Annotated in this window: 216 protein-coding genes, 2 tRNA genes and 20 pseudogenes (2 of these 238 cut by a window edge); 120 read left to right on the plus strand and 118 right to left on the minus strand. The window is 72.7% G+C overall.

All coding sequences use genetic code 11. The annotated features are described in order from the left end of the window. Both KPF47_RS36875 and KPF47_RS36880 read right to left on the minus strand, forming a co-directional pair. A protein-coding gene (locus KPF47_RS36875; RefSeq protein ID WP_224392995.1) for a carbohydrate ABC transporter permease crosses the window boundary here: on the minus strand, positions 1-216 show its beginning. It extends 681 nt beyond the left edge of the window; the window shows 216 of its 897 coding nt (coding positions 1-216); the start codon lies at positions 214-216; its stop codon lies beyond the left edge, outside the window. After that, on the minus strand, positions 213-1532 hold the full coding sequence (locus KPF47_RS36880; protein WP_224392996.1) for an extracellular solute-binding protein: 1320 nt from the start codon (positions 1530-1532) through the stop codon (positions 213-215). The genes KPF47_RS36875 and KPF47_RS36880 overlap by 4 nt, the downstream gene beginning before the upstream one ends. 137 nt (positions 1533-1669) lie before the next feature. Here KPF47_RS36880 and KPF47_RS36885 point away from each other — a divergent pair, with 137 nt between their 5' ends. Beyond that, positions 1670-2683 carry a LacI family DNA-binding transcriptional regulator gene (locus KPF47_RS36885; protein ID WP_224392997.1) on the plus strand — a complete coding sequence of 338 codons (1014 nt, stop codon included), beginning with the start codon at positions 1670-1672 and terminating at the stop codon, positions 2681-2683. 20 nt (positions 2684-2703) lie between these two features. Here KPF47_RS36885 and KPF47_RS36890 read toward each other — a convergent pair whose 3' ends face one another. Next, positions 2704-3819, minus strand: coding sequence for an ROK family transcriptional regulator (locus tag KPF47_RS36890; RefSeq protein WP_224392998.1), 1116 nt, complete (start codon positions 3817-3819; stop codon positions 2704-2706). Positions 3820-3936: 117 nt separating this feature from the next. On the opposite strand from KPF47_RS36890, the gene KPF47_RS36895 reads away from it, so the two are divergent. From KPF47_RS36895 to KPF47_RS36910, 4 genes and pseudogenes are all read left to right on the plus strand, one after another. Further along, on the plus strand, positions 3937-5031 hold the full coding sequence (locus KPF47_RS36895) for an ABC transporter ATP-binding protein (protein WP_224392999.1): 1095 nt from the start codon (positions 3937-3939) through the stop codon (positions 5029-5031). Next, positions 5028-6404 (plus strand): annotated as a pseudogene (locus tag KPF47_RS36900) (GH1 family beta-glucosidase); the annotation flags it as partial. The gene KPF47_RS36895 and the pseudogene KPF47_RS36900, both read left to right, overlap by 4 nt. 69 nt (positions 6405-6473) lie before the next feature. Beyond that, positions 6474-7643 (plus strand): xylose isomerase, encoded by a 1170-nt coding sequence (gene xylA / locus KPF47_RS36905; RefSeq protein WP_224393186.1) that lies wholly within the window; start codon positions 6474-6476, stop codon positions 7641-7643. Positions 7644-7647: 4 nt separating this feature from the next. Next, on the plus strand, positions 7648-8820 hold the full coding sequence (locus tag KPF47_RS36910) for an ROK family protein (protein ID WP_224393000.1): 1173 nt from the start codon (positions 7648-7650) through the stop codon (positions 8818-8820). Positions 8821-8827: 7 nt separating this feature from the next. On the opposite strand, the gene KPF47_RS36915 is transcribed toward KPF47_RS36910, so the two are convergent. Then, positions 8828-11395: a carboxylate--amine ligase/circularly permuted type 2 ATP-grasp protein gene (locus KPF47_RS36915; RefSeq protein ID WP_308015593.1), complete on the minus strand. Its 2568-nt coding sequence runs from the start codon at positions 11393-11395 to the stop codon at positions 8828-8830. A gap of 80 nt (positions 11396-11475) precedes the next feature. On the opposite strand from KPF47_RS36915, the gene KPF47_RS36920 reads away from it, so the two are divergent. Genes KPF47_RS36920 through KPF47_RS39620 form a run of 3 tightly spaced genes read left to right on the plus strand, consistent with a single transcriptional unit; the run spans position 11476 to position 12572 of the window. After that, positions 11476-11928 (plus strand): IS5 family transposase, encoded by a 453-nt coding sequence (locus KPF47_RS36920; RefSeq protein WP_224390964.1) that lies wholly within the window; start codon positions 11476-11478, stop codon positions 11926-11928. Continuing rightward, positions 11879-12112, plus strand: a complete 234-nt coding sequence (locus KPF47_RS36925; RefSeq protein ID WP_224393002.1) for a hypothetical protein — start codon at positions 11879-11881, stop codon at positions 12110-12112. The genes KPF47_RS36920 and KPF47_RS36925 overlap by 50 nt, the downstream gene beginning before the upstream one ends. A 31-nt stretch (positions 12113-12143) precedes the next feature. Then, positions 12144-12572, plus strand: coding sequence for a transposase (locus KPF47_RS39620; RefSeq protein WP_374108957.1), 429 nt, complete (start codon positions 12144-12146; stop codon positions 12570-12572). 200 nt (positions 12573-12772) lie between these two features. Here the strand turns inward: KPF47_RS39620 and KPF47_RS36935 are convergent, their stop codons facing one another. Further along, entirely contained in the window at positions 12773-13837 is a 1065-nt protein-coding gene (locus KPF47_RS36935; RefSeq protein ID WP_255658826.1) for an IS630 family transposase, read from the minus strand. Positions 13838-13897: 60 nt separating this feature from the next. After that, on the minus strand, positions 13898-14962 hold the full coding sequence (locus tag KPF47_RS36940; RefSeq protein ID WP_255661677.1) for an IS630 family transposase: 1065 nt from the start codon (positions 14960-14962) through the stop codon (positions 13898-13900). Between the two features lie 219 nt (positions 14963-15181). Here KPF47_RS36940 and KPF47_RS36945 point away from each other — a divergent pair. The 4 genes and pseudogenes from KPF47_RS36945 to KPF47_RS36960 form a co-directional block, all read left to right on the plus strand. After that, positions 15182-15820 (plus strand): annotated as a pseudogene (locus KPF47_RS36945) (MFS transporter); the annotation flags it as partial. Positions 15821-15956: 136 nt separating this feature from the next. Next, on the plus strand, positions 15957-16493 hold the full coding sequence (locus KPF47_RS36950; RefSeq protein WP_308015606.1) for an MFS transporter: 537 nt from the start codon (positions 15957-15959) through the stop codon (positions 16491-16493). Between the two features lie 89 nt (positions 16494-16582). After that, a complete protein-coding gene (locus KPF47_RS36955; RefSeq protein ID WP_224386690.1) occupies positions 16583-17815 on the plus strand; it encodes an IS110 family transposase in 1233 nt (410 codons plus the stop codon). A gap of 65 nt (positions 17816-17880) precedes the next feature. Then, positions 17881-18117, plus strand: coding sequence for a hypothetical protein (locus KPF47_RS36960; RefSeq protein WP_224393004.1), 237 nt, complete (start codon positions 17881-17883; stop codon positions 18115-18117). A gap of 184 nt (positions 18118-18301) precedes the next feature. On the opposite strand, the gene KPF47_RS36965 is transcribed toward KPF47_RS36960, so the two are convergent. Both KPF47_RS36965 and KPF47_RS36970 read right to left on the minus strand, forming a co-directional pair. Next, the gene (locus KPF47_RS36965; protein WP_224393005.1) at positions 18302-19141 is read right to left on the minus strand and encodes an MBL fold metallo-hydrolase; all 840 of its coding nucleotides are present in this window, start codon (positions 19139-19141) and stop codon (positions 18302-18304) included. A gap of 16 nt (positions 19142-19157) precedes the next feature. Next, a complete protein-coding gene (locus KPF47_RS36970; RefSeq protein ID WP_224393006.1) occupies positions 19158-19832 on the minus strand; it encodes a DUF429 domain-containing protein in 675 nt (224 codons plus the stop codon). 18 nt (positions 19833-19850) lie between these two features. On the opposite strand from KPF47_RS36970, the gene KPF47_RS36975 reads away from it, so the two are divergent. The 4 genes from KPF47_RS36975 to KPF47_RS36990 all read left to right on the plus strand — a co-directional run bounded on the left by KPF47_RS36975 (position 19851) and on the right by KPF47_RS36990 (position 22206). After that, complete coding sequence (locus KPF47_RS36975) at positions 19851-20321, plus strand: ribose-5-phosphate isomerase (protein ID WP_224393007.1); 471 nt, start codon at positions 19851-19853, stop codon at positions 20319-20321. A 60-nt stretch (positions 20322-20381) separates the two neighbouring features. Then, positions 20382-21197 carry an Fpg/Nei family DNA glycosylase gene (locus tag KPF47_RS36980; RefSeq protein ID WP_224393008.1) on the plus strand — a complete coding sequence of 272 codons (816 nt, stop codon included), beginning with the start codon at positions 20382-20384 and terminating at the stop codon, positions 21195-21197. A gap of 49 nt (positions 21198-21246) precedes the next feature. Further along, positions 21247-21987: an HAD-IIA family hydrolase gene (locus KPF47_RS36985; protein ID WP_224393188.1), complete on the plus strand. Its 741-nt coding sequence runs from the start codon at positions 21247-21249 to the stop codon at positions 21985-21987. Between the two features lie 81 nt (positions 21988-22068). Continuing rightward, the gene (locus KPF47_RS36990; protein WP_224393009.1) at positions 22069-22206 is read left to right on the plus strand and encodes a hypothetical protein; all 138 of its coding nucleotides are present in this window, start codon (positions 22069-22071) and stop codon (positions 22204-22206) included. 9 nt (positions 22207-22215) lie between these two features. Here the strand turns inward: KPF47_RS36990 and KPF47_RS36995 are convergent, their stop codons facing one another. The 3 genes from KPF47_RS36995 to KPF47_RS37005 are packed head-to-tail and all read right to left on the minus strand — an operon-like array spanning position 22216 to position 25693. Then, complete coding sequence (locus KPF47_RS36995) at positions 22216-22869, minus strand: RraA family protein (RefSeq protein ID WP_224393010.1); 654 nt, start codon at positions 22867-22869, stop codon at positions 22216-22218. A gap of 5 nt (positions 22870-22874) precedes the next feature. After that, positions 22875-24374, minus strand: a complete 1500-nt coding sequence (locus KPF47_RS37000; RefSeq protein WP_224393011.1) for an AMP-binding protein — start codon at positions 24372-24374, stop codon at positions 22875-22877. Continuing rightward, a complete protein-coding gene (locus KPF47_RS37005; RefSeq protein WP_224393012.1) occupies positions 24371-25693 on the minus strand; it encodes an MFS transporter in 1323 nt (440 codons plus the stop codon). The genes KPF47_RS37000 and KPF47_RS37005 overlap by 4 nt, the downstream gene beginning before the upstream one ends. 145 nt (positions 25694-25838) lie before the next feature. Here KPF47_RS37005 and KPF47_RS37010 point away from each other — a divergent pair, with 145 nt between their 5' ends. Both KPF47_RS37010 and KPF47_RS37015 read left to right on the plus strand, forming a co-directional pair. Beyond that, positions 25839-26744, plus strand: coding sequence for a LysR family transcriptional regulator (locus KPF47_RS37010; RefSeq protein WP_224393013.1), 906 nt, complete (start codon positions 25839-25841; stop codon positions 26742-26744). A 491-nt stretch (positions 26745-27235) separates the two neighbouring features. After that, a complete protein-coding gene (locus KPF47_RS37015) occupies positions 27236-27523 on the plus strand; it encodes a hypothetical protein (RefSeq protein WP_224393014.1) in 288 nt (95 codons plus the stop codon). Positions 27524-27617: 94 nt separating this feature from the next. On the opposite strand, the gene KPF47_RS37020 is transcribed toward KPF47_RS37015, so the two are convergent. Continuing rightward, complete coding sequence (locus KPF47_RS37020) at positions 27618-28904, minus strand: NAD(P)/FAD-dependent oxidoreductase (protein WP_224393015.1); 1287 nt, start codon at positions 28902-28904, stop codon at positions 27618-27620. A 380-nt stretch (positions 28905-29284) separates the two neighbouring features. On the opposite strand from KPF47_RS37020, the gene KPF47_RS37025 reads away from it, so the two are divergent. Continuing rightward, positions 29285-30142 (plus strand): universal stress protein, encoded by an 858-nt coding sequence (locus tag KPF47_RS37025; protein WP_224393016.1) that lies wholly within the window; start codon positions 29285-29287, stop codon positions 30140-30142. Here the strand turns inward: KPF47_RS37025 and KPF47_RS37030 are convergent. Then, positions 30132-30695 (minus strand): DsbA family protein, encoded by a 564-nt coding sequence (locus KPF47_RS37030; protein WP_308015607.1) that lies wholly within the window; start codon positions 30693-30695, stop codon positions 30132-30134. The two genes, KPF47_RS37025 and KPF47_RS37030, sit on opposite strands and share 11 nt — an antisense overlap. 3 nt (positions 30696-30698) lie before the next feature. Here KPF47_RS37030 and nhaA point away from each other — a divergent pair, with 3 nt between their 5' ends. Next, positions 30699-32039, plus strand: a complete 1341-nt coding sequence (gene nhaA / locus KPF47_RS37035) for a Na+/H+ antiporter NhaA (RefSeq protein ID WP_224393017.1) — start codon at positions 30699-30701, stop codon at positions 32037-32039. A gap of 74 nt (positions 32040-32113) precedes the next feature. Next, positions 32114-32563 carry a hypothetical protein gene (locus KPF47_RS37040; protein ID WP_224393018.1) on the plus strand — a complete coding sequence of 150 codons (450 nt, stop codon included), beginning with the start codon at positions 32114-32116 and terminating at the stop codon, positions 32561-32563. On the opposite strand, the gene KPF47_RS37045 is transcribed toward KPF47_RS37040, so the two are convergent. Continuing rightward, on the minus strand, positions 32512-33576 hold the full coding sequence (locus KPF47_RS37045; RefSeq protein ID WP_224393019.1) for a substrate-binding domain-containing protein: 1065 nt from the start codon (positions 33574-33576) through the stop codon (positions 32512-32514). The two genes, KPF47_RS37040 and KPF47_RS37045, sit on opposite strands and share 52 nt — an antisense overlap. Before the next feature lie 298 nt (positions 33577-33874). Here KPF47_RS37045 and KPF47_RS37050 point away from each other — a divergent pair, with 298 nt between their 5' ends. Both KPF47_RS37050 and KPF47_RS37055 read left to right on the plus strand, forming a co-directional pair. Beyond that, on the plus strand, positions 33875-34264 hold the full coding sequence (locus KPF47_RS37050) for a DUF4870 domain-containing protein (protein WP_224393020.1): 390 nt from the start codon (positions 33875-33877) through the stop codon (positions 34262-34264). 150 nt (positions 34265-34414) lie between these two features. Beyond that, a complete protein-coding gene (locus KPF47_RS37055; RefSeq protein ID WP_224393021.1) occupies positions 34415-35200 on the plus strand; it encodes a hypothetical protein in 786 nt (261 codons plus the stop codon). Between the two features lie 147 nt (positions 35201-35347). Here KPF47_RS37055 and KPF47_RS37060 read toward each other — a convergent pair. Next, positions 35348-35424: transfer RNA gene (locus tag KPF47_RS37060), tRNA-Pro, on the minus strand. A gap of 142 nt (positions 35425-35566) precedes the next feature. On the opposite strand from KPF47_RS37060, the gene KPF47_RS37065 reads away from it, so the two are divergent. From KPF47_RS37065 to KPF47_RS37085, 5 genes are all read left to right on the plus strand, one after another. After that, positions 35567-42580, plus strand: coding sequence for a glutamate synthase-related protein (locus KPF47_RS37065; protein ID WP_224393022.1), 7014 nt, complete (start codon positions 35567-35569; stop codon positions 42578-42580). Positions 42581-42595: 15 nt separating this feature from the next. Continuing rightward, positions 42596-43474, plus strand: a complete 879-nt coding sequence (locus KPF47_RS37070; RefSeq protein ID WP_224393023.1) for a hypothetical protein — start codon at positions 42596-42598, stop codon at positions 43472-43474. Between the two features lie 73 nt (positions 43475-43547). Beyond that, a complete protein-coding gene (locus KPF47_RS37075) occupies positions 43548-44246 on the plus strand; it encodes a CHRD domain-containing protein (protein WP_224393024.1) in 699 nt (232 codons plus the stop codon). Positions 44247-44250: 4 nt separating this feature from the next. Beyond that, complete coding sequence (locus KPF47_RS37080; protein ID WP_224393025.1) at positions 44251-44832, plus strand: sortase domain-bontaining protein; 582 nt, start codon at positions 44251-44253, stop codon at positions 44830-44832. Between the two features lie 66 nt (positions 44833-44898). Next, the gene (locus tag KPF47_RS37085) at positions 44899-46065 is read left to right on the plus strand and encodes an FtsW/RodA/SpoVE family cell cycle protein (RefSeq protein ID WP_224393026.1); all 1167 of its coding nucleotides are present in this window, start codon (positions 44899-44901) and stop codon (positions 46063-46065) included. On the opposite strand, the gene KPF47_RS37090 is transcribed toward KPF47_RS37085, so the two are convergent. Beyond that, positions 46058-46726 carry an anti-sigma factor gene (locus KPF47_RS37090; protein ID WP_224393027.1) on the minus strand — a complete coding sequence of 223 codons (669 nt, stop codon included), beginning with the start codon at positions 46724-46726 and terminating at the stop codon, positions 46058-46060. The genes KPF47_RS37085 and KPF47_RS37090 overlap by 8 nt on opposite strands. Then, on the minus strand, positions 46723-47289 hold the full coding sequence (locus tag KPF47_RS37095; protein WP_224393028.1) for a sigma-70 family RNA polymerase sigma factor: 567 nt from the start codon (positions 47287-47289) through the stop codon (positions 46723-46725). Before KPF47_RS37095 ends, KPF47_RS37090 begins: the two co-directional genes overlap by 4 nt. Before the next feature lie 119 nt (positions 47290-47408). Here KPF47_RS37095 and KPF47_RS37100 point away from each other — a divergent pair. Further along, positions 47409-47479: transfer RNA gene (locus KPF47_RS37100), tRNA-Gly, on the plus strand. Between the two features lie 512 nt (positions 47480-47991). Here KPF47_RS37100 and KPF47_RS37105 read toward each other — a convergent pair. From KPF47_RS37105 to KPF47_RS37145, 9 genes and pseudogenes are all read right to left on the minus strand, one after another. After that, positions 47992-49149, minus strand: a complete 1158-nt coding sequence (locus KPF47_RS37105; protein WP_224393029.1) for a site-specific integrase — start codon at positions 49147-49149, stop codon at positions 47992-47994. Then, a complete protein-coding gene (locus tag KPF47_RS37110) occupies positions 49149-49361 on the minus strand; it encodes a helix-turn-helix domain-containing protein (protein WP_224393030.1) in 213 nt (70 codons plus the stop codon). Before KPF47_RS37110 ends, KPF47_RS37105 begins: the two co-directional genes overlap by 1 nt. A gap of 15 nt (positions 49362-49376) precedes the next feature. Then, positions 49377-51053, minus strand: coding sequence for a replication initiator (locus KPF47_RS37115; RefSeq protein ID WP_224393031.1), 1677 nt, complete (start codon positions 51051-51053; stop codon positions 49377-49379). Next, positions 51050-51286 (minus strand): annotated as a pseudogene (locus KPF47_RS37120) (cell division protein FtsK); the annotation flags it as partial. The gene KPF47_RS37115 and the pseudogene KPF47_RS37120, both read right to left, overlap by 4 nt. A gap of 146 nt (positions 51287-51432) precedes the next feature. Beyond that, positions 51433-52275, minus strand: coding sequence for an IS5 family transposase (locus tag KPF47_RS37125; RefSeq protein WP_224386276.1), 843 nt, complete (start codon positions 52273-52275; stop codon positions 51433-51435). A gap of 112 nt (positions 52276-52387) precedes the next feature. Then, a complete protein-coding gene (locus KPF47_RS37130) occupies positions 52388-53746 on the minus strand; it encodes an FtsK/SpoIIIE domain-containing protein (RefSeq protein WP_224393032.1) in 1359 nt (452 codons plus the stop codon). Positions 53747-53936: 190 nt separating this feature from the next. After that, positions 53937-54287: a WhiB family transcriptional regulator gene (locus tag KPF47_RS37135; protein WP_374108949.1), complete on the minus strand. Its 351-nt coding sequence runs from the start codon at positions 54285-54287 to the stop codon at positions 53937-53939. Continuing rightward, positions 54288-55352, minus strand: coding sequence for an IS630 family transposase (locus KPF47_RS37140; protein ID WP_255659991.1), 1065 nt, complete (start codon positions 55350-55352; stop codon positions 54288-54290). Positions 55353-55552: 200 nt separating this feature from the next. Then, positions 55553-55975 (minus strand): plasmid replication, integration and excision activator, encoded by a 423-nt coding sequence (locus tag KPF47_RS37145; RefSeq protein ID WP_224393033.1) that lies wholly within the window; start codon positions 55973-55975, stop codon positions 55553-55555. A 231-nt stretch (positions 55976-56206) separates the two neighbouring features. On the opposite strand from KPF47_RS37145, the gene KPF47_RS37150 reads away from it, so the two are divergent. Continuing rightward, positions 56207-57049 (plus strand): AAA family ATPase, encoded by an 843-nt coding sequence (locus tag KPF47_RS37150; protein ID WP_224393034.1) that lies wholly within the window; start codon positions 56207-56209, stop codon positions 57047-57049. A 985-nt stretch (positions 57050-58034) separates the two neighbouring features. Here KPF47_RS37150 and KPF47_RS37155 read toward each other — a convergent pair. The 5 genes and pseudogenes from KPF47_RS37155 to KPF47_RS37175 all read right to left on the minus strand — a co-directional run. Next, on the minus strand, positions 58035-58352 hold the full coding sequence (locus tag KPF47_RS37155) for a hypothetical protein (RefSeq protein WP_224393035.1): 318 nt from the start codon (positions 58350-58352) through the stop codon (positions 58035-58037). 1663 nt (positions 58353-60015) lie between these two features. Next, positions 60016-61173 (minus strand): site-specific integrase, encoded by a 1158-nt coding sequence (locus tag KPF47_RS37160; RefSeq protein ID WP_224393029.1) that lies wholly within the window; start codon positions 61171-61173, stop codon positions 60016-60018. After that, positions 61173-61385, minus strand: a complete 213-nt coding sequence (locus tag KPF47_RS37165; protein WP_224393030.1) for a helix-turn-helix domain-containing protein — start codon at positions 61383-61385, stop codon at positions 61173-61175. Before KPF47_RS37165 ends, KPF47_RS37160 begins: the two co-directional genes overlap by 1 nt. Positions 61386-61400: 15 nt before the next feature. After that, on the minus strand, positions 61401-63077 hold the full coding sequence (locus KPF47_RS37170; RefSeq protein WP_224393031.1) for a replication initiator: 1677 nt from the start codon (positions 63075-63077) through the stop codon (positions 61401-61403). Continuing rightward, positions 63074-63310 (minus strand): annotated as a pseudogene (locus KPF47_RS37175) (cell division protein FtsK); the annotation flags it as partial. The gene KPF47_RS37170 and the pseudogene KPF47_RS37175, both read right to left, overlap by 4 nt. Positions 63311-63500: 190 nt before the next feature. On the opposite strand from KPF47_RS37175, the gene KPF47_RS37180 reads away from it, so the two are divergent. Beyond that, positions 63501-64346: an IS5 family transposase gene (locus KPF47_RS37180; RefSeq protein ID WP_224386179.1), complete on the plus strand. Its 846-nt coding sequence runs from the start codon at positions 63501-63503 to the stop codon at positions 64344-64346. A gap of 31 nt (positions 64347-64377) precedes the next feature. Here the strand turns inward: KPF47_RS37180 and KPF47_RS37185 are convergent, their stop codons facing one another. The 6 genes and pseudogenes from KPF47_RS37185 to KPF47_RS37210 all read right to left on the minus strand — a co-directional run bounded on the left by KPF47_RS37185 (position 64378) and on the right by KPF47_RS37210 (position 69222). Beyond that, positions 64378-64971, minus strand: coding sequence for a plasmid pRiA4b ORF-3 family protein (locus KPF47_RS37185; protein ID WP_224386178.1), 594 nt, complete (start codon positions 64969-64971; stop codon positions 64378-64380). Between the two features lie 91 nt (positions 64972-65062). Next, positions 65063-65905 (minus strand): IS5 family transposase, encoded by an 843-nt coding sequence (locus KPF47_RS37190; protein WP_224386276.1) that lies wholly within the window; start codon positions 65903-65905, stop codon positions 65063-65065. A gap of 236 nt (positions 65906-66141) precedes the next feature. Further along, on the minus strand, positions 66142-67500 hold the full coding sequence (locus tag KPF47_RS37195) for an FtsK/SpoIIIE domain-containing protein (protein ID WP_224393032.1): 1359 nt from the start codon (positions 67498-67500) through the stop codon (positions 66142-66144). 190 nt (positions 67501-67690) lie between these two features. Beyond that, a pseudogene (locus KPF47_RS37200) lies at positions 67691-67960 on the minus strand (WhiB family transcriptional regulator); the annotation flags it as partial. A gap of 57 nt (positions 67961-68017) precedes the next feature. Continuing rightward, a complete protein-coding gene (locus tag KPF47_RS37205) occupies positions 68018-68914 on the minus strand; it encodes an IS3 family transposase (RefSeq protein WP_224388541.1) in 897 nt (298 codons plus the stop codon). Then, positions 68911-69222, minus strand: coding sequence for a transposase (locus KPF47_RS37210; RefSeq protein ID WP_224388530.1), 312 nt, complete (start codon positions 69220-69222; stop codon positions 68911-68913). Before KPF47_RS37210 ends, KPF47_RS37205 begins: the two co-directional genes overlap by 4 nt. A gap of 350 nt (positions 69223-69572) precedes the next feature. On the opposite strand from KPF47_RS37210, the gene KPF47_RS37215 reads away from it, so the two are divergent. Further along, positions 69573-70025, plus strand: a complete 453-nt coding sequence (locus tag KPF47_RS37215) for an IS5 family transposase (protein ID WP_224390964.1) — start codon at positions 69573-69575, stop codon at positions 70023-70025. After that, positions 69976-70209 (plus strand): hypothetical protein, encoded by a 234-nt coding sequence (locus KPF47_RS37220; RefSeq protein ID WP_224393002.1) that lies wholly within the window; start codon positions 69976-69978, stop codon positions 70207-70209. Before KPF47_RS37215 ends, KPF47_RS37220 begins: the two co-directional genes overlap by 50 nt. Here KPF47_RS37220 and KPF47_RS39625 read toward each other — a convergent pair. Beyond that, entirely contained in the window at positions 70182-70304 is a 123-nt protein-coding gene (locus KPF47_RS39625; RefSeq protein ID WP_255659617.1) for a hypothetical protein, read from the minus strand. The two genes, KPF47_RS37220 and KPF47_RS39625, sit on opposite strands and share 28 nt — an antisense overlap. 67 nt (positions 70305-70371) lie before the next feature. Between KPF47_RS39625 and KPF47_RS37225 the strand changes: the two genes are divergently transcribed. Continuing rightward, complete coding sequence (locus tag KPF47_RS37225; RefSeq protein ID WP_255658826.1) at positions 70372-71436, plus strand: IS630 family transposase; 1065 nt, start codon at positions 70372-70374, stop codon at positions 71434-71436. Between the two features lie 125 nt (positions 71437-71561). Here the strand turns inward: KPF47_RS37225 and KPF47_RS37230 are convergent, their stop codons facing one another. After that, on the minus strand, positions 71562-72785 hold the full coding sequence (locus KPF47_RS37230) for an IS701 family transposase (protein WP_374108788.1): 1224 nt from the start codon (positions 72783-72785) through the stop codon (positions 71562-71564). Positions 72786-72985: 200 nt separating this feature from the next. Further along, entirely contained in the window at positions 72986-73867 is an 882-nt protein-coding gene (locus KPF47_RS37235; protein WP_224386601.1) for an IS5 family transposase, read from the minus strand. Between the two features lie 171 nt (positions 73868-74038). Between KPF47_RS37235 and KPF47_RS41350 the strand changes: the two genes are divergently transcribed. The 3 genes from KPF47_RS41350 (at position 74039) to KPF47_RS37250 (ending at position 76855) form a co-directional block, all read left to right on the plus strand. Further along, a complete protein-coding gene (locus KPF47_RS41350; protein ID WP_374108950.1) occupies positions 74039-74452 on the plus strand; it encodes a transposase in 414 nt (137 codons plus the stop codon). A 76-nt stretch (positions 74453-74528) separates the two neighbouring features. Continuing rightward, positions 74529-75776 (plus strand): acyl-CoA dehydrogenase family protein, encoded by a 1248-nt coding sequence (locus tag KPF47_RS37245; RefSeq protein ID WP_224393037.1) that lies wholly within the window; start codon positions 74529-74531, stop codon positions 75774-75776. Continuing rightward, positions 75773-76855, plus strand: a complete 1083-nt coding sequence (locus KPF47_RS37250; RefSeq protein WP_224393038.1) for a phosphotransferase family protein — start codon at positions 75773-75775, stop codon at positions 76853-76855. The genes KPF47_RS37245 and KPF47_RS37250 overlap by 4 nt, the downstream gene beginning before the upstream one ends. Here KPF47_RS37250 and KPF47_RS37255 read toward each other — a convergent pair. The 7 genes from KPF47_RS37255 to KPF47_RS37285 all read right to left on the minus strand — a co-directional run bounded on the left by KPF47_RS37255 (position 76761) and on the right by KPF47_RS37285 (position 82603). Next, positions 76761-77225, minus strand: coding sequence for a nuclear transport factor 2 family protein (locus KPF47_RS37255; protein WP_224393039.1), 465 nt, complete (start codon positions 77223-77225; stop codon positions 76761-76763). The genes KPF47_RS37250 and KPF47_RS37255 overlap by 95 nt on opposite strands. Continuing rightward, positions 77222-78016, minus strand: a complete 795-nt coding sequence (locus KPF47_RS37260; RefSeq protein WP_224393040.1) for an enoyl-CoA hydratase/isomerase family protein — start codon at positions 78014-78016, stop codon at positions 77222-77224. Before KPF47_RS37260 ends, KPF47_RS37255 begins: the two co-directional genes overlap by 4 nt. 29 nt (positions 78017-78045) lie before the next feature. Continuing rightward, positions 78046-78975: an SDR family NAD(P)-dependent oxidoreductase gene (locus KPF47_RS37265; protein WP_224393041.1), complete on the minus strand. Its 930-nt coding sequence runs from the start codon at positions 78973-78975 to the stop codon at positions 78046-78048. Then, a complete protein-coding gene (locus tag KPF47_RS37270; protein WP_224393042.1) occupies positions 78972-80612 on the minus strand; it encodes a class I adenylate-forming enzyme family protein in 1641 nt (546 codons plus the stop codon). The genes KPF47_RS37265 and KPF47_RS37270 overlap by 4 nt, the downstream gene beginning before the upstream one ends. Positions 80613-80694: 82 nt before the next feature. Then, entirely contained in the window at positions 80695-81456 is a 762-nt protein-coding gene (locus KPF47_RS37275; protein WP_224393043.1) for an enoyl-CoA hydratase/isomerase family protein, read from the minus strand. Positions 81457-81500: 44 nt separating this feature from the next. Further along, positions 81501-81995, minus strand: coding sequence for a nuclear transport factor 2 family protein (locus KPF47_RS37280; protein ID WP_224393044.1), 495 nt, complete (start codon positions 81993-81995; stop codon positions 81501-81503). A gap of 65 nt (positions 81996-82060) precedes the next feature. Further along, complete coding sequence (locus KPF47_RS37285; RefSeq protein WP_224393045.1) at positions 82061-82603, minus strand: TetR/AcrR family transcriptional regulator; 543 nt, start codon at positions 82601-82603, stop codon at positions 82061-82063. Positions 82604-82728: 125 nt separating this feature from the next. On the opposite strand from KPF47_RS37285, the gene KPF47_RS37290 reads away from it, so the two are divergent. Then, entirely contained in the window at positions 82729-83139 is a 411-nt protein-coding gene (locus KPF47_RS37290; protein ID WP_224393046.1) for an SCP2 sterol-binding domain-containing protein, read from the plus strand. A gap of 1 nt (position 83140) precedes the next feature. Next, positions 83141-84421, plus strand: a complete 1281-nt coding sequence (locus KPF47_RS37295) for a cytochrome P450 (RefSeq protein ID WP_224393047.1) — start codon at positions 83141-83143, stop codon at positions 84419-84421. A 23-nt stretch (positions 84422-84444) separates the two neighbouring features. Here KPF47_RS37295 and KPF47_RS37300 read toward each other — a convergent pair whose 3' ends face one another. Then, on the minus strand, positions 84445-85638 hold the full coding sequence (locus KPF47_RS37300; RefSeq protein WP_224393048.1) for a TetR/AcrR family transcriptional regulator: 1194 nt from the start codon (positions 85636-85638) through the stop codon (positions 84445-84447). A gap of 136 nt (positions 85639-85774) precedes the next feature. On the opposite strand from KPF47_RS37300, the gene KPF47_RS37305 reads away from it, so the two are divergent. After that, on the plus strand, positions 85775-87313 hold the full coding sequence (locus KPF47_RS37305; RefSeq protein ID WP_224393049.1) for an acyl-CoA synthetase: 1539 nt from the start codon (positions 85775-85777) through the stop codon (positions 87311-87313). Positions 87314-87341: 28 nt separating this feature from the next. On the opposite strand, the gene KPF47_RS37310 is transcribed toward KPF47_RS37305, so the two are convergent. The 3 genes from KPF47_RS37310 to KPF47_RS37320 form a co-directional block, all read right to left on the minus strand. Further along, positions 87342-87983 carry a TetR/AcrR family transcriptional regulator gene (locus KPF47_RS37310; protein WP_224393050.1) on the minus strand — a complete coding sequence of 214 codons (642 nt, stop codon included), beginning with the start codon at positions 87981-87983 and terminating at the stop codon, positions 87342-87344. A gap of 94 nt (positions 87984-88077) precedes the next feature. Continuing rightward, positions 88078-89238, minus strand: coding sequence for an acyl-CoA dehydrogenase family protein (locus KPF47_RS37315; RefSeq protein WP_224393051.1), 1161 nt, complete (start codon positions 89236-89238; stop codon positions 88078-88080). A gap of 9 nt (positions 89239-89247) precedes the next feature. Then, positions 89248-89958, minus strand: a complete 711-nt coding sequence (locus tag KPF47_RS37320; protein ID WP_224393052.1) for a hypothetical protein — start codon at positions 89956-89958, stop codon at positions 89248-89250. A gap of 149 nt (positions 89959-90107) precedes the next feature. On the opposite strand from KPF47_RS37320, the gene KPF47_RS37325 reads away from it, so the two are divergent. From KPF47_RS37325 to KPF47_RS37430, 22 genes are all read left to right on the plus strand, one after another. After that, positions 90108-90722, plus strand: a complete 615-nt coding sequence (locus KPF47_RS37325; RefSeq protein ID WP_224393053.1) for a cytochrome c oxidase subunit 3 — start codon at positions 90108-90110, stop codon at positions 90720-90722. A gap of 2 nt (positions 90723-90724) precedes the next feature. Beyond that, positions 90725-91006 carry a cytochrome C oxidase subunit IV family protein gene (locus KPF47_RS37330; protein WP_224393191.1) on the plus strand — a complete coding sequence of 94 codons (282 nt, stop codon included), beginning with the start codon at positions 90725-90727 and terminating at the stop codon, positions 91004-91006. Positions 91007-91017: 11 nt separating this feature from the next. Further along, positions 91018-91746: a hypothetical protein gene (locus tag KPF47_RS37335; protein WP_224393054.1), complete on the plus strand. Its 729-nt coding sequence runs from the start codon at positions 91018-91020 to the stop codon at positions 91744-91746. Beyond that, a complete protein-coding gene (locus KPF47_RS37340) occupies positions 91743-92387 on the plus strand; it encodes a cytochrome c oxidase subunit 3 (RefSeq protein WP_224393055.1) in 645 nt (214 codons plus the stop codon). The genes KPF47_RS37335 and KPF47_RS37340 overlap by 4 nt, the downstream gene beginning before the upstream one ends. Before the next feature lie 5 nt (positions 92388-92392). Next, positions 92393-92647, plus strand: coding sequence for a cytochrome C oxidase subunit IV family protein (locus tag KPF47_RS37345; protein ID WP_224393056.1), 255 nt, complete (start codon positions 92393-92395; stop codon positions 92645-92647). A 415-nt stretch (positions 92648-93062) separates the two neighbouring features. Then, entirely contained in the window at positions 93063-93845 is a 783-nt protein-coding gene (locus KPF47_RS37350) for an ABC transporter permease (RefSeq protein ID WP_202968228.1), read from the plus strand. Between the two features lie 10 nt (positions 93846-93855). Next, complete coding sequence (locus tag KPF47_RS37355; RefSeq protein WP_224393057.1) at positions 93856-94695, plus strand: ABC transporter permease; 840 nt, start codon at positions 93856-93858, stop codon at positions 94693-94695. Next, the gene (locus KPF47_RS37360; protein ID WP_224393058.1) at positions 94692-95939 is read left to right on the plus strand and encodes an MCE family protein; all 1248 of its coding nucleotides are present in this window, start codon (positions 94692-94694) and stop codon (positions 95937-95939) included. The genes KPF47_RS37355 and KPF47_RS37360 overlap by 4 nt, the downstream gene beginning before the upstream one ends. Beyond that, positions 95936-96802 carry an MCE family protein gene (locus KPF47_RS37365; protein WP_224393059.1) on the plus strand — a complete coding sequence of 289 codons (867 nt, stop codon included), beginning with the start codon at positions 95936-95938 and terminating at the stop codon, positions 96800-96802. Before KPF47_RS37360 ends, KPF47_RS37365 begins: the two co-directional genes overlap by 4 nt. 143 nt (positions 96803-96945) lie before the next feature. Then, positions 96946-98010: an MCE family protein gene (locus KPF47_RS37370; protein ID WP_224393060.1), complete on the plus strand. Its 1065-nt coding sequence runs from the start codon at positions 96946-96948 to the stop codon at positions 98008-98010. Further along, a complete protein-coding gene (locus KPF47_RS37375; protein WP_224393061.1) occupies positions 98010-99173 on the plus strand; it encodes an MCE family protein in 1164 nt (387 codons plus the stop codon). The genes KPF47_RS37370 and KPF47_RS37375 overlap by 1 nt, the downstream gene beginning before the upstream one ends. After that, positions 99173-100408 carry an MCE family protein gene (locus tag KPF47_RS37380; protein ID WP_224393062.1) on the plus strand — a complete coding sequence of 412 codons (1236 nt, stop codon included), beginning with the start codon at positions 99173-99175 and terminating at the stop codon, positions 100406-100408. The genes KPF47_RS37375 and KPF47_RS37380 overlap by 1 nt, the downstream gene beginning before the upstream one ends. Beyond that, a complete protein-coding gene (locus KPF47_RS37385; RefSeq protein WP_224393063.1) occupies positions 100405-101910 on the plus strand; it encodes an MCE family protein in 1506 nt (501 codons plus the stop codon). The genes KPF47_RS37380 and KPF47_RS37385 overlap by 4 nt, the downstream gene beginning before the upstream one ends. Then, positions 101907-102401 (plus strand): hypothetical protein, encoded by a 495-nt coding sequence (locus tag KPF47_RS37390; RefSeq protein WP_224393064.1) that lies wholly within the window; start codon positions 101907-101909, stop codon positions 102399-102401. Before KPF47_RS37385 ends, KPF47_RS37390 begins: the two co-directional genes overlap by 4 nt. Beyond that, entirely contained in the window at positions 102398-102958 is a 561-nt protein-coding gene (locus KPF47_RS37395) for a hypothetical protein (RefSeq protein WP_224393065.1), read from the plus strand. The genes KPF47_RS37390 and KPF47_RS37395 overlap by 4 nt, the downstream gene beginning before the upstream one ends. After that, positions 102955-103566 carry a hypothetical protein gene (locus KPF47_RS37400; protein WP_224393066.1) on the plus strand — a complete coding sequence of 204 codons (612 nt, stop codon included), beginning with the start codon at positions 102955-102957 and terminating at the stop codon, positions 103564-103566. The genes KPF47_RS37395 and KPF47_RS37400 overlap by 4 nt, the downstream gene beginning before the upstream one ends. Next, complete coding sequence (locus KPF47_RS37405) at positions 103563-104195, plus strand: hypothetical protein (RefSeq protein ID WP_224393067.1); 633 nt, start codon at positions 103563-103565, stop codon at positions 104193-104195. The genes KPF47_RS37400 and KPF47_RS37405 overlap by 4 nt, the downstream gene beginning before the upstream one ends. A 21-nt stretch (positions 104196-104216) precedes the next feature. Next, a complete protein-coding gene (locus tag KPF47_RS37410; protein ID WP_224393068.1) occupies positions 104217-105293 on the plus strand; it encodes an ABC transporter ATP-binding protein in 1077 nt (358 codons plus the stop codon). Positions 105294-105409: 116 nt separating this feature from the next. Then, positions 105410-106438, plus strand: coding sequence for an ABC transporter substrate-binding protein (locus KPF47_RS37415; RefSeq protein ID WP_224393069.1), 1029 nt, complete (start codon positions 105410-105412; stop codon positions 106436-106438). After that, on the plus strand, positions 106435-107451 hold the full coding sequence (locus KPF47_RS37420; protein WP_224393070.1) for an iron ABC transporter permease: 1017 nt from the start codon (positions 106435-106437) through the stop codon (positions 107449-107451). The genes KPF47_RS37415 and KPF47_RS37420 overlap by 4 nt, the downstream gene beginning before the upstream one ends. Next, positions 107448-108485 (plus strand): iron chelate uptake ABC transporter family permease subunit, encoded by a 1038-nt coding sequence (locus KPF47_RS37425; protein WP_224393071.1) that lies wholly within the window; start codon positions 107448-107450, stop codon positions 108483-108485. Before KPF47_RS37420 ends, KPF47_RS37425 begins: the two co-directional genes overlap by 4 nt. Then, complete coding sequence (locus tag KPF47_RS37430; RefSeq protein WP_224393072.1) at positions 108482-109294, plus strand: ABC transporter ATP-binding protein; 813 nt, start codon at positions 108482-108484, stop codon at positions 109292-109294. Before KPF47_RS37425 ends, KPF47_RS37430 begins: the two co-directional genes overlap by 4 nt. Positions 109295-109316: 22 nt before the next feature. On the opposite strand, the gene eutC is transcribed toward KPF47_RS37430, so the two are convergent. From eutC to KPF47_RS37465, 7 genes are all read right to left on the minus strand, one after another. Further along, positions 109317-110036, minus strand: coding sequence for an ethanolamine ammonia-lyase subunit EutC (gene eutC / locus KPF47_RS37435; protein ID WP_224393073.1), 720 nt, complete (start codon positions 110034-110036; stop codon positions 109317-109319). Then, complete coding sequence (locus KPF47_RS37440; protein WP_224393074.1) at positions 110033-111409, minus strand: ethanolamine ammonia-lyase subunit EutB; 1377 nt, start codon at positions 111407-111409, stop codon at positions 110033-110035. Before KPF47_RS37440 ends, eutC begins: the two co-directional genes overlap by 4 nt. Then, entirely contained in the window at positions 111406-112515 is a 1110-nt protein-coding gene (locus tag KPF47_RS37445; protein ID WP_224393075.1) for an amino acid permease, read from the minus strand. The genes KPF47_RS37440 and KPF47_RS37445 overlap by 4 nt, the downstream gene beginning before the upstream one ends. 209 nt (positions 112516-112724) lie before the next feature. Then, entirely contained in the window at positions 112725-113057 is a 333-nt protein-coding gene (locus KPF47_RS37450; RefSeq protein WP_224393076.1) for a hypothetical protein, read from the minus strand. Then, a complete protein-coding gene (locus KPF47_RS37455; protein WP_224393077.1) occupies positions 113054-114379 on the minus strand; it encodes an HlyD family secretion protein in 1326 nt (441 codons plus the stop codon). Before KPF47_RS37455 ends, KPF47_RS37450 begins: the two co-directional genes overlap by 4 nt. Before the next feature lie 18 nt (positions 114380-114397). Then, a complete protein-coding gene (locus tag KPF47_RS37460; protein WP_224393078.1) occupies positions 114398-115618 on the minus strand; it encodes an ABC transporter permease in 1221 nt (406 codons plus the stop codon). Next, positions 115615-116283 carry an ABC transporter ATP-binding protein gene (locus KPF47_RS37465; protein WP_224393079.1) on the minus strand — a complete coding sequence of 223 codons (669 nt, stop codon included), beginning with the start codon at positions 116281-116283 and terminating at the stop codon, positions 115615-115617. The genes KPF47_RS37460 and KPF47_RS37465 overlap by 4 nt, the downstream gene beginning before the upstream one ends. Before the next feature lie 284 nt (positions 116284-116567). On the opposite strand from KPF47_RS37465, the gene KPF47_RS37470 reads away from it, so the two are divergent. Further along, positions 116568-117023: a MarR family winged helix-turn-helix transcriptional regulator gene (locus KPF47_RS37470; RefSeq protein ID WP_224393080.1), complete on the plus strand. Its 456-nt coding sequence runs from the start codon at positions 116568-116570 to the stop codon at positions 117021-117023. Here the strand turns inward: KPF47_RS37470 and KPF47_RS37475 are convergent. Both KPF47_RS37475 and KPF47_RS37480 read right to left on the minus strand, forming a co-directional pair. Next, positions 116975-118228, minus strand: a complete 1254-nt coding sequence (locus KPF47_RS37475) for an FAD-dependent monooxygenase (protein ID WP_224393081.1) — start codon at positions 118226-118228, stop codon at positions 116975-116977. The genes KPF47_RS37470 and KPF47_RS37475 overlap by 49 nt on opposite strands. Before the next feature lie 30 nt (positions 118229-118258). Continuing rightward, positions 118259-119083, minus strand: coding sequence for an LLM class flavin-dependent oxidoreductase (locus tag KPF47_RS37480; protein WP_374108958.1), 825 nt, complete (start codon positions 119081-119083; stop codon positions 118259-118261). Positions 119084-119200: 117 nt separating this feature from the next. On the opposite strand from KPF47_RS37480, the gene KPF47_RS37485 reads away from it, so the two are divergent. The 5 genes and pseudogenes from KPF47_RS37485 (at position 119201) to KPF47_RS40685 (ending at position 123536) form a co-directional block, all read left to right on the plus strand. Further along, on the plus strand, positions 119201-119767 hold the full coding sequence (locus KPF47_RS37485; RefSeq protein ID WP_224393082.1) for a TetR/AcrR family transcriptional regulator: 567 nt from the start codon (positions 119201-119203) through the stop codon (positions 119765-119767). Between the two features lie 80 nt (positions 119768-119847). Then, positions 119848-120396, plus strand: coding sequence for a 2Fe-2S iron-sulfur cluster-binding protein (locus KPF47_RS37490; protein ID WP_224393083.1), 549 nt, complete (start codon positions 119848-119850; stop codon positions 120394-120396). Further along, positions 120393-121409 carry a xanthine dehydrogenase family protein subunit M gene (locus tag KPF47_RS37495; protein ID WP_224393084.1) on the plus strand — a complete coding sequence of 339 codons (1017 nt, stop codon included), beginning with the start codon at positions 120393-120395 and terminating at the stop codon, positions 121407-121409. Before KPF47_RS37490 ends, KPF47_RS37495 begins: the two co-directional genes overlap by 4 nt. Then, positions 121406-122494: pseudogene (locus KPF47_RS37500) on the plus strand (xanthine dehydrogenase family protein molybdopterin-binding subunit); the annotation flags it as partial. The gene KPF47_RS37495 and the pseudogene KPF47_RS37500, both read left to right, overlap by 4 nt. Before the next feature lie 127 nt (positions 122495-122621). Continuing rightward, on the plus strand, positions 122622-123536 hold the full coding sequence (locus tag KPF47_RS40685; protein WP_308015598.1) for a molybdopterin cofactor-binding domain-containing protein: 915 nt from the start codon (positions 122622-122624) through the stop codon (positions 123534-123536). Here the strand turns inward: KPF47_RS40685 and KPF47_RS37510 are convergent. Further along, entirely contained in the window at positions 123508-124194 is a 687-nt protein-coding gene (locus KPF47_RS37510; protein ID WP_224393085.1) for a gamma-glutamyl-gamma-aminobutyrate hydrolase family protein, read from the minus strand. The genes KPF47_RS40685 and KPF47_RS37510 overlap by 29 nt on opposite strands. 191 nt (positions 124195-124385) lie before the next feature. Between KPF47_RS37510 and KPF47_RS37515 the strand changes: the two genes are divergently transcribed. After that, the gene (locus KPF47_RS37515; RefSeq protein ID WP_224393086.1) at positions 124386-125465 is read left to right on the plus strand and encodes an FUSC family protein; all 1080 of its coding nucleotides are present in this window, start codon (positions 124386-124388) and stop codon (positions 125463-125465) included. Positions 125466-125687: 222 nt separating this feature from the next. On the opposite strand, the gene KPF47_RS37520 is transcribed toward KPF47_RS37515, so the two are convergent. The 3 genes from KPF47_RS37520 to KPF47_RS37530 all read right to left on the minus strand — a co-directional run bounded on the left by KPF47_RS37520 (position 125688) and on the right by KPF47_RS37530 (position 128614). Next, complete coding sequence (locus KPF47_RS37520) at positions 125688-128003, minus strand: heavy metal translocating P-type ATPase (protein WP_374108951.1); 2316 nt, start codon at positions 128001-128003, stop codon at positions 125688-125690. Positions 128004-128076: 73 nt separating this feature from the next. Further along, positions 128077-128280: a heavy-metal-associated domain-containing protein gene (locus KPF47_RS37525; protein WP_224393087.1), complete on the minus strand. Its 204-nt coding sequence runs from the start codon at positions 128278-128280 to the stop codon at positions 128077-128079. 52 nt (positions 128281-128332) lie between these two features. Then, positions 128333-128614, minus strand: a complete 282-nt coding sequence (locus KPF47_RS37530; protein ID WP_073577472.1) for a metal-sensitive transcriptional regulator — start codon at positions 128612-128614, stop codon at positions 128333-128335. 77 nt (positions 128615-128691) lie between these two features. On the opposite strand from KPF47_RS37530, the gene KPF47_RS37535 reads away from it, so the two are divergent. Beyond that, positions 128692-129105, plus strand: coding sequence for a DUF6153 family protein (locus KPF47_RS37535; protein ID WP_224393088.1), 414 nt, complete (start codon positions 128692-128694; stop codon positions 129103-129105). Between the two features lie 65 nt (positions 129106-129170). Next, a complete protein-coding gene (locus tag KPF47_RS37540; RefSeq protein ID WP_224393089.1) occupies positions 129171-129728 on the plus strand; it encodes a DUF305 domain-containing protein in 558 nt (185 codons plus the stop codon). An 87-nt stretch (positions 129729-129815) separates the two neighbouring features. On the opposite strand, the gene KPF47_RS37545 is transcribed toward KPF47_RS37540, so the two are convergent. The 20 genes from KPF47_RS37545 to KPF47_RS37640 form a co-directional block, all read right to left on the minus strand. Beyond that, positions 129816-130715 carry a hypothetical protein gene (locus KPF47_RS37545; protein WP_224393090.1) on the minus strand — a complete coding sequence of 300 codons (900 nt, stop codon included), beginning with the start codon at positions 130713-130715 and terminating at the stop codon, positions 129816-129818. A 219-nt stretch (positions 130716-130934) separates the two neighbouring features. Continuing rightward, positions 130935-132125: an alpha-amylase family glycosyl hydrolase gene (locus KPF47_RS37550; RefSeq protein ID WP_224393091.1), complete on the minus strand. Its 1191-nt coding sequence runs from the start codon at positions 132123-132125 to the stop codon at positions 130935-130937. A gap of 10 nt (positions 132126-132135) precedes the next feature. Beyond that, positions 132136-132777, minus strand: coding sequence for a GntR family transcriptional regulator (locus tag KPF47_RS37555; protein WP_224393092.1), 642 nt, complete (start codon positions 132775-132777; stop codon positions 132136-132138). Next, a complete protein-coding gene (locus KPF47_RS37560) occupies positions 132774-133916 on the minus strand; it encodes a CaiB/BaiF CoA-transferase family protein (RefSeq protein WP_224393093.1) in 1143 nt (380 codons plus the stop codon). The genes KPF47_RS37555 and KPF47_RS37560 overlap by 4 nt, the downstream gene beginning before the upstream one ends. Continuing rightward, positions 133916-134671 carry an SDR family oxidoreductase gene (locus tag KPF47_RS37565; protein ID WP_224393094.1) on the minus strand — a complete coding sequence of 252 codons (756 nt, stop codon included), beginning with the start codon at positions 134669-134671 and terminating at the stop codon, positions 133916-133918. The genes KPF47_RS37560 and KPF47_RS37565 overlap by 1 nt, the downstream gene beginning before the upstream one ends. Positions 134672-134856: 185 nt before the next feature. After that, a complete protein-coding gene (locus tag KPF47_RS37570) occupies positions 134857-135459 on the minus strand; it encodes a phosphoribosylanthranilate isomerase (protein WP_224393095.1) in 603 nt (200 codons plus the stop codon). Between the two features lie 22 nt (positions 135460-135481). Next, positions 135482-135859, minus strand: coding sequence for a PH domain-containing protein (locus KPF47_RS37575; RefSeq protein ID WP_224393096.1), 378 nt, complete (start codon positions 135857-135859; stop codon positions 135482-135484). Positions 135860-135891: 32 nt separating this feature from the next. Beyond that, positions 135892-136833, minus strand: a complete 942-nt coding sequence (locus KPF47_RS37580) for a PDR/VanB family oxidoreductase (RefSeq protein WP_224393097.1) — start codon at positions 136831-136833, stop codon at positions 135892-135894. Further along, positions 136830-137021, minus strand: coding sequence for a hypothetical protein (locus KPF47_RS37585; protein ID WP_224393098.1), 192 nt, complete (start codon positions 137019-137021; stop codon positions 136830-136832). The genes KPF47_RS37580 and KPF47_RS37585 overlap by 4 nt, the downstream gene beginning before the upstream one ends. After that, positions 137018-138082, minus strand: a complete 1065-nt coding sequence (locus KPF47_RS37590) for an aromatic ring-hydroxylating dioxygenase subunit alpha (RefSeq protein WP_224393099.1) — start codon at positions 138080-138082, stop codon at positions 137018-137020. The genes KPF47_RS37585 and KPF47_RS37590 overlap by 4 nt, the downstream gene beginning before the upstream one ends. Further along, on the minus strand, positions 138079-139422 hold the full coding sequence (locus tag KPF47_RS37595; protein WP_224393100.1) for an MFS transporter: 1344 nt from the start codon (positions 139420-139422) through the stop codon (positions 138079-138081). Before KPF47_RS37595 ends, KPF47_RS37590 begins: the two co-directional genes overlap by 4 nt. Positions 139423-139519: 97 nt before the next feature. After that, positions 139520-140296 (minus strand): IclR family transcriptional regulator, encoded by a 777-nt coding sequence (locus tag KPF47_RS37600; protein ID WP_224393101.1) that lies wholly within the window; start codon positions 140294-140296, stop codon positions 139520-139522. A 10-nt stretch (positions 140297-140306) separates the two neighbouring features. Further along, on the minus strand, positions 140307-141383 hold the full coding sequence (gene paaE, locus KPF47_RS37605; RefSeq protein WP_224393195.1) for a 1,2-phenylacetyl-CoA epoxidase subunit PaaE: 1077 nt from the start codon (positions 141381-141383) through the stop codon (positions 140307-140309). A 98-nt stretch (positions 141384-141481) separates the two neighbouring features. Next, positions 141482-142018, minus strand: a complete 537-nt coding sequence (gene paaD / locus KPF47_RS37610; RefSeq protein ID WP_374108952.1) for a 1,2-phenylacetyl-CoA epoxidase subunit PaaD — start codon at positions 142016-142018, stop codon at positions 141482-141484. Next, positions 142012-142890: a 1,2-phenylacetyl-CoA epoxidase subunit PaaC gene (paaC, locus tag KPF47_RS37615; RefSeq protein WP_224393103.1), complete on the minus strand. Its 879-nt coding sequence runs from the start codon at positions 142888-142890 to the stop codon at positions 142012-142014. The genes paaD and paaC overlap by 7 nt, the downstream gene beginning before the upstream one ends. Then, entirely contained in the window at positions 142887-143240 is a 354-nt protein-coding gene (paaB, locus tag KPF47_RS37620) for a 1,2-phenylacetyl-CoA epoxidase subunit PaaB (RefSeq protein WP_308015608.1), read from the minus strand. Before paaB ends, paaC begins: the two co-directional genes overlap by 4 nt. Positions 143241-143317: 77 nt before the next feature. Continuing rightward, the gene (paaA, locus tag KPF47_RS37625) at positions 143318-144265 is read right to left on the minus strand and encodes a 1,2-phenylacetyl-CoA epoxidase subunit PaaA (protein WP_224393104.1); all 948 of its coding nucleotides are present in this window, start codon (positions 144263-144265) and stop codon (positions 143318-143320) included. 504 nt (positions 144266-144769) lie between these two features. Continuing rightward, positions 144770-145171 carry a GNAT family N-acetyltransferase gene (locus KPF47_RS37630; RefSeq protein ID WP_224393105.1) on the minus strand — a complete coding sequence of 134 codons (402 nt, stop codon included), beginning with the start codon at positions 145169-145171 and terminating at the stop codon, positions 144770-144772. Next, positions 145168-145764 (minus strand): TetR/AcrR family transcriptional regulator, encoded by a 597-nt coding sequence (locus KPF47_RS37635; RefSeq protein ID WP_224393106.1) that lies wholly within the window; start codon positions 145762-145764, stop codon positions 145168-145170. Before KPF47_RS37635 ends, KPF47_RS37630 begins: the two co-directional genes overlap by 4 nt. After that, the gene (locus tag KPF47_RS37640) at positions 145761-146579 is read right to left on the minus strand and encodes an enoyl-CoA hydratase/isomerase family protein (protein WP_224393107.1); all 819 of its coding nucleotides are present in this window, start codon (positions 146577-146579) and stop codon (positions 145761-145763) included. Before KPF47_RS37640 ends, KPF47_RS37635 begins: the two co-directional genes overlap by 4 nt. Positions 146580-146723: 144 nt before the next feature. On the opposite strand from KPF47_RS37640, the gene paaZ reads away from it, so the two are divergent. The 5 genes and pseudogenes from paaZ (at position 146724) to KPF47_RS37665 (ending at position 153173) form a co-directional block, all read left to right on the plus strand. Continuing rightward, complete coding sequence (gene paaZ / locus KPF47_RS37645) at positions 146724-148754, plus strand: phenylacetic acid degradation bifunctional protein PaaZ (protein WP_224393108.1); 2031 nt, start codon at positions 146724-146726, stop codon at positions 148752-148754. Next, positions 148754-150073, plus strand: coding sequence for a phenylacetate--CoA ligase PaaK (paaK, locus tag KPF47_RS37650; RefSeq protein WP_224393109.1), 1320 nt, complete (start codon positions 148754-148756; stop codon positions 150071-150073). The genes paaZ and paaK overlap by 1 nt, the downstream gene beginning before the upstream one ends. 37 nt (positions 150074-150110) lie before the next feature. Continuing rightward, entirely contained in the window at positions 150111-150770 is a 660-nt protein-coding gene (locus KPF47_RS37655; RefSeq protein ID WP_224393110.1) for a DsbA family oxidoreductase, read from the plus strand. Positions 150771-151079: 309 nt separating this feature from the next. Next, positions 151080-152504 (plus strand): NF041680 family putative transposase, encoded by a 1425-nt coding sequence (locus KPF47_RS37660; protein WP_224386384.1) that lies wholly within the window; start codon positions 151080-151082, stop codon positions 152502-152504. A 76-nt stretch (positions 152505-152580) separates the two neighbouring features. After that, positions 152581-153173 (plus strand): annotated as a pseudogene (locus KPF47_RS37665) (plasmid pRiA4b ORF-3 family protein). A gap of 31 nt (positions 153174-153204) precedes the next feature. On the opposite strand, the gene KPF47_RS37670 reads toward KPF47_RS37665, so the two are convergent. The 3 genes and pseudogenes from KPF47_RS37670 to KPF47_RS37680 form a co-directional block, all read right to left on the minus strand. Continuing rightward, on the minus strand, positions 153205-154044 hold the full coding sequence (locus tag KPF47_RS37670; RefSeq protein ID WP_224386569.1) for an IS5 family transposase: 840 nt from the start codon (positions 154042-154044) through the stop codon (positions 153205-153207). A 74-nt stretch (positions 154045-154118) separates the two neighbouring features. After that, positions 154119-154995: pseudogene (locus KPF47_RS37675) on the minus strand (IS5 family transposase); the annotation flags it as partial. 47 nt (positions 154996-155042) lie between these two features. Then, complete coding sequence (locus tag KPF47_RS37680; RefSeq protein WP_255661845.1) at positions 155043-155447, minus strand: Lrp/AsnC family transcriptional regulator; 405 nt, start codon at positions 155445-155447, stop codon at positions 155043-155045. Between the two features lie 196 nt (positions 155448-155643). Between KPF47_RS37680 and pdhA the strand changes: the two genes are divergently transcribed. Genes pdhA through KPF47_RS37700 form a run of 3 tightly spaced genes read left to right on the plus strand, consistent with a single transcriptional unit; the run spans position 155644 to position 159379 of the window. Beyond that, entirely contained in the window at positions 155644-156702 is a 1059-nt protein-coding gene (gene pdhA, locus KPF47_RS37685) for a pyruvate dehydrogenase (acetyl-transferring) E1 component subunit alpha (RefSeq protein WP_374108953.1), read from the plus strand. A 38-nt stretch (positions 156703-156740) separates the two neighbouring features. Next, entirely contained in the window at positions 156741-157709 is a 969-nt protein-coding gene (locus KPF47_RS37690; RefSeq protein WP_224393198.1) for an alpha-ketoacid dehydrogenase subunit beta, read from the plus strand. Next, a complete protein-coding gene (locus tag KPF47_RS37700; RefSeq protein ID WP_308015601.1) occupies positions 157706-159379 on the plus strand; it encodes a dihydrolipoamide acetyltransferase family protein in 1674 nt (557 codons plus the stop codon). Before KPF47_RS37690 ends, KPF47_RS37700 begins: the two co-directional genes overlap by 4 nt. A gap of 13 nt (positions 159380-159392) precedes the next feature. Here the strand turns inward: KPF47_RS37700 and KPF47_RS37705 are convergent, their stop codons facing one another. Then, positions 159393-159899 carry a cupin domain-containing protein gene (locus KPF47_RS37705; protein WP_255661849.1) on the minus strand — a complete coding sequence of 169 codons (507 nt, stop codon included), beginning with the start codon at positions 159897-159899 and terminating at the stop codon, positions 159393-159395. Between KPF47_RS37705 and KPF47_RS37710 the strand changes: the two genes are divergently transcribed. Both KPF47_RS37710 and KPF47_RS37715 read left to right on the plus strand, forming a co-directional pair. Then, entirely contained in the window at positions 159900-160151 is a 252-nt protein-coding gene (locus KPF47_RS37710; RefSeq protein WP_224393113.1) for a hypothetical protein, read from the plus strand. A 224-nt stretch (positions 160152-160375) separates the two neighbouring features. After that, positions 160376-161623 (plus strand): IS110 family transposase, encoded by a 1248-nt coding sequence (locus tag KPF47_RS37715; RefSeq protein WP_224386790.1) that lies wholly within the window; start codon positions 160376-160378, stop codon positions 161621-161623. A 123-nt stretch (positions 161624-161746) separates the two neighbouring features. Here KPF47_RS37715 and KPF47_RS37720 read toward each other — a convergent pair whose 3' ends face one another. Then, on the minus strand, positions 161747-162502 hold the full coding sequence (locus tag KPF47_RS37720; RefSeq protein WP_224393114.1) for an SGNH/GDSL hydrolase family protein: 756 nt from the start codon (positions 162500-162502) through the stop codon (positions 161747-161749). A gap of 187 nt (positions 162503-162689) precedes the next feature. Here KPF47_RS37720 and KPF47_RS37725 point away from each other — a divergent pair, with 187 nt between their 5' ends. Further along, positions 162690-162965, plus strand: a complete 276-nt coding sequence (locus KPF47_RS37725; RefSeq protein WP_224393115.1) for an ACT domain-containing protein — start codon at positions 162690-162692, stop codon at positions 162963-162965. A 19-nt stretch (positions 162966-162984) separates the two neighbouring features. Here the strand turns inward: KPF47_RS37725 and KPF47_RS37730 are convergent. From KPF47_RS37730 to KPF47_RS37745, 4 genes and pseudogenes are all read right to left on the minus strand, one after another. Then, positions 162985-163953 (minus strand): annotated as a pseudogene (locus KPF47_RS37730) (pirin family protein). Continuing rightward, positions 163950-164288, minus strand: a complete 339-nt coding sequence (locus KPF47_RS37735) for a GNAT family N-acetyltransferase (protein WP_224393116.1) — start codon at positions 164286-164288, stop codon at positions 163950-163952. The pseudogene KPF47_RS37730 and the gene KPF47_RS37735 overlap by 4 nt, the downstream one beginning before the upstream one ends. 13 nt (positions 164289-164301) lie before the next feature. Then, positions 164302-164781, minus strand: coding sequence for a carboxymuconolactone decarboxylase family protein (locus KPF47_RS37740; protein WP_224393117.1), 480 nt, complete (start codon positions 164779-164781; stop codon positions 164302-164304). 24 nt (positions 164782-164805) lie between these two features. Continuing rightward, on the minus strand, positions 164806-165960 hold the full coding sequence (locus KPF47_RS37745) for a low temperature requirement protein A (protein ID WP_224393200.1): 1155 nt from the start codon (positions 165958-165960) through the stop codon (positions 164806-164808). A 53-nt stretch (positions 165961-166013) separates the two neighbouring features. Between KPF47_RS37745 and KPF47_RS37750 the strand changes: the two genes are divergently transcribed. After that, the gene (locus KPF47_RS37750; protein ID WP_224393118.1) at positions 166014-167186 is read left to right on the plus strand and encodes a low temperature requirement protein A; all 1173 of its coding nucleotides are present in this window, start codon (positions 166014-166016) and stop codon (positions 167184-167186) included. Here KPF47_RS37750 and KPF47_RS37755 read toward each other — a convergent pair. Beyond that, positions 167183-168080: pseudogene (locus KPF47_RS37755) on the minus strand (IS5 family transposase). The gene KPF47_RS37750 and the pseudogene KPF47_RS37755 sit on opposite strands and share 4 nt — an antisense overlap. A gap of 105 nt (positions 168081-168185) precedes the next feature. Between KPF47_RS37755 and KPF47_RS37760 the strand changes: the two are divergent. Further along, entirely contained in the window at positions 168186-169409 is a 1224-nt protein-coding gene (locus tag KPF47_RS37760; protein ID WP_374108788.1) for an IS701 family transposase, read from the plus strand. A 125-nt stretch (positions 169410-169534) separates the two neighbouring features. Here KPF47_RS37760 and KPF47_RS37765 read toward each other — a convergent pair whose 3' ends face one another. Next, positions 169535-170902, minus strand: a complete 1368-nt coding sequence (locus KPF47_RS37765; protein WP_224393119.1) for a mycothione reductase — start codon at positions 170900-170902, stop codon at positions 169535-169537. 59 nt (positions 170903-170961) lie between these two features. Here KPF47_RS37765 and KPF47_RS37770 point away from each other — a divergent pair, with 59 nt between their 5' ends. Together KPF47_RS37770 and KPF47_RS37775 are read left to right on the plus strand one after the other, a co-directional pair. Beyond that, positions 170962-171816 (plus strand): NAD(P)-dependent oxidoreductase, encoded by an 855-nt coding sequence (locus KPF47_RS37770; RefSeq protein WP_224393120.1) that lies wholly within the window; start codon positions 170962-170964, stop codon positions 171814-171816. 86 nt (positions 171817-171902) lie between these two features. Further along, the gene (locus tag KPF47_RS37775; RefSeq protein WP_224393121.1) at positions 171903-172337 is read left to right on the plus strand and encodes an STAS domain-containing protein; all 435 of its coding nucleotides are present in this window, start codon (positions 171903-171905) and stop codon (positions 172335-172337) included. Positions 172338-172341: 4 nt separating this feature from the next. On the opposite strand, the gene KPF47_RS37780 is transcribed toward KPF47_RS37775, so the two are convergent. Beyond that, positions 172342-173301 (minus strand): LysR family transcriptional regulator, encoded by a 960-nt coding sequence (locus KPF47_RS37780; protein ID WP_224393122.1) that lies wholly within the window; start codon positions 173299-173301, stop codon positions 172342-172344. Between the two features lie 87 nt (positions 173302-173388). Here KPF47_RS37780 and KPF47_RS37785 point away from each other — a divergent pair, with 87 nt between their 5' ends. The 3 genes from KPF47_RS37785 to KPF47_RS37795 are packed head-to-tail and all read left to right on the plus strand — an operon-like array spanning position 173389 to position 176841. Continuing rightward, positions 173389-174108 carry a succinate dehydrogenase cytochrome b subunit gene (locus tag KPF47_RS37785; protein WP_255661714.1) on the plus strand — a complete coding sequence of 240 codons (720 nt, stop codon included), beginning with the start codon at positions 173389-173391 and terminating at the stop codon, positions 174106-174108. Between the two features lie 3 nt (positions 174109-174111). Continuing rightward, complete coding sequence (locus KPF47_RS37790) at positions 174112-176079, plus strand: fumarate reductase/succinate dehydrogenase flavoprotein subunit (protein ID WP_224393124.1); 1968 nt, start codon at positions 174112-174114, stop codon at positions 176077-176079. A 12-nt stretch (positions 176080-176091) separates the two neighbouring features. Further along, positions 176092-176841: a succinate dehydrogenase/fumarate reductase iron-sulfur subunit gene (locus KPF47_RS37795; protein ID WP_224393125.1), complete on the plus strand. Its 750-nt coding sequence runs from the start codon at positions 176092-176094 to the stop codon at positions 176839-176841. Positions 176842-176933: 92 nt separating this feature from the next. Here the strand turns inward: KPF47_RS37795 and putP are convergent, their stop codons facing one another. From putP to KPF47_RS37810, 3 genes and pseudogenes are all read right to left on the minus strand, one after another. Next, the gene (gene putP, locus KPF47_RS37800) at positions 176934-178445 is read right to left on the minus strand and encodes a sodium/proline symporter PutP (protein WP_224393126.1); all 1512 of its coding nucleotides are present in this window, start codon (positions 178443-178445) and stop codon (positions 176934-176936) included. Between the two features lie 12 nt (positions 178446-178457). After that, on the minus strand, positions 178458-181934 hold the full coding sequence (locus KPF47_RS37805; protein ID WP_224393127.1) for a bifunctional proline dehydrogenase/L-glutamate gamma-semialdehyde dehydrogenase: 3477 nt from the start codon (positions 181932-181934) through the stop codon (positions 178458-178460). Positions 181935-182062: 128 nt separating this feature from the next. After that, positions 182063-182615: pseudogene (locus tag KPF47_RS37810) on the minus strand (transposase); the annotation flags it as partial. 94 nt (positions 182616-182709) lie between these two features. On the opposite strand from KPF47_RS37810, the gene KPF47_RS37815 reads away from it, so the two are divergent. The 4 genes from KPF47_RS37815 (at position 182710) to KPF47_RS37830 (ending at position 187219) form a co-directional block, all read left to right on the plus strand. After that, positions 182710-184215, plus strand: coding sequence for an IS1634 family transposase (locus tag KPF47_RS37815; protein ID WP_374108799.1), 1506 nt, complete (start codon positions 182710-182712; stop codon positions 184213-184215). Between the two features lie 113 nt (positions 184216-184328). After that, complete coding sequence (locus KPF47_RS37820; protein WP_224386276.1) at positions 184329-185171, plus strand: IS5 family transposase; 843 nt, start codon at positions 184329-184331, stop codon at positions 185169-185171. 140 nt (positions 185172-185311) lie between these two features. After that, on the plus strand, positions 185312-186154 hold the full coding sequence (locus KPF47_RS37825) for an IS5 family transposase (RefSeq protein WP_224386276.1): 843 nt from the start codon (positions 185312-185314) through the stop codon (positions 186152-186154). A 219-nt stretch (positions 186155-186373) separates the two neighbouring features. Then, on the plus strand, positions 186374-187219 hold the full coding sequence (locus KPF47_RS37830) for an IS5 family transposase (RefSeq protein ID WP_224386382.1): 846 nt from the start codon (positions 186374-186376) through the stop codon (positions 187217-187219). Between the two features lie 31 nt (positions 187220-187250). On the opposite strand, the gene KPF47_RS37835 is transcribed toward KPF47_RS37830, so the two are convergent. Together KPF47_RS37835 and KPF47_RS37840 are read right to left on the minus strand one after the other, a co-directional pair. After that, a complete protein-coding gene (locus KPF47_RS37835; RefSeq protein WP_224386178.1) occupies positions 187251-187844 on the minus strand; it encodes a plasmid pRiA4b ORF-3 family protein in 594 nt (197 codons plus the stop codon). 211 nt (positions 187845-188055) lie between these two features. After that, complete coding sequence (locus KPF47_RS37840; RefSeq protein ID WP_224390441.1) at positions 188056-188913, minus strand: IS5 family transposase; 858 nt, start codon at positions 188911-188913, stop codon at positions 188056-188058. Positions 188914-189058: 145 nt separating this feature from the next. Here KPF47_RS37840 and KPF47_RS37845 point away from each other — a divergent pair, with 145 nt between their 5' ends. From KPF47_RS37845 to KPF47_RS37860, 4 genes are all read left to right on the plus strand, one after another. Then, complete coding sequence (locus tag KPF47_RS37845; protein ID WP_224393128.1) at positions 189059-190045, plus strand: LysR family transcriptional regulator; 987 nt, start codon at positions 189059-189061, stop codon at positions 190043-190045. Between the two features lie 166 nt (positions 190046-190211). Then, complete coding sequence (locus KPF47_RS37850; protein WP_224393129.1) at positions 190212-191012, plus strand: hypothetical protein; 801 nt, start codon at positions 190212-190214, stop codon at positions 191010-191012. Positions 191013-191020: 8 nt separating this feature from the next. After that, entirely contained in the window at positions 191021-192931 is a 1911-nt protein-coding gene (locus KPF47_RS37855) for a fumarate reductase/succinate dehydrogenase flavoprotein subunit (protein ID WP_224393130.1), read from the plus strand. Then, complete coding sequence (locus KPF47_RS37860) at positions 192928-193689, plus strand: succinate dehydrogenase/fumarate reductase iron-sulfur subunit (RefSeq protein WP_224393131.1); 762 nt, start codon at positions 192928-192930, stop codon at positions 193687-193689. The genes KPF47_RS37855 and KPF47_RS37860 overlap by 4 nt, the downstream gene beginning before the upstream one ends. 80 nt (positions 193690-193769) lie before the next feature. Here KPF47_RS37860 and KPF47_RS37865 read toward each other — a convergent pair whose 3' ends face one another. Beyond that, positions 193770-194126, minus strand: coding sequence for a hypothetical protein (locus tag KPF47_RS37865; protein ID WP_224393132.1), 357 nt, complete (start codon positions 194124-194126; stop codon positions 193770-193772). Positions 194127-194194: 68 nt separating this feature from the next. Between KPF47_RS37865 and KPF47_RS37870 the strand changes: the two genes are divergently transcribed. The 5 genes and pseudogenes from KPF47_RS37870 to KPF47_RS39635 all read left to right on the plus strand — a co-directional run bounded on the left by KPF47_RS37870 (position 194195) and on the right by KPF47_RS39635 (position 196949). Beyond that, the gene (locus KPF47_RS37870) at positions 194195-194866 is read left to right on the plus strand and encodes an alpha/beta hydrolase (protein WP_224393133.1); all 672 of its coding nucleotides are present in this window, start codon (positions 194195-194197) and stop codon (positions 194864-194866) included. Positions 194867-194934: 68 nt separating this feature from the next. Then, positions 194935-195261, plus strand: coding sequence for a hypothetical protein (locus KPF47_RS37875; protein WP_224393134.1), 327 nt, complete (start codon positions 194935-194937; stop codon positions 195259-195261). An 83-nt stretch (positions 195262-195344) separates the two neighbouring features. Beyond that, positions 195345-196172, plus strand: coding sequence for a CoA ester lyase (locus KPF47_RS37880; RefSeq protein ID WP_224393135.1), 828 nt, complete (start codon positions 195345-195347; stop codon positions 196170-196172). A 77-nt stretch (positions 196173-196249) separates the two neighbouring features. Further along, positions 196250-196681: pseudogene (locus KPF47_RS39630) on the plus strand (SDR family oxidoreductase); the annotation flags it as partial. Positions 196682-196784: 103 nt separating this feature from the next. Next, positions 196785-196949 (plus strand): hypothetical protein, encoded by a 165-nt coding sequence (locus KPF47_RS39635; protein ID WP_255661861.1) that lies wholly within the window; start codon positions 196785-196787, stop codon positions 196947-196949. Positions 196950-196959: 10 nt separating this feature from the next. On the opposite strand, the gene KPF47_RS37890 is transcribed toward KPF47_RS39635, so the two are convergent. Then, the gene (locus KPF47_RS37890) at positions 196960-197868 is read right to left on the minus strand and encodes a LysR family transcriptional regulator (RefSeq protein WP_224393136.1); all 909 of its coding nucleotides are present in this window, start codon (positions 197866-197868) and stop codon (positions 196960-196962) included. 49 nt (positions 197869-197917) lie between these two features. Between KPF47_RS37890 and KPF47_RS37895 the strand changes: the two genes are divergently transcribed. Together KPF47_RS37895 and KPF47_RS37900 are read left to right on the plus strand one after the other, a co-directional pair. Next, the gene (locus KPF47_RS37895; RefSeq protein ID WP_224393137.1) at positions 197918-199921 is read left to right on the plus strand and encodes a prolyl oligopeptidase family serine peptidase; all 2004 of its coding nucleotides are present in this window, start codon (positions 197918-197920) and stop codon (positions 199919-199921) included. 13 nt (positions 199922-199934) lie between these two features. Then, on the plus strand, positions 199935-200660 hold the full coding sequence (locus tag KPF47_RS37900) for an AAA family ATPase (protein WP_224393138.1): 726 nt from the start codon (positions 199935-199937) through the stop codon (positions 200658-200660). Between the two features lie 60 nt (positions 200661-200720). Here the strand turns inward: KPF47_RS37900 and KPF47_RS37905 are convergent, their stop codons facing one another. From KPF47_RS37905 to KPF47_RS37915, 3 genes and pseudogenes are all read right to left on the minus strand, one after another. Beyond that, complete coding sequence (locus KPF47_RS37905; protein WP_224393139.1) at positions 200721-201587, minus strand: amino acid ABC transporter permease; 867 nt, start codon at positions 201585-201587, stop codon at positions 200721-200723. After that, complete coding sequence (locus KPF47_RS37910) at positions 201584-202231, minus strand: amino acid ABC transporter permease (RefSeq protein WP_224393140.1); 648 nt, start codon at positions 202229-202231, stop codon at positions 201584-201586. Before KPF47_RS37910 ends, KPF47_RS37905 begins: the two co-directional genes overlap by 4 nt. Positions 202232-202302: 71 nt before the next feature. Then, positions 202303-203179: pseudogene (locus KPF47_RS37915) on the minus strand (glutamate ABC transporter substrate-binding protein). A 278-nt stretch (positions 203180-203457) separates the two neighbouring features. Between KPF47_RS37915 and KPF47_RS37920 the strand changes: the two are divergent. After that, positions 203458-204864 (plus strand): annotated as a pseudogene (locus KPF47_RS37920) (DUF349 domain-containing protein). Between the two features lie 6 nt (positions 204865-204870). Here the strand turns inward: KPF47_RS37920 and KPF47_RS37925 are convergent. From KPF47_RS37925 to miaB, 3 genes and pseudogenes are all read right to left on the minus strand, one after another. Continuing rightward, a pseudogene (locus tag KPF47_RS37925) lies at positions 204871-205768 on the minus strand (IS5 family transposase). A 47-nt stretch (positions 205769-205815) separates the two neighbouring features. Continuing rightward, complete coding sequence (locus KPF47_RS37930; protein ID WP_224393141.1) at positions 205816-206046, minus strand: hypothetical protein; 231 nt, start codon at positions 206044-206046, stop codon at positions 205816-205818. 213 nt (positions 206047-206259) lie between these two features. Beyond that, positions 206260-207725 (minus strand): annotated as a pseudogene (gene miaB, locus KPF47_RS37935) (tRNA (N6-isopentenyl adenosine(37)-C2)-methylthiotransferase MiaB). Positions 207726-207828: 103 nt separating this feature from the next. Here miaB and KPF47_RS37940 point away from each other — a divergent pair. Next, positions 207829-208794 (plus strand): TAXI family TRAP transporter solute-binding subunit, encoded by a 966-nt coding sequence (locus KPF47_RS37940; protein WP_224393142.1) that lies wholly within the window; start codon positions 207829-207831, stop codon positions 208792-208794. Here the strand turns inward: KPF47_RS37940 and KPF47_RS37945 are convergent. From KPF47_RS37945 to KPF47_RS40690, 4 genes and pseudogenes are all read right to left on the minus strand, one after another. After that, entirely contained in the window at positions 208788-209348 is a 561-nt protein-coding gene (locus tag KPF47_RS37945; protein ID WP_224393143.1) for a zinc-binding dehydrogenase, read from the minus strand. The two genes, KPF47_RS37940 and KPF47_RS37945, sit on opposite strands and share 7 nt — an antisense overlap. A gap of 164 nt (positions 209349-209512) precedes the next feature. After that, positions 209513-209836 (minus strand): annotated as a pseudogene (locus KPF47_RS39645) (hypothetical protein); the annotation flags it as partial. After that, positions 209752-210135: pseudogene (locus tag KPF47_RS37955) on the minus strand (MerR family transcriptional regulator); the annotation flags it as partial. The pseudogenes KPF47_RS39645 and KPF47_RS37955, both read right to left, overlap by 85 nt. A gap of 15 nt (positions 210136-210150) precedes the next feature. Beyond that, on the minus strand, positions 210151-210837 hold the full coding sequence (locus tag KPF47_RS40690; RefSeq protein WP_308015609.1) for a HAMP domain-containing sensor histidine kinase: 687 nt from the start codon (positions 210835-210837) through the stop codon (positions 210151-210153). 56 nt (positions 210838-210893) lie between these two features. On the opposite strand from KPF47_RS40690, the gene KPF47_RS40695 reads away from it, so the two are divergent. After that, positions 210894-211250: a hypothetical protein gene (locus tag KPF47_RS40695; RefSeq protein WP_308015602.1), complete on the plus strand. Its 357-nt coding sequence runs from the start codon at positions 210894-210896 to the stop codon at positions 211248-211250. A gap of 374 nt (positions 211251-211624) precedes the next feature. Here KPF47_RS40695 and KPF47_RS37965 read toward each other — a convergent pair. Continuing rightward, positions 211625-212307: pseudogene (locus KPF47_RS37965) on the minus strand (response regulator transcription factor). Positions 212308-212440: 133 nt separating this feature from the next. On the opposite strand from KPF47_RS37965, the pseudogene KPF47_RS37970 reads away from it, so the two are divergent. From KPF47_RS37970 to KPF47_RS38000, 7 genes and pseudogenes are all read left to right on the plus strand, one after another. Beyond that, a pseudogene (locus KPF47_RS37970) lies at positions 212441-213171 on the plus strand (amino acid ABC transporter ATP-binding protein). An 84-nt stretch (positions 213172-213255) separates the two neighbouring features. Beyond that, the gene (locus KPF47_RS37975; protein WP_224393145.1) at positions 213256-214140 is read left to right on the plus strand and encodes a glutamate ABC transporter substrate-binding protein; all 885 of its coding nucleotides are present in this window, start codon (positions 213256-213258) and stop codon (positions 214138-214140) included. Positions 214141-214211: 71 nt separating this feature from the next. Then, positions 214212-214778 (plus strand): amino acid ABC transporter permease, encoded by a 567-nt coding sequence (locus tag KPF47_RS37980; RefSeq protein ID WP_224393146.1) that lies wholly within the window; start codon positions 214212-214214, stop codon positions 214776-214778. Continuing rightward, positions 214775-215263 (plus strand): hypothetical protein, encoded by a 489-nt coding sequence (locus tag KPF47_RS37985; protein ID WP_374108954.1) that lies wholly within the window; start codon positions 214775-214777, stop codon positions 215261-215263. Before KPF47_RS37980 ends, KPF47_RS37985 begins: the two co-directional genes overlap by 4 nt. Positions 215264-215616: 353 nt before the next feature. Beyond that, entirely contained in the window at positions 215617-216024 is a 408-nt protein-coding gene (locus KPF47_RS41355; RefSeq protein ID WP_374108955.1) for a hypothetical protein, read from the plus strand. 55 nt (positions 216025-216079) lie between these two features. After that, positions 216080-217570: a GTPase HflX gene (hflX, locus tag KPF47_RS37995; RefSeq protein ID WP_374108956.1), complete on the plus strand. Its 1491-nt coding sequence runs from the start codon at positions 216080-216082 to the stop codon at positions 217568-217570. An 86-nt stretch (positions 217571-217656) separates the two neighbouring features. Beyond that, the gene (locus KPF47_RS38000; protein WP_224393148.1) at positions 217657-218691 is read left to right on the plus strand and encodes a hypothetical protein; all 1035 of its coding nucleotides are present in this window, start codon (positions 217657-217659) and stop codon (positions 218689-218691) included. A 48-nt stretch (positions 218692-218739) separates the two neighbouring features. On the opposite strand, the gene lexA is transcribed toward KPF47_RS38000, so the two are convergent. After that, positions 218740-219498, minus strand: a complete 759-nt coding sequence (lexA, locus tag KPF47_RS38005) for a transcriptional repressor LexA (RefSeq protein ID WP_224393149.1) — start codon at positions 219496-219498, stop codon at positions 218740-218742. 229 nt (positions 219499-219727) lie between these two features. Between lexA and KPF47_RS38010 the strand changes: the two genes are divergently transcribed. The 5 genes from KPF47_RS38010 to KPF47_RS38030 all read left to right on the plus strand — a co-directional run bounded on the left by KPF47_RS38010 (position 219728) and on the right by KPF47_RS38030 (position 225765). Continuing rightward, positions 219728-219958, plus strand: coding sequence for a hypothetical protein (locus KPF47_RS38010; RefSeq protein WP_224393150.1), 231 nt, complete (start codon positions 219728-219730; stop codon positions 219956-219958). 240 nt (positions 219959-220198) lie between these two features. Continuing rightward, positions 220199-220771, plus strand: a complete 573-nt coding sequence (locus KPF47_RS38015; RefSeq protein WP_224393151.1) for a hypothetical protein — start codon at positions 220199-220201, stop codon at positions 220769-220771. A gap of 799 nt (positions 220772-221570) precedes the next feature. After that, positions 221571-222062, plus strand: a complete 492-nt coding sequence (gene nrdR / locus KPF47_RS38020; protein WP_224393152.1) for a transcriptional regulator NrdR — start codon at positions 221571-221573, stop codon at positions 222060-222062. Between the two features lie 97 nt (positions 222063-222159). After that, complete coding sequence (locus tag KPF47_RS38025; RefSeq protein WP_224393153.1) at positions 222160-225030, plus strand: vitamin B12-dependent ribonucleotide reductase; 2871 nt, start codon at positions 222160-222162, stop codon at positions 225028-225030. A 93-nt stretch (positions 225031-225123) separates the two neighbouring features. Then, complete coding sequence (locus KPF47_RS38030; RefSeq protein ID WP_224393154.1) at positions 225124-225765, plus strand: hypothetical protein; 642 nt, start codon at positions 225124-225126, stop codon at positions 225763-225765. Between the two features lie 22 nt (positions 225766-225787). Here the strand turns inward: KPF47_RS38030 and KPF47_RS38035 are convergent, their stop codons facing one another. After that, positions 225788-226795: an alpha/beta fold hydrolase gene (locus KPF47_RS38035; RefSeq protein WP_224393155.1), complete on the minus strand. Its 1008-nt coding sequence runs from the start codon at positions 226793-226795 to the stop codon at positions 225788-225790. 77 nt (positions 226796-226872) lie between these two features. On the opposite strand from KPF47_RS38035, the gene KPF47_RS38040 reads away from it, so the two are divergent. Further along, complete coding sequence (locus tag KPF47_RS38040) at positions 226873-227343, plus strand: NUDIX domain-containing protein (protein WP_224393156.1); 471 nt, start codon at positions 226873-226875, stop codon at positions 227341-227343. A 3-nt stretch (positions 227344-227346) separates the two neighbouring features. Here KPF47_RS38040 and KPF47_RS38045 read toward each other — a convergent pair whose 3' ends face one another. Both KPF47_RS38045 and KPF47_RS38050 read right to left on the minus strand, forming a co-directional pair. Continuing rightward, complete coding sequence (locus KPF47_RS38045; RefSeq protein ID WP_224393157.1) at positions 227347-227592, minus strand: hypothetical protein; 246 nt, start codon at positions 227590-227592, stop codon at positions 227347-227349. A gap of 37 nt (positions 227593-227629) precedes the next feature. Then, a protein-coding gene (locus KPF47_RS38050) for a methyltransferase domain-containing protein (protein WP_224393158.1) crosses the window boundary here: on the minus strand, positions 227630-228093 show its 3' portion. The gene runs 289 nt beyond the window's last position; only the last 464 of its 753 coding nucleotides appear in the window; the start codon falls outside the window, past its right edge; it ends in the stop codon at positions 227630-227632.

A 228093-nucleotide genomic window follows, 5' to 3' on the forward strand; every position in this document is an offset into this window, starting at 1 on the left:
CAGCTGCAGCGACTCGGTGAACAGCGGGTCCGAACCGAGCCGGACCCAGTTGTCGAGCCCGGTCCACCGGGGCGCGGACAGGCCGTCGTAGACGGTGAAGCTGAGCACGACGACGGCCAGCATCGGCAGCAGCGCGAAGAGCGCGAAGAAGGCCAGGGCGGGGGCGGCCCAGACGAACCCGGGCCGCCCCGACCCGGTCACCGACGTGGTGCTCATCGGCCGGCGCTGTCCATCGCCTCGGCGAACTGCTGCGGCGTCAGCTCCTTGGTGAAGACCTTGGAGAGGTTGGTCAGCATGGTCTGCGCCTCGGCGGCGGGCAGCGCCTGGTCCCACGACTGCACGAACGTCGCGGCGTTCTTGGTCTGGTCGTAGGTGTAGGTGTTGAAGTCCGCGAACGGCCCGGTCGAGCCGACCTGCTGCTCGATGCCCGTCAGGGCGGGGACCTGGCCGTTCTCCAGCATGCCCTGCACGTACTGCGGGTCGGTCATCTGCGTGAGCAGGAAGTCCGTCGCCGCCGGGACGTCGGCTGAGCGCGCGCTGACCGAGTAGTAGTTCGACGGGTTGCCGATCACGGTGCTGGGGTCGCCCGCGCCGCCCTCGACGGCCGGGAACGGTGCCCAGCCGAGCTTGCCCTGCTCCAGGAAGTCGGGGAAGTTGTCGTTGAGGCTGGTGACCTGCCAGGAGCCCATCAGCTCGATCGCCGCGCGGCCGCTGGTCAGCAGGGCCTGGGAGGCCTGGTTGTCGTAGTCGACGGCGGTGAAGTTGGTGCCGAACGCGCCGCGGTCCACCAGGTCCTGGACCATCGTCATCGCCTGCACCACGGCCGGGTCGCGCCAGGCGCCGGGCTTGCCGTCGGCGATGGCCTGGAACTTCTCCGAGCCGCCGACCCGGTCGAGCAGGTACTCCGGGTACATCATCTCGGTCCACGACTGGGCCCCGGCGAGCGCGATCGGCTGCACTCCGGCGGCCTTGAGCCGGTCGACGGTGTCGAGGAAGCCCTGCCAGGTGGTCGGGAACTCGGTGATGCCCGCCTGGGCGAACACGTCCTTGTTGTAGAAGAACGACAGCGGCTGCACGCCCTGCATGGGGATGCCGTAGACCTTGCCGTCGATCGTGCCGGTCTCCAGCACCTGCGGCAGGAAGGCCTGCTTCACCTCCGGCCGGGCGTCGAGCGCCGCGGTGAGGTCGGCGGCCTGTCCGGCGTCGGCGTAGCCCTTCAGGTTCCCCCCGCCCCAGTTGTAGAAGACGTCCGGTCCGTTCGGCGAGCCGATGGCGGTCTGCAGAGCGGACTTGTAGGGGTCGTTGAGGTAGGTGGTCAGGTCGATCTGCGGACCACCGGTCTCGTTGAAGCGGTCCACGGCGCCCTGCTGGACGGAGTTGATCCCCTCGTTCTGCAGGGTCCAGAGGGTGAGTTGACCGGCGCCGCCGCCGGCTTGTGGACCGGCGGTCCCCCCGCAGGCGGCGACGGCGGCGAGACCGGTGGCGAGTGCGGCCGCGAGGACGGTGCGGCGGACGCGTGACCAGGTCGACATGGGCTCTCCCTTGAGCAGTCGATCGAAAGTTTCCGAGACTTGCGAACGCGATGAACGCAAGTTAGAGCGCCTGAACGGGGTCGTCAAGACGGCATTTCGCCGACGACGATCTTTGAAAGTTTCGATAAGGTGCGGGCGTGAAACGCAGTCGTGTGACGATCGCCGAGGTCGCCGAACAGGCGGGTGTCTCGGTCCCGACCGTCTCCAAGGTCCTCAACGGGCGGGCCGACGTCGCCCGGTCCACCCGCGAGCTGGTGCAGCAGGTCGTCGCCGAGAGCGGCTACCGCCGTCGCGGTGGGTCGTCGCGACGCCGGACGGGGCTGGTCGACGTGGTCGTCGACCGGCTCGACTCGTTCTGGGCGATGGAGGTGCTGCGGGGCGCCGAGGCCGAGGCCCGGCGCACCGACCGGCAGGTCGTGCTCAACACGACCGGCTACGACGACCCCGGCTCGCGGGCCTGGCTCGACCGGATCGCCGGGCGGGGCAGCGACGGGGTCGTGGTGGTCGTCGGCGACCGCGACCCGGAGACCTCCGACCGGCTGGCCGCCCTGGAGGCGCCGGTGGTCCTGCTGGACCCGGTGGGTGACGCCCCGCCCTCGTTCCCCACGGTCGGTGCGACCAACTGGGCGGGCGGGCTGGCCGCGACCGAACACCTGGTCGCGCTCGGGCACCGGCGGCTCGGCATCGTCTCCGGGCCGCCACGGTTGAGCTCGAGCCAGCAGCGGGTGGACGGCTACCGGGCGGCGCTGCGGCGGGCCGGGATCGAGGCCCACGAGGAGCTCGTGCGCCACGGCGACTTCCTCGTCGGGGGCGGGCGGGCCGGGGCCGCGGCCCTGCTGGACCTGCCCGACCCGCCCACCGCCGTCTTCGCCGGGTCGGACATGCAGGCGGTGGGGGTGTACCAGGAGGCCGACCGGCGTGGCCTGCGGGTGCCGGAGGACCTGTCGGTGGTGGGGTTCGACGACATCACCGTCTGCGAGTACCTGAGCCCCGCGCTCACCACGGTGCGCCAGCCGTTGGCCCGGATGGCGGGGGAGTCGGTGCGGCTGGCCCTGGACGAGCCGCGGGCCGACGTCACCGGGGCCGCGGCCCGCCTGGAGCTGGCCACCGAGCTGGTCGTCCGCGCGAGCACCGCCGCGCCGGCCGGCTGAGCCGCGCCCGCGTCGCCGCGTCACGGCGTCGTCTCGCCGGTGATCCAGGCCCACGGGTCGGCGATCACCGGGGCGAGTGCGGCCCGCCCGGCGCCGCGCAGGGCCGCGTCGGCCCCGAGCGTGGCCGGGGCGACCCGGTCCGCCGGGATGCCGTGCCGGTGCAGCTCCGCGGTCACCGCGGCGGCGAACGCCGGTCCGGCGGCGGCGAACCGGCCGCCCAGCACCACGCGGTCCGGGTCGATGGGAGCGGCGAACCCGGCGAGGGCCCGCCCGAGCAGCCGGCCCGATCGGCCCGGGTCGGGCTGCACGTCGGGACGGGTCTCGACGACCAGGCAGCCGCGCCGGCCGCACGGGCACGCAGCACCGCCCGGCCGGGCGGTGAGATGCCCGAACCGGGTCGCGGCGCGGCCCCCGGCCCGCCCGTCGCGGACCAGGGCCACGCCGATCTCGCTGTACCCGCCGACGTGCACGGTCGTGCCCCCCGCCGGTCCGGCGTCCGGCTCGGCCTCCGCGGCCAGTGCGGCGGCACAGCGGACCTCCAGCGCGATCCCGCCCGCCCCGAGCCGCTCCGCCTCGGCCGCGACCGGTGCGCCGATCGCGACGGCGTCCCAGCCCAGCGCGGGTGAGCTCACCGCGGCGGTCGCGGCGGGCCAGGGACCGGCGACGACGCCGGGCACCGCCAGCACGATCCCGGCGGCGGGCCGGTCCCCGCCGGCCGCGGCGAGCAGGAGCTCGCGCAGGACCGGCGCCAGGGCGCGGGCGGCCCGCTGCGGCGGGCTCCCGGCGATCCCGGTCCGGTGCCACCGGCGGGCGCCGGCCCGTCCCGCGAGGTCGACCAGACAGCCGCCGACGCCGTCCTGTTCGACCTGCAGGGCGATGCCGACCGGGCCGGCCGGGTCCGGGACCAGACGGCGGCCGGGACGGCCCGACGTGGCGCCCGGACCGGCGCCGATGTCCCGGACGAGGCCGCCGGCGAGCAGCTCCGCGGTGAGTCCGGAGACCGTCGACCGGGTCAGTCCGGTCGCCGCGGCGATACCCGCGCGGCTGATCGCGGACCCGTGGACGACCTCGCCCAGCACCAGTCCGAGATGGTGTCGCCGCAGGTCACCGGCGGCGATCCGGCTGCTCGCGTCCATGCGTGCTCCGGTCTTAGTTCGTACGGAAGACGAACAAACTCTAGGCGTGTGACCGTTCGTGGGCCAGGGTCGGACGGGCCGGCAGCGGAGCCGGTCCCCAGCGAGAGGACGACGATCATGGCCGAGGTCGCCTACCGGGCCGCGTCCCGTGTCTATCCGGGGCCGCCCCCGGTGCGCGCGGTCGACCGGCTCGACCTGGACATCGCCGACGGGGAGTTCCTGGTGCTCGTCGGGCCGTCCGGGTCCGGCAAGTCGACGGCGCTGCGGATGCTCGCCGGGCTCGAGGACGTCGACGAGGGCGGCATCGAGATCGGGGGCCGCGAGGTGTCCGGCGTCGCGCCCAAGGAACGCGACATCGCGATGGTGTTCCAGAACTACGCGCTCTACCCGCACATGACCGTCGCGGAGAACATGGGCTTCGCCCTGCGGCTGCAGAAGGTCGGGAAGGACGAGCTCACCCGGCGGGTCCGTGCGGCCGCCGAGCTGCTCGACCTCACGCCCTACCTGGACCGCAGGCCGAAGGCGCTCTCCGGCGGTCAGCGCCAGCGCGTCGCGATGGGCCGCGCCATCGTCCGTGAGCCCGCGGTGTTCCTCATGGACGAGCCGCTGTCCAACCTGGACGCCAAGCTGCGGGTGGAGACCCGTGCGCACATCGCCGCCCTGCAGCAGCGGCTCGGCACCACGACCGTCTACGTCACCCACGACCAGGTCGAGGCGATGACGATGGGCCACCGCGTCGCGGTGCTGCGCGACGGCCTGCTGGAACAGTGTGCCGCGCCTCGCGAGCTCTACGAGCGCCCCGCCACCGCCTTCGTCGCCGGGTTCATCGGCTCGCCCGCGATGAACCTGCGCACCGCTGTGCTCACCCCCGACGGCGCCGACCTGGCCGGTGCCGCCGTCGCGCTGCCACGGGACGTGCTGGCCGACGCGGCGGGGGCCGGGCTGTCCGAGGTCCTGCTCGGGGTCCGCCCGGAGGGCCTGCGCCCGGCCGACGACGCCGAGCCCGCCCTGGAGCTCACCGTCGAGCTCGCCGAGGAGCTGGGGTCGGACACCTTCGTGCACGGCCGGGTCGGTGCCGACGCGCAGCGGTTCGTCGTGCGGCTCGACGGCGGTGCGGGACCGGCCGTCGGCTCCCGGCTCCGGGTCGCGGCCCGCGAGGGCCGCACGGTGCACGCGTTCGACCCGGCGAGCGGCCGGCGGCTCGGCGGATGACCACGCACCTGCCCGACGGGATCGTGCTCGGCGCCGCCACCGCCGCCTACCAGATCGAGGGGGCGGTCGCCGAGGGCGGCCGCACCCGCAGCATCTGGGACACCTTCTCCCACACCCCCGGTCGGACCGCGGGCGGCGAGACCGGCGACGTCGCGGCCGACCACTACCACCGGGTCCACGAGGACGTGGCGCTCATGCGTGAGCTGGGCCTGCAGTCCTACCGCTTCTCCGTCAGCTGGAACCGGGTGACCCCGCAGGTCGGACCGGACGGCCTCGGACCCGTGTCGGCCCAGGGGCTCGCCTTCTACTCGGAGCTGGTCGACGCGCTGCGGGCCGCGGGGATCGCCCCGGTGCTCACGCTCTACCACTGGGACCTGCCCCAGGCCCTGGAGGACGCCGGTGGCTGGGCGGCACGGGCGACGGCGTACCGGTTCGCCGAGTACGCGGCCGTCGTCGCCGCCGCGCTGGGTGACCGGGTGGAGCTGTTCACGACGCTCAACGAGCCGTGGTGCAGCGCCTTCCTCGGCTACGCGGCCGGGGTGCACGCACCCGGTCGTACCGAGCCCGCCGCGGCGCTGGCCGCGGTGCACCACCTCAACCTCGCCCACGGGCTCGCCGCCACGGCGATCCGGGAGCTGCTCCCCGGCGCCCGGATCGCCGTCAGCCTCAACCTGGCCTGGGTGCTGCCGCAGACCGGGTCCGACGCCGACCGCGACGCCGCCCGCCGGGTCGACGGTCTGCAGAACCGCCTGTTCACCGGGCCGATGCTCGACGGCGGCTACCCGGCCGACGTCCTCGCCGACACCGCCGGGGTCACCGACTGGTCGTTCGTCCTGCCCGGCGACGAGCGGCTGGTGCACGCCCCGCCGGACGTGCTGGGGGTCAACTACTACACGCCGACCGTCGTGCGGCACTGGACGCGCGAGCGGCCGAAGGAGACCGCCGACGGGCACGGCGACGGTGCCGCCACCCCGTGGGTCGCCTGCGACGACGTCGAGTTCCCGCGGCCCACCGGTCCGCTCACCGACATGGGCTGGGGGGTCGACGCCCGGGGCCTGGGCGCACTGCTGCGCCGGCTGGCCGCCGAACATCCCGGCCTGGAGCTGGTGGTCACCGAGAACGGCGCCGCCTACCCCGACGTCCCCGCCGCCGACGGTGCGGTGCACGACCACGACCGCGTCGCCTACCTGCACGACCACCTCGCCGAGACCGCCAGGGCCGCGGCCGACGGCCTGCCGGTCCGCGGCTACTACGTCTGGTCGCTGCTCGACAACTTCGAGTGGGCCCGCGGCTACGCGATGCGCTTCGGCATCGTCGCCGTGGACCCGGTGACCCGGACCCGCACCCCCAAGCTCAGCGCCCGGTTCTACGCCGGCGTCCTGTCCACCGGCTCGCTGCCGGACCGTCCCGCACCCCCGACCTCGTCCCAGGAGTCCCGCCCCATGTCCGTTCCCGCCCCCACCCCCGCCGACCGGTTCTCCTTCGGGCTGTGGACCGTCGGCTGGACCGCGGCCGACCCGTTCGGCTCGCCCACCCGCCCGGAGCTCGACGTCGTCGAGGCCGTCGAGGAGCTCGCCGAGCGCGGCGCGTGGGGTCTGACCTTCCACGACGACGACCTGTTCGGCTTCGCGCCGGACCCGGCCCACCGGGACCGGCAGATCGCACGGCTGCGCAAGGCGTGCGAGGCGACCGGCATGACCGTCCCGATGATCACGACGAACCTGTTCTCGCACCCGGTGTTCAAGGACGGCGGGTTCACCTCCAACGACCGGACCGTGCGGCGCCTCGCGCTGCGCAAGGTGCTGCACAACGTCGAGCTGGCCGCGGAGCTCGGGGCCCGCACGTTCGTCCTGTGGGGTGGACGGGAGGGCTCGGAGTACGACTCCGCCAAGGACGTCCGCGCCGCCCTGGACCGCTACCGCGAGGCCATGGACCTGCTCTGCGGGCACGTCCTGGAGCAGGGGTACGACATCCGGTTCGCGATCGAGCCGAAGCCGAACGAGCCCCGCGGGGACATCCTGCTGCCCACCGTCGGGCACGCGCTGGCCTTCGTCGAGCGCCTCGCCCACCCCGAGCTCGTCGGCGTCAACCCCGAGGTCGGGCACGAGCAGATGGCCGGGCTCAACATGACCCACGGCGTCGCCCAGGCGCTGTGGGCCGGGAAGCTGTTCCACATCGACCTGAACGGTCAGCGCGGCATCAAGTACGACCAGGACCTGGTGTTCGGCCACGGTGACCTGCTGAACGCGTTCTCGCTGGTCGACCTGCTCGAGACCGCGGGCTACGACGGGCCGCGCCACTTCGACTACAAGCCCGCGCGCACCGAGGACCGCCGCGGGGTGTGGGACAGCGCCGCCGCGAACATGCGCACCTACCTGCTGCTGCGCGAGCGGGCGGCCGCGTTCCGGGCCGACCCCGAGGTCGTCGCCGCGCTCGCCGAGGCCGGGGTGCCGGCGTTGTCCGAGCCGACGCTGGGGGCCGGGGAGACCGCGGCGGACCTGCTCGCCGACCCGGCGCTGGACACCGTGGACCCGGACGCGCTGGGCCGCCGCGGGTACGGGTTCGTCCGGCTCCACCAGCTGGCACTGGAACACCTCGCCGGAGCACGATGACCTCGTGCACGACCGACCGGCTCCCCGCCCGCAGGCCCCGCCCGCACGTCCCCCCGCGGTGCGCCGGCACAACCTCGGCCTGCTGCTGGGGGCGCTGCGGTCGGCGCCGTCGTCGCGGGCGTCGCTGGCCGCGGCCACCGGGCTGACCCGCGGCACCGTCGCGGGTCTGCTGGATCCGCTGGTCGCCGCGGGGGTGCTCGCGGAGGGGGAGCCCGACCGCAGCCGGGTCGGCCGGCCGGGCACCCCCCTGGTGTTCGCCGGGACCGGGCCGGTCGTGCTGGCCGTGTCGGTCGAGGTCGACGGCGTCGACGCGCTGGTCACCGGTCTGGACGGGCAGGTGGTGCACCGGTCGCGCCGGCGCCGCGACCACCGCGGGCTCGACCCGGACGCGGTGTTCGGGCGGGCCGCGCGGACGGTGGCGAACCTGGCCGCGCGCGCCGGCCGGCCGGTCGCCGGCGCCGGGATCGCCGTCCCCGCGACGGTGCACGGCTCCGACGGCGCTGCAGTGCTGCTGCGGGCGCCGAACCTGCCCCGCCTCGACGGCTGCCGCCCCGCCGAGCACGTCGCCGCGCTCGGCGGGGCGCCGCTGCTCGTCGGCAACGAGGCCTCGCTCGGGGCGCTCGCACACCTGGGCCAGGCCGACGACTTCGTCTACGTCTCGGCCGACGTCGGGATCGGCGGCGGGATCGTCGTCGACGGCCGGGTGCTCCCCGGGGCGCGCGGCCTCGCCGGGGAGATCGGGCACGTGGTGATCGAGCGTGACGGGCGGCGTTGTGGCTGCGGCGGCGCCGGCTGCGTCGAGGTCTACGCGGGGCTGTCCGCCCTGCTCGTCGACGCCGGTGCCGCCGACGTCGCAGCCCTGCGGTCCGCCGCCCGCGCGGGGGAGCCGGCGGCGACGGAGGCGCTGGCCAGGGCCGGCGCCGCGCTGGGGACGGCGCTGACCTCGGTGCTGCACGTCGTCGACGTGGGCACGGTCGTGCTCGGCGGCAGCTACGCGGAGCTGGGCACCTGGCTGGCTCCCGCGGTGCACGCGGAGCTGGTGCGGCGCGGTGTCGCGGCCGGGCCGGACGTCGCGGTGGTCGTGTCCCCGCACGGCCGTGCGGCCACCGTCACCGGGACCGCGCGCGCCGTCGCCGACCGGGTGCTGGGCGAGCCGGACCTGCTGATCGCCGGCTGAGCGCGCCTCAGGCGAGCACCCAGGTGTCCTTGGCGCCGCCGCCGCGCGAGGAGTTCACGATCATCCCGCCGGGCGGCGCGACCCGGGACAGCGCGGCGGGCAGCACGTCGACCTCGGGCACCCCGGCGGGGCGGGAGGACTGCACCGCGAACACCCGCAGGTCGACGGCCTGGGGCCGCAGCGCGCCGTCGGTGAAGGTGGGGTGGGTGGAGATCCCCACGAGGTCCTGGGCGACCCAGCCGGCGGGGGTCTCCCGGATCGCCGCGGCCACCCGCTCGAGCTCGGCGCGCCCGGCGTGCGGGCCGATCACGATCCCGGCGCCGCCGTACCCGTCGACGGGTTTGAGCACCAGCTGGTCGAGCCGGTCCAGGACCTGCTCCCTGGCGACCGGGTCGACGCAGGGCAGCGTCGGCACCGAGGCCAGCACGGGCTTCTCCCCGAGGTAGTAGCGGATCATCTCCGGCCCGTAGGCGTAGACCAGCTTGTCGTCGGCGACGCCGTTGCCGGGCGCGTTGCGCAGCGCGACCCGCCCGCGGGCCATCGCCGCCCACAGCGCGCGGCCGAGCGGCCGGTGGTCGGCGCCGCGGGCGGTGGCGAGCTCGTTCTCGTCCATCCGCCGGTAGAGGGTCGTGATCCGGCGCCGTCGCCCGCCGCCGACGAGGAACAGCGCTCCGTCGGTGACCTGCAGCCGGGCCGGGGTCACCAGCGGTACGTCCATCGCCTCGGCGAGCAGGCGGTGCTCGAAGAACGCCGGGTCCACCTCGCCCGCGGTCAGCAGCGCCGCCTCCCCGTCGGGACCGTCGGGGTCGCCCGCCGCGAGTGCGGCCCGCAGCCGGTCCGGCACGTCGTCGAGATGGCGTACCTCCGAGGGCGACTCCAGGTCCGGCAGCACGCTGCGGATCAGCCGCCGGCTCATCATCGAGAACCCGATGCCCGACGGGACGCGCAGGTTGTCCTCCAGCACGACCCAGCCGTCGGCGTCGTCGCGGACCAGGTCGATGCCGCCGACGGCGATCCGCACCGCGTCCGGTGGCACCAGGGCGCCCGAGCGGGTCCGACCCGGAGCCTGCTCGACCACCGACGCCGGGACGACCCGGTCGCGGACGATCTCGCGGCGGCCGTAGACGTCGCGCACGAAGCACTCCAGCGCCCGGATCCGCTGCTCCAGCCCGGAGGCGAGGTGGGTCCAGTCGTGCCGCTCGATGATCCGCGGCACCAGGTCCAGCGGGAACAGCCGCTCGCCGTCCTCGCCGGGCTCGACACCGGGTACCGGGAGGGTGACCCCGCGGGCCCGCTGCTCGGTGCGCAGCGCGTTCTCCGCCGCGGCCAGCCCGCGCGTGCCGAGCCGCTCCAGCGAGCGGAACAGCCAGCCGTAGCCGGGACGGACGGCGCCGGCCGGGTCGACGGCCTCGTCGTAGCGGGGCGGGACGTAGCCGTGCAGCAGCTCCGGCGCCGAGGGCACGGTCTCCGCGGGCGCGGACGGCGGTTGGTCGCCGTGGGTCCGGGCGAGCAGGTCGTCGACGACGTCGGTCAGCGACCCGCGGCGCCCGAACGCCCGCCGCTGCGCCGCCGCGCCCGACCCGCGGGCCAGGACGCCCTCGGCCAGCTCGGTGACCTGCTCGTGGTCGCCGACCTCCTCCAGCCACGGCCGCAGCTCCTCCACCAGCGCGCGCAGCTGCACCGACGGGGAGCTCAGTGTCGGGGGCCCGGTGGGGGCCCGGCCGATCTCGACGAGGTCGCCCTCCAGCCCGGACCGCGCGGCCCGCCAGCCGGCCGCGCGCAGCAGCTCGTGCCGGGCGCGGGGGAGCGGCCTGCCGGCCTCGGTGTCGGCGCGTGCCCGCCCGACCAGTGCGCGGAACAGGCCCGCGACCAGCACGACGTCGTCGACGTCGGGGCAGGCGTCGCACAGCCGCAGCTCGACGGTCGGCAGGTGCGCGCTGGGGCGGACGTCGAAGTACAGCATCCCGGCGTCGCTGATCGTCCCGGAGGCGATGAGCTCGTCGATCATGGTGTCGTACTCGGCGGCGGTGGTGACGTCACCGGGCGGGCCCGCGGTGGGCCAGCGCTGCCAGATCATGCTGCGGTAGCTGGCGTAGCCGGTGTCGTGGCCGCGCCAGTACGGCGAGCTGGCGGTGATCGCGAGCAGGGTCGGCAGGGCGGGTGCGACCCGGCGCGAGACCTGCACCGCGGTGTCGCGGTCGGGTACGTCGACGTGCACCTGCACCCCGCAGATGTGCTGCTCGCGCACCAGCATCTGGTACTCGTGCTGCATCCGCTCGTAGCGGGCACCGGCGGAGATGTCGTCGCCGGACAGGTCGACCAGCGGCACCGTCCCGGCCGCGACGACGCCCAGCCCCAGGGGCTCGGCCGCCTCGCGCAGCCGGGTACGCAGCCGGCGCACGTGGGTGCGCAGCTCGTCCAGCGACGGCGTCGCCGGCGAGTTGGTCTCGACCAGTGACCGTTGCAGCTCGGGGAAGAACTCCGCCCCGTCCAGGTGCTCCAGTAACCGTTCCGCGTCCGGCGCGGCCCGGCGGTCGGCCAGACCGACCACGTGGAACTCCTCCTCGACCCCCACCAACGGCACGTTCCCCACGGCCGGTGACGCTAGGGCGCGTCTCCTAACCCGGCTGGTCGGGCCTGCGCGATGATCAGTAGGTGTCGCGCCGTGCCGTCCTGACCGATGCCCAGTGGGACCGACTCGAGCCGTTACTGCCCTCGTCGGACGGGATGCCAGGGCGCCCGTTCGCCGATCACCGCAGAGTGATCGAGGGGATCATCTACCGGTTCCGCTGCGGGCGGGCCTGGCGTGATGTCCCGGTCGAGTTCGGGCTGTGGCAGACCCTATGGAAACGCCACCGCCGCTACTGCGGTGACGGCACCTGGGACCAGGTTCTCGCAGCTCTGCTCGCCGATGCCGACTCCGCCGGTCTCGTGGACTGGGCCGTGTCGGTCGACTCGACGATCATCCGCGCTCACCAACACGCCGCGACCCTGCAGCGGGACACAGGGGGCCGGATCGAACTACAAGAATCTGCTGATCGAGCCGCCCGATCACGCGTTGGGCCGCTCCCGCGGAGGGCTCGGCACGGAGATCCACCAGCTCGTTGACGGACACGGCCGCCCGCTGGTCGTACTGGTCGGCCCTGGACAGGCCGGTGACGCCCCGATGTTCGCGCACCTGATGTCACATCTGCGCGTCGGACGGGTCGGTCCGGGCCGACCGCGGACCCGGCCCGAGCGGGTCCGCGCAGATAAGAGGTCGTTTCAGAACGACTTGTCGAGTTTCCATTGACCCCTCGACGACAGATCAAACGGCAGGTCAGATAGCCGCTTGTCGTCTACAACAGACACGTCGACCTCGTTCTGAAATGACCTCTAAGGCCTACTTCTCACGCGCCATCCGCGCCCACCTGCGCGGACGACGGATCGTCGCGGTCATCCCGGAGCCGGCTGACCAGCAGGGACACCGGAAACGACGCGGCACACGCGGCGGCCGACCACCGGCGTTCGACCGGGTCGACTACCGCGGCCGCAACGTCGTCGAACGCGGGTTCTGCGAGGTCAAGCAGTGGCGCGGCCTCGCGACCCGCTACGACAAACTCGCGCTGACCTTCCGCGGCGGAGTTGCACTGAAGGCCATCGTCACCTGGTTGCGCACTTTAGAGCGCCCGGCAAATGAGGTCGTGGGGGTGTCGTTGCAGGTAGAGGCACGGACTCTCCAGGCGACCATCAGGACATCAGCAATCCCATGATCACTTGCAGGTCCGTGTCTCTACCAACACCGACACACGGCCACCTCTACTGCCGGACGCTCTTAGAGGTCATTTCAGAACGAGGTCGACGTGTCTGTTGTAGACGACAAGCGGCTATCTGACCTGCCGTTTGATCTGTCGTCGAGGGGTCAATGGAAACTCGACAAGTCGTTCTGAAACGACCTCTTAGGAGACACGCCCTAGTGTCGCGTAAACGATGTTCTTTGACCGGGTCGGCAGTGGTTGAGTAGGTGGTCTGCGGGTTTGGTCCAGATGAACGGGTGGCAGCGTTCGTTCCAGCCGTCGATGAACCGGCCGATCGCGCCGATCAGTTCTCTGACGCTGCCGAAGCTGCCACGGCGAATGGCCTGGCGGGTGATGACCCCGAAAAAGACCTCGACCATGTTCAGCCACGATCCCGAGGTCGGGGTGAAGTGCAGGGTGATCCGCGGGTTGCGGGCCAGCCAGGCCTTCACTGCGGGGTGCTTGTGGGTCGCGTAGTTGTCCACCACCAGGTGCAGCTTGCGCCGCGGGTAGGCCTTCGCGACCTGCTTGAGGAACCGCAGGAACTCCTGATGGCGATGCCGCGGCAGGCACGCCTGCTCGACCCGCCCGGTCGCGACCTCTAACGCCGCGAACAGCGTGGTGGTGCCGTGACGGACGTAGTCATGCGTCCGTTTCTCCGGGATACCGGGCATGATCGGCAGGATCGGCGCTGTCCGGTCCAGGGCCTGGACCTGGGATTTCTCGTCGACGCAGAGCACGACGGCCTTGTCCGGCGGGTTCAGATACAACCCGACGATGTCGCGGACCTTGGCTTCGAGCTCGGGATCGGTGGAGAACTTGAACGTCTCGGACTTCCACGGCTGCAGCCCCCACCGCCGCCAAATCTTGCCGATCCACACGTGGGAGATCCCGAGCTCGGCACCGAGCAGCCGTGACGACCAGTGCGTGACTCCGAGCCGCTCAGGCGGCGGTTCCAGCGTGGCGAGCACGACCGCGACCTCGTCGATCACCGGCGGCCGGCCCGCCTTGGGCCGGTCGGCCAGCCCGGCGATCCCCTCAGCGGCGTAACGCTTCTTCCACCCGATCACCGTCGCCTTCGACGCCCCGACCAGTGTGACGATGTCCTTGACCGCCACCCCGTCCGCGGCCAGCAACACGATCCTGCCCCGTCGGGCCAGTCCCGCCGAAACCGACGAGGAACGCAGCCAGGACTCCAACACCTCGCGGTCGGCGGCCGGAACGTCCACGGTCACAGTCAACGGCACAGCTCATGATCCCGTAAACCAGCCCGTGAGTAAAGTAACCTAGTTACCGCAACACTAGTGTCGCGTAAACGATGTTCTTTGACCGGGTCGGCAGTGGTTGAGTAGGTGGTCTGCGGGTTTGGTCCAGATGAACGGGTGGCAGCGTTCGTTCCAGCCGTCGATGAACCGGCCGATCGCGCCGATCAGTTCTCTGACGCTGCCGAAGCTGCCGTGGCGAATGGCCTGGCGGGTGATGACCCCGAAAAAGACCTCGACCATGTTCAGCCACGATCCCGAGGTCGGGGTGAAGTGCAGGGTGATCCGCGGGTTGCGGGCCAGCCAGGCCTTCACTGCGGGGTGCTTGTGGGTCGCGTAGTTGTCCACCACCAGGTGCAGCTTGCGCCGCGGGTAGGCCTTCGCGACCTGCTTGAGGAACCGCAGGAACTCCTGATGGCGATGCCGCGGCAGGCCCGCCTGCTCGACCCGCCCGGTCGCGACCTCTAACGCCGCGAACAGCGTGGTGGTGCCGTGACGGACGTAGTCATGCGTCCGTTTCTCCGGGATACCGGGCATGATCGGCAGGATCGGCGCTGTCCGGTCCAGGGCCTGGACCTGGGATTTCTCGTCGACGCAGAGCACGACGGCCTTGTCCGGCGGGTTCAGATACAACCCGACGATGTCGCGGACCTTGGCTTCGAGCTCGGGATCGGTGGAGAACTTGAACGTCTCGGACTTCCACGGCTGCAGCCCCCACCGCCGCCAAATCTTGCCGATCCACACGTGGGAGATCCCGAGCTCGGCACCGAGCAGCCGTGACGACCAGTGCGTGACTCCGAGCCGCTCAGGCGGCGGTTCCAGCGTGGCGAGCACGACCGCGACCTCGTCGATCACCGGCGGCCGGCCCGCCTTGGGCCGGTCGGCCAGCCCGGCGATCCCCTCAGCGGCGTAACGCTTCTTCCACCCGATCACCGTCGCCTTCGACGCCCCGACCAGTGTGACGATGTCCTTGACCGCCACCCCGTCCGCGGCCAGCAACACGATCCTGCCCCGTCGGGCCAGTCCCGCCGAAACCGACGAGGAACGCAGCCAGGGCTCCAGCACCTCGCGGTCGGCGGCCGGAACGTCCACGGTCACAGTCAACGGCACAGCTCATGATCCCGTAAACCAGCCCGTGAGTAAAGTAACCTAGTTACCGCAACGCTAGGTGTCCGCTGTTACGCCCGTGTGTCCCGCGCCGATCGCGCCCCACGCGACGGGCGAGTACTAGGCCGAACGGCGGTAGCCATACGTCTGTCCGGACCAGTTTCCACCTGGTGTTCTCGCTAGCGTGTCCGGATCCGCCGACCCTCGGAGCCGCCCATGACCGCCGGCCGCCGCGCGCGGGCACTGGTCGCACTCGTCCAGGTGCTCGGGCTCGCCGTGTGGTTCTCCGCGTCCGCGGTGCTGCCCGAGCTGCGCGCCGAATGGGACCTGTCCGCGACGGCCGGGGTGTGGCTGACCACGTCGGTGCAGCTCGGCTTCGCGGTGGGCGCGGTCGTCTCGGCGGTGCTGACGCTGGCCGACCGGGTCCCGCCGCAGCGGCTGCTCGCGGGCGGGGCCGCCGCGGCGGCGTCGTGCACGCTGCTGCTCGCCGCCGTCGTCGACGGCCCGGTGGCCGCGCTGGTGCTGCGGACGCTGACCGGGATGTGCCTGGCGCTCGTCTACCCGGTCGGCATGAAGATCATGACCTCCTGGTCGGGCCGGTCGCGCCGGGCCCGCGACCTCGGGGTGCTGGTCGGGGCGCTGACCCTCGGGTCGGCGCTGCCGCACCTGATCGGTGGGCTGCCCGGGCTGCCGTGGCGCGGTGTGCTCGCCGGCGCCGCGCTGTGCGGGTTCGCGGCGGCCGCGCTGGCCCGCTGGTGTCTGCGGCCCGGCCCGGCGCTCGCCCCCGCCCCGCCCCCGGACACCGGCTACGCGCTCCGGCTGCTCCGCGAGCCCGGCCCGCGCCTGGTGGTGCTCGGCTACCTCGGGCACATGTGGGAGCTGTACGCCCTGTGGACCTGGCTGGGTGCGGCGGTCGCCGGTGGCGACCCCGGACCGGCGGAGCACCTGCTGGTGTTCGTCGCGGCCGGGCTGGGGGGGAGCCGTCGGCTGCGTGTTGGGCGGCCGCGCCGCCGACCGTCACGGCCGGGTCCCGGTGATCGCGACGTCGTTGCTGGTCAGCGGCGTCTGCTGCATGGTGTCCCCGGTCGTGCTGGGTGCCGAACCGCTGTGGCTGACCGCGTTCTGCGTGCTGTGGGGTGCGGCCGCCGTCGCCGACTCCGCGGTCCTGACGACGGCGACGATCGAGGTCGCCGATCCCCGGTACACGGGCACCGCGCTGACCGTGCAGACCGCGCTGGGGTTCCTGCTCACCGTCGCCGGGATCGCGACGGTCCCGGTGGTCGCGGCCGCCGTCGGATGGCAGACCGCGCTCGTCGTGCTCGCCGTCGGACCGGCGCTGGGGCTGCCCGCGGTGCTCGCGCTGCGCCGGTACCTGCCCACCGCGGCGCCGGCCCCGTCCCCCGTTACCTTCTTGATCAAGCCCGCTGAGGGCTTGCAGGCCGCCGGCCGCGGTATGACTGACTGCCCCTGTCGCCCGATGATCTGGGGGGTGTTGTCGCCGTGGCCGGAGGGCGCCAACGACCGCTGATAGAGACCTGACCCGTGTGGTCTGCTCGTAACGTGGCTGCCGGCGCGGGTGCTCGTGGTCGGCCTGCCGCGACGAGAAGGGAGCGGCGGTTGCCCGATCCTGACCAGCACCCGACCGGGTTCGCGGTGTTCTGCGGCCTGGACGTGGGCAAGTCCGAACACCACGCCTGCGCGGTCGACACCAACGGGAAGCGGGTGCACGACAAGGCCCTGCCCAACGACGAATCGGCGCTGCGCACCGTGCTGTCCGGGCTGGCCGAGCACGGCGCGGTGCTGATGGTCATCGACCAGCCCGCCTCGATCGGAGCGCTGGCCATCGCCGTCGCTCGTGATCTGGGGATCACGGTGGCCTACCTGCCCGGGCTGGCGATGCGCCGCATCGCCGACCTGCATCCCGGGCAGGCCAAGACCGACGCCCGCGACGCCCACGTGATCGCCGAGGCCGCCCGGACGATGCCGCACACCCTGCGCCGGGTCGGCACCGACGACGAGACCCTCGCCGAACTCACTGTGCTCGCCGGTTACGACGATGACCTGGCTGGGCAGAGCACCCGGCTGACGAACCGGCTGCGCGACGCCCTGCTGCATGTTCATCCCGCCCTGGAACGCCTGCTCGGGCCACGCCTGGACCGCGGTGGCGTGCTCGACCTGCTCGCGGCCGCGCCCACCCCGCAAGCCCTGCGAGAGCTCGGCGCTGACGGGATCGCCGAGACGATGCGGGCCCGGTCGCCTCGACTGGCCCGCACCCTTCCCGCCCAGATCCTGACCTCGCTCGACGCCCAGAGCCTGACCGTTCCCGGCACGGCCGCGTTCGCCCGTGTCATCACCGGCGTCGCCGGGCAGCTGCGCCAGGTCCACACCGAACGCGACCAGCTCGCCGACGAGCTCGAAGCCCGCCTGGAGGCCCACCCTCTTGGACCGGTCCTGACCTCGATGCCCGGACTCGGGGTCAGGACCGCCATCAAGATCCTCACCATCGTCGGCGACGGCTCCGGGTTCCCCACCGCCGGGCACCTCGCCGCTTACGCCGGCCTCGCCCCAGTCACCCGCCGCTCCGGCACCTCGATCAAAGGCGAAACCCGATCCCAGCGCGGCAACCACGCCCTGAAATCCGCGCTGTTCCTGTCCGCATTCGCCGCCCTGGCCGACCCCGCCAGCCGCGCCTACTACGACCGCAAACGAGCCGCCGGCAAACGACACAACGCCGCCCTGATCTGCCTCGCCCGACGCCGCACCGACGTCATCTACGCCATGCTCCGCGACCGCCGCCCCTACAACCCGCCCACGGTCAACAACCCCGATCCAGAACTCGCCGCCGCTTGACGAACCCATAGAGACACCCCCCGCCGGCCCCGGCCGACGCGCCGACCGTCGAGTTCCCACGGACCGTGCTGGACGACCGCCCGACGGCGCCGCTGCCCCATGTCGTGGACGACCCGCCGACCGTCGAGCTGTACCGGCTGCGCCGGGTGGCGGAGCCGGACTCCTCCGACTTCGCCGACCGCCTCGCGCGGGTGCTGTCCGACCGGTCCCGGGCCGGCGCCCCGTCGGACGTCGCCCGGCCGCACGCCGTCCGGTCGAACCTCGCCGACCGTCCACCGCGACCGCCGGCAGAGGATCGGTGACCTCGCTTACCGGGTAAGCGAGTTCGCCGAGGTCACCCTGGTCGCCCGACATCGGGGGCCACCGGCGCACGACGAGGTGCACCATCGCTCACGGCTCACGGCTCACGGCTCACGGCTCACGGCTCACGGCCGGCCTGCACGGCCGACACACGGTGGTCGGCGGACCCTGGGCGCGTGGAATCGCTTACCGGGTAAGCGAGTTCGCAGACAGAGCACCCGGCGCCACGGCGGCGGAGGCCTCGGCCGCCCGGGCGATCCGCAGCAGGTCCGCGTGCTGTGCTGCCGCCTCGTCGGGCGACAGGGGATCGCCGTGCCCTGGGACGACGACCCGGGTCCCGGCGGGGGAGGGCGCCGAGCCGGCGTCGAGGAGCAGGCCCACGGCGGCCGCCCAGTCCCGGCGGTAGGAGTCCGGCCCGAACGACGGCGGTGCCCCGTTCTCCAGCAGGTCCCCGGCGAAGAGCATGCCCGCGTCCGGAACGCGCACCGCCAGGTCGTGTCCGGTGTGGGCGGGGCCGGGGTGCACGAGCTGCACGACGCGTCCGCCCAGGTCGAGCGCGTGCACGGAGCCCGGACGAGAGCAGACCGGGTGGTCGGGGAGGACCGGGACGGTGGCGGCGAGCGCATCGGCCGTCGCGGTACCCCCGGGACTGCCGGTGCCCCCGGCGTCGCGGTAGTACCGGGTCCAGTGGGCGCGCTGGGCGGCGGCCGTCGCCAGGAGTGCGCCCGCACAGCCGGCCTGGGCGTACACCGGGACGCCGGGGAACGCGGCGGTGCCGAAACAGTGGTCGAAGTGGGCGTGGGTGAGTGCCACGACGACCGGCAGGGCGGTCACCGCGCGCACCGCCGCGGCGAGCTCCGCACCCTGGGCGGTGTCGCCACGGGTGTCGATCACCAGGGCCGCGGACGTGCCGAGCACGAGGCCGGTGGTCAGGTCGAGCTCGCGGTACCGGCGGGCGAGCACCCCGTCGGCGAGCTCGAGCCAGCGCCCGTCCGACCGCTGCCCGTCCGACCGCTGCCCGTCCACCCGATGATCCTCGCGCTCAGACCGCGATCGCGGTGGACCGGCCCAGGCCGTCGGTGCCCGGGCCGAGCAGCTCCGCGGTCCCGCGGGCCACGCGCTCCGCGGTCCAGGCACAGGCCAGGGCGTCCAGGACGTCGTCGAGCCGGGCGGCCGCGGGCAGGTCACCGAGTGCGGCCGTGGGGGAGACCCACTCCGCGAGCGCCGCGATCCGCTGGCCCGCGCCGCGTGCGGTCTTCTTCGACGCGAACCCGCACGACGGCGCCATCGTGCGGAACGTCAGCTCCGGGTGCGCCTCGACCACCGACGACGGCAGCCGGACCTGCTGGAACTCGCGGATCTTCGGGACGATGTACCAGGTCTGCAGGCTGATCTTCTTCCCCGTGACGCCCTGGGCCACGGTGCAGGCGTCGGCGTAGGAGCCCGCGTCGAGCACCGCGGCGGGCGGGGTCGGGAACAGCGAGGACCGGGCCCGCCCCAGCCGCGCCGACGCGACGATCTCGGCCTCGCGACGCCGCGCCCCGGTCGGGACCGACAGCGGGATGTCGACCCCGACGACGTCGCACCCGGCCGTCGCGGTGAGCACCGCCGCGGCGTCGGGGACCACCGTCCACGTCACCTCGCGTGTGCGTCCGCTGCCATGGAGCACACACACCACCCAGCCACCCGGGACCCCGTCCACGCCGCTGATCCGCATGGGGGAGGATCGTGCCCCGTGCGCGTCTACCTGGGCAGTGACCACGCCGGTTTCGAGGTCAAGGAAAAGCTCGTCGAGTACCTGACCGAGCAGGGGATCGAGGCGATCGACGTCGGGGCTCCGACCTACGACGCCCTCGACGACTACCCCGCGTGGTGCATCGAGGCCGCGCGGCGTGTGGTCGGGGACCCGGAGTCCCTCGGCATCGTGCTGGGCGGGTCCGGCAACGGCGAGCAGATCGCCGCCAACAAGGTGCAGGGCATCCGCGCCGCGCTGGCCTGGAACGAGGCCACCGCGACGCTGGCCCGCGAGCACAACGACGCCCAGGTCATCGGCGTCGGTGCGCGGCAGCACTCGTTCGAGGAGGTCGTCGCGATCGTCGACGCGTTCCTGGCCACGCCGTTCTCCGGCGACGCGCGCCACCAGCGCCGCATCGACCAGGTCCTCGACTACGAGCGGACCGGCGAGATCGAGATCCCGGCCCCGTGACGACCGGCCCCGTGACGACCGGTGCCGTCACGTCGCCCGCCGTGACGAACCGGGGCTGAGATGCCCGAGGGACACACGCTGCACCGGCTGGCGCGACTGCACCGGAGGCTGTTCGTGCGCCGGCCGGTCGCGGTGTCCAGCCCGCAGGGCCGGTTCGCGGCGTCCGCGGCGCTGCTCGACGGCGAGGTCATGACCGGGGCCGAGGCCCACGGCAAGCACCTGTTCCACCGCTACGGCCGCGACCGCGTCGTGCACGTCCATCTCGGGCTCTACGGCACGTTCGTCGAACAGCCGCTGCCCGCGCCGGAACCGGTCGGGCAGCTGCGGATGCGGCTGGTCGGGCAGACCCACCACGCCGACCTGCGCGGGCCGACCGCCTGCGAGCTCCTCACCTCGGCAGAGGCCCGGGCGTTGCGGGCCCGGCTCGGGGCGGATCCGCTGCGTCCCGATGCCGACCCGGACACGGTCTGGGCCCGCATCTCGGCCTCGCGCAGCCCGCTCGCGACCCTGTTGATGGACCAGAAGGTGCTCGCCGGCGTCGGGAACGTCTACCGGGCCGAGGTGCTGTTCCGGCACGGTCTGGACCCGCAGCTCCCGGGCCGTGCCCTGGACCGGGCGACGTGGGACGCGATGTGGGAGGACCTGGTCGTGCTCATGCGTGACGGCGTGCGGACCGGCCGCATCGACACCGTCCGTCCCGAGCACGACCCGCGCCGCCGCGGACAGGCCGGGCGCAAGGACCGGCACGGCGGGGAGGTCTACGTCTACCGCCGCGCAGGGATGGACTGCCTCGTCTGCGGCACTCCGGTGCGCCACGCCGAGCACCAGAACCGCAACCTGTTCTGGTGCCCGGGGTGCCAGCCACCGGTGGCCTAGGGTGGCGGCCGTGGTGGAGCAGAAGCCGATCGAGTGCTGGATGACCGACATGGACGGCGTCCTCGTCCGCGAGGGCAGCATCGTCCCGGGGGCGGACACCCTGTTGTCGCGGCTGCGCGACAAGGGCGTCCCGTTCCTGGTGCTGACCAACAACAGCATCCACACCCCTCGCGACCTGCGGTACCGACTGCAGGCGACCGGTCTCGACGTGCCCGAGGAGTCCATCTGGACCTCCGCGCTCGCCACCGCCGCGTTCCTCGGGGAGCAGCGACCGCAGGGCAGCGCGTACGTGATCGGTGAGGCCGGGCTGACCACCGCGCTGCACGACATCGGCTACGTCATCACCGACCGTAACCCCGACTATGTGGTGCTCGGCGAGACCCGCACCTACAGCTTCTCCTCGATCGCGACCGCGATGCGCCTGGTCGACCAGGGGTCCCGGTTCGTCGCCACGAACCCCGACGCGACCGGCCCGTCGCCGGAGGGCATCCTCCCCGCCACCGGCTCGGTGGCCGCGATGATCTCCAAGGCGACCGGGGTCGACCCGTACTTCGTCGGCAAGCCGAACCCTTTGATGATGCGGGCCGCGCTCAACCGGCTCGGCGCGCACTCGGAGTCCACGGTCATGATCGGCGACCGGATGGACACCGACATCCTCGCCGGGCTGGAGGCCGGGATGCGGACGGTGCTGGTGCTGTCGGGCATCACCAAGGAGCACGAGATCGACCGGTTCCCGTTCCGCCCGACCCGGGTCGTCTCCTCTGTCGCGGACCTGGTCGACGAGGTGTGAGCCCGCTCCGGGGCGCCGTGACCTGCCGGGTTGCGAACTACACGGATGTGGTTCACCCTCGAACACATGTACGGAGAACTGGTGTCCTGGCAGCGGTGCGCCGGCTGCGGCGCGGAGGCCGAACTCCCCGGGGACGAGACGGCGGGCGTCGCCGTCCCGTGCCCGGACTGCCCCGGCTCGATGACCGAGGAGTTCAGCTGGGACGCGGTGGCGGCCTGAGCGCTCCGCTCAGACCTTGAACCCCAGCGCGCTGGTCTCGCCCCGGCGCAGCGCCGCCACGTGCTCGACGACCGTGGTCAGCGAGTGCAGGTCGTGGCCGTTGCGCATCGCGGAGACCAGCGCGCGCTCGGCGGCCTCGATCCCCTCGGCCGTGTCGACGATCTCGGCCAGCCGGTCGGGCGCGGCGATCAGCAGGCCGTCGTCGTCGCCGCAGACCAGATCGCCCGGGCTCACGACGAGCCCGCCGAACGACACCATCTCGTCGACGGTGCCCGGGTCGCTCGTGCTGCCCGAGGCCGGACAGGTGCCGCGGGCGAACACCGGCAGCCCGATCCCACGCAGACCGCGGACGTCGCGGACCAGCCCGTCCACGACGATCCCGGCCAGTCCGCGCCGCTTCGCCTCGGTCGCGAACAGTTCACCGGCCACCGCCCGGTGACCGCCGGCCCCGGCGACGACGAGCACCGACCCGGGACGGGCCGCGGACAGCGCGGCGAACATCGGCAGGTGATCGTCCACACAGGACACCGTCACCGCGGGCCCGGCCATCGACACGTCCGGCACCAGGGCCCGGATCGCGGGGTCCACCACGGGCAGCGACTTGTCGGCATCGCAGATGGAGGACACCTGCAGCTCGCGCAGACGGTCCAGGAGGGCGGTCATGGCCGTCATCCTGGCGCACCGTCCGCCGTTGCGCGCCGTCGAGCGTCCGCGGCACGCGCAGCGATCTCCGAGCGGCGCACCTTTCCGGCGTCGTCGCGCAGCGGATGGTCCACGAAGTCGATGCGACGTGGCTGTTTCGCCCTGCTCAGGCGCGTGTCGAGGAACTCGCGAAGATCGCTCTCGATGTCCGGTTCGGCCTGGACGACGGCATGCACGACCCGCCCGTAGTCCTCGTCCGGGAGCCCGACGACGACGGCGTCACGGACCCCGGGGTGCCCGGTCAGCGCCGCCTCCACCTCGGCCGGGTACACGTTCGCACCGCCGACGAGGATCATGTCCGACCGCCGGTCGGCCAGGTACAGGTAGCCGTCGGCGTCCAGCGAGCCCATGTCGCCGAGGGACTCCCAGCCGTCGTGCTCCCGCGGCGAGGCGCCCAGGTAGTGGTAGGTCGGCTCGCCGCCGGAGCGCATCCAGATCTCACCGGTGCGGCCCGGGGCGAGCTCGCGGCCGTCGTCGTCGCGGACGGAGATCTCGCCGCGGGTGACCCGCCCGACCGAGCCGGGGTGGGCCAGCCAGTCACGGCCGTCGATGGAGGTGCCGGCCTGCGACTCGGTGCCGGAGTAGATCTCGAACACCGTCTCCGCGCCGACCCGCTCGATCCAGCCGCGCTTGACCTCGGGCGGGCAGGGCGCACCGACGTGCAGCACGGTGCGCAGGGTGGCGGTGTCGCAGGCGGCCCAGTCGGCGTCGGGCAGGCGCAGCATCCGGCTCATCATGGTCGGCACCGCGTAGAGCCAGGTCACGCCGTACGCCGGGATCAGCGCGAGCGCGCGGGCGGCGTCGAACCGGCCCATCAGCACCACGTGGTGGCCCTGCAGCAGTGCCATCAGCGTGAACATGAACGGGGCGTTGTGGTGCAGCGGCGCGGTGCAGCCGAACACGCCGTCGCGGTCGATCCGCAGTCCGTCGGCGCGGGCCAGCACCTGCTCGACGCAGGCCGCCTGGCCGGCCACGATCACCTTCGGCGTGCCGGTGGACCCACCGGAGGTGGGGGCCTTCCAGCTGGGCCCGACGACGTCGGGCAGCGGGCCGTCGTCGTACCCGTCGGCCTCGACCGGGGCGTCGACGACGAGCGCCGGCGCGGCGACGGCGAGCACCGCCGAACGCTCGGCTACGGGCAGCCGCGCCGACAGCGGCTGCGGCACCGCGCCGATCTTCCACGCCGCGACCGAGCACTCGAGATGCGCGGCGGTGTTCGGCAGCGCGATCGACACCAGGTCCCCGCGCCGGACCCCGCGTGCGGCGAACGCCCTGGCCAGCCGGTTGGTGCGGGCGTCGAACCCCGCGCGGGTGCGCACCACACCGGTCCCGTCCGCGGTGTCCTCGGTGACCAGTGGGCGGTCCGGGTCGGCGGCGACGAGCTCGCGCAACCGGGCGGCGAGCGCGGTCGCGCCCGCGGGCACCTCGGGCTCGGGGAAGCGGGGCACGGGGGCAGGGGCGGTCATGCGGTCCTCCCGGTCGTTCCGGTGACGGCGGGGTCGAGCCGCTCGTCGTCGGGGACCGGCCCGCGGGCGAGCACGTACCGGGCCGCCGCCAGCGAGACGAGCACGATCACCAGCGAGTACCCGACGACGGGCACGATCGACCCGGTCGCGGCCAGCAGCGACTGCCCGACCAGCGGGGCGGTGCCGCCGAACAACGTGCCGGCCAGCGCGTAGGACAGCGAGATCGCGGTGTAGCGCATCCGCGCGGGGAACGCCTCGGCCAGCATCCCGGCCAGGATGGCGTAGTACATCGTGTGCGGCAGCGTCGCGAGCGCCATGCCCAGCGCGGCCAGCCCGAAGCTCCCGGTGGAGATCAGCCAGAACATCACCGGGAACAGCGGGAGCTCGATCAGCAGCAGTGCGGTGACGACCTTCCGCGGGTTCCACCAGGTGGCCATGAACGCCCCGAGCGGCTGCGTGAAGAACTGCACGGTGGAGCTGATCAGCACGACGTTGAGGAACACCTGCCGGTCGAAACCGAGGTCGTTGACCGCCCAGGACAGGGCGAACGTGTTCTTGAAGTACGCGGCCGCGGCGACCAGCGCGCAGGCGCCGACCGAGACGACCACCAACATGGTCCGTTCCCGGAGCAGCTCCGCGAGCGGGAACCGCGCCGTCGTGCCGCGTGCCCGCATCGCGACCAGCGCAGGGCTCTCCTCGATCCGCAGCCGGATCACCAGCCCGACCACGACCAGCGCCGCGGACACGAGGAACGGCACCCGCCACCCCCAGGAGAGGAAGGCGTCCTCCGGCAGCATCGCGACGAGCGCGAACGAGCCGGTGGCGAGCATCTGGCCGGCCGGACTGCCCTGCTGGGCGAAGGCTCCGTAGAGGATCCGGCGGTTCTTCGACGCGTGCTCCGAGGCGATCAGCACCGCGCCGCCCCACCCGCCGCCGACCGCGAGGCCCTGCACCAGACGGGCCACGACGAGCAGGACCGGTGCCAGGACGCCGATGTCGTCGTAGACCGGCAGCAGCCCGATCGCGAGCGTGGAGACCCCCATCAGCAGCAGCGTCGCGACCAGGGCGGTCTTGCGGCCGAGCCGGTCGCCGAGATGACCGAACACGATCCCGCCGATGGGCCGGGCGAGGAACCCGACCCAGAACGTCGCGAACGAGGCCAGCACCCCCGCGGCGGGGGAGGCGTTCGGGAAGAACAGCGGTCCCAGCACCAGCGCGGCGGCGGTGCCGTAGATGTAGAAGTCGTACCACTCGATGGTGGTGCCGACGAACGAGGCGATCCCCGCCTTGCGGCGCATCGACGGTGTGCTCGTGCTCAACCCGGTGCCCCCTTGCACTCGTCGTGGAGCGACGGTCGCGCGCCCACGCCGTCGTGACCGCCGCCACGCAACGGTAGAACAGCATTGCGACGCCATCGGGACGCTCTGGCTTCCGTTCCTGTCGACCGGTCGACATGATGGCGCGGTGGAGCTACGGCAGCTGGAGTCGTTCGTCGTCGTCGCCGAGGAGCTGCACTTCGGGCGGGCCGCGGCCCGGTTGCAGGTCTCGGGACCGCCGCTGTCCCAGCAGATCCGCAGGCTCGAACGTGAGGTCGGCGCGACGCTGTTCGACCGGCACACCCGTGCCGTCGCGCTCACCCCGGCGGGCACGGCGTTCCTGCCCCGGGCCCGTCGTGCCCTCGCCGCCGCGGACGAGGCGAAGGATGCCGCGCGCGAGGCCGCCGCGGGCGGAACCGGGTCGGTCCGGCTCGGGTTCGCCGGGCCCAGCTCGAACGCGTGGCTGTACCGGACCGCCCGCCGTTTCCGCGCGCAGCGCCCCCGCGCCCGGCTGGTGCTGGTCACCGGCCGGTTCTCCGGCGAGCTGGCCGAGGACCTGCGCGCCGACCGGGTCGACGCCGCGTTGATCCGCACCCCGGTCGACGCCGACGGTCTGGTCGTGCACGAGATCGACCAGCACCGGCTCGTCGCCGCGCTGCCCGAGGAGCACCCGCTCGCCGGGCGGGAGGTGATCGACCTCGCCGAGCTGGCCCACGACCCGTTCGTCGCCTACCCGGCGCGCCGGATGGCCGTCATGCGGACCTCGGTCGACGCCGCGTGCCTGCACGCCGGGTTCCTGCCGCGCATCGAGCAGGAGGCCCCCGAGACCCACACCCTGCTGTCGCTGGTGGGCGCCGGTGTCGGGGTGGGGCTGGCGCTGGAGGCGACGGCCGAGCTGCGCACGCCGGGGGTGGCGCTGGTGCCGCTGACCGATCCGCCGGAGGTGCCGCTGGCGCTGGCATGGAAGGCCGGTGCGGTGAACCCGGTGCTGGCGGCGCTGCTGCAGGCGGCCGGTGTGGGTGGGGCGGCCGTGCGGGGTGTCGGGTCGGTCTGACACCCCGCACGGCCGCGCCTGCTCAGCCGGCACCCCCCGGGCCGGCTCGCCCACCTCGACCGGAATCCCTCCTGTCGGACCGCCACGTCGTGGCGGCATGATGGACGGTGCCGCCTCACGTCGCGTCAGGTGCACGCCCCGGCCGGGGCGGGCCCGTGCGACACGCCGGGCCCCGCGCCACGCCGGTCACGGATTCACCCCTGCGAGTGGTCGGCTCCCCTCCACGGACCGGTCGGCCGATCACTCTGCGCGTCGGCCGCCCCGGACGTGAGGACGGAGGGTGTCCGGCGTCCTGGGAGAACCCGCTCCGTCCGTTTCACACCACACTTTCGGCACCCGTGGTCACCAGGTCACTCGTTGGTGTCGCGGCCGTATCCCCGCCGGTGAGCGGCTGCCTACTGTCCGCTTGCCGCGACGCACAGGCGTCCCGGTGGTGCTCACGGGAATCGTGAGACACGTCCGTCCCACCGGACACGATCGGGGAGAAAGACATGCGCAGGAAGCTCGCGGTCACCGGCGTCGCCGTCATCGCCACCATGGTCGCCTTCAGCCCGCTGGCGTCGGCTGCGCCCGCGCCGAAGGACGACGACGGTGACTCCTTCGTCCAGGACGTCGGCAACACCCGGGGCGACCAGTTCGGCCTGGTGAACCTGGACGACGTCAACGTCCTCAACAACGCCAACATCTGCCCGGGAGTGAGTGCGGCCCTGGGCAACGTCCTCGGGATCCTCGGCGGCGGTGCGGCGCAGAACCGCGACAACCCGACGTCCTGCGACTGACGCCGACGGTGACCTCCGCCCCCTGCCTCCCGCCGCCACGGGACGCAGGGGGCGGTTCCGTCCCGTACGGCGCCGGCCGGCCGGGACACGGGGCTCAGTGGAAGACGTACTCCGACGGCTCGACGCGACGGGTGAGCTCGTCGTACTCGCGCATGTAGCCGGGCCAGTTGGTGACGATCCGCCCGGTGTCGTCGCGGTACCAGGAGTCGCACCGGGTCCACGCGGTACCGGGGAAGCGGGCCTGCACCTGCTCGTCGTAGGCCTGCTCGACCTCGGCGCGGACCTCCACACCGGACGCTCCGCGACGGGCCGCCTCCTGCAGGGCCTCCCGGACGTAGCGGACCTGGTGTTCCAGGTACCGGATGATCGAGCCGCCGGAGGTGTTGGTGTTCGGTCCGTAGAGCACGAACAGCGAGGGGAAGCCGGGCACCGTCATCCCCAGGTAGGCGTGCGCGCCCTCGGACCACTCGGTGCGCAGCGACCGCCCGCCGGGGCCGGTGATCTCCATCGGGAACATGAAGTCGGTCGCGGCGAAACCGGTGCCCCAGATGATCGTGTCGACCTCGTGCAGCGTGCCGTCCTCGGTCCGGACGCCGGACGGCTCGACCGCCGCGATCCGCGACGTCTCGACCTCGACGTTGGGCCGCTGCAGCGCGGGCAGCCAGTGCGAGCTGAACAGGATGCGCTTGCAGCCGAAGGTGTAGTCCGGCCACACCTTGCGCCGTACCTCCGGGTCGCGCAGCTGGGCCCGCATGAACAGCGTCGAGTACAGCCGGCCCAGCCGTCCCCAGGTGGCGGGGTGCCGGATCATCAGCGTCAGCGCCTCGCAGTACTCGGTGATGAACCGGCGCCGCGCGGCCTGCAGGCCGGGCACCCGCGCGATCGCGGTCCGCCACCACGCGGGGAACCGGCGGTTGCGCCGCGGCAGGAACCAGTTGCCGGACCGCTGGAACACCGTCATGTGCCCCACCTCGGGGGCGATGGCCGGCACGAACTGCACGGCACTGGCCCCGGTCCCGATCACGGCGACGCGACGTCCGCGCAGGTCGTGGTCGTGGTCCCAGCGCGTGGAGTGGAACATCGTCCCGGTGAACGAGTCGACCCCGGGCAGGTCGGGGGAGACCGGGCGGTTCAGCTGCCCGGTCGCGACGATCAGCACGTCGGGGGCCCAGGTGCGGCCGTCCTCGGCGGTGACCGTCCACGGCCCGTCGACGGTGTCGCGCCGGGCGTCGACGACCCGGACGCCGGTCTGCACCAGCTCGTCGATCCCGAACTCGGTGGCGACCCCGCGCAGGTAGGCGAGGATCTCCGGCTGCGGGGAGCACAGCCGCGACCAGTCGGTGCGCTGGGCGAACGAGTAGGAGTACAGGTGGCTCGGCACGTCGCACGCGGCGCCCGGGTAGGTGTTGTGCAGCCACGTGCCACCGATCCCGTCGGCGGCGTCGACGATCGTGACGTCGCGGATGCCGTGGGCCCGCAGCTCCCGGCGGCGGCGATCCCTCCGAACCCCGCTCCGACCACGAGAACGCTCGGCTCGTGCATGGGACCTCCCTGTCGCCTGCGTGCACCGGTGATCACCGTAGCGACGTGGCCGGGGGCTCCGGGTGCCCGTCCCGGCCCGAGCGGGCCGTCGCGGTTCCGGGGCCCGCCCGGCGCGGTGGTCTGCGAGGTCACACCGGGCGTCCGTGCGTCCCGGCCCGTCGTGGAGCACAGTGGAGGGTGAACGGCCGACAGCGGGCCGGCCGGGAACGGAGCACAGTGATGAGCACCGTCGTCGTCGGCGTGGACGGATCGGACGCGGCCCTGGACGCCGTCGCGTGGGCGGCCCGGGAGGCCGCCGCCCGGCATGCCGACCTCCTGCTCGTGCAGGCCTTCGACGTCGCCCGGCTCTACGCCGACGCCGCCGTCGCCCCCCTGCTCGACGACGTGGAGGAGTCCATCCGGACCGAGGCCCGCGCGACCCTCGACGCGGCCCGGGCCGCCGCCGAGGCCGCTGCCCCCGGGGTGCAGGTCACCCACGCGGAGGACCGGCGGGCTCCGTCGGTGGCGCTGGTCGAGCGCTCGCACGGTGCCGAGCTGCTGGTGCTCGGGTCGGCCGGTCGCGGTGCGATGGGTACCGCGCTGGGGTCGGTGACCCTGTCGGTGGCCTCGCACGCCCACTGCCCGGTCGTCGTCGTGCGCGGTGCCCCGGCGGAGGGACCCGTACTGGTCGGTGTCGACGGCGGTCCGCTGTCCGACGCGGCCCTGGAGCACGCGTTCGCGGTCGCCTCCGAGCACGGCACCGGCCTGGTCGCGCTCTACGCCTGGCACGACGGCCGCTCCCCTGCGCTGCGTGCGGCCGGGGCCTTCGACCGGCTGCGCGATGCCGAGGAGCGTGCCCTCGCCGAGCGGCTCGCGGGCTGGTCCGAGCGCTATCCCGACGTCGCGGTGGAGCGGGTGATCGAGCGTGAGGAGCCGGGACGGGCGCTGGCCCGGCGCAGTGGTGCGGCGCGGCTGGTCGTCGTCGCCACCCGCGGCCGTGGCGGGTTCAGCGGGCTGCTGCTGGGCTCGACCGGGCTCGCCCTGGTCCAGCGCGCCGACTGCCCGGTGATGCTGGTCGGGCCGGCCGCTACGACCTGAGCGCCGGGTCCAGCGCGGCGGTGAGCTCGGCGACGCCGACGTCGCCGCGGTAGCGCTCGCCGTTCACGAACAACGTCGGCGTCCCCCGTACGCCCGAGCGCACGGCCGCGTTGAACCCCGCCTCCACCCGGTCCTCGGCGAGCCGGGTCGCCGGCCAGACGACCCGGTCCGGCCGCACCCCGGCGGCGACGGCGTGCTCCCGCAGCTCCTCCTGCCGCAGCCGCGGCGGTCCGGGGGCGAACAGGGTGTCGTGCATCTCCCAGAACCGGCCGTCGAACCCGGCCATCTCCGCGGCCAGCGCCGCCGCGATGGCGTGCGGGTGCACCTCGTGCAGCGGGAAGTGCCGGAAGACGAAACGCAGCCGCTCGCCGAACCGGGCCCGGACCTCCTCCAGGACGGGCGCCGCGTCGCGGCAGTAGGGGCATTCGAAGTCGCCGTACTCCACCAGGGTCAGGTCGGCCTCCGGCGGCCCCAGGACGTGGTCGTACGGTCCGACGGGCGGGTCCAGACTGATGGCGGTCTCCTCATCGCAACCGGCACGGGGCAGGATCAGCGCATGGCGGTGGTGACCCTAGCCGAGCGCGGCGACCTCTCCGATGCCGCGAGGCGGTTCCTCGGGACGGAGTCCGGATCGGCCGTCCTCCTGGTGGGCGCGGCCGTCGTCGCACTGGTGTGGGCCAATCTCGGCGCCGGGTACGAGTCGTTCTGGCACACCGGTCTGGCCGTGTCCTTCGGCGACACCGCGCTCGACCTCGACCTGCGGCACTGGGTCAACGACGGCCTGATGGTGCTGTTCTTCCTGTCGGTCGGGCTGGAGATAGCCCGCGAGACGACGCTGGGGGAGCTGCGCGGCTTCCGTGCCCTGGCCGCACCGGCCGCGGCCGCGCTGGGTGGACTCGTCGTGCCCGCCCTGTTCTTCCTCGCGCTCAACGCCGGCGGTGAGGCGGCGGGGGCCTGGGGCATCGCGATCTCCACCGACACCGCGGTGATGCTCGGGGTGCTGGCCCTGCTCGGGCCGCGCTGCCCGGACCAGCTGCGGGTGTTCCTGCTGGCCCTGGCCATCGTCGACGACATCGGCGCGGTCCTGGCGATCGCGTTGTTCTACACCGACGAGGTCGACCTGCTCGCACTGCTGCTCGCCGTCGTGCTGCTCGCCGGGCTGCTGGCGCTGCGCTGGGTGCGGTTCTGGCGGACGCCGTTCTACGCGGTCGTCGGGATCCTGTGCTGGGTCGCGGTGCTGCGCTCGGGGGTGCACCCGAGCGTCGTCGGCGTCGCCCTCGGGCTGCTGGTCAACGCCTACGCACCGCGCCGCACCGAGATGGTCGAGGCGGTGCGGATCGGCAAGAACTTCCTGCTCGACCCGACCCCGGAGCGGGCCCGCACCGCCCGCGCGGTCGCGGTCGCCGCCGTCTCGCCGAACGAGCGGCTGCAGCAGGCGATCCAGCCGTGGAGCAGCTACGTCATCGTGCCGCTGTTCGTGCTCGCCAATGCCGGGGTGGTGCTGTCGTCGGAGACCCTGTCGGCCGCGGCGACGTCGATGCTCACCTGGGGCATCGTGCTCGGCCTGGTCGTGGGCAAGCCGATCGGCGTCGCCGCCGCGACCTGGATCGCGCTGCGCACCGGGCTGGGTCGGGTGCCCGACACGCTGCGCTGGGGGCAGCTCATGGGCGGTGCCGCGCTGTCGGGCATCGGGTTCACCGTGGCCCTGTTCGTCACCGAGCTCGCGCTCACCGACGAGCTGCTCATCGCCGAGGCCAAGATCGGGATCCTGACCGGTTCGGTGCTGGCCGCCCTGTCGGGCTGGCTGGTCTTCCGGCTGGCGGGGGAGCGGGGCGGGCAGTGCGCCCCGAGCGGGCTGCCGACCCTGCCGCCGCGGCCGTGGCGCCCGGTCGACTGAGCTCCGTGGTCCTACGGAGGTCCGTCGGCTCCACACGGGCCAGGGTGGCGGGGAACCGAGGAGAGGGGACTCCCGTGTCCAGCGCACTGCGCGCCATCCCGGTGGGGCTGCTCGCCGGGCTCTGCGCGACCGTCGTCGCCTGGTTCCTGATCGGCGACGTCAGCCCCGCACCCGATCTCGCCGGCGGGATCCGGGCCTACGACCCGCCCGTACTGCCGTGGCCGGTCGGCGTGCTCGCCGGGGCGGGACTGGTGGCCTGCGCCGCCGCGGTCGTCCGGCGGTGGGCCGTGGCGTCACCGGTGGTGCTGTGCGTCCTGGCGGGCCTGCTGGTCGGCTGGGCCGGGCGGGTCATGACGGCCGCGTCGATCGGCGCGAACATCGGCGGTGGCCTGATGCTGCTGATCGGGTTGCCGCTGGCCGGGATCCTGGTCCTGGTCGCGGTGGTGACCGCGCTGGTCGTCGCCCGGCGGGCTCAGAGGGACGCGAGGATGTCGAAGCCCGACCCGTCGGCGACGGCCATGTAGATGCGCTGCTCGGCGCGGCCGTCGCGCGCGGTCACCGGTCCGCGCGGGCCGACGTAGCAGCACCGTCCGGCGGCCTCGGCCAGCCGGATCGCGTCGGTGGTGCCGACCCGGTTCGCCAGGGCGGCGAGGACCCCGACGCCCTCGTAGCAGGACTCGCCGGGAGCACACGGCAGCGGGGCGCCGGGGCCGAACCGGCGGGCGTAACGGGCACCGAAGGCCAGACTCTCCGCGGTCGGCAGCGCCTCGAAGTAGCCCGCGGCGGTGAACACGTCCTGCGATGAGCCCGCCCCGGTGGAGGCGAGCATGCTCTCGTCCATCAGCGGGGAGAACCGGGCGAAGCGGCCCTCCAGCCCGCGCCGGGCGAACTCCTGGTGGAAGGCGACGGCGTCGGAGCCGACCAGCAGCGTCAGGACGCCGTCGACGTCGGTGCGGGCCAGGTCGTCGAGCACCGCCCGGTGGTCGGAGGTGCCGCGCGGGACGAACCGGGTGTGGTCCAGCGTCGGGCCGGTCGGGCCGTCCAGGGCGCAGCGGGTCCGCGCGAGCGACCGGTGGGGCCACCGGTAGTCGTTACCGATCACCGCCCAGCGCCGGACCCCGATCTCCGCGGCCATCCACCGCAGCGCCGGGGTCAGCTGGATGTCCGGGGTCTCACCGATCGGGACGACCCCCGGGGTGGTCTCGCCGCCCTCGTAGAGCGCGGTGAACACGTAGGGCGCCAGCCCGCGCAGCGCCGCTGCGAGCCGCACCCGCACCGGGGAGATGTGCCAGCCGACGACGGCGTCGATCGCCCCGGTCCGCGCGGCCTGCGCGACCGTGGTCGCGACCTGTTCCGGAGCTCCCGACCCGTCGAGGATCCGCAGGCGGACGGGCCGGTCGAGGACCCCGCCCGCCGCGTTCAGCTCCTCCACGGCCAGCCGGGCGCAGAGGATGCACGAGGGACCGTAGATCGCGTCGGAGCCGGCCGAGGGCACGACGAGGCCGACGGTGAACGACGGGCTCGCGGTCGACGGCATCGGAGTCACCCCCCCAGGCCTCGAGGACCGGAACGCCGGCGCGGTGCGGGGTGTTCCCGGCGTCACACCCGTACCCCCGTGGCCGCGCGAAAGCTGCAGGTCGGCGGCGGGGTCGGGCCGCTGCCGGCGGTGGTTCGGCAGGTCGGCGGCGGTGCCACACCTCCGGGTGATCGCGGAGGGGCCCGGGTTGTCCGGTTCCCGGCCGGGGGCTGGCAGGGTGGCCGGCACACCGCGGACCCTCGTCCGGCGGTACCGGAACGCGGCCACCGTGTGCCGCGGTCCCGAGGAGAGGAACTCGATGTCGCAGCCGTACGCCGGTGGCTCCGCGCCCACACCGCCCGACAGCAGCCGGATCGCAGCGATCCTGGCCCACCTGTCCGCGCCGATCGCCGCGGTGCTGAGTGCCGGACTGTTGAGCCTGGTCGGCCCGCTGCTGGTCTGGTTGGTCAAGAAGGAGGACCCGTTCGCGCGCCGGGCCGCGGCGGGGGCGTTCAACTTCAACCTGACGTTCTGGGTGCTCTTCATCGTCAGCTGGATCCTGATCTTCACCGTGGTCGGCATCGTCGTGGCGATCCCGCTCATGATCGTGCTGTTCGTGGTGTCGGCGTGGTGCCACATCAAGGGAGCGGTGCGGGCGTCGAACAACCGGACCTACGACTACCCCTTCCAGCTCCGGGTGCTGTCCTGACACCGCGCCGCGATCGTCCGTAGTGGAAGCGCCCGGCGCGGACCCGGACGCGTCCCGCGGGCCCGGCGCGGCCGCCGGTGGGCCCGCGTGCGTCGAGGTGGGGCGTACTGTTCGTGCAGTCCACCGCCGACCTCGCCCCGGGTGGCACACGTGAAGGCACGGAACCCCCTCGACGCCGTACGCGATCGACTGCGGCTCCCCCCGGCGTCGGGAGGGCGGCCCGGGACCTCCGCGGACCGGCTGGTCCCGTACGACGACGCCGTACAGGCCCTCGGTCGTGACGGCGACATGGTGGAGTACCCCGACGACGTCCGCGTCGAGCGGATCGTCGGCACCGTCGGACGGGCCGACGACTTCGACGCCGAGTTCCGGCTGCGCAACCCGCAGCTGCGCGCACGGTGGGACGCGGTCGCCGAGCTGATGGCCCGGCCGGGCCAGGTGGTCGCGCGGGTCGAGCTGCTGCGGCTGGGGGAGATGTACTTCGTCGTCGACGGTCACCACCGGGTGTCGGTCGCCCGGGCACGCGGTGTCGTCGCCGTCCCGGCCCGTGTCCGATGGGTCTGCACCGTCGCCTACGCGATGGCGTGCCTGCGTGCGATGCACCTGCCCAGCAAGGCCGCCGAGCGTGAGTTCCTCAGCCGCATCCCGCTGCCCGACCCGGTCCGGACCGAGCTGTGGCTCGACCGCACCGCGGACTGGATGCGGCTGGCCGACGCCGCCGAGGCGTGGGCCTTCCGCGAGACCCTGCGCGGCGCACCGCTGCCCGACCGCCACACTCTGGCCGCACGCTGGTGGGAGGACGAGGTGACCCCGCTGGTGCACCACCTCCGCCGGGCGGGCGTCGGGGTCGGCCTGCGTGACATCCAGCTCTACGCGGCCGCGACGGCCGCCTGCGACCGACGTGGCGCGAGCCGCTGGCCCTCGGTGGCCCCCTGAGGAGGGACCTGTCGGAGGTCGTGGTCGCACGTTCGGCCGACGACGTCCTGGTCCGCCGGACACCCGGCACGACGCCGGCGCGGGTACCCCGCTGTCGGCGGCCGCTGTCGGCCGCATCGTGAACGCCGCTCGCGGCGACGTTTCCGCTGGTCGGGGTGGCGGGATTTGAACCCACGGCCCCTCGCTCCCAAAGCGAGTGCGCTACCAAGCTGCGCCACACCCCGTCGTACGCAGTGTATCCCCGGCCCCGCCCGGTCCGGCCGCCCCGTCGTGCCCGGGTGTGTCCCGCGCGACAACACGGAGGCGTTGATCCGTTCGCCGCCGTTTTCCTAAGGTAAGCCTTCCCTTAGTGAAGGAGGCTGCCACGTGAGACCGCCCGGGCTGCACGACCCCACGGCCGAGCACTCCAGCTGTGGTGTCGGCCTGATCGTCCGCAAGGACGGGGTGCAGACCCACGACGTGCTCACACTCGCCCATCGTGCCCTGTGCGCGGTGCCGCACCGCGGCGGCATGTCCGCCGAGGGCGTCGGTGACGGCGGCGGGGTCTCGGTGGACCTGTCGGTCCCGTTCTTCTCGCAGCTGGTCGGCCGGGAGCTGGCGCCGGGCCGCTTCGCCGTCGGCAACTTCTTCCTGCCCGCCGACCCGGAGCGGGCCGCCGCCGCGGCGTCGCTGGTCACGCTCACCCTGACCGCGCACGGCGGCACCGTCCTGGCCGTCCGTGACGTCCCGGTCGACCCGTCGGTGCTGCGTCCCGCCGCGGTGGGGCAGCAGCTCCCGGTGCGGCAGTGGGTCGTCGAGGTGCCGGGCGGCGGCGATCCCGAGCGACTCGCGCACCGGATGCTGCTCGACGTCGAGGCGGTCGCCTACACCGACGAGACCGTCGCCGGGCTGTACCCGCTGAGCCTGTCCACCCGCACCCAGGTCCTCAAGGGACGGTTGAACTCCTGGGAGGTGGTGCCGTACTTCACCGACCTCACCGATCCCGCGCACGCGGTGCGCAGCCTCTACTTCCACACCCGCTTCTCCACCAACACCGACCCGCACCCGTCGATGGCGCAGCCGTTCCGGCTGCTCGCCCACAACGGCGAGCTCAACACCGACCGTAAGAACCGCATCGCCGACGAGGCGCTGGCCCGCGCGCGGGGCGGGCGCATCGTGCGCCCGCCGGGGCAGTCCGACAGCGCCCGGTTCGACCAGACCCTGCACGCCCGCGTCGCCGGCGACGGGCTGGGCCTGGTCGCTGCCGTCGTCGCCGCGATGCCCCCGGCCTGGGAGAACGACACCACGCTGCCCGCCTCGGTGCGCGCGATGCTGGAGTACCGGTCGCTGACCGAGGAGATCAACGACGGCCCGGCCGCGCTGGTGTTCTCCGACGGCGAGGTCGTCGGTGCCCGGCTCGACCGGCTCGGCCTGCGGCCGCTGCGCACCTGCGAGACCGCGGACTACCTGACGGTGTCCTCGGAGGCGGGCCAGTTCCCGTTCCCCGCCCACGACGTGCTGCGCCGCGGCCGCATCGAGGCCGGCGGGATGCTCTGGTGGAGCACCCGGGAGAAGCGGTCCTACGACACCGCGCAGACCCTGGCGCTGCTCGCCGCCCGCGCCGACCACGAGGCCCTGCTCGCGACGGCCCGCACCCCGGCCGCCGCGCTCCCGCCCGCCGCCACCGGGCCCGGCCCGGACGGCGACCTGACGGTGCCCCAGCGCTACGCCGCCTACGGTCTCGACGCCGAGGCGTTCCGGCTCCTGCTCGACCCGATGCTCGACACCGGCACCGAACGGGTCTCCGCGATGGGCTACGGCAACGCCGTCAACGCCTTCACCGGGCGCGAGGGCGGTGTCGCGCACTACTTCTCGCAGCGGTTCGCACAGGTCACGAACCCGCCCCTGGACCCCATCCGCGAGGCCGACGGCATGACCCTGCGCGTCGCGCTCGGCGCCCGTCCCGTCGACGACGGCCCGTTCCACCGGATCGTCCTGGACTCGCCCGTCCTCGACCCCGACGGGCTCGCCCGCCTGGGCGGGCAGCACATCGTCCCGGTCGCGACGATCGCGTTGCTGCACGAGCCCGGCACGCTGCGGGCCGCGGTGGAGTCGCTGTGCACCGAGGTCGTCGCCTTCGCCCGCGACGGCGGCGGCATCGCCGTCCTCGACGACCGCGCCGTGTCCCGCGACCGCGCCGCCGTGCCGGCCGTGCTCGCCGTCGCCGCGGTGAACCGCGCCCTGGTCGACGCCGGGCTGCGGCCCGCGGTCTCGCTGGTCGTCGCCACCGGCCAGGTGTGCTCGGCGCACCACCTCGCCGTCCTGCTCGGGTTCGGCGCCTCGGCCGTGCACCCGCACACCGCCGCGCTGCGCGCCGTGGAACAGCATCCCGGCGACCCGGCCGCCGCGTTCGCCCGCTTCCGCGCCGCCGCGGAGAAGTCGCTGCTCAAGACGATGGCGCGGATCGGGCTGTGCACCGCGGAGAGCTACGTCGGCGGCGAGTTCTTCGAGGCCGCCTACCTCGACACCGCCGACCCGGTGCTCGCCCGCTGGTTCCCCGAGGTCGACGCGCCGGTCGGCGGCGCCGGGTTCGCCGACCTCGAGCGGTCCGTGCGCGACTGGCACGCCCGGGCCCTGACCGTCACCGGCATCGACGACCTGCCGCAGCTCGGCCTGTTCAAGGAACGCTCCGACGGCGCCGGGCACTCCTTCGGCGCCGCCGCCGTCACCGCGTTCACCGGCCTCGTCGACGAGCGCGCCGGGCTCACCGCCGCTCCCGTCGACCGCGCGCTGCGGCTGCTCCCGCTCACCTCGCTCACCGACGCCTTCGGCCTGGACGACGAGGCCTACCAGCACACCGGCCTCGCCCCGCTGACCGCCGGGCAGATCGACGCCGCCGTCGTCACCCCCGGCTACCGCGCGTTCGTCCGCACGGTCACCGCCGAGCGGGAGCGGCGCCCGTCCGCGCTGCGCGACGTCCTCGTGCTCCCGCCGGACCTGCGCGACGGGCGGCCGGCCACCGCGCTCGACCGGATCGACCCGCACGGCAACGCCTGCATCGCGGTGCGCGGGCTGCGCCGTGACGGCGACCTGCTGCACGTCGACGGCGACGCCACCGGGCTCGCCGACCGGCTCACCGACCGGTTCGGCGCGACCGTGCAGCGCCCCGACCGCAGCACGCTGCGGGTGACCGACCCCGGTACGGCGGCGGACTGGCTGGACCTGCTCGTCACCGCGCCCGACCCCGTCCCGCAGGCGCAGGTGCAGCCCGCCTCCGAGATCACCCGCACCTTCGCGTCGGGCGCCATGAGCCACGGCGCGCTCGTGGCCGGAGCGCACGAGGCCGTCGCGCACGGCACCAACATGGTCGGCGCACTGTCCAACTGCGGCGAGGGCGGCGAGTCCCGCAGCCGATTCGGCACCGTCCGGGGCTCGCGCATCAAGCAGTTCGCCTCCGGCCGCTTCGGGGTGTGGGCGGGCTACCTCGCCGACCCGGTGCTGGAGCAGATCGAGATCAAGATCGCGCAGGGTGCCAAGCCCGGCGAGGGCGGCCAGCTGCCGGGCGCCAAGGTGACCGTCGACATCGCCGCCGCGCGCGGCGCCACGCCCGGCGTCGAGCTGGTGTCCCCGCCGCCGCACCACGACACCTACTCCATCGAGGACCTCGCCCAGCTCATCCACGACGCCACCGCCGCCCGGGTGCGGGTCGTGGTCAAACTGGTGTCCTCGGAGGGCATCGGCACGATCGCCGTCGGCGTCGCGAAGGCCGGGGCGCACGTCATCAACGTCGCCGGCAACACCGGTGGCACCGGAGCCGCGAACGTCACCAGCCTCAAGTTCGCCGGGCGCTCCGCCGAGCTGGGGGTCGCCGAGGTGCACCAGGCGCTGTCCGCGCACGGGCTGCGCGACGCCGTCGAGCTGCGCTGCTCCGGGGCACACCAGACCGGCGGCGACGTCGTCGTCTCCGCGCTGCTCGGTGCCGACGGCTTCGAGTTCGGGACGACCGCGCTGATGATGCTGCGCTGCGTCATGGCGAAGAACTGCAACGTGAAGTGCCCCGCCGGGATCACCACCGACGCCGACGCCTTCGACGGCGACCCGCGCGCACTGGCCCAGTACCTGCTCGGCGTCGCCCACGAGGTCCGCGAGATCCTGGCCGGGCTGGGGCTGCGCAGCCTGCGCGAGGCCCGCGGCCGCGCCGACCTGCTCCACCTGGCGCGGCACCCGTCGCTGGTCGGGCGGCTCGACCTGCGCCGGCTGCTGCAGCGCGTCACGACCCCGCAGGTCCCCGACCCGGTGCGGGTCGGCACCGACCACACCCACGACGAGCGGTGGTCGGCGACCGTGCGCGCCGCGCTCACGGCGGGACAGCGCGGCGTCGACATCGACGGCGGCGAGCTCGGCAACCGCCACCGCTCGGTCGGCGGGCGCCTCGCCGTCGACATCGAGCGGATGCTGGAGCACGAGCGCGTCCCCGGCGCCGTGCTCGTCGACGACCGCGGCCGCCGCTTCCTGCCCGACCGCTACGTCCGGGTGCGCACCCACGGCGCCGCCGGGCAGTCGTTCGGGCTGTTCTGCAACGACGGCATGTGGCTGGAGCACACCGGCACGGCCAACGACGGCGTCGGCAAGGCCGCCTGTGGCGGGACCGTCGCGGTCCGCTCGCCCGCCCCGGCCCACGACCCCGTGCCCGGCGCGAACGTGCTCGTCGGCAACTTCGCCCTGTTCGGCGCCACCGGCGGACGGTTGTTCGTCGAGGGGGAGGTCGGCGACCGGTTCGCGGTGCGCAACTCCGGGGCGAGTGCCGTCGTCGAGGGGCTCGGCGACTTCGGCTGCGAGTACATGACCGGCGGCGCGGTGCTCAACCTCGGTGCCGCGGGCTCCGGTCTGGGCAACGGCATGTCCGGCGGGTTCCTCTACCAGTACGACCCGGACCAGACGGTCGCGTTCAGCACCGACTCGGTCGACGTCGCCCCCCGTCGCCGGGTTCCACGAGACCGCGGTGCGGCTGCTCCTCGGGTGGCACGCCGAGGCCACCGGATCGCCGCTCGCGACCCGCCTGCTCGGCGACTTCGACCGCGCCCGCGCGCACCTGCTCGTCGCCACCCCGCGCGCACTGCGCCTCTACCAGGACGCCGGGGAGATCCTCGCCGCCCGCACCCGTCGCGAGCTCGTCGACGAGCTCGCCACCGCCCTGGCCGCGCACCAGCTGCGCCGGCACAAGCTCGCCCAGCGCGACGGCGTCCCCGTCGCGTCCGGGGCCGTACCCGAGGCCGCCGGGGAGGAGATGTTCGCCCTGCTCAACGGACTGACCGTGCAGACCGTCGCGGAGGAGATCGCCGCCCGGCGCGGCGTGCCCGCCCGCACCCTGCTGCTCACCGAGGACGGCGCCGTCCGCGCGCGCCTGGTGCGCTACGCCCGCGACGCACTGGCCGGCTACCCCGACGACGAGCTCGCCGTGCTCGTCTCCGACAAGCGCGTCGGGGACCTCAAGAGGTCGCTGGCCCGGCGCGACGTCTACAGCACCGACAGCCCCGGCACCTTCGGCTGGATCCTGGCCCAGGACGCCGCCAACACCGAGCGCCTCGGCCGCATCCCTGGCTTCGAGGAGCTGTTCGCCGCCCGCGCCGCCCCGGACCTGGTGGGAGCACCGTGACCACGCAGCTGCCGCCCGCCGAGCTGACCGCCCTCGGGATCGCCCCGGACGCCCCGTTCACCGCCGAACAGCGGATCTGGCTGTCGGGCTACCTGGCCGGTGCCCGCAGCACGGCCGCCGCACCCGTCGCCCCGAAGGAGACCGGCACGGGCCCGGTGCACGTCCTCTACGGCACCGAGACCGGCAACGCCGAGTGCGTCGCCGACCTGCTCACCGAACGGCTCACCGAGGCCGGGGTGCCGTGGGAGCTGCACGAGCTCGACGCCGTCGGGGCCGACGCGCTCGCCGCGATGACCCGGGTGGTCGTCGTCTGTTCGACCTACGGCGACGGCGAGATGCCCGACAACGCCGACCTCTTCCGCGCGATGATCACCGCCGACGACGTGCCGCGCCTGGACGCCACGTCGTTCGCGGTGTGCGCGCTGGGCGACGAGTCCTACGAGGACTTCTGCGCGGCCGGGCGGCTGATCGACACCCGGCTCGCCGAGCTGGGCGCCACCCGGATCCTGGAGCGGCGCGACTGCGACGTGATGTGGGAGGACGCCTCCGCGCAGTGGTTCCCCGAGATCGTCGGCGTGCTGACCGCGGCGACCCCCGGGGTCCCCGCGGCCACCGCCCCGGAGCCGGGATTCGCGCCGGAACCGGAGCCCGCGCGTCGCCGGGCCCGGCCCGCCCCGGTGTCCGCGGTGCTCGCGCACCGGGTGCGGCTGTCCGGTCCGACCTCGGACAAGGAGATCCACCACCACGAGTTCGACCTCGGTGGCACCGGCCTGACCTACGCCGCGGGCGACGCGCTCGAGGTCGTCCCCGCGAACGACCCCGCGCTGGTCGAGGCGCTGCTGGAGCACCTGGGCCACGACGGCGACGCCTGCGTCGGCGACCGTCCGCTGCGCGAGCTGCTGAGCACCGCCCACGAGATCGTGACGCCGTCGCGGGACCTGCTCGACGTGCTCGCCGACCGCGCCGCCGAGGCCGGGCTGCGCGCCGCCCTGCGCGAGGATCGCGCTGCCGCGGTGTGGGACCACGACCTGCTCGGGCTGCTGCGCGCGGCCCGGCTGCGGCTCGACCCCGAGGAGCTGGTCGGGCTGCTGCGCCCGCTCCGGCCCCGGGCGTACTCGATCTCGTCGAGCCCGCTGCTGTTCCCGGACCGGGTGCACCTCACCGTCGCCGCGGTCCGCTACCGCTGCGCCGACCGCGCGGTCGGCGGGGTCTGCTCCACCCACCTCGCCGACCGGCTCGCGGTCGGGGACACCGCCGTCGTCTCGCTGCAGCCGAACACCTCGTTCCGGCCGCCCGCCGACGACGTCGACATGATCATGGTCGGGCCGGGGACGGGCGTCGCGCCGTTCCGCGCCTTCCTGCAGGAGCGTGCCGCCCGCTGCGCCCGCGGCCGCAACTGGCTGCTGTTCGGCGACCGCCGTGGCCACCACGACTTCCTCTACCGGTCCGAGCTGCTCGGCTGGGCCTCCGACGGCCTGCTCACCCACCTGGACCTGGCCTTCTCCCGCGACCAGGCGGAGAAGATCTACGTCCAGGACCGGATGCGCGCCCACGGCGACCGGCTGCACGCCTGGTTGGCCGGGGGCGCCCACCTCTACGTGTGCGGCGACGCGAGCCGGATGGCCCGCGACGTCGACGCCGCGTTGCACGAGATCCTCGCCGCCCACACCGGTGGCGAGGACGGTGCGGCGGAGTTCGTCGCCGACCTCAAGCGCGGGAAGCGGTACCTGCGTGACGTCTACTGACCCGGAGCGTGCCTCGTGACCCTGCCCCGCACCGACCTCGAGATCCTGCTCTCCCATCTCGTCGGCGACCGGATCGACCTCGACCCCGGATCGCTGGCGCGACACCTCCCGCTCCTCGACGAGGTCGTCGCGACCACCGCGAACGGCAGCGCCCTGATCAGCGAGCTCGGCACCTACGCCGAACCGACCTTCACCGGCGACGCGTTCCCGGTCCGGCCGGACGCGGTGACCCTGCGGCTGTCCCGCCCGGCGGTCTCCTCGGTCGTCGCGACCCGGGCCGACGACGAGCGTCGCGAACCCGCCGCCCTGTGGCTGTTCGACGGCGACGGTGCGGCGGTGCACCGCGCGCACCTGCTCTCGCCCGACGCACCGCTGGTCACCGAGGTGCTGCGGCTGGCCCCGCGCGCCGACGACCCGCCCGCCTCCCCGGCACCCGGCGCCCCCGACGAGCTCGACCACCTCGGCCTGCTCGACGCGCTCACCGACGGCGGCGGCCGCGTGCCCGACGGGCTCGTCCCGGCGACCCCGCCCTGCGGTGTCGCCCGGGCCGTGGACCTGCTGTGCCTGCTCTGCGAGCACGGCGTCCCGGCCGGGCTGGCGGTGCCGCACGGCGGATGCCTCCAGATCGGGACGGGGTCGGTCGACCACGTCGAGACCGGCGACGTCGTCGGCGTCGTGTCCGGACCGGTGCAGTTCGCGTTCGCCCCCGCCGAGGTCGACGCGGTCCGCCCGGTCCGCACGCACGGCCCGCACGGTCCGATGACGACGGTGCTCCTGACCGCCGCGGACGGTCGCTGCCTGGCCCTGTTCGGCCAGTTCGGACTACCGTCGACCGGAGTCGTCGCGGCCTGGGAACGCATGGTCAGGGACGTGCTCCTACACCCGATCGGGTGAGTCGTGAACGCGGTCGACCCGGCGGTCGTAGAGACGGGCAACCAAGGATGAACCCGTCAGAAAGGACACCGGGATGCGTCGCACCCTGCCCCGTCTCGCCGCCGTCACCGCCGCCACCGCCCTCGGCTTCGCCGCGACCGCGGGCATCGCGTTCGCCCAGGAGACCGAGGTTCCCGAGCCGTCGACGTTCACGAGCATGTACACCGTGAGCGCCACGCCGGACACCATCATCAACAACGACGGCGCGTCCGTCCCCGGCGAGCCCGGCGCGACCGGTGAGTTCAACTTCCGGATCAACTCCGACGACGAGATCATCTGCTACGACATCACCCTTCGCGGGGTGACGGGCGAGTACCAGAGCCCGGCCAAGACCGCGACGCACATCCACGAGGCCGCCGTCGGCCAGCCCGGCCCGCCGCGCCTGGCGTTCCCGAACCCCGAGGGTGACGGCGACGTCCGCACCTCCTCGGGCTGCCTGCAGGGGCCGTTCACCACCGGGCTCGAGGGCGACAACGGTCAGGACACCGCGACCGGCTTCTCGCTGAAGCAGATCGAGGCGAACCCGACCGGCTTCACCGGTGACACCCACACCGCCGACTTCGCGGCCGGCACGGTGCGCGGCCAGCTCGCCGCCGTCCCGATGGGCGGCGTCGAGACCGGCGCCGGTGGCTCCTCCGACTCGACCGCGCTCTACGCGGTCGGTGCCGCCGGCCTGGCCGCTGCGGCCGGTGCGGGCGTGCTGATGGCCCGCCGGGGCCGTGCGCAGAGCTGACGACATGCGTGACCGACGCCCGGGAGCCTCGCTGCTCCCGGGCGTCGTCGCGCTGGTGTTCCTGCTCGTGGGGTGTGCAGCACCCCCCGCCGCCCCCGCCCCGGCCGTCCCGGCTGCGCCGTCGGTCACCGGGGCGCCCGCCGAGGTTCCGGCGGGTGCGCCCGCCTCGCTGCGCATCCCGGCCATCGGGGTGGACGAGTCGATGCTGCTGCGCCTCGGCGTGGCCGAGGACGGCACGGCGGAGGTACCGCAGGACTACGACCGGGTCGGCTGGTTCGACCGCGGCAGCGGTCCGGCACCCACCGTCCTGCTCGGACACGTCGACTCGAGGGACGGGCCCGCGGTCTTCATCGACCTGCGCGACCTCGCCCCGGGCGACGTGATCGAGGTCGGCCGCGTCGACGGCTCGGTGGACCGGTACGCCGTGGAGCGGACCGAGCAGATGCCGAAGGACGCGTTCCCGACCTTCGCCGTGTTCGGTGGCGCCTCGTCCGACCAGCTGCGTCTGGTCACCTGCGCGGGGGACTTCGACCGGGGGGCGCGCAGCTACCGCGACAACATGGTCGTGCACGCCCGCGCGCTGTGACCGTTGTCCGACGCGCCGGGCGTCCGGTTCCGCCCCGTACGCCCGGTCCGGGACGACACTGATCGGGTGACGGTGCCGCGACAGCGCGACCCGCGCCCGACGGGCGCCGCAGCCGGACGCCCCCGGGCGTCGCGGCTCGCCCGGCTGCACCGCGTCCCGCCGCTGCACCTGATCCTCGGTGCGACCGGCGCACTGCTCGCGGTCGGCGTGGTGATGGTGCTGTCGGCGTCGGCGGGCGGGCGGACCGTCGCCGACGGCATGGTGCTCACCGTCTTCGCCCGCCACCTGATCTTCCTGCTGCTCGGGGTCGGGGCGTTCGCGCTCGGGATGTGGGTCTCACCGCGCCGGCTGCGACGGTGGACGCCGTGGCTGCTGTTCGCCTGCCTCGGGGCGCTCGTGCTGGTGCTGGTGCCGGGGATCGGCGAGGTCCGCGGCGGCGCCCGCCGGTGGATCTCGGTCGGCGGGTTCACCGTGCAGCCGGGCGAGGCGGCCAAGGTCGTGCTGCTGCTGTGGGGCGCGCACGTACTGGCGCTGCGCGGTCGTACCGTGCGCCACGGCCGCTACGCCGTCCTGCCGCTCGTCCCGGTCGCGCTGCTGGCCGGGGCGCTGCTCATGCTGCAGCCCGCGCTGAGCACCACGGTGGCGCTCGGCGTCATCGTGCTGTCGCTGCTCTTCTTCGCCGGAGCGCCGCTGCTGCTGCTCGCCGGCCTGTCCGGCGGCGCGCTGCTCGGCGTCGCCGTCCTGGGGTTCACCGCCGACTACCGGCGCGACCGGATCAGCACCTTCCTCGGCGCCGGCGACGAGCTCGGCGCCGGATACCAGTCCCGCCAGGCCCTGCTGTCCCTCGCCGACGGCGGGGTGCTCGGCACCGGCCTCGGACAGGGCCGTGCGAAGTGGGACTACCTGCCGAACGCCGCGAACGACTTCATCTTCGCGGTGATCGGCGAGGAGCTGGGGCTGGTCGGCGGGCTCGCCGTGCTGGCCCTGTACCTGTTGCTGGCCTGGGTCGGGCTGCGCGTGGCCGCCCGTACCCGGGACACCTTCCTGAGGCTGGTGACGGCGGCGACCGCGACCTGGGTGGTCGTGCAGGCGGTGATGAACGTCGGCTACGTCGTCGGTCTGCTCCCGGTGACCGGTCAGCAGCTGCCGCTGGTGTCCGCGGGCGGGACGGCGTTGGTGAGCACCCTGTTCCTGCTGGGCCTCGTCGCCAACGCCGCCCGCCGCGTCAGGTAGCCAGACTTCCGCGCAGCACCGTGGACCCGGCGACGTCGACGACCCGGAACTCCTCCGCGTCGGCCCGCAGCACCGAGGAGTTGAGGTTGCAGACCATCGGGGCCGTACCGGTCCCGATGAACTCGCCCGCGTTCACCTCGCGCCCGTCCTCGGCCTGCACGACGACGCGGTAGGTCGCACCGGAGCGGAACCCGTCGCCGTCGAGGACGATCTCGACCCCCCAGGTGTGCGGGATCGCGACGGCCGTGGCCTGCACGGCGGGATCCATCGCCTGCACCGCGACCGGCTCGCGGGGGATACCGTCGTGGTCGCCCACCAGGTAGCCGCCGACCCCACCGACGAGCAGCGCGACCGCGGCCGCCGCGGCGACCGGTGCCCACCTGCTCCGCGCCCGGCCCGCGCCGCGGGCCGACTCCTCGGCCCGCGCCGCCGCGACGATGCGGTCACCCAGGTCCGGCGGGGGAGCGGGGGTGTGGTCGAGGCGGCCCGGGTCGATCCGGCGCAGTGCGGGCAGCACGCTCGCGACCTCGGCGAGCTCCTCGCGGCACGCCGGGCAGCCCTGCAGATGGGCCTCGAGGGTCGCCAGCTCGTCGCCCTCCAGCCGGCCCATCGCGTGGTCACCCAACGACTCCCGCAGCGCCCGGTGCTCGTCCGGAGTCACGGTTCCACCCCCATCTCGTCCATCGCCAGTCGCAACGCCTTCAGCCCGTAGAAGACCCGGCTGCGGATCGTCCCCACCGGCACGCCCGCGTCCGCCGCGATCTCGGCGTGCGGACGGCCCCGCAGGTAGGCCTCGACGATCGCCTGCCGGTGCTCCGGACGGAGCCTCCGCAACGCCTCCTCGACCAGCCAGCCGTCGACGAGCGCGTCGTCGACAGGCCCGATGGAGTCGTTCCCGGCCTCGGGCTCGTCGGTGAGGCCGCGGCGCCACGGTCTCGCCGCGACCCTACGGATCTCGTCGATGACCACGTTGCGTGCGATGGCGAACAGCCACACCCGCAGGCTGGCCACCGACGGATCGTAGGAGTCGGCGCGACGCCAGGCGCGCAGGAAGACCTCCTGCACGCACTCCTGTGCCGCGCCCTCGTCGCCCAGCTGACGCAGCGCGTAGCGGTAGAGCTCGGCTCCGTGTGCCGTGTACGCGGAGCGGAGCCCGGACTCGGAGTCGAGCCCGGGTTCGGCGAGCGCGCCGACGGAGCGCAGCCTGCGGTGGGGCGCCTTCATCGCTGTCCGGAACCTCCTGAACGTCCCTGTCCTCGATACGTACGTACCCGGGGGCGGGGATGTTCACGGGGCCGGAGTGGGATACGCTCCCAGCGTCCTGATCGACGAGATCGGGGCATGCGGGCGTAGCTCAATGGTAGAGCCCCAGTCTTCCAAACTGGCTACGCGGGTTCGATTCCCGTCGCCCGCTCACACCGCACGACCGGCCGAAACACCACCCCTAGTCGATCTTGAACAGGGGGCCGGTCGGGTCGTGCGACCGGTGTGCAAGGGGAGATCGAGTGGCCCCCGGGCCACCGGACATGAGGCAGTAAGGAGCCGTGCCGATACCTGACATCTTCTGGGCTGCCCTCGGTCGGACCTTTCGAAGGATCCGAGGCGGACCGGGGTTAAGGCCTCGAGGGTGGGCTCGCCTTGCGGGTGGTCAGGCCTTTGCGGCGTCGCGGGTCTGGATCGTCCTCCAGGAGGATGCTGACGCCTGTCGAATCCTCGGAGTGTTTCGCGATAGCGCGACTGCTGATGAATTTATGATGCGAAAAGGCCGAGACTTTCCTGAATCAACATTCTCCTGCGGTGAATATGAAATTGGGTGGACCGAAGATCAGGGGTCGTGGCGGTATCGCGGCGCCGATTGAGGAGTTCTCGGTGGTGTGATGCATGCGTGCTCGGCGGGGGAAGTCCCCTGTTGGACTCCCTGACGGCTCAGTTGTCGTCGGTTGCTTCGGTGTCCTGGTCGGCTCGGGGGTGGCGTTCGCGGTCGACCAGTGCGGCGATCTGGGTGGCGATGCGGCGGTCGCGTTCGGTGGTGGCGTGTTGGTAGATCAGTGCGGCGCGCATGGTGCCGTGGCCCATGCGGTGCATGAGTTCGCGGGTGCTGGCGCCGGCGGTGGCGGCGAGATGGTTACCGGTATGGCGTAGGTCATGGAAGTGGAAGCCGGTGGGGAGCCCGGCCTTGGCCACGGTGGTGGGCCAGCCGGTCGCGCGGCCGAAGTTCCCGCGCCGCAGCATGCCGCCGCGCTGCCCGCAGAAGATCAGTCCGTCCGGCGAGGGGCTGGAGTAGGTGGCGGTGTGGGTGGCGAGGGTCTCGACGAGGAACGGTGGGAGTGCGATGGTGCGGATTCCGGCGGCGGATTTGGGTGGGCCGGGGCGGAGGCCGCCTCGGCTGAGTTGGGCCAGGCGGCGTCGGACGTGGAGGGTGGCGGTGTCCAGGTCGAGGTCGCAGCGGCGTAGCCCGGCGAGTTCTCCCCAGCGCAGTCCGGTGAACGCTGCGGACAGGACCAGGGCGTGGAAGCGGGGTGGCATCGCGGCGGCGAGGTCGAAGACCTGGGTGATGGTGGCGGTGGGGCGTTCGGGGGTGCGGTGTTCCCCGGCGCCTTTGATGCGGCAGGGGTTACGTGTGATCCGGCCGTCGTCGACGGCGGTGGTGCAGATGGCGCGGACCAGGCGGTAGGCCTTCGCGGTGCGGTCTTCGGAACGGCCGGCGGCGAGCAGGGTGGTGCGCCAGGTGCGGATGACTGCGGTGGTCAGCTCGGCGAGGTCGACCGGGCCGAGGAACGGGTCGATGTGGTGGCGCCAGATGCTGCGGTACTCCTCGCGGGTGCGGGCGCTGAGGCGGTGTTCGGTGATCCACTGCTCCCCGAAGTCGTGGAAGGGCAGCTGGCCCAGGGCGGGGTCGAACCAGTCGCCGCGCAGGATGTCGCTTTCGACGAGGGTGAGCCATTGGGCGGCGTCGCCTTTGCGGTCGAAGGTTCCCGGGGCGGTGCGGCGTTGCCCGCTGTTGGTGGGGTAGCTGGCCTGGTAGCGCCCGGAGGGCAGGCGGCGGATGGAGCCGAACCGGCGGCGCCTTGTCTTCTTCGTCATCACCGCGCTCCTGGTCGGCGGGGGTGTACGCGGTGGGGGAACGGTTCGACCCGGTTTTGGGCGAGCCAGGCGTCGAGGTCGGTCACGGCGAAGCGCACATGCCGTCCGATGCGGTAGAACGCGATCCGTCGGGCTGCGACCAGGCGCCGTACGAAGCGTGGGGAGGTGTTCAGGTACTGGGCGGTCTCGGTCACGGTCAGGTACTGCGTCATCGTTGGCGGGCCTTGCTAGGCGGCCTGATCGACAGTTGCCGAACGATCACCAGGTGGTGTGTTGCTGACGGCGCGGAGGGCGGCATCGTAGTCGGCGCGCCATCGTTGGCGTTGGTGGATCGCGTGCAGGAGCAGGACGGTGCGGGACGGGACGTCGCTGTCGCCGGGTTGCGCGGGTTCCCAGTCGAAGGGGCCGTCATCGACCGGATAGGCGGGGGTGATCCCGGCCTGGTCGAGGAGTTGCCGAACAAAAGCTGTCCGGTCCGCACGGTGATCACCGAGGGACTTGTTGGACCATTTGCGGGAGACCAGGACGCGGCGTCCGGCGATGCCGAGGTGTTCGGGCTTGTGTGCTTTGCCGGTGCAGTGCCCGGGGGTCATCTCCGGGCGGGCGCCCTTCGGTTGGATGCCGTAGAGCAGCCAGATCGGGCAGCGCGGCGAACACGGGGTCTGTGCCAACTCGGCGGCGAGGCGGCGGGCGTGCTCCCGCTGACGAGACGTCGCGGACTCGTCGAGTCCGGCGGCCTGACCGACACTTTTGGTCAAATATTTGGTGAGGTAGCCGATGTGGCGTCCGGCTTCTTCGGTGCCGCCGAGGATGCCCTTCACATGCACCTGCGGGCCGAAGACCACGGTGTGGGCGGGCGTGGTGAGCGTGTCGGGGTCGGTGGCCTCGTCCCAGGTGGGCAGGGGCTCGCGGGTGTCGGGGTCGACGAAGGCTTTCTGTCGGTGGTCCCAGCGGGGGAGCTTCTCCCCGGTGTAGACGATCTCGTTGTGGGTGGGCCACCAGACCTGGTGGTAGGTGGCGGCGGTGATCGCGCGCAGTTCGGTGCGGGGGATGGTGCCCCGGATCGCGGCGTGGAAGTGCGGGGCGCCGCGTTTCTGGGGTTCCACGGTGCCGAAGTACTGCACGTCCCAGCCGACACACCGGCGGGTGTTCTGCCAGAACCGGTCCAGCAGCCTCGGGAAGTGGATCGCATCCCGGGCGGCGCGGCGGTAGTCGTAGGTATCGGGGTCCAGAGCGGCGCCGTGGCCGTCGACACGGCCGTAGGTGTCCAGGGTCAAGGTGAGGAAGGTCGAGGGCCGGTACTTGCCGCCGAACACCCGTCCGATCGTGCGGTCGGCCACCGGGCGCCGGGGAAGATTCGGGGCGTCCTGACGACGACGGGTAGTACGGCGGACAGTCTGGGGTCGCGGGTCGAGCGGTGCCAACCGTCCCCGGACACCGAGGGCTCGTAGCTCGGTGTCGATGTCCTCGACGATCTCGCGGATCTCGGCGCACTCAGCATCATCACCGGCGGCGAGGGAATCGGTGTAGGCGACGTGGAAGTCCGCGCGGGCGGCCATCAACTCCTTCTGCGCGGTAGTGGGATCAGCAGGGGTGACGGCGGGTTCGGTAGACAGGTGCCAGCCTTCGCGGCACTGGGTCATCCGCAGCCGTCGGGCCTTCTCCGCGCACGGGCGGCACTGGTCTTCCCGCGTTGACCCACACGGCACCGGCACCACATCGACCCGACCACTGGACTGGTCGATCCGGCGCATCGCCAGCGGACGCACACACACCCCGTGGTCCTCAGCCAGTTGGACCGCGACGTCGTCGGACAGGGCCAGCATCGCCTTCTGGACGCGGCTGAGCGTGTCCTGGTCGATCGGCTCCCGCCCCGTCGCGCTGTCGGTGTCGGCGTTGGTCATGCTGCATCCCCGATCTCGCGGTGGTTGACGGTCGGGTCGGGCAGGGCCAGCACCGGCGCCACCCCGGTCCCCGACACGGTGCGGGTGACGAAGACCTCCAGGTCTTTCACCGCGCCGTCAGACACCCACCCGGCCCGGACACGCAGGGGTTCACGGATGCCGTCGCCGAACAGATAGCCGACCCCGGCCTCGTCTTCACCGATCCGGTTGGCCCACGCACCCCGCTCATAAGAGGTCGTTTCAGAACGACTTGTCGAGTTTCCATTGACCCCTCGACGACAGATCAAACGGCAGGTCAGATAGCCGCTTGTCGTCTACAACAGACACGTCGACCTCGTTCTGAAATGACCTCTAAGAGGTCGCGCGGATTGGTTGGTGATCATGGACGTCGTGCAGGTCGGGCGTTCCAGCGGTGTGTGGTCCAGGCCTGCCGAATCAAGCTACGGAGTGTGACGATCGTGTCGGCGAGGTCGAAGAACGCGTCGACGACGATTTCTCGTCGTTCGTAGCAGCGCTGCAGCCGGTTGAAGCTGTTGTGCCAAGCGTTGGTCCGCTCGACGTGCCAGCGGCGGGTGGCCTGGATCGGCGCTTTCTCACCCTTGTGCGCGATCTCGCCGTGCAGGCCTCGTTCGGCCAGCGTGTCGCGGGTCTTGCCGGAGTCATAGCCGGCGTCGAGGTGCACGGTGATGTCGTCGGGCAGCGGGCCGAGAGCATCGAGGCGGTCGAGGGTGGGGCCCAGTAGCGGGGAGTCGTGCCGGTTGGCTCCGGCCAGGACTCGGCCCAGCGGGATGCCGTATCCCTCGACGAGCACCGAACGTTTCATACCCTGTTTGCGCCGGTCCACCGGCGACGGACCGGCGACCTCGCCGCCGCCGGGGGCCTTGGTGATGGCGCCATCGACGGCGATGTCGTGCAGCAGCAGACCGACGATGCGGTCGTAGGCGTCCAGGACGATCCGACGCAGCTGGGCGAAGACCCCGAGCCTGATCCACTCGTCACGACGATCGCGGATGGTGGTCGCCGAGCAGGTGCTGTCAGCGATGCCCTCATACGAGCAGCCGAACCGCAGTACCTGCAGGAGCTTGTCGAACACGATCCGATCCGCGATCCGGCGGCGATGGCAGCCCAGCGGATGGGTGGGATCGAACTCGTCTCGATGAGGCAGCAGCGCGGTGAACTGGTCCCACAACGGCTCGGTCAGCCATGATGGCAGGGTGGGCACGCGGCCTCCAGACGATCACGAAGCGTAGATAACTTCATGATCGGCAGGCCCGTACCCGCCCTCGCCCCCAGACACTCGACCGCGGCCAAGCTGTGACCAATCCGCGCGACCTCTAAGCCTGATCGCCGAGCACCATCGACACATGGCTCTTGGAGGCGACGCGCAGGCAGATCCGGCGGGGGAACAACTCCCGCACCGGGACGGTGTCCTTCGTCGGTTCCTGGACATAGCCGCGCACGGTGTAGCCCAGGGCGCGGCCCTGGGTGGTCAACAAGGCGACGCGGTCGGTGATCGCCTCGCGGGTCTTGCGGTCCCCGCCGTAACGCAGCAGGGCACCGATCTCGTCGAACTCCACAATCTCCAACGGCGTCTCCGTGGTGATCGGGACCAGTCGGGTCGCCCCGGCGTGCTCGCGCTTGCGGGCCTCCATGCTCTCGACAAGATCATCGAGGAGGGCGAGGGCGTCGCGGGAGGTGACGGCGTAGCGGTGGAACACCGCTCGCCCGTAGGCCAACTCCATGCCTTTCGGGTCGATCCCGTTGACCCGGACCAGGCCGTCACGGATCGCCGGGGCCACCGACACCAGCGGCGCCCACATCAGCGACCCCTTGCCCGCGCCGGTGGCCCCCGCGGCCAGGGTGTGCCCGCCGATCAGCGACTGGTGCCAGTCGGTGCCGTACTCGGTACGACCCGACCACACCCGCGACAAGTCCACCGCCAACCCGTCCAGATCAGATACAGCGCCGAGACTCGGGGCGCGGACGACCCCGGACAGCAGGTTGCGGCGCTGGAAATCGATCGACACCACATTCGGTGCGAGTTCGCGGACCTGACAACGCTGCACCCCCCGTGCCACGGCCAGGGCACGGGTGGCGGTGTCGAAGGACTCCGGGGTTTGCCCCGGCACCAGCCGGACCCGGACCTCGTCCCACGACGGCCCCGAGCGCACCCCGAGGATCCGGGGAAGCTGATCGGCCACCGGCCGCGACCGGGACAGGGCCGGGGTACGACGCAACAGATTCACCGCCGCGATCGGTGCCCCCACCCGGTCGGGGACCGTGAGGTTGCAGGAGCGCAGCCAGCGGGGCATCCGAGGCGCATAGACCGTCCAGCGCAGCCACCAGGCACGAAGGCGCTGCCCGGCATAGCGATCGAACGACACCACCGACAACCACCGCCACACCCCCAGCGCGACAGCGACCGCCGCGATGGTGATCACGAGTGAGGGCCACCCGAGCAGCGAGCACCACACCACAGCGGCCGCAGCGGTGATCGTGGTGCGCCAATGCCGAACCACCCACACGCTGACGATCACGGCGATCTTGCAGGTCAGCCACACCGTGACGAACACGACCGCGACCGTGGCCAGGGTCTCGGCGATCCGGCCGAGGAACTGCCCCAGCCAATGCAACGCGGCCAGCACCAGCACCGTCGCCAGACCGGCAACAACGAGAGAACCTGTCGTGCTCATCGACGGTCTCCGTCCTGTTCCGGGGAACGACGCGGAGCACACACGACCGGCACCGAGACCAACGCGAGCTGCCCACGATGATCACCACACCGCCGCACCCCCTCACCAGACGTCTCGTTCAGCGGGGTCAGGCACACCTCGCACCACACCGCGCCCGGTCCGTCGTCAACGTTCGTGGTCGTGTCGGTGCTCATGCCGCAGCGCTCCCCGGCGCGGAAGAAGCAGGGGGCGCGGTCCGGCGGGCTGCAACACGAGCGGTGCGGTGCAGCCGCCGTCGCTCCTGTGGGGTGGTGGCGCCGACGACGCCGTAGCGGCGGGCCGGGTCTTCGACCAGCAGCGCCTCGACCAGGCACATGCTGCGAACCCGGCAACCACGACACACCCCCAGCGCAGGCTCGGCCGCGGGCGGACCGGTGTCGGTGGGGAAGAACAACTCGGTGTCCATCCCCCGACACGCCGCCTCGGCCCGCCACCGATGGCGTTCAGCACCGTGAAGCGTCCGGGGCAGGGCAGGAGGGGGTGAAGAAAGTCCTGCGTTCATCTAGTGTCGCGTAAACGATGTTCTTTGACCGGGTCGGCAGTGGTTGAGTAGGTGGTCTGCGGGTTTGGTCCAGATGAACGGGTGGCAGCGTTCGTTCCAGCCGTCGATGAACCGGCCGATCGCGCCGATCAGTTCTCTGACGCTGCCGAAGCTGCCGTGGCGAATGGCCTGGCGGGTGATGACCCCGAAAAAGACCTCGACCATGTTCAGCCACGATCCCGAGGTCGGGGTGAAGTGCAGGGTGATCCGCGGGTTGCGGGCCAGCCAGGCCTTCACTGCGGGGTGCTTGTGGGTCGCGTAGTTGTCCACCACCAGGTGCAGCTTGCGCCGCGGGTAGGCCTTCGCGACCTGCTTGAGGAACCGCAGGAACTCCTGATGGCGATGCCGCGGCAGGCACGCCTGCTCGACCCGCCCGGTCGCGACCTCTAACGCCGCGAACAGCGTGGTGGTGCCGTGACGGACGTAGTCATGCGTCCGTTTCTCCGGGATACCGGGCATGATCGGCAGGATCGGCGCTGTCCGGTCCAGGGCCTGGACCTGGGATTTCTCGTCGACGCAGAGCACGACGGCCTTGTCCGGCGGGTTCAGATACAACCCGACGATGTCGCGGACCTTGGCTTCGAGCTCGGGATCGGTGGAGAACTTGAACGTCTCGGACTTCCACGGCTGCAGCCCCCACCGCCGCCAAATCTTGCCGATCCACACGTGGGAGATCCCGAGCTCGGCACCGAGTAGCCGTGACGACCAGTGCGTGACTCCGAGCCGCTCAGGCGGCGGTTCCAGCGTGGCGAGCACGACCGCGACCTCGTCGATCACCGGCGGCCGGCCCGCCTTGGGCCGGTCGGCCAGCCCGGCGATCCCCTCAGCGGCGTAACGCTTCTTCCACCCGATCACCGTCGCCTTCGACGCCCCGACCAGTGTGACGATGTCCTTGACCGCCACCCCGTCCGCGGCCAGCAACACGATCCTGCCCCGTCGGGCCAGTCCCGCCGAAACCGACGAGGAACGCAGCCAGGACTCCAGCACCTCGCGGTCGGCGGCCGGAACGTCCACGGTCACAGTCAACGGCACAGCTCATGATCCCGTAAACCAGCCCGTGAGTAAAGTAACCTAGTTACCGCAACACTAGGATCGGTGTCCTTCCACGCTGGTTCCGGGTTGATCAACTGCCTGCCAGGGCAGCAACACACGGCAAGGAAGACTCGGTAGGGGAGCCCGCCACTAACGGGCTCTCCCACACATATCGCCTGGTCAGACAGTGCCTGTCAGGCGGCGTCCTGGTTCTTGGTCGCGTGTCCACGCTGGGGGCCGGGGGCACGCATCCCCGCCGCGCGAAAGCTGTAGGCCACACGCGGACGGCCCCCCGTCTCCTGCACATACGGGGTCACCGTGAGCCCGTCGAACTCCACCGGACGAAACGGCAACCCCGCAGCGGCCTCCGGCGGCACCGGCTGATGCGCCGCAGCGATCTTCACCACCACCGTCTTCTCCGACCGCCGCGCCTCCGGGTCAGCGTCCAGCACCGACACCGACCACACCGGCAACCCCGACTCCTTATCCGTCTGCTGCACCGGCCGACCAGGCGCGGACTTGTCGAAATCCCGCACCGCCTCCACCTCCGACACCACAAACGCCCCATGCGGGAACACATCACCCATCGTCACCGCGAACTTGTTACTGCGTGCCATGTCAACTCCTCTGTCGTTCAGTCTCTGCGTCCAGCTGCAAGCTCTACGCGAGGCTAGCAGTTGATAGGTTAGCATGTCAACTGAATTGCTATGACTCCTTGAGGGGCCGCTGACCAGCGGCGACTCGCGGCACGTTGGTAGGATTTCTGTGCCCCGCGCGAGCTGGGGTGCAAGTGGAGGGCCGAGCGGCTAGCCAGGACGACCGAGTGAGATGACCAGGAAATCGAGATCATGGAGCCATTACGACGGGCACTGTCGCGGGGCGAGGCGCTGCATGCGCAGATTGCCCGCCACATCGCCAACGACATCTCAGCGGGACGCCTGGTCAACGGGGCGACTCTCCCCTCGACCAAGGCGCTCGCATCCGAATGGGGGGTTAGCCCCTTCACGATCTCTGAGGCGATGAAACTCCTTGCTGGGGAAGGTCTGGTTGTAAACGAGGCGAGGTCCAGGCGGACCGTTCGTGCCCCGAGGCAGGGGCGGCCTGATCTTCTGCGCGACCGCCGCCCGCAGGTGATCTTGATAGGCGGCTACCCGGGTAGTGGAAAATCTGAATTGGCGCGCACGCTTGCCCGCGAGGTCGGCTGGACTGTGATTGACAAAGACACCGTGACTCGCCCGCTGGTGGAGCAAGTGCTGGAGGTCCTTGGGCGGTCCCCCCATGACCGCGAATCTGAGCTTTACCTCAATCAGGTACGGCCTCGCGAATACGAGACGGTCGCCGCTGTCGTGACTGAGAATCTTCAGTGTGGTAACAGTGTCATCGCTGATGCCCCTTTCTTGAGGGAGTTCACCGACCGGGCATGGCTGTGTCGTACGATTGACGCCCATGCCGCATTCAATGCGGACACCACTGTCGTTTGGGTTGCTTGTGACGCGCAGACGATGCATAGCTATCTCCGTCGGCGCGGAGCGGCCCGAGACGCGACGAAGCTCGCAGATTGGAAGACTCATCTGGATGGCCTCGATCTTAATTTCCGACCTCCGATTGACCACGTTGTTGTGGAGAACTCCGCATCAAGCGAGTCGCTTCAGTCGCAGGCTCGTCGGATCATCGACAAGGTCGCGGTGTGACTCGCGGGGTTCTGCTCTATGGGCCGCCTGCAGCAGGTAAGGACACTGTCACGGCAGCACTGACTGGCTACGATACGCACTTCCACTTGTTTCGTCGCATAAAGTGTGGTCCCGGTAGAACTGATGGCTATCGGATGGTCGATCGGCTGACGCGTGACAGACTGACTCGCTCCGGCTGCGTCATCTGGCAGAATAGTCGGTACGGTGCCACGTATATTGTCGATAGAGTCGGGCTTAGGCAAAGTCTCGCTAGTGGTTGGCCAATTTTGCATCTAGGTCAGCCGGAATCCGTTGACGCCGTTGTTGCTGCGACTCCAGAGACTCATTGGTTCGTTTTTGCTCTCTGGTGTCCCCGTGATGTGGCAAGCACCAGATTGCGGCAGCGAGGAAGCGCCGACCTCCAGGCGCGGCTCGCTGCTTGGGACGCCACACCACTCTTGCCTCCACCGACTACGACGTTGGATACCTCGACGGTCACTCCCGTCGACGCTGCCCGCCACATCGCCGTTTCCTTCAGCCGACATGATGCGTCCGGTGGCTGACCTCGTTGCTGGCGTCGTTCCGTACGGGCTCGCGTGCGTCACGTCGTCTGCCCGGGTCGTGTGTGTTGCCGAATTGTGCTTTAGAGGTCATTTCAGAACGAGGTCGACGTGTCTGTTGTAGACGACAAGCGGCTATCTGACCTGCCGTTTGATCTGTCGTCGAGGGGTCAATGGAAACTCGACAAGTCGTTCTGAAACGACCTCTTAGGGGATCAAGGCGCCGCCTCCGGCGGCGCGGGGCCGGCTACGCCGCCCCCGCCGCTCGCTCACTACACCTTCGGCCCGTTCGCGGCGGCGGCGCCGGCTACCCGGCCCCAAGCCACGCAGGGTCGCCGACCCTCATAGGCACATCACGCCTCGCCCACGTGCAGGATGCAAGGAGGCGCTGCCCGGGTGTCGAAGCATCCAGATGGCGCCCATCGAGACGATCTCGGCGGCTGGTGTCAGTCAGCGAGCATCTGCCGCAAACTTTCCTCGATCTCGATCACCACCGGCGCATCCTTCAGCTCATCGATGGTCGCCTCGACGCCGTAGCGAGCGAGCTTCCTCTGGATCATGCCCCAATCCTGCAGCTCTCCGGTCTCCTCTGCGTCGTCCGGTAGAAGGAAGTTGAGAGCCAGCTCTTCTAGTTCGCTCCTGGAGATGGTGGCGAGAGCCACCTCGGCCGGCTGTAACCCGGTCGTCGACATCCATCCGTGGTCTCTCACCTGGATCTGACGGTGTGGCCCGACGCGGGCGAACTCCGTGACCTGGAAGTACATTGCACGGTTCGGCACGCCACCTGTCAACGCCACTCGAACGACTAGCGCTCGGAGATCAGCCGACATCGCGGTGGGTCACCTGTCCGTCGCGCAGGTCACTGTCCCGATCTTGGAGTACCCCGATGCTTTACCTCCGCTCGGGGTCTCGACGACAACCCACGACCTCCATGACACAAGCTTCGGGTTTAGGCAGATGACTCGCGCAACAGCGTGCTTACCGGCGCCGCCGCCAGGTCGGACCGTCTTTTTCCCGAGCCTGCCCTGGGAGCGGTAGATCCCGTCGCTGTAGAACGCCTGAAGCTGAATCGCGACCGTGCCACGCTCATCCGGACAGGTTCCACGCGTCCATGAACCGTGGCTGGACAACTCTCCGGACCCATCACTAGAGAAGTGGGGACGGTCGGCGATCGCGTACGGGGCACAGGTTCGTGCATAGGCCGCCGTGGCCGGGTCAGTTGTGTCCTCCAGCACGAACATCTCCGGAATTTCGCCCGCCGGAGATGGTGTCGCTCCCGGCTCGGTTGTCTGGACCGGCGGCGGCTCTGCGGCCGCTGCCACTGGCGATGCTGCGGTGAGGGCAAGTAGCACGCCCGCTGCTAGGAGCCCTAGCCGCCTGCTGAGTGTCATGGAGGTCAACGCCGGACGCCCTTTCGAGTTGGTCGTGGTCGGTCGTCGTCACCCTATGTCGATCACCCGTCCGGCTGGTGCCTGCGACCGGGCGACGTCGGTGGCGGTCCGGCCGAGACCCGGCGTGCCGCCGGGAATGCCTCCGGCGGCCGGGCTCCGCCCGGACCCGGCACCGCTCGGAGATCAGGGGGAGTGCGGCGGGGCTGGTGATCTCCTCACGGCGCGCCGAGACGGCAACCAGACCGAGGGGTGGGGTGCAAGGCTGAACCCCGTGCCTTGCACCCCACCCCTCGGTCCGGCAGGGGTGAACCCGCGCCGCGAGGAGATCACCAGCAGGCCGGGCACGTGGGAAGAAGACACCCCAAGGGGGCTCGGTCGTGCAATGAGCGTGCGAGTACTGGCGGGGAACCACGGTCACTCACGGTCACTCACGGTCAGTCGGCCGGCGCAGGTCGTGCAGGTGGGCAGGGCTTTGAACGCAGTCTTCCAAACTGGCTACGCGGGTTCGATTCCCGTCGCCCGCTCACACCGCACGACCGGCCGAAACACCACCCCTAGTCGATCTTGAACAGGGGGCCGGTCGGGTCGTGCGACCGGTGTGCAAGGGGAGATCGAGTGGCCCCCGGGCCACCGGACATGAGGCAGTAAGGAGCCGTGCCGATACCTGACATCTTCTGGGCTGCCCTCGGTCGGACCTTTCGAAGGATCCGAGGCGGACCGGGGTTAAGGCCTCGAGGGTGGGCTCGCCTTGCGGGTGGTCAGGCCTTTGCGGCGTCGCGGGTCTGGATCGTCCTCCAGGAGGATGCTGACGCCTGTCGAATCCTCGGAGTGTTTCGCGATAGCGCGACTGCTGATGAATTTATGATGCGAAAAGGCCGAGACTTTCCTGAATCAACATTCTCCTGCGGTGAATATGAAATTGGGTGGACCGAAGATCAGGGGTCGTGGCGGTATCGCGGCGCCGATTGAGGAGTTCTCGGTGGTGTGATGCATGCGTGCTCGGCGGGGGAAGTCCCCTGTTGGACTCCCTGACGGCTCAGTTGTCGTCGGTTGCTTCGGTGTCCTGGTCGGCTCGGGGGTGGCGTTCGCGGTCGACCAGTGCGGCGATCTGGGTGGCGATGCGGCGGTCGCGTTCGGTGGTGGCGTGTTGGTAGATCAGTGCGGCGCGCATGGTGCCGTGGCCCATGCGGTGCATGAGTTCGCGGGTGCTGGCGCCGGCGGTGGCGGCGAGATGGTTACCGGTATGGCGTAGGTCATGGAAGTGGAAGCCGGTGGGGAGCCCGGCCTTGGCCACGGTGGTGGGCCAGCCGGTCGCGCGGCCGAAGTTCCCGCGCCGCAGCATGCCGCCGCGCTGCCCGCAGAAGATCAGTCCGTCCGGCGAGGGGCTGGAGTAGGTGGCGGTGTGGGTGGCGAGGGTCTCGACGAGGAACGGTGGGAGTGCGATGGTGCGGATTCCGGCGGCGGATTTGGGTGGGCCGGGGCGGAGGCCGCCTCGGCTGAGTTGGGCCAGGCGGCGTCGGACGTGGAGGGTGGCGGTGTCCAGGTCGAGGTCGCAGCGGCGTAGCCCGGCGAGTTCTCCCCAGCGCAGTCCGGTGAACGCTGCGGACAGGACCAGGGCGTGGAAGCGGGGTGGCATCGCGGCGGCGAGGTCGAAGACCTGGGTGATGGTGGCGGTGGGGCGTTCGGGGGTGCGGTGTTCCCCGGCGCCTTTGATGCGGCAGGGGTTACGTGTGATCCGGCCGTCGTCGACGGCGGTGGTGCAGATGGCGCGGACCAGGCGGTAGGCCTTCGCGGTGCGGTCTTCGGAACGGCCGGCGGCGAGCAGGGTGGTGCGCCAGGTGCGGATGACTGCGGTGGTCAGCTCGGCGAGGTCGACCGGGCCGAGGAACGGGTCGATGTGGTGGCGCCAGATGCTGCGGTACTCCTCGCGGGTGCGGGCGCTGAGGCGGTGTTCGGTGATCCACTGCTCCCCGAAGTCGTGGAAGGGCAGCTGGCCCAGGGCGGGGTCGAACCAGTCGCCGCGCAGGATGTCGCTTTCGACGAGGGTGAGCCATTGGGCGGCGTCGCCTTTGCGGTCGAAGGTTCCCGGGGCGGTGCGGCGTTGCCCGCTGTTGGTGGGGTAGCTGGCCTGGTAGCGCCCGGAGGGCAGGCGGCGGATGGAGCCGAACCGGCGGCGCCTTGTCTTCTTCGTCATCACCGCGCTCCTGGTCGGCGGGGGTGTACGCGGTGGGGGAACGGTTCGACCCGGTTTTGGGCGAGCCAGGCGTCGAGGTCGGTCACGGCGAAGCGCACATGCCGTCCGATGCGGTAGAACGCGATCCGTCGGGCTGCGACCAGGCGCCGTACGAAGCGTGGGGAGGTGTTCAGGTACTGGGCGGTCTCGGTCACGGTCAGGTACTGCGTCATCGTTGGCGGGCCTTGCTAGGCGGCCTGATCGACAGTTGCCGAACGATCACCAGGTGGTGTGTTGCTGACGGCGCGGAGGGCGGCATCGTAGTCGGCGCGCCATCGTTGGCGTTGGTGGATCGCGTGCAGGAGCAGGACGGTGCGGGACGGGACGTCGCTGTCGCCGGGTTGCGCGGGTTCCCAGTCGAAGGGGCCGTCATCGACCGGATAGGCGGGGGTGATCCCGGCCTGGTCGAGGAGTTGCCGAACAAAAGCTGTCCGGTCCGCACGGTGATCACCGAGGGACTTGTTGGACCATTTGCGGGAGACCAGGACGCGGCGTCCGGCGATGCCGAGGTGTTCGGGCTTGTGTGCTTTGCCGGTGCAGTGCCCGGGGGTCATCTCCGGGCGGGCGCCCTTCGGTTGGATGCCGTAGAGCAGCCAGATCGGGCAGCGCGGCGAACACGGGGTCTGTGCCAACTCGGCGGCGAGGCGGCGGGCGTGCTCCCGCTGACGAGACGTCGCGGACTCGTCGAGTCCGGCGGCCTGACCGACACTTTTGGTCAAATATTTGGTGAGGTAGCCGATGTGGCGTCCGGCTTCTTCGGTGCCGCCGAGGATGCCCTTCACATGCACCTGCGGGCCGAAGACCACGGTGTGGGCGGGCGTGGTGAGCGTGTCGGGGTCGGTGGCCTCGTCCCAGGTGGGCAGGGGCTCGCGGGTGTCGGGGTCGACGAAGGCTTTCTGTCGGTGGTCCCAGCGGGGGAGCTTCTCCCCGGTGTAGACGATCTCGTTGTGGGTGGGCCACCAGACCTGGTGGTAGGTGGCGGCGGTGATCGCGCGCAGTTCGGTGCGGGGGATGGTGCCCCGGATCGCGGCGTGGAAGTGCGGGGCGCCGCGTTTCTGGGGTTCCACGGTGCCGAAGTACTGCACGTCCCAGCCGACACACCGGCGGGTGTTCTGCCAGAACCGGTCCAGCAGCCTCGGGAAGTGGATCGCATCCCGGGCGGCGCGGCGGTAGTCGTAGGTATCGGGGTCCAGAGCGGCGCCGTGGCCGTCGACACGGCCGTAGGTGTCCAGGGTCAAGGTGAGGAAGGTCGAGGGCCGGTACTTGCCGCCGAACACCCGTCCGATCGTGCGGTCGGCCACCGGGCGCCGGGGAAGATTCGGGGCGTCCTGACGACGACGGGTAGTACGGCGGACAGTCTGGGGTCGCGGGTCGAGCGGTGCCAACCGTCCCCGGACACCGAGGGCTCGTAGCTCGGTGTCGATGTCCTCGACGATCTCGCGGATCTCGGCGCACTCAGCATCATCACCGGCGGCGAGGGAATCGGTGTAGGCGACGTGGAAGTCCGCGCGGGCGGCCATCAACTCCTTCTGCGCGGTAGTGGGATCAGCAGGGGTGACGGCGGGTTCGGTAGACAGGTGCCAGCCTTCGCGGCACTGGGTCATCCGCAGCCGTCGGGCCTTCTCCGCGCACGGGCGGCACTGGTCTTCCCGCGTTGACCCACACGGCACCGGCACCACATCGACCCGACCACTGGACTGGTCGATCCGGCGCATCGCCAGCGGACGCACACACACCCCGTGGTCCTCAGCCAGTTGGACCGCGACGTCGTCGGACAGGGCCAGCATCGCCTTCTGGACGCGGCTGAGCGTGTCCTGGTCGATCGGCTCCCGCCCCGTCGCGCTGTCGGTGTCGGCGTTGGTCATGCTGCATCCCCGATCTCGCGGTGGTTGACGGTCGGGTCGGGCAGGGCCAGCACCGGCGCCACCCCGGTCCCCGACACGGTGCGGGTGACGAAGACCTCCAGGTCTTTCACCGCGCCGTCAGACACCCACCCGGCCCGGACACGCAGGGGTTCACGGATGCCGTCGCCGAACAGATAGCCGACCCCGGCCTCGTCTTCACCGATCCGGTTGGCCCACGCACCCCGCTCATAAGAGGTCGTTTCAGAACGACTTGTCGAGTTTCCATTGACCCCTCGACGACAGATCAAACGGCAGGTCAGATAGCCGCTTGTCGTCTACAACAGACACGTCGACCTCGTTCTGAAATGACCTCTAAGAGGTCGTTTCAGAAGTCGGCGTGTCGGTCCTGTGTGGATCGGCGCTGGTAGCTGATCATGTCCGGTCGTGGCGCGGCGATCTTGTGTCGAGCGATTGGTGAGCGACGAGCTGTGGGCGCTGGTGGAGCCGCTGCTGCCCAAGCCGCGCAAGCACAAGCGGGGACGGACAGGCCGTCCGCGGGTGCCGGATCGGGCCGCTCTGGCCGGGATCGTGTTCGTGCTCAAGACCGGGATCAGCTGGAACGCGCTGCCCGCCGAGCTCGGCTGTGGGTCCGGAGTGACCTGCTGGCGGCGGCTACGGCAGTGGCAGCAGGCCGGGGTCTGGGCCCAGCTGCACCGGGTGATGCTCGACCGCCTCGCCCAGCAGGGCCTGCTGGACTGGTCGCGGGCGGCGGTGGACAGCGTGAGCGTGCGGGCCAAGCGCCGCGGCGAGGCCACCGGGCCCTCGCCGACCGATCGCGGGAAGGCGGGCAGCAAGTACCACGTGCTCTGCGACCGAGGCGGGCTCCCGCTGCATGCGCTGGTCACCGGGGCGAACACCCACGACAGTCGGATGCTCGCCCCGCTGCTGGACACCAACCCCGGCGTCCGCGAACGGGCGGGACAGCCGGGGCGTCCGCGACGTCGGCCGGACAAGGTGCACGCCGACAAGGGCTACGACTATCCCCGCTGCCGCCGCTACCTGAGTGGGCGTGGGATCGGGGTGCGGATCGCCCGGCGCGGGATCGAGGACTCCACCCGGCTCGGGCGGGTCCGCTGGGTCGTCGAGCGCACCATGTCCTGGCTGCTGGACTTCCGCCGCCTCGCGCTGCGCTACGACCGCGCCGAATCCACGATCACCGCGCTGTTATCGCTGGCCTGCGCCCTGATCTGCCACCGCCGCCTCACCAAGCCGAAGCCGAAGCCGAAGTGATGGTCGACCCAGCCCTCGCTGAGGCACTCGCCTACGAGGTCGGGGCCAGCGGCCGCCAGGCCAGCCACTCCAAGGCCCGGTCGGCCTCGTCAGGGTCGAAGCGGTGCGGGTCGAACGGCCCGCCCGCCCACTCCAGGCGCTCGGCGCGGTCGGGATGGTCAGGGTCGGCGAGCACGGCCTGGAAGTCCTCATACCCCCCGATCCCGCCGACGTCCTCGGGCGGGCACGCCCCCTGCCCGGCGACGCATCGCGGATAGCACACTCCCGGCTCGACGGCCGCGACCGCCTCGACGGTGATCTCGTGGGCCCAGTTGTCACCGAAGTCGTAGACGTAACCGAACCGGTCACCAGCCTTGACCAGCCGAAACAGCTTCTCTTTCGTCTCGTCGGCGACATCCTGTCCGGGCCAGTCCGGGTCTGGGATCCCGTAGCGGCGCCCGACGATCTCGAACTCGTGCAGATGAGAGTTCGTCCAGCCCATCACTGACTGCACCACCTCGTGTAACACCGCCAAGTCGACCTCGCCCGGCACCTGCACCCGACGCCGGACCGCCGGCACCACCTCGGTCAGGACGATCTCCAACTCGAAAATCTTCGTCTTCTCAGACACACGAGGCGCGACCATCAGCCGATGCTGCCAGCCCCGCCGTCACCGGCAGAACCGGGCCCACCACTTCTGAAACGACGTCTTAGAGGTCGCGCGGATTGGTTGGTGATCATGGACGTCGTGCAGGTCGGGCGTTCCAGCGGTGTGTGGTCCAGGCCTGCCGAATCAAGCTACGGAGTGTGACGATCGTGTCGGCGAGGTCGAAGAACGCGTCGACGACGATTTCTCGTCGTTCGTAGCAGCGCTGCAGCCGGTTGAAGCTGTTGTGCCAAGCGTTGGTCCGCTCGACGTGCCAGCGGCGGGTGGCCTGGATCGGCGCTTTCTCACCCTTGTGCGCGATCTCGCCGTGCAGGCCTCGTTCGGCCAGCGTGTCGCGGGTCTTGCCGGAGTCATAGCCGGCGTCGAGGTGCACGGTGATGTCGTCGGGCAGCGGGCCGAGAGCATCGAGGCGGTCGAGGGTGGGGCCCAGTAGCGGGGAGTCGTGCCGGTTGGCTCCGGCCAGGACTCGGCCCAGCGGGATGCCGTATCCCTCGACGAGCACCGAACGTTTCATACCCTGTTTGCGCCGGTCCACCGGCGACGGACCGGCGACCTCGCCGCCGCCGGGGGCCTTGGTGATGGCGCCATCGACGGCGATGTCGTGCAGCAGCAGACCGACGATGCGGTCGTAGGCGTCCAGGACGATCCGACGCAGCTGGGCGAAGACCCCGAGCCTGATCCACTCGTCACGACGATCGCGGATGGTGGTCGCCGAGCAGGTGCTGTCAGCGATGCCCTCATACGAGCAGCCGAACCGCAGTACCTGCAGGAGCTTGTCGAACACGATCCGATCCGCGATCCGGCGGCGATGGCAGCCCAGCGGATGGGTGGGATCGAACTCGTCTCGATGAGGCAGCAGCGCGGTGAACTGGTCCCACAACGGCTCGGTCAGCCATGATGGCAGGGTGGGCACGCGGCCTCCAGACGATCACGAAGCGTAGATAACTTCATGATCGGCAGGCCCGTACCCGCCCTCGCCCCCAGACACTCGACCGCGGCCAAGCTGTGACCAATCCGCGCGACCTCTAAGAGGTCATTTCAGAACGAGGTCGACGTGTCTGTTGTAGACGACAAGCGGCTATCTGACCTGCCGTTTGATCTGTCGTCGAGGGGTCAATGGAAACTCGACAAGTCGTTCTGAAACGACCTCTAAGCCTGATCGCCGAGCACCATCGACACATGGCTCTTGGAGGCGACGCGCAGGCAGATCCGGCGGGGGAACAACTCCCGCACCGGGACGGTGTCCTTCGTCGGTTCCTGGACATAGCCGCGCACGGTGTAGCCCAGGGCGCGGCCCTGGGTGGTCAACAAGGCGACGCGGTCGGTGATCGCCTCGCGGGTCTTGCGGTCCCCGCCGTAACGCAGCAGGGCACCGATCTCGTCGAACTCCACAATCTCCAACGGCGTCTCCGTGGTGATCGGGACCAGTCGGGTCGCCCCGGCGTGCTCGCGCTTGCGGGCCTCCATGCTCTCGACAAGATCATCGAGGAGGGCGAGGGCGTCGCGGGAGGTGACGGCGTAGCGGTGGAACACCGCTCGCCCGTAGGCCAACTCCATGCCTTTCGGGTCGATCCCGTTGACCCGGACCAGGCCGTCACGGATCGCCGGGGCCACCGACACCAGCGGCGCCCACATCAGCGACCCCTTGCCCGCGCCGGTGGCCCCCGCGGCCAGGGTGTGCCCGCCGATCAGCGACTGGTGCCAGTCGGTGCCGTACTCGGTACGACCCGACCACACCCGCGACAAGTCCACCGCCAACCCGTCCAGATCAGATACAGCGCCGAGACTCGGGGCGCGGACGACCCCGGACAGCAGGTTGCGGCGCTGGAAATCGATCGACACCACATTCGGTGCGAGTTCGCGGACCTGACAACGCTGCACCCCCCGTGCCACGGCCAGGGCACGGGTGGCGGTGTCGAAGGACTCCGGGGTTTGCCCCGGCACCAGCCGGACCCGGACCTCGTCCCACGACGGCCCCGAGCGCACCCCGAGGATCCGGGGAAGCTGATCGGCCACCGGCCGCGACCGGGACAGGGCCGGGGTACGACGCAACAGATTCACCGCCGCGATCGGTGCCCCCACCCGGTCGGGGACCGTGAGGTTGCAGGAGCGCAGCCAGCGGGGCATCCGAGGCGCATAGACCGTCCAGCGCAGCCACCAGGCACGAAGGCGCTGCCCGGCATAGCGATCGAACGACACCACCGACAACCACCGCCACACCCCCAGCGCGACAGCGACCGCCGCGATGGTGATCACGAGTGAGGGCCACCCGAGCAGCGAGCACCACACCACAGCGGCCGCAGCGGTGATCGTGGTGCGCCAATGCCGAACCACCCACACGCTGACGATCACGGCGATCTTGCAGGTCAGCCACACCGTGACGAACACGACCGCGACCGTGGCCAGGGTCTCGGCGATCCGGCCGAGGAACTGCCCCAGCCAATGCAACGCGGCCAGCACCAGCACCGTCGCCAGACCGGCAACAACGAGAGAACCTGTCGTGCTCATCGACGGTCTCCGTCCTGTTCCGGGGAACGACGCGGAGCACACACGACCGGCACCGAGACCAACGCGAGCTGCCCACGATGATCACCACACCGCCGCACCCCCTCACCAGACGTCTCGTTCAGCGGGGTCAGGCACACCTCGCACCACACCGCGCCCGGTCCGTCGTCAACGTTCGTGGTCGTGTCGGTGCTCATGCCGCAGCGCTCCCCGGCGCGGAAGAAGCAGGGGGCGCGGTCCGGCGGGCTGCAACACGAGCGGTGCGGTGCAGCCGCCGTCGCTCCTGTGGGGTGGTGGCGCCGACGACGCCGTAGCGGCGGGCCGGGTCTTCGACCAGCAGCGCCTCGACCAGGCACATGCTGCGAACCCGGCAACCACGACACACCCCCAGCGCAGGCTCGGCCGCGGGCGGACCGGTGTCGGTGGGGAAGAACAACTCGGTGTCCATCCCCCGACACGCCGCCTCGGCCCGCCACCGATGGCGTTCAGCTGAGCTTCCCCCGGTTTGCCGGAGTGCGGGTTACCTGTCGGCGTCGCGCTGGGCGCGACGATAGTCGTCTTCGTACTCGTCGGGTGAGAGCCCTCCGAGGCGGGCCTGGATCCGGCGCGGGTTGTACCAGCCGTCGAGGTAGCGGATCAGCGCATGCTCGGCCTCGCAGCGGGTCGCGAAGCCCGTCCCGGGCCAGTAGAGCAGCTCGATCTTGAGCGTGGACCACAGGTTCTCGGCGAGGGCGTTGTCATAGCTGTCCCCTGTGGACCCTGTCGACGGGGCGACACCCGCGTCGACCAGGCGCTGAGTGAATCGCAGTGCCGTGTATTGGGCCCCCTTGTCGCTGTGAAAGATCAACTGACCGGGACGCAGGCTCCGGGAGCGCAGCGCGTGGTTGAGCGCGGTCAGCACCAGCACCGTCGTGGCTCGCGGGTCGGTGGCCCAGCCGACGACCCGGTTGGAGAACGCGTCCCGCACCGAGGCCAGCCACAACACGCCCTCACCGGTGACGATGCGAGTCAGGTCCGCCACCCACACCCGGTTGGGCGCGGTCGCGGTGAAGTCGCGTTCGAGCAGGTCCGGCGCCGGGCGGTGGGCCGGATTCTGCCGGGTCGAGCCGCCCTTCCAGCCGCGACGCAGGTGCGCGCCCTGAAGGCCGTGCTCGCGCATGATCCGAGCGACGCGCTTGCGCCCGACGTGCACGCCCTGGCGGCGCAGCTCCAGCCACACCCGCGGGGATCCGTAGGTGGTGGCGAACTCGCTCACCGAGCGGATCTTCACGATCTGCTCAAGCAGGACGGCGTCGTCGAGCTGCCGCTGAGAGGGGTTCGCGCGGCGGGCGCGCCAGTCGTAGTAGGTCGAGGCCGCGATGTTCAGGACCCGTAGTACGAGACCGGCGGGGAAATCATGGGCATCGACGAAGCTCATGATTTCCTCCGGGTCGGGCCGATCTCGCTGGCGAAATAGGCGCTCGCCGCGCGCAGGACCTCGTTGACCCGCCGCAGCTCAGCGTTCTCCCGCGCGAGCCGGCGGTTCTCGGCGAGCATGTCGGTCGACGGCCGATCATGGCGCTCGCCGGTGTCTGCCTCGGCCTGACGGACCCAGTTGCGCAGGGCCTCGTGATGCACCCCGAGCTGCTCGGCGAGCCCCCGGAACGTCGGGCGAGGGTCGGACTCCCGATACAGCCGAACCGCTCGTTCGCGCAGCTCATCGGGGTACTTTTTCGGTGCGGGCACCAGTGCCTTCCTTCCTGGCCCTCAAGATCGAACCAGTGTTCAGACACTCCGGCAAAGCGGGGGAACCTCACATCACCCATCGTCACCGCGAACTTGTTACTGCGTGCCATGTCAACTCCTCTGTCGTTCAGTCTCTGCGTCCAGCTGCAAGCTCTACGCGAGGCTAGCAGTTGATAGGTTAGCATGTCAACTGAATTGCTATGACTCCTTGAGGGGCCGCTGACCAGCGGCGACTCGCGGCACGTTGGTAGGATTTCTGTGCCCCGCGCGAGCTGGGGTGCAAGTGGAGGGCCGAGCGGCTAGGGCGCGTCTCCTAACCCGGCTGGTCGGGCCTGCGCGATGATCAGTAGGTGTCGCGCCGTGCCGTCCTGACCGATGCCCAGTGGGACCGACTCGAGCCGTTACTGCCCTCGTCGGACGGGATGCCAGGGCGCCCGTTCGCCGATCACCGCAGAGTGATCGAGGGGATCATCTACCGGTTCCGCTGCGGGCGGGCCTGGCGTGATGTCCCGGTCGAGTTCGGGCTGTGGCAGACCCTATGGAAACGCCACCGCCGCTACTGCGGTGACGGCACCTGGGACCAGGTTCTCGCAGCTCTGCTCGCCGATGCCGACTCCGCCGGTCTCGTGGACTGGGCCGTGTCGGTCGACTCGACGATCATCCGCGCTCACCAACACGCCGCGACCCTGCAGCGGGACACAGGGGGCCGGATCGAACTACAAGAATCTGCTGATCGAGCCGCCCGATCACGCGTTGGGCCGCTCCCGCGGAGGGCTCGGCACGGAGATCCACCAGCTCGTTGACGGACACGGCCGCCCGCTGGTCGTACTGGTCGGCCCTGGCCAGGCCGGTGACGCCCCGATGTTCGCGCACCTGATGTCACATCTGCGCGTCGGACGGGTCGGTCCGGGCCGACCGCGGACCCGGCCCGAGCGGGTCCGCGCAGATAAGAGGTCGTTTCAGAACGACTTGTCGAGTTTCCATTGACCCCTCGACGACAGATCAAACGGCAGGTCAGATAGCCGCTTGTCGTCTACAACAGACACGTCGACCTCGTTCTGAAATGACCTCTTAGGAGACACGCCCTAGTGTTGCGGTAACTAGGTTACTTTACTCACGGGCTGGTTTACGGGATCATGAGCTGTGCCGTTGACTGTGACCGTGGACGTTCCGGCCGCCGACCGCGAGGTGTTGGAGTCCTGGCTGCGTTCCTCGTCGGTTTCGGCGGGACTGGCCCGACGGGGCAGGATCGTGTTGCTGGCCGCGGACGGGGTGGCGGTCAAGGACATCGTCACACTGGTCGGGGCGTCGAAGGCGACGGTGATCGGGTGGAAGAAGCGTTACGCCGCTGAGGGGATCGCCGGGCTGGCCGACCGGCCCAAGGCGGGCCGGCCGCCGGTGATCGACGAGGTCGCGGTCGTGCTCGCCACGCTGGAACCGCCGCCTGAGCGGCTCGGAGTCACGCACTGGTCGTCACGGCTGCTCGGTGCCGAGCTCGGGATCTCCCACGTGTGGATCGGCAAGATTTGGCGGCGGTGGGGGCTGCAGCCGTGGAAGTCCGAGACGTTCAAGTTCTCCACCGATCCCGAGCTCGAAGCCAAGGTCCGCGACATCGTCGGGTTGTATCTGAACCCGCCGGACAAGGCCGTCGTGCTCTGCGTCGACGAGAAATCCCAGGTCCAGGCCCTGGACCGGACAGCGCCGATCCTGCCGATCATGCCCGGTATCCCGGAGAAACGGACGCATGACTACGTCCGTCACGGCACCACCACGCTGTTCGCGGCGTTAGAGGTCGCGACCGGGCGGGTCGAGCAGGCGTGCCTGCCGCGGCATCGCCATCAGGAGTTCCTGCGGTTCCTCAAGCAGGTCGCGAAGGCCTACCCGCGGCGCAAGCTGCACCTGGTGGTGGACAACTACGCGACCCACAAGCACCCCGCAGTGAAGGCCTGGCTGGCCCGCAACCCGCGGATCACCCTGCACTTCACCCCGACCTCGGGATCGTGGCTGAACATGGTCGAGGTCTTTTTCGGGGTCATCACCCGCCAGGCCATTCGCCGTGGCAGCTTCGGCAGCGTCAGAGAACTGATCGGCGCGATCGGCCGGTTCATCGACGGCTGGAACGAACGCTGCCACCCGTTCATCTGGACCAAACCCGCAGACCACCTACTCAACCACTGCCGACCCGGTCAAAGAACATCGTTTACGCGACACTAGTACTCCAGCCGCACTTCGTTAGCTGAGCTGTCTTCGTCGTCGATAGTGGCTTTCGCGGGCTCGGTGTTGGTGGCGACGTCGCCAGGTCGACCAGGCCCAGCACGGCGCCTGGGTGGGAATGTGGATCAGAGGTGCCAGGAGACGTCGGATCTCGGCGAGGGTGAGCGGGATGAGCCCGTGATCAGGTCTTTTGGGGCGATCGCCGCGGTGACCGAGAGGTAGGCGTGGGCGAGAATAGCCAGGGTGACGTGGCGGTACCAGGCGTCGTAACGCCGCACTTGATAGTGGTCGAGCCCGACCTCGTTCTTCGCGGTCTGGAAGCACTCCTCGATCGCCCACCGCGGGCCGGCGACGCGGATGAGATCGTCGTCGGTGGTGCCGGGCGGGCCGGCGCACAGGTAGTAGGCCAGATCGGGCTCCTCGCCGGCGGAGAGCTGTGTGTCGGTGAGGATCTGACGTCGGACCAGTAGCCATCGGCCCCATCCGGCCGGGGCGTTCTCGGGCGGATACAGCGAGGCCACGGCCCAGTCGTAGAAGCGTTCTCCCTTCACACCCGGACCGGCTGAGCGGCGCTTCCACGCCCGTCCGGGAGCGCGGGCGACCAGGTCGTCGGCCCGTCGTGAGCCGCTGATCTGACAGATGTCGGCGTCCAGGGACAACGGGACGGACTGGCTGCGCGGAACCGCGACGACGTAGCCGATCCGGCGCTGCTCGCACCAGGTGCGGAACTTGTAGTCCTGCCCGTATGCCTCGTCCGCGGTCACCCATCCTGCGGGAACCCCGGCATCGAGGGCACGGCCGAGCATTTCCTTGGCCAGCGTGGCCTTGGTGGCGAACTCGATCTCCTCAGGCACCGCCGCGGCTCGGCAGCGTTCCCGATCACCGGTCCAGGACTTGGGCAGGTAGAGCTCGCGGTCGATCAACGTCCGGCCCTTGCTCGTGGCATAGGCACAGAAGACTCCGAGCTGGCAGTTCTCCACCCGCCCGGCAGTGCCCGAGTACTGGCGCTGCACCCCCGCCGACTTCGTCCCCTTCTTCAGGAACCCGGTCTCATCGACGATCAGCACCCCACCGGACTCGCCGAGGTGCTCGACGACGTAATCCCGCAGGTCATCACGGACACCGTCGACATCCCAGGTCGCGGAGTTGAGCAGCCGCTGCATCCCATCCGGAGTCGTGTCACCGGCGACCTCGGCCAGCGTCCACCCGTTCTTCCCCGCCAACGGCGCCAACAACCCCCGCACATACGCCCGCGCCCGACGCCGCGGTTCCGTCCGGAAGAACCGGCCCGCCACCAGCCCGAACAGCCCATCCAGGCCACCGGCCCACGCCTCGAGATCCTCCTCCACCTGCACAAGATCGAAGCTTAGCGCACATCAACATCACAAACTGCGGCTGGAGTACTAGGCCTGCCGACCACGACCTCCGACGAGCCGAGTCAGACCGGGCGGCGCGGTGCTCCCCATCGCGCCGCCCGGCCACGTGAAGGGACACCCATGTCCGCAGCGGTGCTGGACAAGACCGACTACGAGCGTCCGGCGATTGATGGTTATCGGAGTCGACGGGTCGTGGGTCGGGTTGTCCAGCGGTAGCGGCTGCGGGCACGGTTGATCAGCCGGCGGATCACGGTGAGCGCGGCGGCGAGGTTGAGGTAGAACTCGACGATGATCTTCCGGCGATCGGTGAACCGGCGCAGCTTGCCGTAGCCGTTCATCCAGGAGTGCGTGCGCTCGATGGGCCACCGTCGTCCTGCCTGGATCGGCGCCGGGACCCCCGTGGTCGCGATCTCGCCGGTGAAGCCCAGGGTGTGCAGCAGAGTACGGGTCTTGCCGGAGTCATAGCCGCGGTCCAGGTGCACGGTCGGGAACAGATCACCACCGTGGGCGTCGCGGTGGCGGGGCAGCGGGCCGATCATCGTCACGATGCCGGTCAAGGTCGGTTCCAGCAGGGGCGAGTCATGGTCGTTGGCTCGCGCCGCGACCAGGTGCAGCGGGATGCCCTGGTCATCGCAGGCCACGGACCGTTTCGTGCCCTGCTTGCCGCGGCCGACAGGGCTGCGGCCGGCCACCTCGCCTCCGCCTGGTGCCTTGGTGATCGATCCGTCGACCGCCAGATCGTCAAGATCCAGGCCGAGTATCTGGTCGTAACCGGCCAGCGCGGTGCGGAGCAGTTCCTCGCTGACTCCCGCGGTGGCCCAGTCATCGAGACGGCGGCGGATGGTGCGGTCCGAGCAACCCGGCGTGGCGATGCGTTCGTAGCCACTACCGTGCACCAGAGCGGCAACGACGTGGTCGAACACGACCCGATCAGAGATCCGGCGACGGTGACAGCCCCACGGATGGGTCGGGTCGAACTCGGGCCGGTCAGACCCGATCAGAGCGGCGAACTCGCCCCACAAGGGCTCGATCAGAGATGCTGGCAGCAGAGGCACGGACTCTCCACACGATCATCAGGACATCAGCAATCCCATGATCACTTGCAGGTCCGTGTCTCTACCAACACCGACACACGGCCACCTCTACTGCCGGACGCTCTAAGAGGTCATTTCAGAACGAGGTCGACGTGTCTGTTGTAGACGACAAGCGGCTATCTGACCTGCCGTTTGATCTGTCGTCGAGGGGTCAATGGAAACTCGACAAGTCGTTCTGAAACGACCTCTAAGGCCTACTCCTCACGCGCCATCCGCGCCCACCTGCGCAGACGACGGATCGTCGCGGTCATCCCGGAGCCGGCTGACCAGCAGGGACACCGGAAACGACGCGGCACACGCGGCGGCCGACCACCGGCGTTCGACCGGGTCGACTACCGCGGCCGCAACGTCGTCGAACGCGGGTTCTGCGAGGTCAAGCAGTGGCGCGGCCTCGCGACCCGCTACGACAAACTCGCCCTGACCTTCCGCGGCGGAGTTGCACTGAAGGCCATCGTCACCTGGTTGCGCACTTTAGAGGTCGTTTCAGAACGACTTGTCGAGTTTCCATTGACCCCTCGACGACAGATCAAACGGCAGGTCAGATAGCCGCTTGTCGTCTACAACAGACACGTCGACCTCGTTCTGAAATGACCTCTTAGGAGACACGCCCTAGACCTCGACCATGACCCCGACGCCCGACCCGGCCACGCAGGACCTGCTCGACCGCATCGACCGCTTCGCCGCCGACGAGCTGGCCCCGCTCGAACGCGAGCACCCGCAGTTCTTCGACCACCGCCGCGAGTTCGCCCGCACCGACCTCGACCACGGCGGGGTCCCGGCGCGGGAGTGGGAGGAGCTGCTGACCGAGATGACGCGGCGCGCGGACCGGGCCGGGCTGTACCGGTTCGCGCTGCCCGCCGCACTCGGCGGCGCCGACGGGGCGAACCTCGCGATGGCGCAGGTCCGCGAGCACCTTGCGGCCGGCCCGGTCGGGCTGCACAGCGACCTGCAGTCCGAGACGAGCTGCGTCGGGAACTTCCCACTGGTGGAGCTGCTGTGGCGGGCGGGCACCGCCGAGCAGCGCGGCTGGATCGAGCCGCTGGTCCGGCGCGAGGTGAGCGGCGGGTTCGGGCTGACCGAGCCCGGCCACGGCAGCGCCGCGACCTGGATGGGGACCCGCGCGGTGCGCCGTGACGGCGGCTGGGTGATCGACGGGGCGAAGCGGTTCAACACCGGCATGCACCGCCCGGGGATCGACGTCGTCTTCGCCCGCACCGGCGGCGAGCCCGGCGACGCCCGCGGCATCACCGCGTTCGTCGTCCCGACCGACACACCCGGGTTCCGGGTCGAGCGGCACGCCTGGACGATGGCCATGCCGACCGACCACTCCGACGTGACCCTCGACGGCGTCCGCGTCCCGGACTCCGCGGTGCTCGGCGAGCCGGGCGCCGGGCTCGACCTCGCGTTGCTGTTCGTGCACGAGAACCGCATCCGCCAGGCCGCGTCCAGCCTCGGCGCGGCCCGGTTCTGCATCGACGCGGCGGTGACCTACGCCCGCGAGCGGGAGGTCTTCGGGCGCGCGCTGGCGTCGAACCAGGCGGTCCAGTGGCCCCTGGTCGAGCTGCACACCGAGGCCACCCTGGTGCGCGCGCTGGTCCGGGCGACCGCGGCGGCGATGGACACCGACGGGAAGGTCGCGCTGTCGGAGCAGGTGTCGATGTGCAATCTGCGGGCCAACCGGCTCGCCTGCGAGGCCGCCGACCGGGCGATGCAGGTGCACGGCGGGCTCGGCTACACCCGCGACGTGCCGTTCGAGCACATCTACCGCCACCACCGCCGGTACCGCATCACCGAGGGCACCGAGGAGATCCAGGTCCGCACCATCGCCCGCGAGCTGTTCGGCTTCGGCCGGCGGGCGGGCACGTCGTGAGCGGGCCGGACCCCGATGCGCTCGCGCGGTGGCTGGGCGACCGGGTCGAGGTCACCGGGCCGCTGCGGGTCCACCGGATCGGCGACGGCCAGTCCAACGTCACCAGCCTGGTCACCGACGCGGCCGGTCGCGCGTGGGTCCTGCGCCACCGCCCGGCCGGGGCGGCCGCCGACGACGCGCTGCGGGAGGCCGGGGTCCTGCGCGGGCTGGCCGGCGGACCGGTCCCGGTCCCGGCCGTCGTCGCGTCGGGATCCGGTGTCGACGGCGTGCCGGGTGATGTCTTCGTGATGGAGCGGTCGCCGGGCGCGGTCCTGGCCCGGGAGGTCGATGCCGACGCGCTGCCCGTGCCGCAGCGGCGCGCGCTGACCGCTGACGTGGTCGCGGTGCTGGCCCGGCTGCACGGCGTCGACCCGGGGCGGATCGGGCCGGTCCGCGGCGACGCCGACGAGCTGTTCGCGCGCCGGGTCCGGCGCACCGCCCGCAACTGGGAGGCCTGGGCGGGGTCGGCGCGCGAAAGCGTCGACGCGGCCTGGAGGGAGGCCCACCGGCGGATCGCCGCCGCGCCGCCGCGGGCCCAGCGGCTCGCCGTCGTCCACGGGGACTACCGGCTCGCGAACCTGCTCGTCGACGGCGGCCGGGTCACCGCCGTCCTGGACTGGGAGCTGTGCACCCACGGCGACCCGCTGGTCGACCTCGCCTGGCTCCTCGACGACTGGCGCGGCCCCGGCGAGCCCGCCGTCGCGATCCCGAGCCCGACCCGGGCCGGCGGCTTCGGCGACCGCGCGGAGCTCGCGGCCGACTACGCCGCCCGCACCGGCCTGGACCTGTCCGGGCTGGACCGCTACCGGGCGCTGACCCACTGGACGGCGGCGACGCTGCTGCAGGGGGTGCTGGTCCGGCGGCGGTCCGGAGTGCTCGGGGGGCACGGGGTGATCGACCCGGTCGCGGTGGAGCGGTCGGTCCGCGACCTGGTCGACGGCGCCCTCAGCCTGCTGCCGGGGACCGCGTCGGGGACCCGATCCGCGCCCCGACCTGGTGCAGCACGCTCGCCAGGTCCCAGTAGTCGTCGTGCGAGGTGAGCAGGCCGTCGTCGTCGTAGGTGCCGACGGCGACGCCCGGCACCGAGAACCGGGCGCCCGCCACGTCGACGAGCTCCCCGGACCGCAGCCGCAGCGGCCCGCGGACCGTGCCCGACCACGCCCACCGCGAGGTGAGCCGCCCGTCGCCGGCCCAGGTCTCGCCGAACTCGATGTGCGAGTCCGGGGCGAAGACGAGCATGAACCGGTGTAACCGGGCGATCTCGTCGCGGCCGCGGTAGGTGCCGTCGAGCGCGATGTCGCGGTACACGCCGTCCGGGGCGAAGAAGGACAGCAGCGCGTCCGGGGCGGCGGTCCACGCGGCGCCGTAGGCCGAGGCGAAGGCCGGGTCGGCCGGGTGCGGGGTGCTCACGGCCGGACCAGCCGCTCGGTGGCCTTGCTGGTGCCCGAACGCAGCCGGTCCAGACCCTCGGCGATCCGCCGGGTGAACAGCCCGCGCTGGAGCAGGTCGTGGGTGACCCGCAGCTCGTAGGCGGTGGCGGCGACGTGGTCCATGTGCGACGCGCGCAGCGCGACCTCCTTGAGCACCGTGGTCAGCTCGCTGCCGTGCTCGGCGATCTGCGTCGCCAGGGTCAGGGCCGACTCGCGCAGCGTCCCCACCGGCACGACCTCGTCGACGAGGCCGCAGCGCAGCGCCTCCTGGGCGTCGATCGGGTCGCCGGTGAAGAACATCCGGCGGGCCCGCTGCGTGTTCGTCCTGCGCAGGATCGCGTGGTAGAAGCCGTTCATCGCGTACTTGACCTGCGTCGATCCGAACGCGGCGTTCTCCGAGGCGATGGTGATGTCGCACATGTTGGCCAGGTCCATGCCGTAGCCGGGGGCGACGCCGGCGACCGCCGCCACGGTGGGCTTGCGGTAGTCGTAGATCGTGACCATCAGCTTGTGGGCCAGGTCGGTGAACCGGGTCCGGTCGTCGCCGGTGGTGTCCTGCAGGACGTCGAGCGCCCAGCCGGCGCAGAAGAAGTCCTCGTTGCCGATGAGCAGGACGCAGGCGACGTCGTCGTCCTCGGCCCAGGCCGCGAGCGCGGCGACGATCTCCTCGTGCAGCTCCCAGCCCAGCGCGTTGCGCTTCTCCGGGTGGTCGAGCTGCAGGATGCCGACCCCGTTCTCGACGGAGGTCCTCAGGTAGCGGTACTCGGTCACGCGTGTCCTTCCAGGGTCGCCCGCCGCGCTCAGCAGCAGGCCTCGGTTCCGGGTCGGGTGGCGCCGGTCCCGCGGGCCGCGTCGCAGGCGGCGGCGAGGGAGTCGGCGGTGGCGGTGGGGTGGTCGGGCGGGCGACCGGCGAAGTCGGTCACCCCGGCCCAGTGCGTGGCGACGTCGGCCGGTCCGGGCGGCCGGCCGTCGGGGCCGGCGAGGCGGACGCCGTGCGAGCGCTCCCAGCGCAGCACCGAGGCCCAGCCGCCGCCGGTCTCGACGACCTCGCCGGTCAGCGGGCACGACGGCAGTGCCAGGGCGACGACGACCGGGGCGACGTCGGCGGCCCGCAGCGCCTGCGCGGGACGGTCGCGGAAGACCTCCTCGGTCATCGAGGTCAGCGCCATCGGGGCGACGGCGTTGACCCGGATCCCGAACCGGTCGCCCTCGGCGGCCAGCGTCCGGGCCAGCCCGAGGACCCCGGCCTTCGCCGCGGCGTAGGCGGCCTGGCCGGGGTTGCCGTGCAGCCCGGCGCCCGACGTGGTCAGCACGATCGCCCCGCCCCGGAGTCGCAGGTGCGGCCAGGCCGCGGAGCAGGCCGTCCAGCTGCCACGCAGGTGCACGTCGACGACGGCGTCCCAGTCGTCGTCGGTGAGCCGGGAGACCGCGCGGTCGCGGGTCGCCCCGGCGTTGACGACGAGCACGTCGAGCCGGCCGAGCGCGCCGACGGTGTCGGCGACCAGGGCGCGTCCGTCACGGGCGTCGCCGGTCAGCGGGTGCGCGCGGCCGCCGCCGGAGCGGATCCGCGCGACGACGGCGCCCGCCGCGTCGGCGGTGCGGGCGTGCACGGCGACCGTGGCACCGGCCGCGGCCAGCGCGGTCGCGTACGCCGCGCCCAGCCCCCGGCCGGCGCCGGTGACCAGCGCGACCGTGCCCTCGGCGAACCGGGCGGTGTCCGTCGTGCTCACGCGGGCGCCGTGCGTCGGGCGCGCCAGAGGTCGAGGTCGGGCAGCCCCGCCAGGGTGTGCTTGCGGATCTTGCCGGTTGCGGTGACCGGGATGTCGGCGACGACGTGCCACTCGACGGGGGTCTTCGCCCGTGCCAGCCGCTGCCCGGCGACGTGGTCGAGCAGCGGGTAGACGCCGGCGGCGCGGGCGTCGTCGTCGAGGACCACCCAGGCGCCGACGGCCTCCCCGAGACGCTCGTCGGGCACGGCGGTGACCGCGACCCGCCGGACCCCGGGGGCCGAGGCGATCGCCAGCTCGATGTCCATCGTGGAGAACTTCTCGCCGCCCCGGTTCACGATGTCCTTGGTGCGCCCGACGATCTGGACCCAGCCCTCGTCGTCGACCCGGCCGACGTCGCCGGGGGAGAACCAGCCGTCGTCGTCGACCTGCTCGGCGGTGACGACCGGGTCGGTGTAGCACTCCAGCAGCTGGGGGCCGCGGATCCGCAGCCTGCCGACGGTGCCGGGCGGGACGGGCGCCCCGTCCTCGTCGACGACGGTCATCTCCATCCCGCGCAGCAGCCGACCGTCCCAGGCCCGCCTGCGCTCCAGCGGGTCGTCCGCGGCGGCGATCGCGAGGACGCCCGCGGTCTCGGTCATCCCGTAGGCCCGCACCACCCGTACACCCGCCTCGGACGCCCGGTCGACGATCTCCGGGGCGATCGCGGCGCCCGCACAGGCGTAGGTGTCGAGCCGGTGGCCCTCGGGCCGGGTCCGGTAGCGCTCGACGAGGTCGGCGACGAACACGGTCGCGCCCATCATCAGCGTGACCCGCTCGGCCTCGATGAGCTCGACGGCGTCGTCGGGTCGCCAGCCGGACATCACCACCGAGCGGCCGCCCAGGAAGACTGGGAACACCACGGCCGCGACGAAGCCGCCCAGGTGCGACAGCGGCGTCGCGGCGAGGGTGACCGTGTGCTCCCCGGCGCCGAGCGCGTCGCGGAAGTTGACCAGGTGCGCGACGACGGCGCGGTGCGACAGCAGCGCCCCCTTCGGTGCCGCGGTGGTCCCGGAGGTGTAGAGCAGCAGTGCCGGGTCGGCGGGCCCGCGGGTGACCGTGAGCGGCTCGTCGACGGCCGTCGCCGCGTCGGGGACCGCGACCCAGCCGGGGCGCCCGCCGCCGACGAGGTAGCGCACCACCGGGTCCAGGCCCGCCTCGTCGAGCAGTCCGTCGAGCTCGGCGGCCGGGTCGCGCGGGCCGAGCGCGTCGACGGTGCACACCGCCGCGGGGCGGCAGTCGGCGACGATCTGGCGCATCTCGTGCTCGCGGTAGATCGGGATGACGGGCACGTCCACCGCACCCGCCCGGAACGCCGCGACCTGCACCGCGAGCGCCTCGAGCCGGTTGGGCAGCTGGACCAGGACCCGGTCGCACGGGGCCACGCCGCGCCGGACGAGGTCCTGGGCGATCGCGCGGGTCCAGCGCTCGAACTCGCCGTAGCCCACGCGGCGGCCCTCGAAGCAGAACAGCTCCCGCTCGGGGTGGCGGGCGGCCGCCGCGGGGACCAGGTCGGCCAGTGTGGTCGCGGTCCACAGACCCGACGCGCGGTAGCCGGCGTACCGGTAGGCGGTGCTGGCGGAGGGGGTGGCAGTCGTCATCGACGTGCTCCTACGGCTCGAACCGACGTGATCCGTCACCGTATCTAGTGACGGATCACTCGGTCAGGGTCCGAACGGCCGATCAACGGCGGCGGAGGCGACCGAACGCCTCGCCGATGCGCTCCAGCACCTCGGGGTGGCGGATGACCTCGCGGTAGGCGGAGGTCTCGAACGACAGCGCGCTGATCGGGTCCATCGTGGGCGAGCGCAGCGCCAGCTCCTTGTTGATCATCGCCGAGCGCGTGGTGGTGGCCGCGATCGACCGGGCCAGTCCGGTCGCGGCGCCGACCACGCCACCGGTGGGCACCAGGCGGTCGACCAGCCCGATCCGCAGCGCCTCCGCGGCGTCGATCCGGTCCCCGGAGAAGGTGAGCAGCTTGGCCTGGCTCAGCCCGACGATCTTCCACAACGGGGAGAAGTAGGGGGTCAGCCCGAACTTGATCTGCGGGAACCCGAACACGGCGTTCTCCGCGCCGATCCGGATGTCGCAGAACACGGCGATGTCGCAGCCGCCGCCCAGGGTCGGGCCCGCGCATGCGGCGATGGTGGGCTTGGCGTAGTCGAGCAGTGCGCCGTAGACCCGCAGGCACATGGCGGAGTACTCGTCGCGGGAGTCCTCGGTGAACGCCGACTGCAGGTCGAGGTCGAGGCCCGCGGAGAACGCCTCCTCGCCCCCGGTGATCACCACGGCGGCGACGTCGTCGTCGGCCCGCCACGCGTCGAGCTGGTCGCCCAGCGCGGCGAACAGCTCCAGGCTGAGCGCGTTGCGCCGGTGCATGCGGTTGAAGGTGATGGTGCCGACGCCGTCGGCGACGGTGGTGCGGACGGCCTCGTCGTCGGCCATGGGGGTACTCCTCGGGTACGGGGAACGGTGGGGGAGGGGCCGGGTCAGCGGGTGGCCGCGGGGCTGCGGCCCAGCAGCGACAGCAGGTAGGCGCCGCCGACGCGGTCCTCGCGGGGCGGGAGCGCGCCGAGCTGGCGCATCATCCCGGTGATCTCGTACTGGGCGAGGTAGGACGACAGCAGCCCGTCGGTGAACTCCAGGAAGATGTCGCAGCCGTAGGTGCTGAAGGTGGCGTCGGGGGCGAGCTTCGCCGGGCCGTGGCCGTACTGGCGGAACAGGCACAGGGCCCGGCCGTCCTCGGGGGCGGTGAAGGTCTGGACCTCGTCGAAGGCGACGTCGGGCATGACCTCCCAGATCCGGTCGACGTAGGCGCGCATGCCGTCGCGCCCGTCGATCACCTCCGGCCAGAAGACGGTGTCCTCCCAGCGGACGCCGGGGTGCAGGATCTCGAGCACCCGCTCGGTGTCGTGGGAGTTCCACGCCGCCAGCCAGCGGCGGGAGAAGTCACGCAGGAAGGCCTCGGTCTGTGGTGCCGGCACGGCGGCTCCTCATCGGTTCGGAGGCCCGCACCGGTGCGGGCCGCAGGACATCACCCTAGCGATGATTAACTATCGGCGGAAGTGCGCACCAGCTCGACGAACCGGGCGAGTAGCCGGTCCAGCGCGTCGACGTCGACCGGGCGGTGCAGGAGCTGGGCGCCGACGATCATCGACAGGCACAGTTCGGCCAGCTCGTCGGCGTCCGCGCCCGCCCCGGCCTCGACGACGGCGGCCCGGACCACCTCCCGGCGGCGGCGGTCGACCTCCCGCTGTGCCGCCGCGACGGCCGGGTCGCCGGTGCTCCAGACCCGGATCGCGGCCTCCGCATCGTGCGGGACCGTCCGGGCGAGCCGGCGCAGGAGTTCGAGTCGCTCCAGCGGCGCGAGCGGCGCCGCGGCCTCGCGGGCGATCTCCTCGGTCCGTGCGGCCCAGTGGTCCAGGAACTGCGTGACGAAGTCCGGCCAGTTGCGGAACCAGTTGTAGAACGACCCGCTCGACACCCCGAGGCGGCGGTGCAGGGCGGTCATCGACAGGTCGCGGGAGCCGGATCCGGACAGGATCTCGACGGCTGCCGCGTAGTAGTCCTCGCGGCCGACGTACTGCGGCACGGGCGGCTCCTCGGGTGCGGGTCGGGCGGGGCCAGCATCGCAGCCGCGCGCGGACCCTTCCGACATAGAGGCCTCTATGTTAACTTCCGCTAGATCACAGCCGCAGAGATGTCGAAGGAGACGTCATGGGTGGGTTCCGGTCGCCGGACGAGGTGCACGAGTTCCTGGGTGGGATCTTCGAGGAGGCGATGGCCGACCAGGCCATCGGACCGAAGCTGGCCGCGACCGGCATGAGCCTGCGGATGGACTACACCGATCCGGAGACGACGGTCCGCGTCGACTTCGCGACGAAGGAGATCACCACCGGTCCGGCGGCCGCGGTCGACTCCGACGCGACGCTGGCGATGAGCGCCGACACCGCCAACCAGTACTGGCAGGGCAAGGTCAGCCTGCCGCTGGCGATGGCGCGCGGGAAGATCACCGTCGGCGGCTCGGCGGCGCAGCTGCTGAAGCTCTCGCCGATCGCGAAGAGCCTCTACCCCCGTTACACGGCGATGCTCACCGACCGTGGACGCGCCGACCTGGTCGTGGGCTGACGTGGCCGGGCCCGCCGCGCCCGCGACCGGGCGCACCCACCACGACGTCGACATCTCGTCCGACGCGTTCTGGCGGCTGGCGCCGGAGGACCGCGAGCCCGCGTTCGCCCGCCTGCGGGCCGAGGCCCCGGTGTCCTGGCAGCGGCCGGTGCGCAGCCCGCTGATGGACGGCGACGACGGCTCGCCCGGCTACTGGGCGGTCGTACGGGCCGGGGACATCGCGACGGTGAGCCGCCGCGCCGACGTGTTCTCCTCGGCCACCGGTGGGGTCCTGGCGGAGGAGTTCCCCGAGGAGGTGCTGGAGATGGCCTCGTCGATCCTCACCATGGACGATCCCCGGCACCGCAGCGTCCGCAGACTGGTCAGCTCGGTGTTCACCCCGAAGCGGGTGCGGCTGATCGAGGAGCAGATCGCCCGGCAGGCTCGCGAGATCGTCGCGGACCTCGGGGACCGGGGCGAGGTCGAGCTGGTCTCCGCGGTGTCGGCGAGGCTGCCGATGTGGACGATCTCGGAGATGATCGGCATCCCGCCCGACCGCCGCGACGAGGTGGCCGCGGCCGCCGAGTCGATGGTCGCCTGGGGTGACGACGAGGGCACCGAGGGCTCCGATGCGGCGACGGTGATGCTCAACGGCATCGTCACGCTGCACGGTGCCTGCCAGGACGTCATCGACGCCCGGCGGGTGAGCCCCCGCGACGACCTGGTCTCGGCGCTGGTCGCCGCCGAGGTCGACGGCGAGCACCTCACCGACGACGACATCCGGTCGTTCTTCGTGCTGCTGTGCGTGGCCGGCAACGACACCACCAAGCAGACCACCACGCACACGGTCCGCGCTCTGATCGAGCACCCGGAGCAGCGGGAGTGGCTGTTCGCCGACTACGACGCCCGGATCGGGACGGCGGTCGAGGAGTTCGTGCGCTGGGCGAGCCCGGTGATGACGTTCCGCCGGACCGCGCTGGAGCGCTTCGAGCTGGGCGGACAGGTGATCGAGCCCGGGGACAGGGTCACGCTGTTCTACGGCTCGGGCAACCGCGACGAGCAGGTGTTCGAGCGGCCGCTGGAGTTCGATCTGTCCCGCACGCCGAACCCGCACGTGGCCTTCGGCGGCGGCGGGCCGCACTTCTGTCTCGGCTCGCACCTGGCGAAGGCCCAGCTGCGCTGGATCGTCCGCGAGCTCTACGACCGGCTGCCCGACCTGCGCGCCGACGGCGAGCCGGACCGGCTGGTCAGCACGTTCATCAACGGGATCCGACGGCAGCGGTGCGTGTTCACGCCGCGATGAGGCCCGCTGCGTGGCGGGCGGGGTCAGTCGCCGTCGCGCAGTACCGCCAGCGCGACCGCGGTGACCTTCGCGCGGACCGCCGGTCTGCCGTGCGCCGACGAGGTGAGCCGGGTCAGGTCGCTGACCGCCGACACCGCCGCCCGGACCCGCAGCCGCGCGGTCGGCTCGTCGAGGTCGAGGAAGTAGGCCAGCAGTGCCCGCGTCCAGTCGCGCAGCTCGGTCCGGACCGCGGCGGCGGTCCGTTCCCGGGCGTCGGGGGGCAGGTGGTGGAACTCCGAGACGTAGACGCCGAGCAGTGCGCGGTTGGCCAGGCAGAACCCCACGAAGCGGTCGACCAGCCCGGCGAGGTCGACCGAGCCGGGGTGGGCGCGCCGGGCGCGCTGCTCGGCCCGCAGCCGCTCCGAGCCCAGGTCGTAGGCGGCGCTCAGGATGTCGGCCTTGGTCGCGAAGTGGTGCAGCAGGCTCGGGCCCGCCATCCCGACCGCGGCGCCGATGTCGTCCAGGCTCACCCCGGCGTAGCCGCGGGTGTGGAACAACTCGACGGCATGGTCGACGATCTCCTGCGGCCGCGAGACGGCATCACCGTCCGGCGCGGCGGTGTCGTCGTCGGCCGGCGTGCCGCCCGGCGGATCCCCGGCGGGCGGGGTGGAGCGCAGGCAGGCCAGCGCGGCCGAGACCAGCACGGCGCGCACCTGGTCGCCGTCGAGGCTGGTACCGGTCGACGACGGGGTGGCCAGCACGCCCAGCGCCCCGGTCACCAGCACCCCTGCGGCGCGTTCGGTGAGCTCCGGGCGGTCGCGGCGCAGACGGTGAGACAGCAGCTCGAGCCGCCCGCGCAGCCGCTCCCGCACCGCCGCGCGGGTCTCCGGGCCCAGGAACCGGACCTCGCGCTGCAGCAGCGTCCACAGGTCGGGCCGCTCCAGCGCGACCCGGGTCAGCGCATCGACCAGGTTCTCCAGCGGACTCGCGAGGTGCTGTTCGACGGCCGCGGCGACCTCGTCGATCCCGCCGTCGAGGGCTGCGGCGAGCAGCGCCTCCTTGTTGTGGAAGTGCCGGTAGACCGCGGGACCGGTGAGCCCCACGTCCGCGGCCACGTCACCGAGGGACACCTGGTGATAGCCGACCAGATGGAACCGGGCGGCAGCGGTGCGGGCGAGCTGGGCGCGGCGCTCGGCGGCCTGCATCCGGCGCCGCGGTGCTGCATGCGGTGCGGCCACGTCCCACCCCCTCCGGCCGGGACGACTCTAGAAGACCCGGCACCGCCGGACCGTTGCCGGTCCGGCCCGCCCACACTATTTTATTCGTATTAGAATTCGTCGTCGTCGACGGCGACCACACCGACGTGGAGGACCCGTGACCCATCCCGGCGCCCATGCCGCACAGAACCCGGACAAGATCGCCGCGATCCTCGCCGAGACGGGCGAGCGGGTGACCTACGCGGAGCTGGAGGAGCGCTCGGTCCGGCTCGCGAACGTCCTGCGGGAGGCCGGCCTGCGTCCCGGCGACGTCGTCGCCCTGCTGAGCGAGAACAACCTGCGGGTCTTCGAGGTCTACTGGGCCGCGATGCGCTCGGGGCTCTACGTCACCGCGATCAACCACAACCTCGTCGCCGAGGAGGCGGGCTACATCGTCGCCGACTCCGGGGCGGCCGCGCTCGTCGTCTCGGCGGGCAAGGCCGAGGTCGCGAAGGCGGTACTGGCCACCGGCGTCCGGCCCGGGCTGCTCCTGTCCTACGACGGCCCGGTCGACGGCTTCGGCTCCTACGAGGAGGCGCTGGCCGCGGCGTCGGACGTCGCACCGGCCGAGCAGCCGCACGGCGCCCCGATGCTCTACTCGTCGGGCACGACCGGGCGCCCGAAGGGCGTGCGCCCGCCGTTGCCGCCGGTGCCCTTCACCGAGATCGGGGACCCGCTGGTCGGCCTGATCGGTCAGGCGTTCGGCGTCGGCCCGGAGACCGTCTACCTCACCCCGGCCCCGGTCTACCACGCCGCGCCGCTGCGCTGGTGCGGCGCCGTGCACGCGCACGGCGGGACCGTGGTGATGCTGCGCCGTTTCGACGCGGCCGCCGCATTGGACGCGATCGCCCGGCACCGCGTCACCCACGCCCAGTTCGTGCCGACGATGTTCGTCCGCATGCTGCACCTGCCGCAGGAGCAGCGGGACGCGGCCGACGTCTCCTCGCTGCGGGTGGCCGTGCACGCGGCGGCGCCGTGCCCGGTCGACGTCAAGCAGGCGATGATCGACTGGTGGGGTCCGATCCTGGTCGAGTACTACGCCGGCACCGAGGGCAACGGCCTCACGATGACCGACAGCGCGACCTGGCTGACGAAGCCGGGCACCGTCGGCAGGCCGCTGCTGGGTGTCCTGCACATCTGCGACGACGACGGTCGCGAGCTGCCCACCGGCGAGATCGGCACGGTCTACGTCGAGCGCGAGACCGTGCCCTTCGAGTACCACAACGACCCGGAGAAGACGAAGGCCGCGCAGCACCCCGAGCACGAGACCTGGACGACGCTCGGCGACATCGGCTACGTCGACGGGGACGGCTTCCTGTTCCTCACCGACCGCAAGTCGTTCATGATCATCTCTGGCGGGGTGAACATCTACCCGCAGGAGACCGAGAACGCCCTCGCCCTGCACCCGGCCGTGCACGACGTCGCCGTGATCGGGCTGCCGGACCCGGAGATGGGGGAGCGGGTCACCGCGTTCGTGCAGCCACGGCCCGGCGTCGCGACCGGCCCGGAGCTGGAGCAGGAGATCATCGCGTTCGTGAAGTCGCGGATCGCCGGGTACAAGTCCCCGCGCAGCGTCCGGTTCGTCGACGACCTGCCGCGCACCGAGACCGGCAAGCTCGTCAAGGGCGAGCTGCGCGCCCGCTACGCGACCACCTGAGCGGGCCCGCTCCACCGCAGAGGTGGGATCAGGGGCGCAGCGAGTAGAGGATCATCGACTGGGCGACGGCGATGGTCCGGTCGATCTCGCCGCGCTCCGGGTCCCACCACTCCACGGTCCAGTTCAGCGAGCCCAGGATCAGCATCCGGCCGATGACCGGGTCGACGTCCGGGCGCAGCTGCCCGGCGGCGCGCAGGTCCTCGATCAGTCCACGCCAGATCTCCTGGTACTCCGCCATCTGCACCATCGCCCGTGCGGACAGGTGCTCGGGGAGCTGGTTGGCGTTGCGGACGACGGCCCGCGCGTAGTCCGAGAGCTGCAGCTCGTGGCGGAGCTGGGCCTCGACCGCGGCGGCGAGCCGGTCCGCCGGAGGCGTGCCGGCGGGCAGCGCCTCCAGGACGGCGATCAGGTGCTCGCGCATCGACGCGGCCCCGGTCGCCACCACGTCCTCGATCAGGTCCTCGCGGGACGAGTAGTAGTAGTAGATGGCCGGTGCCTGGATCTTCGCGACCTGCGCGATGTCCGACAGCCGGGTCCCCGCGAAGCCCTTCTGGCTCAGCACCTGTGCCGCGGCGTCCAGTAGTCGTGCCCGGGTGCGAGCGGACTTGCTGTCGGTGCTGTCGGTGCCGTCCGGCTCGGACGGTGCGACCGCGTTCGTCTTCCGTGCCACCGGTGAAGGATAGTCCGAGCCGATCCCGCCGGCCGGGATCGGCGCACCCGGCCGGTGCCGCCGACGGCTGGTGGCCCGGCCGCCGGTGACCCGCTCAGCCGCGGTGGCGGGCGGCGATGTCCCGCCCGACGATCTCCTTCATGATCTCGGTCGTGCCGCCGTAGATGGTCTGGATGCGGCCGTCGGCGAAGGCGCGGGCCACCGGGTGCTCGAGCATGAAGCCGTAGCCGCCGTGCAGCTGCACGCACCGGTCGGTGATCCGCTTCTGCAGCTCGGTCAGGTACCACTTGCCCTTCGCGGCCTCGACCGGCGTCAGCTCGCCCCGGTTGAACGCCAGCACCGCGCGGTCGGTCCAGGACTCGGCGACCTCGAGTTCGGTCTCCATCTCGGCCAGCACGAACCGCGAGTTCTGGAAGTCGCCGATGGCCTGCCCGAACGCCTGGCGTTCGAAGCAGTAGCGGACGGTGTGCTCGTAGACCGCCCGCGCCGCGGTGACCGCGGAGGCGATCAGGCCGAGCCGCTCCTGCGGGAGGTGGCTCATGAGGTGCATCAGGCCGTGGCCCTCGGTCCCGATCAGGTTCTCGCCGGGAAGTCGGACCGAGTCGAAGAACAGCTCGCCGGTGTCCTGGGCGTGCAGGCCCACCTTCTCCAGACGGCGCCCGCGCCGGAAGCCGTCCATGTCCCGCTCGACGACGAACAGGCTGAACCCGCGCGAGCCCGCCGCCGGGTCGGTGCGCGCGGCGACGATCACGAAGTCGGCCGACAGGGCGCTGGAGATGAAGGTCTTGGAGCCGTCGAGCACCCAGCCGTCGCCGTCGCGGCGGGCCGAGGTGCGGATGCCCTGCAGGTCCGAGCCGGTGCCGGGCTCGGTCATCGCCAGCGCGCCGAGCATCTCGCCGCGGGCGAACGGGACCAGCCAGCGTTTCTTCTGCTCGTCGGTGGTGAGGTCGAGCAGGTAGGCCAGCACCAGGTCGTCCTGCAGGCCCAGGGTCATCCCGAAGGAGGTCGCGCCGACCCGCGCGACCTCCTCGTTCACCACCATCCGGTACCGGTAGTCGGTCTCGCCCGCGCCGCCGAACTCCTCCGGCACGGAGAGCGCGTAGACGCCCTGCTCGGCGGCGGTGCGGAACACCGCCGGGTCGATGGCGTGCGCGCGCTCCCAGTCCAGGTAGTGCGGCTCGACCTCACGGGCCAGGAACTCGCGCACGGTGGCGCGGTACCGCTCGTGGTCGTCGGTGTAGAGCTCGCGTCGCACGAGGACTCCTCAGGTGGTCAGGGCCGGAGCGGCCCCGGTGTCGGCCGGGGTGCTCCGACGGGTGATCAGCGGGGGGAACATGACGGCGAACCAGGCCACGAACACCGCGACCGGGACCCAGAAGCTGAAGACGCCGTTCCAGGCCAGCGGGCCGGAGTGGAACAGCGGGATGAACGTCGCCGGGATGAGCAGCAGGGCGACCCAGATGTTCACATAGGCGACCCAGCGCGGGTAGATCGGCCGCTGCGAGCGGTCGCGCAGGATGATCGCGGCGATCAGCAGGTACTGCACCGTGAACGGCGCGACCGGCATGAACGTCATGGTGAAGCCGACGTCGTGCAGCAGCTGGGCGTAGCCGGTGTCGCCGCCGGTGATCCGGTACGGCACGAGCGAGAGCAGCACGAAGTTCAGCGAGAAGAACACCGTGCCGAGTACGCCGATGCAGGCCTGGCCGAGGTTCAACGCGAGGTCGCCGCTGCGCCGAAGCGCCACGAACACCGCGAGCGTGGCGGGGGCGTAGAGGACCCCGCCCCAGACGCAGGTGATCATGGCCAGCTGCTTGAGGGTGGTGTCGGTGCCCCAGAACCGCAGCAGCTCCGCACCGGCCAGCGTCGGCGGTGGCGGCGGGAAGAACCCCGCCGTCAGCCAGCCGACGAGCACCAGCAGGATCGAGAGCGGTCCGGCCCAGCCGAGGATCCGCAGACCGCGATCGTCGTCCATGGCGATCCGGCCCCCTTCCGTGGGATGCCCGGACGATGTCCGGGCGTAATCTAATATAGGTTAATCGGAAGAGACCACGGACTCGCCCCGCTGTCAACGGCCGTGGTCCCGGACCCGACCCGGCACGGACCGGCCACGGAGGAGTGGGTATGACCGAGACCAGCGGCGGTGCCGCCGCCGTGGTGGCGCCCGCGGCGGACCCGTCCCGGGCGCGACACGTTCCCGGCGAGCCGGGACTGTGGGTCCTGGTCCTGGGGGACATGAGCGTCTTCGTCGTCTTCTTCGCCACCTACCTGGTGGTCCGCAGTGGCGACCCGGTGGGATTCGATGTGGCCCAGGCCCGTCTGGACCCGGTGCCGGGCGTGGTGAACACGCTCGTGCTGCTGCTCAGCTCCCTGCTCGTGGTGCGTGCGGTGCAGGCCCTGCGGGCCGGGCGCTCCCGCCGGGCGACGGTGCTGCTCGGCGGGGCGATGGCCTGTGCCGTGATGTTCTCGGTGATCAAGGCTCTGGAGTGGGGCGCGAAGTTCGGAGCGGGGATCACTCCGACCACCCACGAGTTCTTCATGTACTTCTTCGTCCTGACCGGGCTGCACTGGCTGCACGTCCTCGCCGGGCTGGTGGCGCTGGTGCTGATGACCGCGGCGTGCCGCCGCCCGGACCGGCTGCCCGGCCGGCTGCCGCTGTTCGAGGGCGCCGCGTGCTTCTGGCACATGGTCGACCTGCTCTGGATCGTGCTTTTCCCGCTGCTCTACCTGGTGAGGTGACCATGTCGTCGATCGCGTCGAGCACGCCGGTCCGGCGGGACCGGGTCACCGTGGTGTGGGCGGTGCTGGTGGCCGTCACGACCGTGTCGTGGGTCCTCGGGACCGGACCGGTCTCGGGGACCGCGGCCTCGGTCGTCGTGCTCGTGCTGGCGTTGTTCAAGGTCCGCCTGGTCGGGCTGTACTTCATGGAGCTGCGGGACGCCCCGGTCGTGCTGCGGCTGTTGTTCGAGGGCTACTGCGTCGCCGCATGCACCGTCCTCGCCGGAATCGTCGCGCTGAGCTGAGGAGAGACGACATGACCGACCTGCGACGCGTGCAGCTGCTGTGCGCCTGGGCCGGCCCGGCGACGCTGGTCGTGGCGCTGGGCGGCTGGGCGCTGGCCGGGATCCTCCCGCTGCCACCCGGGCCCACCGACGGCCTCGCCGAGATCGTGGCCTTCTACGGCTCGCCGACGACCCGGGCCGGGCTGGTCGTGACCTCGGTCGGGATGTGCCTGCCCGCGCCGTTGCTGGCGGCGATCTCGGTGCAGCTGCTGCGGATGGAGGGGCGGGTGCCGATCCTGTCGTTCCTGCAGCTCCTCCTGGGTGCGGTCACGGTAGTGCTGCTGCTCGTGCCGATGTTGCTGCTGGGTGTCGCCGGGCTGCGCGCCGACCGCTCGCCGGAGCTGGTGCAGCTGCTGCACGACACGGCCTGGCTGCTCTTCCTCACCCCGGTCGCGCCGTTCGCCCTGCAGAACGTCACGATCGGTCTCGCCGTCCTCGGTGACCGCTCGGGAGTGCAGGTCTTCCCGCGGTGGAGCGCCTACGCGAACTTCTGGGCGGCGTTCCTGTTCTGCCCCGCCGTGCTCGCCTTCTTCTTCCTCCGCGGCCCGTTCGCCTGGAACGGCGTCTTCGTCTTCTGGCTCGGCACCGTCGTCTACGGGGCCTGGCTGTTCGGCATGTTCCTGCTCGTCCGCCGGGCCGTGCTCACCGACCCGACCGGTGTCGGGACGCCCGCCCCGGTCGCGACGGCGCCCGCGTCGTGACCGCGGACCTTCCCGACTTCCTCCTCCCGGCCGGTGCCCCACCGGCCCGGGCCGCCGCCCCGGCGCCCGCCGAGGCGCCGCGGGCGGACGGCCACGTGCCCGGTGAGGCGGGGCTCTGGGTGTTCCTGCTCGGCGACATGACGCTGTTCGGCGCGTTCTTCGTGGCCTTCGTCGTGCAGGGTCGCGCCGACCCGTCCGGGTTCGCCGACGGCGCGGCCGCACTGGGCACGACGACCGGCGGCGTCAACACGCTGGTCCTGCTGACGAGCTCGCTGCTCGTCGCCTACGCGGTGCGCGCGGTCCGGGAGGGACGGTCCGGCGTCGCCCGCGTCCTGCTGACGGGCACCGTCGCCTGTGGTGTGGGCTTCGCCGTCCTCAAGACCGGCGAGTACGCCGCCGAGGTCGCCGCGGGGAACACCCCGACCACATCGCTGCTGTTCACCTACTGGTTCGTGCTGACCGGGATCCACCTGTTCCACGTGGCGGTCGGGCTGGTGCTGCTCGGCGTCCTGTGGTGGCGGCTGCGCGCGGGGACCGCAGGCCGGGTGCGCACGACCGAGGGCGCCGCGGCCTACTGGCACATGGTCGACCTGCTGTGGCTCGTGCTGTTCGCCCTGCTCTACCTGGGTTTCCCACGATGAGCGCCGTGCGACCGGCACTCGTGTGGGCCGGGCTGGTCGTGGTGACCCTGCTGTCCTGGTGGGCGGGGGCGCACCACCCGGCAGGCGGTGACGGCGCCCGTGTCGTGTTCGCCCTCGTCCTGGTGGTGGCGTTCGGCAAGGCCTGGGTCGTCGGACGGGAGTTCATGGAGCTCCGGCACGCACCGGTGGCGCTGCGCCGCACCTTCGACGCCTGGGTGCTGGTGTTCGGCCTCGCGCTCGGACTGCTCGTCCTTCTCTGATCCATTCCCGGTGAATCGCCACTAGGTAGGTGGCGGGAGGGTGTCGCGTCCGTGTGGGACGACGCCGGTGTCGGCGCGGCCCCCGGTCGAGCCCTCCGCCGTGTCGTCCGTCGCCGTGGGCCGCGGTCCCGGCCGCAGTTCGGCACAAGGGCTCTGAACTGCGGGAACGTGCCCTCTCCCGGCGTGGGGCCCGGGATGTCCGGGTCCGCTCCGCCGGACCGGCGACCCGTCGCGCGACACCGTCGGGTGAACACGCGGCCGCACGGAAAAACCTCCGCGACCCCCGTAACCACGGAATCTAATCCTCGCTTGAGAAGTCAGGACTAGGCCGGACCGATGACGGAGGTCACTCGATGACGAGGACGCGTACCGCCCCCACGGGGACTCCCCACGGGGCGACGACGGGAGGCCGCCGGTGAGCGGCACCCGGGCGCCGTCGCTGCGGGGGATCGTGCAGACGACCGGCAGCTTCACCGCGTTCGTCCTCGACACCGCCCGCACGGTGACCAAGCGGCCGTTCCCGCTGGGGGAGTTCCTGTCCCAGACGCGGTTCATCGCCTCGGTGTCCCTCGCGCCGGCGATCATGGTGACGATCCCGTTCGTCGGCGTCGTCATCCTGCTGATCAACCAGCTGCTCGCCGAGATCGGCGCGCTGGACGTGGCGGGCGCGGTGACCGGCCTCGCGGTGCTCCGCCAGATCGGACCGGTCGCCGCGGTGCTCGTCACCGCCGGTGCCGGCGCCACCGCGATCGCGGCGGACCTGGGAGCCCGCAAGATCCGCGACGAGATCGACGCCATGAACGTGATGGGCATCGACCCGCTGCACCGGCTCGTGATGCCCCGCGTGCTGGCCTCGGCGGTGGTCGCCCTCTGCCTCAACGCGGTGATCACCGTGGTCGGGGAGATCGTGGCCTACGTGGTGTCGGTCGGGCTGCAGGGCGCCTCGGCCGGGCAGTTCGTCGCGACGCTGACGCTGCTCACCGACGAGGGCGACTTCCTGGTCAGCTCGTTCAAGGCGCTGCTGTTCGGCACCCTGGCCGGTCTCGTCGCCTCCTACCGCGGGCTCAAGACCGAGGGCGGCCCGAAGGGCGTCGGCCAGGCCGTCACCGAGACCGTCGTCATCTCCTTCGTCCTGCTCTTCATCATCAACGCCCTGCTGACCGCGGTCGACATCCAGCTGAAGCTGGAAAGGATCTGAGGACCCGCCTGTGAACACATCCGAAGGCTCCGCCCTGCGGCGCGCCGTGGACCGCCCCCGGGCCGGCCTGCGCGTCGTCGGGGAGCAGGTCGAGTTCTACCTGAAGGCCTACGCCGGCATCCCGGTCGTGGTCCGCCGCTACCTCGGCGAGGTGCTGCGCCAGCTCACCGCCATCAGCTTCGGCACCGGCGCGCTGGTCCTGATCGGCGGCAGCGTCGTCGTGTCGATCCTGACCGCGAGCGCGGGCGCGATCGTCGGCCTCCAGGGCTACGAGGCCCTGAACGCCGTGGGCACCGACGCCCTGACCGGCTTCCTCGCCAGCTACATCAACATCCGGCTGGCCGCCCCGCTGATCGGCGGGGTCGCCCTGGTCTCCACCATCGGTGCCGCGTTCACCGCCGAGATCGGCGCCCAGCGGATCAGCGAGGAGATCGACGCGATCGAGGTCATGGCGGTCCCCGCCGTGCCCTACCTGGTCACGACCCGGATCCTGGCCGGCACGATCGCGATCGTCCCGCTCTACGCACTGGCCCTGATCGCCTGCTTCGCCACCACCCAGCTGATCGTGGTGCTCGGCTACGGCCAGTCGGTCGGCACCTACGACCACTACTTCTCCACCTTCCTGGTCCCGACCGACGTGCTCACCTCGGTCCTGCAGGTCACCCTGATCGCCTTCGTGGTGATGTCGATCCACGCCTTCTACGGCTTCACCGCCTCCGGCGGCCCCGCCGGGGTGGGAGCCGCGGTCGGGCGCGCGGTCCGGCTGTCGCTGATCGCGGTCATGGTGACGGCGCTGGTGACCGCGGTCCTGCTCTACGCGGACCCCGAGACCCTCCACCTCTCCCGATGAGCGGGGCGGAGACACGGCACGAGGTCCGCGGCCTCGCCGCGATCGGGGTGCTGCTGCTGTGCGCCGCGCTCGTGGTGGCGTCCTACCTGGACGTCTTCACCCCGGGTGTGCCCGCCACCGTTCGCACCGACCGGGCCGGTCTGCTGATGCAGCCCGACGCCGACGTCGCGCTGCGCGACGTGCGGGTCGGGCGCGTCTCGGCCGTGGAGCCGGACGGGAACGGCGGCGCGGTGGTCAGCCTCGCGATCGACCCGTCCAAGCTGGACCTCATCCCGGGCGACGTGACCGCGCAGATCATCTCGCCGACGGTGTTCGGCCCCAAGTACGTCGACCTCGTCCCGCCGGCCTCGCCGTCGACGGCGACCCTGGCCGCCGGTGCCGTCGTCCCGGCCGCCGCGGTGCAGACCGAGGCCAACCTCGTCTTCGACAACCTGAACCGGCTGCTCACCACGATCGACCCGGCGAAGGTCAACACTGCGTTGGGCGCCCTGTCGACCTCGCTCAACGGCCGCGGCGACAAGCTCGGCGCCACGCTGGTGTCGTTCAACTCGTACCTGGAGCGGATCAACCCGTCGCTGCCCGCGCTGCAGCGCGACCTGCAGGCCGCCGCGCCGGTGCTCGACACCTACGCCGACGTGAGCCCGCAGCTGCTCGACCTGGTCCGCAACGTCACGACCACCGGGGGCACCATCGTCGAGAAGCAGGCGGGGATCGACGCCACGCTCGCGTCGCTGTCGATGTTCGCGACCGACGTCTCCGGCGTGCTGGAGGCCAACACCGACGGCCTCGACCGGACCCTGGAGACCCTCCGCCCGACCACCGAGGTGCTCGGCCGCTACGCGCCGACCTTCCCCTGCACCTTCGACAGCCTCAACCACCTGCAGAAGCTGCTGCTGCCCACCTTCGGCGGCGCCCAGCCGGGCCTGCGCTCGCTCACCACGTTCCAGCCCGGCGAGCAGGGCTACACCCCCGAGAACGCGCCGGTCCTCGGCATCGACCAGCCGAACTGCGGCAGCGGGATCCCCGCGCCGGGCACGTTCCCGCGGCACGCCTTCCACTCCGACGGCTCCCCGCGTCTGGACACCCGCGACGCGCCGGTGCAGGTCCGCGACACCCCGCTCGCCGTCCTGATCGGCGGCGACGAGCTCGGCCCGACCATCCAGGAGCGCCTCGGCGGGGCCCCGGGTGCGCTCGGTGCGCCCACCGTCCCTGCCGACCCGACCGGGGAAGGAGGAGGCCGATGAGCGGCATCCGGGGCAACCTCGTCCGAGTCGTCGTCTTCGCCGTGGTCGCGGCCCTGTGCGCGGCGTTCGTCGTCGTCGCCTACGGCTCGGTCCGGTTCGGCGAGACGGCCCGCTACACCGCCGAGTTCGTCGACGCCTCCGGCCTGAAGGCCAAGGACGACGTCCGGGTGGCCGGCGTGACCGTCGGTCGTGTCGAGTCCGTCGACGTCGGCGCCGACAACCTCGCGCGGGTCGGGTTCTCGCTGCGCTCCGACGTGCCCGTCGAGCAGGCGTCGGAGGGCGCGGTCCGCTACAAGAACCTGCTCGGGCAGCGCTACCTGGAGCTGCTGCGGGCCGCGCAGCCGACCCCGCAGCTGGCCGACGGTGGCGTGATCCCGGCGTCCCGGACCCGTCCCGCGATCGACCTCGACGAGCTCTACAACGGCTTCACACCGCTGTTCGAGGGCCTCCAGCCGGCGCAGGTCAACCAGCTCGCCGAGTCGCTGATCTCGGTGCTGCAGGGGCAGGGCGGCTCCGTCCGCACGCTGCTCGGCCAGATCGGCACGCTGACCGGCACCCTCGCCGACCGCGACCGCGTCATCGGCGAGGTCGTCACCAACCTCAACGGCGTGCTCGGCACGCTCGACGCGCGCAAGGACAACGTGCACGAGCTGGTCACCCAACTGCAGACGCTGGTCAGCGGGCTCGCCGCCGACCGCGGCTCGATCGGGCGGTCGCTGGAGCGCGCCGACCACCTGGCCGGCACCGTCGAGAGCCTGGTCCGCGAGGCCCGGCCCGACGTCGCCGGCACCGTGCACGAGCTCGACCGCCTGACCCGGCTGGTCAACGACGACTCCGACCGGCTCAACGTCTACTTCCAGTAGCTGCCCGGCTACTACCAGCTGCTCGGCCGCGCCGGGATCTACCAGCAGGGCTTCCAGTTCTATCTCTGCGGCGTGCAGGTCCGCCTCGACCCCGGCGTCGGCCCGCCGATCATGACCGACACCATCGCGAGCCAGGAGGCGAGATGCCAGTTCTGACCCGCCGCCGCTTCGAGGAGATGAACCTCCTGCGGATCGGGGCCGTCGCGCTGGTGATCGCGGTGGTCGCGACCGTCACCGCGCTGAACTCCGGCTACCTCTACCGCCAGCTCACCTCCGGCACCTACTCCGCGCTGTTCTCCGAGGCCGCGGGCCTCAAGACCGGCGACGAGGTCCGGCTGGCCGGCGTCGTCGTCGGCAAGGTCGACTCCGTCGAGCTCGCCGGCAAGGCCGTCGACGTGGGGTTCACCGTCTTCGACGGCAGCACCCTCGGCGAGTCCATCGGCGCGTCGATCAAGACGGCGACGGTGCTGGGCGCGAAGTTCCTCGAGGTCCGCCCGTCGGGGCCGGGACGGCTGGACGACGGGGCGCAGATCCCGCTCGACCGGACGTCCGCGCCCTACGACGTCCAGCAGCTGCTGGACACCCTCACCCGCAAGACCGAGGACCTCGACGTCCCCCGCGTCGCGGAGTCCCTGAACACGGTCGCCGACACCTTCGCCGACACCCCGCCGGAGCTGCGCTCGGCGCTGGAGGGGCTGGGCAGGCTGTCACAGACGATCTCCTCGCGGGACGCGGAGCTGCAGGAACTGCTCTCGCACACCGCGAGCGTCTCCGGTGTCCTCGCCGAGCGGAGCAGCTCCGTCACCACGCTCGTCTCGGACGGGAACCTGCTGCTCGAGGAGCTGCGGGCCCGTCGCGAGGTGATCCGGTCGCTGCTGCTGAACGTCACCGGCGCCGTCCAGGAGATCGAGGGGCTCGCCCGCGACAACCAGCAGCAGCTGCGCCCGATGCTCGAGGAGCTGGAGAAGACCCTCGACCTGCTGCGGGCCAACGACCGCAACCTCGCCGCCGCGATCACCGGTCTGGACACCTACGCCGGCAGCCTCGGCGAGGCGATCTCCAGCGGACCGTGGTTCTTCGCCCTCGTGCCGAACCTGGTGCCGACGGGCCTGGCCCAGCAGAACCTGCCCTCGGTGCTCGACCAGCTGACCCCCGTCTCCCCGGCCGTCGGCCCGGCACCGGGTACCCCGCAGGGAGGCGGGAACTGATGGCCCTCGTGACCCGCAACCGCGTGCTGCTGCTCGTGGTGGTCCTCGTCGTCGCGGCCGGTGCGGCCGCCTGGGCGCTGGCGAGCCCCGGTACCCGCACCGTCACCGCGTACTTCGACCAGACCGTGAACCTCTATCCGCACGACGAGGTCCGCGTCCTCGGCGTGCAGGTCGGCACCATCGACTCGGTGGAACCGCGGCCGGACGCGGTGAAGGTCGTCATGAGCTACGACGCCGACGTCCCGCTCCCGGCAGACGCGACCGCGGCGATCATCTCCCCGACCCTGGTGGGCGTCCGGTACGTGCAGCTCGGACCGCCCTACGACGGCGGCCCGCAGCTCGCCGACGACGCCGAGATCCCCCGCGAGCGCACGGTCGCCCCGGTCGAGTTCGACCGGATCAAGACCGAGGTCGCCGGGCTGGCGAAGGCGCTCGCGCCGCAGTCCGCCGAGACCGAGGGAGCGCTGAACCGGCTCCTCGACACGACCTCGGCGAACCTGCAGGGTCAGGGCCCGCTGATCCGCGACACCATCCGGAAGCTCTCCGACGCGGCGTCGACGCTGGCGAACGGACGCGAGGACATCTTCGCCACCGTCCGGAACCTGCAGACCTTCGTCACCGCGCTCAAGGACGCCGACGCCCAGGTCCAGCGCTTCCAGAGCCAGCTCGCGGACGTGTCCGGGATCCTCGCCGACAACCGCGACGCGCTGGCGAGGGTGCTGGAGAGCCTCGACCGGGCCGCGCCCGTCGTGCAGCGCTTCGTCGCCGACAACCGTGAGCAGCTCACCGAGGACCTGCGCAAGGCCGACGACGTCGTCCGCACCGTGTCGCAGAACCGGCAGGCACTGGGCGACATCCTGCAGAAGGCGCCGTTCCTGGTGTCGAACTTCGCCAACTTCATCGACGAGAAGACCGGCGCGGTCACCGCGAACGTCGCCGTGACCAACCTGCGCAGCCCGGCCGCGTTCGTCTGCGACGCGGCGGCCGCCGTCGCGCCGTCCCGCGAGGCCGACCCGGCCGCGGCCTACGCCTGCCGGGCCGGCCTGGGTCCGCTGCTCGACCTCGCCCGGGTCGACTCGCCGCCGGTGGCGGTCAACCCGCTGCAGTACGGCGACCCGTCGGCCCCGGCGCTCCCGTCCGTCCCGTCGCTGGGAGGCAACTGATGACGCGCCGAGCCGCGCGCACCGCCCGGATGGTGGCGGCCCTGGCGACCGTCGCCGTCGCGACGAGCGCCTGCGGGTTCTCCAGCCTGGGCGAGTTGCCCCTCCCGCTGCGTGCCGGGACGGGCCCGGACGCCTACCAGGTCACCGTGGAGATGGAGCAGGTCGCGAACCTCGTCCCGAACGCGGAGGTCATGGTCGCCGACGTGCCCGTCGGGTCGGTCGTGCGCACCGAGGTGAAGGACTGGAAGGCGGTCCTCACCGTCAGCCTGGACAAGGCCGCCGTGCTGCCGGCCAACGCCGTCGCCCGGGTCGCGCAGAAGAGCCTGCTCGGCGCCGAGTACCTGGAGCTGGCCCCGCCGGACGGGGCTGCCCCCGAGGGCCGCCTCACCGACGGCGCCGTGATCGGGCTCGACCGGTCCGGGCGCTACCCCGAGACCGAGGAGCTCCTCGGGGCGTTGTCGGTCGTGCTCAACGGGAGCGGGCTGCAGCAGGTCCGCACGATCACCACCGAGCTCAACCGGGTGTTCGACGGTCGCCAGGACGACCTGCGCTCCCTCGTGGGGAACCTGGAGCGGTTCGTCGGCGGGCTCGACGCCCAGCGCGACGACATCGTCCGCGCCCTCGACGCGGTGAACCGGCTCGGCGGCACGCTGAACGCCGACAACGCCACCCTCGCCCGCGGCATCGACACGATCCCCGGGGCGCTCAAGGTGCTCAACGAGGACCGGGAGAACCTGGTCCGCACCCTGGAGCAGGTGCAGCGGCTCGACTCGGCGGTCGGGACGTTGTCCGACCGGTCCACGGAGGACCTGCTGGCGAACCTGCGGCAGATCCGGCCCGCCGTCGCCCGGCTGGCCGACGCGGGCACCGACCTCACCCAGGGCATCGAGCTGCTGCTCACCTTCCCGTTCCCCGCGTCGACCGCGTTCCCGGGGATGTTCAAGGGCGACTACGGCAACCTGTTCCTGACCCTGGACCTCACCCCGGAGGTCCTGCGGCGCAACCTGCTCGACGGCTTCCAGCTGCCCGGCCCGGACGGGCCCGGCGTGCTGGCCGTCCCGCCGCTGGGCGCCCCGCCGGCCCTGACGGCGCCACTGGCCCCGTTCCAGGACCTCACGAAGCCGCTCGACGGCGTGCTGCCGCTGCCGGGCGCCGACCGGCCCGCGGACCCGCCGGACGGGTCCGGGTCCGGGTCCGACGGCATCCTCGGTGGACTCCTGGGAGGTGGCCGATGAGGGCCTCGTCGGTGCGGATCTCCCGCACGACCGCACGTAAGCTGATCGCCTTCCTGGTGATCGCCGCGATCGCCGTGGGCTGGGGCGCCGTCACCTACCTCAACGTCCCGCGCATGCTGGGCATCGGCCGGAACTCGGTCACCGTCCAGCTCCCCGCAGGCGCCGGCCTCTACGTCAACGGCGTGGTGAGCCTGCGCGGGGTGACCGTCGGCCAGGTCGACGCGGTGCGGCTGACCCGCGACGGTGTCGAGGCCGACGTCCAGGTGCTCGACGACCACCCGATCCCGGTGGACTCCGCGGTCGAGGTCCGCAGCATCTCCGCGGTCGGCGAGCAGTACATCAACTTCGAGCCGCGCACGACCGGTGGCCCGTTCCTGACCGACGGCGCGGTCGTCCCGGTGCAGCAGGTCTCCCTCCCGACGACGACCGGCGAGCTGCTCGCGCAGGCCAACGCGCTCGCCGCGTCGGTGCCGGGGCAGAAGCTGAACACCACGGTCGCCGAGCTCGGCGAGGCGTTCGCCGGTGGCGGCGAGGACCTCGGCCGCCTGATCGACTCCTTCGACCTGCTGACCCGGGAGGCGACCGCCAACCTCGACCCGACGGTGACGCTGATCGATGACCTCGACCCGGTCCTCGCCACCCAGAACGCGACCTCCGGCGACATCCGCACCTACGTCGCGAACCTGGCGTCGTTCACCGGGCGGCTGACCGAGGCAGACCCCGCGCTGCGCGGCACCCTCGACCGCTTCCCGCCCGCGCTCGACGAGGTGGCCGGGTTCGTGAAGCAGATCGGGGACCCGCTCCCGGACCTGCTGAACAACCTGACCTCGGTCGGCGAGGTGGCCCGCGTCTACGTCCCGCACCTGGAACAGACGCTGACCCTGCTGCCGTCGACCTTCGACGCCTCGATCGGCGCGGTCAGCGGCTCGCCCGTCCCGGGCACGATCATGATCAACCTGCAGACGCAGGTGAACGACCCGGCGCCCTGTGTCGACGGGTTCATCGTCGACCGGCGGCCGCCGACCGACGTGACACCGGCCCGCCCGGGCACCGGGGTGCGCTGCACCGACCCGGACCCGCTCAAGGCGGCCCGCGGCGGGAAGGCCTACCTCTGCCCGCCGGGCTCGCCGATCCCCGACGGCCGCGGCCCCGACGCCGCGTCGTGCGGGTTCCGGTTCCAGAGCCCGGAGGAGGCGGCCGCCGCCCGCGAGGCCGCGGTCGCGACCATGCTGGACGTGGCGGGCACCCAGTCCGACCGCGCCGCGGACAACCCGCTGCGGCCGGGCAACCTGCCGACCACCGGTGACGGGAACACGAACCCGGAGGAGAATCAGCCGTTCTCGCCGGGGGAGGAGGGCTACACCCCCTCCGACGCCGCGTCGCTGGACGGCGTCCTCCTCGCCCCCGGCAGCAACACCCCGATCGTCGACGGGAACAGGGTCCGGTCGTCGAACCGCGGGTGGCAGGCCATCGTGCTCGACCCGCTGGGGGTGGAGGGATGAGCCGCCCCCGGTTCCTGCCGCTGCGGTCGCTCGCCCTGCCGATCGGGCTGGGCGTGGTCGCGCTCCTGCTCGCCGTGCTGGTCACGGTGCTGGCCGTCCGTCTCGGCGGCGGGACCGGCGACGACGAACCGGCACTGGTCGCGGCCCGGCAGACCGCGACCGACCTGCTCACCATCGCCCCGGACACCGCGGACGCGACGCTGCGCCGGCTGGAGGACGCGACGACGGGGGAGTTCCACGAGCAGCTGCGCAGCCGATCGGGGACCTTCGCCGGGACCATCCGCGACGCGAAGGTGAGCTCGACCGGTGAGGTGTCCGCGGCCGGCGTCGCCGAACGCGGACCGGGCCGCGCGGTCGTGCTGGTGTCCGCCGACTCCACGGTGCACAACGCGCAGGTCCCGGACGGCGAGCCCCGCCAGTACCGGATGCGGATGACGGTCGAGCAGGAGGACGGACGATGGCTGGTGTCGAGGCTGGAGTTCGTCCCGTGACCGGCGCGGACACGACGGGCACGGACACCGCGGGCGCGCCGGACACGGACGCCGGGGACGCCCCGGGCCCGGGCACGCGACCGCGCTCACGACGGGGCCTCGTGGTGGGCCTGCTCGTGGTGATCGCGCTGCTCGCCGTGGCCGCCGGGGTGTGCGCGTGGCTGCTCGTCGTGCGGTCGGACGACCAGCGCACCCGCGACGACGTCCAGGCCGCGGCCACGGCCGGCGCCCAGACCCTGCTGTCCTACGACGGACGCAAGCTCGATGCGGCGTCCACCGCCGTCGACGACACCACGACCGGGAACTTCCACGACGACTACCGGCGTCTGTTCGACGAGAAGGTCCGGCCCAACGCGGAACGGCTCGGCGCGCGGACGATCGCCCGGGTCGTCGGGGCCGGATGGGTCGGCTGGTCCGGCTCCGACGCCCAGGTGCTGGTGTTCCTGAACCAGAGCACGACGACGAACGCCGGCGAGCGCGTGGACACCGTCGCGGCGACGCTCACGATGCGGGAGGTGGACGGCCGATGGCTGATCGCCGGACTGGACCAGGTATGACCGACACGGCCACCGACCCCGACACGACCGACCCCGACACGACCGACCCCGCATCGTCGGATCCCGCGCCCACGGGCACCGTCCCGGGCGGTGCGGAGCCGGACGGGGCGGCTCCCGCGGACGCCCCGCGACGGCGCGGGCGGCTCGCCGTGACGGCCGTCGCGCTGCTGGTCGTCGCAGCCGCCGCGGCGGTCCTGTCGGTGCTGGCGTGGCGGGGCACCGCGGGCACCGTCGCCGACCGGGACGAGGCGACCGCCGTCGCGTCGCAGGTCGTGCGGGAGTTCATCGGCATCGACGCCGACAACGCGAGGGGCAGCGTCGACACCATGCTCGCCGTCGCGACCGACCCGTTCCGGACCGAGCTGGGTCGCTTCTCGGAGGTGTTCGGGGCCATCCTGGCGCAGGGGAAGGTCGAGGCCGAGGGAGGGATCGACGCGGTGGGTATCGAGCACATCGACGCCGATACGGCGACCGTGCTGGTCAGCGCCAGCACCACGGTCCGCAACACCGAGGTCCCCGACGGCGCCCCGCGTGACTTCCGGCTGCTGCTCGGGCTGCGCCACGAGGACGGGGCGTGGAAGGTGTCGACCGTGGAGGTGGCCCCGTGACCGAGGACGAGACCGCCGCGGACCGCACCGGTGCCGTCGCCGCGACCGACCCCGGCCCGACCCCCTCGCCCGCCCCGGACACCGCGGAGGCGCGGCCCGGGCGCGGCGCACGGCTGCGGGCCGCAGCAGGGTCCGTCCGGCGTGGCGCAGCGCCCCGTCGCCGGGTGCTCCTGTGGACGACCGCGATGGTGTCCGTGCTGCTGCTGGTGGCCGCGACGGTGCTGTACGCCGCCGTCGTCCGGCCTGCGCAGCAGACCGAACAGGCCCGGGTGGACGGACTGACGGCGGCCCGCACCGGTGTCGAGCAGGTCCTCAGCTACCAGCCGGCGTCGAAGGACGCCGACGTCGCCCGCGCCCGCGGTCTGGTGACCGGCGACTTCGGACGCCAGTTCGACTCGGTGCTCGACTCCGTCGTCCGACCGGCCCTGGACCGCGGGGTGGGGACACGGACCGTCGTCACCCGGGCCGGTGTGGTGTCCGCCGGCGCCGACCGGGTCACCGCCCTGCTCTACTTCACGCAGGAGGCCGCCCGCCCCGGCGAGCCACCGCGCACCACCGCGGGCCGCGCCGAGGTCACGGTCCAGCGGGTCGACGGCCGGTGGCTCGTGTCCGACCTGCGCAACTTCTAGGCGAGAAGGAGACGTGACCCCATGACGGGTGTCGAGGTGAAGGTCGAGGGGCTGACGAAGTCCTTCGGTCGGGCCAACATCTGGTCGGACGTGAGCCTGACCCTGCCGGCGGGTGAGGTGTCGGTGCTGCTCGGGCCGTCGGGTACCGGTAAGTCGGTGTTCCTGAAGTCCCTGATCGGGCTGCTCAAGCCGGAGCGGGGGTCGATCGTGATCGAGGGCGTCGACCTGTGCAAGTGCTCGGAGTCCGAGCTGTATGAGATCCGGAAGCTGTTCGGGGTGTTGTTCCAGGACGGTGCGTTGTTCGGGTCGATGAACCTGTTCGACAACATCGCGTTCCCGTTGCGGGAGCACACGCGCAAGTCGGAGTCGGCGATCCGGGACATCGTCATGGAGAAGATCGACATGGTCGGTCTGGTCGGTGCCGAGGGGAAGCTGCCGGGGGAGATCTCGGGTGGTATGCGCAAGCGTGCGGGGCTGGCGCGGGCGTTGGTGCTGGATCCGAGGATCATTCTGTTCGACGAGCCGGACTCGGGTCTGGATCCGGTGCGCACGGCGTACCTGAACCAGTTGATCATCGACTTGAACGCGATGACGGACTCGACGTTCCTGATCGTGACCCATGACATCAACTCGGCGCAGACGGTGCCGGACAACATCGGTCTGCTGTACCGCAAGCACCTGGCGATGTTCGGTCCGCGGGAGGTGTTGTTGACCTCGGACGAGCCGGTGGTGGCGCAGTTCCTGAACGGGCGTCGTGAGGGTCCGATCGGGATGTCGGAGGAGAAGGACGCCGCGCAGGCCGCCCGGGAGATGGAGGCGGCGGGGGAGCTGGAGGGGCGTCCGCCGATGAAGCCGCAGTTGGTGGCGTCGACGGGGATGCCGGACCGGCAGGCGGTGCACCGTCGCCGGGAGCGGGTGGAGGCGATGCTGCACGAGCTGCCGGAGTCGGCGCAGGAGGCGATCCGGGAGCAGCGCGCCGACGTCGACGCCGCGTCCACCGGCCCGTCGCGGGACGGGACGACCCGGCAGGAGGCGCGAGCGGGGGCGGGCGGCGGCGGCGACCGGCCCACCGACGTCCAGCCCCGGGTCCGGGGCTGACCGCGGGCGGACAGGAGTGATGTTCCGGACATCCGGGAACGGTGGCGCCCGCATCACACCATGACATATGAGCAGCTCGTCAATCTTCGGCTGTCGCCGCTCGACGAGGAGCTGCGATGTCCGTCCCCCGCCGGGTCCTGCCGGTCGCCGTGCTGTCCGCCGCGGTGCTCGTCCTGTCCGCCTGCGGCGGGCCGCCCGCCCCGGCCGGCGCGCCGGACGCGGCCGGCGCCGTCACCGAGGTCAACTGCGGGATCGAGGTGACGGTCCCGGAGCCGCCCGGGCGCATCTACGCGCTCTACCAGCCCGCGATCGAGACCGTCCACGCACTGGGCCTGTCCGACCGGCTGGTGGGCACCGCCTACCTCGACGCGCCGGTGGTCGAGCTCTACGCCGCCGCGCAGGAGCGCACGGCCTACACCCGGGAGCTGCCCCGGCGTGAGGCGCTGCTCGCCGCCGAGCCGGACTTCGTGCTCGCCGGCTACAACAACGTGTTCGCCACCACCGGGGACGAGTCGATCAGCACCCGGGCGGACCTGGCGGCGCTGGGCGTCCGGACCTGGGTCAACGCACCGCTGTGCCCGTCGGCGGACGGGCTGTCCGACGAGGCCATCGACCCGGGCCAGGTGTCGATGGAGACGGTCTACGCCGACCTGCGCTCGCTCGGCCGGGTCCTCGGTGCCCCGGAGCGGGCCGAGCAGCTGGTCGGGGAGCTGCAGGCCACGGTCGCCGCGGTGCAGGAACGGGTGGCGGGGGCGCCGCGGCCCCGGGTGGCGATCCTGCTCAACGACGACGACGGCAGCTACCGGGTCGCCTCGGGCATCGACTTCGGCACCCGGGTCCTGGAGATGGCCGGCGCCGAGAACGTCTTCGGCGACCTCACCGAGCGCCGCCACGTCGCGGTGTCGAAGGAAGAACTGATCGCCAGGGACCCCGACGTCATCCTGACCTCGACCTGCTGCGACGCCGCCACCACCGTCGCCGACGGCGAGGCCGACGTGGCGCAGATCCGCACCGACCCCGCGCTCGCCGCGAGCACCGCGGTCCGTACGGGACGCGTGTACCCGTTCCTGTTCGCCGACCGGGCCGCGGGGATCCGGGGGCCGTCCGCGGCGGAGCGGGTCGCCGACCTCGTCCACCCGGAGTGAGCGCGGCGACCGCGGTCCGGGTCCGGCCCGTCGCGCCCTGGGCGCTGCCCGGCGCGGTGGCCGTGGTCGCCGTGGCCACGGTGCTCTCCATGAAGGTCGGGGCCCGGCCGCTGTCCTGGTCCGAGCTGTCGACCGGCCTGCTGCACTTCTCGGGGAGCCGGACCGACGTCGTCGTCCGGCACGTCCGGCTGCCCCGGACCCTGTGCGGTCTGCTCGCGGGTGCCTGTCTCGGTCTCGCCGGCGCGGTGGCCCAGGGCATCACCCGCAACCCGCTCGCCGGCCCGGACACGCTCGGGATCAACGCCGGCGCGGCGGCGGCGATGATCGCGACGATGACCGCGGGGGTCGGGTCGCTCACCGGGTACGTGTGGTTCGGCTTCCTCGGCGGGGCGTGCGCGGCGGCGGCCGTGTACGCGATCGGGGGATCGGGGCGCGCCGGGGTGACACCGGTGAAGCTCGCCCTGGCCGGGGCCGCGGTGTCCGCGCTGCTCACGGCGGTCACCTCGGCGTTCGTGCTGCTGGACCGGGACCTGTTCGCCCGCTACCGGTACTGGGTGGTCGGGTCGCTGGCCCGGGCGGACCTGGCCACGGTCGGGCAGTCGCTGCCGTTCGCCCTGGTGGGGATCGCGCTGGCGGTGGTCCTGGTCCGGCGCCTCGACGCGGTCGCGCTGGGGGAGGACGCCGCCCGCGGCCTCGGCGCCCGGCCCGGTCCGACGCGGGCGGCGGGGCTCGTCGCGGTGGTCGTCCTCGCGGGGACGGCGACCGCACTGGCCGGGCCGGTCGTGTTCCTCGGGCTGGTCGCCCCGCACGCGGCGCGGGCGCTGGTCGGCGCCGCACACCGGTGGGTACTGCCGCTGTCGGCGCTGCTCGCCGCGGGGCTGGCCCTGTTCGCCGACGTCGCGGGCCGGGTCGTCGTCGCACCGGAGGAGGTCCACCTCGGGGTCACCGCGGCCCTGCTCGGGGGGCCGGCGTTCCTGTACCTGGTCCGGACCCGGAAGGTGGCGGCCCTGTGAGCGCGACCCTGGTCCTGCGTCGCGGACCGGTGTCCGGCCGGATCGGCGTGCGCGGTCTGGTCCTCGGGCTGGCGACGTGGGCGGCGGCGGTGACCGTCGGGCTGGTCGCGGTCACGGTCGGGGAGTACCCGTTGCCGCTCGCGACGGTGCTCGACACCCTCGCCGGCCACGGCACCCTGCTCAGCTACGACCTCGTCGTCACCCACCGGCTGCCGCGGGCGCTCACCGCGGTCCTGGTCGGGGCGGCGTTCGGCATCGCCGGGGCGGTGCTGCAGCGGCTCGCCCACAACCCGCTGGTCAGCCCGGACGTCATCGGGATCAACGCGGGTGCCTCCGCCGGAGCGGTCGTGATGATCGTCGTGTGGGGGGCCTCGACGGTGTGGGTGACCGGCGGCGCGCTCACCGGCGCGGCACTCGCCGCGCTCACCGTGTACGCGGTCGCCTGGCGGGGCGGCTTCTCGGGCTACCGGCTGGTGCTGGTCGGGATCGGCGTCGCGGCGATGCTGGGGTCGGCCGCCACCTTCCTGCTGGGCCGGGCCGACGTGAACGTGGCCTACTCGGCCGCGGTGTGGCTGGTGGGCAGCCTGTCCGGTCGCTCGTGGCCGGACGTGGCGCCGGTGGCCGCGGGGCTGTGCCTGCTGCTGCCCGCCGTGCTCGCGGCAGCCCGCTCGCTGCAGGTCCTGGAGCTGGGGGACGACCTGGCGCGGTCGCTGTCGCCCCGCGCGGGGCGGGCGCGCGGGGTGATGCTCGCCGGGGCGGTGGGGCTGTCCGCGCTGGCGACGGCGTCCGCGGGCCCGGTCGGGTTCGTCGCGCTGGTCGCCCCGCAGGTCGTGCGCCGGCTGCTCCGGGAGCGCAGCCCCGGCCTGCTCGCCTCGGGCGGGACCGGGGCACTCGTGGTCGTCGTCGCCGACCTCGCGGCCCGCACCGTGTTCGCACCGCGGGAGCTGCCGGTCGGGGTCGTCACCGCCGTCGTCGGGGCGCCCGTACTCATCGCGCTGCTGGTACGCGCCCACCGGATCGGAGCGAGCGGATGACCCTGTCCGGAGAACGGCTGACCCTGGGCCACCACCCGGGGCAGGTCGTGATCGACGACCAGTCCGTGACCGTCCCGGCGTCGCGGATCACCGCCATCGTCGGGCCGAACGCCTCGGGCAAGTCCACCCTGCTGCGCGGGCTCGCCGGTCTGCTGCGTCCCGCCGCGGGACGCGTCCTGCTCGACGGTGCCGAGATCGCGCGGCTCCCGGCGACCGACCTCGCCCGCCGGCTCGGGGTGCTCCCGCAGCAGCCGACGACCCCGGACGGCATCACCGTCGGTGACCTCGTCGGACGGGGACGCCATCCCCACCAGCGCTGGTTCCGCCAGTGGTCGGCCGAGGACGAGGCCGCCGTCGGCGCGGCGCTGGCGGCGACCGGACTGACCGGGCTGGCCGACCGGCCGGCCACCGAGCTCTCCGGCGGGCAGCGGCAGCGGGCCTGGATCGCGCTGGTGCTGGCCCAGGGGCCCGGCACGATGCTGCTCGACGAGCCGACCACCTTCCTCGACCTCGCCCACCAGCTCGACGTGCTGGACCTGCTCCGCGCGGTCAACGCCGAGCAGGACCGCACGGTCGTGATGGTGCTGCACGACCTGGAGCTCGCCGCCCGCTACGCCCACCATCTGATCGCCGTGCGGGACGGGCGGATCGTCGCGGAGGGGGTACCCTCCGCCGTCGTGACCGAGGAGCTCGTCTCCTCGGTGTTCGGGGTGGACGCGCTGGTGACGCCGGACCCACTCACCGGGACCCCGCTGGTCCTGCCCCGCCCACGAGGTCGTCGCCCCGGACCGGGTGCTCGGCCGACGTAGTGCGCGACCGCCGCCGGGCCGCTCAGCCCGGCGGCAGCGCCGGGTCCGCCTTGAGCGCGACCCCGGACAGCTTCAGCCGTCGCGCCTCGCTCATCAGCAGCGCCAGCGTCGTCGCCGCGGCGGCGTAGCCGGTGCCGTGCGGCGGCCGGACGTTGGAGATGCAGTTGCGTTCGGAGTCGCGGCGGCCCCGGCGGGCGTCGTAGGTGAAGTACAGCCCCAGCGAGTCCACCGAGCTCATCCCCGGCCGCTCCCCGACGAGCACCACGACGTGCCGCGCACCGACCGCGGTCGCGACCTCGTCACCGAGCGCGACCCGGGCCTGGGTGGCGACGACCACCGGTGCCACCCGCCACCCGTCGAGCCGCTCCAGGATCGCGGCGAGCATCCCCGGGGCGTGTTCGGCGACCGCCCGCGGCGACAACCCGTCGGCGACCACGAGCACCACGTCGTGGTCGCCCCGGGGCAGCTCGGTGTCCGCGGCGAGGCGGCGGCCCAGGTCGGGCCGGGTCAGGTACTCGGTGCGATCACCCGGGGCGCCGGCGGCCCGCAGCGTCGACACCCCCAGCGCCGCGATCCGCTCGGTGAGCGCGTCCACGTCGAGCGGGGTGTGCACGGCGTCGCGGGCGGCCGCGTGCGCGGCGCGCAGCTCCAGCAGCCGCGCGGTCGGCAGGGCGTCCCCGGCGCGGCCGAGCGCCACCCGGGCCCGGGTGGAGGCGCGCAGCACGTCGAGCGGGTCGCTCACCGGACACCCGCCGTCAGGGTCCGGACGGCGCCCGCGGGCAGGTCGCGCAGCCGCCCCTCGCCGTCGAGCATGTCCATCGTGGTCAGCCACGCCTCGAACTCCGGGGCGGGCCGCAGGCCCAGCACCTGGCGGGCGTAGAGCGCGTCGTGGAAGGACAGCGACTGGTAGTGCAGCATCACGTCGTCGCCCCCGGGCACACAGATGACGAACGAGCAGCCCGCCGCGCCCAGCAGCGTGAGCAGCGCGTCGGTGTCGTCGGCGTCGGCCTCGGCGTGGTTGGTGTAGCAGACGTCGACACCCATCGGGGCGCCCAGCAGCTTCCCGCACACGTGGTCCTCCAGCCCGGCGCGGGTGATCTGCTTGCCGTCGTACAGGTACTCCGGCCCGATGAACCCGACGACCGTGTTGACCAGGAGCGGGTCGAAGGCGCGGGCGACGGCGTACGCCCTGGCCTCCAGGGTCTGCTGGTCGACGCCGTGGTGGGCGTCGGCGGACAGCGCGGAGCCCTGACCGGTCTCGAAGTACATGCAGTTCGTGCCGACGGTGCCCCGGTCCAGCGACCGCGCGGCCTCGTGCGCCTCGCGCAGCATCGCCAGGGTCACCCCGAACCCGGTGTTGGCGGCCTCGGTGCCGGCGACGGACTGGAACACCAGGTCCACCGGGGCACCGCGCTCCATGATCTCGATCGAGGTCGTGACGTGGGCGAGCACGCAGGACTGGGTGGGGATGTCGTAGCGGGTGCGCACCTCGTCGATCAGGTGCAGCAGGTCGGTGGTGCGCTGCGGCGAGTCCGTCGCCGGGTTGATGCCGATGACGGCGTCGCCACAGCCGAGCAGCAGCCCGTCCACGATCGACGCGGTCACCCCCGCGGGATCGTCGGTGGGGTGGTTGGGCTGCAACCGCGTCGCCATCGTGCCGGGCAGCCCGACCGTCGAGCGGAACGCGGTGACGACCGGGGTGCGCCGACCGACGGCGATCAGGTCCTGCAGCCGCATGAGCTTCGAGGTCGCCGCGACCATCTCGGGGGTCAGCCCGGGGGCGAGCGCGGTGGTGTCGGTGGTGGGGTCGAGCAGGTGCTCGCGGAAACCGCCGACGGTCATCGACGCGACCGGGGCGAACGCCTCGGGGTCGTGCGAGTCGACGATCAGGCGGGTCACCTCGTCGTCCTCGTAGGGGACGACCTGCTCGTCGAGGAAGGTGGCGAGCGGCAGGTCGGCCAGGACCGTCTGGGCGGCGACGCGTTCCTGCTCCGACCGGGCCGCGACCCCGGCGAGCACGTCCCCGGAGCGTTCCGGGGTGGCCGCGGCCAGCAGCGCCCGGAGGTCGGCGAACTCGTGGGTGTGCCCACCGAGGGTGGCTCTGCGGGTGGTCACGTCAGCTCGGCCTCCGCCTGTGCCAGCGCCGCGAACTCCTCGTCGGGGGCCGCGGCGACCAGGTGGTGTCGTGAGTAGAGCGCGAAGTACAGCATGAACAGGGCGAAGGCGCCGAGGGTCGCCCCCGCCGCGACCGGGTCGACGAGGAACGTCGCGATCACCGCGAGCACCGCGACGACCAGCGCGAACCCGGTCGTGACGACCCCGCCGGGGGTCCGGTACGGCCGCGGCATCTCCGGTGCGGTGCGGCGCAGCACGATGTGGCTGACCATCATCAGCACGTAGGACAGCGCGGCCCCGAACACCGCCATGTTCAGCAGCACGTCGCCCTGCCCGGTCAGCGAGAGCAGGAAGCCCACCGCGCCCGGGACGATCAGGGCGAGTGTGGGCGCCTTGCGGCCGTTGGTCACCGACAGCACCCGCGGCAGGTACCCGGCGCGCGAGAGCGCGAAGGTCTGCCGGGAGTAGGCGTAGATGATCGAGAAGAACCTGGCGACGAGCCCGGCCAGCCCGACGTAGTTGACGACGACGCCCGCGGTCGACCCGCCGAGCGCCTCGACGGGCGGGTTGCCCGACTCCGACAGCGCCTGCGCGCCGAGCGCCCCGGTCGCCAGCACCAGCACCAGCGCGTCGGTGACCAGCAGGACCAGCATCGCCGCGACGATGCCGCGGGGCACGTTCCGCTCGGGGTCCCGCGCCTCCTCCGCGGCCAGCGGCACGCCCTCCAGGGCGAGGAAGAACCAGATCGCGAACGGCACCGCCGACCAGATCCCGAGGTAGCCGAACGGCAGGAACGACGAGGCTCCCGCGGCGTCGGTCGGCGGGATGTCGACGAGGTTGCCCGCGTCGAACAGCGGCACCGCGGCGACGGCGAAGATCAGCAAACCCAGAACGGCGACCGTGGTGATCACGAACATGACCTTGAGCGCCTCGCCGACGCCGGCGACCAGCAGCCCGCCGAACCCGCCCTGGGCGAGGCCGAAGTTCCACCCGGAGTAGTCGCCGGAGATGACGTAGCTGACGCCGAGCCCGGCGAGCAGGACCCAGCCCGCCGCCCCGGTCCGCAGTCGGCGTCGCTGCAGGTAGTCCGACGGATCCTGGGCCATGTCGTCCTCCTGGGGCGTGTCCGCACCGGCGGGGACCGCCGGGTGTGGGGACAAGCTAGGGAGTGCGGGCCGGACGCGGGTAGGGCCGCGCGGGGTAACCGTGTGAGGAGTGTGTGTCGGCGGACCGGTCCGCCGACACACGGCCGTCACACGGGGCGGGTGGGCAGCTGCCCGGCCGCCGTCCCGCCGGGGTGCGCGGGCCCCGGCGCTCAGCCGCCCCCGGGCCCGCCCGACCCGCCGGGCCCTCCCGGGCTCGCCTCGACGGTGGCCTGCGGCAGCAGGACCTGCTGGCCGTCGTCGAGGCCGGAGCGGACCTCGGTGAACTGGTCGCCGGCCAGGCCGGCCTCGAACTGCCGGGTCACCGCGGCACCGTCCTCACCGGGCACGTCGACGGCCGAGCGGCCACCCTCCTGGCGCACGGCGGTGTTGGGCACCCGCAGCACGCCGTTGCGGGACTCGGTGCGCACGTCGGCCTGCGCGGTCTGGCCGTCGCGCAGCTGCGGGTCGGTGCGGTTCAGCACCACCGTGGCGTAGTAGCTCACGACCCCCGACAGCTGCGTCCGGTCGGTGCGACGGCCACGACGGTCGCCGGCAGGCTCACCCCGGGCAGCGCGTCGACCGTGACGTCGACGGTCTGGTTGGGCGCGACCCGCGCGGCGTCGCTCTCCTCGAACGGGACGACCAGCTGGTAGGTCTGCAGGTCGTTGAGGGTGAGGAACGGTGCCCCGCCGGCCGCGGACGCGCCGCCCCCGGAGGCTCCGGCGGCACCCGACGCCGCGGACGCCGACCCGACCGCATCGGGGATCCGGGCGTCGGTGCCCGGGGCGAGGGCGGTGGCGGCGCTCGCCGCGGGGACGACGTCCCCGACCGCGCCGTTGATCGCGGACACGGTGCCGGCGACCGGGGCGCGCAACAGGGTGTCGTCGAGGGCGCGCCGGGCGTCGGCGAGGGTGTTGCGGGCGTCGGCGACCACGGCGTCCTGCACCGCGACGTCGGCCGGCGCGTCGTTGTTCGCCCCGGTGAGCTGGGAGCGCGCGTCGGACACCGCACCCTCGGCGTTGGCGATCGAGACCCGGCCGGAGGCGGCACCGGTGTCGCGGGTGCCCTGCGCCTGCGCCAGCGCCGTCTGCGAGGCGATGACCTGGCCCTTCGCGGTGGCGACGGCCTGCTCGTCGGCGGTGACGGCGGTGCAGGCCGGGTCGGCGGTCGGGGTGCCGAGGCCGGATCCGCCCGAGGCCGGGGACCCGCCGGACAGCCCGCCGAGCAGTCCGCCACCGGAGGACGGCTCGGGGGTGGGCTCGGGGGTGGCCGTCGTACCGGTGCCGCCGGAGCGCTTGCAGGCCCGCCGGTCGGTCTCGAGCTGGTCCTGGGCCGCGGCGAGCTGCTTGCGGTCGAACCCGAGCTGGACCTCCGCCCGCTCGACGGCGGTGTCGTTCGCCGCGTCCTGCGCGCCGACCTGGTCGCGGGTCGCGGCCAGCACCGACTCGGCCGAGGCCAGCGACGCCTGCGCGGCCTCGACGGTGTTCGCACCGGTCAGCTTGCCCAGCGACGCCTGTTGCTGGTCCAGCCCCGCCTGCGCGGCGGCGACCTGGGACAGGGCCTCGGCGTCGTCGAGCCGGGCCAGCGGCTGCCCGGCGGCGACGGTCTCGCCGACCTCCACGAGTAGCTCGGTGACCCGGCCGCCGTCGGTGAACCCCAGGTTCTGCTGTGTGATCGACACCAGCGAGCCCGACGCCGACACCCCGGTCGAGACCACACCCCGGTCGACGACGGCCGTCGGCGGCGGTTGCTCCGCGCCGGTGCAGGCCGTGAGGCCGACGAGTCCGGTGAGCAGCAGGCTGCCCGCGAGTCGCAGTCGGGTCATGGGGAGCTCCTCAGCTGCTCACTGGTGCCGCAGGGCGTCGATGGGCCGCATGCGTGCGGCCCGGTTGGCGGGGAAACCGCCCGCGAGCAGACCGATCAGCAGGCTCACCCCGAAGGCGAGCACCACCGATCCGGCCGACACCGACGGGGCGGGGAAGTCCGGGACGAGGCGGGGCAGGACGACCCCGGCCAGCGTGGACACGCCGACACCGAGCAGGATGCCGATGATCCCGCCGATGCCGGTCAGGACCATCGCCTCGATGAGGAACTGCTGCAGGATCGACCGTCGGCGCGCGCCGATGGCCTTGCGGATGCCGATCTCACGGGTCCGCTCGGTCACCGTCACCAGCATGATGTTGGCGACGCCGATGCTGCCGACCAGCAGCGAGATCCCCGCGACGGCCGCCACGAAGATCGTCACGAAGCTCAGGACCTGCGAGGACTGGTCGAGCAGGCTCTGCAGGGCGGTGACGGTGTAGTCGCGGTCCTGCGGGTCGTCGATGCGGTGCCGGTCGTCGAGCACCGTGGTGACCTGCTCGACCGCCTGCGGCACCGCGTCGGTGGAGACGGCACGCACGGTGACCTGGTCGACGACGTCACCACCGCCGGTCAGGTAGGCCCGCGCGGCCCCCAGCGGCATGACGGCGATGTCGTCCTGCTGACCGTTGGGGGAGAGCACCCCGATCACCCGGAACGAGGTGCGGCCGATGCGCACCTCGGATCCCAGCGCGTCCCCGGCACGGCCACCGAACAGCGTGGCGACCGGGTTCGGGCCGAGCACGACGACCTTGGCCCGGGCGGTGGCCTGGCGGTCGTCGAAGAACGACCCGACGACGAGCTCGCGGTTGGTGATGTCGAGGTAGTCGGCGTCGGCACCGGTGACGCCGCTGCGGACGGTCCCGACGCCCGCCAGCTGCAGCTGCGCCGACCCGGTCACCGTCGGGCTGACCGAGGCGACCGCCGGGGCCGAGCTCCGGTCGCGCAGGGCCCGGACGTCGGCGTCGGTGAGGTCGCGCGGGCTGCCGCTGCCGCTGATGCCGCCGCGGTCCGGGGTGATCTGGATCTGGTTGGCGAGCGGGCCGAACGCGTCGGCGACGAAACGCTGCAGGCCGTTGCCGAACGCCACCAGCACGATCACCGCGGCGACCCCGATGATGATCCCGAGCATGGTGAGCAACGACCGCAGCGGGCCGGCCCGCAGGCCCCGGACCGCGATCCGTGCGGACTCCCAGATGGTCATCGGCGCTCGTCGCTCACGATCCGGCCGTCGCGCAGGGTCACGACCCGCTTGGCGAACTCGGCGACCTCCGGCTCGTGGGTGATCAGCACGACCGTGCGGCCGGACTCGTTCAGCTCCACGAACAGGTTCATGACGTCGGTGGTCGAGGTGGTGTCGAGGTTCCCCGTCGGCTCGTCGGCCAGGATCATCGACGGGTCGGTGACCAGCGCGCGGGCCACCGCGACCCGCTGCTGCTGGCCGCCGGAGAGTTCGTTCGGCCGGTGGTCGCCGCGGTCGGCCAGCCCGACCCGCTCCAGCGCGCGCCGCGCCCGGCCCCGGCGGTCGCGCCCGCCGGCGTAGACCAGCGGCAGCTCCACGTTGGCCAGCGCCGAGGTGCGCGGCAGCAGATTGAAGGACTGGAACACGAAACCGATCTTCTGCAGCCGGATGTCGGCGAGCCGGTTGTCCGACATCCGGCCGACGTCGATGCCGTCGAGCCGGTACGCGCCCGAACTCGGTACGTCGAGACAACCGAGGATGTTCATCATCGTGGACTTGCCGGATCCGGACGGACCCATGATCGCGACCAGGTCGCCGTCCTCGACGCGCAGGTCCACGGTGTCGAGCGCACGCAACTCCAGGTCACCGGTGCGGTAGACCTTGGAGACCCCCTCCAGCTCGATCACGATTTCGGAGACTACGCACGGCGCATTTCTCCGAATTCGTCGGGTGGACAACGGGAATGGTCCGGAGAAACGGGATGTCACTCGTTCGAGTGAATACTGGCGCGACGTCGTCACCTGAGAGTCGTCGATCAGTTAATGCGCCGTCGCGGCCCGGCGGGGGCACGAGCCGGTGTGTCGCCGCCCGGAGGGCACGCGGAATTCGTGACCACGTCGTGACCGTTCCCGCCGCGGGTGCGCTCCGGCCCGTCCGGCTACGGTGCTGCGGACCGACGCCGGGAGGCCGCATGAGCGAGGAACGACACCTGCTGGACGGACTCGCCGGCCCCACCGTCGCCCTCGAGGCGGTGAACCGGGCCACCTACGAGTTCACCGGCAGGCAGGCCCGGCGTGCGGGCCTGCACACCACCGACCTCTGGGCGTTGCGGCTGCTCGACGTGCACGGTTCCCTCGGCGCGACCGAGCTGGCCCGGCACCTCGACCTGCGGCCCGCCTCGACCACCGCGCTGATCGACCGGCTCGTCGCCGCCGGCCACCTGGAGCGGGTGCCCGACCCGCGCGACCGCCGCCGGGTCACCGTGCGCTCGCGGGAGGACTCCTTCCGCGAGCGGCTCGCCCAGTGGGAGCCGGCCGTCCGGGCCCTCGACGCCGTCGCCCGCCGCCTCCCCGCCGACGACCGCGCGGTCGTCGAGCGCTACCTGCGCGAGGTCGTCTCCACCCTCGACGAGCTCGGTGCCGGGTAGTCCGGCAGCCGGAACGCGTCGACCGCGCCGGTCGGCGACCCGCCGAACAGGCCGAGCAGCCGCTGCCCCGGCGAGCTCGCGACGGCCCGGAACGTGGTGCGCAGCGTCCGGATCCCGGTCCGGGTCCGCGGGTTGGTCAGTGTCAGCGGCGGCAGCTTCTGCGCCCGCCCGACCGCGGACCGCAGCAGTTGCTCGTAGCGGTGCAGCGCGCCCGCGGTGTCCGCCGGGCGGGTGGCCAGCTCCCCGGCCAGTACGTAGGCGCCGATGAGGGCCAGGCTCGTGCCCCCGCCACCCAGCGGCGACGGGCAGTGTGCGGCGTCGCCGAGCAGTACGACCCGGCCCGAGCTCCAGCGCGGGGCCATGACCTGTCCGACGGCGTCGAAGTACATCGGGGCACCGTCGGGACCGTCACCGAGCTCGCGCAGGATCCGCGGAGCCGCCCATCCCGCGTCGGCGAAGGTGTGTCGCAGCACGGTGCGGACGTCGGCGTCGCCGAGCGTCTCCAGGCCGCGGACCCCGGACAGGAAGGTCAGCATGGCCCGGGTGGTGCCCAGGTTGTCCGGGCGCAGGTGCACCCCGCGCGAGCCGGTCTCGTGGAACCAGTTCCACCAGGCGTCGTCGTCGCCGGTGCGGGGGATGGTCAGGTAGGCCCCGTACATGCCGGTCTCGCGCACGGTGACGTCGTCGAACAGCAGGTCGCGGGTGCGCGACCGCAGCCCCTCGGCGACCACGACCAGGTCGGCGGTGACCGTCGTGCCGTCGTCGAGGGCGACCCGGGCCGGGCCGTCGCCGGTGCCACGGTCCTCGACGTCGACGATCCGGGTGCCGAACCGGAACGTCGTGGACTCCGGGGCGGCCTCCATCAGCACCCGCGCCAGCTCGCCGCGCAGGATCTCCAGCTCGGCGGTGGGGCCGTCGGTCGGCCCGGACGGGTCCATCGGGATCTCCCCGACGGGGCGGCCGCCGTCGCCGATCACGCGGAAGCCGACCTCGCGGGTGCCCGCGGCCCGCACGGCGTCCTCCAGGCCCATCCGGCGCAGCACCTCACGGGCGGCCCCGCGGACGTCGATGTTGTGCCCCTCGTCGCGGCGCCGCGGCGCGCGTTCCAGGACCGTGGTGCGCCAGCCGTACGCGGACAGGCGCAGGGCGAGCGCGGTGCCGGCGATGCCGGCGCCGGAGACGAGTACGTGCCGTGAGGGGGTCATGGTAGTTAGATTACCGAAATACCTTGCCGGCTAAACCTGCGCGACGATCTCGTCCGCGACCCAGCGGGCCACGCCCTCCGGGAACGGGGCCGGGAGTCCGAGGACGACGTGTCCGAAGCCGGCCGCCACGGCCGCGCGGACCCGGTCGCGGGCGTCCTGCGGGTCGTCGTAGGAGACGCCCAGGTGGATGGACCGGGTGATCTCCGACGGGTCGCGGCCGAGCTCGGCGCACAGCTCGTCGAGCATCGCGCTGCGGGCCACGGCGTCGTCGAGGTCCCCGCCGGGGATGTTCCAGACGTCGGCGTGCCGGGCCGCGATCCGCAGGGTCGCCCTGGCCCGGCCGCCGATCACGATCGGGGGGTGCGCCTGCACCGGCTTCGGGTTCCCGAACGCGCCGGTGAGTCGCACCTGCTCGCCGTCGACGTCGAAGGGCTCGGTCTCGGTCCACAGCCGCCGGATCACGGTGCAGGCCTCGTCGAGCGCGGCGACGGCGCCCGCGGTGTCGGCGAAGGGCAGGCCGTGCGCCTCGTACTCCCGGCGGGCGAGCGGGTGGTCGGGCCGGGATCCGACGCCGATGCCCAGGTCGAGCCGCCCGTCGGACACGACGTCGACCGTCGTCGCGATCTTGGCGAGCACCGCGGGCGGGCGGAACCGGTTGCTGGTGACCAGCAGGCCCATGCGGAGCCGCCGGGTCCGCGCGGCGAGCGCGGACAGGGTGGTCCAGCCGTCGAGGGTCGGGCCGCGGAGGTCCCCGCCGATCGGCATGAGGTGGTCGAACAGCCAGGCGTGCGCGATACCGGGCAGGTCGTCGGCCTCGAGCCAGACGCGCAGCAGGTCCTGGTAGGTGGTGTGCATCTGGGCGGTCATGATGCCGATGGAGGCGCGGGTCACGGATGCTCCCGGAGACGATGAAACGGAACAATGTTCCGGGTACGATACGGAACAGGGTTCCGGTCGGCAAGGAGGTGTGTGGTGGGCGTGCGACACGAGCCGGTCCGGTCCGACGCGCGGCGCAGCCGGGCCGCCCTGCTCGAGGCGGCCGCGACGGAGTTCGTGACCTCGGGTGTCGACGCCCCGGTGCGCGCGATCGCGGCCCGGGCCGGGGTCGGGGTGGGGACCGTCTACCGGCACTTCCCGACCCGGCCCGACCTCGTGGTCGCCGTGTACCGGCACCAGGTCGAGAGCTGCGCCGCGGCCGCACGGACCTATCTGGACGCCGGTCCGACGCCGGTCGCGGCGCTCGAGGGCTGGGTCGGGGAGTTCGTCGACCTGGTCGCCACCAAGCACGGACTGTTCTCCATGCTCGTCCACGACGACGGCCGCTCCGTCGCGCTGCACGAGCTGTTCCTCGAGCGGCTCCTGCCCGCGGGCGAGGAGATCGTCCGGGCGGCGCAGGCCGCCGGGCAGCTGTCGTCCGACGTCACCGCGTACGAGGTGCTGCGGGGGATCGGCAACCTGTGCTTCGGTGCCGAGGACGACCCGGCCTACGACGCCCGGCGTGCGGTCGGCTTCTTCCTCGCCGGTCTTCGGGCTGCCTAACCGGAACATCGTTCCTGTATAGTAACGGAGGAGGCTCCGTTTCGGGGTCTCCACTCCGTCTCCCGAAGGAGCGCGCCATCGTGGACTCCACGATCTCCCTCACCGTCGACGGCCGTCGCCACGAGCTGACGGTCGGCACCCGCACCACCGTCCTCGACGCACTGCGTGACCGGCTCGGCGTGACCAGCGCCAAGAAGGGCTGCGACCACGGCCAGTGCGGTGCCTGCACCGTCCTGCTGGCCGGGCCCGACGAGCCGGGGCCGGGCCGCCGCGTGCTGTCCTGCCTCTCGCTCGCGGTCGCCCACGACGACGCCGCCGTGACCACAGCCGACGGCCTCGGTGACGGCGCGGACCTGCACCCGCTCGCCGAGGCCTTCGTGACCCACGACGCCTACCAGTGCGGCTACTGCACCCCCGGCCAGATCTGCTCGGCCGTCGGGATGCTGGACGAGGCCGGTGCCGGGCACCCCAGTGCCGTCATCGCCGACCTGTCCGCCGACGGGCCCGCCGTGCTGGACCGCGCCGAGATCGCCGAGCGCCTGTCCGGGAACCTGTGCCGCTGCGCGGCCTACTCCGGCATCGTCGACGCCGTCAGCGCCGTGAGCACCGGAGCGGGGGCGTCGCGGTGAAGCCGTTCGCCTACAGCCGCCCCGGCGACGCCGCGGCCGCCGTCGCCACCGTCTCCGCCGACCCGTCCGCCGTCTACCTGGCCGGGGGCACCAACCTCGTCGACCACCTCAAGCTGGGCCTGGTCGACCCGGGCACGGTCGTCGACGTCACCGGGCTGCTCCCCACCGGGATCACCCCGACCGCCGACGGCGGCCTGTCCATCGGCGCGGGCGCCCGCAACACCGACGTCGCCGCGGACCCGCGGGTCCGGCGGGACTACCCGGCACTGTCCGCGGCGCTGCTCGCCGGCGCGTCCGGGCAGCTGCGCAACATGGCGACGACCGGCGGGAACCTGTTGCAGCGCACCCGCTGCTCCTACTTCGCCGACCTCACCGCGCCCTGCACCAAGCGCGACCCCACGCAGGGCTGTTCGGCCCAGCACGGCTGGGCCCGTCACCACGCGATCCTCGGCGCACCCGAGGGTGGCTGCATCGCGACGCACCCGTCGGACATGGCAGTCGCGCTGGCCGCGTTCGACGCCCGCGTGCACGTCCTCGGCCCGGACGGCGAGCGCACCGTCGCGGCCACCGAGCTGCACCGGCTGCCCGGCGACGACCCGGGCCGCGACACCGTGCTGGAGCACGGGGAGCTGATCACCTCGGTGGAGCTGCCCGCGCTGCCGGTCGCCGCGCACTCGACCTACCGCAAGGTCCGCGACCGCGCCTCGTACGCGTTCGCCCTGGTGTCGGTCGCCGCGGCCCTCGACGTCGCCGACGACGGCACCGTCCGCGACGTGCGGATCGCGCTCGGCGGGGTCGCGCACCGGCCGTGGCGGGCGCTCCGCGCCGAGCAGGCGCTGCGCGGCGGTCCCGCCACCGACGAGGCGTTCCGCGCCGCGGCGGCGGCCGAGACCGCCGACGCCCGCGCCGTCGACACCGCCGTCGGCGGCAACGCCTTCAAGATCCCGCTGGTGGCCGGCACGGTCACCGCCACCCTGCGCGGCCTCGCCGCGCACCGGACGGAGGCCGCATGACCCGCACCGTCACCCCCGGACCCACCACCGACGGCACCGCCGGCACGTCGCACACCCGGATCGAGGGCCCCGCCAAGGTCACCGGCAACGCCGTCTACGCCTACGAGCAGGACGCCGTCGCCCCGCTGCACCTGCGCGGCGTCGGTGCCACGATCGCCCGGGGCCGGGTGCGCACGGTCGACACCACCGCCGCGGCCGCGGTCCCCGGGGTGGTCGCGGTGCTCACCGCGGACACCGCGCCGCGGCTCGACGACGGCGCGAGTGCGGAGCAGGCCGTCCTGCAGACCGGCGCCGTGCACCACCGCGGCCAGTACGTCGCCGCGGTGCTCGCCGAGACCGCCGAGGCGGCCCGTGAGGCCGCCGACGCCGTCGTCGTCACCTACGACGCCGAGGACGCCGTCACCGGCTTCGACCCGGCCTCGGCGCAGGCCTACACCCCCGAGGTGGTGGTCGCGTTCCCGCCGGACACCACGACCGGCGACCCGGAGACGGCGTTCGCACAGGCCCCGGTCCGGGTCGACGCCACCTACCGCACCCCGATCGAGTACCACCACCCGATGGAGCCGCACTCGACGGTGGCCCGCTGGGACGGCAGGCACCTCACCCTGTTCGAGGCCTCGCAGGCCGTCTGGGACGCCCGCCGCCAGGTCGCGGCGTTGTTCGGGATCGGCGACGACGACGTCACCGTCGTCTCGCCGCACGTCGGCGGCGGGTTCGGGACCAAGGGCACGCTGCACGCCGGGTCGGTGCTGGCCGTGCTCGCGGCGCGGGCCGTCCCCGGCCGGTCGGTCAAGCTGTCGCTCACCCGGCGCGAGATGACCGACACCACCGGCTACCGGCCGGCGACGGTCCAGCGGGTCCGGCTCGGCGCGGGCACCGACGGGCGGCTGCAGTCCCTGGCCCACGACGTCGTCGAGGCCGGGGCGCGGATGGCCGAGTTCGGCGAGCCGACCGCGGTGATCAGCCGCCACCTGTACGCGGCGCCGCACCGGCGGACCTCGCACCGGGTGGTGCCGCTGGACCTGTCGACGCCGACCTACATGCGCGCCCCCGGCGAGGCACCCGGCAGCTTCGGTGCGGAGTCCGCGGTCGACGAGCTCGCCGTCGCGCTCGGGATCGACCCGGTCGAGCTGCGGATCCGCAACGAGCCCGACGTCGACCCCGACACCGGAAGGCCCTTCTCCAGCCGCAACCTCGTGGCCTGCCTGCGGCGTGGCGCCGACCGGTTCGGCTGGGCGACCCGCGACCCGCGACCCGCGTCCGCGCACCCGGCTCGTCGACGGCTGGTGGCACGGCACCGGGGTGGCCGCGGCGTTCTTCCCGACGTTCGCGATGCCCGGCTCCGCCGCCGCGATCCGGTACTCCGCCGACGGGGACCCCGGCACCGGGGCGCCGGGCCGCTACCGGGTCGACATCGCCGCGGCCGACATCGGCCAGGGCGCCCGCACGGTGCTGACCCAGATCGCCGCCGAGGCGCTCGGGATCCCGCCCGCGCAGGTCGACCTGAACCTGGGCGACACCGGCCTGCCGCACGCGACCATGGCAGGCGGGTCCGCGGGCACCGCGTCCTGGGCGACGGCGATCGTCGAGGCCGCCGACCGGTTCCGCGACAAGTGGGGTACCGATCCGGAGGACGCGGCGGAGGCCGACGGCGTCGCCGGGCACAACCCGGCGATGGCCGAGTACGCGATGGGCGCGCACGGGGCGCACTTCGTCGAGGTGGCGGTGCACGCCGACACCGGGGAGATCCGGGTGCCGCGGATGCTCGGGGTGTTCGCCGCGGGCCGCATCCTCAACCCGCTGACCGCCCGTTCGCAGTTCCTCGGCGGGATGGTCTGGGGGCTGTCGATGGCGCTGCACGAGGAGGGCGTCGTCGACCCGGCCCGCGGGCACGTGGTCAACCACGACCTCGCCGGCTACCACGTGGCGGTGAACGCCGACGTCGGCGACATCGACGCCGAGTGGGTCGACGAGGACGACCCGCACGTCAACCCGGTCGGTGCGAAGGGCATCGGGGAGATCGGGATCGTCGGGGTGGCCGCGGCCGTCGCGAACGCCGCCCACCACGCCACCGGGGTGCGGGTCCGGTCGCTGCCGATCACCCTGGAGCACTTCCTGGGGGCCTGAGCGCGAGGGCCAGGACCCGCTCGGCCCGTGCGGCGAGCCGCCGCGGGTCCTGTGCCGCCGTCGCCGCCCGCAGGGCACGGGCGTCGAGGCCCGCGGGCACCCCCGTGGTGAACCAGCGCTCCAGCAGCGGCACCGTCATCTCGGGGTGGAACTGCACGCCCACGCTGCGGCCGGCCGCGAACGCCTCGTGGCCGGCCGCACTCGTGGCCAGCAGCTCCGCCCCGGGCGGCGCGACGAGCTGCTCGGCGTTCCAGCAGAACCACGGCCCGGCCGGGACGCGACCGTCGGACGGGACGACCGGGTGCCATCCGACCCGTGCGGCGGGCAGGGCCGTCCGGCCGCCGCCGAGTGCCTCGGCCAGCAGCTGGGCGCCGAAGCAGATCGCGAGGACGGGCACGCCGGCGTCGTGCGCGGTGCGCAGGAACGCGACCTCGCGGGCCGCCCACCCCTCGATCCGCTCCCGGGGCCACGGCGCGCCCAGGGTGACCACCAGGTCGGCACCGGCCGGGTCGGGCAGGACCAGGTCGACGTCCGGGTCGTCGTATCTGTCGGCAGGCACCACCGTGGTCCACTCCGGACGGATGTCGCGCCGCTCCAGGGCCGGGCCCAGCAGCCCGAGCCCGGCGACGTGGTCGTGGCCGATCACGATGGCGCGCACCGGCCCACCCTGCCACCTGCCGGGTTTGTCCCCGGCGGCCGCGGGTAGACCTCCGGCGGTCCGCGCCCGTGTGCGCACGGTGCCACCCCCGGATTCGACCGCGTTCCCGCGGCCGGTGGATGGCGCGGGCCGTCGCGGTCGAGCAGCCGGCCCCGCTTCCCCCGACACCTGCACGACCGACGGAGCCGTCGTTGATCCCGCACCACCCGAACTCCCCGGCCGCCCTGTTCACCGAGGGGCTGCGGCACCGCATGCGACTGGCCTGGCGCGCCGGCGCCGCGGCCGGCGCCGCCTGGTACCTCGCCACCCTCGTCCCCGGTGTCCTCGGCCAGTACCCCTACTACGCACCGCTGGGTGCGTTGCTCGTCTGCTACCCGACCGTCTTCGACTCGCTGCGCCAGAGCCTGCACGCCGTGCTCGCCACCGGACTCGGCGTCGGGCTCGGCGCCGCCGCCCTGCACCTGGGCGGTGCGCAGTGGTGGGCGGTGGCCGCCGCCGTGCTGGCCGGGATCGCGGCGGGCGCCGTCCCCGCGCTGGCCACCGCACGGGACCTGATCCCGACCGCGGCGTTGTTCACCATCCTCATCGGCGCCACCGACCCGTCCGGATTCATGGCGGGCTACCTCGGCCAGACCCTGCTGGGGGTGCTCGTGGGGGTCGCGGTCACCCTGGTGCTGCCGCCCCCGCCGCAGAACGCCCGCGCGCACCGCGTCGTGGTGCGGCTGCGCGACGGGATCGCCGACCACCTCCAGGAGATGGCGGAGGTCCTGGCCGAGCGGTGGCCGCCCGAGCGCGAGGAGTGGACGCGCCACCGGCACGACTTCGAACCGCTGATCGACGCGACCCGCGAGGCGGTCCGGTCCGCCGACGCGGGCCGGCGCGCCAACCTGCGGGCACGCGCCTACCGGGCCCGCGGCCAGCAGCTCTACGAGGCCGCGCAGACCCTGGAACAGCTCGCTGTGCTCGTCCTCGACCCGGAGCTGCGCACCCCGGTCGCGGAGGCGATGGCCGACCTGGCCACCGCGATCCGGTCGGCGGAGCTGGCGCACCTGACCCGCGGACCCGCCCCCGCCGGGCTCGACGGGCACCGCAGGCACCTGGCCGCCGCCCGGGAGGCACTGGGCCGGGTCACCGACCGGCTCGACTCCCAGCGAGCGGGCTGGGAGGACAGCCTCGCCGCCTCGGGGATCGTGCTGCACCTGCGGCGCTGCCTGGACCACCTGCACGCCGGCTCGGCCGACCGCAGCCCGGAACTGCACCCGTCGGGCTGAGGACGTGTGAGCGGCGGCCGGCGGGGTATCTCGGGCCCATGTCGGCACCTCGTACCCGGGGCGTGGGCCGGCCCAGGTCCTACCGGTTGAGATCCTGCAGCCGGTGGGGCCGCCCCCACACCGCGGACACGGGAGCTGCCCGGCACCGGGCGACGGCCGGACCGGTGCGGCACCTGCGGGTCACCGGCCCGGGCCCGGGCCGGGGGTGGCCGCCCGGCGGGGTCAGACAGCCAGCGGGCGGAAGCGGCGCAACCGCAGGCTGTTGAGCACCACGCACACCGAGCTGAACGCCATCGCCGCACCCGCGATCATCGGGTTGAGCAGCCCGAACGCGGCCAGCGGGATCGCGGCCGTGTTGTAGGCGAACGCCCAGAACAGGTTGCCCCGGATGGTGCCCAGGGTGCGCCGGGACAGCCGGACCGCGTCGGCGGCGGCGCGCAGGTCACCGCGGACCAGCGTGATGTCCGAGGCCTCGATGGCCACGTCGGTGCCGGTGCCCATGGCCAGACCCAGGTCGGCCCGGGCCAGCGCCGCCGCGTCGTTCACCCCGTCGCCCACCATCGCGACGACCCGGCCCTGCTCCTGCAGGCGCTCCACGACGGCGAGCTTCTCCGCGGGCAGCACGTCGGCGACCACGGTGTCCGGGCCGGGCTCGATGCCCACCTCGCGGGCGACGGTCTCGGCGACGGCCCGGTTGTCCCCGGTGAGCAGCACCGGACGCAGCCCCAGTCTGCGGAACTCCGCGATCGCCTCGGCCGAGGTCGGCTTCACGGTGTCGGCGACGACGAGCACGGCGCGCGCGGCCCCGTCCCACGCGACGGCGACCGTCGTGCGGCCCCGCGCGGCCTCGTCCGCGGCGACCGCGGCGAGGTCCTCGGACAGCGGCACCGCCCACTGCTCGAGCAGCCGCGGACGGCCGACGAGCACGGCGTGGCCGTCGACGACGCCCTGTACGCCCAGTCCCTCGTGGTTGGCGAAGTCCGAGACGGCGGGCAGGTCACCGACCCGCTCGGTCGCCGCTGCGGCGACCGCGGTGGCGACCGGGTGCTCGGAGGCACGCTCGAGCGCCCCGGCGAGGCGCAGCACGGTCGCCTCGTCGGCGTCGCCCGCGGTGTGCACGCCGGTCAGGGACATGGTCCCGGTGGTGACGGTGCCGGTCTTGTCGAGCACGACGGTGTCGACCCGCCGCGTTGACTCCAGGATCTCCGGGCCCTTGATCAGGATCCCGGTCTGGGCGCCGCGCCCGGTGCCCACCAGCAGCGCCGTCGGCGTCGCGAGCCCGAGCGCGCACGGGCAGGCAATGATCAGTACGGCGACGGCCGCGGTGAACGCGGTCGAGGCGAGGGCGCCGGTGAGGATCCAGACCAGCAGGGTCGCGGCGGCGACCACGGCGACGACGGGGACGAACACCGCGGAGATCCGGTCGGCCAGGCGCTGTACCTCGGCCTTGCCGTTCTGGGCCTCCTCGACCAGCCGCGCCATCTGCGCGAGCGCAGTGTCCGCGCCGACCCGGGTCGCGCGGACGACGAGCCGCCCGCCGGAGTTGACGCACCCGCCGACCACGGTGTCGCCCGCGCGGACCTCGACCGGCACCGACTCGCCGGTGAGCATCGAGACGTCGACCGCCGAGCGGCCGTCGACGACCTCCCCGTCGGTGGCGACCTTCTCCCCGGGGCGCACGACGAACTCCTCGCCCACGGTGAGCTCGTCGACGGCCACGCGCACCTCGGCGCCGTCGCGGCGCACCGTCACGTCCTTCGCGCCCATCTGCAGCAGGGCGCGCAGTGCGGCCCCGGCCCGGCGCCGGGACCGGAGCTCGACGTAGCGCCCGGCCAGCACGAACGTGACGACCGCGGCGACGACCTCGAGATAGATGTTCCCGCTGCCGTCGGTGCGCGAGATAGTCAGCTCGAACGGGTGCACCATGCCGGGCATCCCGGCGGTGCCGAGGAACAGGGCGTAGAGCGACCAGGCCAGGGCCGCCGTCGTCCCCATCGAGACGAGGGTGTCCATCGTGGCGGCGCCGTGGCGCAGGTTCGTCCAGGCGGCCCGGTGGAAGGGCGCGCCGGCCCAGCCCCAGACCGGCAGCGCCAGCAGCAACGACACCCACTGCCAGCCGACGAACTGCCACGCGGGCGTCATGGCGAGGACGACGACCGGTACCGACAGCACGGCGGCGCCGACCAGTCGGTTCCGCAGGTCGCGCAGGTCACGCTCGGGGTCGGTGTCGGACTCGGCGCTCGGCGGGGTCGCGGTGTAGCCGGCCGCCTCGACGGTACCGACGAGGGTGTCGAGCCCGATCTCCCCGGGGGCGCTGACCCGCGCCTTCTCGGTGGCGTAGTTGACGGTCGCGGTGACGCCGTCGAGCTTGTTGAGCTTGCGCTCGATCCGGTTGGCGCAGGATGCGCAGGTCATGCCGCCGACGGCGAGCTCGATCTCGGTGACGGTGCTGCCCGCGCCGCTCTCGGCGACGGTCGCCGTCGCGGCTGCGCGGGGCAGGGCGGTGACGGGGCCGTGGGCCGGGGACGTGTCGCTCATGGGTCGGTCCTCCGGGGGAGACCCGGCGCGGGTGGCGGTGACGACCCGCGCCGGGTGGACGGTCGGGACGTGCTCAGGCGAGCTGGCAGCCCGCCTCCTGCACGGCGTCGCGGACGGCGTCGGGGGAGACCTCGCCGTCGCTGGTGACGGTGACGGCTCCGGACGGCAGGTCGACGGCCACGTCGGTGACCCCGGAGATCTCGCTGATCTCCTCGGTGACCGAGGCGACGCAGTGTTGGCAGGTCATGCCGGTGACGGTGTAGCTGGCGGTGCTCATCGTGCTCTCTCCTGTGCGGGGTTCAGGACCATCGGGTGCAGGGCCATCGGGTTCAGGAACGGACCAGCCGGGCGATCGCCGCGCTGGCCTCCCGGATCTTCTCCTCGGCGACGGGGCCACCCTCGGTGGCGGCGTCGGCGACGCAGTGCTTCAGGTGCTCGTCGAGCAGCCCCAGCGCGACGGCCTCGAGGGCCTTGTTGACCGCGGCGACCTGGGTCAGCACGTCGATGCAGTACTTGTCCGACTCGATCATCTTCGTGATGCCGCGGACCTGGCCCTCGATCCGGCGCATCCGCTTGACGTGCGCGTCCTTGGTGTCGGCGTAGCCGGGCATCGCGTCCTCCTCGGGGGTCCACCGCCACCATACCCCTAGGGGGTAACGGTATCCACCCGGCCGGTAGCGTGGCACCGGTGACGGACCGGACCCGGCTGCTCGTGCTCGTGCTGCCGGTGCTGCTCGGGCTGGTGGGGATGCACGCGCTCGCGGCGCCCCCCGCGTCCTCCGGTGTACACGACGCCCCCGCGGCCGTCGCGCACGCTGCACCGCCGGACGGGGCACAGGTCACCGTGCACCCCCGCCCGCACCCCGATCCGCATCCCCGTCCGCACGGCATGCCGCACGACGGGGCGGCGCACCTGCTGCACCTGTGCCTGGCCGTGCTCGCAGCCGGGATCGTCCTCGCCGCGGCGGCGCTGCTGTCCGGGTTCGCGCCGCTGCCGTCGGCGCGGCGGCCGGCCGGTCCGGGGCGCCCGCGGACCGCGCCGACGGCCCGCCCACCCCCGGTCCGACGGCGGCTCGCCCGGCTCTGCGTGTCGCGGACGTGACCGGCCCCCGGCGCGGGAGAGCGCCGGAGCCGCCGAGCACACCCACGACACCGGAGTACCGACACATGACACGCACGACCACGGCGCTCGCCGCCGCGGCCCTGACCGCTGCCCTCGTCCTGACCGGCTGCGCCGGCGGGGGCCCGTCCACCCCGCCCGCGGTCCCGTCGAGCAGCGCCGACGTCGCCTTCGCCCAGGGCATGATCCCGCACCACGAGCAGGCGGTGGCGATGGCGCGGCTCGCCGACGGCCGTGCCGGGGCCCGGGTGCGCGACCTCGCCGCCCGGATCGAGGCCGCCCAGGGCCCGGAGATCGGCCGGCTCCAGGGGTTCCTGGCCGACTGGGGCGCCGCGCCCGCCGCCGACCACCACGGCGGCCACGGCGACATGGCCGGGATGGCCGGGATGATGTCCGACGAGCAGATGGCCGCTCTGGGGCGCGCGTCCGGCGCCGCGTTCGACCGGTCGTTCCTCCAGATGATGATCGCCCACCACGAGGGGGCGGTGACCATGGCCCGCGCCGAGCTCGACGCCGGGGCGGACCCGCGGGCGCGGGAGCTGGCGCAGCGGATCGTCGACGCCCAGCAGGCGGAGATCGCGGAGATGCGGACGCTGCTGGGCTGAGCCGGGGCCGTCCCCGGTCGGGGACCGGAGCCGTTCCCGGCTCCGGTCCCCTCGGGCCACACGGCGCACGCGGGCGTCCCGGTCGCGTCAGCGGAACGAGATGTGCACGTGGTCCATGTGGTTCGCCGTCTCCCCGCCCCGGTCCTCCTGGGCCTTCCATCCGCTGCCCGTGTCGATGCGCTGCTTCCAGATGATGTAGGAGATCCCGAGGTCGTCCCGGTTCTGCTGGGCGTAGGCGGCGAGCCGGTCGCCCGTGGCCGTGTCGACCATGAAGTCCAGGGCCTTGCCGCTGGGGTGGTCGGAGGCGTTGCCGCGACTGCCGATGCCCAGCACGGAGTCGACGCCGAACAGGCAGCGCAGCGTCTCCCCGGCCGTCGCCACGTTCGCGGCCACGCCCTCCATCCCCGCGGTGCCCAGGGCACACGTGGGGGAGCCGGTCGGGCCGCCGCCCGAGGGCGCCCCGGAGGCCCCGGCCGAGGACCGCGCGGAGTCGGCGGCGCGGGCGGCCGCCTCCCGTGCCTCGCGGGCGGCGGCACGGGCGCGCTCGCGCGCCTCGTCGCGGGCCTTCACCGCGGAGCCCACCGCACCGTCCGCGGCGCCGACGATCGCGTCGACGTCGACCGGGGGCGGCGGCTCGGCCAGCGACCGGGCCGTGCCCGCGGCCCCGGACGACGCGACGGACGAGGCGGCGGAGACCGCGTCGGCGAGCGAGGCGTCCGCGGCCGGGGTGCTGAAGGCCTGCAGCGCGAGGTCGTCGACGCGGGGGACCCCGCCGCCGGTCGCGGCGTGCGCGGCGACGAGGCCACCACCGGCCAGCGCCGAGGTGAGTGCCTGCAGGGTGCGGGCCCGCCCCGCGCGTCGGTGCCTCCCGCCCCGCTGGGGGACGACGTCACGGGTGACGACGGTCGTCGACGGCAGGGGTCGGCTCGGGGCGGTCCGGCTCGGGGAGCGCCGGGCCGCCACGGAGCCGGGGATGTTCCTCGGCACGCAGGGCGTCCTTCCTCGTCGGAGACGGCTGCGCCCGGGTGCCTGGGGAGCGGGGCGCGCGGGTCCTGCTGGGGATCAGGACCGTGACCGTTCCGTGATCGACCGTACGGATCGGGTTGTCCGTGTGGGGCCGGTCCGCGACCACCGGCCGCCGCGGTGCTGCGAGTGGCGGGCCGCTCGGCCGGAAGGATCAACCGTGATCCACCTGTTGCCGGTGGATCAGGCGTCCTGGACGTCCCAGGTGCCCGCGGTGTAGTCGAGGGTGACCCGCAGCGCGCCACCGTCGCCGTGGCTGACGTAGACGAGCCGGTCGTCGGTGGCCTCGGCCACCTCGGTCCGCGCGTCGTACAGCCAGGGGTGGCGCCGTCGCAGTCCGATCAGCTCCTGGTGCACGGCCAGCACGTGCGGGTCCGCGCCGGAGGGGAGGGACCCGTCGGCGGGGAACTCGGGGCGGACCGCGTCGTCGCCGCCGGCCCGCTCCTCCTTGACCCCGGTCAGGCCGAGCTCGTCGCCGGCGTAGACCGACGGCGTGCCGCCGACGGTGCACAGCACCGCGACGGCGAGCTCGATGTGGCGGCGGTCGTGCAGCTGCGACGCGAGCCGGGTGACGTCGTGGTTGCCGACGAAGGTGTTCGGCACCGCGGCGGCGACGAACCGGTCGTGGCGCTGCAGCGCCCACGCGAGCTCGTGCGGGTTGCCGTCGTTGAGGCTCGACCAGATCGCCTTCCACAGCTCGTACTGGGTGAGCGCGTCGATCGTGGTGGCGGCGGTGACCGCGTCGTGCTCACCGTGGATGACCTCGCCGAGGAACCAGGCGTCCGGGTGGCGCTCGCGGACGCGGGGGAGCACGTCGGCCCAGAAGTCGTCCGGGACGGTGTAGGCGGCGTCGAGCCGCCACCCGTCGGCACCGCGGTCGAGCCAGTGGCCGAGCACGTCGGCGACGTGCTCGCGGACGGCGGGGTTGTCGTGGTCGAGGGTGTGCAGGCCGGGGTGGCCCTCGAAGACGGCGATCTCCCCGTCGTCGGTGTGCCGGAACCAGGCGTCGTCCGGCCCGCCGGGGTCGGCGCGGGCGGCGAGCAGCCGCGGGTGTTCGGGGCCGACGTGGTTGAACACGCCGTCGAGCAGGATCCGCAGGCCGCGCCCCTTCGCCTCCGCGACGAGCGCGTCGAAGTCGGCGTCGGTCCCCAGGCGCGGGTCGATCCGCAGGTGGTCGGTGGTGTCGTAGCCGTGGGTCGCCGACGCGAACACCGGGCCGAGCAGCAGCCCGTTCGCCCCCAGCGCGACGGCGTGGTCGAGCCAGCCGACGATCCTCCGCAGTGAGTGGTCCGCGCCGTCGCCGCGGTCGGGGTGGGCCCCGGTGAACCCCAGCGGGTACACGTGCCACCAGATCGCGTGTCGTACCCAGTCCATCCGCGCGACCCTAGTCGTCGAACGGATCCCCGGCCCGGTGCCCGCCGAGCGCTCCGAGCAGCGAGGCGAACCCGCCCGCCACGTGCGCCTCGGTCGCGGCGGCGGCGCGGTCGGCGTCGCCGTCGGCGACCGCGTCGAGGATCGCCCGGTGCTCGGCGGCCGAGGCGGCGGCACGGTCGTCGTCGTGCAGGGTCAGGTCCCACGGGAACGCCTGCCAGAGCGCGGTGATCCGCTCCGGCAGCGCGGGTACCCCGCACCGGTCGTAGAGCAGGAAGTGGAACTCGCGGTTCCGCTCGCGGGCGGCGGCCGGGTCGTCGGCCGGGCGGTCGAGGACGGTGCGGGCCCGGGCCAGGTCGTGCCGCGAGACCCGTGGCGTCGCGCGGCGGACCGCGTAGGCCTCGGTGAGCCGGCGCACCACGTAGGTCGCGGTCACCCGGTCCACGTCGACCCCGGCGACCCGCACCCCGCGGTGGTGCTCGGCGACGACCAGTCCCTCCGCCGACAGCAGGCTCAGCGCCTCCCGGACCGGGGTGATGGAGGCGCCGAAGCGGCGGGCCAGCTCGTCCTGGCGCAGCGGGGTGCCGCGGGCCAGACCGCCGCCGAGGATCTCACGGCGCAGCTCGTCGACGATCCGGTCGCGCTTGGTGCTCACCGCTCGTCGAGCCAGGCCAGCACGGCGTCGGTGTGCTCGCCCACGGCCGGGACCGGGTCCATCCGTGCGGTCCGGCCGGCGACGGTGATCGGCGGCTGCAGCGCCCGCAGCGGCCCGACCGGGCTGCCGACCTCGGTCCACCTCTCCCGTGCGGTGAGCTGCGGATGCTCCAGCACCTCGCCGACCTCGCGCTGCCGGGCGTGCGCGATCCGGCCCTGCACCAGCCGGGCGACGAGCTCGTCGCCGGTCAGCCCCGTGAGCACCGTGTCGATCTCGGCGTGCAGGTCGGGGCGGTGCTCCACCCGTGCCCGGCCGCTCGCGAACCGCGGGTCGGTCGCGACCTCCGGGCGGCGCAGCACGACCTCGCAGAACGTGGCCCACTCGCGCTCGTTCTGGATCGAGAGGACGACGTCGGTGCCGTCCCCGGCCGAGAAGGTCCCGTACGGCGCGATCGCGGCGTGGCTGGTGCCGGTCCGCTCCGGCGCGGTGCCGCCGTAGCCGGCGTAGTAGAGCGGGTAGCCCATCCACTCGACCAGCGAGTCGAACAGGCTGACCTCCAGGTCGGTGCCCCGTCCGGTGCGCTCGCGCTCGTAGAGGGCGGACAGGATGCCGGAGAACGCGTACATGCCGGCGCCGATGTCGGCGGCCGGGAGGCCGCTCTTCGCGGGCGCGTCCGCGGTGCCGGTGATCGAGACGAGCCCGGCCTCGGACTGGATGAGCAGGTCGTAGGCCTTGGCGTCGCGGTAGGGCCCGGACGAGCCGTAGCCGGAGATCGAGCAGGTGACCAGCCGGTCGAACCGCTCCCGCAGCGCGGCCGCGCCGAGGCCGAGCCGCTCGGCGGCGCCCGGGGCGAAGTTCTGCACGAACACGTCGGCCCGCTCCAGCAGCCGCAGCATCGTGGCGCGGCCGTCGTCGGACTTGAGGTCGAGGGTGACCGACTCCTTGGACCGGTTCAGCCACACGAAGTGGCTGGACATGCCGTGCACCGTCTCGTCGTAGTCGCGGGCGAAGTCGCCCCGGCCCTCGCGTTCGATCTTGATGACCCGGGCTCCGAGGTCGGCGAGGTGCCGGGTCGCCAGCGGCGCGGCCACGGCCTGCTCGCAGGAGACGACGACCAGGCCCTCCAGGGGGAGTCCCATCAGATGCTCCGCCCGCCGTCGACGGGCAGGACCACGCCGGTCAGGAACGCGGCGGCGTCGGAGGCGAGGAACACCGCGGCGTCGGCGACGTCGCCCGCCTCCGCGAGCCGGGCCAGCGGGATGCCCGTGACGAACCGCTCGCGAGCGGCCTCGGGGTCCTCGGTGCCGAGGAGCCTCGGCAGCATCGGGGTGTCGGTGGCGACCGGGGCCAGGCAGTTGACCCGGATGTCGGGCGCGAGCTCCAGGGCCAGGGTGCGGGCGAGGTGGTGGGCGGCGGCCTTCGACGAGGCGTAGGCGCCGAACCCGGGGCGGGTCCGCTCGCCCATCACCGACCCGGTGATCGTGACCGCGCCGCCGCCGGTGCGGCGCATCGCGGGCACCGCGGCCCGCACACCGAGCCAGGCGCCCTTCACGTTGACGTCGAAGATCGCCGAGAACTCGTCGGGGTCGGCGTCGAGCGCGGGGACGGGGAAACCGGTGAGCCCTGCGTTGCAGGACAGCACGTCCAGCCGGCCGAACGCGGTCTCGGCCCGCTCGACGGCGGCGGCGTTCGCGGCGGCGTCGGTGACGTCGACCCGGAGCCCGACCGCCCGCTCACCGAGCTCGGCGGCGGCCCGCTCCGCCGCGTCCCCGTCCAGGTCGGCGACGACGACCGACGCCCCCTGCTCGACGAACCGCCCGGCCGTGGCCAGGCCGATGCCGGACGCGCCCCCGGTGACGATCGCGACCCTGCCCTGCAGTGCGCCCGTGGCCATGACGGCTCCTCGACGTCGAGACGATGCCTGATCGCGGAAATAATGCATGATCCGGCGAGATCATGCATCCCTCGGGTGCCACCGCCGCAGGATCCCCACCCGGCCACGCCGTCACGTCACGTCGATCAGCACGTTCCGGCCCCCGGCGGGGCGGAGACGTGCTGATCGGATCGGCCGCGCGGTCCTCAGCCCACGGCGCGGGCGGCGGCGACGAAGTCGCGGATGCGGGCGTGGTCCTTGACGCCGCGGGACGACTCGACGCCGCTGGAGACGTCGACACCCCAGGGGCGGACCCGGCGCACGGCCTCGCCGACGGTGCCGGGGTCCAGCCCGCCGGCGAGCAGCCATCTCCCGTCCGGCCTCGGGTCGAGCGCCTCGGCGTCCCAGCGCTCGCCGGACCCGGCGACGGGGGAGTCGAGCAGCAGCACGTCCTCGCCGTAGAGGCCCACGGTGAGGTCCGGGTCGTGGGCCAGCGAGGTCGCCCGCCAGAGGGTGATCGGCGCGCGGGCGGCCACGGTGAAGTCGTCGCGGGTGTAGCGGCCGTGCAGCTGCAGCGCGTCGGCGCCGGCGTCGGCGGTCACCGCCGCGGCCCGGTCGGCGGGCAGGTCGGCGACCACGACCACCGACCGCACGCCGTCCGGCACCCGGGCGACGAGCGCGCCCAGGTCGGCCGGGTCGATGTGGCGGGGACTCGGCGGGTACACGACGAACCCGACCGCGTCGGCGCCGGCGGCCACGGCCGCGTCGACGTCGCCGGGGGTCCGCAGCCCGCACACCTTGACGAACACACCCCGACCCTACGGGCCGGGGTCAGCGCATGACGTAGGTGCTCAGCAGCGCCTGCACCTCGTAGACGTCGACGCCCTTGCCGAACTGCTTCTGCAGGGGCACCGACGATCCGGACAGCCAGATCTTCAGCTCCGCGTCGAGGTCGAAGGTGCCCGCGGTCTCCACCGAGAAGTGGGTGATCGCGCGGTAGGGCACCGAGTGGTACTCGACCTTGCGCCCGGTCACCCCCTGCTTGTCGACGAGGATCAGCCTGCGGTCGGTGAACAGGAACGAGTCCCTGATCAGCTGGTAGGCCGCCTGGACCTGCTCACCGGGCGCCAGCAGCCTGCCGAACTCCTGGGCCGCCGCCGCGGGGTCGATGCGGGAGGCGTTGCCCATGACACCGTCGAGGAATCCCATGCGCCCAGTGTCGCCCACCGGGCGCGGCGTCGTCAGAGCTCGAGCACCAGCCGCGGCGACCGCGCCCGGGACACGCAGAGCATCATCACCTCGCCCGAGGCCCGCTCCTCCTCGGTGAGCAGCGAGTCCCGGTGGTCCGGCTCGCCGGCCAGCACCCCGGTCTCGCAGGTGCCGCAGGTCCCCTCCCGGCACGACGACAGCGTCGTGATCCCGGCGCCCTCCAGCGCGTCGAGGATCGAGCACCCGGCCGGGACGGCGACGACCGTCCCGGACCCGGACAGCTCCACCTCGAACGCCTCGTCCGGCCCGTCGAGGGCGCCGGGGCGGGCGGAGAACCGCTCGACGTGCACCGGCACGCCGAGCCGCTCCCCCTCGGCCTCGACGGCGGCGAGCAGCCCCTCGGGCCCGCAGCAGTACACGGGCCGTCCGGCGGCCGCGGACAGGATCCCGCCGACGTCGAGCAGTCCCGCCTCGTCCTGCGGCACCAGGGCCACGCGGTCCGGGTGCCGCCCGGCGAGCTCGGTGAACGCCATCGACGCCCGGCTGCGTCCGCCGTGGACCAGCCGCCAGTCCGCGCCCGCGGCGTGCGCCGCCGCGATCATCGGGACCAGCGGGGTGATACCGATCCCGCCGGCGACGAACACGTAGCCCGGGGCGTCGACGAGCGCGAACCGGTTGCGCGGCCCGCGGACGAGCACCGTGTCGCCCTCGGCGACGACGTCGTGCACGTGTGCCGAGCCGCCCCGCCCGGCGGGCTCGCGCAGCACCGCGACCCGGTAGACCGAGCGCTCGCCCGGGTCCCCGCACAGCGAGTACTGCCGGACGAGGTCCGCGCTCAGGACGAGGTCGAGGTGGGCGCCGGGCGTCCACTCCGGCAGCTCGGCCCCGGACGGGTCGCGCAGGGTCAGCAGCACGACGTCCTCGGCGAGGAGCTCCTTCTTCTCCACCACCAGGTGCAGCTCGGGTTCGGTCACGACGTGCTCCAGCTCTCGTGGTCCACGGGGCAGCCCAGCAGCCAGTCCCACAGCGGCACCGGGTCGTCGAACACGCGCTCCGCACCGCAGTGGCACACCGCGCGCAGCAGGTCGGTGCCCAGCACCCAGTGGATGCGCTGCACGCGGTGACCGTGCAGGACCGGTGGCGCCTCGGGGATCGCGCTCACGTGGCGGGGGCCGGGGAGGGGACGGCCGGTGCCGCGCCGGCCATGCGGGCGAGCATCCGGCGCGCGGCCAGCCCGCCGGTGTCGATGTTGACCGACAGCTCCTGGTAGCCCGCCGGCTCGTTCGCGACCACCTTCTCCAGGACGTCGAGCGCCTCCACGTCCTGCAGCACCACGGTCCGGTTCTGCTCGGCGAGGAACGCCGAGACCTCGACGTCGGCCAGGGCGAAGTCGCGCGCGACCATCCAGAAGTCGTGTGTGGAGTGCTCGGTCTCCGGGGTGATCGCGTAGACCACCTCGACGTGGAAGGCGTCCGGGTCGGAGCCGTCGGCGTGCGGGACCGAGCCGACCGGTGCGATCCGGGAGTGCAGCTTGTACAGGCACGGTGGGGTGTACTCGATGTCCTGCCAGCGCGAGATCCGCCCGGACAGGCCGGTGGAACGCTCGTAGAACGGCGGGCACTGCGCGTCGGCCATGTGCCGGGAGACGTAGACGACGCCGGCGTCCTCGTCGACCTCGGTGGAGATCGGGGTGGCCGCGACCTCGGGGGTGCCGATGTAACCCCCGTGCAGGTAGGTCTCGTGCGACAGGTCGAGCAGGTTGTCCACCAGCAGCGAGAACCGGGCGGCCAGCGGCTCCATCCCGCGGACCGTGGTCCACCCGGCGTCGTCGAGGTAGGTGGCGCGGGGGATGCGCAGCGGGTCGGCGAGCTCCGGGTCGCCGATCCAGACCCAGATCAGCGAGTCCTGCTCGACGACGGGGTAGGCCGCCAGCCGGGCCGTGCGCGGCACCCGGTTCTGCCCCGGCACGGCGACGCACTTCCCGTCGGCACCGTAGGTGAAGCCGTGGTAGCCGCAGACGACGGTGTCGCCGACGAGCCGGCTCGGGGCCTGCGACAGCGGGAACCGGCGGTGCACGCAGCGGTCGGCGTGCGCGGTGACCCGGCCGGCCTCGGTGCGCCAGAACAGGATCGGTTCCTCGCAGATGGTGCGCCCGAACAGCTCGCGGCCGATCTCGGCGGAGTAGGCGGCGACGTACCACTGGTCGCGGGGGATCGAGCTCATGCGGGGACTCCCTGGGTGGTGGGGGTGCCGGATCGGCGGAGCAGCAGGACGAGGGCGGCCGCGCCGACGAACACGGCCGCGAAGAGCAGGTAGAGCGACTGCGGGGTGGCGCCACCGTCGAGCAGCGCCCCGGCCAGGGTCGGCGCGAGGATCGCCCCGGACCGGCCGACCGCGAGCGCGGTGCCGACGCCCGTGGTGCGCACGTCGGCGCCGTAGGAGGTCGGTGCCATCGCGTAGAGCCCGGCGACGCAGCCGTTGACGAACAGCCCGACCAGCGCGGCGACGACGAACGCCACCGCGAGCGAGGAGGTGCTGGCGATGAACACGGCGAGCAGGACCGCGGCGGCCAGCAGGTACCCGGCGAGCACGTGCCGCAGCGCGAACCGGGCGGCGAGCAGGCCGAGCGCGGCGGCGCCGAAGATGCCACCGACGTTGAGCAGGGTGCCGCCGGCGATGCCCGCGTCGGGGGACAGGCCGGCCTCGACGAGCAGGATCGGCGTCCAGCTGGTGACGAAGTGGAACCCGGCCATCACGCAGAAGAACCCTGCCCAGAGCAGCAGCGTGGTGCGGCGCAGCGCCGGCCGCAGCAGCGCTCCGTAGCCCGCGGCCACGCCCGTGCGGACCGGGGGGTCGTCGGGGAGGGCCGGCAGAGGCGCGTGCCCCATCCGGGTGAGCAGCGCGTTGACCCGCTCCAACGCTCCGGGCGGGCGGCGCACGAGCAGGAAGTCCAGGGACTCCGGCAGCCGCCACCAGACCAGTGGGACCGCGGCGAGCGTGGCGACGCCACCGGCCAGGAACACCGCGCGCCAGCCGAACTGACCGATCAGCGTCGCGGCCAGCAGTCCGCCGAACACGGCGCCCAGGGCGTAGCCGGTGGAGTTCAGGCTCACCGCCAGCCCGCGCCAGCGCGCCGAGGCGTACTCGGCGGCGACGACGTTGCTGGTGGCGAGGATGCCGCCGACGCCGAGCCCGGTGAGCAGCCGCAGGGCGCCGAGCTGGCCGGGGGACTGCGCCGCGGCCGAGCCCAGCATGGCGAGGCCGGCCACGACCAGGCAGCCGAGCACGACCGGCCGCCGCCCGACGCGGTCGGCCCACGGTCCGATGAGGACCGAACCGGCCGCCATCCCGACCAGGCCGGCGGACAGGAGCAGCCCGAGCTGGCTGCCGGACAGGCCCCACTCGGTGGCGACCGAGCGGCCGGTGAAGGCCATGACCAGCACGTCGAAGCCGTCGAGGACGTTCAGCAGGACGCACGCCGCGACCGCGCCCCACTGGTACCGGGACATCGGTGTGTCGTCGAGCAGGCGGCGGACGGTGTCCGCCGTGGGAGGTGGGCGCATGGTGGGACTCCGTCGTCGCCGCGCGGTGGTGGTGTGCAGCGAGGATGCGGGGCGACGGACGCCGGCTCGTACGATGCTTCCGGGAAATGGAAGGATTTCAGTGCGCGGTGGAGCTGAGTGCGCGGCTGATCCCGGCCGCGGTCGTGCGCACCAGCGGGGCCAGCGCCCTGGCCGACACGCTGCCGTGCCGCACGACGAGCGACACGGCGGCGACGACCTGACCGCGGGCGTCGGAGACGGGCGCCCCGACCGACAGCGCGTCGTCGGTGACCTGCCGGTCGCTGACGGAGTGGCCGTCGCGGCGGACGTCGGCGAGCATGCGGCGCATCCGCTGCGGGTCGGTCACGGTGAACGGGGTGTAGCGCTCGATGCGCGCGCCCAGCACCTCGTCCTGCAGCTCCGGCGGCGAGTGCGCGAGCAGCACCAGCCCGACCCCGGTCGCGGTGAGCGCGAAACGGCCCCCGACCCGGGTCTGGACCGGGACCGCGCCGGACCCGGCGAGGCGCTCGACGAACACCACCTCGGCGCCCTCGCGTACCGCCAGCTGCACGTTCTCCCGGGTGACCCGGGACAGGTCCTCCAGGAACGGCAGCGCCGTCTCGCGCAGCGCCTGCCCGCGCGGGGCGAGCGCGCCGAGCTCCCAGACACGCAGCCCGATCCGGTACCGGCCCTCGTCGTCCCGCTCCAGCGCGCCCCACGCCGTCAGGTCGGCGACCAGCCGGTGCGCGGTCGACAGCGGGACGCCGGCGTGCCGGGCGAGGTCGCTCAGCGTCAGCGCGGGCCGGTCGGGGCCGAACGCGTCGAGCAGGCCGAGTGCGCGCACCACGACCGACCCGGTCGGTCCCACCGGGTGGCCGCGACGCGACGTGGTCATGCCCCCAGTATCAGGCGTCGTAGTCGACCGTGGCGGTCCCCGACGTCGGACGGGACTGGCAGGTGAGCACGAAGCCGGCCGCGACCTCGTCGTCCTCCAGCGCGTAGTTGCGCCGCATCGTCACCTCGCCGTCGGTCACCTTCGCCCGGCACGTCCCGCACACCCCGCCCTTGCAGGCGAACGGGAGGTCGCCACGGACCTTCTGCGCGGCGTCGAGGACGTACTCCCCGGCCGGGACGGCCAGCGTCGTCGACCGTCCGTTCAGGACGACCGTGACCTGGGCACCGTCGCCGTCCGGTTCGGGCTCGTGGCGGTCGACCTCGGGCGGCGGCTCGTCGACGTAGAACAGCTCGCGGTGCATCCGGCGACGCTCGACACCCAGCCCGCCGAGCACCTCGACCGCGGCCTCGGTCATCCCGAGCGGGCCGCAGAGCCACCAGTCGTCGACGTCGGCGGTGTCGACCAGCGCGGTGAACAGCAGCCGCAGCCGCTCGGCGTCGAGCCTGCCGTTGACGATCTCGGCCTCGGTGGGCTCGCGGGACAGCACGTGCATCAGGTGCAGCCGCGGCCCGTAGCGGTTCTTCAGGTCGGCGATCTCCTCGGTGAACATCACCGTGTCGGTCCGCCGGTTCCCGTAGACGAGGGTGACCCGGGTGTCGTCGTGCGCGGCCAGCAGCGACGCCGCGATCGACAGCACCGGGGTGATCCCGGACCCGGCGGCGACCAGCCCGTGGTGCGTGCCCGCGGCCAGCTCCGGGGTGAACGAGCCGGCGGGCGGACCGACCTCGACGACGTCGCCCGGGGTCACCTCGTCGACCAGCCACGCGGAGAACAGTCCGCCGTCGACCCGCCGCACCCCCACCCGCGGCGCGGTCCCGGCGGCGGAACAGATCGAGTACGACCGGCGCTCCTCGCCGTCGGCGGTGACCTTCCGCAGGGTCAGGTACTGGCCCGGCCGGAAGTCGTAGTGCCCGCGCAGGTCCTCCGGTACGTCGAAGGTGACGGCGACGGCGTCGTCGCAGAGCCGGTCGACCTCGGCCACGACCAGCCGGTGGAAGCCGGCCGGCAACCCGGTCCCCTCCGCCATCAGCGCCTCGATCTCGTCGTCGAGGGCCAGCATCGTGCGCCCGGTGGCCTGGTTGGCGCGGGCCTGCCAGGCGGCCGCGCGGCGACGCTCGCTCATCGTCACAGCTCCTTCATGTGCTCGAACGGCTCGCGGCACGCCGTGCAGCGGCGCAGCGCGGTGCACGCGGTCGGTCCGAAGCGCGACAGCTCCTCGGTCGCCGGCGATCCGCACTGCGGGCACCGCACCACCGACGACGGCGGGTCGAGCGTCAGCGGCACCGGGCCGGCGGTGGTGGGGGCGCTGCGACCGGGCGGGGCGACGCCCGCCTCGGCGAGCTTGCGCCGACCCGCCTCGCTGATCCAGTCGGTGCTCCAGGCGGGGGAGAACACGGTCCGCACCTCGGCGACGGCGTACCCGGCACCGGCGAGGGCGGACCGGATGTCGGCGCGCATCTCCTCGATGGCGGGACACCCGGAGTAGGTCGGCGTGATCGTCACGACCACGCCACCGTCCCGGTCGGACACCGAACGGATCACCCCGAGGTCGTCCAGGGTCAGCATGGGCATCTCGGGGTCGACGACCCGGGCGACGACGCCGCGGGCACCGAGGGCGCGCCCGCCCGGATCGCGGGTACCGGGGTCCGCCGTGGTCACCACGTCGCCCCCGGGTGCCTGCGCGCCAGGCTCTGCATCACCACGAGGGCGTGCTCGAGCTTCTCCGTGTGCAGCCCCTGCCGGCCGCCGCGGCCGCCGACGGTGCCGGTCGGCGGTACGTCCGGGTGGGTCAGCGTGGCCCGCTCCAGGACCTGCGCGAGGACCGCCCCGACCTCCTCGCGGGTGTCGGCGGGATCGACGGCGACCCCAACCGCGACCAGGCGTCGTTCCTGCTCGGTGGTGCGGAACAGCTCCTCCAGGTGCGGCCACACCCACTCCAGCGCGTCCTGCATCCGGGCGTGCGACTCGCGGGTGCCGTCGCCGAGGCGCAGCGTCCACCGGGCGGCGTGGTCACGGTGGTAGGTGACCTCCTTGACCCCCTTCGCGGCGACGGCGGCGACCACCGGGTCCGCGGAGCCCTGCAGCCGGTGCAGCAGCGCCAGGCGCCAGGTGGAGAACACCAGCAGCCGGGCGATGCACCGGGCGAAGTCGAGGTCGTCGGACGGTTCGACGAGCCCGACGCAGCGGAACTCGCCGACCTCGCGCCAGTAGGCGAGCGCGTCCTCGTCCCGGCCGGTGAGGTGCCCGGCGCGGGCGAGCAGCACCCGGGCCTGGCCGAGCAGGTCGAGCGCGGTGTTGGCCAGCGCGACCTCCTCCTCCAGCTCCGGGGCGTTCGAGACCCACTCGGTGAGCCGGTGGGACAGGACCAGCGCGTCGTCGCCGAGCATCAGGCAGTAGTCGGCCAGGTCGGCCGGGTCGACGCCGTCCGGGACGGGCGCGACGATGTCGGCCTCGGAGTCCTCGAAGCCGGACCCGAACGCCCAGCGGGGGTCGTCGCCCTCCTCGGTGAGGCCGTCGTAGACGGATCCGCTCACAGGTGCGGCACCTCCTCCGGGATCGCGTAGAACGTCGGGTGGCGGTAGACCTTGTCGCCGCTCGGGGCGAAGAACGGGTCCTTCTCGTCGGGGCTGGACGCGGTGATCGCCTCGGCCCGCACCACCCAGATGCTCACGCCCTCGTTGCGGCGGGTGTAGACGTCGCGGGCGTTGTGCAGGGCCATCTCGTCGTCCGCGGCGTGCAGCGATCCGACGTGGACGTGGTTGAGCCCGCGCTTGCCGCGGACGAACACCTCGTAGAGCGGCCAGGCGCGACGGCTCGGCCGCTCGCCCTGCCCGGTCTCGACACCCGTCGTCGGGACCGCGCCGTGGCCGCCCTCGGCGCTCATGCTCGTTCCGCGTGCGCTGTTCTCGGTGTTCATGCTCGTTCCGCGTGCGCTGCTCTCGGCGCTCCTGTCCTGCTCGCTCACGCCCGTGCCCCCTGCTTCGCCGCGTAGGCCTGCGCCGCCTCGCGGACCCACGCCCCGTTCTCGTGCGCGCGTCGCCGGTGGTCCAGGCGCTGCCGGTTCGCCGGCCCCGCCCCGGAGACGACGGCGGTGAACTCCGACCAGTCCGGCTCGCCGAAGTCGTGCGCCTGCCGCTCGTCGTTCCAGCGCAGGTCCGGGTCGGGCAACGTGACGCCCAGCACCGCCGCCTGCGGGACGGTCATGTCGACGAAGCGCTGGCGCAGCTCGTCGTTGGTGTGGCGCTTGATGCCCCAGGCCATCGACCGGTGGGTGTTGGGGGAGTCGCCGTCGGCCGGGCCGAACATCATCAGCGACGGCCACCACCAGCGGTCCACCGACTCCTGCACCAGCCGCTTCTGCGCCTCGGTCCCCGCGGTCAGCGCGAGCAGCGACTCGTAGCCCTGGCGCTGGTGGAACGACTCCTCCTTGCAGATGCGGATCATCGCCCGGGCGTAGGGCCCGTAGGAGCAGCGGCACAGCGGGACCTGGTTCGCGATCGCCGCGCCGTCGACCAGCCAGCCGATCACCCCGATGTCGGCCCACGACAGCGTCGGGTAGTTGAAGATCGAGCTGTACTTCTGCTTGGAGTCGATCAGCTTCTCGGTGAGCTCCTCGCGGTCGACGCCGAGGGTCTCGGCCGCCGCGTAGAGGTACATGCCGTGACCGGCCTCGTCCTGCACCTTGGCCAGCAGGATGGCCCGGCGCCGCAGCGACGGTGCCCGCAGCAGCCAGTTGCCCTCGGGCTGCATCCCGATGATCTCGGAATGCGCGTGCTGGGCGATCTGGCGGATGAGCGTCTTCCGGTAGGTATCGGGCATCCAGTCCCGCGGCTCGATGCGCTGGTCCGCCCCGATGGTGGCATCGAAGCGTTCCTGCAGGTCCGACTCCGATGGCGCGGTACTCGTCACTGGACACCTCCGTACCGAATGTTCGTTCGGCTACGAGTGTGGCGGATGGGCGGGGGATCCCGCAACCCCGGTGTCCCGGAGGCGTCGGCACCTTTCCGCCCCAGGCTCGCGGGCCCGGTCGCCCTGGCGGACCCGCTCGCCGAGTCCCCGATGGAGACCCGCATCCGCCTCGCCCTGCACGACCACGGCGTCCGCCCGCCGGTCCTGCAGCACCCGGTCGGGCCCTACCGGCTCGATCTCGCCCATCCCGACGTGCTGCTCGGTAGGGAGTACGACGGCGGACACCATCTCCGACCGCGATCGTGCCCGGACCGACCTGAGGAGGCAGGCGTTCCTGACCGCACAGGGCTGGGAGATCGTCCGCCCCGACCCGCGCACGGTCCTGGCCGCCCCCGACCTCCTGGCCGCCGACATCCGGCACCGCCTCGCCTCCCGGGCGCGGAGCCGGGGCGTCGAGCAGCACGTCTCCGCCCCGCCGGGGGCGGGAACGTGCTGGCCGACCGCTCAGCGGTGCAGGCGGAGCAGACCGGCGTCGGTGGGCGGGAGGCCGCAGGAACGGTGGAAGGGGGTGAGGTGGGGGGCGAAGTCGGCGTGCAGCCAGGTGCAGCCCGCCGCGGTGGCCTCCTCGACGGCCCCGGCGACCAGGGCCCGGCCGATCCCGCGGCGGCGGTACCCGTCCGCGACGACGAGGTCGAGCAGGAAGGCGTGCCGGTCGCCGTCCCAGGCCAGGTTGACGAACCCGACGAGCGCGTCGCCGTCGCGGGCGTCGAGCCAGCTCAGGCTGTGCTCGGCGAGCTGGGCGGACCAGCGGCGCAGCCGCGGGGTCTCGTCGAACCCCGCGGCGTGCAGCGCGGAGAGGGCGACGTCGTCGACCGCGGGCCGGACGCGGACCCGGACGCCGGTCACGGTGCCGGCAGGATGCCGACGAACGCGGCGCGGACGACGTCCTGCGGCAGCGTGGCGGTCCCGGGCCGGCCGGGGCGGTACCACTCGACGATCGAGTTGATCGCCCCGGACAGCAGGCGTGCGGCCAGCGCGGGGTCGACGTCGGAGCGGACCTCCCCGGCGTCGACGGCCTCGCTGACCATGGTGCGCACGGCCGCGTCGAACGAGCGGCGGCGTTCCAGCGCCCAGCGCTCGGTCTCGGTGTTGCCCCGCACCCGGAGCAGCAGGGTCACGTAGGGCAGCTCGGCCATCAGCACCCCGACCTGCGCGGCGACGATCACCCGGAGCCGGGCCGCGGGGGAGCCGGTGCGGGCCTCCGGCAGCTCGAGCACGCCGAACAGTCCGTCCACCGCGCGTTCCAGTGCGGCGCGCAGCAGCGCCTCCTTGCCCGCGAAGTGGTGGTAGAACGACGACTTCGTGATCCCGGCGGCACGCGAGAGGTCCTCCATCGACGTCGCGTCGTAGCCGCGGTCGATGAACTCGCCCACCGCGGTCTCGAGCAGTGCGTCGCGGCCCCCGCTCGGGCGCCGGGCGCGCTTGACGGGGGAGTTCATCGGCCCTCGAAGGTGGGCTTCTTCTTGGCCAGGAAGTCGCTCACGGCCTGCTGGTGGTCGCGCGTGGTCGACAGCCGCACCTGGGCGTCGGCCTCGTACTCCAGGACGGCGGGGAGCTCGTTGACCGCGCCGAAGCGCAGCGCACCCTTGACCTCGGCGTAGGCGCGGGTGGGGCCCGCGGCCAGCCGCCGGGCCAGCTCCAGTGCGCTGTCGAGCACCTGCTCGGCGGGGACGACGTCGCGCACCAGGCCCCAGTTGCGGGCGTCGGAGGCGCTGAACGGCTCGTTCAGCAGCAGCAGCTCCGTCGCCCGGGAGACGCCGACGGCGTGCGCGAGCGAGGCCGCGAGGCCGCTGTCGGTGGACAGCCCGATGCCGGTGAACGCTGCGGAGAACTTCAGGCCCTCCGCCGCGACCCGCAGGTCGGCGGCCAGCGCGATGCCGAGCCCGGCGCCCGCGCACGGTCCGTTGATCGCGGCGACCACCGGCTTGGGCGCCTCGTTGAGCGCACGGATCAGCGGGTTGTAGTGCCGGCGGACGGTACCCAGGGCGTCGACCGGGTCGGCCTCGAGCGCCGCGGCGTGCTCGCCCAGGTCCTGGCCGACGCAGAACGCCTTCCCCGCGCCGGTCAGGACGACCGCGCGCAGCGACCGGTCCGCGGCGACCTCGACGGTCGCGGCGAGCAGCGCTCCCTTGAGCTCGACGGTGAGCGCGTTGTACTTCGCGGGGCGGTTCAGCGTGACCACCGCGACCGACGGGTCGGTCTCGTCGCGGGTCACGAGGACGGCGGGATCGGTGCCGGTGGCGGGGGAGGTCATCCGGTGAGCGTAGCGGCCGACCGAACGATCGGTCTCCGGTGCGACACGAGTCTGGTGCGCCGGCGAGGACCGGTGCTACGTTCTCCCGAACGAACGGTCGGTTCAATGCTGACTTCGAGGACGAAGCGCGACGGAGGCTCGCCGATGACCCTGCTCCGCAGTCACCTCTCCGGTACCTGGCAGACCGGATCCGGGGACGGTCGCCCGCTGTACGACGCGGTGACCGGCGACGAGGTCGCCCGCATCTCCTCCGACGGCCTGGACCTCGGTGCGGCCCTGGCCCACGGTCGCCGCACCGGTGGCCCGGCCCTGCGCGAGCTGACCTTCCACCAGCGCGCCGCGCTGCTGAAGGCGCTCGGCGGGCACCTGCGCGAGCACCGCGAGGAGCTCTACGCCGTCTCCGTCCGTACCGGAGCGACCCTCGCCGACTCGAGGTTCGACGTCGACGGCGGCATCGGGGTCCTGCTCGCCTACGCCTCCAAGGCCAAGCGCGAGCTGCCCAACGACACGATCCACGTCGAGGGCGAGGTCGAGCCGCTCGGCCGGGGCGGGACGTTCCTCGGCCAGCACGTGCTGACCCCGCGCCACGGGGTCGCGGTGCAGGTCAACGCGTTCAACTTCCCGGTCTGGGGGCCGCTGGAGAAGCTCGCCCCCGCGTTCCTCGCGGGCGTCCCCACGCTGATCAAGCCGGCGTCGCCGACCGCGTTCCTGACCGCGAAGCTGGTCGAGCTGATCGTCGACTCGGGTCTGCTGCCCGATGGCGCGGTCCAGTTCGTCGCCGGGTCGCTGGGCGACTGTTTCGACCATCTCACCGGGCAGGACCTGGTGAGCTTCACCGGGTCGGCCTCGACCGCACACACCCTGCGCAGCCACCCGGGCATCGTCCGGAACTCGGTGCGGTTCTCCGCCGAGGCCGACTCGCTCAACCTCGCCGCACTCGGGCCGGACGCCGCGCCCGGGACCGAGGAGTTCGACCTCTTCGTGACCGCGCTGACCACGGAGATGACGGTCAAGGCGGGGCAGAAGTGCACCGCGATCCGCCGGGCCCTCGTGCCGCGCGCGCACGTCGACGCCGTCGTCGAGGCGGTCACCGCGCAGCTGGCGACGGTCGTCGTCGGGGCCCCGGACGCGGCCGGGGTGCGGATGGGTGCGCTCGCGAGCCTGGACCAGCGCGAGGAGGTCCGCCGCAGCGTGAAGGCGCTGCGCGACGCCGGGCGGATCGTGTTCGGCGACCCGGACCACGTCGAGGTGACCGGCGCCGACGCGGACCGGGGCGCGTTCGTCTCGCCGTTGCTGCTGGTCGGCGACCCGGACCGCGCCGAGCCGCACGAGGTCGAGGCGTTCGGCCCGGTGGCGACGGTGCTGCCCTACGACTCCACCGAGCAGCTGATCGACCACGCCGCCCGCGGCCAGGGCTCGCTCGCCGGCTCGGTCGTCTCCGCCGACCCCGGGTTCGTCCGCGAGGTCGTCCTGGGCCTCGCGCCGTTCCACGGCCGCGTCCACGTGCTCAACGCCCGCGACGCCGGGGAGTCGACAGGACACGGGTCCCCGCTGCCCCAGCTGGTCCACGGCGGCCCCGGCCGGGCCGGCGGCGGCGAGGAGATGGGCGGCGTGCGCGGGGTGTTCCACCACATGCAGCGCACCGCGGTCCAGGCCGATCCCGACTCGCTCGCCGCGATCACCGGCCGCTGGGTCACCGGCGCGCGGCGCCACACCTCCGACGTGCACCCGTTCCGCAGGCACCTCGAGGAGCTGCGCCCCGGCGACTGCCTGGTCGCCGGCCCGCGCCGGGTGACCCGGGAGGACGTGGAGCACTTCGCCGAGTTCACCGGCGACACGTTCTACGCGCACATGGACGAGACCGCCGCCGCGGCGAACCCGCTGTTCGGCCAGCGCGTCGCGCACGGCTACCTGGTGGTCTCGCTGGCCGCGGGGCTGTTCGTGGATCCGGACCCGGGCCCGGTGCTCGCGAACTTCGGTGTCGACGGGCTGCGGTTCCTCACCCCGGTCCGCTTCGACGACGAGCTCACCGTGACCCTGACCTGCAAGCAGCTCACCCCGCGCGAGTCCGCGGCCTACGGCGAGGTCCGCTGGGACGCCGACGTCACGCGCCAGGACGGCGAGTCCGTCGCCCGCTACGACGTGCTCACCCTCGTCGCGAAGAAGGACGCGTGATGACGACCGCCACGAAGCGCCTGGGCGACGCGCCCCCGCCTGAGCTGCTGGACCCGGCCGAGCGGATGTCGGTCGACGAGCTGCGCGCACTGCAGCTGGAGCGTCTGCAGTGGACGCTGCGGCACGCCTACGACAACGTGCCGCACTACCGCGCGAAGTTCGACGAACACGGCGTGCACCCCGACGACTGCCGCGAGCTCGCCGACATCGCCAGGTTCCCGACGACGACCAAGGCCGACCTGCGGGAGACCTACCCGTTCGGCATGTTCGCGGTGCCGCGGGAGCGGATCGCGCGGATCCACGCGTCGTCGGGCACCACGGGCCGACCGACCGTCGTCGGCTACACCGCGGGCGACCTCGACCGGTGGGCCGGGCTCGTCGCCCGGTCGATCCGGGCCGCGGGTGGGCGCCCCGGGCACCGCGTGCACGTCGCCTACGGGTACGGCCTGTTCACCGGCGGGCTCGGCGCGCACTACGGCGCGGAGAAGCTGGGCGCGACCGTCATCCCGGTCTCCGGCGGGATGACCCCGCGCCAGGTGCAGCTGATCGGCGACTTCGAGCCCGAGGTCATCATGCTGACCCCGAGCTACATGCTCACCCTGCTCGACGAGTTCGAGCGCCGGGGTGTCGACCCCCGGTCGACGAGCCTGCAGGTCGGGATCTTCGGCGCCGAGCCGTGGACCGAGCAGATGCGCGCCGAGATCGAGCAGCGGGCCGGCATCCACGCCGTGGACATCTACGGGCTGTCCGAGGTCATGGGGCCCGGGGTGTCGCAGGAGTGCGTGGAGACCAAGGACGGCCTGCACATCTGGGAGGACCACTTCCTGCCCGAGGTCGTCGACCCGCTCGACGGCACCCCGCTGCCCGACGGCACCGAGGGCGAGCTGCTGTTCACCAGCCTCACCAAGGAGGGGCTGCCGATCGTCCGGTACCGCACCCGCGACCTCACGACGCTGCTCCCGGGCACCGCGCGGCCGCAGATGCGGCGGATGGCCAAGATCACCGGCCGGTCCGACGACATGATCATCCTGCGCGGGGTGAACGTGTTCCCGACCCAGATCGAGGAGATCGTGCTCCGCACGCCCGGTCTCGCCCCGCACTTCCAGCTGGAGCTGACGACCCAGGGCAGGCTCGACGCGATGACCGTGCGCGTCGAGGCCCGCGGCGACACCCCCGCCGAGCGTCGTGACCCGGCCGCCGCCGAGCTCGTCCGCGCGGTGAAGGAGACCGTCGGGATCTCCGTGACCTGCGACGTGGTCGATCCCGACACCCTGGAACGCTCGGTCGGGAAGCTGCAGCGGCTCAAGGACCGGCGCTGAGGGAATGCCGCGGCACCCCGGCCGGTTGCGGCCGGGTGTGAAGCTGGAGATCTGGTCCGACGTCGTCTGTCCGTGGTGCGCGATCGGGCGGGCCCGGCTGCGGACCGCGCTGGCCGGTCACGCCCACCGCGACGAGGTGACGGTGCGGTGGCGCAGCTTCGAGCTGGAACCGGATGCGCCCCGCGAGCGCGGCGACGGTGCCGAGCACCTCGCCTCGACGTTCGGTGTGAGCGTCGAGGCGGCCCGGCGGATGCAGGACCGCGTCGCCGCCACCGCGGCGCAGGACGGGCTGGAGTTCCACGTCGACCGGGCCCGCCACGGCAACACCGCCGACGCCCACCGGCTGCTCCACCACGCCTGGGAGACCGGCGGTCCTGCACTGCAGGACACCCTGAAGGGGCGGCTGCTGCAGGCCTCGTTCACCGACGGTGAGCCGATCGGCGACCCCGGGGCGCTGGCCCGGATCGCGGTGGACGCCGGTCTCGACGACGGCGCGGTCCGCGACGTGCTCGGCTCCGACCGGTACCTCGACGACGTCCGCGCCGACGAGGACCTGGCCCGGCGACTCGGCATCACCTCGGTACCGTTCCTCGTCGTCGACGACCGCTACGGCGTCGCCGGCGCCCAGCCCGTGGACGCGCTGCGGCAGCTCCTCGACACCGCGTGGGCGGAGCGGGGGACACCCGCCCGGAGCTAGGGCGTGTCTCCTAAGAGGTCGTTTCAGAACGACTTGTCGAGTTTCCATTGACCCCTCGACGACAGATCAAACGGCAGGTCAGATAGCCGCTTGTCGTCTACAACAGACACGTCGACCTCGTTCTGAAATGACCTCTAAGCTTGATCTTTAACCTTCCGGAGCTGCTGCTGGGAGGTTGATGTAGTTCGGGCGGCGTGTCGGCGGGACATGGGTACGGCCACCGCTTGATCATCTTCGGGTTCCTTCCACAGAACATCGAAGACGAAAGCGGTGGCCGTGGTGGTCAGTGTGGCTTCTGCCGGGCCAGTGGTGCTCGGTGACACTCCGGTCGGGCGGGGTGATCTTGCCGGGTTTCGGCAGGAGTTCTACGCGTCGTTGACTGCGCGAGCGGATGCGCTGTTCGAGCTCACCGACGCCGTGTTGTGCGCGGACGGCCCGGTTCGCTCGCTACCGGAGCTGACCTTGGTGGCTGAGCACCGTCGCGGGCACGGCGCGATGTACGACGCGTTGGCCTGTGGCAGGATCTCCGCCCGGAGGCTGCGCCGGGTGCTGGCCGGTCTCCCGTTGCCCCGTGCCGTCGACGGTCGGATCGTGCTCGCCGTGGATGTCAGCCCGTGGCTGCGCCCGGACGCTACGACCAGCGATCAGCGGCTGTTCTGCCATGTCTACGGACGCGGAAAGGGCAACGCGCAGCTGATCCCGGGCTGGCCATACTCGTTCGTCGCCGCCCTGGAGACGGGCCGGACGTCGTGGACGGCGGTCCTGGACGCGGTTCGACTCGGCCCGGCCGACGACGCCACCGCGGTGACCGCCACCCAGCTACGCGCGGTCATCGAGCGACTGACCAGCGCCGGGCACTGGCGCCCCGGGGACCCGGACATCGTGATCGTCACCGACACCGGATACGACATCACCCGCCTCGCCTACGTACTGGCCGATCTGCCCGTCGAGCTGGTCGGACGACTGCGCTCGGACCGGGTCCTGCGCCTGCCCAAGCCGCCACGGCTGCCCGGCACGACCGGGCGCCCACCCAAGCACGGCCCGGAGATCGCCTTGAACCGGCCCGCCACCTGGATCGAACCGGTGCACACCACGACGACCAAGACCACCCGCTACGGCACTGCCGTCGCGACCAGCTGGGACCGGGTCCACCCCCGGCTGACCCGGCGCACGTGCTGGATCGACCACGCCGGCGAACTGCCGATCATCGAGGGCACCCTGCTCCGGCTGCAGGTCGACCACCTACCCGGCGACCGCGACCCGAAGCCCGTGTGGCTATGGAGCTCCGCCACCGACGCGAGCGCCGCCGACGTGGACCGCTGGTGGCAGGCGTTCCTCCGCAGATTCGATCTCGAGCACACATTCCGCCTGCTCAAGCAGACCCTCGGCTGGACAACCCCGAAGCTGCGCACCCCCGAAGCCGCCGACCGCTGGACCTGGCTGATCATCGCCTCCCACACCCAACTCCGCCTGGCCCGACCACTGGCCGCCGACCTACGCCGCCCCTGGGAACGACCCGCCGCCCCCACCCGGCTCACCCCGGCCCGGGTTCGCCGCGCCTTTCGGAACATCCGCGCGCGGACCGTCCTCCCGGCCAGTGCACCGAAACCCAGCCGACCCGGTCCCGGCCGCCCACCCGGCTCCCGCAACCGGCACACCCCGACCAGCCACGACGTCGGGAAAACGGTCAAACGCGACCGCACCATCACCGCGCGACGACAACACACAGGTTAAAAACCAAGCTAAGACGTCGTTTCAGAAGTGGTGGGCCCGGTTCTGCCGGTGACGGCGGGGCTGGCAGCATCGGCTGATGGTCGCGCCTCGTGTGTCTGAGAAGACGAAGATTTTCGAGTTGGAGATCGTCCTGACCGAGGTGGTGCCGGCGGTCCGGCGTCGGGTGCAGGTGCCGGGCGAGGTCGACTTGGCGGTGTTGCACGAGGTGGTGCAGTCAGTGATGGGCTGGACGAACTCTCATCTGCACGAGTTCGAGATCGTCGGGCGCCGCTACGGGATCCCAGACCCGGACTGGCCCGGACAGGATGTCGCCGACGAGACGAAAGAGAAGCTGTTTCGGCTGGTCAAGGCTGGTGACCGGTTCGGTTACGTCTACGACTTCGGTGACAACTGGGCCCACGAGATCACCGTCGAGGCGGTCGCGGCCGTCGAGCCGGGAGTGTGCTATCCGCGATGCGTCGCCGGGCAGGGGGCGTGCCCGCCCGAGGACGTCGGCGGGATCGGGGGTATGAGGACTTCCAGGCCGTGCTCGCCGACCCTGACCATCCCGACCGCGCCGAGCGCCTGGAGTGGGCGGGCGGGCCGTTCGACCCGCACCGCTTCGACCCTGACGAGGCCGACCGGGCCTTGGAGTGGCTGGCCTGGCGGCCGCTGGCCCCGACCTCGTAGGCGAGTGCCTCAGCGAGGGCTGGGTCGACCATCACTTCGGCTTCGGCTTGGTGAGGCGGCGGTGGCAGATCAGGGCGCAGGCCAGCGATAACAGCGCGGTGATCGTGGATTCGGCGCGGTCGTAGCGCAGCGCGAGGCGGCGGAAGTCCAGCAGCCAGGACATGGTGCGCTCGACGACCCAGCGGACCCGCCCGAGCCGGGTGGAGTCCTCGATCCCGCGCCGGGCGATCCGCACCCCGATCCCACGCCCACTCAGGTAGCGGCGGCAGCGGGGATAGTCGTAGCCCTTGTCGGCGTGCACCTTGTCCGGCCGACGTCGCGGACGCCCCGGCTGTCCCGCCCGTTCGCGGACGCCGGGGTTGGTGTCCAGCAGCGGGGCGAGCATCCGACTGTCGTGGGTGTTCGCCCCGGTGACCAGCGCATGCAGCGGGAGCCCGCCTCGGTCGCAGAGCACGTGGTACTTGCTGCCCGCCTTCCCGCGATCGGTCGGCGAGGGCCCGGTGGCCTCGCCGCGGCGCTTGGCCCGCACGCTCACGCTGTCCACCGCCGCCCGCGACCAGTCCAGCAGGCCCTGCTGGGCGAGGCGGTCGAGCATCACCCGGTGCAGCTGGGCCCAGACCCCGGCCTGCTGCCACTGCCGTAGCCGCCGCCAGCAGGTCACTCCGGACCCACAGCCGAGCTCGGCGGGCAGCGCGTTCCAGCTGATCCCGGTCTTGAGCACGAACACGATCCCGGCCAGAGCGGCCCGATCCGGCACCCGCGGACGGCCTGTCCGTCCCCGCTTGTGCTTGCGCGGCTTGGGCAGCAGCGGCTCCACCAGCGCCCACAGCTCGTCGCTCACCAATCGCTCGACACAAGATCGCCGCGCCACGACCGGACATGATCAGCTACCAGCGCCGATCCACACAGGACCGACACGCCGACTTCTGAAACGACCTCTAAAGTGCGCAACCAGGTGACGATGGCCTTCAGTGCAACTCCGCCGCGGTAGGTCAGGGCGAGTTTGTCGTAGCGGGTCGCGAGGCCGCGCCACTGCTTGACCTCGCAGAACCCGCGTTCGACGACGTTGCGGCCGCGGTAGTCGACCCGGTCGAACGCTGGTGGTCGGCCGCCGCGTGTGCCGCGTCGTTTCCGGTGTCCCTGCTGGTCAGCCGGCTCCGGGATGACCGCGACGATCCGTCGTCTGCGCAGGTGGGCGCGGATGGCGCGTGAGGAGTAGGCCTTATCTGCGCGGACCCGCTCGGGTCGGGTCCGCGGTCGGCCCGGACCGACCCGTCCGACGCTCAGATGTGACATCAGGTGCGCGAACATCGGGGCGTCACCGGCCTGTCCGGGGCCGACGAGTACGACCAGCGGGCGGCCGTGTCCGTCAACGAGCTGGTGGATCTTCGTGCCGAGCCCTCCGCGGGAGCGGCCCAAGGCGTGATCGGGTGGCTCGATCAGCAGATTCTTGTAGTTCGATCCGGCCCCCTGTGTCTCGCTGCAGGGTCGCGGCGTGTTGGTGAGCGCGGATGATCGTCGAGTCGACCGACACGGCCCAGTCCACGAGACCGGCGGAGTCGGCATCGGCGAGCAGAGCTGCGAGAACCTGGTCCCAGGTGCCGTCACCGCAGTAGCGGCGGTGGCGTTTCCATAGGGTCTGCCACGGCCCGAACTCGACCGGGACATCACGCCAGGCCAGCCCGCAGCGGAACCGGTAGATGATCCCCTCGATCACTCTGCGGTGATCGGCGAACGGGCGCCCTGGCATCCCGTCCGACGAGGGCAGTAACGGCTCGAGTCGGTCCCACTGGGCATCGGTCAGGACGGCACGGCGCGACACCTACTGATCATCGCGCAGGCCCGACCAGCCGGGTTAGGAGACGCGCCCTAGCGCGACTCGTCCTCGAAGATCAGGATCGTCCGCGTCGACACCACGGCGGGCAGCGCCTGCAGGCGCTCCAGGACGACACCGCGCAGTGCGTCGTTGCCGGTGGTGCGCACCAGCAACAGCACGTCGAAGTCGCCGCCGACCAGCGCCATGTGCCGGACCTCCGGGATCGCGCGCAGCTGCTCGCGCAGCTCGCGCCAGCTGTTCTGGCGCACCGTCAGCGTCACGTACGCCGAGGTGTGCAGCCCCAGCCGGTCCGGGTCGACCACCGCGGTGAACCCGGTGATCACGCCGTCGTCGACCAGCCGGGCGAGACGGGCGTAGGCGTTCGCCCGCGAGATCGTGAGGCGCTCGGCCAGCGCGCGCCCGGTCAGCCGTCCGTCGCGCTGCAGCTCCGCGACCATCCGCCGGTCGATGTCGTCGAGCACCGGTGCCCTCCGTTCGTCTCGCCGGGCCCCGCCCGGCGCGGGTGCCCCGGACCAGTCGTCCCGGACGGTGCGGTGCCGGGAGCCGATCGTCTCGTCATCATCGCGAGCACGACCGATCGTACGGCTCTTGCGCCATTCTCGATGCACTGTGTCTGCATCGAGGGGAGCTGACGTGGACGACCGGCACGAGACCATCCGCCTGCTGGAGCCGGACGGCACCACGGTGCCCGCAGCGCAGCTCCCGCCGCCCGACCGGCTGCTCGCGGGGTACCGCGGTCTGGTGCGGGCCCGGCGGCTCAACGAACAGGCCGGCGCCCTGGTGCGGCAGGGGCGCCTCGCGGTGTACCCGTCCTCGCGGGGCCAGGAGGCCTGCCAGGTGGCCGCGGCGATGGTGCTCGCCGAGGGGGACTGGCTCTTCCCGACCTACCGCGACACCGCCGCGATCGTCGCCCGCGGTGTCGACCCGGTCGAGGTCCTCACGATGCTGCGCGGTGACCGGCACTGCGGCTACGACGTCGCCGCCCACCGCGTCGCCCCGCAGGCGACCCCGCTCGCCACGCAGCTGCTGCACGCCGTCGGCGTCGCGCACGCCGCGCGGCTGCGCGGTGAGCCCGACGCCGTCCTCGCACTCTGCGGGGACGGCGCGACCAGCGAGGGCGACTTCCACGAGGCGCTCAACTTCGCCGCGGTGTTCCGGGCCCCGGTGGTGTTCCTCGTGCAGAACAACAAGTACGCGATCTCGGTGCCGCTGCACCGGCAGAGCGCCGCGGCCCGCCTCGCGGACAAGGCCGTCGGCTACGGCATGCCCGGGGTGTGCGTCGACGGGAACGACCTCGCGGCCCTGCTCACGGTCCTCGACGAGGCCGTGGACCGGGCCCGCGCGGGTGGCGGTCCGACGCTGGTCGAGGCCGACACCTACCGGATGGACGCCCACACCAACGCCGACGACGCGGGCCGCTACCGCGCCGACAGCGAGGTCGCCTCCTGGGCCGGGCGCGACCCGCTGGTCCGCCTGCGGGCCCGGCTGCGCGCCGACGGCGTGCTCGACGACGACACCGAGCGCGGCCTCGCCGAGGACGCCGAGCGGATGGCCGCCGAGCTGCGCACCGGCATCGCGGCCGAGTCCCCGGTGGACCCCGAGGAGCTGTTCGCGCACGTCTACGCCCACCCCACCCCGCAGCTGCGCGAGCAGCGAGACCAGCTGCGTGCCGAGCTGGAGGTCACCCCGTGAACGCCGACGCCGGGCATCCCGGTCCCGTGAAGCTCACGATGGCGCAGTCGATCAACACCGCGCTGCGCGGGGCGATGGCCGACGACCCGACCGTCGTCGTGTTCGGGGAGGACGTCGGCCCGCTCGGCGGGGTCTTCCGGGTGACCGACGGGCTCGCCGCGGAGTTCGGCGAGCACCGGTGCTTCGACACCCCGCTCGCCGAGTCCGGCATCGTCGGCACGGCGGTCGGGATGGCGATGAACGGGCTGCGCCCCGTCGTCGAGATGCAGTTCGACGCGTTCGCCTATCCGGCCTTCGAGCAGATCGCCAGCCACGTCGCGAAGTTCGGCAACCGCACGTCCGGACGGATGCGGCTGCCGATGGTGATCCGGGTGCCCTACGCCGGCGGGATCGGCGGCGTCGAGCACCACTGCGACTCCTCCGAGGAGTACTACGCCCACACCGCCGGGCTGACCGTGCTCGCCCCGGCCACCAACGCCGACGCCCACAGCCTGCTGCGCGCGGCGATCGAGTACCCGGACCCGGTGGTCTTCCTGGAGCCGAAGAAGCACTACTTCGCGAAGGAGGAGGTGGACACGACCGTCCCGGTACCGCCGATCGGTCGCGCCGTGGTCCGCCGTCCCGGCGCCGACGCCACGCTCCTCGCCTACGGCCCGACCGTGCCGGTCGCGCTGGCGGCCGCCGAGGAGGCGGCCCGCGAGGGCCGCGACCTGGGCGTGGTCGACCTGCGGTCGATCGTCCCGTTCGACGACGAGACCGTCTGCGCGCAGGTGCGCCGGACCGGGCGGGCGGTCGTCGGCGCCGAGGCCCCGGGCTTCGCCTCGGTCGCCTCGGAGATCGCCGCCCGGGTCTCCGAGCGGTGCTTCCACCACCTCGAGGCACCGGTGCGCCGGGTGACCGGGTTCGACGTGCCCTACCCGCCGCCGAAGCTGGAGCAGCACCACCTGCCCGGGGTGGACCGGGTGCTCGACGCCGTCGACTCGCTCGGCTGGGAGGACGTGGCGTGAGCGCGCAGGTGTTCACCCTGCCCGACCTGGGGGAGGGGCTGACCGAGGCCGAGCTGGTCCGCTGGCTCGTGTCCGACGGCGACACCATCGGCGTCGACCAGCCGGTGGCCGAGGTGGAGACGGCGAAGGCCGTGGTCGAGGTGCCCTCGCCGTACGCGGGCACGGTGCTGACCCGGCACGGGGCGGAGGGCGAGACGCTGCGGGTCGGGGAGCCGCTGGTGTCGGTCGAGGGCGAGGAGCCCGTGAGCGGGCCCTCCGGCGAGGGGGAGCAGGCCGGGTCGGGCAACGTCCTGATCGGGTACGGCACCTCCGGCGGGCACGAGGGGTCCCGCCGGCGTCGCCGGGCGTCCCGGCGCACCTCCGCCACGCCCTCCACCGCCCCGGGGCCCGCGGGACCTCCCGCCGGTAGTACGACCCCGGCGACCCCGGCGACCCCGGCGGCCCCGGCCGCGTCGTCGTCGGCCGCCGGCCGGGCGTCGGGGGAGCGCCGGCCGGTGCAGTCCCCGGTGGTGCGCCGGCTGGCCCGCGACCACGGCATCGACCTGGCCACGGTCGAGGGGACCGGACCCGGCGGGATGGTGCTGCGCCGCGACGTGGCTCTCGCGGCCGCCGGGGCGGCCGCACCGGCCGGTGCCGTCCCCGCGGCCGCACCGCCCGCCGCCGTCCCCGCGGGCGGACCGCCCGTTGCCGCATCCGCTGCCGTCCCCGGCGCCGCACCGCCCGCCACGACGTCCGCCGCCGACCCGCCGGCCACCGTGCCCGCGGCCGGTCCGGCCGGTCCGGCCGGTCCGGCCGCAGCGACGCCGGCCGCAGCGACGCCGGCCGCAGCGACGCCGGCCGCAGCGACGCCGGCCGCAGCGACGCCGGCCGCAGCGACGCCGGCCGCTGCTGCGTCGGTCGCCGCGGGGCCGGCCGCTGCCGCGTCGGTCGCCGTTCCGGTCGGCCCCGCGCGGGACCGTGACCCCCGCACCGGTCTCGCCGTCCGCGCGGTCGTGCCGCTGCGCGGAGTCCGGCGCGCCGTCGCCGAGACCCTGACCCGCAGCCGCGCCGAGATCCCCGAGGCCACGACCTGGGTCGACGTCGACGCCACCGACCTGCTCGCCCTGCGTCAGCAGCTCACCGGCGTCGACGGTCGCCCGGTCGGGCTGCTCGCGATCCTGGCCCGGTTCGTCGTCGCGGGTCTCGCGCGGTTCCCCGAGCTCAACGCCCGGGTCGACACCGCCGCCGGGGAGATCGTGCATCTCGACGGGGTGCACCTCGGGATCGCCGCGCAGACCGACCGGGGCCTGGTCGTCCCGTCGGTCGCCGACGCCCACCGCCGGGGGATGCGCGACCTGGACACCGAGATCCGACGGCTCACCGCGGCGGCCCGGGACGGCTCGGTCACCGCCGCCGAGCTGACCCGCGGGTCGTTCACCCTGAACAACTACGGGGTGCTCGGCGTCGACGGCAGCGCCGCGATCATCAACCACCCCGAGGTCGCGATGCTGGGAGTCGGGCGGGTGCTCCCGCGGCCGTGGGTCGTCGACGGCACGGTCGTCCCACGGTCGATCACCCAGCTCTCGCTGGTGTTCGACCACCGCGTCTGCGACGGCGGCACGGCGGGCGGGTTCCTGCGGTTCGTCGCCGACGCCGTCGAGGCCCCGCTGTCCGCGCTCGCCGACCTCTGAGCCGGCCGGGTGCTCAGCGACGGCGGGTGATCACCACCGGCGCGATCCGCCGGGGCACCTGCGCGAACGCGGACTCGGGCACCCCGAACGACGCGGCCAGCACGTCGCGCGGGATCGCGTTGAGGCTGCCGACGATGCCGATGTCGTCGTCCGGCTCGGCGGTCGAGGTGTTGAACACGATGAGCACGTCGAGCGCCTCGGTCGTCGACGGGTTCTCGAAGTAGTGGAACAGGCCCGTCGGCGCGAACACCAGGTCGCCGCGCTGCGCGGTGAAGACGTCGTTGTGGTAACCGCCGTCGGGGTGGGTGCCGAGGATCGTCCAGCGTGCGGTGCCGGAGACGACGTAGTTCAGCTCCCACGCGGTCGGGTGCCAGTGCGGCTCGCGGATCCCGCCGGGGTCGAGGTGGGCCAGGTAGACCGAGCCCTGCCGGCCGGCGAGCACCGGGAAGTTCTGCTCGTTCGCCCCGCGCAGCCATCCGCCGTCGAACGTGTTCGGGTCGCTCGCCGCGAGATGGAACAGGTGACCGGGCTGCCCGGTCCGCGGCGGGGTCGGAGCGCCCGCCCCGGCGGTCCCGCCCGCGGCGGCCAGTCCCGCCATCCCCGCGACACCCGCGCCGAGGGCGCGTCGCCTGCTGATCCCCGTCATGGTCTGCTCCCTAAGAGGTCATTTCAGAACGAGGTCGACGTGTCTGTTGTAGACGACAAGCGGCTATCTGACCTGCCGTTTGATCTGTCGTCGAGGGGTCAATGGAAACTCGACAAGTCGTTCTGAAACGACCTCTAAGGTCGCAGGTGTTCGGGGTTGATGCCCCGGATGCCCGGGACGACGGGGTGTGGCTGATGAGCTGTTGCCGCTTCGGTGGCTCGGAAGGAATGGCCGCCCCGTCGTTCTGGACAGGCCTGGCCACTGATTCGGATCTGATGCGAACCGTCGCTGATTAGGGACCTGATGGCGGGTTGTCCACGGGCGTGAACTGCAACAACAGGAGTTTGTTCGTGGCGCGACGAGCAGTGGTCTGGATCGGGATCGACGTCGGGAAAAGGACCCACCACGCCTGCGCTGTCGATGCCGAGGGCAAGGTTGTGTTCTCCCGCAAGGTCGGCAACGACCAGGCCGCGATCGAAGCTCTGCTCGATCGGGCGTCCGCCGCGGCCGAGGACGTGCGGTGGGCGATCGATCTGACCAACAGCTATGCCGCGCTGTTGCAGGTCGTCCTCACCGCAGCCGACCAGCGGGTGGTCTACGTTCCCGGGCGGGTCGTCAACCGGATGAGCGGCGTGTTCCGTGGGGAGGCCAAGACCGACGCCCGCGACGCAAAGGTCATCGCCGACACCGCCCGCATGTCCGGCGCCGACCTCACCGTGGTTACCGCCACTGACGAGACCACTGCTGAGCTGCGTCGGCTCGTGGCCCACCGCGAGGACCTGATGGCTGACTGGGTACGCGGGGTCAACCGGCTGCGTGACCTGCTCGGGTCGATCTTTCCCGGTCTCGAGGCGGCCTTCGACTACTCCACCCGCAGCGCTCTGGTGCTGGTCACCGGGTTCCAGACACCGCAGGCGCTCCGAGACGCGGACACAGCCGGAGTGATCGAGTATCTGCACGCCCACCGGGCATGGGCACCAGGCATCCCCACGATGGCGGCCACCGCGGTCGCCGCAGCCCACGCCCAGACCGTGACCCTGCCCAGCGAGACGCGGACCGCGGTCCTTGTCGCCGGCCTGGCCCGGCGGCTGTTGGAGCTCGACCGGGAGATCAAAGACACCGACAAGCTGATCACCACCGTGTTCCGCACCCACCCGGACGCGGCGATCATCGAGTCGCTGCCCGGACTCGGCCCCATTCTGGGCGCGGAATTCCTCACCGCCACCAACGGCGGTGTCAGCAGCAGTATCGGCGCTGATGTCGGCTCCGAGCTGGGTGGCTTCGCCAGCTCGGGACGGCTGGCCTCCTACGCCGGCCTCGTCCCAGTGCCCCAGGACTCCGGCCGGATCAGCGGGAACCTGCGCCGCCCACGACGCTACAACCGCCGCCTGCGGCGAGTGTTCTACATGGCCGCGCTGTCCAGCCTCAAGGTCAACGGCCCGTCCCGGGCCTTTTACCAGCGCAAACGCAGCGAAAGAATGCTGCACACCCAAGCTCTGCTCGCCCTGGCCCGACGCCTGGTCGACGTCCTGTGGGCCCTGCTGCGTGACCGGAGAATGTTCACCATCACCGCACCACAACCCGCTACCGCGGCTTGACACCATCATTCGGATTCCTTCCGCCGAGATCGTTGCCACTGGCAACGGTAGGGTGGACGGTGATCGGTCGGGGTGATCACTCCCAGCGGCCTCCGTGATCACGGTGGCACGGGTCGTCGCAGATCAGCGCGCCGGGTCGACCGTCCAGGCCGGAGCCTTCGCGGGGCGGCCGTCGCCGGAGGACCGGCCCCGCAGCCGTCGTCCGACCCAGGGCAGGACGTGCCCGCGGTAGTAGGCCAGCTGCGCGGCGGGCCCGGCGGCGGGCACGGTCGTCGCGGGGGTCGTCGCGGGGACCGCGCCGCGCACGCCGAGGGCGTCCAGCACCAGCCCCGCGGCGCGCAGGTGACCGGCCGTGCCCAGGTGCAGCCGGTCGTCCGACCAGTAGCCGGGCCGGCGGATCTCGGTGTCGCCGAACACGTCGACGAAGGTGAGCCCGCGTGCGGCCGCGAGGGTGCGCACCGCCGCCGACAGCTCGGCGCCGCGACGGTGGACGACCCGTCCCAGCGGCAGCCGGTCCGACGGGTCGGCGCCGCTGAGCAGCACCAGCCGTACCCCGGCGGCCGCGCAGCGCTCGACGGCCCGGGTGGTCAGCGCCGCGAGCCCGGCGACGTCGGTGCGGGGACGCAGCATGTCGTTCCCGCCACCGTTGAGCGTGATCAGGGTCGGTGCGGGGGCCAGCGTGAGCGCCGCCTCGAGCTGCCGCCCGACGACGTCGGCCAGCAACCGGCCCCGCACGGCCAGGTTGGCGTAGTGCACCGGCTCGCCGGTGGCGCCGGCCAGTCCGGCGGCGACCCGGTCGGCCCACCCCCGGGGGACCCCCGCCGCGTCCTCGTCCCCGACGCCCTCGGTGAAGCTGTCCCCGATCGCCACGTACCGCACGGGGTCAGCATCCGCGTCGCCGTCGCCGCGGATCGCCCCGGGGGTGGTGACGGCTGTTACCCTCGATCCGTGCGCGGTCGCATCATTACCCGGCGCGCCGGCTGAACCCAGGGAGCCGGCGCGTGGCACGTCGTGCCCGCCGGACCTGGCCGGATCCTGACGTTCGCCCTCGAACACCGGAGATCCGATGAACGCCCCCACCGCCGAGCACCCCGCCCGCACCGCCTCGTCCGCCGAGCACGGCCACGTGGTCTCGCTGCTGCTGACCGACGCCGACGACGGCCTGCACAAGGTCCTGACCGTGCTGCGGTCGCGCCGCTGGCGGGTCCGGTCGCTGCAGGTCGACCTGTCCGGCGAGGTCGGCCGCGTCGAGTTGGTCGTCACCCGCGACGGCCGGGACGCGGGCCTGCTGCTCGAACAGCTGCGCCGGGTCGTCCCGGTGGTCCGCGCCGAGCTGGGCTGAGCCCGGCCGCGCTGGCGCGCTACCCCCGGGGCGTCAGCCGCGCGTTCGGGAGCTCCGGCGCCGGCAGGGTCGACTCCCAGGCGTCCGGGAACGCTCCGAACCGCCCGTCGGCGTCGCCCCCGGCGGCGCGTTCGTGCTGCTACTGCTCCCGGAAGGCGGCGACCTCGTCGTGGCTGGAGCCGACGAAGTTCCACCACATCACGATCTGCTCGCCCAGCGGCTCCCCGCCGAGCAGCACCAGGCGGGCGCCGTCCGGGCCCGCACGCAGCTCCAGGGTGTCGCGGCCCGGGGGCAGGTAGACGAGCTCGCCCGGGGCGGCCGCCGTCACACCGACCTCCGCCGAGCCGGTGTCGACCAGCACGCCGTGCTCGAACCCGGTGTCGACGTCGAGGCCCACCGCCGCCCCGGCGGGGAGCACGACCTCGGCGCCGAGCAGCGGGGTGAACGTCGCGACCGGCGACGACGACCCGGCGAGCGACCCCAGGAACACCCGCACCGCAGCGTCCCCGGCCTGCACCCGCGGCGGCGCGTAGTGCTCGAAGCGCGGCGCGGTGTCCCGGTGCGCGGCGGGCAGCGCCAGCCACAGCTGCACCCCGTGCAGCACGTCGGTGTCGGGGGTGGAGAACTCCGAGTGCGCGATGCCGGAGCCCGCCGTCATCAGGTTCAGCTCGCCCGGCCGCACGATCGCGTGCGCACCGGTGGTGTCACGGTGCTCGACCCGGCCGGTGAACAGCCACGACACGGTGGCCAGGCCGGTGTGCGGGTGCCCCGGGACGGCCATCCCGCCGGTGTCGGAGATCCGGTCGGGGCCGTAGTGGTCCAGGAAGCACCAGGCACCGATCAGCGACCGTGTCCGGCGGGGCAGGGTGCGGCGCACCGTCATCGCCCGCGGGCCGCCCAGCGGCACGTCCCGGGGGGTCACCAGTTCCACGGCGGCGTCGTCGCCCCCGCAGACGACCTCCTCGGGCGCGGTCTCGACGTTGCTCATCGCGCGACCCGCCCGACGACCTCGAGGGCGTGCGGGGTGACCGGGTCGAGCACGTCGGCCCAGCCGTCGTGGGTCGCGGTCCACCGCTTCACGTACGGGCACACCGGCACGATCCGCTTCCCGGCGGTGCGGGTGTCCTCCAGCGCGAAGCGGACCAGCGTGCCCGCGAGCCCCTGCCCGGAGCGGTCCGGGTCGACCTCGGTATGGAAGAAGATGCGGCGGGGGCCGTCGTCGACGTACGCGGCACGGCCGACCACGGTGCCGTCGACCAGGATCTCGTAGCGGTGGTGGCCGGTGTCGTGCGTGACGACCGTGCCGGAGTCGCTGTCGGACATGGGGACCAGCCTCTCAGGACGCCCGGCCGGGCACGACGCGGCCGTCCGCGTCGCGGGCCGGGACGGGGTGTGCGGACAGGATCGAGACCCGGTTGAACGCGTTGATGGTGATCGCGGCCCAGACCAGCACCGAGACCTCGTCGTCGGTGAGGTCACCGCGCACGGCGGCGTAGGCCTCGTCGTCGAGGTGCGTCCCGGCGGTCCGGGTGACGGCCTCGGCGAGCCCGAGTGCGGCGCGCTCGCGGTCGTCGTAGAGGGTGCTGTCGCGCCACGCCGGGAGCAGGGTCATCCGCTGGGGGGTCAGCCCGGCCGCGAGCCCCGACCGCCAGTGGGTGTCCAGGCAGGTCGCGCAGCCGTTGATCTGCGACACCCGCAGGTTCACCAGCTCCAGCAGGTCCCGGTCCACCCCGGCCGCGGCGGCGCGCTCCCGCACGACCGCGACGACGCCGGTCATCGCCCGGAGCACCTCGGGGGTCTGCCTGTCGATCCACACCCGGTCCATGTCCTCCCGAACCCCTCAGACGGTGACGCTGTTCCGGGCCGGGGCCGTCTCGACGGTCACGACCACCGCGACCATCACCACCGCGGCGAGGACCGGGGTGAACGGGGCGAACGCCGAGAGCCCCAGCACCGCCGCCAGCCCGACGACGACGGCGCTGCGCCCGGTGGTGAGCGTGGGCCGCAGCGCGAGTGCCCAGACCCCCAGGACGAACAGCGCGACCGGCACGGTCAGGGTCGCCCCGGCCGCGGCGACGGACAGTCCGGTCGCGGTGGTGTCGACGTCGACGGCCACCTCGATGCCCGCGGAGAACGCACCCGCCGCGGCGAAGACGACGTAGTGGCCGTAGCCGTGCACCAGCGCCCGCGGCATGGCCCGCAGGTACGGGTGCTGGTCGCGGGCGAAGTAGACCCACCACATCCCGGCCGCCAGCACCAGCCCGCAGGCCGAGAGCAGCAGCAGCGGGCCGAGGTGCTCGGCGGAGGACAGTGCGTCGACCACCGCCGTCGTCGAGGCCAGGACCGACTCGCCGAGCAGGATCAGGGTGAACAGGCTGTAGCGCTCGGCGATGTGGTGCGGGTGCCAGGGCGTGGGCCGCGCCCGTTCGGCGACCACCGGGACCGCCAGTTCGGCCAGCGCCAGCACCACGAAGCCGGCCGGGTGCGGGTCCACGAGCACCCAGACGACCCACAGCACCTGGACGACGACGATCCCTCCGGCGTACCGCAGCGCGGTCCGCCGCAGCTCGGGGTGCGAGCGGGCCGCCCGCAGCCACTGCGTGACCATCGCCAGGCGCATCACCACGTACCCGGCGACGAGCACGCCGTAGCCGTCGCCGGCCATCGCCGCCGGCGTCCCCGCGGCCAGGACCAGCGCGCCCGCCATCTGGACCAGGGTGGTGACCCGGTAGAGCCAGTCGTCGACGTCGAAGGCGGAGGCGAACCAGGTGAAGTTCATCCAGGCCCACCAGATGCCGAAGAACACCAGCAGGTAGGACCCGACCCCGGCGCCGACGTGCCCGCCGGACTCCTCGTGGTGCAGGGCCGCCGACGACAGCGAGACCGCCACGACGAACACCAGGTCGAAGAACAGCTCCAGCGGACTGGCCGCGCGGTGGGGCTCGTCCGGGTCACGGGGGCGCATCGCGCGCAGACCGAGGTTCACGCCCGCCATCGTTGCGCGCCGCACTAGCCTTCGGCTGCGCCGACACGGGGAGGGACTCATCGATGACCACACCGGACACCACACCGGACACCCGGCCGCGGGTGCTGCGCCGGCCGGGCGACTCCGAGGTCGCCCCGATCGAGCTGTTCTTCGACCTGGTCTACGTGTTCGCGATCGTCCAGGTCTCGCACACGCTGCTGTACCACCTGACCCCGCTCGGGGCGCTGGAGACGGCGGTGCTGTTCGCCGCGGTCTGGTGGCTGTGGAACTACTCGGCCTGGGCGATGAACTACCTGGACCCGGCCCGGCCGTCGGTGCGGATGCTCAACGCCGGCCTGATGCTGGCGGCGCTGGGGATGGCGCTGGCCCTGCCGGGCGCGTTCGGTGACTCCGGGCTGCTGTTCGCACTGTGCTTCGCCGCCGCCCAGATCGGCCGCCCGCTGTTCCTGGTCGTGAGCGCGCGCGGGCACGTCATGGCCCGCAACTACCGCAACCTGCTGGTGTGGAGCACCGCCGCGTCGGTGCTGGTCGTCGTCGGTGCGTTCCTCCCGCCGGTGGCGCGGCTGGTCGTCTGGGCACTGGCCGTCGCCGTCGACATGGCGGGCCCGCGGTTCGAGTTCCGGGTGCCGGGGCTCGGCCGCACCCCGATGGAGGAGTGGCCCACCGATGTGGAGCACCTCGCCGAGCGCAACCGGCTGGTGTTCATCATCGCGCTCGGCGAGTCGATCCTGATCATGGGTTTCACGCTGTCGGAGATGGAGGTCGTGACCCCCTACGCGGTGCTGATCACCCTGCTCGGGTTCGCCGGCCTGGTCGCGCTGTGGTGGTCCTACTTCGCGCTTGCCGGACACGGCACCCGGGCGTCCTCCGGCGACGGGTCGACCCGGGCGGCGCGGGCCGCGTTCGCCTACGCGCACGGCCTGATGGTGGCCGGCGCGGTGCTGTTCGCGGTCGCGATCGACCTGCACCTCACGCACCCGGAGAACACGCCCTCGCTGGTGCTGACCTCGGTCGGCGGCCTGCTGCTCTACCTCGCGGGCAACACGCTCTACCTGCAGGGCCGCACCGGGGCCGCCGGGCGGTCGCGCCTCGTCGCCGCCGCGGTCCTGGTCGTGGCCGCGGCGGCCGCACTCGTCGCCGGGCACGCCCTGCCCGCGGTCGTGATCGGGCTGGTCGTGCTCGCCGTGGTGGTCGCGCTGGCCGTGGTCACCGAGCTGACGCAGCGGCGCGCCTAGGGCGTGTCTCCTAAAGTGCGCAACCAGGTGACGATGGCCTTCAGTGCAACTCCGCCGCGGTAGGTCAGGGCGAGTTTGTCGTAGCGGGTCGCGAGGCCGCGCCACTGCTTGACCTCGCAGAACCCGCGTTCGACGACGTTGCGGCCGCGGTAGTCGACCCGGTCGAACGCTGGTGGTCGGCCGCCGCGTGTGCCGCGTCGTTTCCGGTGTCCCTGCTGGTCAGCCGGCTCCGGGATGACCGCGACGATCCGTCGTCTGCGCAGGTGGGCGCGGATGGCGCGTGAGGAGTAGGCCTTATCTGCGCGGACCCGCTCGGGTCGGGTCCGCGGTCGGCCCGGACCGACCCGTCCGACGCTCAGATGTGACATCAGGTGCGCGAACATCGGGGCGTCACCGGCCTGTCCGGGGCCGACGAGTACGACCAGCGGGCGGCCGTGTCCGTCAACGAGCTGGTGGATCTTCGTGCCGAGCCCTCCGCGGGAGCGGCCCAAGGCGTGATCGGGTGGCTCGATCAGCAGATTCTTGTAGTTCGATCCGGCCCCCTGTGTCTCGCTGCAGGGTCGCGGCGTGTTGGTGAGCGCGGATGATCGTCGAGTCGACCGACACGGCCCAGTCCACGAGACCGGCGGAGTCGGCATCGGCGAGCAGAGCTGCGAGAACCTGGTCCCAGGTGCCGTCACCGCAGTAGCGGCGGTGGCGTTTCCATAGGGTCTGCCACGGCCCGAACTCGACCGGGACATCACGCCAGGCCAGCCCGCAGCGGAACCGGTAGATGATCCCCTCGATCACTCTGCGGTGATCGGCGAACGGGCGCCCTGGCATCCCGTCCGACGAGGGCAGTAACGGCTCGAGTCGGTCCCACTGGGCATCGGTCAGGACGGCACGGCGCGACACCTACTGATCATCGCGCAGGCCCGACCAGCCGGGTTAGGAGACGCGCCCTAGTACTCCAGCCGCAGTTTGTGATGTTGATGTGCGCTAAGCTTCGATCTTGTGCAGGTGGAGGAGGATCTCGAGGCGTGGGCCGGTGGCCTGGATGGGCTGTTCGGGCTGGTGGCGGGCCGGTTCTTCCGGACGGAACCGCGGCGTCGGGCGCGGGCGTATGTGCGGGGGTTGTTGGCGCCGTTGGCGGGGAAGAACGGGTGGACGCTGGCCGAGGTCGCCGGTGACACGACTCCGGATGGGATGCAGCGGCTGCTCAACTCCGCGACCTGGGATGTCGACGGTGTCCGTGATGACCTGCGGGATTACGTCGTCGAGCACCTCGGCGAGTCCGGTGGGGTGCTGATCGTCGATGAGACCGGGTTCCTGAAGAAGGGGACGAAGTCGGCGGGGGTGCAGCGCCAGTACTCGGGCACTGCCGGGCGGGTGGAGAACTGCCAGCTCGGAGTCTTCTGTGCCTATGCCACGAGCAAGGGCCGGACGTTGATCGACCGCGAGCTCTACCTGCCCAAGTCCTGGACCGGTGATCGGGAACGCTGCCGAGCCGCGGCGGTGCCTGAGGAGATCGAGTTCGCCACCAAGGCCACGCTGGCCAAGGAAATGCTCGGCCGTGCCCTCGATGCCGGGGTTCCCGCAGGATGGGTGACCGCGGACGAGGCATACGGGCAGGACTACAAGTTCCGCACCTGGTGCGAGCAGCGCCGGATCGGCTACGTCGTCGCGGTTCCGCGCAGCCAGTCCGTCCCGTTGTCCCTGGACGCCGACATCTGTCAGATCAGCGGCTCACGACGGGCCGACGACCTGGTCGCCCGCGCTCCCGGACGGGCGTGGAAGCGCCGCTCAGCCGGTCCGGGTGTGAAGGGAGAACGCTTCTACGACTGGGCCGTGGCCTCGCTGTATCCGCCCGAGAACGCCCCGGCCGGATGGGGCCGATGGCTACTGGTCCGACGTCAGATCCTCACCGACACACAGCTCTCCGCCGGCGAGGAGCCCGATCTGGCCTACTACCTGTGCGCCGGCCCGCCCGGCACCACCGACGACGATCTCATCCGCGTCGCCGGCCCGCGGTGGGCGATCGAGGAGTGCTTCCAGACCGCGAAGAACGAGGTCGGGCTCGACCACTATCAAGTGCGGCGTTACGACGCCTGGTACCGCCACGTCACCCTGGCTATTCTCGCCCACGCCTACCTCTCGGTCACCGCGGCGATCGCCCCAAAAGACCTGATCACGGGCTCATCCCGCTCACCCTCGCCGAGATCCGACGTCTCCTGGCACCTCTGATCCACATTCCCACCCAGGCGCCGTGCTGGGCCTGGTCGACCTGGCGACGTCGCCACCAACACCGAGCCCGCGAAAGCCACTATCGACGACGAAGACAGCTCAGCTAACGAAGTGCGGCTGGAGTACTAGTCCTCGTCCGCGGCGTCGCGCAGCGCGTTCTCCAGCACCTCGGTCAGCGCGGGGTGGATCCAGTACTGCACGTCGGCCAGGCGCGCCGCGGTGACACCCAGCGCCATCGCCTGGACCAGCTGCTGGACCATCGTCGAGGCCTGCGGGCCGAGCAGGTGCGCCCCCAGCAGCGTGCCGTCGGGTGCCACGAGCACCTTGCAGAACCCGCGCTGCTCCTCCAACGCCCAGCCGAAGGCGACGTCGGCGTACTCGTGGAACCCGACGCGGAACTCCAGGCCCTCGTCGCGGCACTGCTGCTCGGTACGCCCGACCGTGCCGATCTGCGGGGTGGTGAACACCGCGGCCGGGACGACCCCGTGGTCCACCTCGCGCAGCTCGTCGGGGTGGGCGAGGTTGTGCCCGACGACCTCCGCCTCGTGGTTGGCGACGTGCTTGAGCGGGTGCGGGGACGAGATGTCGCCCAGCGCCCACACCCCGTCCGCGGTGGTGCGGCCGTGGGCGTCGACGACGACCCGGCCCGCGTCGTCGGTGTCGACCCCGGCGTGCCCGAGGTCGAGCCGGTCGGAGTTCGGCCGGCGCCCGGCGGCGACGAGCAGCCGGTCGGCCCGGATCTCGGTGCCGTCGTCGAGGTGCAGCCGCACGTCGCCCTCCCGGCCGGTCACCTTCTCCACCGTCCGGCCCGTGTGGACGGTGAACCGCTCGCGTGCGGCGTCGGTGAACCGCTCCACGACGGTCTCGTCCATCCCGCCGAGCAGGGTGTCGGAGCTCTCGACGATCGTGACCTCGCAGCCGAGCCCGCCGAACACGTGCGCGAACTCGGCGGCGATGTAGCCGCCGCCGATGATCGCCAGGTGCTCGGGCAGCTCGTCGATCCGCATGACGGTGTCCGAGGTGTCGAACGGGACGCCCGAGTCGGCGACCGGCGGCGGGACCACCGGGCGCCCGCCGACGGCGAGCACGATCCGGTCCGCGGTGAACTCGGCGGTGCCGCCGTCCGCCAGATCGACCGCCATCGCCCGCGGCCCGGTGAAGCGGGCGGTGCCGTCGTAGACGGTGCCGTGGTCGCGGCGGTAGTCCCGGCCGTCGTCGCCGATCGGGTCGAGCCGGGAGAACACCCGGTCCCGGATGTCGCTCCAGCGGACCCGGTCGATCCGGGCGTCGACGCCGTAGGACGACGCCGCCCGGACGGTCTCGGCGACCTCGGCGGTGTGGGCGAGCATCTTGGTCGGGATGCAGCCCACGTTGAGGCAGGTCCCGCCGAACCGCGTCGCCTCCACGTGGGCGACGTCGAGACTGTCGAAACGGTCGTCGACGATCATGTTCCCGGATCCGGTGCCGACGATTGCGAGATCGTGATGGGCCACCGGCCGAGCCTAGGAAGACCGGCGGCATCCCGCGCGTCGACCGCGGGTACCCGGTCGCGGTGAGTACGACGGTGACGGTGCTGGGCACCGGGATCATGGGCACGGCGATGGCACGCACCCTGCTGCGTGCGGGCTTCAGCGTGACGGTGTGGAACCGCAGCGCCGACCGGGCGGAGCCGTTGGCGCGCGACGGCGCGACCGTCGCCACCGACCCGCGCGAAGCGGTCGACGGCGCGGACGTGGTGACCACCATGCTGTTCGACGACGACGCCGTCGCGGACACCCTGGAGCCGCTGCTCGACACCATGGCGGGCCGGGCGGTGTGGGTGCAGACCTCCACCGTCGGCGTCGACGGGGCCCAGCGGCTGGCCCGGCTGGCGGCCGACCACGGCGTCGACCACCTCGACACCCCGGTGCTCGGCACCCGGGAGCCGGCCGAGGACGGCGAGCTCGTCCTGCTGCCCTCGGGCGACCAGGGCCTGCGCGAGCGGGTGCAGCCGGTGTTCGACGCCCTCGGCGACCGGACGGTGTGGGTCTCGCAGACCCCCGGCGACGGCAGCCGGCTCAAGCTGGCCGCCAACTCCTGGCTGGCGACGGTCGTGGTCGGCGTCGCGCAGTCGGTGGCGCTGACCCGCGACCTGGGTCTGGACCCGCAGCTGTTCCTCGACGCGATCGCCGGGCACGCCCTGGACTCGCCGTACGCCCAGCTCAAGGGCGCCGGGATGGTGGAGGGCGACTTCACCCCGTCGTTCGCGCTGCACTCGGTGGCCAAGGACGTCGGGCTCGTCCTCGACGCCGCCCGCGCGAGCGGCACCGACACCACCCTGCTGCGGGCGCTCGACGCCCGGTTCCGGGCGGCGATGGACGCCGGCCACGGCGACGACGACGCCGCTGCGGTCATCACCGCCTGGTGAGGGTGGCCCGCCGGCGGGCGGGCATCCCGTGGTACTGGCACTCTTGCCCCGCGGTGGCGTGGCGCCCCGCGGGAGGCGGCCGGGTGATGACCGATCCGACGGGCGGTCCGGGAGGGGTGCCCGGCCTGTCCGCCGCGACCACGGTGGGCGGCGGCCTGGCACTGGAGGCGGTGCCGCACCCGTCGGGGCCGGTCGCGCTGCACGCCGTGGGTGAGGTCGACGCCGCCACCGCCCCGTTCCTGGCCGAGCAGGTGGGTGCCTGGCTGGCCGCGGCCCCGCGGATCGTGCTGGACCTGTCCGGGGTCGGTTACCTCGCCTCGGCCGGGATCGCGGTGCTGCTGGACTGCCACCGGGCCGCCGTCGCGGCCGGGGTGGTGCTGGAGCTGTACTGCGGCGGCGCGCGCCGGGTCCGCCGGGTCCTGCAGGTCACCGGCACGTGCGAGCACCTGCGGGTGCTCGACCCGCACCCGCCGCCGGAGACCCCCGGGAGCCGGGCCCCGCTGTTCCCGGTGCCCGACTGACCGCTCAGCCGAGCAGCTCGCGTCCGGTCCGGTGCCGGTGCAGCACCTGCACGTCGGTCGTGCCCTCCCGCAGCGACGCCGAGGTGTCGGACATGTGCTCGAGCAGGGTGTCGGCGAAGGCGATGACGGCCGGGGTGGGCGCGATGTCGGCCCGGCGCGCCAGGGCCACCGTGCGGTGGATGGCCGGGTTGAGCACGGTGCGCCGCAGCCGTGGCCGGCCGATGAAGGTCAGGTCCGGGACCACCGCCACCCCGGTCCCGGCCTCGACCATGCGCAGGACCGCGTCCATCTGGCCGCCCTCGACGGCGATCCGGGGCGTGGCCCCGGCGACGGCGTAGGCCCGCAGCGTCACCTCCCGCAGGTCGTAGCCCTGGCGCACCATCACCAGGTCGTGCCGGGCGAGCTCGGCCACCGTCATCGACCCGCGGGGGGTGAGTGGCCTGCGTGCCCGTGGGGAGGCGACCGAGAGCCGTTCGCGGAGCAGGGGGGCGGTGTGCAGGGTCGGGTCCACCCCGTCGGGCGGAACGATCACCAGCGCGACGTCCAGCTCGCCCTGGACCAGGGCCGCCTCCAACGGCTGCGAGCCGTCCTCGGCGAGCTCGACGGCGATCTCGGGGTGCCGGGCGTGGAAGACCCGCAGCACGTCGGACAGCACACCGATGCACAACGACGGCGTCGCCCCGACCCGCACCCGGCCGCTGCGCAGGCCCACCATCTCGGCCACCGTCGTGCGGACCATGTCGGAATCGGCGATCATCCTCCGTGCCAGTGGCAGTACCGCCTCACCGGCCGGGGTCAGCGTGACGGCCGACCCGCGGTTGATCAGCGGTGCGCCCAGCTCGTCCTCCAGGGCCCGCAGCGCGCGGCTCAGAGTCGGTTGGGCGACCCCCACCTGGTCGGCCGCCCGAGTGAAGCTGCGCACGTTCGCCACAGCAACGAAGTACATGAGCTGCTGAAGTGTCACGTGCATAGCTTACGGCTATGGGCGGAGGCCGTTTCATGCATTGGACTGCCTCACCCGTTGGTATATCCACTGGAGGACGTGGTCACGATGTCCGAGAAGTCCCGGGCCGGCGGCGGAGCCAAGCCCGCCGCACCCCGGCGCCCGCGCACGCCCAGTGCGCTGCTGAAGTTCGTGATGGCGGTGAGCGGCGTCGTGCTGCTCGGCTACGTCACGCTGCACATGATCGGGAACCTGAAGATCTTCTTCGGCCCCGAGGCGATCGACCAGTACGCGGCCTGGCTGCGCACCGTCCTGGAGCCGGCGCTGCCCTACTCGGGCCTGCTGTGGATCGTCCGCGTGCTGCTGGTCGTCGCGGTGGTCGCCCACATCTGGTCGGCGACCATGCTCGCGCTGCGCGCGCGCAGGGCCCGCCCGATCAAGTACGCCGGTGGTTCCTACCAGGTGAAGGGCAGCTACGCGGCCCGCACCATGCGCTGGGGCGGCGTGATCATCGCGCTGTTCGTGATCTACCACCTGCTCGACCTCACCGCGGGCACGCTGAACCCGAACGGCGTGCACCTCGCGGTGGCCGACAACCTCGCGGCCGACTTCACCCTCGCCCGCTGGTACGTCACCCTGTTCTACGTCCTCGCGGTGGTCGCGCTGGGCTTCCACGTCCAGCACGGCATCTTCTCGGGCATCCAGACGCTCGGGTGGTCGTCGAACAGCCGTGAGCGCACCATCAAGGTGGTGTCGACGGTCTTCGCCGCCGTGTTGACCCTCGGCTTCATCTCGGTGCCCCTCGCCGTCACGTTCGGAGTGGTCTGACCCATGACTGACGCCTCGTCCCACCACGTTTCCTACGCCGACTACGCGACCGGTGAGCCGGTCGTCGACAAGGCGGTCCCCTCGGGTGCCATCGAGACCCGCTGGGAGCGCCGCCGGTTCGGCGTCAAGCTGGTCAACCCGGCGAACAAGCGCTCGAAGAAGATCATCGTCGTGGGCTCCGGCCTGGCCGGTGGCTCCGCGAGCGCCACGCTCGGCGAGGCCGGCTACCACGTCAAGACGTTCTGCTACCAGGACAGCCCGCGCAGGGCGCACTCGATCGCGGCGCAGGGCGGCATCAACGCCGCGAAGAACTACCGCAACGACGGCGACTCGGTGTACCGGCTGTTCTACGACACCGTGAAGGGCGGCGACTTCCGCGCGCGGGAGTCCAACGTCCACCGGCTCGCCGAGATCTCCCGCCAGATCATCGACCAGTGCGTCGCCCAGGGCGTCCCGTTCGCCCGCGACTACGCCGGTCTGCTCGACAACCGGTCCTTCGGCGGCGTGCAGGTCTCCCGGACCTTCTACGCCCGCGGCCAGACCGGCCAGCAGCTGCTGATCGGGGCCTACCAGGCGCTGGAGCGCCAGGTGAAGGCCGGCACGGTCGAGATGTACGCCCGGCACGAGATGCTCGAGCTGATCGTCGTCGACGGTCGCGCCCGCGGCATCGTCGCCCGCGACATGGTCTCCGGGGAGATCGAGGTGCACACCGCGGACGCGGTCGTGCTGGCCTCCGGTGGCTACGGCAACGTCTTCTACCTGTCGACGAACGCCAAGGGCTGCAACGTGACCGCCGGGTGGCGGGCGCACCGCAAGGGCGCGCTGTTCGCCAACCCCTGCTTCACCCAGATCCACCCGACCTGCATCCCGGTCTCCGGCGACCACCAGTCGAAGCTGACCCTGATGTCGGAGTCGCTGCGCAACGACGGCCGTGTGTGGGTCCCGAAGAGGCTCGGCGACGACCGCGGGCCGAACGAGATCCCGCACGAGGAGCGCGACTACTTCCTCGAGCGCAAGTACCCGGCGTTCGGCAACCTGGTGCCCCGCGACATCGCGTCCCGGGCGGCCAAGGAGGTCTGCGACGAGAAGCGCGGTGTCGGCCCGTCGGGCCTGGGCGTGTACCTGGACTTCGACGACGCCATCCAGCGGCTCGGCCGCAAGGCCGTCGAGAACAAGTACGGCAACCTGTTCGAGATGTACGAGCGGATCACGGGGGAGAACCCCTACGAGGTCCCGATGCGGATCTTCCCCGCCGTGCACTACACGATGGGTGGCCTCTGGGTCGACTACGACCTGCAGTCGACCGTCCCCGGTCTCTACGTGGCGGGCGAGGCGAACTTCTCCGACCACGGCGCGAACCGGCTCGGCGCCTCCGCGCTGATGCAGGGGCTGGCCGACGGCTACTTCGTCCTCCCGGTCACGATCGGCGACTACCTGGCCAAGAACGAGCTCGACGCCGTCCCCGACGACGCGCCCGAGGTCGTCGAGGCCGTGCAGTCGGTGACCGACCGGATCGACCAGTTCCTGTCGATCAACGGCACCCGCACGGTGGACTCGTTCCACCGCGAGCTGGGCCAGATCATGTGGGACTACTGCGGCATGGAGCGCACCGAGGAGGGTCTGCGCAAGGCGCTGGACCGGATCCCCGAGCTCCGTCGCGAGTTCTGGAACAACGTCAAGGTGCCGGGTACCGGCGCGGAGCTCAACCAGAGCCTGGAGAAGGCCGGCCGGGTGGCCGACTTCCTCGAGCTCGGTGAGCTCATGTGTCTCGACGCGCTCGTGCGTCGCGAGTCCTGCGGCGGTCACTTCCGCGGGGAGAGCCAGACCGAGGACGGCGAGGCGCAGCGCGACGACGAGAACTTCTCCTTCACCTCGGCCTGGGAGTACACCGGCCGCGGGCAGGCTCCGGTCCTGCACAAGGAGGAGCTCACGTTCGAGTACGTGCACCCGACCCAGCGCAGCTACAAGTAAGGCGAGGACCCCGTGAAGCTCAACCTGAAGGTCTGGCGCCAGCGCGACGCGGTCGACAAGGGTCGCCTGGTGAACTACACCGTCGACGCCGACGAGGACATGTCGTTCCTCGAGATGCTCGACGTGCTCAACGAGAAGCTGATCCTGTCCGGTGACGAGCCGGTCGCGTTCGACCACGACTGCCGCGAGGGCATCTGCGGCTCCTGCAGCATGGTCATCGACGGCCGGCCGCACGGCCCGCAGCGGGCGACCACCACCTGCCAGCTGCACATGCGGCACTACTCCGACGGCGACACGATCGTCATCGAGCCGTTCCGCTCGGGCTCGTTCCCGGTGCTCAAGGACCTCGTGGTCGACCGCGCCGCGTTCGACAAGATGATCCAGGCCGGCGGCTACGTCTCGGTGAACACCGGGTCGGCGCCGGAGGCCAACTCCAACGCCGTGCCGAAGGTCTCCGCGGACCGCTCGTTCGCCGCCGCGAACTGCATCGGCTGCGGTGCCTGCGTCGCGGCCTGCCCGAACGGGTCGGCGTCGCTGTTCCTGGGCGCCAAGCTCACCCACCTCGGTGAGCTCCCGCAGGGCCAGCCGGAGCGCTACGAGCGCGTCGTCAGCATGGTGGAGGAGCACGAGGCCGCCGGCTTCGGCGGCTGCACCAACACCGGCGCCTGCGCCACCGCCTGCCCCAAGGAGATCCCGCTCGACGTGATCTCCCAGCTCAACCGCGACTACCTCGCGGCGACGGTGGGCGGCCGGAAGGCCTGATCCGCCCGGTGCCGTCGCGTCGGCACCCACGCAGGGAGCCCTGGTCCGGTGTCACCGGACCAGGGCTCCCTGCGTCGTTCCGGGGCCGGTCGCTACCCGGCGGTGACCCGGCGAGGCCCGGCGGCGGCGACGGCCGCGTCGAACTCGCGGTCGATCTCCTCGTTCGGGACGTAGGTCATCCGGCTGACGACCACCGACACCAGCACGTTGGCCAGGAAGCCCGGGATGATCTCGTAGAGGGTGACGCCGAAGACCTGCGGGCCGGCCATGCTCCACGCGAAGACGGTGACCGCCCCGGCGACCATGCCGGCCAGCGCCCCCCATGCGGTGAGCCTGCGCCAGAACAGGCACAGCAGGACGGCCGGTCCGAACGAGGCACCGAAGCCGGCCCACGCGAAGGCGACGAGCTCGAGGATCGTGCCACTCGGGTTCAGCGCGAGCACCCCGGCGATCAGGGCGACGGCCAGCACGCACAGCCTGCCCAGGACCAGCAGTCTGCGCGGCGAGGTGTCCTTGCCGAACACCGTGTACAGGTCCTCGACGAAGGCCGACGAGCAGACGATCAGCTGGCTCGACACCGTGCTCATGATCGCCGCCAGCACCGCGGCGAAGACGAACCCGACGACCAGCGGGTTCAGCAGGGCCTGTGACATCGCGAGCACGACCAGCTCGGGGTTGTCCAGGGTGTTCCCCGGCTGCTGGAAGAACGCGATGCCGACGATGCCGCAGACGACGGCGCCGAGCAGCGAGGCGACCATCCAGCTGATCCCGATGCGGCGCGCCGCCCCGGCCGAGGCGGGATCGCGCATCGCCATGAAGCGCACGATGATGTGGGGCTGGCCGAAGTACCCCAGGCCCCAGGCCGCGGCCGAGACGACCCCCACGACGGTGGTCGCGGACAGCGACGCGCCGCCCAGCAGGGACAGCCGGTCCGGATCCACCGCGCTGATGCCCGCCGAGGTCTCGCCGAGCCCGCCGACCGCGACGATCGCGATCACCGGGATGACCAGCAGCGCGATCATCATCATGAGGCCCTGCACGACGTCGGTCAGCGACGCCCCGAGGAATCCGCCGATCATCGTGTAGACGAGGGTCACCACCGTCACGATCACCATGCCCAGCAGGTAGGACCCGCCGAACGCGAGCTGGAAGAACTCCCCGCCGGCCACCATCATCGACGACACGTAGAAGGTGAAGAACACCAGGACGATGGATCCGGACGCGACCCGCAGCGCCCGTGAGGAGTCGTGCAACCGGTTCTCGAAGAAGCTGGGAATGGTGATCGAGTTCCGGGCCACCTCGGTGTAGGAGCGGAGCCGGGGGGCGACGAACCGCCAGTTGAGGTAGGCACCCATGGTCAGACCGACCGCGATCCAGCCCTCGATCAGGCCGGAGGCGTAGATGGCCCCGGGCAGGCCCATCATCAGCCAGCCCGACATGTCCGAGGCGCCCGCGCTCAGCGCCGCGGTCCACGGCGGCAGCCCACGCCCCGCCAGCATGTACCCCTCGTGGTCGGAGGTCTGTCGGTAGGCGTAGTAGCCGATCCCGATCATCGCCGCGAAGTACACGACCAAGGCCGTGATCTGGAAGAACTGGTCGGACATCTCCGGACCCCTCTACTCTGCCGACGACGGCGTCGGCGTGACGATCGGTACCTCGTAGGGCTGCGGGGTGCCGAACCGGTGCGCGGTGACCGACACGGCCTGCTCCCGCAGGAAGGTCAGCAGCTCGACCCGGCCCGCGGAGACGACCTCGCCGTCGAACACGGCGAGCGAGGGGGCGCCTCCGGTGGCCCCGATGATCTCGGCCGGGTCCGCGCCGACCAGCCGCACCCGACCGCCCTGCGCCGCGAGCGCGACCAGCTGGTCGCGCCAGGTCGCGGCGGCCTCCTGCCGGACCGCGACACCCAGCCCGTTCAGCGCGGTGCGCAGCGGCGCGGGCAGCGGCCCGGCCGTGCTGAGCCGCGTCGCCGCGCCCGCGCGCAGCCCGGCGGCGACCACGCGCAGCAGTGCGGCCGGTCGCTCGTCGCCGTACCGGACGGTGACCGGGACCGGGTGATAGCGCAGCACGTTGTGCTCGGAGACGAGACCGGTGGCGTCGCGGGCCACGCCGAACTCCTCGCCCCAGGCGTCGAGGTCGCAGCGCAGGGCGCCGGCCAGCCAGGCCCGTTCGTCGTCGGGGACGCCGGCGGTGGCGGCGGCCCGCAGGACGCGCGAGGCGAGGGCGTCGGCGGGGGCGTCGGCGGCGACCGGAGCGGGGTCGTCCGCCCACGTGCCGAAGCCGAGCAGGTAGTTCGGGCCGCCCGCCTTGGTGCCGGTGCCGACGGCCGACTTCTTCCAGCCGCCGAACGGCTGCCGCTGCACGATCGCACCCGTGATGCCGCGGTTGACGTAGAGGTTGCCGGCCTCGACGGTGCGCAGCCAGGTGTCGATCTCGTCGGTGTCCAGCGAGTACAGGCCGGAGGTGAGGCCGTACTCGATCCGGTTGACCAGCTCGATCGCCTCGTCCAGCGTGTCCACGGTCATGATGCCGAGCACGGGGCCGAAGTACTCGGTGAGGTGGAACTCCGATCCCGGCCGGACCCCCTCCCGGACGCCGGGGCGCCAGGTCGTGCCCGAGTCGTCGAGCTGCTGGGGTGCGATCACCCAGCGCTCCCCCTCCCCGAGCGTGGTCAGGGCGGAGAGCAGCTTCCCCGACGCGGGGCCGACCAGGGGGCCGACCTGGGACCGCGCGTCCCACGGAGCACCGACGTGCAGCGAGGTCACGGCGTCGAGGAGCTGCCCGCGGAACCGCTGCGACGTGGCGGCCGCACCGACCAGGATCACCAGGGACGCGGCCGAGCACTTCTGCCCGGCGTGCCCGAACGCCGACCGCGCGACGTCGCGGGCGGCCAGGTCGAGGTCCGCGCTCGGCGTCACGATCATCGCGTTCTTGCCGCTGGTCTCGGCCATGAGCGGCAGGTCGGGCCGCATCGAGCGGAACAGCTCGGCGGTCTCGTAGGCCCCGGTGAGGACCACCCGCTCCACGTCCGGGTGCGCGATCAGGTCCGCCCCCAGCTCGTGGTCGTCGAGCCCGACGAAGCGCAGGACCTCGCGCGGCACGCCGGCCTCCCACAGCGCCTCGGCGACGACCGCGGAACATCGCCGCGCCTCCGGCGCCGGCTTGAGGACGACGGGGGAGCCCGCGGCCAGCGCCGCCAGGGTCGAGCCGGTCGGGATCGCCACCGGGAAGTTCCAGGGCGGTGTCACCACGGTCAGCCCCGCCGGGGTGAACCGGGCGCCCGGCACCGTGTCCAGGCGGCGCCCGGCCTCGGCGTAGTAGTGCGCGAAGTCGACGGCCTCGCTGACCTCGGGGTCGCCCTGGTCGAGGAGCTTGCCGCACTCCGAGCCCATCACCTCGAGCAGCTCGGCCCGCCGGGACTGCAGGACGTCCCCGGCGCGGTGCAGGATCTCCGCCCGGCGTGCGGCGCCCAGCGCGCGCCACCCGGCACCGGCGTCGCGTGCTCCGGCCACGATCGCGTCGAGCTCGGCCCGGGTGGTGACCCAGGTGTCGGTGACGGTCCGCTCGCCCAGCCGGGAGTCGCGCATCCGGGCGCGGATCCCGGCGCCCCAGGCCCGGTTGGCCGCCACCGCGGTGTCGGTGTCCGGGGTGTTGACGAACCCGTCGGTCGGCGCGGGCGGCTCGGGCAGGGTGCGGTCCTGGACCCGGTTCGACCCCGGGACACCGGTGGGCATCGCCGCGACCGAGGCCAGGAACCGCCGGCGCTCACGGTCGAACAGCGCGGTGTCGCTGTCGATGTCGAAGACGGCGGACATGAAGTTCTCCTGGGACGCGCCCTCCTCCAGCCGCCGGATCAGGTACGCGATGGCGACGTCGAACTCCCCGGGGTGCACCACCGGGGTGTAGAGGAGCAGGGACCCGACGTCGGCCCGGACCGCGGCCGCCTGGGCGGTCGCCATGCCGAGCAGCATCTCGATCTCGATCGAGTCGGTGCACCCGCGGCGCTGGGCCAGCAACCAGGCCAGTGCGATGTCGAACAGGTTGTGTCCGGCGACCCCGATCCGCACCGCACGGGTGTGCTCGGGCCGCAGCGCGTAGTCGAGGACGGCCTTGTAGGAGGCGTCGGACTCCTCCTTGCTCGCGCAGGTGGCCTGCGGCCAGCCGTGGATCTCGGCGTCGACCCGCTCCATCGGCAGGTTGGCGCCCTTGACCACACGGACCTTCACCGGGGCGCCGCCGCGGGCGACGCGGGCCGCCGACCACTCCTGCAGCCGGATCATCGCGCCGAGCGCGTCGGGCAGGTAGGCCTGCAGGACGATCCCGGCCTCGAGGTCGAGGAACTCGGGGCGGTCCAGCAGGGTGGTGAAGACCGCGAACGTCAGGTCGAGGTCCTTGTACTCCTCCATGTCGAGGTTGAGGAACTTCGGACCGCCCGGCGCCGTGCGGGCGAGCCGGTAGAGCGGGGCCAGCGCCTCGACCGCGTCGGCGACGGCCTCGTCGAACGACCACGGGTCGTGCGGCGCGACGGTGGAGGACACCTTGATCGAGACGTAGTCGACGTCGTCGCGGGTGAGGAGCCTGCGGGTGCCCTCGACCCGGCGGGCCGCCTCGTGCGTACCGAGGATCGCCTCGCCCAGCAGGTTGATGTTGAGCCGGGTGCCCTCCTGGTTCCGCCGGATCCGCTGGATCGCCGGACCGAGCCGGCGCTCGGAGGCGTCCACGATCAGGTGCCGCACCATGCGGCGCAGTGAGGCCTTGGCGATCGGCACGACGACGCCCGGGGCCACCCGTCCGGCGACCGCGCCGGCCCTGATCGCGGTCCGCAACGGCCACGGCAGGACCCGGGGGATGATCGGGACCAGGGTCGCCAGGTGCCGGGCCGCCGCCCGGTGGTCCTCGGGACGGATCACCCCGTCCACGAAGCCGACGGTGAACGCCAGCCCGTTCGGGTCACCGAGGACCCCGGCCAGCCGGCGGGCGGAGGGGTCGACCGGCTCGCCCCGGCCGGTGTCGAGCCACCGCCGTACCAGTGCGATGGCCTCCTCCACCAGCCCGTCGTCGACGACCCTCCCCGGCAGCTCTCCCACGCTCATCAGCAGTTCCCTCCGCGTCCGTACCTCTCGGCGGTCGTCCCGCCGTCACGTCCGGACGAGAGTGGCAGGCCACACACTTCAGAAAAAGAGGCCAAACTCGAACAGTAAGAGCGCCCGGCAATTGATGGTTATCGGAGTCGACGGGTCGTGGGTCGGGTAGCGGCTGCGGGCACGGTTGATCCGCCGGCGGATCACGGTGAGCGCGGCGGCGAGGTTGAGGTAGAACTCGACGATGATCTTCCGGCGATCGGTGAACCGGCGCAGCTTGCCGTAGCCGTTCATCCAGGAGTGCGTGCGCTCGATGGGCCACCGTCGTCCTGCCTGGATCGGAGCCGGGACCCCCGTGGTCGCGATCTCGCCGGTGAAGCCCAGGGTGTGCAGCAGAGTACGGGTCTTGCCGGAGTCATAGCCGCGGTCCAGGTGCACGGTCGGGAACAGATCACCACCGTGGGCGGCGCGGTGGCGGGGCAGCGGGCCGATCATCGTCACGATGCCGGTCAAGGTCGGTTCCAGCAGGGGCGAGTCATGGTCGTTGGCTCGCGCCGCGACCAGGTGCAGCGGGATGCCCTGGTCATCGCAGGCCACGGACCGTTTCGTGCCCTGTTTGCCGCGGCCGACAGGGCTGCGGCCGGCCACCTCGCCTCCGCCTGGTGCCTTGGTGATCGATCCGTCGACCGCCAGACCTGAGTTGCACAGGTAGTCGGGGGTTGTGAGGTGTCGTTGCTGGTCAGCGGGCTGTGGGGTCGGGATCTGGGGCACTAATCGGTAGTCTCGGGTGGTGTTCGTCCGGAAGGTGAAGACGGCGTCCGGGGCGACGGCGGTGCAGATCGTGGAGAAGCGCCACGGGGTCCGGCGGATCGTCGCCCACGTCGGTTCCGCTCATGATGACGCCGAGCTCGCAGTGCTGATCGCCTCAGCGCGGGATCGCATCCATGCAGGTCAGCAGGCCCTCGACCTCGACGCCCCTGCCACCGGGGGCGCGGCGGGCGCGGTCGTGACCGGGTCGGCGAGCGAGGTCCTGTGGAACGTCCTGTGCGATGCCTACCGCCGGTTGGGGTTCGACCAGCTCGCCGACGAGGTGTTCCGGGCGCTCGTGCTCGCCAGGATCGTGGAGCCCACCAGCACCTCTGCCGCGGTCGGGGTCCTCGATGAACTCGGGGTGGTCGCGCCGCATCGCAACACCTTCACCGCGGCGCTGCGCCGCTGCAGTGACAAGGACTACCGGGCCGTCCTGGCCGCCGCCTGCACCGTGGCCTCGCGGGTGGGGGCGGCGTCGCTGGTGCTCTATGACGTGACCACGCTGCATTTCGAGGTCGAGCACGAGGACACGCTGCGCAAGGTAGGGATGAGCAAGGAACGCCGGGTCGACCCGCAGATCCAGGTCGGGCTGCTCGTCGACCCGTCCGGGTTCCCGCTCGAGGTCCGCTGCTTCGAGGGCAACAAGGCCGAGACGACCACTCTGCTACCCGTTCTGGAGGACTTCCGCAAACGGCACGACGTGAAGGACATGGTGGTCGTCGCCGATGCCGGAATGCTGTCCGCGTCGAACCTGAACGCGTTGGAGGACAACGGGTTCTCCTTCATCGTGGGGTCGAGGATCAGCAAGGCGCCCTACGATCTGGCCGCGCACGTCGAGCGTCACGGCAACGCCTTCGACGACGGCCAGGTCCTGGAGTCGCGCCGCGACATGGGGACAGGGAAGGCGAAACGGAGCCGGCGGGTCGTCTACCAGTACCGCTTCGCCCGCCACAAACACGATGACCGGGCGATCAACGCCATGGTCGACCGCGCGGAGAAGGTCGCCGCCGGCACCCGGCCGTTGAAGAAGGACCGCTTCGTCCGCATCGCCTCCACCGGCACCGAGGTCGACTGGGGCCTGGTCGAACGCGCCCGCCAGCTCGCCGGGTTGAAGGGCTACGTCACCAACCTGGCCGAGTCCACCATGGACGGGCACAAGGTCGTGGCCGCCTACCACGACCTGTGGCAGGTCGAGGCCAGCTTCCGCATGGCCAAGTCCGACCTGCGAGCCCGACCGATCTTCCACCGCGAACGCGACGCCATCGAAGCCCACCTCACCGTCGTCTTCGCCGCCCTCGCGGTCTCCCGACACCTCCAGGACGCGGCAGGCGTGACCATCAAGAAGCTGGTCACAGCCCTGCGCCCACTACGAACCGTCCGAGTCGACGTCGGCGGTCACCCGATCACCGCCGCCCCGCAGATCACCAGCGGCGCGCGTGCCATTCTCGACCGGCTCCCCACCATCACCGCGCCGGGGCACTAAGAGGTCGCGCGGATTGGTCACAGCTTGGCCGCGGTCGAGTGTCTGGGGGCGAGGGCGGGTACGGGCCTGCCGATCATGAAGTTATCTACGCTTCGTGATCGTCTGGAGGCCGCGTGCCCACCCTGCCATCATGGCTGACCGAGCCGTTGTGGGACCAGTTCACCGCGCTGCTGCCTCATCGAGACGAGTTCGATCCCACCCATCCGCTGGGCTGCCATCGCCGCCGGATCGCGGATCGGATCGTGTTCGACAAGCTCCTGCAGGTACTGCGGTTCGGCTGCTCGTATGAGGGCATCGCTGACAGCACCTGCTCGGCGACCACCATCCGCGATCGTCGTGACGAGTGGATCAGGCTCGGGGTCTTCGCCCAGCTGCGTCGGATCGTCCTGGACGCCTACGACCGCATCGTCGGTCTGCTGCTGCACGACATCGCCGTCGATGGCGCCATCACCAAGGCCCCCGGCGGCGGCGAGGTCGCCGGTCCGTCGCCGGTGGACCGGCGCAAACAGGGTATGAAACGTTCGGTGCTCGTCGAGGGATACGGCATCCCGCTGGGCCGAGTCCTGGCCGGAGCCAACCGGCACGACTCCCCGCTACTGGGCCCCACCCTCGACCGCCTCGATGCTCTCGGCCCGCTGCCCGACGACATCACCGTGCACCTCGACGCCGGCTATGACTCCGGCAAGACCCGCGACACGCTGGCCGAACGAGGCCTGCACGGCGAGATCGCGCACAAGGGTGAGAAAGCGCCGATCCAGGCCACCCGCCGCTGGCACGTCGAGCGGACCAACGCTTGGCACAACAGCTTCAACCGGCTGCAGCGCTGCTACGAACGACGAGAAATCGTCGTCGACGCGTTCTTCGACCTCGCCGACACGATCGTCACACTCCGTAGCTTGATTCGGCAGGCCTGGACCACACACCGCTGGAACGCCCGACCTGCACGACGTCCATGATCACCAACCAATCCGCGCGACCTCTAAGAGGTCGCGCGGATTGGTCACAGCTTGGCCGCGGTCGAGTGTCTGGGGGCGAGGGCGGGTACGGGCCTGCCGATCATGAAGTTATCTACGCTTCGTGATCGTCTGGAGGCCGCGTGCCCACCCTGCCATCATGGCTGACCGAGCCGTTGTGGGACCAGTTCACCGCGCTGCTGCCTCATCGAGACGAGTTCGATCCCACCCATCCGCTGGGCTGCCATCGCCGCCGGATCGCGGATCGGATCGTGTTCGACAAGCTCCTGCAGGTACTGCGGTTCGGCTGCTCGTATGAGGGCATCGCTGACAGCACCTGCTCGGCGACCACCATCCGCGATCGTCGTGACGAGTGGATCAGGCTCGGGGTCTTCGCCCAGCTGCGTCGGATCGTCCTGGACGCCTACGACCGCATCGTCGGTCTGCTGCTGCACGACATCGCCGTCGATGGCGCCATCACCAAGGCCCCCGGCGGCGGCGAGGTCGCCGGTCCGTCGCCGGTGGACCGGCGCAAACAGGGTATGAAACGTTCGGTGCTCGTCGAGGGATACGGCATCCCGCTGGGCCGAGTCCTGGCCGGAGCCAACCGGCACGACTCCCCGCTACTGGGCCCCACCCTCGACCGCCTCGATGCTCTCGGCCCGCTGCCCGACGACATCACCGTGCACCTCGACGCCGGCTATGACTCCGGCAAGACCCGCGACACGCTGGCCGAACGAGGCCTGCACGGCGAGATCGCGCACAAGGGTGAGAAAGCGCCGATCCAGGCCACCCGCCGCTGGCACGTCGAGCGGACCAACGCTTGGCACAACAGCTTCAACCGGCTGCAGCGCTGCTACGAACGACGAGAAATCGTCGTCGACGCGTTCTTCGACCTCGCCGACACGATCGTCACACTCCGTAGCTTGATTCGGCAGGCCTGGACCACACACCGCTGGAACGCCCGACCTGCACGACGTCCATGATCACCAACCAATCCGCGCGACCTCTAAGAGGTCATTTCAGAACGAGGTCGACGTGTCTGTTGTAGACGACAAGCGGCTATCTGACCTGCCGTTTGATCTGTCGTCGAGGGGTCAATGGAAACTCGACAAGTCGTTCTGAAACGACCTCTAAGAGGTCGTTTCAGAAGTCGGCGTGTCGGTCCTGTGTGGATCGGCGCTGGTAGCTGATCATGTCCGGTCGTGGCGCGGCGATCTTGTGTCGAGCGATTGGTGAGCGACGAGCTGTGGGCGCTGGTGGAGCCGCTGCTGCCCAAGCCGCGCAAGCACAAGCGGGGACGGACAGGCCGTCCGCGGGTGCCGGATCGGGCCGCTCTGGCCGGGATCGTGTTCGTGCTCAAGACCGGGATCAGCTGGAACGCGCTGCCCGCCGAGCTCGGCTGTGGGTCCGGAGTGACCTGCTGGCGGCGGCTACGGCAGTGGCAGCAGGCCGGGGTCTGGGCCCAGCTGCACCGGGTGATGCTCGACCGCCTCGCCCAGCAGGGCCTGCTGGACTGGTCGCGGGCGGCGGTGGACAGCGTGAGCGTGCGGGCCAAGCGCCGCGGCGAGGCCACCGGGCCCTCGCCGACCGATCGCGGGAAGGCGGGCAGCAAGTACCACGTGCTCTGCGACCGAGGCGGGCTCCCGCTGCATGCGCTGGTCACCGGGGCGAACGCCCACGACAGTCGGATGCTCGCCCCGCTGCTGGACACCAACCCCGGCGTCCGCGAACGGGCGGGACAGCCGGGGCGTCCGCGACGTCGGCCGGACAAGGTGCACGCCGACAAGGGCTACGACTATCCCCGCTGCCGCCGCTACCTGAGTGGGCGTGGGATCGGGGTGCGGATCGCCCGGCGCGGGATCGAGGACTCCACCCGGCTCGGGCGGGTCCGCTGGGTCGTCGAGCGCACCATGTCCTGGCTGCTGGACTTCCGCCGCCTCGCGCTGCGCTACGACCGCGCCGAATCCACGATCACCGCGCTGTTATCGCTGGCCTGCGCCCTGATCTGCCACCGCCGCCTCACCAAGCCGAAGCCGAAGCCGAAGTGATGGTCGACCCAGCCCTCGCTGAGGCACTCGCCTACGAGGTCGGGGCCAGCGGCCGCCAGGCCAGCCACTCCAAGGCCCGGTCGGCCTCGTCAGGGTCGAAGCGGTGCGGGTCGAACGGCCCGCCCGCCCACTCCAGGCGCTCGGCGCGGTCGGGATGGTCAGGGTCGGCGAGCACGGCCTGGAAGTCCTCATACCCCCCGATCCCGCCGACGTCCTCGGGCGGGCACGCCCCCTGCCCGGCGACGCATCGCGGATAGCACACTCCCGGCTCGACGGCCGCGACCGCCTCGACGGTGATCTCGTGGGCCCAGTTGTCACCGAAGTCGTAGACGTAACCGAACCGGTCACCAGCCTTGACCAGCCGAAACAGCTTCTCTTTCGTCTCGTCGGCGACATCCTGTCCGGGCCAGTCCGGGTCTGGGATCCCGTAGCGGCGCCCGACGATCTCGAACTCGTGCAGATGAGAGTTCGTCCAGCCCATCACTGACTGCACCACCTCGTGTAACACCGCCAAGTCGACCTCGCCCGGCACCTGCACCCGACGCCGGACCGCCGGCACCACCTCGGTCAGGACGATCTCCAACTCGAAAATCTTCGTCTTCTCAGACACACGAGGCGCGACCATCAGCCGATGCTGCCAGCCCCGCCGTCACCGGCAGAACCGGGCCCACCACTTCTGAAACGACGTCTAAGAGGTCATTTCAGAACGAGGTCGACGTGTCTGTTGTAGACGACAAGCGGCTATCTGACCTGCCGTTTGATCTGTCGTCGAGGGGTCAATGGAAACTCGACAAGTCGTTCTGAAACGACCTCTAAGAGCGTCCGGCGATTGATGGTTATCGGAGTCGACGGGTCGTGGGTCGGGTTGTCCAGCGGTAGCGGCTGCGGGCATGGTTGATCAGCCGGCGGATCACGGTGAGCGCGGCGGCGAGGTTGAGGTAGAACTCGACGATGATCTTCCGGCGATCGGTGAACCGGCGCAGCTTGCCGTAGCCGTTCATCCAGGAATGGGTGCGCTCGACCGGCCACCGCTTACCGACCTGGATCGGGGCGGGCCGGCCCTTGGTGGCGATCTGTGCGTCGAACCCGAGTCGTTCGAGCAGATCGCGGGTCTTGCCTGAGTCATAGCCCCGGTCCAGGTGCAGGCACGGTCGCTCGGGCAGCGGCCCGATCATGTCGTAGATCCCGATCAGGGTCGGTTTCAGCAACGGCGAGTCGTGGTCATTGGCGCGGGCGCTGATCAGGTGCAGCGGGATCCCCGCACCGTCGCAGACCACGGAGCGTTTGGTGCCCTGTTTGCCCCGGTCGACCGGGTTACAGCCGGCGACCTCGCCACCGCAGGGAGCCTTGGTGATCGCTCCGTCGGCAGACAGATCGTCGAGGTCGAGACCGATCATCTGGTCATAGCCGGCCAGCGCGGCCCGAAGGACCTGCTCCCCGACGCCGGCGGCGGCCCACTGGGCGAGACGGCGGCGGATCGTGCGGTCCGAGCAGCCGGGGGTGGCAATGCGTTCGTAGCCGCTGCCGTGCACCAACGCCGCGAGCACGTGCTCGAACACCAGGCGGTCGGGGATACGGCGGCGGTGACATCCCCACGGATGGGCCGGGTCGAACTCCGGGCGCCGCTCTGCCTCGATCAGGGCAGCGAACTCGACCCAGAGGGGGTCGATCAGCGATTCTGGCAATAGAGGCACGGACCCTCCAGGCGACCATCAGGACATCAGCAATCCCATGATCACTTGCAGGTCCGTGTCTCTACCAACACCGACACACGGCCACCTCTACTGCCGGACGCTCTAATATTCGGATCTTCCGAATTATTGACGAGGGAGTAGCCCGATGTGGGATCTGCACCGGCTCCGGCTGCTGCACGAGCTGCGGCTGCGCGAGACCGTCACCGCGGTCGCCCGGACCCTGGACTACAGCCTGTCGAGCGTGTCGCAGCAGCTCGCGAAGCTGGAGGACGAGGTGGGTGTGCGGCTGCTCGAACCGGACGGCCGCCGGCTGCGGCTGGCCCCGGAGGGGCTGCGGGTCGCGGCCCACGCGGCCCGGGTACTCGACCTGGAGGAGGACGTCCGCAGCGAGCTGCAGGCCGGGCTCCCGGTGGCCGAGACGGTGCGCATCGCCAGCCTGGAGTCCACGGCGCGGGCGTTGGTCCCGCACGCGCTGACCGCGCTGCGGGAGACCGCCCCGCACCTGCGGCTGGAGGCCGCGGTCGTCCCTCCGGAGACCGGGCTGGCGGAGCTGGAGGCGCGCGGCTACGACATCGCGGTCGCCGAGCAGTACCCGGGTCACACCCGCGAGCACCGTGATCTGCTCGACCGGACGAGCCTGGGGCACGACCCGGTGCGCCTGGTCGTGCCGCGGGACGCGGCCGTGACCGACCTGGCCGGCGCGGCCGGGCTCCCGTGGGTCATGGAGCCGGAGGGCACGGCGGCGCGGTACTGGGCCGTGCAGCAGTGCCGGGCCGCCGGCTTCGAACCGGACATCCGTTTCGACTCGGCGAGTCTGGACGTGCACGTCCACCTGATCCGGGCGGGGCACGCGGCCGGTCTGCTCCCCGACCTGGTCTGGACCGGGGACCGCAGCGGGGTCCGCACGATCGCGCTGCCCGGCCCGTCGCACCGGGAGCTGTTCACCTCGGTCCGCCGGACGACGCGGGACAGGCCGTCGATCCGTGCGGTGCGCGCCGCGCTGTCCCGGGCGTTCGACGCCCTCGGTCCCCCGCAGCCGGACCGGCCCGGAGGGGGCGCCGGGGCGCCGGCGCGGCCGGACGTCGCCGACCCGGCCGGTCGGTCACCGAGCGTGTCTCCGCGCCCGCTGTGAGCCATGTCTCGATCGGGCCGTCCATTCCGGCCCCGACGTAGATCACATGTGATCTGCGTCGTACTCTCTGGCGACCACCGCACCCGAGGGTGCGGCGGGTGTTCACGAGGACACGACGTCGTGTCAGGTCTCTTCGGCGTCGTCGAGACGACAGGAGCTCCCGTACGTGTCATCCACCACTGACGCGTCCACCGGCCGGGCCACCATCGCCGCGCGCACCCTGCGCACGGACCGGTGGTGGCTTCCCCCGCTGGCCACCTTCGTGGCGTTCGTCGCCTGGGTCGCGTACGCGACGGTGCGGGCGTTCATGCAGAACCACTACTTCGTCCCGGAGTACGGGTACCTGACGCCGTTCTACTCGCCGTGCGTCTCGACGGGATGCGTCGAGGAGGCGTCGCACTTCGGCCGGTTCCTGCCCGACGTCTGGTGGCTGCCCTACGCGGCGGTCTCCCTGCCGTTCCTGCTGCTGTTCCGGCTGACCTGCTACTACTACCGCAAGGCCTACTACCGGGCGTTCTGGCTGTCCCCGCCGGCGTGCGCGGTCGCCGAACCGCACCGGCGCTACACCGGCGAGACGCGGTTCCCGCTGATCCTGCAGAACGCGCACCGGTACTTCTTCTACATCGCCGGGATCATCACGCTGATCAACGCCTACGACGCGGTGCTGGCCTTCGCCAAGCCCGGCGGCGGGTTCGGCCTGGGTCTGGGCAACATCATCCTGGTCGCCAACGTGGTGCTGCTGTTCGGCTACACGCTCTCGTGCCACTCGTGCCGCAGCGCCGTCGGCGGGCGGCTCAACCACTTCTCGAAGCACCCGGTCCGCTACAGGCTGTGGACCCAGGTCTCCAAGCTGAACACGAGGCACAACCAGTTCGCGTGGGCGACGCTGGTGAGCCTCGCCGTCACCGACTTCTACGTCATGGCCGTCTCCGCCGGCTGGATCTCCGACCTGCGGATCGTGGGGTGAACTCGAACATGACCGACGAGCAGATCGAGCGCCACGACTACGACGTCGTCGTCATCGGGGCCGGCGGTGCCGGTCTCCGCGCGGCGATCGAGGCCCGGATGCAGGGCAAGCGGACGGCGATCATCTCCAAGTCGCTGTTCGGCAAGGCGCACACGGTGATGGCCGAGGGCGGCTGCGCCGCGTCGATGGGCAACGCCAACCCGAACGACAACTGGCAGGTCCACTACCGCGACACGATGCGCGGCGGGAAGTTCCTCAACAACTGGCGGATGGCCGAGCTGCACGCCAAGGAGGCCCCGGACCGGGTCTGGGAGCTCGAGACCTACGGAGCGCTGTTCGACCGCACGAAGGACGGGAAGATCAGCCAGCGCAACTTCGGCGGGCACACCTACCCGCGGCTGGCGCACGTCGGCGACCGCACCGGCCTGGAGCTGATCCGGACCCTGCAGCAGAAGGTGGTCTCGCTGCAGCAGGAGGACCTGGCCGAGACCGGTGACGCCGAGTCCCGGATCCGGGTGTTCCACGAGTGCACGGTCACCGAGCTGTTCACCACCGACGGCGCGATCTCGGGCTGCTTCGGGTACTTCCGCGGCGACGGCCGGTTCGTGCGCTTCGACGCGCCCGCGATCGTGCTCGCCACCGGCGGGGTGGGGAAGAGCTACTCGGTCACGTCGAACTCCTGGGAGTACACCGGCGACGGCCACGCGCTGGCCCTGCGCGCCGGCGCGACGCTGATCAACATGGAGTTCCTGCAGTTCCACCCGACCGGCATGGTGTGGCCGCCGTCGGTGCGGGGCCTGCTGGTCACCGAGTCCGTCCGCGGCGACGGCGGCGTGCTGCGCAACACCGAGGGCACCCGGTTCATGTTCGACTACGTGCCGGACGTGTTCAAGGAGCAGTACGCGACCTCCGAGGAGGAGGGCGACCGCTGGTACACCGACCCGGACAACAACCGGCGCCCGCCCGAGCTGCTGCCCCGCGACGAGGTGGCCCGGGCCATCAACTCCGAGGTGAAGGCCGGCCGGGGCACCGAGCACGGTGGGGTGTTCCTCGACGTGTCCACCCGGCTCAAGCCCGAGGAGATCCTCAAGCGGCTGCCGTCGATGCACCACCAGTTCAAGGAGCTGGCCGACGTCGACATCACGAAGGAGCCGATGGAGGTCGGCCCGACCTGCCACTACGTGATGGGCGGGGTGGAGGTCGAGCCGGACACCGCGATGTCGAAGGTCCCCGGCCTGTTCGCCGCGGGCGAGGTCGCGGGCGGCATGCACGGCTCGAACCGGCTCGGCGGCAACTCGCTGTCGGACCTGCTGGTGTTCGGCAGGCGCGCCGGGCTGCACGCCGCACAGCACGCGGACCGGGGGCGCCCGGCCGTCGCCGAGGCCGACGTGACCGCGGCGCTGGAACGGGCGATGCTGCCGTTCTCCAGCGCGACCGCGGGCGGGGAGAACCCGTTCGTGGTGCAGCAGGAGCTGCAGAAGACGATGCACGAGCTCGTCGGGATCATCCGCAAGGGCGACGAGATGGAGCTCGCGCTCAAGAAGCTCGAGGACATCGCCACCCGCACCCGCACCGTCTCGGTGGAGGGGCACCGCCGGTTCAACCCGGGCTGGCACCTGGCCCTGGACCTGCGCAACATGCTGCTCGTGGCGCTGTGCACCGGCAAGGCCGCACTGGAGCGCCAGGAGTCCCGGGGCGGGCACACCCGCGACGACTTCCCGGTCATGGACTCGGACTGGCGGCACCTGCTGCTGGTCTGTCGGGCCATCGGCGAGGACGACGTGGAGCTGACCCGCCAGGAGCAGCTCCCGATGCGGCCGGACCTGTTCGACCTGTTCGAGATGGACGAGCTGAAGAAGTACTACACGGGGGACGAGCTGGGCGGTCACCGTGCGGACTCCGCGGAGGGGAACCAGTGAGCGGTCACCTGCACCACTTCCGCGTCTGGCGCGGCGACGACACCAAGGGCGAGCTGGTCGACTACCCGGTGGAGGTGAACGAGGGCGAGGTCGTCCTCGACGTCATCCACCGGCTGCAGGCCACCGAGGCCGGCGACCTGGCCGTGCGGTGGAACTGCAAGGCGGGCAAGTGCGGCTCGTGCTCGGCGGAGATCAACGGCCGGCCGCGGCTGATGTGCATGACCCGGATGAACACCTTCGACGACGACGAGATCGTCACGGTCACGCCGCTGCGCAGCTTCCCGGTGATCCGCGACCTGGTGACCGACGTGTCGTTCAACTACACCAAGGCCCGCGAGATCCCCAGCTTCACCCCGCCCGAGGGCGTCGCACCGGGGGAGTACCGGATGGCGCAGGTCGACGTCGAGCGGAGCCAGGAGTTCCGCAAGTGCATCGAGTGCTACCTGTGCCAGAACACCTGCCACGTGGTCCGGGACCACGAGGAGAACAAGGAGGCGTTCGCCGGGCCGCGCTACCTGATGCGGATGGCCGAGCTGGACATGCACCCGCTCGACGCGCACGGCAACCGCGCCGCCGAGGCCCAGGAGGAGCACGGGCTGGGGTTCTGCAACATCACCAAGTGCTGCACCGAGGTCTGCCCCGAGCACATCAAGATCACCGACAACGCGCTCATCCCGCTCAAGGAGCGCGCGGTGGACCGCAAGTACGACCCGCTGGTCTGGCTGGGCGACAAGATCTTCCGTCGCAGCGGGAGCTGAGCGCGCCCCCGCGCCCCGGCGGCGGCCGCCGCACCCGACGCACGGGGTGCGGGGTCCGCGCCGGGGGTGCGACGGGCGGCTCAGCCCCCCATCGACCGGCGGATCTCGGCGAGCCGCTCCGCCGCCCTGCGCTCGCGGTCGGCGAACGCGTCGTGGGCCTCCGCGGCGCGTGCGTCGCCGCCCGCGAGCTCCTCGGCGGCGGCCGCGGTCGCGGCGCGGCCCTCGATCCGGTCGCGCACGTAGGAGAACGTGGGGACGCCGTCGTCGGTGTAGTCGGTGACCGGTTCGACCGGGTCGGGAACGGCAGCTCCGGGCAGGACGGGGGCGGGCACAGCAGGGGCGGGCCCGGTGTCGGTGGGCACGGCGGTGTCGGGTACGCGGGTGTCGGGCGCGGCCGGGTCGGGGACGGCGGGCGGGCGGATCGGGTCGTCGCTCATCGGGCCTCCTCGGGATCGCCGTCGACGGTAGGCGATGAGTCGGCCGCGCGGGGGCGGTCGTACCCGGTATGACCACGTTCGCGCTCGTCCCCGGGGCGGGGACCGACACCTGGTACCTGGGGCCGCTGGCCGCGGAGCTGACCCGCCGCGGGCACCGTCCGGTGCCGGTCGAGCTGCCCTGCGACGACGACACCGCCCGGCTGGAGGACTACGCCGACGCGGTCGTGGCCGCGGTCGGGGACACCGACGGGGACCTGGTGGTCGTCGCGCACTCCTTCGGCGGGTTCAGCGCGCCGCTGGTGTGCGACCGGGTGGCGGTCCGCGAGCTCGTGCTGGTGACGGCGATGGTGCCGTCGCCCGGCGAGTCCGCGGCGCAGTGGGGCGAGGCGACCGGCTCCGCGGCGGCCCTGGCCGAGCAGGACGCCCGTGACGGCCGCGACCCCGACGACGTCGTCGCGCTCTTCTACCACGACGTCGACGAGACGGTCGCGAACGAGGCGCTGCGCCACGAGCGCGACCAGTCCGCCACCCCCTGGGACCAGCCGTGGCCGCGGGAAGCCTGGCCGGAGGTGCCGACCCGCTACCTGCTGTGCCGCGAGGACAAGCTGTTCCCGGCCGCATTCGTCCGCACGATGCTCGCCCGGCGGCTGCGCGGCGTGGTCCCGGAGATGGTCCCCGGCGGGCACCACCCGATGCTGTCGCACCCCCGGGAGCTGGCCGCGGCGCTGCTCGGGCGGTGACGGCGCGCGGTGCCGGCGCGGTGGCGGCGCGATGCCGGCGGATGCTGCCGGCGGGCGATGATGGTGGCGTGCGTACGCGGATCCGGGAGCTCGTGGTGGTGCACGACGCGGCGTGCGCGCCGTGCTCGCGGATCGCGCAGGAGCTGCCGGGCTGCGTGACCGTCCGGGTGCGGGCGCGGTCCTGCCGCGAGCCGCGCCTGGCCGAGATCTACCCGAACCTGCCGGCCGCCGTCGCGGCCTGCGGCACGCCGGCGGTCGGGGTCCTGCGCACCGACGGGCAGGTCCGCTGGTGGACCGGGCTGCGCGGGGTGGTCGGGCTCGCGCCGGTCCTGCGCCCGGGGGCGCTGCCGGTCGCGGTGCGCCTGCTGCGGGAGGCGGCCGCGGTGCGGCGGTAGCGGCCCGCCCCGGTGGGCCGAGGGCCGGCGCACCGGAGATCCTGGTCGGGTCACCGTCGTCGTCCGACCGGAGGGAACCACCCGTGGACACCGCTGCCCAGCCCCTCGACCACGGTCCCGCGTGGCTGTTCTGTCCCGGCAACCGGCCCGACCGGTTCGCCAGGGCGCTCGCCGCGGCCGACGCCGTCATCCTCGACCTGGAGGACGCGGTCGGCCCGGACGACAAGACCACCGCCCGCGGCGCCGTCGTCGCCGCGCTGGCCGACCTGGACCGCACCCGGGTCGTGGTGCGGGTCAACGCGCCGGGCACCCCCGCGCACGACGGCGACGTCGCCGCCCTGGCCGCGCACCCGGACCTCACGCTGATGCTGCCGATGGCGGTGTCCGCGGCAGCGGTGGAAGCGCTGGCGCCGCATCCGGTGATCGCGTTGTGCGAGACCGCGCACGGGGTGCTGGAGGCGCCGTCGATCGCCCGGGCGGCGAACTGTGCGGGCCTGATGTGGGGCAGCGAGGACCTGCTCGCCGACCTGGGCGGGCGCACCGGGCGTGCGGCCGGCGGCGGCTACGGCCCGGCCCTGACCGAGGCCCGCACCCGGATCCTCTACGCCGCCCGCGCCGCGGGCGTGGACCCGATCGACACCGTGCTCACCGACATCGCCGACACCGACCGGCTGCTCGCGGACACCGTCGACGCGGCGGACGCGGGGTTCGCGGCGAAGGTGTGCATCCACCCGTCGCAGGTGGAGGTCGTGCGCCGCGGGTTCCGGCCCGGTGACGCCGAGACCGCGCACGCCCGCGCCCTGCTCGCCGAGGCGGAGCGGCACCCCGGGGTGTTCCGGTTCGGCGGCGAGATGGTCGACGCACCGGTGCTCGCCCGGGCCCGGGCGACCCTGCGGCGGGCCAAGACATAAGAGACAGCTATCGCACAGGTCGGAACCATCGATCGCGCGACGGGACTGTGCGGCGGCCCGGCGGCGCTGTACGGGGCATGGACATCACCACACTGGCCGGACAGGACCTGCTGATCGTCGGCGGCGGCTCGGGCATCGCCCGCGCGATCGCCGCCGACGCCGTCGCCGAGGGGGCGAGGGTCACCCTCGCCGGACGGGACCCGGAGCGGCTCGCCCCGGTGGCCGCGCGGATCGGGGCCGCCACCGCCAGGATCGACCTGACCGACGAGGCCGGCATCGCCGCGTTCGCCGCGGCCTCGGGGCCGCTGGACCACGTCGTGTCGCTGGCCGCCGCGCCCGCGAACGGGCCCGTCGGCGAGCTGGACCGCGACGCCGTCCACACCGCGTTCGACGCGAAGGTCGTCGGGCCGCTGCTGCTCGCCAAGCACCTCGCCCCGCTGGTGCGGGGGTCGTTCCTGCTGTTCTCCGGCGTCGCGGCCTGGCGACCGGCACCCGGACGGTCGGTGATGGCGACGACCAACGGCGCCGTCGCGTTCCTCGCCGAGGCGCTGGCCGTGGAGCTGGCCCCGGGCACTCTCGCCCGGGATCGTCGACTCCGGGCAGTGGGACCGGCTGGGCGACGGGAAGGACGACTTCCTCGCCGCCACCGCCGCGGCCAACCCGGCGCGCCGCACCGGCACCCCGGCGCAGCTGTCCGCCGCGGCCCGGTCACTGCTCACCAACCCCTTCGTGACCGGCACGACCCTGCACGTCGACGGTGGTCGCCGGCTGGCCTGACCGGCACCGCTCAGGGGGCGAGCTGCGCGGCGACGGCGGCGGGGACCGGCACCCCGCGCCGGCGCAGCGCGGCGACGAACGCCGCCACCACCGGGCCCCGGCCCGCCCGGGTCAGCGCGACGACCTCCCGGTCCTGCGCCGGGTCCAGCGCCCGCACCACCCCCGGCGCCCCGGCCGGCAACGCGGTCACCGGCACCACCGCGACACCCAGGCCGGCGTCCGCGAGCCGCGCCGCGGTCGTCGCGTTGCGGGTGCGGGTCACCGCGTCGAGGGTGACGCCGTGGGCGGGGGCGAGGGTGTCGAGCCAGCCCGCCAGCCCGTTGCCGGGGGCGTAGTGCACCACCGGGCCCTCACCGAGGGCGGGGACCGGGACCGGACCCGGCCCGCCGGCGAGCGGGTGGCGGCGGGGGAGCACCGCGACCAGCGGCTCGCGGCCGAGGACCTCGGCGTCGACGCCGCCGCGGCCGGGGCGGGGGGACACCCCGACGTCGGCCGCGCCGTCCGCCACCCGGGCGGCGATCTCGTCGGCGCTGGTCAGCTCGGTCAGCTCCACCCGGGTCCGGGCGACGGCGCCGGAGGTGGCCCGCAGCACCGGGGCGAGCAGGCCCGCGGTCATCGTCTCCGCGCACGCCACGCGCAGCACCCCGGCACCACCGGCCGCGACCGCGCGCCCGGTCGTCAGCACCCGGCCCGCGGCGCCCAGCGCGGCGACGGCGTCGGCGTGCACCGCCCGGCCGGCGACGGTCGGGCGCACCCCGCGCGGCAGCCGTTCCAGCAGCGCGGTGCCGACCTCGCGTTCCAGCTGGGCGAGCTGGTGGGACAGCGCGGGCTGGGACAGGTGCAGCGCGGCGGCGGCCGCGGTGACCGAGCCGTGGTCGAACACGGCCACCAGGCATTCCAGCGCTCGCAGTGTCGGCACGGCGACAACCTACGGGCACGGCGGCCCGGCGATGACTAGCGTGGTCGCCGTGACGATCTCCGGGTACGGGTCGTGGCCGACACCGGTCACGTCCGAAGTGGTGGTGACGGCCGCGGTGCGGCTCGGGGAGGTCCGGCCCGACGGTGCGCCCGGCACCGAGGACACCGGGGTGGTCTGGGCCGAGGGCCGCGCCACCGAGGGCGGCCGCACCCAGCTGGTGCGCCGCACCGACGACGGCACCCGCACCGACCTGCTGCCGGCCGGGGCGAACGCGCGCTCGGCCGTGCACGAGTACGGCGGCGGCGCGTGGTGGCTGCACCCCGGCAGCCCCGGAACCGTCTTCTACGTGGAGTGGGCCGACCAGCGCCTGCACCGGCTCGACCGGGGCGGTGAGCCGGTGGCGCTCACCCCGGCGCCCGCGGTGCCCCGCGGCGACCGCTACGCCGACGGCGACGTCGCGCCCGACGGCACCTGGCTGGTCGCGGTCCGCGAGCACCACCACGCCGAGCAGACCCCGGCGGCCGAGGTCGTCAACGAGATCGTGCGGCTCGACGCGCGGACCCCGTCGACACCGGAGGTGCTGGTCAGCGGTCCGGACTTCGTCGCGGCCCCGCGGATCTCGCCGGACGGCACGACCCTGGCCTGGCTGTCCTGGGACCACCCGTCGATGCCGTGGGACGACGTCGAGCTCACCGTGCGCGACCTGGGGTCCGGCGAGGAGACCGTCGTCGCGGGTGGCCCGGGGGAGTCGGTCACCGAACCGCAGTGGCAGCCCGACGGTGCGCTGACCTTCCTCAGCGACCGCACCGGCTGGTGGAACCTCTACCGCTGGCTGCCCGGTCACGACATCGAGACCCTGGTGCGGATCGACGCGGAGATCGGCGTGCCCGGCTGGGCGCTGGGCGGGTCGCGCTACGCCGTCCTGGAGGACGGCCGCGTCGTGTTCGCCCGCTCCGCGCGCGGGTTCGACGCCCTGGTGGTGCGCGAGGTCGACGGCCGGATCATCGAGCTCGACACCCCGTTCACGGCGGTCGGCTCGGTGCGCGCCGACGGCCCCTACGCCGTCGTCTGCGTCGCCGGGTCGCCCACCGCGGAGCCGGGGGTGCACCGGGTCGTGCCCGCCCCGGACGGTGCGGGGGAGCCCGGCGCCGCCGGTGTGCAGACGCTGCGCGCCCCGCGCGACCTCGGCCTGCACCCGGAGACGGTGTCGGTGCCCGAGCCGATCACGTTCCTGTCCACCGACGCCGCGGGCGGCCCGCGCACCGGCTACGCCCTGTTCTACCCGCCGCTGGGTGGCCACGACGCCCCCGAGGGCGAGCTGCCGCCGCTGCTGGTGGTCATCCACGGCGGACCGACCGGCTCGGCCACGCCCGTCCTCTCGGTCGCCGTGCAGTACTGGACCAGCCGGGGGTTCGGCGTCGTCGACGTCGACTACGGCGGGTCGACCGGTTACGGGCGCGCCTACCGCGAGCAGCTGAAGGGCGCGTGGGGGATCGTCGACGTCGCCGATTGCCTCGCCGCGGCCCGCACGCTGGCCGACACCGGCCGCGTCGACCCGGCCCGGATGGCGATCCGGGGCGGCTCCGCGGGCGGGTTCACCACCCTGGCCGCGCTGGCCCGCGAGGACACCCCGTTCTCCGCCGGCGCCGACCACTTCGGCGTGGCCGACCTGGCCGCGCTGGCCCGCGACACCCACAAGTTCGAGTCCCGCTACCTCGACGGGCTGGTCGGGCCGTGGCCCGCGGCGGAGGCCGTCTACACCGAGCGGTCCCCGCTGACCCACGTCGAGCGGTTCCGCACGCCGCTGATCGTGCTGCAGGGCGACGAGGACGCGATCGTGCCGCCGAACCAGTCCGAGATGATCGTGGAGGCGCTGCGCGAGCGGGGCGTGCCGGTCGCCTACCTGCTGTTCGCCGGGGAGCAGCACGGCTTCCGTCAGGCCGTCAACATCCGCCGTGCACTCGATGCCGAGCTCGCGTTCTACTCCCGCGTGTTCGGGTTCGCGCTGCCCCCGGAGGAGGGCATCGAGCCGGTGGACATCGAGAACCTGTGAGCCGGGAGGATCGGTGAGTGCGGGGCACTTCGTCGCCCGCGTGACCCTGGACCCGGCCGCACCCACCGAGGGGCACCCGTTCGACCTCGGCGTCGTGCGGTGGCTGCGCGAGCACGGCGGGCTCGCCCTGTACCCGGGGGTGACGTTCCTGGTGGGGGAGAACGGCTCGGGCAAGTCCACCCTGGTCGAGGCCCTCGCCGTCGCCCTCGGACTGAACCCGGAGGGCGGGTCGCGGTCGTTCCGGTTCGCGACGCGGGCCAGCGAGTCCGACCTGGGCTCCCACCTGCGTACGGCGCGCCGGCCCGGGCGGGAGCGGACCAGCTTCTTCCTGCGTGCGGAGTCGTACTACAACGTGGCGACCGAGGTGGAGCGCATCGGTCAGGGGCTGGAGAGCGCTTTCGGCGGGTCGCCGCACGAGCGTTCCCACGGGGAGTCGTTCGTCGCGCTGCTCACCCACCGGTTCTTCCCCCGCGGGCTCTACCTGCTCGACGAGCCGGAGGCGGCCCTGTCGGTCACCGGGGCACTGGCCGTGCTCGCCCGGATGACCGAGCTGACCGCGCAGGGCAGCCAGTTCGTCATCGCCACCCACTCGCCGATCCTGCTCGCGCTGCCCGGGGCGACGATCCTGCAGATCGGCGACGACGGCGGGGTCCGCCGGGTCGGCTACGACGAGGCGCTCCCGGTCGCGCTGACCCGCGGCTTCCTCGCCGACCCGGAGGCCTTCCTGCGGCACCTGTAGACGACGCCGGGCCCGGGAGGACGGGTGTCCTCCCGGGCCCGGGCGCCGGGGCCGGCCGGGTCAGACCGGGGCGCCGCCGGTCGGGACGGGCTCCGGCTCCGCCCGCGCGGGCGCCTTGCGGGAGCCGCGGGCCAGCCGTCGCTCCACCAGCCGCGAGATGCCGGTCAGGATCAGGCACAGCCCGATGTAGATGACGGCGACGACCAGCGCGACCTGCAGGATCGGCGAACCGAGCTGCACCTGGCTGCCCAGCTGACGGGCCACGAGCAGCAGCTCCTCGTAGAGGATGAGGAACCCGAGCGCGGTGTCCTTCAGGACCACGACCAGCTGCGACAGGATCGTGGGCAGCATCGAGCGGACCGCCTGGGGGAGCAGGACCGACGACATCACCTGGGTCTTGCGCAGGCCCAGGGCGTAGGCGGCCTCGCCCTGGCCGCGCGGGACGGCGACGACACCGGCGCGGAACACCTCGGCGAGCACCGAGCCGTTGTAGAGCATCAGACCGAGCACGACCGCCCAGAAGGCGGTGATCTCGATGCCGGCGCCCTGGGACAGGCCGTAGTACAGGATGAAGATCAGGACCAGCAGCGGGACGGCCCGGAAGAACTCCACCACCGCCGTGCAGGGGACCCGGATCCAGGCGTGGTCAGACAGCCGTCCGGCCGCGAACAGCGCCCCGAACACCAGCGACAGGACCGCGGCGACGGCGAACGCGCGCACGGTGTTCCAGAGCGCCTCGAGGATCCGGATCTGGATCGCCTCGTAGGTGATCCAGTCCCACATGCGGCCGCTGAACTGGCCGGTCGCCCAGAAGCGGTAGAGGACGAAACCGAGGATCGCGACGATCACGACGACGCCGACGACGCCGATCGTGCGGTTGCGGGCGCGGGCCGCGGGGCCCGGGATGTCGTAGAGGACCGAGCTCATCGGGCCACCCCCCAGCGGGCGTCGAGGCGGCGCTGCATCCAGGTCAGCGGGGCCACCAGGATCACGAAGATCAGCGCCACCCACAGCAGCCCGACGAGCACGTTGTAGCCGCGCTCGGACAGGTTCTGGTAGATGCCGCCGGCCTGGAACACCGAGAATCCGGACGCGATCGTGGTGTTCTTCAGCAGCGCGATCTGGATGTTCGTCATCGGCGGGACGGTGGCGCGCACCGCCTGCGGCAGCACCACCTGGCCGAGGGTCTGGGTGAAGGTGAAGCCCAGCGCCCGCGAGGCCTCGGCCTGGCCGACCGGGACCGTGTTGATGCCCGACCGCACGACCTCGCACACGAAGGCGGCCGTGTAGAGGATCAGACCGACGCTCGCCAGTGCGAAGAAGCTGAGCTGCACGAGCTCCAGCCGTGGGTAGGCGAACGCGAAGAAGAACAGCACCAGCGTCAGCGGGGTGTTCCGCAGGATGGTCACGTAGCCGGTGCCGAAGGCACGCAGCGCCGGGACGGGGCTGACCCGCATGCCCGCCACCAGGGTGCCGAGCAGCAACGACCCGATCGCCGCGACGACGAAGAGTCCGATCGTGCCGGCGAATCCGCCGATGTAGAGGTCGAGGTTGTCGAGCAGGACGTCCACCGGGCGGCTCTCCTTTCTCCAGGACCCGGCGCGGCGGTGGACGAGCACCGCCGCGCCGGGCCGCGGGCCGGTCAGTAGCGCTCGATGGCGGGCGGCTCGGCCGGGGTGCCCGACTTGCCCAGGGTGCCGTCGTAGATGGTCTTCCAGGTGCCGTCGTCGTACGCGGCCTGCAGCAGGTCGTTGACCTTGTTCCGCAGTGCGGTGTCGTCCTTGGGCAGGCCGATGCCGTAGGGCTCGTCGGAGAACTTCTCGCCGACGACCTTGAGCTGCTCCGGGTTCTGCGCGGCGTAGCCGAGCAGGATCGCGTCGTCGGTGGTGACGGCGTCGACCTGGTTGTTGATCAGCTGGTCGACGCACTGGGAGTAGGTCTGGAACTCGACGATCTGGTCGGTCAGATTCTGCTTCTGCACGTTCTGGATCGGCGTGGAGCCCGAGACCGAGCAGACCCGCTTGCCCTGCAGGGTCTGCGGTCCGGTGATCGTGTCGTCGTCGGAGCGCACGAGCAGGCTCTGGCCCGCCACGTAGTACGGACCGGCGAACCCGACGCGCTGCTTGCGGTTGTCGTTGATCGTGTAGGTGCCGACGTAGTAGTCGACGTCGCCGCGCTCGATGTTGTCCTCGCGCGCCGCCGACGGGATGACCTTGAAGTCGATCTGCTCGGGGGAGAAGCCGAGGCCACCGGCCACCATCCGGGCGATGTCGACGTCGAACCCGGAGAACTCGTTGGTGGTGGCGTCGCGGAAGCCCAGGTTGGGCTGGTCGTCCTTGACCCCGACGACGACGCGGCCGCGCTGTGTCGAAGGTCGGGGAGCCCTCGACGGTCACGTTCTCCGCGACGGTCGGCTGGTAGCCCGAGCCCTCGGCGCCGGGGGCGCCCTCGCGGCCGCAGCCGGCCAGGGCGAGGGTGGCGGCCAGGGCGGCTGCCACCAGGATGCGGGTTCTCTTCACGGTTCGCTCCGCTCGCTCGGGGTGTGGGTGGTGGGGCGGGGGCTGGGGCAGGACGGCGATCGCGGCGGGCACGGGTTCCGAGGGTAATCAGCGACGCCCGGGCACGACGCCCGTACCCGGCAGGGGGGCACGCGGTTCCCCCGAGGGCGGTGGACCTGCTTGAATCGCCGTTCCGGCCCCCGCACCGCGCGAGGGGTCCGGAGCGCGCACGGCCCCGGCGGACATCCGCCCCGGGGCGCCCGCCCGGGGCGGCGGGGCCGAACGAGGAGGACGTACCGGTGTCCGAGACCCACGCGACCGACGCTGCCGGGCAGGGCGCCGAGCCCGCCCGCCCGACCCCGCCGAAGCCGGGGCCGCCCCGGCCGGGGGCCGCGGCCCGGGCCGCCCGCGGCACGGCCCGCGCCCACCCCGGCGGTGGTCGCACCGGCCGCGCCGGCCGCACCGGCCGCCCAGTCGTCGCCGGTGCCCTCGGCGGCCGGCGACCCGGGCCGCTGGGGCCGCGCCGACGACGACGGGACGATCACCCTGGTCACCGCCGAGGGTGAGCGGGTCGTCGGCTCCTACCAGGCGGGCCCGCCCGCGGAGGGCCTGGAGCACTACGCGAAGCGGTTCGACGCGCTGGTCACCGAGACCGAGGTGCTCGCCGCCCGGATCGCCGGCGGCGGGGACGCGAAGGCGTCGCTGACCGCGCTGACGCGCTGCGCGACGGTCTCAGCTCCGCGCACGTGGTCGGGGACGTGCCCGCCCTGCGGGAGCGGCTCGACACACTGGTCGGCCGCGCCGAGCAGGGTGTCAGCGCGGCGAAGGAGGAGCGCGAGCGCGCCCGGCACGACGCCGTCGCCCGGAAGGAGGCGCTCGCCGTCGAGGCCGAGAAGATGGCGGCCGACTCCACCCAGTGGAAGCAGGCCGGGGACCGGTTCAAGGCCATCCTCGACGAGTGGCGCACCGTCCGCGGCGTCGACAAGAAGACCGACGAGCAGCTGTGGAAGCGCTTCTCCAAGGCCCGTGAGGCGTTCAACCGGCGGCGCGGATCGCACTTCGCCGACCTCGACCGTCAGCGGGTCACCGCGAAGGCCCGCAAGGAGGAGCTCGTCGCGCAGGCCGAGGCCATCGCCGACTCCGACGAGTGGAACGCGACGGCGGCCGCCTACCGGGACCTGATGAGCGAGTGGAAGGCGGCGGGCCGTGCCCACCGCGAGGCCGACGACGCGCTGTGGGCCCGCTTCCGCGGCGCGCAGGACCGCTTCTTCGCCCGTCGTGGGGAGCACTTCTCCGCCCGGGACACCGAGTTCGCCGAGAACGCCGAGGCGAAGCGGGCGCTGCTCGCCGAGGCCGAGACGATCGACCTGTCCGACCCGGACGGCGCGCGGGTCCGGCTGCGCGAGGTGCAGGAGCGCTGGGAGGCCATCGGCAAGGTCCCGCGCGAGGAGATCCGCACCCTGGAGGGGCGGCTGCGCGGGATCGAGGACAAGGTCGCCGCGGCCGCGGACGCGCAGTGGCGCCGCACCGATCCCGAGACCCAGGCCCGCGTCGAGCAGTTCCGGGTGCGGGTCGAGCAGTTCGAGGCGCAGGCGGAGAAGGCCGAGGCCGCCGGTGACCGCAGGCGGGCCGAGCAGGCCCGCGCCCAGGCCGCGCAGTGGCGGGAGTGGCTGACCGCGGCCGAGCAGGCGGTCGACGAGCGGTAGGCAGGGCTAGGGCGTGTCTCCTAAAGTGCGCAACCAGGTGACGATGGCCTTCAGTGCAACTCCGCCGCGGTAGGTCAGGGCGAGTTTGTCGTAGCGGGTCGCGAGGCCGCGCCACTGCTTGACCTCGCAGAACCCGCGTTCGACGACGTTGCGGCCGCGGTAGTCGACCCGGTCGAACGCCGGTGGTCGACCGCCGCGTGTGCCGCGTCGTTTCCGGTGTCCCTGCTGGTCAGCCGGCTCCGGGATGACCGCGACGATCCGTCGTCCGCGCAGGTGGGCGCGGATGGCGCGTGAGGAGTAGGCCTTATCTGCGCGGACCCGCTCGGGCCGGGTCCGCGGCCGGCCCGGACCGACCCGTCCGACGCTCAGATGTGACATCAGGTGCGCGAACATCGGGGCGTCACCGGCCTGGCCAGGGCCGACCAGTACGACCAGCGGGCGGCCGTGTCCGTCAACGAGCTGGTGGATCTCCGTGCCGAGCCCTCCGCGGGAGCGGCCCAACGCGTGATCGGGCGGCTCGATCAGCAGATTCTTGTAGTTCGATCCGGCCCCCTGTGTCCCGCTGCAGGGTCGCGGCGTGTTGGTGAGCGCGGATGATCGTCGAGTCGACCGACACGGCCCAGTCCACGAGACCGGCGGAGTCGGCATCGGCGAGCAGAGCTGCGAGAACCTGGTCCCAGGTGCCGTCACCGCAGTAGCGGCGGTGGCGTTTCCATAGGGTCTGCCACAGCCCGAACTCGACCGGGACATCACGCCAGGCCAGCCCGCAGCGGAACCGGTAGATGATCCCCTCGATCACTCTGCGGTGATCGGCGAACGGGCGCCCTGGCATCCCGTCCGACGAGGGCAGTAACGGCTCGAGTCGGTCCCACTGGGCATCGGTCAGGACGGCACGGCGCGACACCTACTGATCATCGCGCAGGCCCGACCAGCCGGGTTAGGAGACGCGCCCTAGGCGCGCCGCAGTGCGGCGCCCGCCCACACGAAGGTCAGCAGCACGACCGCGATCACGCCGAGGACCATCCCGAACCCGGGACCCGCCCCGGCGCCGGTCTGCTGCGACCAGATCGCCCAGAGCCCGTTCACCGAGGAGATGCCGCAGCCGAAGGCCGCGAGCCACGCCACCGCCCACAGCCGGGTCAGCAGTGCGGCCGCCGACACCACGACCGCGAACCCGGTCATCGTGAACGAGAAACAGGGTCGGCAGCGGCCCGGCCGTGCCGGAGGCCAGCACCTGCCAGCCCGGGGTGCCCGCCACCCACGGCAGCAGCAGCGCGGCGACGGCGGCGACGATCGCCACCGCGATCAGCATGGCGCGGGACCCGGGATCGATCCGGCGGGTGACGCCGTGCCCGGCCTGCTCGATCTCGGCACGGGTCTCCGGGGACACGTCGCTCATCGGGTACCTCCGGTGGTGGCGGGGACGCCGCACGACGGGGCGGACGCCGGCTCGGGCGCCGGGCGCCCGAACGCGGGCAGCCCCAGCGTGGTGGGGGCACCGGACGGGCGCTCCCCGGCCTCGGCGGCGTCGCCGGCGCGGGTGCGGCGGTGGGTGAGCACGCCGCCGTCGGCGACGAGGTGGTGCGGTGCGCCGCGGTCGACCCGGACGGTGACGACGTCCCCGGGCGGATGCCGGTCGCGTCGCCGGGGGCGAAGTGCACGAGCCGGCCGTCCCGGGCGCGGCCGGTGAGCCGGGCGGTCGCCGCGTCCTTGCGACCCTCGCCGCTGGACACCAGCAGCTCGACCTCGGTGCCCTCCTGCCTGCGGTTCTCCTCCCAGGAGATCCGCTCCTGCAGCGCGACGAGGCGCTCGTAGCGCTCCTGCACCACGGCCTTGGGCAACTGGTCGGGCAGGTCCGCGGCGGGCGTGCCGGGACGCTTCGAGTACTGGAAGGTGAACGCCGCGGCGAAGCGGGCCCGCTCGACGACGTCGAGGGTGTCCTGGAAGTCCTGCTCGGTCTCGCCGGGGAAGCCGACGATGATGTCGGTGGTGATCGCCGCGTGCGGGATCGACTCCCGCACCTCGTCGATGATCGACAGGAACCGCGAGGAACGGTACGAGCGCCGCATCCGGCGCAGCACGTCGTCCGAGCCGGACTGCAGCGGCATGTGCAGCTGCGGGCACACGTTCGGCGTCTGCGCCATCGCAGCGATCACGTCGGAGGTGAAGTCGCGCGGGTGCGGGCTGGTGAAGCGTACCCGCTCCAGGCCCTCGACCCCACCACAGGCCCGCAGGAGCCCGGCGAAGGCCGACCGGTCCGCCGGGCCCTCGGAGAAGCCCGAGCCGTAGGCGTTGACGTTCTGCCCGAGCAGGGTCACCTCGAGCACACCGTCCGCGGCGAGCGCCGACACCTCGGCGAGCACGTCGCCGGGGCGCCGGTCGCGTTCCTTGCCGCGCAGCGACGGCACGATGCAGAACGTGCAGGTGTTGTTGCAGCCGACCGAGATCGACACCCAGCCGGCGTAGGCGGAGTCGCGGCGGGCGGGCAGCGTCGAGGGGAACACCTCGAGCGCCTCGGCGATCTCGACCTGCGCCTCGCCGTTGTGCCGGGCCCGCTCCAGCAGGGTCGGCAGGGCGTGCACGTTGTGCGTGCCGAACACGACGTCCACCCACGGGGCCCGCCGGGTGATCGTGTCGCGGTCCTTCTGGGCGAGGCAGCCACCGACGGCGATCTGCACGTCCGGGTCCGCGACCTTGCGCGGGCGCAGGTGCCCGAGGTTGCCGTAGAGCTTGTTGTCCGCGTTCTCACGCACCGCGCAGGTGTTGAACACGACGACGTCGGCGGTGTCGGGGTCCTCGGCGCGGGAGTACCCGGCGTCCTCCAGCAGACCCGCCATCCGTTCCGAGTCGTGCACGTTCATCTGGCACCCGTAGGTGCGCACGGTGTAGCTGCGGCTCACACACCCGAGGGTAGGCGCCCCGGTGCGGCGACGCCGGGACGGGGCCGTCGGGGATGATGGCCCGATGCACCGGTCCGGTCCCCCGCTGACGCGGCGCGCCCTGCTGGGTGCAGGCGTCGTGCTGGGTGCGGGGGCGGTGCTCCCGGGCTGCACCGGCCCGCGGCCCACCGAGCCACTGGTGATCGCGGGCGGGGTGCAGCCGGGGGTGTACATCAACCTCGCGCGCACGCTGTCGGAGATCTGGTACGGGCGCCTCGGGCTCCCCGCGGCCCCCCGGGTGCTGGAGACCGCGGGCAGCGCGCAGAACATGGAACTGCTGACCGACGGACGGGCCGCGGTCGCGATCAGCCAGGTCGACGTGGCCGCCGACGCCGCCGCCCGGGTGACCGGACCGACCGAGCCACGCGCCCTGGCCCGGCTCTACGACGACGTCACCCACATCGTCGTGCGCGCCGACTCGGACCTGCGCAGCATCGCCGACCTGCGCGGACGACGGGTGTCCATCGGTCCGGGCGGCAGCGGCTACCAGCCGATCGCGGTCCGGCTGCTCGACGTCGCCGGGATCGGCGTGGCGGGTCTGGGCACCCGGGCCGAGCTGGGGTTGCCGGACGCCGGGGCGGCGCTGGTCGAGGACCGTCTCGACGCGTTCTTCTGGTCCGGCGGGGTGCCCACCGACGGTGTCCGGGAGCTGGCGGCCCGGGTCCCGATCCGGCTGCTCGAGCTCGGCGGCGCCCTCGACGGGATGCGCGAGCGGTACCCCGTCTACTCGGTGGCCACGGTCCCGGCGAACACCTACGGACTCCCGGGTCCGGTGTCGTGCCTGTCGGTGCGCAACGCGCTGCTGGTCACCGAGGGGATGGACGCCGACCTGGCACGCGCCCTGATCCGGGCGGCCTTCGACGAGCAGCCCCGGCTGGCCCAGGCCAGCCCGGCGGCGGTGACCGTCGACTCGCGCTCGGCGATCGGCACCCAGCCGATCCCGCTGCACGACGGCGCCGTCGCCTTCTACCGGGCCACGAAGGGCTACTGACCCCGCGCGGACAGGTCGAGCACCGTCTTCCCCGTCGCGTGCCCGTCCTCCACCCGCGCCAGCGCCCGGGCCGCCTGCTCGAACGGGTACACCGCCGTGACGTGCGGATCGAGCACGCCCTGCACCATCAGCGCCGCGACCCGCTCCAGGGTCCGGCGGTCGGTGCGGCGCGCCACGCCGACGCCGCCGACCTCGCCGACCGTGGGGTCCCCGACCGAGACCACCGCCCGCGGCGCGGCGGCCAGCGGTGCGACGGCGCGCAGTGAGGCCCCGCCCACCAGGTCCACGACGCCGTCGAACCCGTCGGGGGCGAACCCCCGCAGCCGGTCGACCACACCGGGCGTGCGGTGGTCCACGAACGTCGCCCCGGTCCCGGCGACGACGTCGCGCTTGGCCCCGCCCGCGGTCCCGACGACCTCGAGCCCGCCGGCGCGGGCCAGCTGCGCGAGGGCCAGCCCCACGCCCCCGCCGATCCCGTTGACGAGCAGACGGGCACCGCGCGGCAGGGCGAGCTGGTCGACGACGTCGAGCGCGGTGGTCCCGGCGACCGGCACGGTGGCCGCCCACTCGTCGGACAGCGCGTCCGGCGTCCGGGCCGCGGCCGACCCCAGCAGCAGCGTGTCGGTGGCGTAGGTCCCGGCCCGGTGAGGGCGAACCCGAACGCCCTGTCCCCGACGGCGAGGCCCGTCACGGCGCTCCCGACCGCCGTGACGACTCCCGCGGCCTCCATCCCCAGGACCTGCGGGAACGGGGCGTTCCCGTTGATCGCCGGCACCCCTCCGGCGCGCAGGACGTGGTCGAGGGGGTTGACCCCCGCGACGGCGACGGCGAGCGCGATCTCGTGCGCATCCGGCACGGGGGCGGGACGGGTGAGGAACTCCTGGACGTCGGGGCCGCCGAAGGCGCGGTACCCGTATGCGTTGACCACACCCCGCACGCTAGGACCTGCCACCGATGTCAGGTTCCAGTGATCGTGTCCCGGGTCACGGCCGGCCGGGCCGGACCCTCGGCGGCGAGCGCGGCCCGATACTCGCTGTTGCACTCCATCAGACGCTCCAGGGCGTCGACGGCGGTCCCGAGGCTCCGCATCACCTCGCGCAGCCGGTCCCGCTCCTGCGACATCGTCGCGAAGGCGTCCTCGGCGGTCCCCGGGCCCGGGACGTCCACGCACGGCAGCACGCGGGCGATCGTGCCGCTCGACAGGCCGGCGTCGAACAACGTGCGCACCAGGGTGACGCGGTCGGCATCCGGCATCCCGTACTCCCGCTGACCGCCGCTGCCGCGGGCCGGGGCGAGCAGACCCTGCTCCTCGTAGTAGCGCAGCATGCGCGCACTCACACCGGTACGTGCCGATCCTCATCGGTCATGCGTCCTCTCCGGGTCGGGGGCCGCCGGCGGCGGGGAGGGCACCGCGGAGGGCGCGGGCCGCAGCCACAGTGTGACCCGCAGCCCGCCACCCGGGGCGTCGCCCAGCTGCAGGCTCCCTCCGGCCGCGGCCGCGGTCCGCACCGCGATGGCCAGGCCCAGCCCGCTGCCCTCGACGTTGGTCTGTCCCGGCGCCCGCCAGAACCGGTCCGTGGCCCGCGCCCGGTCCTCCCGCGCGAGGCCCGGGCCGCCGTCGACCACGCTGACCCCGATCCGGTCCGCGGTCCGCAGCGTCGCGACCCGCACCCGTCGCCCCGCCGGGGTGTACTTGAGCGCGTTGTCCAGCAGGGCGTCGAGCACCGACTCCAGCGCCGGCTCGCCGATCAGGCCGTGCAGGCCGTGCGGACCGCTGCGGCGCAGCTCGATCCCGGAGTGCTCGGCGAGCGGGCGCCAGTTGTCCACCCGTTCGGCGATGACGACGTCGAGGTCGGTGTCCTCGGCGTCGCCCGCGTCCTCGACCGCCCGCTCGGCGCGGGCCAGCGCGAGCAGGCCGTCGAGCACCCGGGACAGCCGCTCGGCCTCCTCCATCGCCGCGAGGTGGTCGTCGGAGGCGGCCGGGTCGACGTGGCCGTCGAGGTTGGACAGTCGCAGGCGCAGCGCGGTCAGCGGGTTGCGCAGCTGGTGGGAGGCGTCGGCGACGAAACGCGCGCTGGGCGGCGAGCGCCTCGCGCACCGTGTCGGTCATCCGGTCGAACGACCCGGCCAGCGAGCGCAGCTCCGGCGGGCCGCTGCGCCGCGACGGCGGACCGGGCGGCACCCCGGCGACGACGGCCGTCCCGACCCGGCCCATCGCCTCGTCGAGCCGGCGGACCGGGCGCAGCACCCACGCCGTGAGCGGCAGCGCGACCAGGGTCCCGGCGAGCAGCGCGAACACCGCGGCCCCGGCGATCAGCGACCAGGTGCGCACCGCCTCGGCCCGCAGCGCATCGGTCGGGGACACCGTCACCACCGCGCCGACGACCTCGCCGTCGACGAGCACCGGCTCGGCCAGCACCAGCGGCCGGGCGTCCCACGGCATCAGCAGCGGGTAGGTCGACGAGCGGCGACCGGCGAGCGCGACCGCGGTCCGCTCGGAGGCGTACTCGCCCAGCTCGGGCAGCCGGTCGGGCGGCCGGGACGCGGTCAGTGTCGCGCCGGCGCGGTCGAGGACGAGCACGGCGACCCCGTACACCTCGTCGTAGCGGGTGATCTCGTCGCTGAACGTGGTGAGCGCGGAGCTGCCGGCGGGCGCCTCGATCAGCGGACGCTGCGCGGTGGAGGCGAACGAGATCGTGTCGGTGAGCCGGTCGGTGAAGACCTCCTCCTGGGCGCGCTGGGCGGTGGTCCAGGCCAGCGGGACGCCCAGCCCGGCGGCGAGCAGCCCGACGAGCACCAGCACGACCAGCAGCAGCCGGCTGCGCACCGCTCAGTCCTCGGTGGCGGCGAAGCGGTACCCGACGCCGCGGACGGTGCGCACCAGCTCGGGGCGGCCGAGCTTGGTCCGCAGCGTCGCCACGTGCACGTCGAGGGTGCGGTTCGCCCCGGCCCAGCCGCGCCCCCACACCTCGGCGACGATCTGGGCACGGGTGCAGACGGCGCCGTCGGCGCGGACGAGCAGCGACAGCACCTGGAACTCCTTGCGGGTCAGCACCACCTGTTCTCCGGCCACGGTGACCTCGTGCCGCTCGGGATCGACGCGGACGTCGCCGACGGTCACCGGTGCCGATCCGGCCGGGACGACCGTGCCGTCGTCGCCGATCCTGCGGCGCCGCTGCACCGCGTGCACCCGGGCCACGAGCTCACCGATGTCGTAGGGCTTGACCAGGTAGTCGTCGGCGCGGTGTGCAGCCCGGCGATGCGGTCGGTGACCTCGCCGCGGGCGGTCACCATGAGTACCGGGACCTCGGAGACGGCGCGGATCGCGCGGCACACGTCGAGTCCGTCCGCGTCGGGCAGGCCCAGGTCGAGCAGCACGACGTCGACGCCGTCGAGGTGGTCGACGGCGCCGCGGCCGTGGTCCAGACGGGTCGTGGTCATCCCGTGCCGGTGCAGCGCCGGGCGCAGCGCGGCGGCGACCCTGTCGTCGTCCTCGATCAGCAGGATGTGCACCCGTGCAGCCCTTTCCGTTACGTCGCCGAGACCCTAAGCGTTCCTCAAGGTGATGGACTCGCATGTCCGTTCCGTCCAGGCTCTCGCCATGTCCGGAGGCAGCATGACCAGCCCGCCCGCGTCCAGCACACCCATGGTGCGGATGTCCGGGGTGCAGAAGCACTTCGGCGACCTCCACGTGCTGCGCGACATCGATCTCGACGTGGCACGAGGGGAGGTCGTCGTCGTCCTCGGCCCCTCCGGTTCCGGCAAGTCCACACTCTGCCGCACGATCAACCGGCTGGAGCCGGTCGACACCGGCACGATCCAGATCGACGGGACTCCACTCTCGCCGCGGAGGGCAAGGCGCTGGCGGCGCTGCGCGCCGACGTCGGCATGGTGTTCCAGTCGTTCAACCTGTTCGCGCACAAGACGATCCTGGAGAACGTCACGCTGGCGCCGCTCAAGGTCCGCGGGGTCTCCAAGGCCGAGGCGGAGAAGGACGGGCTGGCCCTGCTGGAGCGGGTCGGCATCGCCAACCAGCGCGACAAGTACCCGGCGCAGCTCTCGGGCGGCCAGCAGCAGCGGGCGGCGATCGCCCGGGCGCTGGCGATGAAGCCCAAGGTGATGCTGTTCGACGAGCCCACCTCGGCGCTGGACCCGGAGATGGTCAACGAGGTGCTCGACACCATGACCTCGCTGGCCAAGGAGGGCATGACGATGGTCGTCGTGACCCACGAGATGGGCTTCGCCCGCCGGGCCGCGCACCGCGTGGTGTTCATGAGCGACGGCGAGATCGTCGAGGACGCCTCCCCGGACGAGTTCTTCACCGCGCCACGCAGCGACCGTGCCAAGGACTTCCTCGGCAAGATCCTGTCGCACTGACGACCTGCGGGCCGGCGGCCCCCGGCAGCCTGCCCACCCGTGACCGTGCCCCACCACCCACACCCCGACCGAGCGGAGCGAACCGTGAAGAGAACCCGCATCCTGGTGGCAGCCGCCCTGGCCGCCACCCTCGCCCTGGCCGGCTGCGGCCGCGAGGGCGCCCCCGGCGCCGAGGGCTCGGGCTACCAGCCGACCGTCGCGGAGAACGTGACCGTCGAGGGCTCCCCGACCTTCGACACGATGAAGCAGCGCGGCCGCGTCGTCGTCGGGGTCAAGGACGACCAGCCCAACCTGGGCTTCCGCGACGCCACCACCAACGAGTTCTCCGGGTTCGACGTCGACATCGCCCGGATGGTGGCCGGTGGCCTCGGCTTCTCCCCCGAGCAGATCGACTTCAAGGTCATCCCGTCGGCGGCGCGCGAGGACAACATCGAGCGCGGCGACGTCGACTACTACGTCGGCACCTACACGATCAACGACAACCGCAAGCAGCGCGTCGGGTTCGCCGGTCCGTACTACGTGGCGGGCCAGAGCCTGCTCGTGCGCTCCGACGACGACACGATCACCGGACCGCAGACCCTGCAGGGCAAGCGGGTCTGCTCGGTCTCGGGCTCCACGCCGATCCAGAACGTGCAGAAGCAGAATCTGACCGACCAGATCGTCGAGTTCCAGACCTACTCCCAGTGCGTCGACCAGCTGATCAACAACCAGGTCGACGCCGTCACCACCGACGACGCGATCCTGCTCGGCTACGCCGCGCAGAACCCGGAGCAGCTCAAGGTCGTCGGCGAGAAGTTCTCCGACGAGCCCTACGGCATCGGCCTGCCCAAGGACGACACCGCACTGCGGAACAAGGTCAACGACCTGCTGCAGGCCGCGTACGACGACGGCACCTGGAAGACCATCTACGACGGCACCCTGGGCAAGTCGGGCACCCCGGCCGAGCCGCCCGCCATCGAGCGCTACTGACCGGCCCGCGGCCCGGCGCGGCGGTGCTCGTCCACCGCCGCGCCGGGTCCTGGAGAAAGGAGAGCCGCCCGGTGGACGTCCTGCTCGACAACCTCGACCTCTACATCGGCGGATTCGCCGGCACGATCGGACTCTTCGTCGTCGCGGCGATCGGGTCGTTGCTGCTCGGCACCCTGGTGGCGGGCATGCGGGTCAGCCCCGTCCCGGCGCTGCGTGCCTTCGGCACCGGCTACGTGACCATCCTGCGGAACACCCCGCTGACGCTGGTGCTGTTCTTCTTCGCGTTCGCCTACCCACGGCTGGAGCTCGTGCAGCTCAGCTTCTTCGCACTGGCGAGCGTCGGTCTGATCCTCTACACGGCCGCCTTCGTGTGCGAGGTCGTGCGGTCGGGCATCAACACGGTCCCGGTCGGCCAGGCCGAGGCCTCGCGGGCGCTGGGCTTCACCTTCACCCAGACCCTCGGCCAGGTGGTGCTGCCGCAGGCGGTGCGCGCCACCGTCCCGCCGATGACGAACATCCAGATCGCGCTGCTGAAGAACACCACGATCGCGTCCGGATTCTCGGTGTTCCAGGCCGGCGGCATCTACCAGAACCTGTCCGAGCGCGGCTACAACGTGCTCGTCGGGCGCTCGAGGTGATCGCGCTGACCGGCAGGCCCTTCCGGGCGACGCTGCCCGGCGCCGGGGCGCCCCGCTACGACGCCGTGCTGCTGGGCGTGGACCGCGACGTCGCCGAGCTCGACGAACGGATCGCGTTGCGGGTGGACCGGATGCTCGACGACGGCCTGGTCGCCGAGACCCGTGCCCTGCTCCCGCGCGGCCTCGCCGACGGCCGCACCGCCTCCCGCGCGCTGGGCTACCGGCAGGTGATCGAGGCCCTCGGGCGCGATCCCGACGACCCCGACGTCGCGGGTGTCCGTGCGGAGACGGTCCGCGCGACCCGGCGGTTCGTGCGCCGCCAGCGCTCCTGGTTCCGGCGCGACCGCCGCATCCACTGGCTCGACGGCGCCGACCCGGCCTGGTGGCCGCCGCGCGTGGTGTGCTCGCTCGTAGGCTGGTGGCATGACCGGCGGTATCGCGTTCAGCAAGGGCCACGGGACGCAGAACGACTTCGTCGTGCCTGACCCGGATGCCGCGCTCGACCTCGCCCCGGCCCGCGTCGCCGCGCTGTGCGACCGTCGCCGCGGTCTCGGGGCGGACGGGGTGCTGAGGGTCGTGCGCTGGGCGAAGCTGGTCGGGGAGCCCGGCGTGGCCGAGCCGGTCGCTCGCCGTCGAGCGGCAACGGGCGGGTGCAACGCCGACGCACTCGAGCGCGGCAACGGCCACGGGTGTTCGCCGGTCCTGCACCCGCAACGGCTGGTGCTCGACACGACGGCACGGGCCGGCTCGACACGACGGTCGGGCCGGACGGTCGGCGGTCGGCTCGGGTCGGTCATCGACCAGCGGAGCCGCACGCTTCGACGGCATCGCCCTCGACGTGGGCAACCCGCACCTGGCCTGCGTCGTCGCTGCCGACCCGGACACCCTCGACCTGACCCGGGCGCCGGCGTTCGACCCGGCGCTGTTCCCCGACGGGGTGAACGTGGAGTTCCTGACCCCGCTGGACGGACCCGCCGACGGCGGACACATCCGGATGCGGGTGCACGAGCGCGGCGTGGGGGAGACCCGCTCGTGCGGGACCGGGACCGTCGCCGCCGCCGTCGCGGCGCTGCGGCGCGCCGGGCACGACGCGGGCGACGTGCGGGTCACCGTGCCGGGCGGCCTGTTGCGGGTGACGGTGGAGGCCGGCACCGCCGAGCGCACCGGGCCCACGACGTTGCACGGGCCGGCGGTGCTGCTCGCGTCCGGGGAGCTGGACCGCGCCTGGTGGGACGCGCCCGCCTGAGCGTCCCGAATCCGGGCGGACACGGGCCCCGCGACGTGGGAGGATGGAGGGCAAGATGACTGATGCCCACACGCACCCCTCCGTGACCCCCTCCACGTCGAACCCGGTTCCGACGGGTGGCGAGCTCGACCTGGAGGAGCGCTCGTCGCTGCGCCGCATCCACGGGCTGTCCACCGAGCTCACCGACATCACCGAGGTCGAGTACCGCAGGCTCCAGCTGGAGCGGGTCGTGCTGGTCGGGGTCTGGACCGAGGGGACGGCCGAACAGGCCGAGAACTCGATGACCGAGCTGGCCCGCCTCGCCGAGACCGCGGGCTCGGAGGTGATGGACGGGCTCGTGCAGCGCCGCTCCAGCCCGGACCCGGCCACCTTCATCGGCTCCGGCAAGGTGGAGGAACTGCTCGGGACCGTCCGCGCCACCGGCGCCGACACCGTGATCTGCGACGGCGAGCTGTCGCCCGGCCAGCTCCGCCAGCTGGAGGAGCGGCTCAAGGTCAAGGTCATCGACCGGACCGCGCTGATCCTCGACATCTTCGCCCAGCACGCCCGCTCCCGGGACGGCAAGGCCCAGGTCGAGCTCGCGCAGCTGTCCTACCTGCTGCCGCGGCTGCGCGGCTGGGGTGAGGCGCTGTCCCGGCAGGTCGGTGGCCGGGCCGCGGGGGGTGTCGGTATCGGTGGTCGTGGCCCCGGTGAGACGAAGATCGAGCTGGATCGGCGGCGGATCCGCGCCCGGATGTCGAAGCTGCGCCGCGAGATCGCCTCCATGCGCCAGGTCCGCGAGACCCAGCGCGGCAGCCGACGCCGCAACGAGATCCCCTCGGTCGCGATCGTCGGCTACACCAACGCGGGCAAGTCCAGCCTGCTGAACCAGCTCGCCGACGCCGGCGTACTGGTCCAGGACGCGCTGTTCGCGACGCTGGACCCGACCACCCGGAAGGCCGAGACCCCCGACGGGCACGACTACACCCTCACCGACACGGTCGGGTTCGTCCGGCACCTGCCGCACCAGCTCGTCGAGGCGTTCCGTTCGACGCTGGAGGAGGCCGCGCGCGCCGACCTCCTGGTGCACGTCGTCGACGGGTCCGCCCCGTTGCCCGACGACCAGATCGCCGCGGTCCGCCAGGTGCTCGTCGAGATCGGGGAGGCCTCGGGCGACACGATGCCGCCCGAGCTGCTCGTGATCAACAAGACCGACGCGGCCGGTGAGCTCGCGCTGGCCCGGCTGCGGCACGCCCAGCCGGACGCGGTGTTCGTCTCGGCGCACAGCGGTACCGGGATCGAGCGGCTCCGCGAGTGCATCGCCGAGCGGCTGCCGCGTCCGGAGTACGAGGTCGACCTGCTGCTGCCCTACACCGAGGGTGCGCTGGTCGCCCGGCTGCACGACGACGGCGAGATCCTCACCGAGGAGCACACCCCCGAGGGCACCCGGATCCGGGCGCGGGTGAAGCCGGAGCTGGGCACCGCGGTGCTGCCGTTCGCGGTGGCGGGATCGGCCGCGACCGACGGGGCGGGCACCGACCTGCCGGCGACGGCGGCCGGCCACTGAGTGGTACGCCGACCGGGCTGCTGAGCGGGCCACCGGGAGCCGGGGGCGTCGTCGGTCGGTCGGCCACGGTCCTCTGCCTGGTCGGTGTGCTCACCGGCGCGGCCGCACCACCGCCCGGGGCGCAGCCGGTCTGCACGGTCGGCGATCCTCGGCTGGCCGAGCTGTCCGGGCTGGTCGTCGAGGGTCCGCCCGGTGGTGCCCCGCAGCGCTACCACGCCATCGTCGACGGGGGCGGGACCGCGCGGACCTTCACCCTGGACCCGGCCGGCTGCGCCGTGACCGGGACCCGGTCGGCCGACGTACCGGTCACCGACGTCGAGGACCTCGGGCTCGGACCGGGCGGGGAGCTGTGGCTCGCCGACACCGGGGACAACGGGGCGCAGCGCGCCTCGGTCCGTCTCGTCGTACTGCCTCCCGCCGGTCCGCCGCGGGTGCACGACCTGGCCTACCCCGACGGCCCGCGTGACGTCGAGGCACTGCTGGTCGGCGACGACGGCGTGCCGCTGCTGGTCGACAAGACCACCGGGGCCGCCGGGGTGTACCGGCCCGCCCGACCACTGCACGACGGCGGGGACTACACCGCCTCGGTACCGCTGGAGCGGGTCGGACAGGTGGTGCTGCCCTGGTCGGGCACCGGTGGGGGTCCGCTCGGGGCCGCCGGGTCGCGCACCGTCACCGGGGGCGGGGTCTCGCCGGCCGGAGCCGCCGGCGGGCAGGCGGGCGTGCTGCGGACCTACACCGACGCGTGGGTGTTCCCGCTGCCGCCCGGCGTCCCGGCGACGGCCGACACGCTAGTCGCGGCGCTGGGCCGGGCACCGCTGCCGGTGCCGCTGCCGGACGAGGCCCAGGGCGAGGCGATCGCCCCGGACGGCCGGGGCGCGCTGCACTCCGGCAGTGAGGCACGCGGCCCGACCGCGGCGGCGATCACGGTCGTCCCGGGTGCGGTCGGCGCGGCGACCGCACCGCAGGCTCCGGTCGTGGCGCAGCCGGCCGAGGTCCCGGAGTACCGCAGCTACCCGTCGTGGCTGCCGGCGGTGGGCGGGGCCGCGGCGGTCGGCGTGCTCCTGCTGGCCGGGGCGGTGGCGATGGCCCTGCACGGACGACGCCGCCGGTCCCGCTGACGGCGGGACAGCGGCGTATCCGGACCTGGAGACGACTCGGGGGACGGCTCAGAGTCGGCGCAGGACCGCCACGACCCGACCGAGGATCGATGCGTCGTCGCCCGGGATCGGGTCGTAGGCGTCGTTCGCGGGCATCAGCCAGATGTGCCCGTCCTTGCGGCGGAAGGTCTTCACCGTCGCCTCGCCGTCGATCATCGCGGCCACGACCTCGCCCTGCTCGGCCACCGGCTGCTGGCGCACGACGACCCAGTCGCCGTCGGTGATCGCGGCGTCGACCATCGAGTCGCCCTTGACGTTGAGCAGGAACAGGGTGCCCTCGCCGACGATCTCGCGCGGCAGCGGGAACACGTCCTGCACGGCCTGCTCGGCCAGGATCGGTCCACCGGCGGCGATGTCGCCGAGCAGCGGCACGAACGCCGGGGCGGGCCGCGCGGAGCGCAGGTCGGCGGTGTCGGCGTCGGTGTCGGCACCGTCGGTCCCGGCGATCTGCTCCGGGCTGCGGACGTCGACCGCACGGGTGCGGTTCGGGTCGCGCCGGAGGAAGCCCTTGCGCTCCAGCGTGCGGAGCTGATGGTGCACCGACGAGGTGGAGGTGAGGCCCACAGCGTCGCCGATCTCGCGGACGCTGGGCGGGTAGCCGTAGCGGTCCACCCAGTCCCGGATCACGGCCAGGACCTTTTTCTGCCGCGGGGTCAGGCCGCGGGTGTCGCCCGCGGGGTCGGGGAACTCCCGGACCGTCGCGGATCCCCGGTCCGCGGCGGTGCCGGTCACGCCGGGACCACCGTGTCCGGTGTCGTCCGCTGCCATCGCATTCGCCTCCTCGGGGTTCTTACGGCATCGACCCTAGCCGTCCCGTGCCCGTTCGCCAAACATGCGTTCGAAGTGGTTCGGGGCGTGTCGTGGATTCCGTCGGGCCACGGTGGTAGAACATCGCACAGGCGTTCGATCGAACACGGGTTCGATCGAACGCGGTCCGCGCCGCCGCCCGGCCGCGCGGGTGCCGGTGGCGACGGGAACGGCAGCGGGGGTGGCGATCGTGGGCACGGCGGTCATCGGGGACGTGACGGTCATCGGACGGGTGCCGGCCGGGGCCGCGGTACCGGCGGCGCGGGCCGCCTCCTCCTGGACGGGAGTTGCCCGCCGTGCGGTCGCCGCGCTGGGGGTGCTGCTCGCCTCCGCCTCGGCGGTCGTCGCGCTCGGGGTGCTCGCAGAGGTCGCGGAGGTCGCGGTCGCCACCGGGCCGCCGGCAGCTGCCGCACCACGCTGAACGCCGTCCGGAGCGGGCGACGACCTGCGGGAACGCGATTGTTGTCGGTGTCGGCTGCTACACCGTTCGTACGCCCGTTCGACCGGGCTCGGGGAAGGGCCGGTCGGGAGCGGGGAGAAGAGACCGCCCGGGGGACGGGCGGCCCTACGGCAGGAGGAACCATGCGAGAGCTCGACGAGCGGGTCCGTGACCACGGCGCGGTCGACTGCCTGAGAGGCGCCCCTGCCCCCGGGCGTCCCCGTGTCCCGTGCCCGGCGTGCCGTCCGCGACCGGGTGTCGGTCGGGGACCGTGCGGTGGGCGCCGGCCCGTCGGCCGCCGACCGCGCGGCCCACCGGTGGTCCGCGCAGGGTGCGCGCGAGCGTGCACTGCAGGAGTCGGTCGCCCGCCACCCCGCCGCGCTCGCGCGGGCCCGGCGGGCGGCGGTGGCCGGTGCCTCGGTCGCAGGCGCCCCGAACCGCGCGGTCCGTACGCCCGGCTGTGTCACCTCCGCGCCGGCGACGGCGGCCATGACGACGACGGCCGCGACCACGGCGGCTCCCGCGCGACCCGCCCCGGCCGCGACGCCGGCCCGGCCGCGCACGGTCGCGGTGCCGGTGCCGCGCACGGTCCGCCCGCTGGACAGGCGCTGCCTGGTCCCGGCGCGCCCGCGTCCGGCCCGCAGCCGGGTCCGCGGACGTCTGGAGCGGCTCCTCTCCGGTGCGGCGGTCCTGCTGTGCGCGACGACGGCGGTGGTCGCGCTGGGGCTGCTGGGCGACGTGGCGGCAGGGTGGAACGCGTCCTCCGGCGCGTCGTCGGTCAGCACGGTGCGCTGAGGCACGCGCCACCGCCGGTGGCCGCCCCACGCCGCCCGGCGCCGTCCCGGCGGTCGTCCGGGATCCCGTGGTGCAGCCGGGTGCCGGCAGTGCCGGGATACGTGGGTGCCGGGACGTACGGGTGCCGGGATGTGCTGGTGCCGGGATGCGCGGGACCGCACCGGGGCTCCGCGAGGGCCGCATCCGGCCCCGCCTGGTCGCACCGCGGGTTCCGTCGCAGAGCGTCGTGCCGCGGCCCCGGCTGCCCGGCCCCGGATGTCCGGCCGCCCGGCCCCGTCCGCCGCGCCCGGCTGCCCGGGCCCGGCCGACCGCGCCCGGCTGCCTGCGGTCCGTCCGTCGTGCCGCGGTGTGCCGCGGTGCGCGGTGGTGACGGTGCGGAGCGGCGAGGCCGTCACGGCGGCGCATCGGGTGACGGCGTGCGGGCGCCGTGCGCGGGCATCGGGCCGCGGTCGCCGGGTCGGCGGCGCGGGCGCGCCGCCGGGCGCGTCGGCAGGGCGTGTCCCCGCATCGGGTGGCCGTCGGCCGCGGCTGCTCCGGAGCGACGGACGGCGGTGGTCGCGCCGTTTCTCGGTGCCACCAGGGTCGATGTCGCACTCCATGATCGTCGGCGACGGGCCGGTCGCGGAACGTGGTGTGCGAGGCTCGGGATCCCGATCGGGCGAAGCTCGGCGTGGCGCGGGGCCCGGGATGGCGCACCCCTAGATGTAGGGGTTACATTGGTGTCGTTCCGCTACTGGTTGGGGGGACCGATCGCTGCGGAGAGTTTCCGGAACGTCACGGGAGAGGGGTGTGGGCGTCCATGCGCTGCCCGTTCTGCCGTCACCCGGACTCCCGCGTGATCGACTCCCGGACCGCCGACGACGGGACCTGCACCCGCCGCCGCCGGTCCTGCACCTCGTGCGGACGACGGTTCACCACGGTCGAGGAGGCCGTGCTCGCCGTCGTCAAGCGCAGCGGGGTGACCGAGCCCTTCAGCCGGCAGAAGGTCGTCGGCGGGGTTCGGCGGGCGTGCCAGGGCCGGCCGGTCGACGAGGACGACCTGCAACAGCTCGCCCACCGGGTCGAGGAGACGGTGCGGGCGCGCGGGGCGGCGGAGCTCCCCAGCCACGAGGTCGGGCTGGCGATCCTCGGACCGCTGCGTGAGCTCGACGAGGTCGCGTACCTGCGGTTCGCGAGCGTCTATCGCTCCTTCTCCTCCATCGAGGACTTCGAGAAGGAGATCGCCGACCTGCGGTCGGCGGCTGCCGGGGAAGCAGCCGACGACGGGGCCGGGCACCACCCGGACGGCTGAGCGACGCGGTGTCGTCGTCGGAGGTCGAACCGGGAAGAGAGCCGTTCGCGCACCCCAGCGCGCGGGCGGAGAAGCGTCGGATGTGCGGAGGCAGTTCATGACCGAGACCGTCGGGGGCCCGACGACAGACACCGGTGAGAGCGCGGCGGCGAAGCCGTCACGCAGCCGCGGGAGGACCGGCGCCAAGCGCGCGCCCGGCCTGACCGTGCAGCGTGTCTTCACCACCGAAGGGGTCCACCCCTACGAGGAGGTGGAGTGGGAGCGCCGGGACGTCGTCATGACCAACTGGCGCGACGGCACCGTCAACTTCGAGCAGCGGGGCGTCGAGTTCCCGCGCACCTGGTCGGTCAACGCCACCAACATCGTCACCAGCAAGTACTTCCGCGGTGCGGTGGGGTCGGCCACCCGTGAGTCCAGCCTCAAGCAGCTCGTCGAGCGGGTCGTCGGCACCTACAAGCGGGCCGGTCTGGAGCACGGCTACTTCGCCACCGACACCGACGCCGAGATCTTCGAGCACGAGCTGACCTGGATGCTGATCCACCAGGTCTTCAGCTTCAACTCCCCGGTGTGGTTCAACGTCGGCACCGCGAGTCCCCAGCAGGTCAGCGCCTGCTTCATCCTCTCGGTCGACGACACCATGGAGTCGATCCTGAACTGGTACCGCGAGGAGGGCCTGATCTTCAAGGGCGGCTCCGGTGCCGGTCTGAACCTCTCGCGCATCCGCTCGTCCAAGGAGCTGCTGTCCTCCGGCGGCACCGCGTCGGGCCCGGTCTCGTTCATGCGTGGTGCCGACGCCTCCGCGGGCACCATCAAGTCCGGCGGCGCCACGCGGCGCGCGGCGAAGATGGTCGTCCTCGACGTCGACCACCCCGACATCGAGGAGTTCGTCGAGACCAAGGCCAAGGAGGAGGCGAAGGTCCGCGTCCTGCGCGACGCCGGCTTCGACATGGACCTGGGCGGCTCCGACATCACCTCGGTGCAGTACCAGAACGCCAACAACTCCGTCCGCGTCACCGACGAGTTCATGCGCGCCGTCGAGGGGGGCACCGACTTCGGTCTGCGTGCCCGCATGACCGGCGAGATCATCGAGCGCGTCGACGCCCGCAAGCTCTTCCGCGGCATCGCCGAGGCGGCCTGGAACTGCGCCGACCCCGGCATCCAGTACGACGGCACCATCAACGACTGGCACACCACCCCGGAGTCGGGGCGGATCAGTGCGTCGAACCCGTGCTCGGAGTACATGCACCTGGACAACTCCAGCTGCAACCTGGCGTCGCTGAACCTGCTGAAGTTCCTCGACTCCGACGACCGGTTCGACGCCGCGACCTTCGCCAAGGCCGTCGAGCTGATCATCACCGCGATGGACATCTCGATCTGCTTCGCGGACTTCCCGACCGAGCCGATCGCCGACACCACCCGGAAGTTCCGCCAGCTGGGCATCGGCTACGCCAACCTCGGCGCGCTGCTCATGGCGACCGGCCACGCCTACGACTCCGAGGGCGGTCGCGCGCTCGCCGGGTCGATCACCTCGCTGATGACCGGTGCCGCGTACAAGCGCTCCGCCGAGCTCGCCGGCGTCGTCGGCCCCTACGAGGGCTACGCCCGCAACGCCGAGGCCCACCAGCGGGTCGTGCGCAAGCACGCGGCCGAGAACGACCGGATCCGCACCTTCGCCGCCAGCATGCCGGTGCAGAAGCTGGCCACCGAGGTGTGGAAGCAGTGCCAGGAGGTCGGTCAGGTCAACGGCTGGCGCAACGCGCAGGCGTCGGTGCTGGCCCCGACCGGCACCATCGGCCTGATGATGGACTGCGACACGACCGGCATCGAGCCGGACCTGGCGCTGGTGAAGTTCAAGAAGCTGGTCGGCGGCGGCTCCATGCAGATCGTCAACCAGTCGGTGCGCCGCGCCCTGGACAACCTCGGCTACCAGGCCGAGCAGGCCGAGGCGATCGTCGAGTACGTGGCCGAGCACGGCCACGTCGTCGACGCACCGGGTATGAAGCCCGAGCACTACGAGGTGTTCGACTGCGCCATGGGCGACCGGACCATCGCGCCGATGGGCCACGTCCGCATGATGGCCGCCGCGCAGCCGTTCCTGTCCGGCGCGATCTCCAAGACGGTCAACATGCCCGAGCGGGCGACCGTCGAGGACGTCGAGCGGATCTACCTCGAGGGGTGGCGCCTCGGCCTCAAGGCCCTGGCGATCTACCGCGACAACTGCAAGGTCGGCCAGCCGCTGTCCGCGGGCAAGGGCGGCGACAAGAAGGCCTCCGGTGACACCGCGGAGGCCGAGAAGGTCACGGTCGTCGAGCAGCGCCCGGTCCGCAAGCGGCTGCCCAAGAAGCGGCCCAGCGAGACCGTGTCGTTCACCGTCGGCGGTGCCGAGGGCTACCTCACCGCGGGCAGCTACCCCGACGACGGTCTCGGCGAGATCTTCGTCAAGCTCGGCAAGCAGGGCTCGACCCTGGCCGGCGTGATGGACGCCTTCTCGATGTCGATCTCGGTGGGTCTGCAGTACGGCATCCCGCTGGAGTTCTACGTCTCGAAGTTCTCCAACCTGCGCTTCGAGCCTGCCGGGATGACCGACGACCCGGACGTCCGGATCGCGACCTCGGTGCTGGACTACCTGTTCCGCCGCCTGGCCCTGGACCACCTGCCGTACGAGAAGCGCGCCCAGCTGGGCATCTTCTCCTCCGACGAGCGGTCCGCCCAGGTCGAGAACGACTACGGCACCGGCGAGAAGCTCGACATCGAGGAGTTCCGTTCCTCGGTGCCGACGACCGAGGAGCGCACCGAGGCCGGTGTCGAGCCGGCCCCGGTCGAGGTCGGCAGCTCCACCGAGCTGCTCGAGCTGCGCCTGGGCAAGGCCGCCGACGCCCCGCTCTGCATGACCTGCGGGACGAAGATGCGCCCCGCCGGGTCCTGCTACCTCTGCGAGGGCTGCGGCTTCACCAGCGGCTGCAGCTGAGCGACACCGCACCGCACCACACCGGGGCGGCTCCGGGACCGGAGCCGCCCCGGTGTGCGTCCGGAGGACCGGACCGCGCCGATCGGAGACCACGTGACCGACGACCGCACCGCGGAGGTGGCCGAGCGCCTCGGCGTCGATCCGCGGGTGCTCGCGGTGCTCGTCGCCGCCCCGTGGCGCGCGGCGGACGGTCACGACACCGGGCCCGTGACCGAGCGGGTGGGGGTGCGCGGCACCGTCTACGTCGGCGTCCCGTCACCGGCGGAGCTGCGCGAGCTCGACCTGCCCGCCGACGGGCTGCGGCACTTCGGGCTCACCCCGGCGGACCTGCGTCGCGGTGGCTGGACCGACGCGGACCTGCGTTCGGCGGGGCTCCTCCCACCAGGCGCGGAGCCGGACCCGGTGGCCTGGTTCGTCGCGGGGGAGCCGGCGCAGCTGATGCTCGGGTTCGACCCCGCGGGGCCGGTGCTGCTCGCCCGCCCGGAGCCACGCCGGGCGGGGGACCGTCCGGTGCTGGACCCGGTGGACGCGGTCGAGGTGCCCGTCCTGCCCGGCTGCGCGGACCCGGACGGCGACGCCGGTCTCGCCGTCCGGCAGGTGCGCGACGGGCTGCTGCGCCGGGCCCGGCGACGACTCACCCACTGCGTGGTCTGCCTGCGTCCGGTGCACCGCGCCGCGACGGTGCACGGCGCCTGCCACGGCTGCGCCGGTCGCTGGCTCGGGTTCGTGCTCTGATCCCGGCCGCGGAACGCCGGGGTCAGGTGGCCGACACCGGTCCCGGCCGGCCCCCGGTGGTGCCGGCGGGTGGGGGAGCGGGACAACGCAGCAGCTGACGCCACTGCTCCGGGCTCCACCGCGCGGGGTCGGTGGAGTCGAGGAACTCCTCCAGCACCCCGACGAACCGTGCCGGGTCGCTGTGGTGCGGGAAGTGGCCGGCGTCGTCGAACACCTCCAGCCGGCTGCCCGGCATCGCCGCGTGCGCGGTGTGGGCGTGCGCGAGCGGCACCACCGCGTCCCGCGCGCCCCACACCAGCATCGTCGGCATCCCGCGGGTCAGGTAGCAGCGGTCCAGCATGGTCACGACCTGCCCCCGCCAGTCCACGACGGCCCGCAGCGTGCGGATGAAGGCCGTCCGCGACGTCGCGTCCGGCAGCGCGTCGACCAGCCGCAGCAGGTCGGCGGCGTCCCGGCCGAGGTCCGTCCCGACCAGTCGCAGCGCGTCGAGCGCCCACCCGATCTGCCACCGCAGCAGGGGCAGCTGGGAAGCCGCCAGCGCCGCGTGCGCGCCGGGCAGGCTGACCGCGCGCAGCAGCGGCGTCACGTCCGGGCCCGCGCCGCCGGTGCCGACCAGCACGAGGCGCTCGGTCCGATCGGGGTACTGGTAGGCGAACTGCATGGCGACACCACCGCCGAGCGAGTGCCCCACCAGCGTCGCGCGCGGGATCCCCAGGACACCGAGCAGGTCCCGTACCCCGTTGGCGTAGGCGGCGACGGAGTAGTCCGCGCGCGGCTTGTCCGAGTGCCCGTGGCCCAACAGGTCGGGGGCGATCACCAGGTGCCGGCGGGCCAGCGCGGGGAACACCGCCTCCCAGGTGGCCGAGCTGTCCCCGATCCCGTGCACGAGTACGACCGCGGGACCGGAGCCGGCCACCCGGAACGCCCGCCGGTAGCCGTGCACGGTGCGGAACCGCAGCTCCGAGTCCCGCGGCGGCACGACGCCGAGCCGGTCGCCGACCGGTGCCGGGCGCGAGGTGGGGGCCGCCATCCGCACGACGGTAGGACCGCCGCATTACCCCGGTGTTGCCGTCGGCGAACGGCAGCACGGCACCTAGGGTCGACGGCGTGAGCGAGCGCTACCGGGTCGTCCCGGCGTCCTACGTCCTGCTGCTGCGCGGCACCGGGGAGCGGACCGAGGTCCTGCTCCAGCTGCGTGCCGGCACCGGGTTCATGGACGGACACTGGGCCGCCGCCGCGGCCGGGCACGTCGAGGCGGGTGAGGACGCCGCCGCCGCCGCGGTGCGGGAGGCCCACGAGGAGCTCGACGTGACCATCGACCCCGCCGACCTCGTCCCGCTCACGGCGGTGCACCGCACCCGGCCCACCGGGGACCCGGTCGACGAGCGGGTCGACTTCTTCTTCACCTGCCGTCGCTGGACCGGTGAGCCGCGCCGGGCGGAGGACGGCAGGACCGCGGGCCTGGGCTGGTTCGCCTTGGCCGAGCTGCCCGTCGACACCGTCCCGCACGAGCGGGCGGTGCTCGACGCGCTGCGTGCCGGTCCCGTCGCGGCCGTCCGCAGCCACGGTTTCCGGTGACGGCTACGACGGATCGACGAGCTGGATCTCCACCGTGACCTCGGGGCTGTCGGTGTCCTCGGGGTCGACGGCCCAGTGGAGCACCCAGTCGACCTCGTAGTCGTCGCGCCGCCGGCCGGGCGGGGCGAAGTTGACCCACTCCCCGGCCCGGGGCAGCGCCTGGAACAGCCGGACGAAGTCGGGCTGCTGCCCGATCCTGACCCGCGCGGTGATCGGTGTCTGCGACGACGGGGAGCCCACGGCGGGCATGCTGCCCGACCGGCGCCCCGCGCGCCACGCCCGTGGCTCAGGGCCGGACGGCGCCCAGGAACCAGCGGTCCACCGAGAACGGCTCGTCCCCGCAGGCCGCGACCCCCGAGGCCCAGGCGTCGACCTCGGCGCGGGTGAGCCCGCACCGGCCCGGTGCGGCGTCGGCGACCATCTCCCGGAGCACGGCGCCGTAGCCGGTGGAGGCCGGGCCGCGCATCGGCATCCTGTGCGTCCACTCCCCGTCGAACCCGGCCCGTTGCAGCAACGGGCCCAGCTCGTAGGGCAGCCGCGACCGCGGCACGGTCGTGCACCACGCATCGCGGACGCGCCGGTGACGGTCCTGTCCGGGCCCTGGCCAGTGCAGCGACGTCCAGTCCGTGTCCAGGGCCAGCAGCCGCCCACCCGGGCGCAGGACCCGGTACAGCTCGGCCACGGCGGCCGGCAGGTCGTCGAGGAACTCCAGCACCTGCAGGCACGCCACCGCGTCGTACGGGCCGCCGG

It is taken from the genome of Pseudonocardia sp. ICBG1293 (genome assembly GCF_020131355.1).
GTDB lineage: Bacteria > Actinomycetota > Actinomycetes > Mycobacteriales > Pseudonocardiaceae > Pseudonocardia.

Excerpts from the sequence above, each read along its gene's own strand:
- KPF47_RS36880 (WP_224392996.1), bottom strand. The coding sequence starts at position 1,532 with ATGTCGACCTGGTCACGCGTCCGCCGCACCGTCCTCGCGGCCGCACTC.
- KPF47_RS36890 (WP_224392998.1), bottom strand. The coding sequence starts at position 3,819 with ATGGACGCGAGCAGCCGGATCGCCGCCGGTGACCTGCGGCGACACCAT.
- KPF47_RS36895 (WP_224392999.1), top strand. The coding sequence starts at position 3,937 with ATGGCCGAGGTCGCCTACCGGGCCGCGTCCCGTGTCTATCCGGGGCCG.
- xylA (WP_224393186.1), top strand. The coding sequence starts at position 6,474 with ATGTCCGTTCCCGCCCCCACCCCCGCCGACCGGTTCTCCTTCGGGCTG.
- KPF47_RS36970 (WP_224393006.1), bottom strand. The coding sequence starts at position 19,832 with ATGCGGATCAGCGGCGTGGACGGGGTCCCGGGTGGCTGGGTGGTGTGT.
- KPF47_RS36980 (WP_224393008.1), top strand. The coding sequence starts at position 20,382 with ATGCCCGAGGGACACACGCTGCACCGGCTGGCGCGACTGCACCGGAGG.
- KPF47_RS36985 (WP_224393188.1), top strand. The coding sequence starts at position 21,247 with ATGGACGGCGTCCTCGTCCGCGAGGGCAGCATCGTCCCGGGGGCGGAC.
- KPF47_RS36995 (WP_224393010.1), bottom strand. The coding sequence starts at position 22,869 with ATGACCGCCCTCCTGGACCGTCTGCGCGAGCTGCAGGTGTCCTCCATC.
- KPF47_RS37000 (WP_224393011.1), bottom strand. The coding sequence starts at position 24,374 with ATGACCGCCCCTGCCCCCGTGCCCCGCTTCCCCGAGCCCGAGGTGCCC.
- KPF47_RS37015 (WP_224393014.1), top strand. The coding sequence starts at position 27,236 with ATGCGCAGGAAGCTCGCGGTCACCGGCGTCGCCGTCATCGCCACCATG.
- KPF47_RS37025 (WP_224393016.1), top strand. The coding sequence starts at position 29,285 with ATGAGCACCGTCGTCGTCGGCGTGGACGGATCGGACGCGGCCCTGGAC.
- nhaA (WP_224393017.1), top strand. The coding sequence starts at position 30,699 with ATGGCGGTGGTGACCCTAGCCGAGCGCGGCGACCTCTCCGATGCCGCG.
- KPF47_RS37045 (WP_224393019.1), bottom strand. The coding sequence starts at position 33,576 with ATGCCGTCGACCGCGAGCCCGTCGTTCACCGTCGGCCTCGTCGTGCCC.
- KPF47_RS37050 (WP_224393020.1), top strand. The coding sequence starts at position 33,875 with ATGTCGCAGCCGTACGCCGGTGGCTCCGCGCCCACACCGCCCGACAGC.
- KPF47_RS37075 (WP_224393024.1), top strand. The coding sequence starts at position 43,548 with ATGCGTCGCACCCTGCCCCGTCTCGCCGCCGTCACCGCCGCCACCGCC.
- KPF47_RS37080 (WP_224393025.1), top strand. The coding sequence starts at position 44,251 with ATGCGTGACCGACGCCCGGGAGCCTCGCTGCTCCCGGGCGTCGTCGCG.
- KPF47_RS37095 (WP_224393028.1), bottom strand. The coding sequence starts at position 47,289 with ATGAAGGCGCCCCACCGCAGGCTGCGCTCCGTCGGCGCGCTCGCCGAA.
- KPF47_RS37105 (WP_224393029.1), bottom strand. The coding sequence starts at position 49,149 with ATGACGAAGAAGACAAGGCGCCGCCGGTTCGGCTCCATCCGCCGCCTG.
- KPF47_RS37110 (WP_224393030.1), bottom strand. The coding sequence starts at position 49,361 with ATGACGCAGTACCTGACCGTGACCGAGACCGCCCAGTACCTGAACACC.
- KPF47_RS37115 (WP_224393031.1), bottom strand. The coding sequence starts at position 51,053 with ATGACCAACGCCGACACCGACAGCGCGACGGGGCGGGAGCCGATCGAC.
- KPF47_RS37130 (WP_224393032.1), bottom strand. The coding sequence starts at position 53,746 with ATGAGCACGACAGGTTCTCTCGTTGTTGCCGGTCTGGCGACGGTGCTG.
- KPF47_RS37135 (WP_374108949.1), bottom strand. The coding sequence starts at position 54,287 with ATGAACGCAGGACTTTCTTCACCCCCTCCTGCCCTGCCCCGGACGCTT.
- KPF47_RS37145 (WP_224393033.1), bottom strand. The coding sequence starts at position 55,975 with ATGGCACGCAGTAACAAGTTCGCGGTGACGATGGGTGATGTGTTCCCG.
- KPF47_RS37150 (WP_224393034.1), top strand. The coding sequence starts at position 56,207 with ATGGAGCCATTACGACGGGCACTGTCGCGGGGCGAGGCGCTGCATGCG.
- KPF47_RS37155 (WP_224393035.1), bottom strand. The coding sequence starts at position 58,352 with ATGTACTTCCAGGTCACGGAGTTCGCCCGCGTCGGGCCACACCGTCAG.
- KPF47_RS37160 (WP_224393029.1), bottom strand. The coding sequence starts at position 61,173 with ATGACGAAGAAGACAAGGCGCCGCCGGTTCGGCTCCATCCGCCGCCTG.
- KPF47_RS37165 (WP_224393030.1), bottom strand. The coding sequence starts at position 61,385 with ATGACGCAGTACCTGACCGTGACCGAGACCGCCCAGTACCTGAACACC.
- KPF47_RS37170 (WP_224393031.1), bottom strand. The coding sequence starts at position 63,077 with ATGACCAACGCCGACACCGACAGCGCGACGGGGCGGGAGCCGATCGAC.
- KPF47_RS37185 (WP_224386178.1), bottom strand. The coding sequence starts at position 64,971 with ATGGTCGCGCCTCGTGTGTCTGAGAAGACGAAGATTTTCGAGTTGGAG.
- KPF47_RS37195 (WP_224393032.1), bottom strand. The coding sequence starts at position 67,500 with ATGAGCACGACAGGTTCTCTCGTTGTTGCCGGTCTGGCGACGGTGCTG.
- KPF47_RS37205 (WP_224388541.1), bottom strand. The coding sequence starts at position 68,914 with ATGAGCTTCGTCGATGCCCATGATTTCCCCGCCGGTCTCGTACTACGG.
- KPF47_RS37245 (WP_224393037.1), top strand. The coding sequence starts at position 74,529 with ATGACCCCGACGCCCGACCCGGCCACGCAGGACCTGCTCGACCGCATC.
- KPF47_RS37270 (WP_224393042.1), bottom strand. The coding sequence starts at position 80,612 with ATGACGACTGCCACCCCCTCCGCCAGCACCGCCTACCGGTACGCCGGC.
- KPF47_RS37275 (WP_224393043.1), bottom strand. The coding sequence starts at position 81,456 with ATGGCCGACGACGAGGCCGTCCGCACCACCGTCGCCGACGGCGTCGGC.
- KPF47_RS37290 (WP_224393046.1), top strand. The coding sequence starts at position 82,729 with ATGGGTGGGTTCCGGTCGCCGGACGAGGTGCACGAGTTCCTGGGTGGG.
- KPF47_RS37320 (WP_224393052.1), bottom strand. The coding sequence starts at position 89,958 with ATGGACGACGATCGCGGTCTGCGGATCCTCGGCTGGGCCGGACCGCTC.
- KPF47_RS37325 (WP_224393053.1), top strand. The coding sequence starts at position 90,108 with ATGACCGAGACCAGCGGCGGTGCCGCCGCCGTGGTGGCGCCCGCGGCG.
- KPF47_RS37330 (WP_224393191.1), top strand. The coding sequence starts at position 90,725 with ATGTCGTCGATCGCGTCGAGCACGCCGGTCCGGCGGGACCGGGTCACC.
- KPF47_RS37335 (WP_224393054.1), top strand. The coding sequence starts at position 91,018 with ATGACCGACCTGCGACGCGTGCAGCTGCTGTGCGCCTGGGCCGGCCCG.
- KPF47_RS37360 (WP_224393058.1), top strand. The coding sequence starts at position 94,692 with ATGAGCGGGGCGGAGACACGGCACGAGGTCCGCGGCCTCGCCGCGATC.
- KPF47_RS37365 (WP_224393059.1), top strand. The coding sequence starts at position 95,936 with ATGAGCGGCATCCGGGGCAACCTCGTCCGAGTCGTCGTCTTCGCCGTG.
- KPF47_RS37370 (WP_224393060.1), top strand. The coding sequence starts at position 96,946 with ATGCCAGTTCTGACCCGCCGCCGCTTCGAGGAGATGAACCTCCTGCGG.
- KPF47_RS37375 (WP_224393061.1), top strand. The coding sequence starts at position 98,010 with ATGGCCCTCGTGACCCGCAACCGCGTGCTGCTGCTCGTGGTGGTCCTC.
- KPF47_RS37380 (WP_224393062.1), top strand. The coding sequence starts at position 99,173 with ATGACGCGCCGAGCCGCGCGCACCGCCCGGATGGTGGCGGCCCTGGCG.
- KPF47_RS37385 (WP_224393063.1), top strand. The coding sequence starts at position 100,405 with ATGAGGGCCTCGTCGGTGCGGATCTCCCGCACGACCGCACGTAAGCTG.
- KPF47_RS37390 (WP_224393064.1), top strand. The coding sequence starts at position 101,907 with ATGAGCCGCCCCCGGTTCCTGCCGCTGCGGTCGCTCGCCCTGCCGATC.
- KPF47_RS37400 (WP_224393066.1), top strand. The coding sequence starts at position 102,955 with ATGACCGACACGGCCACCGACCCCGACACGACCGACCCCGACACGACC.
- KPF47_RS37410 (WP_224393068.1), top strand. The coding sequence starts at position 104,217 with ATGACGGGTGTCGAGGTGAAGGTCGAGGGGCTGACGAAGTCCTTCGGT.
- KPF47_RS37415 (WP_224393069.1), top strand. The coding sequence starts at position 105,410 with ATGTCCGTCCCCCGCCGGGTCCTGCCGGTCGCCGTGCTGTCCGCCGCG.
- KPF47_RS37430 (WP_224393072.1), top strand. The coding sequence starts at position 108,482 with ATGACCCTGTCCGGAGAACGGCTGACCCTGGGCCACCACCCGGGGCAG.
- KPF47_RS37445 (WP_224393075.1), bottom strand. The coding sequence starts at position 112,515 with ATGGCCCAGGATCCGTCGGACTACCTGCAGCGACGCCGACTGCGGACC.
- KPF47_RS37455 (WP_224393077.1), bottom strand. The coding sequence starts at position 114,379 with ATGACCCGACTGCGACTCGCGGGCAGCCTGCTGCTCACCGGACTCGTC.
- KPF47_RS37460 (WP_224393078.1), bottom strand. The coding sequence starts at position 115,618 with ATGACCATCTGGGAGTCCGCACGGATCGCGGTCCGGGGCCTGCGGGCC.
- KPF47_RS37470 (WP_224393080.1), top strand. The coding sequence starts at position 116,568 with ATGAGCGAGGAACGACACCTGCTGGACGGACTCGCCGGCCCCACCGTC.
- KPF47_RS37475 (WP_224393081.1), bottom strand. The coding sequence starts at position 118,228 with ATGACCCCCTCACGGCACGTACTCGTCTCCGGCGCCGGCATCGCCGGC.
- KPF47_RS37480 (WP_374108958.1), bottom strand. The coding sequence starts at position 119,083 with ATGCACACCACCTACCAGGACCTGCTGCGCGTCTGGCTCGAGGCCGAC.
- KPF47_RS37520 (WP_374108951.1), bottom strand. The coding sequence starts at position 128,003 with ATGAGCGACACGTCCCCGGCCCACGGCCCCGTCACCGCCCTGCCCCGC.
- KPF47_RS37525 (WP_224393087.1), bottom strand. The coding sequence starts at position 128,280 with ATGAGCACCGCCAGCTACACCGTCACCGGCATGACCTGCCAACACTGC.
- KPF47_RS37530 (WP_073577472.1), bottom strand. The coding sequence starts at position 128,614 with ATGCCCGGCTACGCCGACACCAAGGACGCGCACGTCAAGCGGATGCGC.
- KPF47_RS37540 (WP_224393089.1), top strand. The coding sequence starts at position 129,171 with ATGACACGCACGACCACGGCGCTCGCCGCCGCGGCCCTGACCGCTGCC.
- KPF47_RS37550 (WP_224393091.1), bottom strand. The coding sequence starts at position 132,125 with ATGGACTGGGTACGACACGCGATCTGGTGGCACGTGTACCCGCTGGGG.
- KPF47_RS37560 (WP_224393093.1), bottom strand. The coding sequence starts at position 133,916 with ATGGGACTCCCCCTGGAGGGCCTGGTCGTCGTCTCCTGCGAGCAGGCC.
- KPF47_RS37565 (WP_224393094.1), bottom strand. The coding sequence starts at position 134,671 with ATGGCCACGGGCGCACTGCAGGGCAGGGTCGCGATCGTCACCGGGGGC.
- KPF47_RS37575 (WP_224393096.1), bottom strand. The coding sequence starts at position 135,859 with ATGGGATTCCTCGACGGTGTCATGGGCAACGCCTCCCGCATCGACCCC.
- KPF47_RS37590 (WP_224393099.1), bottom strand. The coding sequence starts at position 138,082 with ATGAGCTCGATCCCCCGCGACCAGTGGTACGTCGCCGCCTACTCCGCC.
- KPF47_RS37595 (WP_224393100.1), bottom strand. The coding sequence starts at position 139,422 with ATGCGCCCACCTCCCACGGCGGACACCGTCCGCCGCCTGCTCGACGAC.
- KPF47_RS37600 (WP_224393101.1), bottom strand. The coding sequence starts at position 140,296 with ATGACCACGTCGCGTCGCGGCCACCCGGTGGGACCGACCGGGTCGGTC.
- paaE (WP_224393195.1), bottom strand. The coding sequence starts at position 141,383 with ATGGCGGAGGGGACCGGGTTGCCGGCCGGCTTCCACCGGCTGGTCGTG.
- paaB (WP_308015608.1), bottom strand. The coding sequence starts at position 143,240 with ATGAGCGCCGAGGGCGGCCACGGCGCGGTCCCGACGACGGGTGTCGAG.
- KPF47_RS37635 (WP_224393106.1), bottom strand. The coding sequence starts at position 145,764 with ATGAACTCCCCCGTCAAGCGCGCCCGGCGCCCGAGCGGGGGCCGCGAC.
- KPF47_RS37640 (WP_224393107.1), bottom strand. The coding sequence starts at position 146,579 with ATGACCTCCCCCGCCACCGGCACCGATCCCGCCGTCCTCGTGACCCGC.
- paaZ (WP_224393108.1), top strand. The coding sequence starts at position 146,724 with ATGACCCTGCTCCGCAGTCACCTCTCCGGTACCTGGCAGACCGGATCC.
- paaK (WP_224393109.1), top strand. The coding sequence starts at position 148,754 with ATGACGACCGCCACGAAGCGCCTGGGCGACGCGCCCCCGCCTGAGCTG.
- KPF47_RS37680 (WP_255661845.1), bottom strand. The coding sequence starts at position 155,447 with ATGGTCGCGGAGCTGCAGCGCGACGGACGGCTGACCGGGCGCGCGCTG.
- KPF47_RS37690 (WP_224393198.1), top strand. The coding sequence starts at position 156,741 with ATGGCGCAGTCGATCAACACCGCGCTGCGCGGGGCGATGGCCGACGAC.
- KPF47_RS37725 (WP_224393115.1), top strand. The coding sequence starts at position 162,690 with ATGAACGCCCCCACCGCCGAGCACCCCGCCCGCACCGCCTCGTCCGCC.
- KPF47_RS37735 (WP_224393116.1), bottom strand. The coding sequence starts at position 164,288 with ATGTCCGACAGCGACTCCGGCACGGTCGTCACGCACGACACCGGCCAC.
- KPF47_RS37745 (WP_224393200.1), bottom strand. The coding sequence starts at position 165,960 with ATGGCGGGCGTGAACCTCGGTCTGCGCGCGATGCGCCCCCGTGACCCG.
- KPF47_RS37750 (WP_224393118.1), top strand. The coding sequence starts at position 166,014 with ATGACCACACCGGACACCACACCGGACACCCGGCCGCGGGTGCTGCGC.
- KPF47_RS37775 (WP_224393121.1), top strand. The coding sequence starts at position 171,903 with ATGACCGATCCGACGGGCGGTCCGGGAGGGGTGCCCGGCCTGTCCGCC.
- KPF47_RS37785 (WP_255661714.1), top strand. The coding sequence starts at position 173,389 with ATGTCCGAGAAGTCCCGGGCCGGCGGCGGAGCCAAGCCCGCCGCACCC.
- KPF47_RS37790 (WP_224393124.1), top strand. The coding sequence starts at position 174,112 with ATGACTGACGCCTCGTCCCACCACGTTTCCTACGCCGACTACGCGACC.
- putP (WP_224393126.1), bottom strand. The coding sequence starts at position 178,445 with ATGTCCGACCAGTTCTTCCAGATCACGGCCTTGGTCGTGTACTTCGCG.
- KPF47_RS37805 (WP_224393127.1), bottom strand. The coding sequence starts at position 181,934 with ATGAGCGTGGGAGAGCTGCCGGGGAGGGTCGTCGACGACGGGCTGGTG.
- KPF47_RS37835 (WP_224386178.1), bottom strand. The coding sequence starts at position 187,844 with ATGGTCGCGCCTCGTGTGTCTGAGAAGACGAAGATTTTCGAGTTGGAG.
- KPF47_RS37845 (WP_224393128.1), top strand. The coding sequence starts at position 189,059 with ATGTGGGATCTGCACCGGCTCCGGCTGCTGCACGAGCTGCGGCTGCGC.
- KPF47_RS37855 (WP_224393130.1), top strand. The coding sequence starts at position 191,021 with ATGACCGACGAGCAGATCGAGCGCCACGACTACGACGTCGTCGTCATC.
- KPF47_RS37865 (WP_224393132.1), bottom strand. The coding sequence starts at position 194,126 with ATGAGCGACGACCCGATCCGCCCGCCCGCCGTCCCCGACCCGGCCGCG.
- KPF47_RS37870 (WP_224393133.1), top strand. The coding sequence starts at position 194,195 with ATGACCACGTTCGCGCTCGTCCCCGGGGCGGGGACCGACACCTGGTAC.
- KPF47_RS37905 (WP_224393139.1), bottom strand. The coding sequence starts at position 201,587 with ATGAGCTCGGTCCTCTACGACATCCCGGGCCCCGCGGCCCGCGCCCGC.
- KPF47_RS37930 (WP_224393141.1), bottom strand. The coding sequence starts at position 206,046 with ATGACCGGGTTCGCGGTCGTGGTGTCGGCGGCCGCACTGCTGACCCGG.
- KPF47_RS37940 (WP_224393142.1), top strand. The coding sequence starts at position 207,829 with ATGCACCGGTCCGGTCCCCCGCTGACGCGGCGCGCCCTGCTGGGTGCA.
- hflX (WP_374108956.1), top strand. The coding sequence starts at position 216,080 with ATGACTGATGCCCACACGCACCCCTCCGTGACCCCCTCCACGTCGAAC.
- lexA (WP_224393149.1), bottom strand. The coding sequence starts at position 219,498 with ATGGCAGCGGACGACACCGGACACGGTGGTCCCGGCGTGACCGGCACC.
- nrdR (WP_224393152.1), top strand. The coding sequence starts at position 221,571 with ATGCGCTGCCCGTTCTGCCGTCACCCGGACTCCCGCGTGATCGACTCC.
- KPF47_RS38025 (WP_224393153.1), top strand. The coding sequence starts at position 222,160 with ATGACCGAGACCGTCGGGGGCCCGACGACAGACACCGGTGAGAGCGCG.
- KPF47_RS38035 (WP_224393155.1), bottom strand. The coding sequence starts at position 226,795 with ATGGCGGCCCCCACCTCGCGCCCGGCACCGGTCGGCGACCGGCTCGGC.
- KPF47_RS38045 (WP_224393157.1), bottom strand. The coding sequence starts at position 227,592 with ATGCCCGCCGTGGGCTCCCCGTCGTCGCAGACACCGATCACCGCGCGG.